Annotated in this window: 151 protein-coding genes, 2 tRNA genes, 1 pseudogene and 1 riboswitch; of the genes and pseudogenes, 85 read left to right on the forward strand and 69 right to left on the reverse strand. The window is 42.2% G+C overall.

Annotated elements, in window-relative coordinates; all coding sequences use genetic code 11:
- On the reverse strand, positions 1-122 hold a 122-nt coding region (gene rpmH, locus WAZ74_RS06700; RefSeq protein ID WP_422307400.1), incomplete at its 3' end, for a 50S ribosomal protein L34.
- Between the two features lie 671 nt (positions 123-793).
- Between rpmH and dnaA the strand changes: the two genes are divergently transcribed.
- From dnaA to WAZ74_RS06735, 7 genes are all read left to right on the forward strand, one after another.
- Positions 794-2239 carry a chromosomal replication initiator protein DnaA gene (gene dnaA / locus WAZ74_RS06705; protein ID WP_422307107.1) on the forward strand — a complete coding sequence of 482 codons (1446 nt, stop codon included), beginning with the start codon at positions 794-796 and terminating at the stop codon, positions 2237-2239.
- Between the two features lie 171 nt (positions 2240-2410).
- Positions 2411-3586: a DNA polymerase III subunit beta gene (gene dnaN / locus WAZ74_RS06710; RefSeq protein WP_422307109.1), complete on the forward strand. Its 1176-nt coding sequence runs from the start codon at positions 2411-2413 to the stop codon at positions 3584-3586.
- Positions 3587-3756: 170 nt separating this feature from the next.
- Positions 3757-4980, forward strand: a complete 1224-nt coding sequence (recF, locus tag WAZ74_RS06715; RefSeq protein ID WP_422307111.1) for a DNA replication/repair protein RecF — start codon at positions 3757-3759, stop codon at positions 4978-4980.
- Positions 4981-5582: 602 nt separating this feature from the next.
- Complete coding sequence (gene gyrB, locus WAZ74_RS06720; RefSeq protein ID WP_422307113.1) at positions 5583-8198, forward strand: DNA topoisomerase (ATP-hydrolyzing) subunit B; 2616 nt, start codon at positions 5583-5585, stop codon at positions 8196-8198.
- A gap of 133 nt (positions 8199-8331) precedes the next feature.
- Positions 8332-9813, forward strand: a complete 1482-nt coding sequence (locus tag WAZ74_RS06725; RefSeq protein WP_422307115.1) for a DUF6880 family protein — start codon at positions 8332-8334, stop codon at positions 9811-9813.
- Positions 9814-9862: 49 nt separating this feature from the next.
- Positions 9863-10447: a manganese efflux pump MntP family protein gene (locus WAZ74_RS06730; RefSeq protein ID WP_422307117.1), complete on the forward strand. Its 585-nt coding sequence runs from the start codon at positions 9863-9865 to the stop codon at positions 10445-10447.
- Between the two features lie 352 nt (positions 10448-10799).
- The gene (locus WAZ74_RS06735) at positions 10800-11471 is read left to right on the forward strand and encodes a trimeric intracellular cation channel family protein (RefSeq protein WP_422307119.1); all 672 of its coding nucleotides are present in this window, start codon (positions 10800-10802) and stop codon (positions 11469-11471) included.
- 298 nt (positions 11472-11769) lie between these two features.
- Here the strand turns inward: WAZ74_RS06735 and rlmF are convergent, their stop codons facing one another.
- Positions 11770-12810 (reverse strand): 23S rRNA (adenine(1618)-N(6))-methyltransferase RlmF, encoded by a 1041-nt coding sequence (gene rlmF, locus WAZ74_RS06740; RefSeq protein WP_422307121.1) that lies wholly within the window; start codon positions 12808-12810, stop codon positions 11770-11772.
- 65 nt (positions 12811-12875) lie between these two features.
- Positions 12876-13628: a LysE family translocator gene (locus WAZ74_RS06745; RefSeq protein ID WP_422307123.1), complete on the reverse strand. Its 753-nt coding sequence runs from the start codon at positions 13626-13628 to the stop codon at positions 12876-12878.
- Between the two features lie 223 nt (positions 13629-13851).
- Between WAZ74_RS06745 and WAZ74_RS06750 the strand changes: the two genes are divergently transcribed.
- The 4 genes from WAZ74_RS06750 (at position 13852) to WAZ74_RS06765 (ending at position 19789) form a co-directional block, all read left to right on the forward strand.
- Positions 13852-14655, forward strand: coding sequence for a crotonase/enoyl-CoA hydratase family protein (locus WAZ74_RS06750; protein ID WP_422307125.1), 804 nt, complete (start codon positions 13852-13854; stop codon positions 14653-14655).
- Between the two features lie 68 nt (positions 14656-14723).
- Entirely contained in the window at positions 14724-16880 is a 2157-nt protein-coding gene (locus WAZ74_RS06755; RefSeq protein ID WP_422307127.1) for an McrB family protein, read from the forward strand.
- Positions 16861-18255, forward strand: a complete 1395-nt coding sequence (locus WAZ74_RS06760) for an McrC family protein (protein WP_422307129.1) — start codon at positions 16861-16863, stop codon at positions 18253-18255. The genes WAZ74_RS06755 and WAZ74_RS06760 overlap by 20 nt, the downstream gene beginning before the upstream one ends.
- Positions 18256-18568: 313 nt before the next feature.
- Positions 18569-19789 (forward strand): MalY/PatB family protein, encoded by a 1221-nt coding sequence (locus WAZ74_RS06765; RefSeq protein ID WP_422307131.1) that lies wholly within the window; start codon positions 18569-18571, stop codon positions 19787-19789.
- Between the two features lie 62 nt (positions 19790-19851).
- Here WAZ74_RS06765 and WAZ74_RS06770 read toward each other — a convergent pair whose 3' ends face one another.
- The 3 genes from WAZ74_RS06770 to WAZ74_RS06780 all read right to left on the reverse strand — a co-directional run bounded on the left by WAZ74_RS06770 (position 19852) and on the right by WAZ74_RS06780 (position 25216).
- Positions 19852-21420, reverse strand: a complete 1569-nt coding sequence (locus WAZ74_RS06770) for an FGGY-family carbohydrate kinase (protein ID WP_422307133.1) — start codon at positions 21418-21420, stop codon at positions 19852-19854.
- Between the two features lie 164 nt (positions 21421-21584).
- Positions 21585-23255, reverse strand: a complete 1671-nt coding sequence (locus WAZ74_RS06775) for a glycerol-3-phosphate dehydrogenase/oxidase (protein ID WP_422307135.1) — start codon at positions 23253-23255, stop codon at positions 21585-21587.
- A 185-nt stretch (positions 23256-23440) separates the two neighbouring features.
- On the reverse strand, positions 23441-25216 hold the full coding sequence (locus WAZ74_RS06780) for an FAD-binding oxidoreductase (protein WP_422307137.1): 1776 nt from the start codon (positions 25214-25216) through the stop codon (positions 23441-23443).
- Positions 25217-25599: 383 nt separating this feature from the next.
- Here WAZ74_RS06780 and guaA point away from each other — a divergent pair, with 383 nt between their 5' ends.
- Positions 25600-27198, forward strand: coding sequence for a glutamine-hydrolyzing GMP synthase (gene guaA, locus WAZ74_RS06785; RefSeq protein ID WP_422307139.1), 1599 nt, complete (start codon positions 25600-25602; stop codon positions 27196-27198).
- Positions 27199-27259: 61 nt separating this feature from the next.
- Positions 27260-28687 carry an ATP-binding protein gene (locus WAZ74_RS06790; RefSeq protein ID WP_422307141.1) on the forward strand — a complete coding sequence of 476 codons (1428 nt, stop codon included), beginning with the start codon at positions 27260-27262 and terminating at the stop codon, positions 28685-28687.
- Between the two features lie 110 nt (positions 28688-28797).
- Here the strand turns inward: WAZ74_RS06790 and WAZ74_RS06795 are convergent, their stop codons facing one another.
- The 7 genes from WAZ74_RS06795 to WAZ74_RS06825 all read right to left on the reverse strand — a co-directional run bounded on the left by WAZ74_RS06795 (position 28798) and on the right by WAZ74_RS06825 (position 34816).
- A complete protein-coding gene (locus WAZ74_RS06795) occupies positions 28798-29802 on the reverse strand; it encodes an oxidoreductase (RefSeq protein WP_422307143.1) in 1005 nt (334 codons plus the stop codon).
- Positions 29803-29913: 111 nt separating this feature from the next.
- Positions 29914-30891: a zinc-binding dehydrogenase gene (locus WAZ74_RS06800; RefSeq protein ID WP_422307145.1), complete on the reverse strand. Its 978-nt coding sequence runs from the start codon at positions 30889-30891 to the stop codon at positions 29914-29916.
- Positions 30892-31039: 148 nt separating this feature from the next.
- Positions 31040-31675: a GDYXXLXY domain-containing protein gene (locus WAZ74_RS06805; RefSeq protein WP_422307147.1), complete on the reverse strand. Its 636-nt coding sequence runs from the start codon at positions 31673-31675 to the stop codon at positions 31040-31042.
- A complete protein-coding gene (locus tag WAZ74_RS06810; RefSeq protein ID WP_422307149.1) occupies positions 31672-32817 on the reverse strand; it encodes a DUF4401 domain-containing protein in 1146 nt (381 codons plus the stop codon). The genes WAZ74_RS06805 and WAZ74_RS06810 overlap by 4 nt, the downstream gene beginning before the upstream one ends.
- Positions 32810-33877 carry a DUF2157 domain-containing protein gene (locus WAZ74_RS06815; protein WP_422307151.1) on the reverse strand — a complete coding sequence of 356 codons (1068 nt, stop codon included), beginning with the start codon at positions 33875-33877 and terminating at the stop codon, positions 32810-32812. Before WAZ74_RS06815 ends, WAZ74_RS06810 begins: the two co-directional genes overlap by 8 nt.
- Positions 33878-33970: 93 nt before the next feature.
- Positions 33971-34525, reverse strand: a complete 555-nt coding sequence (locus tag WAZ74_RS06820; RefSeq protein ID WP_422307153.1) for a DinB family protein — start codon at positions 34523-34525, stop codon at positions 33971-33973.
- 36 nt (positions 34526-34561) lie between these two features.
- Positions 34562-34816, reverse strand: coding sequence for a DUF2798 domain-containing protein (locus tag WAZ74_RS06825; protein ID WP_422307155.1), 255 nt, complete (start codon positions 34814-34816; stop codon positions 34562-34564).
- A 231-nt stretch (positions 34817-35047) separates the two neighbouring features.
- Here WAZ74_RS06825 and WAZ74_RS06830 point away from each other — a divergent pair, with 231 nt between their 5' ends.
- Positions 35048-35782: an aspartate/glutamate racemase family protein gene (locus WAZ74_RS06830; RefSeq protein ID WP_422307157.1), complete on the forward strand. Its 735-nt coding sequence runs from the start codon at positions 35048-35050 to the stop codon at positions 35780-35782.
- Between the two features lie 39 nt (positions 35783-35821).
- Here the strand turns inward: WAZ74_RS06830 and WAZ74_RS06835 are convergent, their stop codons facing one another.
- Entirely contained in the window at positions 35822-37402 is a 1581-nt protein-coding gene (locus tag WAZ74_RS06835; protein WP_422307160.1) for an MATE family efflux transporter, read from the reverse strand.
- A gap of 386 nt (positions 37403-37788) precedes the next feature.
- On the opposite strand from WAZ74_RS06835, the gene WAZ74_RS06840 reads away from it, so the two are divergent.
- Together WAZ74_RS06840 and nadR are read left to right on the forward strand one after the other, a co-directional pair.
- Complete coding sequence (locus WAZ74_RS06840) at positions 37789-38739, forward strand: alpha/beta fold hydrolase (protein WP_422307162.1); 951 nt, start codon at positions 37789-37791, stop codon at positions 38737-38739.
- A gap of 14 nt (positions 38740-38753) precedes the next feature.
- Positions 38754-39824 carry a multifunctional transcriptional regulator/nicotinamide-nucleotide adenylyltransferase/ribosylnicotinamide kinase NadR gene (nadR, locus tag WAZ74_RS06845; RefSeq protein ID WP_422307164.1) on the forward strand — a complete coding sequence of 357 codons (1071 nt, stop codon included), beginning with the start codon at positions 38754-38756 and terminating at the stop codon, positions 39822-39824.
- A gap of 81 nt (positions 39825-39905) precedes the next feature.
- On the opposite strand, the gene WAZ74_RS06850 is transcribed toward nadR, so the two are convergent.
- The gene (locus WAZ74_RS06850) at positions 39906-40964 is read right to left on the reverse strand and encodes an NAD(P)H-dependent flavin oxidoreductase (protein ID WP_422307166.1); all 1059 of its coding nucleotides are present in this window, start codon (positions 40962-40964) and stop codon (positions 39906-39908) included.
- 342 nt (positions 40965-41306) lie between these two features.
- Between WAZ74_RS06850 and WAZ74_RS06855 the strand changes: the two genes are divergently transcribed.
- Positions 41307-42278 carry a GTP pyrophosphokinase gene (locus tag WAZ74_RS06855; RefSeq protein WP_422307167.1) on the forward strand — a complete coding sequence of 324 codons (972 nt, stop codon included), beginning with the start codon at positions 41307-41309 and terminating at the stop codon, positions 42276-42278.
- Positions 42279-42498: 220 nt separating this feature from the next.
- Here the strand turns inward: WAZ74_RS06855 and WAZ74_RS06860 are convergent, their stop codons facing one another.
- From WAZ74_RS06860 to WAZ74_RS06875, 4 genes are all read right to left on the reverse strand, one after another.
- Positions 42499-42888 (reverse strand): DsrE family protein, encoded by a 390-nt coding sequence (locus WAZ74_RS06860; protein ID WP_422307169.1) that lies wholly within the window; start codon positions 42886-42888, stop codon positions 42499-42501.
- A gap of 179 nt (positions 42889-43067) precedes the next feature.
- On the reverse strand, positions 43068-43610 hold the full coding sequence (locus WAZ74_RS06865) for an acyl-CoA thioesterase (RefSeq protein ID WP_422307171.1): 543 nt from the start codon (positions 43608-43610) through the stop codon (positions 43068-43070).
- Positions 43611-43654: 44 nt separating this feature from the next.
- On the reverse strand, positions 43655-44704 hold the full coding sequence (locus WAZ74_RS06870; RefSeq protein WP_422307173.1) for a YheT family hydrolase: 1050 nt from the start codon (positions 44702-44704) through the stop codon (positions 43655-43657).
- Positions 44705-44807: 103 nt separating this feature from the next.
- Positions 44808-45419 carry a YigZ family protein gene (locus WAZ74_RS06875; protein WP_422307175.1) on the reverse strand — a complete coding sequence of 204 codons (612 nt, stop codon included), beginning with the start codon at positions 45417-45419 and terminating at the stop codon, positions 44808-44810.
- A 199-nt stretch (positions 45420-45618) separates the two neighbouring features.
- On the opposite strand from WAZ74_RS06875, the gene WAZ74_RS06880 reads away from it, so the two are divergent.
- Together WAZ74_RS06880 and WAZ74_RS06885 are read left to right on the forward strand one after the other, a co-directional pair.
- A complete protein-coding gene (locus WAZ74_RS06880) occupies positions 45619-46323 on the forward strand; it encodes a pseudouridine synthase (RefSeq protein WP_422307402.1) in 705 nt (234 codons plus the stop codon).
- Between the two features lie 382 nt (positions 46324-46705).
- The gene (locus WAZ74_RS06885) at positions 46706-47782 is read left to right on the forward strand and encodes a disulfide isomerase DsbC N-terminal domain-containing protein (protein WP_422307177.1); all 1077 of its coding nucleotides are present in this window, start codon (positions 46706-46708) and stop codon (positions 47780-47782) included.
- Positions 47783-48108: 326 nt separating this feature from the next.
- Here WAZ74_RS06885 and WAZ74_RS06890 read toward each other — a convergent pair whose 3' ends face one another.
- The gene (locus tag WAZ74_RS06890) at positions 48109-48759 is read right to left on the reverse strand and encodes a DUF2939 domain-containing protein (RefSeq protein ID WP_422307180.1); all 651 of its coding nucleotides are present in this window, start codon (positions 48757-48759) and stop codon (positions 48109-48111) included.
- 477 nt (positions 48760-49236) lie between these two features.
- Here WAZ74_RS06890 and dnaJ point away from each other — a divergent pair, with 477 nt between their 5' ends.
- The 3 genes from dnaJ to WAZ74_RS06905 all read left to right on the forward strand — a co-directional run bounded on the left by dnaJ (position 49237) and on the right by WAZ74_RS06905 (position 52386).
- Positions 49237-50367, forward strand: a complete 1131-nt coding sequence (dnaJ, locus tag WAZ74_RS06895; protein WP_422307182.1) for a molecular chaperone DnaJ — start codon at positions 49237-49239, stop codon at positions 50365-50367.
- A gap of 233 nt (positions 50368-50600) precedes the next feature.
- The gene (gene dapB / locus WAZ74_RS06900; RefSeq protein WP_422307184.1) at positions 50601-51443 is read left to right on the forward strand and encodes a 4-hydroxy-tetrahydrodipicolinate reductase; all 843 of its coding nucleotides are present in this window, start codon (positions 50601-50603) and stop codon (positions 51441-51443) included.
- A gap of 52 nt (positions 51444-51495) precedes the next feature.
- A complete protein-coding gene (locus WAZ74_RS06905) occupies positions 51496-52386 on the forward strand; it encodes a hypothetical protein (protein WP_422307186.1) in 891 nt (296 codons plus the stop codon).
- Between the two features lie 227 nt (positions 52387-52613).
- Here the strand turns inward: WAZ74_RS06905 and WAZ74_RS06910 are convergent, their stop codons facing one another.
- The 9 genes from WAZ74_RS06910 to erpA form a co-directional block, all read right to left on the reverse strand.
- Entirely contained in the window at positions 52614-53789 is a 1176-nt protein-coding gene (locus WAZ74_RS06910; RefSeq protein WP_422307404.1) for a type III PLP-dependent enzyme, read from the reverse strand.
- 117 nt (positions 53790-53906) lie between these two features.
- Positions 53907-54452: a peptide deformylase gene (gene def, locus WAZ74_RS06915; RefSeq protein WP_422307188.1), complete on the reverse strand. Its 546-nt coding sequence runs from the start codon at positions 54450-54452 to the stop codon at positions 53907-53909.
- Between the two features lie 214 nt (positions 54453-54666).
- On the reverse strand, positions 54667-54921 hold the full coding sequence (locus WAZ74_RS06920; protein ID WP_422307190.1) for a GlsB/YeaQ/YmgE family stress response membrane protein: 255 nt from the start codon (positions 54919-54921) through the stop codon (positions 54667-54669).
- Positions 54922-55307: 386 nt separating this feature from the next.
- Positions 55308-56825, reverse strand: coding sequence for a Mur ligase family protein (locus WAZ74_RS06925; protein ID WP_422307192.1), 1518 nt, complete (start codon positions 56823-56825; stop codon positions 55308-55310).
- Positions 56826-57159: 334 nt separating this feature from the next.
- Positions 57160-57789: a copper resistance protein NlpE N-terminal domain-containing protein gene (locus tag WAZ74_RS06930; RefSeq protein ID WP_422307194.1), complete on the reverse strand. Its 630-nt coding sequence runs from the start codon at positions 57787-57789 to the stop codon at positions 57160-57162.
- Between the two features lie 212 nt (positions 57790-58001).
- Positions 58002-58529, reverse strand: coding sequence for a disulfide bond formation protein B (locus WAZ74_RS06935; protein ID WP_422307196.1), 528 nt, complete (start codon positions 58527-58529; stop codon positions 58002-58004).
- A 67-nt stretch (positions 58530-58596) separates the two neighbouring features.
- Positions 58597-60180 carry a glutamate--cysteine ligase gene (gene gshA, locus WAZ74_RS06940; protein ID WP_422307198.1) on the reverse strand — a complete coding sequence of 528 codons (1584 nt, stop codon included), beginning with the start codon at positions 60178-60180 and terminating at the stop codon, positions 58597-58599.
- A gap of 268 nt (positions 60181-60448) precedes the next feature.
- Positions 60449-60805: a roadblock/LC7 domain-containing protein gene (locus WAZ74_RS06945; protein WP_422307200.1), complete on the reverse strand. Its 357-nt coding sequence runs from the start codon at positions 60803-60805 to the stop codon at positions 60449-60451.
- A gap of 554 nt (positions 60806-61359) precedes the next feature.
- Complete coding sequence (gene erpA / locus WAZ74_RS06950) at positions 61360-61728, reverse strand: iron-sulfur cluster insertion protein ErpA (protein ID WP_089555628.1); 369 nt, start codon at positions 61726-61728, stop codon at positions 61360-61362.
- 425 nt (positions 61729-62153) lie between these two features.
- Between erpA and WAZ74_RS06955 the strand changes: the two genes are divergently transcribed.
- On the forward strand, positions 62154-64166 hold the full coding sequence (locus WAZ74_RS06955; RefSeq protein ID WP_422307204.1) for an ABC-F family ATP-binding cassette domain-containing protein: 2013 nt from the start codon (positions 62154-62156) through the stop codon (positions 64164-64166).
- A gap of 104 nt (positions 64167-64270) precedes the next feature.
- Here WAZ74_RS06955 and WAZ74_RS06960 read toward each other — a convergent pair whose 3' ends face one another.
- On the reverse strand, positions 64271-64633 hold the full coding sequence (locus tag WAZ74_RS06960) for a septal ring lytic transglycosylase RlpA family protein (protein WP_422307206.1): 363 nt from the start codon (positions 64631-64633) through the stop codon (positions 64271-64273).
- Positions 64634-65175: 542 nt separating this feature from the next.
- On the opposite strand from WAZ74_RS06960, the gene WAZ74_RS06965 reads away from it, so the two are divergent.
- Together WAZ74_RS06965 and WAZ74_RS06970 are read left to right on the forward strand one after the other, a co-directional pair.
- Positions 65176-66177: a DnaJ C-terminal domain-containing protein gene (locus WAZ74_RS06965; RefSeq protein ID WP_422307208.1), complete on the forward strand. Its 1002-nt coding sequence runs from the start codon at positions 65176-65178 to the stop codon at positions 66175-66177.
- Positions 66178-66260: 83 nt separating this feature from the next.
- A complete protein-coding gene (locus tag WAZ74_RS06970) occupies positions 66261-66584 on the forward strand; it encodes a chaperone modulator CbpM (protein WP_422307210.1) in 324 nt (107 codons plus the stop codon).
- 190 nt (positions 66585-66774) lie between these two features.
- Here the strand turns inward: WAZ74_RS06970 and WAZ74_RS06975 are convergent, their stop codons facing one another.
- The 5 genes from WAZ74_RS06975 to WAZ74_RS06995 form a co-directional block, all read right to left on the reverse strand.
- A complete protein-coding gene (locus WAZ74_RS06975; protein ID WP_422307212.1) occupies positions 66775-67980 on the reverse strand; it encodes an MFS transporter in 1206 nt (401 codons plus the stop codon).
- A gap of 521 nt (positions 67981-68501) precedes the next feature.
- Positions 68502-69704 (reverse strand): serine/threonine transporter SstT, encoded by a 1203-nt coding sequence (sstT, locus tag WAZ74_RS06980; protein ID WP_422307214.1) that lies wholly within the window; start codon positions 69702-69704, stop codon positions 68502-68504.
- Between the two features lie 195 nt (positions 69705-69899).
- Entirely contained in the window at positions 69900-70385 is a 486-nt protein-coding gene (locus tag WAZ74_RS06985; RefSeq protein WP_422307216.1) for a DNA polymerase III subunit chi, read from the reverse strand.
- A gap of 50 nt (positions 70386-70435) precedes the next feature.
- Positions 70436-72094 carry a leucyl aminopeptidase gene (locus WAZ74_RS06990; protein WP_422307218.1) on the reverse strand — a complete coding sequence of 553 codons (1659 nt, stop codon included), beginning with the start codon at positions 72092-72094 and terminating at the stop codon, positions 70436-70438.
- Between the two features lie 201 nt (positions 72095-72295).
- Positions 72296-72901 carry a cysteine hydrolase family protein gene (locus tag WAZ74_RS06995; protein ID WP_422307220.1) on the reverse strand — a complete coding sequence of 202 codons (606 nt, stop codon included), beginning with the start codon at positions 72899-72901 and terminating at the stop codon, positions 72296-72298.
- A 478-nt stretch (positions 72902-73379) separates the two neighbouring features.
- Here WAZ74_RS06995 and WAZ74_RS07000 point away from each other — a divergent pair, with 478 nt between their 5' ends.
- Entirely contained in the window at positions 73380-74669 is a 1290-nt protein-coding gene (locus WAZ74_RS07000; protein WP_422307222.1) for an LPS export ABC transporter permease LptF, read from the forward strand.
- A complete protein-coding gene (gene lptG, locus WAZ74_RS07005) occupies positions 74669-75895 on the forward strand; it encodes an LPS export ABC transporter permease LptG (RefSeq protein WP_422307224.1) in 1227 nt (408 codons plus the stop codon). The genes WAZ74_RS07000 and lptG overlap by 1 nt, the downstream gene beginning before the upstream one ends.
- Before the next feature lie 109 nt (positions 75896-76004).
- Here lptG and WAZ74_RS07010 read toward each other — a convergent pair whose 3' ends face one another.
- Entirely contained in the window at positions 76005-76613 is a 609-nt protein-coding gene (locus WAZ74_RS07010; protein ID WP_422307226.1) for a class I SAM-dependent methyltransferase, read from the reverse strand.
- A gap of 541 nt (positions 76614-77154) precedes the next feature.
- On the opposite strand from WAZ74_RS07010, the gene WAZ74_RS07015 reads away from it, so the two are divergent.
- Entirely contained in the window at positions 77155-77589 is a 435-nt protein-coding gene (locus tag WAZ74_RS07015) for a hypothetical protein (protein WP_422307228.1), read from the forward strand.
- A gap of 179 nt (positions 77590-77768) precedes the next feature.
- On the opposite strand, the gene xerD is transcribed toward WAZ74_RS07015, so the two are convergent.
- From xerD to recN, 7 genes are all read right to left on the reverse strand, one after another.
- Positions 77769-78707, reverse strand: a complete 939-nt coding sequence (gene xerD / locus WAZ74_RS07020) for a site-specific tyrosine recombinase XerD (protein ID WP_422307230.1) — start codon at positions 78705-78707, stop codon at positions 77769-77771.
- Positions 78708-78830: 123 nt separating this feature from the next.
- On the reverse strand, positions 78831-80063 hold the full coding sequence (locus WAZ74_RS07025; protein WP_422307232.1) for a methyltransferase: 1233 nt from the start codon (positions 80061-80063) through the stop codon (positions 78831-78833).
- A gap of 97 nt (positions 80064-80160) precedes the next feature.
- Positions 80161-80421, reverse strand: coding sequence for a sulfurtransferase TusA (tusA, locus tag WAZ74_RS07030; RefSeq protein ID WP_422307234.1), 261 nt, complete (start codon positions 80419-80421; stop codon positions 80161-80163).
- Positions 80422-80519: 98 nt separating this feature from the next.
- Positions 80520-81056 (reverse strand): hypothetical protein, encoded by a 537-nt coding sequence (locus WAZ74_RS07035; protein WP_422307236.1) that lies wholly within the window; start codon positions 81054-81056, stop codon positions 80520-80522.
- A 78-nt stretch (positions 81057-81134) separates the two neighbouring features.
- On the reverse strand, positions 81135-81671 hold the full coding sequence (gene ruvX, locus WAZ74_RS07040) for a Holliday junction resolvase RuvX (RefSeq protein WP_422307238.1): 537 nt from the start codon (positions 81669-81671) through the stop codon (positions 81135-81137).
- 49 nt (positions 81672-81720) lie between these two features.
- The gene (locus WAZ74_RS07045; protein ID WP_422307240.1) at positions 81721-82284 is read right to left on the reverse strand and encodes a YqgE/AlgH family protein; all 564 of its coding nucleotides are present in this window, start codon (positions 82282-82284) and stop codon (positions 81721-81723) included.
- A 129-nt stretch (positions 82285-82413) separates the two neighbouring features.
- On the reverse strand, positions 82414-84093 hold the full coding sequence (gene recN, locus WAZ74_RS07050) for a DNA repair protein RecN (protein ID WP_422307242.1): 1680 nt from the start codon (positions 84091-84093) through the stop codon (positions 82414-82416).
- 562 nt (positions 84094-84655) lie between these two features.
- On the opposite strand from recN, the gene WAZ74_RS07055 reads away from it, so the two are divergent.
- Positions 84656-84991, forward strand: coding sequence for a pyrimidine/purine nucleoside phosphorylase (locus WAZ74_RS07055; protein ID WP_422307244.1), 336 nt, complete (start codon positions 84656-84658; stop codon positions 84989-84991).
- 206 nt (positions 84992-85197) lie between these two features.
- A complete protein-coding gene (gene rlmB / locus WAZ74_RS07060; protein ID WP_422307246.1) occupies positions 85198-85968 on the forward strand; it encodes a 23S rRNA (guanosine(2251)-2'-O)-methyltransferase RlmB in 771 nt (256 codons plus the stop codon).
- Here the strand turns inward: rlmB and coaE are convergent.
- The 4 genes from coaE to pilB form a co-directional block, all read right to left on the reverse strand.
- The gene (gene coaE, locus WAZ74_RS07065; RefSeq protein ID WP_422307248.1) at positions 85931-86623 is read right to left on the reverse strand and encodes a dephospho-CoA kinase; all 693 of its coding nucleotides are present in this window, start codon (positions 86621-86623) and stop codon (positions 85931-85933) included. The two genes, rlmB and coaE, sit on opposite strands and share 38 nt — an antisense overlap.
- A gap of 150 nt (positions 86624-86773) precedes the next feature.
- Positions 86774-87673, reverse strand: coding sequence for a prepilin peptidase (locus WAZ74_RS07070; RefSeq protein WP_422307250.1), 900 nt, complete (start codon positions 87671-87673; stop codon positions 86774-86776).
- Between the two features lie 25 nt (positions 87674-87698).
- Positions 87699-88922 carry a type II secretion system F family protein gene (locus tag WAZ74_RS07075; RefSeq protein ID WP_422307252.1) on the reverse strand — a complete coding sequence of 408 codons (1224 nt, stop codon included), beginning with the start codon at positions 88920-88922 and terminating at the stop codon, positions 87699-87701.
- A 230-nt stretch (positions 88923-89152) separates the two neighbouring features.
- On the reverse strand, positions 89153-90862 hold the full coding sequence (gene pilB / locus WAZ74_RS07080; protein WP_422307254.1) for a type IV-A pilus assembly ATPase PilB: 1710 nt from the start codon (positions 90860-90862) through the stop codon (positions 89153-89155).
- Between the two features lie 405 nt (positions 90863-91267).
- Here pilB and tpiA point away from each other — a divergent pair, with 405 nt between their 5' ends.
- From tpiA to pnp, 14 genes and pseudogenes are all read left to right on the forward strand, one after another.
- The gene (gene tpiA / locus WAZ74_RS07085) at positions 91268-92077 is read left to right on the forward strand and encodes a triose-phosphate isomerase (protein ID WP_422307256.1); all 810 of its coding nucleotides are present in this window, start codon (positions 91268-91270) and stop codon (positions 92075-92077) included.
- Between the two features lie 227 nt (positions 92078-92304).
- A complete protein-coding gene (secG, locus tag WAZ74_RS07090; protein ID WP_079692976.1) occupies positions 92305-92613 on the forward strand; it encodes a preprotein translocase subunit SecG in 309 nt (102 codons plus the stop codon).
- 170 nt (positions 92614-92783) lie between these two features.
- A tRNA-Leu gene (locus WAZ74_RS07095) sits at positions 92784-92868 on the forward strand.
- A 121-nt stretch (positions 92869-92989) separates the two neighbouring features.
- Positions 92990-93066: transfer RNA gene (locus tag WAZ74_RS07100), tRNA-Met, on the forward strand.
- Positions 93067-93500: 434 nt separating this feature from the next.
- Positions 93501-94001 (forward strand): ribosome maturation factor RimP, encoded by a 501-nt coding sequence (gene rimP, locus WAZ74_RS07105; protein ID WP_422307258.1) that lies wholly within the window; start codon positions 93501-93503, stop codon positions 93999-94001.
- Between the two features lie 190 nt (positions 94002-94191).
- Complete coding sequence (gene nusA / locus WAZ74_RS07110; RefSeq protein WP_422307260.1) at positions 94192-95676, forward strand: transcription termination factor NusA; 1485 nt, start codon at positions 94192-94194, stop codon at positions 95674-95676.
- A gap of 151 nt (positions 95677-95827) precedes the next feature.
- Positions 95828-98554 (forward strand): translation initiation factor IF-2, encoded by a 2727-nt coding sequence (gene infB, locus WAZ74_RS07115; RefSeq protein WP_422307262.1) that lies wholly within the window; start codon positions 95828-95830, stop codon positions 98552-98554.
- Between the two features lie 295 nt (positions 98555-98849).
- Entirely contained in the window at positions 98850-99254 is a 405-nt protein-coding gene (locus WAZ74_RS07120) for a ribosome-binding factor A (protein WP_422307263.1), read from the forward strand.
- Positions 99255-99262: 8 nt separating this feature from the next.
- Positions 99263-100351: a tRNA pseudouridine(55) synthase TruB gene (gene truB / locus WAZ74_RS07125; protein WP_422307265.1), complete on the forward strand. Its 1089-nt coding sequence runs from the start codon at positions 99263-99265 to the stop codon at positions 100349-100351.
- A gap of 289 nt (positions 100352-100640) precedes the next feature.
- Positions 100641-101165, forward strand: a pseudogene (locus tag WAZ74_RS07130) (type 1 glutamine amidotransferase domain-containing protein).
- Positions 101166-101216: 51 nt separating this feature from the next.
- Positions 101217-101378, forward strand: a complete 162-nt coding sequence (locus WAZ74_RS07135; protein ID WP_422307267.1) for a hypothetical protein — start codon at positions 101217-101219, stop codon at positions 101376-101378.
- 162 nt (positions 101379-101540) lie between these two features.
- On the forward strand, positions 101541-101705 hold the full coding sequence (locus WAZ74_RS07140) for a hypothetical protein (RefSeq protein WP_422307269.1): 165 nt from the start codon (positions 101541-101543) through the stop codon (positions 101703-101705).
- A gap of 256 nt (positions 101706-101961) precedes the next feature.
- The gene (gene rpsO, locus WAZ74_RS07145; RefSeq protein ID WP_045443035.1) at positions 101962-102228 is read left to right on the forward strand and encodes a 30S ribosomal protein S15; all 267 of its coding nucleotides are present in this window, start codon (positions 101962-101964) and stop codon (positions 102226-102228) included.
- A 749-nt stretch (positions 102229-102977) separates the two neighbouring features.
- Positions 102978-105080 (forward strand): polyribonucleotide nucleotidyltransferase, encoded by a 2103-nt coding sequence (gene pnp / locus WAZ74_RS07150; RefSeq protein ID WP_422307284.1) that lies wholly within the window; start codon positions 102978-102980, stop codon positions 105078-105080.
- A gap of 145 nt (positions 105081-105225) precedes the next feature.
- On the opposite strand, the gene WAZ74_RS07155 is transcribed toward pnp, so the two are convergent.
- From WAZ74_RS07155 to WAZ74_RS07170, 4 genes are all read right to left on the reverse strand, one after another.
- Positions 105226-105831, reverse strand: coding sequence for a hypothetical protein (locus WAZ74_RS07155; RefSeq protein WP_422307286.1), 606 nt, complete (start codon positions 105829-105831; stop codon positions 105226-105228).
- Between the two features lie 26 nt (positions 105832-105857).
- Positions 105858-106412: a hypothetical protein gene (locus WAZ74_RS07160; protein WP_422307288.1), complete on the reverse strand. Its 555-nt coding sequence runs from the start codon at positions 106410-106412 to the stop codon at positions 105858-105860.
- A gap of 181 nt (positions 106413-106593) precedes the next feature.
- Positions 106594-106848 carry a YheV family putative metal-binding protein gene (locus WAZ74_RS07165; protein WP_422307290.1) on the reverse strand — a complete coding sequence of 85 codons (255 nt, stop codon included), beginning with the start codon at positions 106846-106848 and terminating at the stop codon, positions 106594-106596.
- Positions 106849-109044 (reverse strand): M3 family metallopeptidase, encoded by a 2196-nt coding sequence (locus WAZ74_RS07170; RefSeq protein WP_422307292.1) that lies wholly within the window; start codon positions 109042-109044, stop codon positions 106849-106851.
- Positions 109045-109543: 499 nt separating this feature from the next.
- Here WAZ74_RS07170 and WAZ74_RS07175 point away from each other — a divergent pair, with 499 nt between their 5' ends.
- The 3 genes from WAZ74_RS07175 to WAZ74_RS07185 all read left to right on the forward strand — a co-directional run bounded on the left by WAZ74_RS07175 (position 109544) and on the right by WAZ74_RS07185 (position 112764).
- Complete coding sequence (locus tag WAZ74_RS07175) at positions 109544-110656, forward strand: hypothetical protein (protein ID WP_422307294.1); 1113 nt, start codon at positions 109544-109546, stop codon at positions 110654-110656.
- Positions 110657-110926: 270 nt separating this feature from the next.
- Positions 110927-111700 carry an endonuclease/exonuclease/phosphatase family protein gene (locus tag WAZ74_RS07180; RefSeq protein ID WP_422307296.1) on the forward strand — a complete coding sequence of 258 codons (774 nt, stop codon included), beginning with the start codon at positions 110927-110929 and terminating at the stop codon, positions 111698-111700.
- Positions 111701-111768: 68 nt separating this feature from the next.
- Positions 111769-112764, forward strand: a complete 996-nt coding sequence (locus WAZ74_RS07185) for an NADP-dependent oxidoreductase (RefSeq protein ID WP_422307298.1) — start codon at positions 111769-111771, stop codon at positions 112762-112764.
- A gap of 35 nt (positions 112765-112799) precedes the next feature.
- Here WAZ74_RS07185 and WAZ74_RS07190 read toward each other — a convergent pair whose 3' ends face one another.
- The 3 genes from WAZ74_RS07190 to WAZ74_RS07200 form a co-directional block, all read right to left on the reverse strand.
- Positions 112800-113426 (reverse strand): alpha-ketoglutarate-dependent dioxygenase AlkB family protein, encoded by a 627-nt coding sequence (locus WAZ74_RS07190; protein WP_422307300.1) that lies wholly within the window; start codon positions 113424-113426, stop codon positions 112800-112802.
- 2 nt (positions 113427-113428) lie between these two features.
- Complete coding sequence (locus tag WAZ74_RS07195) at positions 113429-114319, reverse strand: alpha/beta fold hydrolase (protein WP_422307302.1); 891 nt, start codon at positions 114317-114319, stop codon at positions 113429-113431.
- A gap of 69 nt (positions 114320-114388) precedes the next feature.
- Positions 114389-116290, reverse strand: a complete 1902-nt coding sequence (locus WAZ74_RS07200) for an ABC transporter ATP-binding protein (protein ID WP_422307304.1) — start codon at positions 116288-116290, stop codon at positions 114389-114391.
- A 376-nt stretch (positions 116291-116666) separates the two neighbouring features.
- Between WAZ74_RS07200 and WAZ74_RS07205 the strand changes: the two genes are divergently transcribed.
- Both WAZ74_RS07205 and WAZ74_RS07210 read left to right on the forward strand, forming a co-directional pair.
- Positions 116667-117560, forward strand: a complete 894-nt coding sequence (locus WAZ74_RS07205; protein WP_422307306.1) for an EamA/RhaT family transporter — start codon at positions 116667-116669, stop codon at positions 117558-117560.
- Positions 117561-117783: 223 nt separating this feature from the next.
- The gene (locus tag WAZ74_RS07210) at positions 117784-118686 is read left to right on the forward strand and encodes a fructose bisphosphate aldolase (protein ID WP_422307308.1); all 903 of its coding nucleotides are present in this window, start codon (positions 117784-117786) and stop codon (positions 118684-118686) included.
- A 113-nt stretch (positions 118687-118799) separates the two neighbouring features.
- Here the strand turns inward: WAZ74_RS07210 and thiC are convergent, their stop codons facing one another.
- From thiC to argH, 3 genes are all read right to left on the reverse strand, one after another.
- The gene (gene thiC / locus WAZ74_RS07215) at positions 118800-120698 is read right to left on the reverse strand and encodes a phosphomethylpyrimidine synthase ThiC (RefSeq protein ID WP_422307310.1); all 1899 of its coding nucleotides are present in this window, start codon (positions 120696-120698) and stop codon (positions 118800-118802) included.
- A 240-nt stretch (positions 120699-120938) separates the two neighbouring features.
- Positions 120939-121055: riboswitch (TPP riboswitch) on the reverse strand.
- A gap of 205 nt (positions 121056-121260) precedes the next feature.
- The gene (locus tag WAZ74_RS07220) at positions 121261-121551 is read right to left on the reverse strand and encodes an oxidative damage protection protein (RefSeq protein ID WP_422307312.1); all 291 of its coding nucleotides are present in this window, start codon (positions 121549-121551) and stop codon (positions 121261-121263) included.
- Positions 121552-121742: 191 nt separating this feature from the next.
- Complete coding sequence (gene argH / locus WAZ74_RS07225; protein WP_422307406.1) at positions 121743-123116, reverse strand: argininosuccinate lyase; 1374 nt, start codon at positions 123114-123116, stop codon at positions 121743-121745.
- Between the two features lie 251 nt (positions 123117-123367).
- Here argH and WAZ74_RS07230 point away from each other — a divergent pair, with 251 nt between their 5' ends.
- The 6 genes from WAZ74_RS07230 (at position 123368) to WAZ74_RS07255 (ending at position 129511) form a co-directional block, all read left to right on the forward strand.
- Positions 123368-124393, forward strand: coding sequence for a sensor histidine kinase (locus WAZ74_RS07230; RefSeq protein ID WP_422307314.1), 1026 nt, complete (start codon positions 123368-123370; stop codon positions 124391-124393).
- 349 nt (positions 124394-124742) lie between these two features.
- Entirely contained in the window at positions 124743-125480 is a 738-nt protein-coding gene (locus WAZ74_RS07235) for a LytR/AlgR family response regulator transcription factor (RefSeq protein WP_422307316.1), read from the forward strand.
- A gap of 207 nt (positions 125481-125687) precedes the next feature.
- Positions 125688-126719 (forward strand): hydroxymethylbilane synthase, encoded by a 1032-nt coding sequence (gene hemC / locus WAZ74_RS07240; protein WP_422307408.1) that lies wholly within the window; start codon positions 125688-125690, stop codon positions 126717-126719.
- Positions 126720-126832: 113 nt separating this feature from the next.
- A complete protein-coding gene (locus WAZ74_RS07245; protein WP_422307318.1) occupies positions 126833-127828 on the forward strand; it encodes a uroporphyrinogen-III synthase in 996 nt (331 codons plus the stop codon).
- 111 nt (positions 127829-127939) lie between these two features.
- A complete protein-coding gene (locus WAZ74_RS07250) occupies positions 127940-128932 on the forward strand; it encodes a hypothetical protein (protein WP_422307320.1) in 993 nt (330 codons plus the stop codon).
- A gap of 81 nt (positions 128933-129013) precedes the next feature.
- On the forward strand, positions 129014-129511 hold the full coding sequence (locus WAZ74_RS07255) for an acyl-CoA thioesterase (RefSeq protein ID WP_422307322.1): 498 nt from the start codon (positions 129014-129016) through the stop codon (positions 129509-129511).
- A 107-nt stretch (positions 129512-129618) separates the two neighbouring features.
- Here the strand turns inward: WAZ74_RS07255 and ribBA are convergent, their stop codons facing one another.
- Both ribBA and WAZ74_RS07265 read right to left on the reverse strand, forming a co-directional pair.
- Entirely contained in the window at positions 129619-130731 is a 1113-nt protein-coding gene (gene ribBA / locus WAZ74_RS07260; protein WP_422307324.1) for a bifunctional 3,4-dihydroxy-2-butanone-4-phosphate synthase/GTP cyclohydrolase II, read from the reverse strand.
- A 314-nt stretch (positions 130732-131045) separates the two neighbouring features.
- On the reverse strand, positions 131046-132335 hold the full coding sequence (locus WAZ74_RS07265; RefSeq protein WP_422307326.1) for a replication-associated recombination protein A: 1290 nt from the start codon (positions 132333-132335) through the stop codon (positions 131046-131048).
- Between the two features lie 209 nt (positions 132336-132544).
- On the opposite strand from WAZ74_RS07265, the gene WAZ74_RS07270 reads away from it, so the two are divergent.
- Together WAZ74_RS07270 and WAZ74_RS07275 are read left to right on the forward strand one after the other, a co-directional pair.
- Positions 132545-133078 carry a type IV secretion protein Rhs gene (locus WAZ74_RS07270; RefSeq protein WP_422307328.1) on the forward strand — a complete coding sequence of 178 codons (534 nt, stop codon included), beginning with the start codon at positions 132545-132547 and terminating at the stop codon, positions 133076-133078.
- A gap of 64 nt (positions 133079-133142) precedes the next feature.
- Positions 133143-134171: a hypothetical protein gene (locus WAZ74_RS07275; RefSeq protein ID WP_422307330.1), complete on the forward strand. Its 1029-nt coding sequence runs from the start codon at positions 133143-133145 to the stop codon at positions 134169-134171.
- A 137-nt stretch (positions 134172-134308) separates the two neighbouring features.
- Here WAZ74_RS07275 and gltA read toward each other — a convergent pair whose 3' ends face one another.
- Entirely contained in the window at positions 134309-135589 is a 1281-nt protein-coding gene (gltA, locus tag WAZ74_RS07280) for a citrate synthase (protein ID WP_422307332.1), read from the reverse strand.
- A gap of 1046 nt (positions 135590-136635) precedes the next feature.
- Here gltA and sdhC point away from each other — a divergent pair.
- From sdhC to WAZ74_RS07345, 13 genes are all read left to right on the forward strand, one after another.
- The gene (gene sdhC, locus WAZ74_RS07285; protein WP_079690599.1) at positions 136636-137022 is read left to right on the forward strand and encodes a succinate dehydrogenase, cytochrome b556 subunit; all 387 of its coding nucleotides are present in this window, start codon (positions 136636-136638) and stop codon (positions 137020-137022) included.
- Positions 137023-137042: 20 nt separating this feature from the next.
- Positions 137043-137429 (forward strand): succinate dehydrogenase, hydrophobic membrane anchor protein, encoded by a 387-nt coding sequence (gene sdhD / locus WAZ74_RS07290; RefSeq protein WP_422307410.1) that lies wholly within the window; start codon positions 137043-137045, stop codon positions 137427-137429.
- A gap of 356 nt (positions 137430-137785) precedes the next feature.
- Complete coding sequence (gene sdhA / locus WAZ74_RS07295; protein WP_422307335.1) at positions 137786-139636, forward strand: succinate dehydrogenase flavoprotein subunit; 1851 nt, start codon at positions 137786-137788, stop codon at positions 139634-139636.
- A gap of 212 nt (positions 139637-139848) precedes the next feature.
- Positions 139849-140559 (forward strand): succinate dehydrogenase iron-sulfur subunit, encoded by a 711-nt coding sequence (locus WAZ74_RS07300; protein ID WP_089555730.1) that lies wholly within the window; start codon positions 139849-139851, stop codon positions 140557-140559.
- Between the two features lie 921 nt (positions 140560-141480).
- A complete protein-coding gene (locus WAZ74_RS07305; protein WP_422307338.1) occupies positions 141481-144369 on the forward strand; it encodes a 2-oxoglutarate dehydrogenase E1 component in 2889 nt (962 codons plus the stop codon).
- Between the two features lie 160 nt (positions 144370-144529).
- Positions 144530-145765: a 2-oxoglutarate dehydrogenase complex dihydrolipoyllysine-residue succinyltransferase gene (odhB, locus tag WAZ74_RS07310; protein WP_422307340.1), complete on the forward strand. Its 1236-nt coding sequence runs from the start codon at positions 144530-144532 to the stop codon at positions 145763-145765.
- 272 nt (positions 145766-146037) lie between these two features.
- Positions 146038-147486 carry a dihydrolipoyl dehydrogenase gene (lpdA, locus tag WAZ74_RS07315; protein ID WP_422307342.1) on the forward strand — a complete coding sequence of 483 codons (1449 nt, stop codon included), beginning with the start codon at positions 146038-146040 and terminating at the stop codon, positions 147484-147486.
- 190 nt (positions 147487-147676) lie between these two features.
- Complete coding sequence (gene sucC / locus WAZ74_RS07320; protein WP_422307344.1) at positions 147677-148843, forward strand: ADP-forming succinate--CoA ligase subunit beta; 1167 nt, start codon at positions 147677-147679, stop codon at positions 148841-148843.
- A 129-nt stretch (positions 148844-148972) separates the two neighbouring features.
- On the forward strand, positions 148973-149848 hold the full coding sequence (sucD, locus tag WAZ74_RS07325) for a succinate--CoA ligase subunit alpha (protein ID WP_422307346.1): 876 nt from the start codon (positions 148973-148975) through the stop codon (positions 149846-149848).
- Positions 149849-149956: 108 nt separating this feature from the next.
- Positions 149957-150988 (forward strand): UDP-glucose 4-epimerase GalE, encoded by a 1032-nt coding sequence (gene galE / locus WAZ74_RS07330; protein ID WP_422307348.1) that lies wholly within the window; start codon positions 149957-149959, stop codon positions 150986-150988.
- Positions 150989-151066: 78 nt separating this feature from the next.
- Positions 151067-151951 carry a UTP--glucose-1-phosphate uridylyltransferase gene (locus WAZ74_RS07335; RefSeq protein WP_422307350.1) on the forward strand — a complete coding sequence of 295 codons (885 nt, stop codon included), beginning with the start codon at positions 151067-151069 and terminating at the stop codon, positions 151949-151951.
- A 3-nt stretch (positions 151952-151954) separates the two neighbouring features.
- A complete protein-coding gene (pgi, locus tag WAZ74_RS07340; protein ID WP_422307352.1) occupies positions 151955-153637 on the forward strand; it encodes a glucose-6-phosphate isomerase in 1683 nt (560 codons plus the stop codon).
- A gap of 79 nt (positions 153638-153716) precedes the next feature.
- The gene (locus WAZ74_RS07345; RefSeq protein ID WP_422307412.1) at positions 153717-155084 is read left to right on the forward strand and encodes a UDP-glucose/GDP-mannose dehydrogenase family protein; all 1368 of its coding nucleotides are present in this window, start codon (positions 153717-153719) and stop codon (positions 155082-155084) included.
- A gap of 165 nt (positions 155085-155249) precedes the next feature.
- Here WAZ74_RS07345 and WAZ74_RS07350 read toward each other — a convergent pair whose 3' ends face one another.
- Positions 155250-156746: a phosphomannomutase CpsG gene (locus WAZ74_RS07350; protein ID WP_422307354.1), complete on the reverse strand. Its 1497-nt coding sequence runs from the start codon at positions 156744-156746 to the stop codon at positions 155250-155252.
- A gap of 164 nt (positions 156747-156910) precedes the next feature.
- Between WAZ74_RS07350 and mazG the strand changes: the two genes are divergently transcribed.
- The 8 genes from mazG (at position 156911) to yjgA (ending at position 164620) form a co-directional block, all read left to right on the forward strand.
- On the forward strand, positions 156911-157789 hold the full coding sequence (gene mazG, locus WAZ74_RS07355) for a nucleoside triphosphate pyrophosphohydrolase (protein WP_422307356.1): 879 nt from the start codon (positions 156911-156913) through the stop codon (positions 157787-157789).
- Positions 157776-158153 (forward strand): ComEA family DNA-binding protein, encoded by a 378-nt coding sequence (locus WAZ74_RS07360; RefSeq protein WP_422307358.1) that lies wholly within the window; start codon positions 157776-157778, stop codon positions 158151-158153. Before mazG ends, WAZ74_RS07360 begins: the two co-directional genes overlap by 14 nt.
- Positions 158154-158315: 162 nt before the next feature.
- The gene (gene pcnB / locus WAZ74_RS07365; protein ID WP_422307360.1) at positions 158316-160544 is read left to right on the forward strand and encodes a polynucleotide adenylyltransferase PcnB; all 2229 of its coding nucleotides are present in this window, start codon (positions 158316-158318) and stop codon (positions 160542-160544) included.
- Between the two features lie 34 nt (positions 160545-160578).
- A complete protein-coding gene (gene folK / locus WAZ74_RS07370; RefSeq protein ID WP_422307362.1) occupies positions 160579-161154 on the forward strand; it encodes a 2-amino-4-hydroxy-6-hydroxymethyldihydropteridine diphosphokinase in 576 nt (191 codons plus the stop codon).
- A 69-nt stretch (positions 161155-161223) separates the two neighbouring features.
- Positions 161224-162024 carry a 3-methyl-2-oxobutanoate hydroxymethyltransferase gene (panB, locus tag WAZ74_RS07375; RefSeq protein WP_422307364.1) on the forward strand — a complete coding sequence of 267 codons (801 nt, stop codon included), beginning with the start codon at positions 161224-161226 and terminating at the stop codon, positions 162022-162024.
- 51 nt (positions 162025-162075) lie between these two features.
- The gene (gene panC / locus WAZ74_RS07380; protein WP_422307366.1) at positions 162076-162951 is read left to right on the forward strand and encodes a pantoate--beta-alanine ligase; all 876 of its coding nucleotides are present in this window, start codon (positions 162076-162078) and stop codon (positions 162949-162951) included.
- Between the two features lie 65 nt (positions 162952-163016).
- Positions 163017-163979 (forward strand): RNase adapter RapZ, encoded by a 963-nt coding sequence (gene rapZ, locus WAZ74_RS07385; RefSeq protein ID WP_422307368.1) that lies wholly within the window; start codon positions 163017-163019, stop codon positions 163977-163979.
- 128 nt (positions 163980-164107) lie between these two features.
- The gene (yjgA, locus tag WAZ74_RS07390; RefSeq protein ID WP_422307370.1) at positions 164108-164620 is read left to right on the forward strand and encodes a ribosome biogenesis factor YjgA; all 513 of its coding nucleotides are present in this window, start codon (positions 164108-164110) and stop codon (positions 164618-164620) included.
- A gap of 134 nt (positions 164621-164754) precedes the next feature.
- Here yjgA and WAZ74_RS07395 read toward each other — a convergent pair whose 3' ends face one another.
- The gene (locus WAZ74_RS07395) at positions 164755-165375 is read right to left on the reverse strand and encodes a thiol:disulfide interchange protein DsbA/DsbL (RefSeq protein ID WP_422307372.1); all 621 of its coding nucleotides are present in this window, start codon (positions 165373-165375) and stop codon (positions 164755-164757) included.
- Positions 165376-165787: 412 nt separating this feature from the next.
- Between WAZ74_RS07395 and ubiG the strand changes: the two genes are divergently transcribed.
- From ubiG to WAZ74_RS07415, 4 genes are all read left to right on the forward strand, one after another.
- Complete coding sequence (gene ubiG, locus WAZ74_RS07400) at positions 165788-166654, forward strand: bifunctional 2-polyprenyl-6-hydroxyphenol methylase/3-demethylubiquinol 3-O-methyltransferase UbiG (RefSeq protein ID WP_422307374.1); 867 nt, start codon at positions 165788-165790, stop codon at positions 166652-166654.
- Positions 166655-166690: 36 nt separating this feature from the next.
- On the forward strand, positions 166691-167401 hold the full coding sequence (locus WAZ74_RS07405) for an HAD family hydrolase (RefSeq protein WP_422307376.1): 711 nt from the start codon (positions 166691-166693) through the stop codon (positions 167399-167401).
- A gap of 195 nt (positions 167402-167596) precedes the next feature.
- Positions 167597-168382: a YciK family oxidoreductase gene (locus WAZ74_RS07410; RefSeq protein WP_422307414.1), complete on the forward strand. Its 786-nt coding sequence runs from the start codon at positions 167597-167599 to the stop codon at positions 168380-168382.
- A gap of 109 nt (positions 168383-168491) precedes the next feature.
- Positions 168492-168758 carry a DksA/TraR family C4-type zinc finger protein gene (locus WAZ74_RS07415; RefSeq protein ID WP_422307378.1) on the forward strand — a complete coding sequence of 89 codons (267 nt, stop codon included), beginning with the start codon at positions 168492-168494 and terminating at the stop codon, positions 168756-168758.
- Between the two features lie 213 nt (positions 168759-168971).
- Here WAZ74_RS07415 and ompR read toward each other — a convergent pair whose 3' ends face one another.
- On the reverse strand, positions 168972-169736 hold the full coding sequence (gene ompR / locus WAZ74_RS07420) for a two-component system response regulator OmpR (RefSeq protein WP_422307380.1): 765 nt from the start codon (positions 169734-169736) through the stop codon (positions 168972-168974).
- Positions 169737-170157: 421 nt separating this feature from the next.
- Here ompR and WAZ74_RS07425 point away from each other — a divergent pair, with 421 nt between their 5' ends.
- Positions 170158-172707 (forward strand): helix-hairpin-helix domain-containing protein, encoded by a 2550-nt coding sequence (locus tag WAZ74_RS07425; RefSeq protein ID WP_422307382.1) that lies wholly within the window; start codon positions 170158-170160, stop codon positions 172705-172707.
- 141 nt (positions 172708-172848) lie between these two features.
- Here the strand turns inward: WAZ74_RS07425 and WAZ74_RS07430 are convergent, their stop codons facing one another.
- Complete coding sequence (locus WAZ74_RS07430; protein ID WP_422307384.1) at positions 172849-173247, reverse strand: hypothetical protein; 399 nt, start codon at positions 173245-173247, stop codon at positions 172849-172851.
- A gap of 389 nt (positions 173248-173636) precedes the next feature.
- Positions 173637-174926: a saccharopine dehydrogenase family protein gene (locus WAZ74_RS07435; RefSeq protein ID WP_422307386.1), complete on the reverse strand. Its 1290-nt coding sequence runs from the start codon at positions 174924-174926 to the stop codon at positions 173637-173639.
- Positions 174927-175472: 546 nt separating this feature from the next.
- On the opposite strand from WAZ74_RS07435, the gene WAZ74_RS07440 reads away from it, so the two are divergent.
- Positions 175473-175631 carry a DUF1328 domain-containing protein gene (locus WAZ74_RS07440; RefSeq protein ID WP_422307388.1) on the forward strand — a complete coding sequence of 53 codons (159 nt, stop codon included), beginning with the start codon at positions 175473-175475 and terminating at the stop codon, positions 175629-175631.
- Between the two features lie 124 nt (positions 175632-175755).
- Here the strand turns inward: WAZ74_RS07440 and WAZ74_RS07445 are convergent, their stop codons facing one another.
- The 4 genes from WAZ74_RS07445 to WAZ74_RS07460 form a co-directional block, all read right to left on the reverse strand.
- Positions 175756-176049 (reverse strand): 4a-hydroxytetrahydrobiopterin dehydratase, encoded by a 294-nt coding sequence (locus tag WAZ74_RS07445; protein WP_422307390.1) that lies wholly within the window; start codon positions 176047-176049, stop codon positions 175756-175758.
- A 284-nt stretch (positions 176050-176333) separates the two neighbouring features.
- Positions 176334-176627, reverse strand: a complete 294-nt coding sequence (locus tag WAZ74_RS07450; RefSeq protein WP_422307392.1) for a GNAT family N-acetyltransferase — start codon at positions 176625-176627, stop codon at positions 176334-176336.
- 238 nt (positions 176628-176865) lie between these two features.
- Positions 176866-178230 carry a fatty acid desaturase family protein gene (locus WAZ74_RS07455; RefSeq protein ID WP_422307394.1) on the reverse strand — a complete coding sequence of 455 codons (1365 nt, stop codon included), beginning with the start codon at positions 178228-178230 and terminating at the stop codon, positions 176866-176868.
- Positions 178231-178377: 147 nt separating this feature from the next.
- Positions 178378-179700: a flavin reductase family protein gene (locus tag WAZ74_RS07460; protein ID WP_422307396.1), complete on the reverse strand. Its 1323-nt coding sequence runs from the start codon at positions 179698-179700 to the stop codon at positions 178378-178380.
- A 388-nt stretch (positions 179701-180088) separates the two neighbouring features.
- Between WAZ74_RS07460 and WAZ74_RS07465 the strand changes: the two genes are divergently transcribed.
- On the forward strand, positions 180089-180846 hold a 758-nt coding region (locus WAZ74_RS07465), incomplete at its 3' end, for an ATP-binding cassette domain-containing protein (RefSeq protein ID WP_422307398.1).

Genomic DNA, 180846 nt, shown 5'->3' on the forward strand with positions numbered 1-180846 from the left:
CGATGACGTCCTTTAGCGCGGCGACGAGCTAAGACCTGACGGCCTTTTTTAGTTGCCATACGAGCACGGAAACCGTGAGTACGTTTACGCTTGATCACGCTTGGTTGGAATGTACGTTTCATAACTCACCTATCAAAATAATGGACTAAATTCCTAATGACGGAGAATTATATCATTGCATCGCATTTTGGTCAATAAACTAATTGAGTCTGTTTTTATAGCAAAATATAATTGCTATCCTTTCCTTCCTGTCTCCAAACTTAACTACTGTAAAAGCTAATATTAGTTGCAGCTATATTTTTAGATGACTGTTTGTGAATAGAATTTGTATATAAAATTCTTTTAAATGATTATTTGTTAAATTCAATATAACTGTGATTTCAGACTATTTTTTATAAGTTATCCACAGTTTGAGCCGAATCCTATAATAACTAATTAATTAATATATATAAGTATTGTTGTTATTGGGGGCTATTTTTTCTGTGGCTAAGTCCATTTTAAGCTTTACTATCAAAGCACTAGACTATGGGTAAACCTGTGGATAACCTGTGGGTGAAATCTGGATAACTTGCTACATTAACTTATCCACAAAACTATCCACAGTGTTATCCACAAAAAACAAGGTGTTATCCACAGGGTGTTTGTGTTAGATTAGCCCCCTATCCGATGTGTGATTTTAAGTAACCTTGTAACAGATGTTTTGAGGTAAACATGAACGCTTTATAAGGTATGAATTGACTGATTTTCACAATAAAAAATATTGGTATATTAGACTATAGGGTTATTAATATTCATGATAGATACAGCAAATATTTGGGATAAATGCCTAAACGACTTACGTTATCATGTCAAAGATAACGTGTTTACTATGTGGTTAAGACCGTTGTCAGCTCATCAAGAAGCCAACACTCTGATTATCCTTGCTCCCAATGATTATTTTGTGACATATATCAAAAAAAATCATTTGGATGACATTCAACAGCTTGTTACCAAACATAGTCAGGGCAGTATTGAAGAGGTTATTGTACGTGTTGATAATGCTGGTCGTGATACTGATGATAGTAGTTCGCTACAATCGGGGTCATTATTCTCAGAAGACAACCTCTCCCCTACCCCTGCAAATCATAATTTTGAAACCATTCATCATTACAATGCCAAAGCAGATATCGATGCCAATATGCGTCATGCAGAACTGGTTGAAACGGCTGATGCGAAATCATTAAGTTATCTAAATCCTGATTTTACTTTTGAAACCTTTGTCACAGGTAAATCTAATAATCTAGCTTACAAGGCTTGTTATGAACTTGGTAAACGCCAATCAAAAAGTCGTCACAATCCTTTATTTATATACGGACCTTCTGGTTTGGGAAAAACGCATTTAATGCATTCTGTCGCTCATCGCTATTTAAAAAATAATCAAAGTTTTTATTATTTCACTTCCGAAAAATTTATTAATCAATTAGTTTATTCATTAAGAAATAATAAAATAGAAGATTTTAAAAAGAAAATAAAAAAAGTAGATTTATTAATTGTAGATGATATTCATGTACTAGCTGGAAAGACAAAAAGTAGTAATGAATTTTTAACATTATTTGCAGATTTCACCAGTGGCGATAAACAACTGATTTTGGCATCCGATCGTCATCCATCACAAATGACTGAATTCGACGAACGCTTTAGATCACGTTTTTCTTGGGGCTTGACGGTAGCTGTTGATCCGCCTGAAATCGATACACGAGTACAAATTCTACAGAGAAAAGCCTCCTCTTATGGCATGAGTCTTCCTAAAGAATGTGCATTATTCATTGCACAAAATGTAGTCTCTAATGTGAGACGTCTAGAAGGTGCATTGAACCAAGTATTTGCCAATGCCAATCTAACAGGTGCCCCAATCACACTTGAGATGGTGCAATATGCGCTAAAAGACATCGTTGCCATGCGCGTACAAGCCGTTAATATGGATAATATTCGTAAAGTGGTCGCTGAATATTACGATGTGACCATTAAAGATATGCTGGGACGCAAACGTACGCGTAGTATTGCCAGACCACGCCAAATCGCGATGGCGCTATCACGAGAGTTGACTAGCGAGAGTTTTCCTGAGATTGGACAATCCTTTGGTGGACGCGATCATACGACAGTGATGCATGCTTGTGACAAAGTAAACGAGCTACGAGCAGCAGACTCAGCGTTTGACAAGGACTACAAGACGCTAGCATTGATGTTGCAAGCTGGCTAGAGAAGAGCTAGAGAGCTTTGTTATCATTGTATTTTAGTGGATAGATATGGTTTATAATATCGAAAATAAGCATACACAGACAGCTAATGGATTATCGTCAGTAGGCAAGGTATTATTAGGCCATTATTTTATTTTTTTATAAAAGAATCATTTAAATAAGAGTAACTAAGCATGCAATTATCGATTAATCGAGAGTCGTTACTAAAAGCTATAAACTTGATCGCCAAGGCTGCGGATAAACGCCACAATATGGTTATCTTGGGTAATATCAAGTTGCAATTATCTGAGTCAGAGCTTATTTTGACAGCGTCTGATTTAGAAGTAGAGCTGACATCGACGTTGAAACTGCCTGCCGGTGCTTGTGTTCAAGCAGGTACAACGACATTACCTGCGACAAAGCTAAGAGATATTTGTAAATCATTACCCGCTCAAGCACAAATTAACCTTGCTACTCAAGAAAATGAGCGTTGTCTGCTAACCAGTGGTAAAAGCCGCTTTACTCTAGGGACATTGCCGAGTGAAGATTATCCAAGCTTGGGTAATCCTGAAAATATTACCCCATTAACCATCAATCGTAGCCGTTTGACTGATTTGATTCATAAGACCCAGTTTGCAATGGCGATTCAAGATGTACGCTATTATCTAACGGGCATGCTGTTTGACGTATCGCAGCAGCAGCTAACGACAGTCGCGACTGATGGACATAGATTGGCATTAGCACGTAGCGTTATCGACGTGAGTGCTGATTTGAATATGCAAGCTATCTTGCCACGTAAAGCGGTAATTGAGCTTGAACGTCTAGCTTCTGAGCTAGGCAAGATGCTGGGCGATAAAGACAATTCTGTCACGCTGAGTTTCGGTCGTGAATTTTTGCAAGTCAGTTTGCCGTTTGGTGACGTAGATAGTGCAGGGCAGGTCAGTCAAAATTTGATGGTAACTTTTACCGCGCGTTTAATCGATGGTAAATTCCCTGATTATCGCCGTGTGATGCCGAGTAATACCGATAAGCTTGCCTTATTCAATCAAGAGAAAATGATGGATGTGCTGCGCCGAGTAGCGATTTTGAGTAATGAGAAATCTCGCGGCGTGGTGTTTAATTTTGCCAGCGATGGTATGGTAGAAGTACGCGCCAATAATGCTGAACAAGACGAAGCGGTTGAGATGATACAAGCTAAGTATCAAGGTGAACCAATGGAGCTGTCCTTTAATGCCGCCTACCTACAAGATGTACTGGGTGTCATCCAAGGTGACTTACAAATGCATATGAGCCAATCAAATGCGTCAGTCTTGGTGAATCAGTTAAATGATGAGTTCCATCAGTATGTCATTATGCCAATGCGTATATAGTCTGGCATTTAAAAGTATTGGATGGTTAGGCTTTGGTACTATTTTGAGTGAGCTTTTTAAGGAAGTTTTTAATGATAAAACTTCTTTGTACACTTAAAGTTTAACCTCTTATGTTTAAATTTTAAACAGACTTTTGTTTATTTTAATTTCTATAGGCGGCTGTCGGTACTATGATTGAACGTCTACAAATCTCACATCTGCGTAATCTCACCCACGTCAATCTAGTGTCTGCTGCTTGCAATATCATTATCGGTGCTAATGGTAGTGGAAAAACCTCGTTACTTGAAGGTATATTCTTACTTTCAAGAGGTAAGAGTTTCCGCCATAATCAGCCTAAACGCTATATTCAGCATCATCAAAATTCGGCAACTGTACATGCTAAACTGAGTGATAACGGTACTTTAGCTATCCAAAAGCAAGCAGATGCTACGACGATTTTACGTCTCAATCAAACCACTGTTTATAACCAAAGCATACTAACTGAACAGCTGCCAACATTGCTAATAGACCCATCGACGATGGACATGCTAGAGCAGGGCAGTGCTAGCCGGCGACAGCTATTAGATTGGTTAGTGTTTCACATGAAACAAGGCTTTCATCCGCAATGGGTTGCTTATCAACGCCTTTTAAAACAGCGCAATAGTTTGCTTAAACAGCGACGTCATTTGACTCAAGTTCAGCTCGTTGAGCTAAAATCATGGGATAAAGGACTTAGTAGTCATGCAGCATTGATTCATCATTATCGTGAGTCTATATTTGAAGCGTGGCAGCCCTATTTTTCTGAGAGCATTAGCCAACTATTACCATCCTATGCGCAGCAACTAAATTTAAGCTATCATGCTGGTTATGACACGAGTATCGCGCTCGATATACAGCTTAATGAGCGCTTAGAGCAGGATTTACAGCTTGGTTATACTCGTATTGGTAACCATCGTGCTGATATTCATGTACATTGGCATTCTAAAGGCCCAACAGAGGCAATTGATGCTTTGGGAGATACAGCTAATCAGGTAAATAAAGCGTTAGAAGCCAACTTAAATGTTAAATTACCTGTTTTAAAAGAGCAGGCAGCTAACATATTATCTCGTGGTGAAAAAAAGCTGTTGATTACCGCATTACGCTTATCGCAATTACCATTGCTGCTTAACGCTGAAAATGATATTGACTTAACCATTCAGGGATCTAAGTTAAGAGCCACACCAGTGGTATTGTTAGATGACATTACTGCAGAGTTGGATGATAGGGCGATAGAGATCCTATTATCTACTTTGGCACAGCTGCCTTGTCAGGTGTTTATGACCAGCTTAACAGCTGATATTTTACCTTTGGTACATGAATACTGGTCAGAAGCTAATGTGTTTCATGTGAAACATGGGGATATTTTGCTCGCATAATAGTTTTAATCTTTGTCCCTTATTTTTCTCTTATTTCAACCCTCTACATAAACTCTTTTTTAGGTGTTATTTACCCTAATATTCCCCCTTTATCCTGCCTTTACTGTTTCTGTTCTAAGAAACTTGCTAGTGATGATAAAACTGTCAGTAAACAGTGACTTACAGGCAAAAAAATGCTAAAATACGACTTTGTTTTTGTCCTATTTTCAGCAAGTTATCTAACGGTTTTATATAGATATTGGTTGTCAATTATCAGTCTTTAAGTGCTTGATACCTATACGCTTAATTTCAATCAACTTTGATAGCTTTTTTTGATAGCCTTTAAAGCAAAGTAGAAGTTGATATTAAAGATAACGCGCTAAGTTTAAGTGTTTTTAAAACTATGTTTTCAAAACGATACTTTTAAATTTATGCTGTTAACACGATACTTTTAAATTTATGCTTTTAAATCTATATCGTACCCCATTAAATTTTAGCGAACCATACTAACTAAATACAGACTTTGACCGTAAAAATTTAAGTTTAAGATAACATCATTAAAGTATCACCGTAGTGGTGAGCTGATGATACATAGCTGATTATGGCTAGATTGAGGAATGCACATGAGTGATTCATTACCTACCGACCACCAGCAACTAACGTCAGACAGCGTAGTTGAGACCATTGCCGCCGCTGTCACCCCTGAAGCATCACCCTCTGATTATAGCTCGAAAGATATTCGCGTACTGCGTGGACTAGAAGCGGTGCGCGTGCGTCCTGGTATGTATATCGGTGATACCGATGATGGTACCGGCCTGCATCATATGGTTTTTGAGGTGGTGGACAACTCTATCGATGAAGCGCTTGCGGGTCATTGTGATCAGATTGACATCATTATTCATGAAGATGAATCTGTGAGCGTGATGGACAATGGTCGTGGTGTTCCTGTCGATATTCATCCAGAAGAGGGTGTGTCTGCAGCGCAGGTCATTATGACGGTACTGCATGCTGGTGGTAAGTTTGATGATAACAGCTATAAAGTATCTGGCGGTCTACATGGCGTTGGTGTCTCGGTTGTTAACGCCTTGTCCAAAAAGCTTGAGATGAATATTTGGCGTGAAGGCTATCACTATCATCAGACTTATACCGATGGTGTGCCGGACGGCGATATCCAGCAGATGGAAGCGACAGATCAAACCGGTACGCAAATCCGTTTCTATCCTAGCCATGATGTCTTTACCGGTACTATTTTTGAATATGATATTTTAGCCAAACGTTTACGTGAGCTGTCATTTTTAAACTCGGGTGTACGCATTGTACTAACCGATGAGCGTATTGATAAGCGTCATGAGTTTGAGCATAAAGGTGGCTTGTCTGAATTTGTCAGCTACATTAATGCGGGTAAAGATGGCGTCAATGAAGTATTCCATTTTGTTAGTGAACAAGCGGAAGGCATCAGTGTCGAAGTGGCATTGCAATGGACGGATACTTATAACGAAAAAGTGCTTTGTTTTACCAATAATATCCCGCAGCGCGATGGCGGAACGCATTTATCAGGCTTTCGCTCAGCGTTAACGCGTTGTTTGAATACTTATATGGATCGCGAAAACCTCTTCAAAAAAGAGAAAGTCGTTGCGACTGGTGATGATGCGCGTGAAGGCTTAACCGCTATTGTCTCCGTTAAAGTTCCTGATCCTAAGTTCTCAAGTCAAACTAAAGATAAGCTGGTATCAAGCGAAGTAAAATCTGCGGTCGAATCAGCGATGCACGATAAGTTTAATGATTATCTGCAAGAGAATCCAGGCGCTGGTAAATTGATTGCCGGTAAAATTATCGATGCTGCTCGTGCTCGTGATGCCGCTCGTAAAGCACGTGAGATGACGCGTCGTAAGACCACATTAGATATTGCAGGTTTACCGGGTAAGCTTGCCGATTGCCAAGAAAAAGATCCAGCATTGTCAGAGCTATATATTGTGGAAGGGGACTCTGCTGGCGGTTCAGCCAAGCAAGGTCGTAGCCGTAAAACGCAGGCAATTTTACCGCTGAAAGGTAAAATCCTAAACGTTGAGCGTGCACGTTTCGATAAGATGCTGTCTTCACAAGAAGTGGGTAACCTGATCACTGCGCTTGGTTGCGGTATTGGACCCGATGAATATAATCCTGATAAAGTTCGTTATCATAAAATTATCATCATGACCGATGCGGATGTTGATGGTTCGCATATTCGTACTTTACTATTGACCTTTTTCTTCCGTCAAACGCCTGAGCTGATTGAGCGTGGTTATATTTATATTGCTCAGCCCCCACTTTATAAAGTCAAAAAGGGTCGTCAAGAGCTGTATGTAAAAGATGATGAGGCGCTAAAAGCGTATCTATTGTCATCAACGATTGATAATACTAAGCTACACATCAGTGCTGATGCCCCTGCGATTACTGGGCAAGCGCTTGAAACGCTGCTGAATGATTATAACCAAACGCAGCTCATTAAAGCCCGCTTGCAGATTCGTTATCCAGCTGTGTTGTTAGACGCATTGACGCATACGCCGAAGCTCAGTACGGATATGACCTATGACAAGTCAGCAATGGAAGCTTGGAAAGACACGTTGCAAAGTCAGCTTGAGCACTTCGGTAGCGACTTACACCCTGAGATTGAATTGGTCAATATTCATGCGCCGCAGCCGAAAAATATGGATGCTGCCGCCGCAGATTTATTGGGCATGAAGCCAATAGTAGAAGTCGAAGAAGCCGATATCTCTGATAGTGAAGCGCTATCGACCAAAGCACAGTGGCTACCGCGCATTACCGTTTATGTGCATCAATTGGCTCATCATTATCTGCTTGATGCCAGCTTTATCAACTCAGGCGAATACAACAAACTGCTGCGCTTATCAGCAGAATGGAATACCTTACTTGACGATGATGCCTTTATCCGCCGTGACGCAACGGCAGGCACGACTAAAGATATCCCAGTACGTGATTTTGATTATCTATGGCAACAAATGATGCTTGATGCGCGTCGTGGCCTGGCAATCCAGCGTTATAAAGGGCTGGGTGAGATGAATGCCGATCAGCTTTGGGATACCACAATGGATCCTGAAAATCGTCGTATGCTACGCGTCACTATCGAAGATGCGATCGCTGCTGACCATATGTTTACCTGCTTGATGGGCGATCATGTCGAACCGCGTCGTATCTTTATTGAAGAGAATGCGCTGACGGTCTCTAACTTAGATATCTAGTTTTGAGGTTATAGACCTTGAAGTTATAGTTTCGAGGTTTGAATATAAGTGTTTATTGGTATAAAGTCATCTTGCTCGCAAGGTGACTTTTTTTCATGTGAAACATTACCAGTAAAATAGTGAGGGGAATACTATGCTAAACGCAGAACAAAAGAAGTGTTTATCACAACTATCAAAAACAGCATTAATTGATTTTGTCTCTGATGTATATGATGTAGATAAAATGCTCGATAAAAAAATTGAGCGTCTGCTATTACAATCAGATAAGCCTAAACTCATAAAAAAGTTAACCACTACACTAAAAGGACTTAGAAGACGAAGGAAATTTGTAGATTACTGGGAGTCTAGCGAATTTGCTACTGAGCTTCAGCACTTAGCCAGTGATATAATGGGCCTTTATCCTGAGCAACTACAAGAATGCTTGACGTTACTTGAGTTATTTATAGAGTCTACTAATGCTAGCTTAGGACGTGCTGATGATTCCAACGGTTATATTGGTGATATTTATAGGAGTTTGACTTCATTTTGGCTGACAGTGGCTAGCACTTGCTATGAGCAAGAAAAGCGCGACATACCTGTTGATGAGCGCGATATACTCAGCCATGCTTGGGTAAAGAAAGTAAAAGTGCTGGCTGACGATAATGATTATGGGACTAAAGATAGTTTATTAGAAGATATTGATCAGCTATTATCTGAGCCTGAGATACGTGGATTGATCGCTGATTATCAACAAGAGCGTGAGATTATCCAAACAAAAAAGGCAAATGAAGATGCGTTCACTGAAAGGCAAAATAGCCCTTTAAGCGATGATGTTTTTTCAATTAACTATGAAAAAATGGTAGTTGAGATCACCATAAAAAATCTAACAAGAGCACTAGGTGATGTGGATTTTTTTGAAACGATCTTTTTTGAGATGCAAGAGACTAGACCAGTTCATCCTCGAAGATTAGAAGAGTTGCTAATATTTTTGCTAAATCAAAGAGCTTTTGACAAGGCACTACACTACTTAAATGAAGAGTGGCAAAGCGATGGTTTGATGGATAAAATCAGACGCTTGGATTGGTTGAGTAACCTATACCACATGCAAAAAGATACCGATGCGCTCATGGAAGTGCTAGGCGAGGTGTTTGAGCTACAATCAACCCCTTCGCGGCTAAAAGCTATCATGGCTGCGGCCAGTCCTGCTCAGCAAGATCAGTGGCGAAAAAGAGCTTATGAGCTGGCAAAACAACAAGAAAATGTATTTATGGCGACATCGCTACTGCTAGAGATAGGAGAGATTGAGCTTGCCAATGAGGTCGCAGTTGCCCGTCATTCTCAGTTTGCTGATGTGTATTATACAGCTCTAACAGGCATGTTAAAAGAGTTGCCAGCTGAGACTGATTTACTTCAAGTTATTATTTATCGCACTTTACTTAACGATATTCTAGACAGCTCTCGCAGCAAAGCTTATGGTCACGCGGCTCGCTACTTCAATCGTTTAACAAATCTTGATACGGTTATCAGTAAATCGTCTAAGCCTTACAGTGAACTTGCGACCCATAAAGAATATGTCATTACGCTTAAAGATAAGCATGGTAAAAAGCGTATTTTTTGGGAAAAGGTAAACGATTAGATCGATGTAGCGTTTCACGTGAAACTTATAAAAATATGCGAAAAATACAATGATTGAAGTCTTATTACTTGCCATAGCACCTAAGCCAATGGATGCATTTGCGGTATCCATTGGCTTAGGTGCTAAATCTCAGAAGCAGTCGTCTGCTTATATGCTACGTTTAGCTATCTATACAGCGCTATATTTCGGTATTACACAAGGTGTGATGCCGCTGATCGGTTATTTATTGGGTGCAGTATTAATAGGTTGGTTAGCGACTGCTGCACCATGGATTGGAGGTGGTATCCTTATTGTACTTGGCGCTAAGATGTTATATGAAGCATTGAATGGTGAGATTGAAACAGTATTAGCAGACATTTTCGGTGAAAATATGCAAGAAAAAATCAATCATCGTATAATGTTTACACTCGCTATTGCCACCAGTATTGATGCGATGGCAGCAGGCTTTACCTTAAACTTACTAGCACTTAATGCATGGCTAGCCTGCTTAATCATCACTATTGTCACCGCTGCATTTGGCTTTTTTGGCATCTATTTAGGTAAGTCTTTTGGAACTTGGCTTGAGGATAAAGCTGAGATGCTTGGTGGAGCAGTATTGATAACCATTGGCATAAAAGTTATGCTTTTTAGCTAATTAAGCATAAGTTTTATCACTATAATTAAAAACAACACTCAGGCAGCCAAAATAATATTTGTGTTTCAAGTGAAACTCAACATTATAATTAATTATAATAAGTAAAAAGATACATGAACGGTTGGTTGGTATGTGTAATCATAGCGTTAGTAAACATTGCCTTTGGACTGTTTGGCATTTATTCATGTTGGTTCCGGCACTTGGATATAGGACAAGGCTGAGATTAAACGGCTTGATATTGGAGTGTGTTAAATCTTTGACCCTGGCACTGAAAGTACTGACATAGACTGTTTTTGAGAGTTAATATTCCGATATCGCTTAACAATAATTACAATATTATTGAGACTTGCACATGTTGGCTATAGCATTGAATCCTGCAGCGCTGATCACCACTTTTGATCCGCACTCTTTGATATTTTTTTTTGATATGATTGGCATTGTGGCTTGTAGTATTTCGGGCACAATACTGGCCAAGCATAAAAACTTTGATGTATTCGGCTGCTTGCTAGTATCGATAGTCACAGCTATTGGTGGCGGCACGGTACGCGATGTGATTTTGAATCGTCATCCGCTATTTTGGATGGAGGATATGAGCTACCTTATCGTCATTACGATGTCTTCATTAGTGATGCAAATATTTTTTCATCCCAATTCAAGACGAGTCGATAGGTTCCTCAAACTCTCTGATACCATCGGGCTGTCAGCATTTACCTTAATCGGTATCAAAGTTGCAGATAGTATGGGCAAAAATGTGCCCGTGGCATTACTGTTAGGCGTGATTACCATTGTGGTTGGCGGCATCATTCGCGATATGATCTGTAACGAGATTCCGTTAGTGCTGCAGCAAGAAATTTATATCTCTGCTGCTTTAACGGGTGGTGTTCTTTACTTTGTACTGCAGTATTTGGGTGTGACAGCTTGGGTGACGGATATCTCAGCGATGAGTACGATTTTTACCTTACGTATGCTGGCTATTCGCTACGACTGGCAATTTCCAACTCTCGAATGGAGGTATCAAAAATGACCAACTCTGAATGAAGTGAGAGAGTGTTCTTCCGTTAATTAAGTATCAACTTTATTACTATAATTAAAAAGCACCGCCTTGATTATCAAGGCGGTGCTTTTTTAATAAAGGCTATGTTTCACGTGAAACTGCAACTATGGTATATAGTCAGTTCTAAATAAAACAAATACAAATATTATAATGTGCTACTGGTATCCATTTTTCTTGCTTGCTGTGCCGTTGCTGACAGAGGCTGCGAATAACTAATCTCAGTAGCACTGCATTCTTTTAAAAGTGGATCCACTATATTAACTATTAATTATTCTTCGCCGTCAGTATTAAAGCGCCATGCCAATATACGAGTGCTTTTTTGACCCTGACTCATCTCAATAATACGCATTTGCGCAACACCGAGTTGCGTTAACAATAGCTGCAATGGCTTAATATTTTCAGACTTTGACACTAAGCTAGTAAACCAACCAACATGCTCAGCGAAGTCTTGACTCTCTTTCGCCATTTTGGTCAAAAAAGCAATCTCGCCGCCTTCACTCCACAATTCTTTATGCTGACCACCAAAGTTTAGATTCTGTGCAGCATTGCCAGACTTGGTTGAGCTACGGCTGATTTGTTCATTTTCATTCTTACCGCGATGTCGTTGCAGATTATGTTGCTTACGGCTATTGGCTTCCATCGCTTCTTCTAATGAAGCATGAAATGGAGGGTTGCAAACCACCACATCGAAGTAGTCTTGGCGACCAATGATATTCTTAAAGATAAACTTAGGCTCAGATTGTAGTTTTACTTTAACCGCGCTCTTTAGCTTGGGATTGGTTTCACAAATAAGCGCTGCGGTATTGACCGAAATTGGATCAATATCAGTGGCCGTAAAGCGCCAGCCGTAGCTTTGGCTACCAATAATCGGATAAATCGCGCTGGCACCCGTACCAATATCAAGGGCGTGGATTTCTTTGCCAGTCGGTGGCGTATTGTCTTTATTAACATGAGTCGTTTGCGCAAGCAAGTCAGCGATATAATGAATGTAATCGGCACGTCCCGGAATTGGTGGGCACAAGTAACCTTCTGGAATATCCCAAAACTTGACGCCATAGTAATGAGCCAGTAACGCCTGATTAAGGACGCGTACGGCTGCACTGTCAGAGAAATTAATCGTTGACTCGCCCTTAGGGTTGGTAATGGTATGCTCAGCAAGCTCAGGCAAGGCGCGAGTTAATACCGCAAAGTCATAGCGACCTTGGTGCGGATTGCGCGGATGCAGCTTGCCGAGTTTTTTGGCGGTCTCAGGCGAGCGATTTCGATGATTACTGGCGGTCGGGCGACGGGTCATAGGCTTGCTTGTCATAGTATCGGGCTTTGATATGTGAATATAATGCGCCATTTTAGCAGATTTCATGAGTAACTAATGTCTTATCGGCTACGTAAAATGAGATTTAACCCTAATACTATCATCGCTGACCCTAATACGCGGTCTATCCAATGCTCAAAGCGCTGAAATCGGCGATTGATAGCAGGAATGGAGAGCAACATCACCACGGTGCTAAACCATGCCAGCTGCAAGACCATCATCCATACGCCATAGATTGCTAACTGCCAAAGTGGGATATCTGGTGATAATACGAGAGTGAATATCGCCACAAAATACACGGGCGCTTTTGGATTGAATACATTGCAAAAAAAGCCACGGCGCAGAATAGAAGCGGTCGATTCTGTATCAGTAGGCGGTTTTTTAGTGGAATACTTTTTAGTGGAAATACCTTTATCAGAAAGCGCTGCATGATTGGTAGACGTCGTTTGCTTGGCAAGCGTATCTTGTGAAAAGTTAGCGACTGAATCGATTGCGTCTGCTGCATTTGCTGAGTCTAATGGCTTGTTAGCTTTGGCTTGAATGCCTTGCCACCCTAAATAAATAAGGTAACTGCCGCCTAACCATTTGATTGCGGTCAATAATGGCTGCGAATGGGCGATAACCGTCGCCAGTCCCAGCACGGAATAAATAATGTGAATGGATAAGCCTAAGGTAATACCGACACTACAAATTAAACCCGTGCGTCGACCTTTTGCTAAAGTCTGCTGCGAGACCAATACAAAATCAGGGCCAGGTGAGGCGGCAGCGAGTAGATGAACGCTGGTGATAAGCAAAAAACCGTGCCAAAATTCCATAACGTGCTCTGAGTAATGCTGTCATTTGCATAATAGTTTCACTTATCGCAAACGAGGTCAACTTATATTAATGCTCGCTTTTACTGATACTAACCTTTATGAGTCTGCGCTTTGTTGCTTGTGTTATGGCAGAGGGGTGTCTATATTAAAAGTAAGCTTATGACGACTGACGTTACAATAACCATAATTTTACCATAACCATGATTTTGACAAGGATAAGACCATGACTAAGGAAAGTACTAACAGCACGGACAATCGCATCACTTATAATATTCAACATACTATCTGCCTGATTGGACTCAATCGCGCCGACAAACGCAATGCCTTTGACAGTCATATGATCAAACAACTCTCCGAAGCACTCACCGACTATGAAAATGATTCGAATCTCCGCTGTGCACTTATCTTCGCCCATGGTGAGCACTTCACCGCAGGTCTTGACTTGATTGAGCTACAAGATAAATGGGATAAAGGCGCGTTTGAGTTTGATGACAGCCAAATCGATCCGTGGGGCATTGGCGGCAAACTACGATCTAAACCTATCGTCGTCGCGGTACAAGGCACTTGCTTTACCGCAGGGATTGAGCTGATACTAAATAGTGATGTAGTAATCGCCAGTGATAACTGCAACTTTGCACAAATGGAAGTGCAGCGCGGTATTATGCCGTTCGGCGGCGCAACCGTTCGCTTTGTAGCTGCTGCTGGTTGGCAAAAAGCCATGCCGTATCTATTAACCGGCAAAGTATTTGATGTGCAAACTGCTGATAGACTAAATCTAGTGAGTGAAGTTGTCGCTAACGGCACAGAATATGAGCGTGCAATAACTATAGCAAAAGAGATTTGCAAGGCTGCACCACTTGGTGTGCAAGGATTACTATCTTCAGCGCAAGATGCCAGTCGTAATGGCGCAAGCGCAGCATTGGCTAATATTCATAGCTATCTGCCACCACTATTTCACTCAGAAGATGCTAAAGAGGGTGTGATGGCTATGGTTGAGAGGCGGGCGGCTGAGTTTAAGGGGCATTAGTTTTTCTAGTTTATCTCTTTTATCATCATACAGAACCATCATTAAAATTTTATTAGAAGGATACTGCCTTGCAACAAATCATCGTAAAAGATAGCGACTACAACTGTCCACCACCTATGAATAAGCAAGACTGGATAGAGATACTGTCAGATGACAGCTTTATGTCCAATAATTATAAATTTGCGCTAAGTATCTTTTATTTAGAGCCAGACCATAAAGCCACTTGCAAATATCTGGCAGAAAAATATCATACTCATTCGAACTCAATAAGTGGCTTTGTTACTCAGTTTAGTGCTCGCTTACAAGGTAAGCTAAATCGTTTCAAGGTAGTCAAAGAAGATGGGTCGCCAAACTGGTGGCTGATCACTATGACAGGCAAAAAAGTCGCTGGTGGTTTGTTTGAATGGCGGTTACGTGATGAGCTTATAGAAGCGATGAATAAGCTTGATTACATTCAGAAAAGCTCACTACATATCAACGATCTAGAAGTGTTGATTGACCACATCAACGATGACATTTCAGACTTTAGTATTCGCTTTGTGAAAACAAGGCAACAGTTAGCAGATTTGCAACGCTCTGATAGTGCAAAGCAGTTGTTTATATACGATAGTAAAGATATAGACTGGGCAATAAATGTCGGCGGTTCCGATGAGATACAATATCGTATCTACTTGCGTGAAGGCGTAATCGGCTACGGCTTAGGATTTAATACTCGTTATGTAGAGAATGAAAGAATACCAGATTTTGAGTACATAAAACCCTTCATTGAGGCTTTTATAGCTTTAAAAGACAGCGATGAGATTGCTAAGCTTGCCGATAGAGGTTTCCAGTTCAATAATGATTTTGCAGATATAAGTGATTGTGAGAAAGAAAAAGATTATTTATTTGGTCGTCAAGTACAAATCAATGATGATCATCTTTCTTTAATTGACTACTACAGTATCATCAATGACTTCAAAGGAGCGTTGTTTGAAGCTTATGAAAAGGTTTATGAATTGACTAACAAGATGAGAGTAAACTCAGATACTAATTATACGGTAGAAGAAATTCAACAGCCTATTACTAACCCCTTACTGCAAGAAATTAGCGAGCTACTACTAGCTAACAAAAACCTAATATTGACGGGTGCACCGGGAACGGGTAAAACTTATTTAGCCAAAAAACTAGCTAAGATATGGGGCGCAGAGTGTAAGCTCATTCAGTTTCACCCATCCTATGACTATACTGATTTTGTTGAAGGCTTACGACCTATTCAAAGCGAGGAAGGCGAAGTTGGTTTTGAATTGCGAGATGGTAGTTTTAAAAGTTTTTGTAAAGAAGCGCTGAAATATCAAAAAAACCAACAGCTAAGTAATTTTGATGAGGTCTATCAAAAATTTACCGATGATGTTCTAGAAAATGGTTTACAACTAGTGACTCCTTCTCAAAAAAAACCATTCCGAGTTGAAATTAACTCTCAAAAAAGCTGTATAGCCATTCCTGATACGATAAAACAATCAGAGATGCCTATCACGAAGAATTTTATTCAAACTTATTTTGAAACTGGAGAGGTGATTGACTGGAAGCCTTATTTGATTCCAGTATGCGAATACATACAAGAAAACTATGATTTAAAAATGGCCAATACGGGCGATAAAGATAAGAAGTTTATTCTAATATTGGATGAAATTAACCGCGCCGAAATCTCCAAAGTCTTAGGCGAGCTTTTCTTTTCTATTGACCCTGGATATCGTGGGGAGAGTGGTAGAGTCACTACCCAATATGCCAACCTTCAAACGGAAGAAGATGTATTTAACAAGGGCTTTTATATACCAGATAACGTTTATATTATTGGCACGATGAACAACATTGACCGTAGTGTTGAGTCCTTTGATTTTGCTATGCGTCGACGTTTTGCATGGAAAGAAATCAAATCAGAAGACCGCCTGTCTATGTGGGACGGTCAAATTGACGAATGGTCAGACGAAGCAAAACAGCGCTTAATCGCTTTAAACAAAGCTATCGAATCTGTACAGGGGTTGAGTGCAGCCTATCATGTTGGCCCAGCTTACTTCTTAAAGCTTACCAACTATGACGGTGATTTTGACAAGTTATGGACATACCATTTAGAGTCGCTAATTTTTGAATATCTGCGTGGTTATCCTGATGCTGAGCAACAGCTCCAAGATTTAAAAGACACTTATAATTTAGAATCAAGGTTTGACGATGCTCGTAACGACAGATAATACTTCGTTGGCTTTAGAGTCTAATACGCCAAACGTTAATAAAGCCATAGCCGACTTATCATTACTCGCCAATCAAAGCATTGGTGAGCTGGTACAAGCGCATCCTGATCTATTGATATTCCCTGAGTGCTTTAAAAACAATGAAGATGATATCGCCAGCAACCCTATTTTTGAGTTAAGAATTCAAAACTCTAAGACGGTTTTGGAGACAGGGAATGTCATGGGTTTTATTGGGGTGCAGGATACGCAATTAAAAATCCAATCCCGTTTTGCTCAGGCTTCTGTTGTTGATGGTAACAATCAAGGCAGTGAAGAAGATTATTTTCTACACTATATGCTGCAAAAGGTGTTGTGCGTTAATCTGTTTGATTTAAAACACAGTCGCAACAAGACCAACGTCTTTGATTTTTTGGTGTATTTGCTTCCTTACTTTCTTAAAAAAGCCCTATCTCAAGGTTTATATAAGGAGTATCAAAAGAAAACCTATAACAACAGCAATCTCAAAGGTGCTATCGACATCAAAACACATCTGCAACGAAACTTACCGTTTCGAGGTAACGTCGCCTACCGTGTGCGAGAGCACAGTTTTGATAACCCGATAACTCAGCTTATCCGCCACACCATTGAGCTAATCAAACAAAAACCTAACTTAAAAGATGTCTTGCATAGCGACAGCGAAACATTTAATTTCGTCAATCTAATTGTCCAGCACAGTCCGTCATATCATGCACGAGACAGACATACCGTTATCAATGCTAACCGTAAGCCCTTTGCCCATCCTTACTTTACGGAATATAGTGGCCTGCAAAAAATCTGCCTACAAATTTTGCGTCATGAAGGTCTTAAATACGCTAACAATGACGACAAAGCTCACGGTATCTTGTTCGATGGCGCTTGGCTATGGGAAGAATATCTCAACACGCTACTGCGTCCTATCGGCTACAAGCACCCCACTAATAATAATCGAAAAGGTGGTATTAAAGTTTATGCGCAGAAGTTTTCGGGTAATAACGTGCGTCGTTATCCTGATTTTGTGAAAGACAACCGTATTATTTTGGATGCCAAATATAAGCGTATGAAAGACAATAACATCAAACGCGACGACCTAAACCAAGTACTCTCGTATTTGTTTTTATATCAAGCAAATATTGGTGGTTATATTGCCCCTACAGTAAGTGATAATTTGGCGTTGAATATGGGGGTGCTTAATGGTTTCGGCGGTAGTATTCACAAGTTTAAACTAGCAATACCGCAACAAGTCGCAAGCTACCAAGAGTTTAAAAATACTATTGCTGAGAATGAGATGAAGCTAATTAAGGCTATTAGGGAGCTGTCTTCTGAGCAAAGTTATGATGAGACGTTTGAGATTGTTTAAAGTCTACAATTATATAACAACCCTCTTAAGGCGCGTTTTAGCCCTGACAGTAGCGGCTATCCTGCTTGAATAGGCGTGTTGCGAAGGCTAAGTTTTGGGGCAGTATCGTGACCAAACAGGAATGACCCAAACCGTAGCCTCGCCACGCCTAGATAAGTAGATAATAGCGGATGGCAGGATTGGCTACTCACACACTCAACTCTAATCAAACCGTTAAATTTCCTTTCTATTATTTCACAGCATCAATCTTCTAGCGTTACTCTCATCGCGCATCTATGCAAACGCCATAAAGCGATTGGCGATGACTCTATGCATGTTGTACCCTAAACTATTATTTTTTCTGATTCTGGAGAATACCGTGTTGTACAACTTTGATGAGATAATCGACAGACGTCATACTGGGTCGCTTAAATGGCATTATAGCGATGATACCATTGCGCTTTGGGTGGCGGATATGGATTTTAGAGCGGCACAGCCGATTCTAGATACGATTGAACGAGTGTTGCAGCATGGCGTATTGGGCTACACCAAACCCACTGAGGCTTTATATCAAGCGATTATTAACTGGCATGGCAGTCGTTATGGGTTAGCACTGGATAAACAACATATCTTGTTTTCCCATGGCGTGATACCAAGTTTGGCGCTGATGCTGAGAGTATTTACTGAGGTAGGCGAGGCAGTGCTGGTCAATGATCCCATCTATACACCTTTTATGATTAAGGTTCGGGATAATGGTCGACGGCTTATCCTCTCGCCATTAACAGAAGTGGATGGACGCTATCAGCTAGATTTGGCTGATATCGAAGCTAAGATAGTCGAACATGAGGTTAAGCTTTATTTGTTGTGTAATCCGCATAATCCGGGTGGACGGGTGTGGACAGCAGATGAGCTTGAGGCCTTGCTTATGATTTGTAAAAAGCACGATGTAGCGATTGTAAGCGATGAGATTCATCAAGATTTAACTTTGAGTGGTCATGAGTTTATTCCTTTTTTACAGTTAGCAAAAGGCTATGAGCACAAGGTAGTGAGCATCACCTCAATGACCAAAACCTTCAATGTGGCGGGCATTAAAGGGGCGATGATCTTTGCTAAAGATGAGGCATTGGTTAAAAAAATGAGCCAACAGCAGCGCTTAAGTGACGAGCATGATTTGAATTTATTTGCTTATGAGGTAATGGCTAGCGCTTATGAGCAAGGCGGTGAGTGGTTGGCGCAGGCGTTAACGTATATCGAAGCAAATATCGAATGGGTCTGTGATTTCTTAGAAAAACACCTGCCCAATATTAAAGTCATGCGCCCAGAAGCCTCATATTTGATATGGCTTGATTGCTCAGCGTATGCCGGGGAGGATCAAATGCTTTATGACAAATTAAGAGCCACTAAAGTTGAGCTAAGTGCGGGTATTCAATACGGTGATGAAGGGCATCTTAAAATGCGCCTTAACGTGGCTTGCCCTAGAGCGCTGCTGATTGAAGGGTTAAATCGTATGTATACAGCCCTAAATAGCAATACCTTAAACAGTAAAGACATTTAAACAGTAATGAAAGCCACAATGCCTAACCAGCATTAAGGCTAGTCTGCCGCAGACATTTACTGTTATTTAGCTGGATAACCCGTGATGTCTTGTATGCTATGATACAAAGGCTGCAAGCGCTCATACATTTTGAGATAGACCTCATTATATAAGCGTTTGTATAGCTGAACATTGGCATCAATGGGCAAGAATTCATCGCCCAAATGGGTCATGGCTTTAGTCGCTGCTAAATGGTCGGGATAAATGCCGAGACCCACCGCACAGTTAATGGCAGCGCCTAATCCTGTTGCCTCAAAGGTGTGCGGACGGTAAGCGGGCATGCCAAAGATATCTGCTGTGAGCTGCATGGCCGAGTCACTTTGTGAGCCGCCACCAGAGACGCGCAAGTGTTTGATGGGTTTGCCAGTGCGCTTCTCAATTTTATCAAAGCCAAGCTTGAGCTCGTAGGCGAGCCCTTCTAAGATAGCGCGGTAAACGTGCGCCCGCGTGTGCACATCGCCAAAGCCAATGAATGCGCCTTTGCCTTCAAGACCAGGATGACGCACGCCGGGCGACCAATACGGCTGCATCATCAGTCCCATACAGCCTGCCGGAATATCTTTGACTGCCTTGTCGAGGAGCTTTTCGGTATCGATGCCCTGAGTCTTTGCCAGCTGCTGCTCATATTGAGCAAACTGCTCTTTGAACCAACTGACCATCCAAAATCCACGATATATCATATACTCATGATTGTAGTAGTTCGGCGCGGCGGCCGTATAGGAGGGCATATGCTTGAGTATCTCGACGTAATTGCCCGACGTGGTATTGATGGTGGCAGTGGTACCAAAGCTTAAGCAAGCCGTGTCGGCTGCGAGACCCGCTGATCCTAATGCTTCACAAGCCTTATCGCTGGCAGCCGCTATCATTGGCGTGCCTTCCAGAATACCTGTGGCTGCTGCCGCTTTTGCGCTAATGTTGCCGAGCTGCTGCCCCGGTGGCATGAGTGTGGGCATCTGCTCTAGTCGGCAACTAAACAATCGCCACTTGATATTATTGGGCTTAAACCACGCTTGCGCCTTGTAGTCATAAGGCAAATAGCCTAGCGCATGACCAGTGGAATCGACCAATTGATCGGTGAGCTGATAAGTTAGGTACGCTGACAAATTCACATAATGTGCCGTCTTTGCCCAAATCTCTGGCTCATGATGAGCAAGCCAGTTGCAACGTGCTTTTTGTTGGGCTTCTTCTACGAGCTCGCCCATGCCGATAACTTTGGTCAAGGGGCTAAGGAAGCCGATATCATTGGGCTCCCCTTGTCGAAAATCCATCCAAACAATGGCGGGGCGTAGCGGCTGTTTATCTTTATCCAAACATATCATGGTATAGCGCTGGGTGGCGAGACTGACGCCCGCAATTTGTGCTGGCGTAATGTCGCAGGTTTGCCACAACTGCTGGCAGGCCTCGCTTAACTTTTGCCAATAATAGTCGGCATGCTGCTCAGCAAAGCTGGCTTGCGTTGAAAAATAAGGCTCGATAGGCACGCGGGCTTTGGCAATCTCTGTGCCAAATTGGTCAAAGATAAGCGCTCTAACGCTTTGAGTGCCATTGTCGATCGCTAAGAAATAAATAGGGGTATCAAAATTGTTGGTCATAGTCATCCTTAACTATGTGGGAATAGATATATAGCTCACTAAAAATTCTATGATTATAGCGTGCTACTGGTATAAGTATTCCTTGCTTGCTGTGCCTACGCAGACAGAGGCTGCGGAAAACTTATACCAGTAGCACTTGTCTATTAATATCATATAAAAAAGTGTTAGGCCGCAGGCAGATGATAGTAGCGTTGCCATAAATCGGTATAGCGATCAACTTCTTGCTGCCACTTTTGCTCGTCCCAACCCAGCTCTTGCTGACATACTTTCTTAAGCCTATCGCTAACGGACGGCGTCATCGCCCCATGCGGCAGTATCAAACCCAAGCGCGTGCGCCGTAGTAATAAATCGTCCAAATGAATGACTTGCTCATGACAGGCAGCAAAGCGGACTTCTGCCCAGATGGTATTGCTGTCTGCTATGTAAGCCAAGTCATCTTTGTGCGCCAGTTCAAGCAAAGTGTCGAGCTGTCGGCCATAAAACCCTTGTAAGCGCTGTTGTAGGGGTTTTGGTAAAGTAGCAAACTTGGGGTTAGTTGGGATTTGCTGGCTAAAGACTTTATCTGAAATCTTATCGTTATTAATTTTCCTATCTTCAATCGCCGCAGGATCGAGTGCCAGTACTTTTTGGCAAGTTTTTAATACATCAAGGGCGATAAGGCGAAAGGTCGTGAGCTTGCCACCACTAACGGTCACTAAGTTATTATCCAGCCAGACGCTATGGTCGCGCTTTTCTTTACTGGGGCTGACGCGCTTACCATCGCCGCCTTCTGAAATCAGCGGACGCACGCCTGCCCACGTGCTGATAACATCCTCTCGGTTGAGATTAGCATCATCAAATAGATCGTTAGTCGCAGTTAATAAATAATCTACCTCTTCGCTGGTAATCCCAACTTCATTATCGTCCAATGGCGGATGATCCAAATCGGTTGTTCCTAGGACTGAGCGGTTCTCCCAAGGAAATACAAAGACGGCTCTTTTATCGACAGGGTGCAAAAAGGTATAGGCTTGCTTAATAGGTAGGCGCTGCTGGCTGACTACTAAATGACTGCCCCGCGATGGACGAATTTGCTTATGAAAGGTTTGCTCAGTCTGATTGGTGGCTTGCATGCGTAGCGTGTCTGCCCAAGCGCCAGTAGCACTGACTACCACTTTTGCGTGAACATTATAAGTATTATTGCTATCTTCAGCAGAAGTATCTTTTAGAGTCGCACCCACCACCAAGTCTTGCTCATTAGTAATTAACGAATCAGCTTTAAGGTAATTAATCACGTGCGCGCCGTCGTTAATCGCCTCATCAAGCACTCGCATCACTAGGCGTGAATCATCGGTCACTGCATCGCTAAATTGACTGGCACCCAAAAATTTATCTTGCTTGATACCCGGATTAAGACTTAAAAAAGTGTCTTTTTTAAAATACTTAAAATAACGCTTACCCGCTAGCTTATCGTATACCCTAAGTAGGGTATTAAATATCCATGGCGGTGGAAACTTGCCTTTATAATGCGGCATGACGAAGTGCATCTCGTTGACTAAGCCACCGGCCTCGCCCAGCATGCGTTCGCGCTCACGGACGCTGAGCAAAGTCGTCTTATAATCGCCTGATGCAATGTAGCGTAGCCCGCCATGTACCATTTTGCTAGAGCGGCTGGAGGTGCCCCAAGCAAAGTCTTTTTGCTCAATTAATAAGACCGCTAAGCCACGCCTTGCTGCTTCTCGAGCAATCCCAGCGCCAGTAATACCGCCACCGATGATCAGTATATCCCATGGTTCTACTTGAGACGAGCGGCGAGATAAAGGCGTTAATGCTTGCTGGCGTTGGTTATTCTGGTTCATAAATCATTCTTCTTAAATTACGTAATCTATTTAACGAACATAAATAGTTAAGCCACTTTAAAATAAGTACGGTGTAGTGCTACTGGTATTAATTTTGCGCAGGCTCGAAGCTGCGAAGGCACAGCACGCAAGTAAAATTATATTAGTAGCACGGGATAGACGATCTATCTCTTATTTTGGAATTTTTAATCTTCAATCAAAGCGCCCGGATTCATACGTTGTTCGGGATCTAAGCTTTTGAGCATATCTTTGGTCACCTGAATGCCAAGCTCGCCCTTTTCGGCCGCAAGGTAAGGGGCGTGATCACGACCAACACCATGTTGATGCGATATCGTAGCTTTACCGTTAGTGACGCTTAAACTGGCAGCATGTTTGATTTTTTGCCAGCGGGCGAGCGTACTGGCGTGGTCTTTGCTCGCTCTAAAAAAGTAGGTGGTATAAAGACTCGCGCCTTGCTTATAGACATGCGAGATATGAGTGAACGCCATCACTGCTTCGCCTTCATCTACCAGAGAGCTTCTAACTGCTTTTTGCATTTGCTGCATTTGCCCGTCGATATTATTCCAGTTAGTCGCGGTCTCAAAGGTGTCGACCATAATGCCTTTTTCCCACAAGGTACCGCGTAGATAAGGGAATTTAAAGCGCCCATGCGCCCATATTTTACCCATCAGATCTGCCAGCTTGCCACTGACGCCACCATGCTGCTGTAATAGCTGTTGGAACTGATTAAGAGCCAGTTTATTCTGTGCTTTATCGCCCGTTACTCCATAAGTGAGCATGACTTTCTTCGAGTCTAGTCCGCGTGCTTTTAGATACGTGCTAATGGCCAAAAACTGACTGGGACTGGTGCCCAAATGCAGATGAGCATTGGTCTCGACGGCATTACTCAGACGTAGCATAGAGAGGCGGATATCTTTTTGCACCGCTTGTCTTAGCACCGCTTTACCCGCTTCCCAGTTGGGCAAAAATACCACTTTGAATAGCTCTTGTTCAGGCTGAGGCTGCACACGCATTTTGACTTCGGTAAAAATACCGGCACGACCTTCAGTGCCCATCATCATCTCACGTAGGTCAGGACCTGCTGATGACGCTGGAATATCAGCGATATTCAGCACCCCTTGCGGCGTAACCAAAGTCCCACCAGCAAACATTTGCTCGATACGCCCATAACCTAAAGACTGCTGACCACTAGAGCGAGCAGCAATCCAGCCGCCAAGTGTCGATAGCTCCCAAGACTGTGGATAATGTCCCAAGCAGTAGCCGTGCTCGTCCAGCTGTGCCTCAACGGCTGGCCCCTGCGAACCTGCGCCAAAGGTGGCAATTTGGCTTTCAGTGTCTAAGTCAATGAGCTGATCCATCTTACCCATCGCTATGGTCAATACCGGACGCGCATCCTTTGGTGGGTTGATATGACCGACCACTGACGTGCCGCCACCATAAGGGATAACGATAAGGTCGTGTTCGCGTGCCAGTTTTAATAAGGTTTCGACATCAGCGGTAGATTGCGGATGCGCCACCCCATCAGGGAATACCTCGAAGTCGCCGCCATGCATGGCTATCCAGTCAGGAAAGCTTTGCCCACGGGCATGTCTGAGTCTATCTTCTTGATCAATAGAGACCATATCGAGGCTAATGATGGCAGCGGGCAAGCGTGATTTTGGTACTTTCTTTAGCACCTTTTGTAGGCTAACAGAGGATAGTTTTTTGGTTTTGCCGATGTGTGATTTAATCAATTTAGCACCGTGTAATGATACTTTTTTATTGATATTCACATTGCCCCAGCCATTCCAGCGGGTCTGTTCTATGGGTGTATTGACTGACGTGTTGGCGGCTGTATTGACGGGCGTATTACTTTTTACAGCGCTATCTATACCGGCACTGATAGTATTCTTAATAGTAGATATCACCGCAGTAGGGACAGGATTAGTAGATTTACGAATAAGAGATTTAATTTTGCTCATAGAGGACATACCTGTCGATTTATTATAATTAAGAGTTCGGATAATGTTGGGTCAACCAGACTGCTAATTATTAGCTAAGAGTCATCATAAAATATATATGATATTAGGGTCTTACGCTAAATAGGCAGTCTTTAAAATAAGATATTTATAATTCGAGCATAGCACAATATAAATAAAATTTTTATATAGACTCGTCATTTGTATAATAAAAATTTATAGATTTTACTCGATAGCGACATTATTGGCGTTCGTTCAACAGTATTATCCTTATCACTGCGTAATAACTCGCAAAAATCATGAATAATTAACTATCTAATAGCCATTAATAGGCTCAAACTTGTTAAAATAGGCCACCAATTTTATTTATTGATGGACATCTATTTATGACCGCTGCCACTCCTGCAATACCTGTTATAAAAGCAGACCGTATCTTAATTCTCGATTTTGGCTCGCAGTACAGCCAGCTGATCGCCCGCCGGGTACGCGATTCTGGCGTATTCTGTGAGATGTTCCCGTTTGATATCGATACCCAGCGCATCATCGATTTCGGTGCAAAAGGTATTATCCTATCGGGTGGCCCTGAGAGCGTGCATGCAGAAAACAGCCCACGTATTAACGACGCGGTATTTGAGCTTGGCGTACCAGTATTAGGTATTTGCTATGGTATGCAAGCGATGGCAGAGCGCTTCGGTGGACAAGTTCACGCCAGTGATATCCATGAGTTTGGCGCATCGACTATCAATATTGATGGCAAGTCTGAGCTGATAGATGGTATTGAAGACGCAGCCGGTAAGCTCAACGTTTGGATGAGTCATGGCGATAAAGTAATCGATGCCCCACAAGGCTTTGATATTGTTGCCAGTACGCCAAGCTGCCCGATTGCGATTATGGCTGATGAGTCGCGCCATTATTATGGTCTTCAGTTTCACCCTGAAGTCACTCATACCGCGCAAGGTTCTGCGTTACTTGGACGTTTTGTCCATGATATTTGCGGCTGCGCCGGTAGCTGGACGCCTGACAACATCATCGATATGCGTATCGAACAACTGAAAAAGCAAATCGGTGATAAGCAAGTATTGCTCGGTTTATCAGGTGGCGTTGATAGTTCAGTTGTCGCAGCATTATTACATAAAGCTATCGGCGATCAGCTGACTTGTGTGTTTGTTGATACGGGTTTGCTTCGTCTGCACGAAGGCGACCAAGTGATGCAAGTATTTGCAGAAAACATGGGCGTAAAAGTCATTCGCGTCGATGCCGAAGAGTTATTTTTAACCGCCCTAGCTGGCGAATCTGATCCTGAAGCCAAACGTAAAATCATTGGTAAAACCTTTATTGACGTATTTGCTAATAGTGCGCGCGAAATCAGCGAGCAAAGCGATGGTAAAGTCATCGAATTCTTAGCACAAGGTACTATTTATCCAGACGTCATTGAGTCTGCTAAGTCGCATCAAGGTAAAGCGCACGTTATTAAGAGCCATCATAATGTTGGCGGTTTGCCAGATGATTTGGCGTTTGAATTGGTTGAGCCGTTACGTGATCTGTTTAAAGATGAAGTCCGTAAACTGGGTCTTACCCTTGGATTACCAGCGAAGATGATTAACCGTCATCCGTTCCCAGGACCGGGTTTGGGCGTACGTATTTTGGGCGAAGTGACTAAAGAGTTTGCTGATATCTTACGTGCTGCTGATGCTATCTTTATGAAAGAGTTAGAAAAATCAGGCTGGTATGAGAAGACTGCGCAAGCGTTTGCGGTATTCCAACCGATCAAATCGGTCGGCGTGGTTGGTGATGGCCGCCGCTATGCGTGGGTGATTGCGCTACGTGCCGTTGAAACTGTAGACTTTATGACGGCGCGCTTTGCACATCTACCGTATGACTTGATTGAGACCGTATCGAATCGTATTATGAATGAGATTGCTGAGGTGTCACGGGTGACTTATGATGTGTCGAGCAAGCCACCGGCTACGATTGAGTGGGAATAGAAGGTTTAAATAATATTCTAATAATACGGTACCGTGATTTTGTTAATTAAAAAGGTTAGCTATGGAAAATCAAACAGTTGAGTACAAGTCCGATATTCCTAGTAAAACCAATCTTTTTAAAGCAGAAATTGTTGCTTTTCTTAATACAAATGACGGTACTATTTTTCTTGGTGTTGACGACGATGGGCTTTTTCTGCCAGAAAAAATGGAAGAATTTAAGAAATGGGAATCACTAATTAGTGATTGGATCCACAATGCCTTTAGTGTACCAGCGCAAAGATTTATTATCCTTGAAATATCAGCTCAGAAATTTGCTATTCATATCAAAAAGGGTTATAAACCGCCTTATTATTATAAGGATGGCGAGGGTTTTAATAGTAAAGGTATATACATACGGAATGGTAGTAGCAAGCGACGTGCGACTGATGATGAGGTTAGGCGAATGGTAAAAGCTCAAGTTGCTAATGAGTTCGAAATTGAGCCATCTAGTATTCAGAAAAGCTTAACCTTCCATTATCTTCAAGATAAGTTATTGGATAACAACATAGTGTTTGATCCTAAAGGATTAAGACTTCAAAATATTGATAATCAATATAATAATGGAGCGTTACTATTAAGTGAACAAAACTCTCAGGTTACTAAAATTGCAGTAATTGACGGACTAGATATGTCAGTAGACTTTTTAGCGAAGAAAACATTCAGTGGATCTTTAATTAAACAAATTGATATGACACTTGAATATATTTCTCTGCTAAATGATACAAAAGTATCTTTTACTGGTGCGGCTGCGCGTGTAGAGCATGAAGGCTATCCATCTAAAGCTATTAGAGAAGCAGTTATAAATGCTTATGCCCATCGCGATTATTCATTATCAGCCGATATAAAGGTTGAAGTTTATGATGATAGAATGGAAATATTTTCTGCAGGTGGTTTACCTGACGGCTTAAGTGTTGTAGATATTAAAGAAGGTATAAGTGCTCAAAGAAACCCTAATATTGTACATGTTCTAGATAAAATCAACTATATTGAAAATTTTGCAACAGGTATTAGGCGAATTTTAGCAAGCTATAAGGATTTTGATAAAGAGCCGAAATTCATAGTTACACCTAATCAGTTTAAAGTCGTGTTATATAACAAACACTATGCTTTAGCTGCCGATGACAAACAAGGTTGGGCTAATAATAATTTAAAGAAAAATTTAAGTGAAGCTGAGCAGCTTGAATTAGGTTTTACTCTTCAGGATAATATATTAGAGAACAATGAAGTTGTTGCTGATGTTAAGCAATATATTGATGCTAATGATGAAAAAATCATTAAAATTCTTACATTAAGTGGTGATAAATCGCGTCAAGAGCTTCAGAACTCTTTGCAAGAAAGTAAGACAAAGATTTATCAAAGATTAACAAAGTTAATTGATCTAAAACTTATTAGCAAACGTGGTCAAAATCGTTCGACAGTTTATTATATAGACGCAAATGAACGCAAATGAACGCAAATGAACGCAAATGAACGCAAATTTTATCTATAAAATCTTAAAAAATGGCAGCACCCCAAAAGAAGCACTGCCATCATCTAAAATTCAACTGCTAAACCAAAAAACTAACCCCGAACATTCACCACATAACGACCCACTGTTTTACTCGCGATAAAGCGGTCCAAATATTCGGGTGTCTGCTCTAAGGTAATTTCTTCGCCATAACTCTCTAAATTAGGCAGCTTCATATCGGTTGCGACGCGCTCCCAGATAGCCTCTTTATCAGCCAGTGGAGTATATACCGAATCGATGCCCAATAAAGAAACCGCTCTAGTGATAAAAGGCATGACCGTCATCGAAAATTCAGCGCCGCCCGCTAAACCACAGCTAGTAACCGCGCCGCCAGCTTTGGTTTGTTTGAGTAAGTTTGCCAAATAGTCGCCGCCTATGGTATCGATGGCATTTGCCCATAATTCACGACCGACAGGCTTGTTACCGATATCATTGATAGTATCGCGATGACGTACTTCGCTCGCGCCCAATTCTTTTAGATGATCGCTTTGCTCAGGCTTACCTGAGAACGCAATAACTTCGTAGCCCAGTTGCTTTAAGATGGCAATGCTGATACTACCGACGCCACCCGTTGCGCCAGTGACTGCTACTGGCCCATCACTTGGTTTTGCACCCATTTTTTCTAACTTTTGAACACTTAAGGCTGCCGTTAAGCCGCCAGTACCATAGATCATCGCTTCTTTTAACGTTAATGAAGACGGGCAGGGTAGCGCCCAATCGGCTGGTATAGAGATCATTTGACTCAAGCCACCATCGGTATCCATACCCAAATCATAACCGAAGACCACGACCTCTTGACCTGCTTTAAAAGTGCCAGACTTATCACTGATGACGACGCCTGCTGCGTCGATACCAGGCGTGTGTGGATAGTTTTTAGTAATTCTTTTATTACCCGCTGCTGACATGGCATCTTTGAAGTTTAATGATGAATAATGCACTTCAATTAAAAGGTCATTTTCGGGTAAATCGCTGACGTTACGCGTTTGAATACTTTTATTGAATTTACCGTCGCTAGTTTCTTCGACGATCAAGGCTTTAAAGGTTTTATTATTAGACATAATTATAGTCCTCATTAGATTTATTTTTGTGTGGTTATTAACCGTTTACTCGTCTCATTAAAATAAAAAAGCCCATGAAACCATGAGCTTTTTTTATTCGATTTTGATAAATTAAGGCTTCAACAGGACTTTACCTTTTTTACCTGATTGTACGTCTCCGGCGACCGCTTTAGTAATATCAGCGAGATCAAAAGTCGCTTCAACAGGCAGTTGTAACTTACCGCTCACCGCTCTATCAATCAGTTCTGCAACTAAGCGCTGCTTGTTTTCTACGCTCATTTCTTGGCTGAGCTTACTGCCCCAAAAGCCTTTTAACGTCGCTTGTTTAAAGATTATATCCGTAGGATTAAGCATCATTGGCTTGCCTGACATCGCACCAAATACGGCAAATACTCCGTCATGACCGAGTAGCGATAATAAATCGCCACTGGCTTCTCCGCCCACCGAATCAACGGCAGCGCTGATTTTGTCATCCCCAATAATTAGCTTTACTTGCTCTTTCCAGTTATCGTCTGACGTATTGATATTGTTTTTGATATCCAGCGCTTTTAGTTCATCTATCGAATCGGCACTGCGTACTAGATTGATGGTCTTGACACCGCGCGCCGCTGCTAGCATCGCAAGCGACTTACCGACTGCACCATTCGCCGCATTATGAATAATCCATTGACCGCTTTTCATCTCTAAAAACTCAATCAACATCAACGCGCTGAGCGGCATCGCAACTAATTGCGCCGCCATTTCATCGTCTAGGCTATCGGGTACGGGAAATACCATATCTTTTGAAGCAACGAAATATTCTGCCCACGTTGCTTGGACGCTAGCGGCTGCAACACGCTGACCGACTTTTAGGTCTGTGACGTCATCACCTACCGCATCGATAATACCAACGGCCTCAGAACCAGCAATAGCGGGCATTTCAGGCTTAAAGCCATATTGTCCGCGAATAGTGAGCAAGTCGTGGTTATGGATAGAGGCTAAGATAGTTTTGACTCGGACTTCGTTGGCTTTAGGTTCTGGAGTAGGGCGGTCGCCTAAGCTAAGTACTTCAGCAGGTTTACCAAAATGGTCATAAGTTGCGCTACGCATGATATCTTCCTTTATTTTATTGTTTAAGTCGTGAACAACAGTAACAAGGCGCGTGTATCTATCACAATATCAATTTAGTTAATGAACGTTATTGCTTGTTCACAGTCTTGCAGATAATGATAAATGTGATACATACAGTCTTAAACGTTTAATTTGATACTTTATCCTCTAGGCTACTTTTACCTACAATCACCTCAAACGTTCCATTAACCATATCCGTGAGTAATGGCTCGCCTTTTTTATTCACGCGGAATAAACCATATTCAGCTGCTTCAAATGCTTCGGCATGACCTTCTTGAAAGAAGAAGGCATTGGTCGCCAGCTTCATTGAGCCATTACGAACACGATAGTGAATGGCCATCTCGTTAGCGGCTAAAGTATCAGGCTGATTACTTTTAGCTAAACGCACGAACTGTCCAACGTTGTTTTTATCTAAGGCTACAATAGCATAGCCGTCATTGGACATATTGCGAGCGTTGCGCGAATCGTCATTTGCACGTTTATCTAATAGCGCAAATACTTCATTTTCCAGTGCGTAGCTAAGCGTCATATAATCACCTTGCATAAAGCCGCGCGGATCAACAGGGGCAAGCGCTAATAACACGGTATCGCCAGTTGCAAGATGGGTTTCGTATTTGACGACATTAATGGTCATTACCACCAATATCAGCAGTAATCCAAGTAGAGCAATGACGATGCAAACGACCCGTTTCTGTAACCAATAAAACGGCTGCTTTTCAGTCAGTTGCTTTTGAAGCAAGGATTTATCATTGATATTATTCATGACAGACGCTCCTTATTATCGGCAGCATTCATCCGCTGTTTATCATTAACAAAGTAGCGACTTATTAACAGCCATCGCGTGAGCAGCATAACGATGCCAATGATTAGCATGGAGCCAGACTTTACTAGTAATGACGTATCAAGCTGATAGTAATACCAAAAAATATAGCTGACCAAGGCAAAAATGCCGAGACCCAATAACACCCGCTGACTATTGGCCATTGCGATGACGATGATCAGGATGGTTGCAAGTAATCCTGAGACGTAGACTGACATGACACCAAGTACTACGATGGCGCAGATGATAAGTACGCCAGATTTTGATAATAGATTAATACTGTAGCGCTTAAGGATAAGATAAGCAGCGTATAGACTGGCAAAGGTCAGTAGCCCTTGTGCTAGATAGTAGTTATAAATAAAGTGGTCGCCATAATTATCAAAGCTGCCCCCATATTCAGCCGCGATAAAATAGACCGAAACGCCTAGTAATACGATGGCGTTAGCGTAAGCGATAGCGCTGAGAACGTCGGCAAAACTGACTCGCCATTTAACAGGCACACGCTGTAGTAGCTCGTAGCGCTGCAGATTAGTTGCTATAGCGATCAACGCTAATAATCCTAAACTAACCTCAGATACTCGATAAAAACTGAGCAAATAAACCAGACAGCACAAGGTTATCAGGGCACTTAACAGTCGATAAACACGGTTAGGCATGACAAGGGTCATAAAACCTTGCAGCATTAAGAACAACCAAACGTCCACAGGTTGATATAAATCACCATTTAATAAAGCAAAGGCGACATAGGCTTGACCCGCAACGCTAACCGCAAACGCCAAACTGCTCATAAAGGCATTGTCACGTAAGCGCTCATTTCTAAACAGCGTAAAGCCAGTAGCGCTTAGCACGAGACCTATCAGCAGTAGACCAACAGAGCTATCAAAGACACGGGTCTCAAACAATAATAATGTCAGAAATCCAACGAAAAACAAACTGGCAAAGAGTCCGCTAAATCCAAAGAGTGCTTGTAAGAACCAAGGGTTATCTTGTTGAGAGCTATCACTTGTTGTCTCTAATAACGCATTAGCATCAATTAATCCACGTTGCTGTAATTTATAAAAGATATCAGACATTTTATTATTCATGACTATCTCCCCCTACAACCGTATGCGGGACATTGTTCTCATTATTTAACCGTGCGATTTTACGTAGCCAAACGACCGCTGCTGAACTCATGCCAATTAATAACAAGGCTAATACTAAGAAACTGCCAGCGTCAAAATTACCTAGCAATAGCCGTCCTGCCCAAAACATAACTACGGCAATGACAGAGCCGCACAGATAAGTCAGCATTAATAAGTTGATGCTAGATCGATAAAAACGCCATAACATAAATGCACACCAACTTGCCCATAGCACTAATGTGATCGACAGCGATAAAATATCGATACTGTCAAAAATAGTTATGATAGCAAGATGAGTGATAAAGTAAGTACTGAGCAAACCGACGACATAAGTACTCCAATGCAAATCGACTTTGGTATAGGAGACTGATTCGGGTATGCTTGTTTGAGAGCTGCGCTTATTCTCAATAAAGAATAGCCACAAATTTAGTGCTACAAAATTAACAGCAGCAAGAATGCCTATTTGTAAGATACCTTGATAAAGGTAATTAGCAAATGCAAAGTCTGCAACGTTAAAATATAAAATGAGACTGGCGTTAACCAGTCCAAGCCACAGTAGCCACAGCGCAGGGAAGCGAGCGATTAATACCCACGGCGTAATCAGTATTGCCCAGCCAAAAAATAGCTGCCACGTATCAGCGCCCGTTTGATAGACCTGCCCGAATAGCGCCAGTAAGCTACCAGTAATGACGCTGGCAATTAACAATAGCAGTTGGCGAACAAGCTGGAATCGCTGTCTAAAAGAGAGCGCAACGTAAAGCGCGATGCTAATAACCAAAGCGCCTTCGACCAAAGCGAACTTACCCATCTTGCCCATATTTATCCAGTTATAGGCGATAAAGAAAACAAGGGACAATACCAGTGCGACTGCGCCGATAACCAGCAGCGCTTTATCAAAAAAAGCGAGCCATGTTTGCTTGGTAGGGTAGACTTCTAGATGAGTGGCTGCCACATCAGCATGAGATAGCGGCAGCGCACCTTGCTTGAGCAATTGCTCGATAGTACGCCGTGGTTGGGTCATAGCGTCCTCTTATTAAAAACAGTTTGAAGACTATCTTAGCTGTTTTTTGAGGTGAGAGCATACTAATGTTTAATTTAATAAACAGCCATTAAATTAAATATCAGCAATCAGCATTAATAAGTCGGTCTCACCGATATCAATATCTATTTGATTGAGTAATGTTGTTACTTGCCCACGATGGTGGGTTTGATGATTAAAGAGATGTTGCAGCAGCATAGCGAAAGGCTTATTAAAAACGTCACCTTTAGTATTGGTATAAGTGAGGGTTGTTGAATAATCACTCTCAACAGTTTCATCTATAAATTGAATGATTATTTGATCTAAGGCTTGGCGATTACGTGTGAAATTTTCTTTAGTTCTATACAGGGTTTGAGTAAGTGCCGTCGGTAATGGAAAACTTGCTAAAGAATCCAGTGCTTTGAAGCGGTTAGCTTCTATGTTATGGGAGTGATTAGGGTGATTATTAAAACGCCTTAACCAAATTAGGTCGCCTACCATGAGATGATTAAGCGTTCCTAATATTGACCCAAAAAACGCCTTATTATCTTGCCACAAAACATCTTCAGCAAGGCTCGCTATAGCGTCACATATTTTTTGATTCATGACCGCATTATAATTTGCCATCAGCGCAAAATGAGGTTTCATCATTATGTTTCGACCCTCAACCCTTCATCTACTATTATCTTAGTAAAACTCAATGCGGCTAAGCACGTGCTCTTGTACAAAGTAGGCGCAGATATAAGCGCTCGGCCACGCAAAGAGAAACGCCAACCCCCACGAATGCACTAACGTCATAAAAAACCCATCGTGAATGCCTGCTTTTACAATAATAAGTGCCGCTGAGATAATGAGTGACATCATCATCGCCATTAGGCCGGTAAAAATAAGCCGATAATATTTGCGGCGAGTGCGTATTCTAAGGGTAGGGAATTTTGCCATAATGTTATGTTGTCCTGCATGATGAGAGCCACGCTTAAATACTAAAATAAACGTGATTTTTTGAGATAAGAGAAGATGAAGTTAAGCGTTGTGAATGCTTGGCGGTGACTATGATATCGTGTGCTGATGGCTAGGTAAAATAGTTATTATCAATCATTAAGTGCAAGTTTTTATATTACGGTCACTTTAGTGCTTCACTTTTATCATTAAAACACTCATTAAGGATAAAGAATGTCTACTGAACAACGAACCGCGAATCAAAGAACACTTCAACAAAGAACGTTAGGCATTATTGGTGGCATGAGTTGGGAGAGCACTCAAAGCTATTATCGGTTGATCAATGAAGGTATCAAGGCTGAGCTTGGCAACTTGCATTCAGCGGATTTGCTGATTCATAGCGTGGATTTTGCCCCAATCGGTGTATTGCAAGCGCAAGGCGCGTGGGATGAGTTGGGCGTAATGATGGCGAGTAGCGGTAAGCGCTTACGAGCGGCTGGAGCGCAAGGTTTATTAATTGCGACCAATACTATGCATAAAGTAGTGGATGAGGTACAAGCTGCGACCAATTTGCCACTGATACATATCGCGGATGCGACAGCCAAGGCGATTAAGGTACAAGGTCTCACTAAAGTTGCCTTACTTGGCACGCAATTTACAATGACTGAGGACTTTTATAAGCAGCGTTTGATTGATGCGGGCTTGCAAGTACTGATACCAGACAGCGATGCACGCGCCGAAGTCCATCGTATTATTTATGATGAGCTGTGCCAAGGACAGTTGCTTGCCAGCTCACGGCAGTATTATAGCCAAGTTATTAAGGATTTGGCTGAGCAAGGAGCAGAGGGCGTGATACTAGGCTGTACTGAGATTGGATTGCTTATTAGCCAAGCAGACAGCCCAATCCCAGTATTTGATACCACTGCTATTCATGCAGCCGCAGCGGTAGATTTTTTACTCAGTCATTGATTTTAAAACAGTTGAGTTTAAACCAATTGAACTTACCATCTATAAACCACGCGATGAGCGTTTATTCTTTCTGATGATACGGTGTCTATGCAGTCTTCTATGCAGTCGTCGGTGCAATCTTGTGATACGGCGTAAAGGTGACAGTTTCCACACAGTCGTTGGTAAAATGTCCCGAAACGACGCACTGGTGCCGGTATGCGCGCGAAACTCTTCAGACCTTTGAGCAGCCTCTTCTGCAGGCATATTTTTACCCTTACGCCATCCACCGTACAGATATAATCCTGCCCCCATCACGGCAGTTGCTACCATGCCTGCTGGAAACGACAGCCAAAGCGCATCTTCTCCAAGTAATGGATAAAGCCCAAAAGCAAAGCCAAGACGCACTGGGTACATCGAGATCACCATGACGATCAATGGCCAAATCACATAGCCGTTTGCACGCATGGTGCCAAATAGTACCTGCGCTATCCCAAAAAAGACAAAGCCCCATGTCGCCATTAGCTGAATATGACGCCCGATCGGAACGGCTTCACTGTCACTGCCGAGGAAAAAGCCTAAAATAGTCTTATCAAAAACGGTTAGCAGTAGGATAATAATGCCAGTCAATACCAGATTAAAGATAAGCCCCCAGCGTGTGATACCTACAATCCTGTGCCATTGGTTGGCACCGATATTTTGTGCAACCATCGCACTGGCCGCCGCACTTAGCGCCATTGCAGGCATTTGTACGTATGTCCAAAGCTGCTGGGTCGCGCTATAAGCGGCTGTCGTCTGTACACCCTCGCGGTTAATCAGCGACAGCATCGTCAACGCTGCCGAAGAGATGACAATCATCTGCAGACCCATCGGCAAGCCTTTTGAGAACATCGACTTTAGGATTTCTCGGTCTGCGCGCAGAAAGCGTAGCTCCGGCAGCTTAAGGGTCAGCACCGAGCCACGCAGATACATGGTGACGACCATGCCAATAAGCGCTAGCGTGTTTGCAACGGCGGTTGCGAAGGCCGAGCCAAATATCCCCCACTCGGGAAAGGGTCCTAGACCCAAAATCAGCGTCGGGGTCAAAATCAGATCAATAACGACCGATATAATGATAAACCAAAGCGGCGTCGTCGAATCGCCCGTCCCGCGCAGTGCCATCATGATCAGCGTAAACGCTAATGTGACAGGCATCGCAACAAAAATCATCCGCAGATAGGTCAGGGCAAGATCTACCGCACTTGGCGGCGTGCCAAGCAGATCAAGTAGCGTCGGCGCAAATATCCATCCTCCTGCTGATACCACTATACTTATCGGAATAATGCTACCGAGCGCCGTTCCCATAGTTTTCTTAACCATAGCGTCGTCACGGCGACCCATTGCCTGACCAATCAAAATAGTAGATGCCATACCGAAACCAAAAACGAAGGAGATCAGTATAAACATTAAGATATTACCGTTCGCCGTGGCTGCCAACGCTTCTTCACCTAGAGTTCGGCCCACCCAGACGGCATTGATCGAGCCGTTTAACGACTGTAGGGCTGATGATCCAAGTGTTGGCAATGCAAACAGCAGCATCGTTTTGGCAATCGACCCTTCGGTCAGGTCACGCCGTTTATCGCTGGAGGTAGCTGTTTTACTCAATGTTTATCCTTTTGCGCTATTTAAGTTGGCTTTAGTTGGTTCTTTTTGTTTGATGGTAAAAAAGCGTCCTACGAAAGATACCAGATGGTTAACTTAAGATGAATCAAATAATTGATGGAATAAAGGGACTTATTATAAAGGAGAATGCTTGTGCCCTCTTTATTAGAACGGTAATCAGATCAGCGGTAACGAACCCTTCGCAATCATTAGTAACTCATCCACATCAAATGCAACACCTTATTCCGCTGATAGTGACAGATACTCTACAACGTCATTTTTTCCAGCATTGGCTCACATCTTGGCAGTCATGGTTTAAGCTTGAAATGCGCTTGTACTAGGATTATGATTTTTAATTTATTTTGCCAGACATTAATAAGGATGTTTCGATGCTATTAAAACGCTTAGGTCTTGCCGCGCTGTTCAGTCTTTCAGTGGTCGGCTGTACCACCGCGCCCAATACCCTTGCTATAAATACCACCCAAAAGTTAGTTCAGTATGAGCGCAATAAGTCTGATTTAGCCGTAAAAGCGCTGACATTGAGTTCTGGTGACAAAATGGTCTATGCCGAAAATGATAATGTAACGGGTGAGCCGTTACTATTGATTCATGGCTTCGGCGGTAATAAAGACAACTTCACGCGCATTGCTAATCAATTAGAAGGCTATCATCTGATTATCCCTGATCTGCTTGGTTTTGGTGAGTCTAGTAAACCTATGACTGCGGATTATCGTGCTGATGCCCAAGCAACACGCCTACACGAGTTACTGCAAGCTAAGGGTTTGACCTCCAATATTCATGTCGGTGGCAATTCGATGGGCGGCGCTATCAGTGTGGCTTATGCGGCAAAGTACCCCAAAGACGTTAAAAGTTTATGGCTGGTCGATAGTGCAGGCTTTTGGTCAGCAGGTGTTCCTAAATCATTAGAAGGCGCGACTTTAGAGAATAATCCGCTGCTTATCAATAACAAGGAAGACTTCTACAAAATGTATGATTTCGTCATGTACAAGCCGCCTTATATTCCTAAGTCAGTAAAAGCGGTTTTTGCGCAAGAGAGAATCAATAATAAAGAATTAGATGCCAAAATTCTGGAGCAAATCGTCACAGATAGTGTCGAGGAGCGTGCCAAGATTATCGCCAAATACAATATTCCGACGTTAGTGGTTTGGGGAGATAAGGATCAGGTCATAAAACCTGAAACGACTAAGCTGATAAAAGAAATTATTCCGCAAGCGCAAGTTATCATCATGCCAGAAGTTGGGCATGTGCCGATGGTAGAGGCGGTAAAGGATACCGCGAATGATTACAAGGCGTTTCGTGACGGGCTAGAGGTGGAGTAATAGCGGGAGATACTATGGGTAACGCAGCGACCAGTAATGAAACGACCAGTAATGAAACGCTAAGCAATGCCACAATAGAAATGTTCGGTGGCAAGTTCCTAGTAGTTCATCAAGGTCATGTGAGCGCGATGCAAAAAGCAGCGGCTATGGTCGATAGGCTCTACGTTATCGTAACTTATAATGTAGAGCTTGAGCAAAATAGTTATTTTAATCATAGCGTTATTACGCCGATATCTATCGAACAACGATTGCGTTGGTGGCATCAAATCATTAAAGACATGAATAACGTAAGCGTGCATGCGGTAGAGGAAACCAATATCAACAATGAGCCAGACTGGGAGTCTTGTGCGGATAGAATCAAAGCAGTTGTGGCAAAACCAATCGATGTTGTGTTTAGCTCTGAGCCCAGTTATGAGCATTACTTTAGCCGTTTATATCCTAGTACCAAACATATCGTCATTGACCCCAATCGCCAAGCGTACCCGATATCACCCACTCGAATACGAAATGAGGGCGCTATAAAGTATTGGCAGCAATTACCCGACGTTGTAAAACCCTACTTTGCCAAAAGCGTGGTGATAGTCGGTACAGAAAGTACGGGTAAATCAACTTTAGTAAGTAAACTTGCTGAATATTATGAGACTTGTTTGGTAGCAGAAGCAGGGCGTCATTTTTATGAAGCCATTGGCGCAGAAATTGTGCTTTATGAGGATTTCGCTGCTATTGCTTATGAGCAAAAATATCAAGAGCGGCAAGCTAGAAAAGTAGCCAATAAAGTATTCTTTATAGATACCGAAGCCATTACCACGCAGTATTTTTCTATGGCTTATTTACAGGCAAGACAAGCGGTGTTAGATGAAATTGCCAAACTACAAAACTACGATCTTTGGTTATTCTTAGAGCCTGACGTCGAATGGGTAGCTGATGGTCTGAGATCATTTGGTAAGGTGGAAGTACGTGAGAAAAATAATCGACTATTAAAAGGCTTGTTAGCTGAGTTTGGTATCAATTATCATGTCATCAGTGGTGATTATGATAAACGATACCATAAGGCAATAAGTTTGGTTGATACGTTGCTGTATTAGTTTTGCCGATAGTTGGGCATGTGCCGATAATAAAGGCGGTAAATGAGACGGCAAATGATTATAAAACTTTTGGAACCACCCTTAAGGAGTAGCAGACGATAGCTCTTTTACCAAGCGCTCTAACAGCTCAAGCGTGCGCTCTTGTCTGACCAAGGCCACTCCTTGTCCTGCCCATAAAGACTCATGTTCTGGATCAAGGTTCTTTGTCGCATAGCCACGCAATTTTTTGGTCATCGCATTTAATTGTGGGTAGGGCGGTAGCTCATGTGCGCTTTCAAATTGAGCAAAGTCACGCAGATAATCATTTAATAAACCGCGTGCCTGCTTACCTGAAAACAGCCGAGTTAAGCGCGTCTCGCTACTGCGTTTATCTTGACTGGCATCGAGTAGTGCTTGTTTATAAATGTCGTTAATACCGCACTTATCGGTGGTCAAAAACGCCGTGCCAATTTGCGCTAGCTCAGCACCAGCGGTTTGAATTGCTTTGATGGCTTGCCCCTTCATAATGCCACCCGCAGCGATTAAAGGAACATCGGTACAGGCACGAGTCTGGCTAATCAATGTCAATAATCCCAATGGATCACTTGCGCTTTGTGACAACCAACCACCACGATGTCCGCCTGCTTCTGACCCTTGTACACATACCGCATCTGCACCAATCTCCGCCCATGCTTTCGCTTCCAATGGATGATTGGCAGTACCGATGACGCGCGTACCTAAATCTTGTAAACGTTGCACTTGCTCAGCGCTGATAATGCCAAAGGTAAAACTAGCGACAGGAACAGGATTGTCATAGAGCACTTGTAGCTGCTCTGCAAAGCTGAGCGCGGGGCGTTCAGGTAGCACAAATTCGATATTATTTTCTTGATAGTAATTACTTAGCCAAGCGGGAACTGCATTGTCAAAAGTAGTAGAGTCATGCTCAGACAACACCATTAGATTGATCATAAAAGGACGATCAGTCAGCGTTTTAAGAGTATTGATTTCCTCATTTAAAACATCTGGTGCCGTCGTACCTCCTCCCAATGATCCTAATCCACCAAAGTTACTCACTGTCGCCGCCAGCTCAGGTGTGGTTGCTCCTGCCATCGGTGCTTGCACGATAGGGTAGGTTAAATCAAAGGTATTAAGTAAGATCATGACGGGTGTCCTTTTTGTTTTATACTAAACCCAAAAATACGATTAGCGGTGTCAAACTTGCTTAGTCTACCAAATGTAGTATTTGCACTCGTTTTCCTCGCTACTCTGATTTTTAGGAATGGTGTTATTAGAGAGTTTATATGACTTACTTTAACAGAACATGGTAAAAAATATGTTGGATAGTATTTATTTAGTTGCTGAATATGGGGATGGGTTTTGACTACGAAGTTGTAGTTAAATCATGCATCAAAATCTGTAATTATAAATTAATTTTTTTCAAGCGTTTATAATGTAAGATACAATTATCGACTTCTCGTGACAATCTATCCAATGAGCTATTAAATGAATGCAATACTAAAAGAATATGACAGTTCAAAGATTTTATTAGACAATTTAGATAGGACTCTTCTAAATCTAATAAATTCTCTACTCGAACAAAAAAGTATTAGAGTCCATCAAGTACAGACTAGAGTTAAAGATAGAGATAGCTTGGAAAATAAAATTATAAGAAAAAATGATAAATACGGATCTCTAAGTGATATTACAGATATAGTTGGTGTACGTATCATTACTTATTTTGATGATGAAGTAGATCAAATTGCGGCTATGATTGAAGAAGAGTTTGTTATAGATCAGGACAACTCAGTAGACAAGCGGAAAATAGATAATGATAAATTTGGGTATAGAAGCCTTCACTATGTGGCTAATTTAAAAAGAGATAGGATAAACTTACCAGAATATTCTAGCTGTGGAGAGCGTAAGTTTGAATTCCAAATTAGGACAATCTTACAGCATTCTTGGGCAGAAATTGAGCATGGTCTAGGCTACAAAGGTGAGTTTGAGATCCCCTCTACTGCTAAACGTACTTTTTATAGAGTTGCAGCCCTTCTAGAACAAGCAGATATTGAATTTGTGAAATTAAAATTAACCATAGCGGAGTATGAGAGCAGTTTGAGTCAGAGTATCAAAAATAATCCTAGTCAAATTGAAATAAATAAAGCTTCATTAACTTCATTCATGACAACAAATGATAATGTGATTAATTTTGAAGATAAGGTATTTTTGCATGAGTATGGTTTGGTTATCACGGAGGCAGATGTTGATAGCTTTGATCACTACCGATTAATAAATAGAATTAAAGACTTAGGTATTAAAAACATAAAGCAATTGGAAGAAGCTTATTTGAAAAATGAAAGACTGCTTAGGGAAAGTATTAAATCTATTTTTCCACTGACAACTAATACTATCAAACGAGGTGATTCTGTGTTAATACTTCTAAATTATACTACTTCTAATTATGAAATTCAGAAGTAGTATAATCAAAATATTGATATCCCTTCAAATGTGGAGCTTTTGTTAAAGTTGTTCTGACAATTATTAGGATTTATAAGTTTATTCTATGCTGTCTAATAGTTCGTTTTAAATATTTTGTAAACTGACTTACTATACAAAAAAGAGGCTGACCCTCAAAGCCATCAAAAGATGCTAAAGAAAGCCAACCCATTTTTATAAAATAACTAATTAGCTCAAACATTTAATTCAACTGCAATGACCCTTTCGCATTCATCAGCAGTTCAACCACATCATCACCGCTAATCACTTCAAAGCGATGGTCGATCGCTGATTCTTCGACACCGTTGTGTTTCATACAAGCGGCGCAGACCAATACTTGACCGCCTTTTTCGATAAAGGCTTCTAATAATTTGCCAGCATGTTCAAATGGCGTACCAATATCGACGTTATTTAAAGCGTTTGGCAATGCCAAATATACGGCATCTACCATCAATATGACTGATGCAGAGTGACCTTTTTTCAAAGCAATGCCTGCCATGGTAAAGGCTAAGGTAATTTTGCTTGGGTTTGATTCGCTATTATCGAACAGCGTGCCGACATAGTCAGTGCGATAATCCGTATTCTTAGCCATGTTATTTTCCTTATTAGACTTTAATTAAACAATATTTAGTTGGGTAAAATAAGTACTCAATCACTATCCTAGCATAAACTATGCTTTTTTATATAATGTATTGTCATGACTTAGTAGTTATAAGGTTACTGATCAGATAGTACCGGATAAAAACGCTGCTAAAAAAGAGCTAAGGCTTCTTAAGCCTCAGGCGGCCACGGTCGGTCGGCATCACTGACGATCCACTCTGCCACATAGCCGCTCGGTGGTAATTTCCAATCGGCTTGGTCTACAGCTGCCAATATACGTGACGTTTCGATGACTTTGCCGCCTTCAGTGACGCCAGTGCGCAGTAGGGCAGATGAGCAAGGCTTACCCTTTACCCACATCGATTGCTCAATATATATCCAGCGCTCATCGAATCCGACGATTTTGGTCTTTAGCGTGACTTTTTCAAAGGCGCGAATGCGCTTGCGGTATTGGATGGTACTGCCAGCGACTACCAAACCCCAACGCTGCTTGAGCAGTTGTCTGCCAAGCCCACTACGTACTGCAAAGTCGGTACGTCCCAAGTCATAAAGCGTGAGTACGCGACCATTATTCATCTCTAAGAAATTATCGATATCTGATAAGCGGCAGCGAAAGGTAATCTCACTCGTCTCTTTAAACGTTAAGGTATTGCCTTTTTTGACTTGTAGCGCGGCATGAGCAATGGTGCTGGCATAACGAATAAATGGATACATAGAGCAGTCTCAAAAAATTAAAAGGTAAAATTCATATTTTTATTTTATGATTCATTAGAGTCTACGCCGATATGGTTAAAATAGGCGCTCACAGTTTCAGGTATCCAGTTGATATCAAATCTTGATTTTTTATAAAGATGCGGTGATTTGTCTTTATAAGAGCGATAGCGAATAAAGCCTACGTGCCCGCCATGCTCAGTGTCTAAAATAGTGACACTGTCAGAGACATCGTTTGGTGTGGCGGTAAAACCAAGGAAAGGATCGTCTTTGGCACTAATTAATAATAGAGGCTTTGTCACTGTTATCAAGTAAGGAAGAGCTGATGAGGCTTGGTAGTAGTGATTGTTAGAGCGGTAGCCATGACGCGGCGCGGTAAAGATATCATCAAAATCACTGATACGATTGACCGCTTTAATAGAGTCGATCTCATCTTGAGTAATGTCATTGGCTAAGGCTTTTTTGATAATGGGGTTGAGCAAATAAGGGGTATAAATTCGATGGCTTAAAAAGCCGTGCATACTAAGCGCCGCCGATGACATATCAACCGGTGCAGAAATCACAGCCGCACCTTGGCAGATTGCGTCGTCACCATATTCGCCCATATACTTTGCCAACGCATTACCACCAAGTGATACCCCAGCCGCATAAATATTAGCGTATTGCTGACTTAAATTTTGCAGTGCATGATGTACTTCATCGGTATCACCAGCATTATAAAAAACCCTGCCATTAGCAGGAATACCGCCGCAACTGCGAAAGTGCGCGACGACAAAGTGCCAGCCTTGCGCATGCATCTCATACGCTAAAGCGCGCGCATAATGACTGTCGCTGCTGCCTTCCATTCCATGAAATAAAACAATTAATGGTGTCTGCTCACGCTCGCCATCGTTTATTGTCTCTATAGGATAAGCATCATAAAAATCATAAGCGATGTCTGTTTCAGCAAGCGAGTCTTGCTTGATAACGCGTCTATAATTTGGCGTTTTTGGGGCAAAAAATTTGGGCAGGATACTTTGTAGATGTGGATTGGTCAGCCAGAATGGTGGTTTAAAAGGGGCAGGCGCGAATGGCTTGGTTGCTGATGAAGTTGGCATAGTGACGTCTTTTATAATGGTGGTTAAAAATCGTTATTAATAATCAGTGCTTTATCATACCGATAGCAGTTATCGAAACCAATTATTTTCAGTGAACGCATGGTTACTCATTCAATTTTTCAGACGCATCTAATACGCGCCCATCCATCGCAAGGCGTTCTTTTAAGGGCTCTATATTTGCTTCAGCAAGCGTCACGGTCAAAGTCACTTGTTTACTATAAGCGACATCATCGATACTGCCATTTAAACTGTCGACTACATAGCGGCACTGCGCTTCGGTGGCAAACTCTGCCAATATCTGTACTTGCGCCATTGGTATATAAGGATTTAACGTCATCTCATCGACAGCCGCTTGCGCTGAGCCTGCATAGGCACGGGTCAGACCGCCCGCGCCAAGCTTAATACCGCCAAAATAACGTACGACGATGATAATGACGTTGCCGATGGATTTGTGTTGCAGCACATTTAATATCGGTCTTCCTGCGGTACCATTGGGTTCACCATCGTCATCAAACCCTGCGCTAGTAGTATTATTGGGATCGCCAATGATATACGCCCAGCAGTGATGACGTGCATCAGCGTATTGTTGACGTAAATGTTCCACGTGAAACATGGCTTGTTCACGTGAGTTGACCGGATAAGCGTAGGCAATAAACTCAGATTTTTTAATTTCTAAGCGCGCAGTGACGGCACGTTTTAGCGTTTGATAGCTCATATTTCATCAGGTCTAAGTTGGATATGGTAAACTTGTCTAACTTTCACTGTGGTCCGTATTTGGCGCAGTGTAAATTTCATTTTTCATTATAGTACCACTTCTAACCATTGAAGATAGCCAACAACAAACGTGTGAGTGCATGCGTCGTTGGCATCTTATTGAGGAGAGTGAGTATCCTAAAACGGATGGGAGGCAATATATGCGTCTAGATAAATTTCTGAGTAAAGCCACTGAGCTGTCGCGTAAAGAATCGAAAAAAATTCTGCACGCTGGTGAAGTGACGGTAAATGATCAAGTCATCAAAGATCCAGGTGTACATGTCGATATCATCAACGACGATGTGATTTGGGCAGGCGAGCCATTATCGGTCGCTGCGGGCAGTCGTTATATTCTACTACATAAGCCTGAGGGCTTTGAATGTACGCTTAAAGTGAAAGAGCATCCTATCGTCACTGAGCTGATTGCGGTGCCAGAGCTTGGTAGCTTGCGCATTGCAGGGCGTCTTGATGTTGATACGACAGGCGCATTACTGATCAGTGATGATGGTAAATGGTTGCACCGTGTCACCAGTCCTAAGCACGAACATGCCAAAATCTACGAGCTGACGCTAGCGGATCCAATGGATGCAGCGGCACAAGCCAATGCTGTAGAAGAAGTGGCGCAAGGTATCTTATTAGAAGGCGACCATGAAGAAACCAGACCTGCCGTTCTCGAATTCATTGACGAGACGCATGCACGTTTGACATTAGAGCAAGGTAAATATCATCAAGTCAAACGTATGATGGGTTACTTTGGCAATAGAGTCACTGAGCTGCATCGCGCCAGTGTCGGTCATATCACTTTAGATGGTTTGGATAAAGGTGATAGTCGCTTCTTAACGCCGGAAGAAGTGGCTAAGTTTTAAGTTTACGTCCAGTTAAATTCTAAAATACTCCATTGAAAGTATCTTTCTAATATTAGCTTATAACATCAGCAGCCACTAAAAAGTGCGCTGCTTTTTGTCGTCTGCTGATGTGAGTTATTTCTATCAATTGGTATTAAGAGTTGCCTGTGTTGCCTATCTCTTAAAGCTCAGTAGCAGTTTTGCAAAATTGAGCCTTTAAGACTTTGAAAAAATCTTGCTTGTGCTACAGTCTGCCTATCTTTTTTAATCTATGTTTTTAAATACTGTTATTTCTACATACCGTATTTATCATTATTTAAAGTTTTCCTTATTAAAAAACTCATTACTAAATAATTCATTATTGAATAACTGTTGTTATCAAAAAACAGATAGGACAATCTCTGTGAAATTCCCTGTATTAAAATCTGCTAGCTTAATTAGTGTTATGTTATTGGCAACAACCGCTTGCGCGCAGCCAAGTGCTACCGACATGACCAATAAAACAGCAAGCCAAAACAACACCCAAACTAGCCAGAATACTAAAGCTACTGGCACAGTCAGCAAATCTATCGATAGCCGTTTGCGCCAATTGCTGACTGAAGCAGGTATCAAAACGCAAATAATCTCGATTGTACCTTCTAACTTACCCAACATGTATCAAGTTAATGTAGATGGGCAGTTGCCTCTACATATCACCGAGGATGGTAAATATGTCATTCAGGGCGAGCTACAAAAGAACCCAAGCAAGCGAGTAGTCACTAAAGTACAGCAGCGTAGTAATAGTGCACAAATAGGTAAGCCAGTTAGTGCCAGTATTAAATCTGATATATTGGCAAATATGGGCGCGCTTAAAAATATGAGTGCTAAAACGCCTTTCTTTTATACCGCCGTACCAGGTGTTATTTGGGGCGCAACATTAGAAGGCGTGCCTTTTTTATTATCTGATGATGCGCAGTACATCACCGATGGCGAGATATCAGTCATTGAAAACGGTCAGTTTACTGGACTTGATACCACGTTTGAGAAGCTTAAAAACCAGTCTGTATTTACTACTTTGGATGAGGCACAGTTAATCAATTATCCAGCGACGACTACCGAAAAGGCGGTTATTTATGTAGCAACCGATGTGAATTGCCCGTACTGCCGTTTATTACATAAGCAAATGAGCAGCCTAAATAAAAAAGGCGTGACGGTAAAAACTATTGGCTATCCTATCTATGAAGAGTCGCCTGAGCAAATGCGCGGTATTTGGTGTCAAGGGAGCGATGAAGGTCGCCGTAAAGCCTTAGATAAAGCCATGTTGCAAGGTAAGATGACCGCAGCACCAGCAAGTTGTAAAGTCAATCATGTGACGGCCAATCGCGAAAAAGCGGCAGGTCTTGCGGTCATGGCGACGCCTGCCATTTATCGTGAAGATGGCGTACTGTTTCAAGCGAGCTTTGAGAGTCCCGAGTTTTTAGAATTTTTGGGAGTAGAATAATTGCATTAGCTTGACTCAAATTTATCGTATCAAGTGCTTAGTAATAATGATTAATAAGAAAACCGCCCTATTAGGCAGTTTTTTACTTTTTTAATAACAGCTTAAGCTTATATAAACTACGGTTAATAAATCTAGAGTCTATAGTGGATCCACTTTAAAAAAAATACAATGCTACTGGGATTAATTATTCGCAGCCTCTGTCTGCATAGGCACAGCAAGCAAGAAAAATTGATACCAGTAGCACGTTATAATATTTGTATTTGTTTTATTTAGAACTGACTATACAAGAAAAGAAGCTATAAAAAAATAATCGATCAAAACAGCATTTAAGGTAAAACGATATCAACGATTTTCCAATCAATAAAGCCCTGACGCTGCATCTCTATGGTAAGTGGATAACCTTTGACCTGACCAGTTATCGTGAAGCAGTTGATGCCGCAATAGCTCAATTTTGGCTTATCACTATCAGATCCTTGCGCTGCTTGCTGCTCTAACTCACCCGCTTGTTTTTCCATAATCTGTTGCATCTGGTTTTTCACCACCGCATCGATGTCGCCACGCTGGATAATTAGATTTTGAATCAGGTTTTTTAAATCCACCTGATTACTAGCAATAGCCCATGCTGCGGCCAGCTCTTTGGTGGCAGTATTGGCTTGACCTTGGGTGTTGATTAATTTTTCGATATTTTGTGGCGTGATTGCGCCGTCTACAGCTTGGATAATAAAGCCATTTGCTGCCTCTTTTAATGGCTCGCCGCCCAGCTCAGCGACTAATGGATATTTGGTCATAGTCACGGCAAATTGACTGGTCAATTGATTTTGAATACTTGGGCGCACTTGTTCATAGTCAATAGCCGCTGCGATAGTGGCGCCGTCTTTGGCATCATAGGCATTTTTAAGCTGATAAGCGCTGTAATAAGGCGAGCCTGCATAGACAGTAACTACAATGACAATCAATAAAACAATCAGCTTTTTCATAAAAATCAAACCCTTATCACAAAATCGAAAACTTAATAATAGTTAGTGTAAATCTAAAAACTCGACAGTATGGCGATCGCACTATTGAAAGTATAGCGACAAATACTAGCATGGCTGACGTTTTTTAAGGTACGAAAACCTTTGTTCATTCATTAATGAAACCTTTTTAATGCTACTAAAGAGTCTAATTACCACTTTGTTCCGCTCGCAACTTGATAAATGCTGCTGCCATCTCCATAAATAGCGCAAACTTTTAATAATTGATTTGGCTAAGCAGCATCCCACCGTATTGCTTGTAAGATTCATACGATTATCATCTCTGTTCTTTATACTCCACTATGTTTCATGTGAAACCTTTGGGTACGATGATGGACAGTATTAAAATAATTGTTCGTTGACTAGCGTTGATAAAATGTATTGACGAATTGGATTGATGAATCGGCCAAGTGGTGAACTGTAAAGACGATAGGAGAGCCCATGAGTAAGCGCGATTTTTATGAAGTATTAGGTGTCAGTAAGACTGTTGAAACCAAGGAAATCAAGCGAGCTTACCGCAAGCTTGCCATGAAATACCATCCTGACCGTAACTCTGACGATCCTGATGCGGAAGAGAAGTTTAAAGAAGCATCGATGGCTTATGAAGTACTGAGCAACGAAGAAAAGCGCTCTGCTTATGATCGCATGGGTCATTCAGCTTTCGAAAACGGCATGGGCGGTGGCGGTGGTGGTAGCGGTAATTTCCAAGATATCTTTGGTGATATCTTTGGTAACTTTGGCGATATCTTTGGTCAATCACGTGGTGGCGGTGGCGGCGGACGTTCGCGTCGTGGCTCAGATTTGCGTTATGTGATTGAGCTAACTTTAGAGGAAGCGGTACGCGGCTGTAAAAAAGAAATCAGCTTTACCGCACCTGCGCCTTGCGAGACTTGTAATGGTAAGGGCGCAAAGAACGCCTCTGATATTGTGACTTGTCAAACCTGCCACGGTCAAGGTCAAGTGCGTATGCAGCAAGGCTTCTTTGCCGTTCAACAAGCCTGTCCACATTGCGGTGGTACTGGCAAACAAATCAAAAACCCTTGTTCTGACTGTCACGGTAATGGCGTCAAAGACAAATCGCGTACGCTAGAAGTCTCTATCCCAGCGGGTGTTGATGATGGTGATCGTGTCCGCTTAGCGGGCGAAGGCGAAGCGGGCGGCGCTGGCGTACAAAACGGCGACTTATACGTCGAAGTACGTGTTAAACCGCATAATGTTTTTACTCGCCAAGGTGCGGATCTTTATATGGACGTGCCAGTTAGCATTACTGATGCGGCACTCGGTAAAGAAGTGGAAATCCCAACTTTAGATGGCAAAGTAAAAATCAAAGTCGCTGAAGGTACGCAAAGTGGTAAGCTCTTACGTGTACGCGGTAGAGGCGTGACGCCAGTACGTACGACGATGAAAGGTGATTTGATTTGCCGTGTGGTTATTGAGACACCAGTAAATTTAAACCGTGAGCAAAAAGAGTTGTTACGTCAATTCCAAGATACGCTTGATGGTGATAGTAAGCATCAGCAGTCGCCACACAAAAAATCTTTCTTTAAAAAGATTGGTGAACTATTCGATTAATAGCATCGTTTAATCAAATAACTAAATCATAAAAGCCCAATCGTTTCACGTGAAACGATTGGGTTTTTTTTCGCTAATGCTTTTAGTTAGTGGCATAAAAAACCATTCATCGAGGATATTTGCTAAACTTGGTATAAATAGACTGAAAAAATAGTTTCTCTAAAAATTGTAATAATAATCTCATTAAAATACCACTAATAACGATAGCACTAAAACATATTTAGGATAAAGATATGACTCAGCAAGCAAGCAATAATACAAATAAAGAGACGATTAAAATTGGTGTCATCGGTGCAGGCGGTCGTATGGGACGCATGCTCATTGAAGCCATACAAGATAATCCACAGACCACATTGAGTGCGGCAATTGAACGCCAAGGCTCAAGCCTTGTCGGAGCAGATGCTGGAGAAGTTGCCGCTATCGGTCGTTTAGATGTGCAAATAGTTGATGATTTACAGGCTGTGATTAATGACATTGACGTCTTAATTGATTTTAGCTTACCTGCTGCGACTGAGCAAAATATGCAGGTTTGCGCGGCAAATAACGTCGCGATGGTCATTGGAACGACGGGCTTTAATGAGCAGCAAGAGCAAGTACTGGCAACAGCAAGTGAGCACATTGCTATTGTGTATGCGGGTAACTATTCGACAGGCGTTAATCTGTCATTAAAATTGCTAGGTATGGCTGCTAAAGCTTTTGGCCCTGAAGCAGATGTAGAAATCATCGAAGCACATCATAAGCATAAAATTGACGCACCATCTGGTACTGCATTTATGATGGCAGAAGCAGTGGCAGAAGCACGCGGACAGAACCTAAAAGACGTTGCCGTTTATGGCCGCGAAGGGCAAACAGGTGAACGTGAAACTGGCACCATTGGTATTCATGCGATACGTGGTGGCGAAATTGTTGGTGACCATACCGTGATGTTTATTGCGGATGGCGAAGTCGTTGAGATTACCCATCGTGCCCGTGCGCGAATGACTTTTGCTGCTGGTGCGGTGCGCGCCGCTACTTGGATCGTTCAGCAATCTGCTGGTCAGTATAATATGCAGGATGTATTGGGCTTAAATGATTAGTGCTTAAAGGCGTAAAGGCTTAGACATAACTATTAATAATAAGGAGTAGCGCATGGGTATAGGAAGATATAATTTGCTAGTTGCGACCGTTGGTAAAGTATCAACCCATACTTGCCAAATAGCGCTCGCTCTCAGCCTTGCTATGTTATCGATAGTCGTTCAAGCTGCTAATAATCAAACGTATGTTATCCATACTTATGGTGGTGAAAGCTTATTGCCAGCGGTTCGTCAGCAATTGAATAGCAGCCGCGACGGCGGTACGGTCGCCATTTATCAAGATAAACTGATATTGCAAACCACAGCGGCAAATTATCAAGCCGTACAGCAGTTACTGTTACAGATTGATCGTCAGCCGCAAGCGCTGACGGTATCTGTGCGTGTTGGTAATAACAGCAGTAGCCAAGGTAATATCCAGCAAGGTCAGGTAATTATTAGCAACCGCGGTATCCAAGGCGCAGGAATTATTAATCAGCGCAATAGCCAGCAGCAATCCGACAACTTATACCAAGTACAAACCTTATCTGGTAGCGCTGCAAGCATCAGTACCGGTACGCTTTATTCACTAAACCAAACCTATACTTCCAACAGTTATCCAACCTATAATCGACCGTCGGGACAGATTATTATTCAGCAGCAAGTGTTGTTGCCAACGACCCAAGGTATCGCCGTTACGCCAAGACTGCTAGCAAATGGTCAGATTGAAGTAAATTTATCACAAGCAGAAGAGCGGCTTGTACGCTCCAATGCTTCTTATTCTCAAAATAATTATGGTAATAGCGCCATTCAAGGTCAACGATTAGACAGCACCATTATTGTGCCGCGAGGGCAATGGGTGACTATCGGGCAAATCTCTCAAAACAGCCAAAACCAAAGTTCAAGTTATGGAAGTAACCGTACAAACACTCGCAGTGGTAGCGTACCTATTTCACTATTGGTACAGTAGGCTATCGTCAAAACACCTTAAAAACGCTACGGTACTGCTGATATAAATTTTTTGCAGCCTCTGTCTGCGTAGGCACAGCAAGTAAGAAAAATTAATACCAGCAGTATGTGTTGTATCGATATTGCTTTTCACTGCTTGTATCTCATAAGTAATAAAACAAGCATAAAAAAGCGCAGCATTATTATTCACAATGACACGCTTTTTTATTGACGATAATTTATGAAAAACTAGTCAATATAAACCACCTCTAGAGGTGGAAAACCATTGAATTCAATTGACGAATAAGAGTTGGTATAAGCGCCAGTGGCTAACCAAAATATCTGGTCACCAATCTCAAGCTCTTCTGGTAGCTGATAGTCGGTTTCTTCATACATGATATCAGCCGAATCACAGGTCGGACCTGCCAATACTACCTTGCCTGCACTGGTTGAGGTTTCCATTTTAGGGGTATATACAGGGTATTTAATGGCTTCACCCAAGGTTTCGATTAAGCCTTGAAATAAGCCCACATCGGTATAGACCCAGCGTGTGGTATCGTCATGCGACTTACGTGAAATCAGCACGACCTCACTGACCAAAACCCCAGAGCTTGCCGCCAATGAGCGACCCGGCTCCAAGATAATCTCCGGCATATCTTCAACACCATAACTATCCACTAAATACTGCTTTACCGCTTCAGCGTATTCCTTGATCGGATTGATTTTACTTAAGTATTTAGCAGGGAAGCCACCACCTAAGTTAATCATTTGCAGCTTGATACCTTGTTCTTTCAACAGCTGCTCAAATATATGTTTAACTGTCACCAAGGCGTCATTCCATACTGCAACCGATTTTTGCTGACTGCCTACATGAAATGAGACGCCATAAGGTACTAAGCCTAAGTCACGTGCTTGGATTAGCAACTCAGTCGCCATGACTGGATCACAACCAAACTTGCGCGATAGTGGCCATTCAGCAGTGTCTGAACCTTCTACTAAAATGCGTACGAATACATTAGAGCCGGGTGCATGGGTAGCAATATTTTTAAGGTCGGCTTCTGAGTCAGTCGCATATAGTCGCACGCCTTTTTCATAAGCGTATTTGACGTGTTGTGCTTTTTTAATGGTATTACCGTAAGAGATACGATTGGCATCAACAGCGCAGTTAAGCACGCGATCAAGCTCATAAATAGACGCGCAGTCAAAGTTCGAGCCAAGGTCAGCAAGTAAATTAATTACCTCAACCGCAGGACTGGCTTTCATCGCATAATGAATCTTTGCCTCAGGAAAGAGTGCAACCATTTCGTTAAATTTGCTTTTGATACGACTAAGATCAACGACTAAGAAAGGGGTTTCACGACCTTCAGCAGCTTGAGTGAATTTCTGCCAGCTGGCAGGGTCAAAATATTGGTCAATTTTGATCATGGTCATGCTAGGGAACCCTTAATAAAAACAATAAAATAGGTATATAACGAATGCAGGTGGCAAGGTAAAGCTTACACCGATGGACACCGATATGAAATGACAGTAACGCTATTGGGATTAAACAGTGGTTGGCTGTGGCTGCTTATCGGCTTCTTGCTTTTCACGTATTTTTAGTACTTTGCGCACTTTATCACGAGCGCGGGTTTGCTTAAGATTTGATAAATAATCTACAAAGATAACCCCATTTAGATGATCCATCTCATGTTGAATGCAGACGGCAAGTAAACCTTCGACTTCTTCATCAATCGCATTGCCATCTTGATCAAGTGCTTCGATACGCACTTTATTTGGGCGCTCAACTTTATCATAGACATCTGGAACTGATAAACAACCTTCTTCGTACGGCTGCTTTTCTTCAACCAATGGGGTGACTTTCGGATTAATAAATACCCTCGGGCTGTCTTTATCTTCTGATAAATCCATCACGATGAGCTGAATATGGCGATCAACCTGACTGGCAGCCAGACCAATGCCTTGCGCATCATACATGGTCTCAATCATATCGGCGATTAAGGTTTTGATTTCAGCAGTAACTTCCTTAACGGGCGTTGCAATCGTGCGCAAGCGCGGGTCGGGATAGCTTAAAATAGGGAGTAACGCCATAAGGCTCACCTCAATGATAAAGATAAAAAATAGGTTTGATATTATAAGATAAATGGGGGCAAAAGTAATGTTTATCAATACTTTCCGGCAACTATCGTTATTCAGAGTTTTAAAAGACTAAGATTATAAATTTTAATGAGAAAAGAAAAAGGCCTTGCGATAAGCAAGGCCTTTATTTATAAAGTTTCTATTTAGTCATGTGAGCTATGCTCAATTATACGCGACGTTTACTCATGATCATTTCATAGATAAACAGTAGGATAATCGCACCGATTACTGAGAAGATAAGGCCTGTAAAGCCACCATCAGCATTGATACCGATTAGACTAGCAACAAAACCACCAAGCATTGCACCGACGATACCAAGCACGATAGTCATAATCCAACCCATAGGGTCACTGCCTGGTTTAATCGCACGTGCTAATAGACCTGCGACCAAACCTACGATAATCATCCAAATAAAGCCCATGTTCATTCTCCTAATTTATAATAATCAATTTTATTGTATTTAATATTTTATCTAGCAGTCTCTCGCTCTAACCCAGCAGCGCCTCGCTAATGTCGATGAATATATTGTAGCCATTAGCAGTTATTAAAAATAAGCGCAAAATGTTACCTGTGTAGGGGCTCTGTGAGGAAATTAGCTTATTTGCTATGTTGCAGGTAGATTAGGTAAACGAAAGGTTAAAAAGGTAGTCGAGTCGCTAACGCTATAAAAGATAAATGGCTATCACAAATCAAAATAAATATTAGAAGCTATAAACTATAAAATAAAAAAGCGTAGCTCGTCGACAACGATACTACGCTCTAAGTTAGCGCTAATTTAAGTTTTTTAATCTGCTTTAAGTAGTCAGACTATTTGCTACTTAAAGCAGTTAACAGACGCTGATGAATCCATTCAAAGCCGCCATTAGACATAATGACAATCGCATCGCCCGCTTTTGCGTGCGTGCTGATATGCTCAATAATAGTATCGACACTAGAGATGACTTCTTGGTTAGCTACATTAGGGTTTGTGGCATTGGCGTGTTCAATGACTTCTCTTAGACCCCATTCTAGACCTGTAGGCTCATACCATAACGTATAGTCGGCGAGGGCAGCAGACTCAGCTAAGCTATCTTGATGGATACCCATCTTCATGGTGTTACTACGCGGCTCAATGATTGCCCAAATGCGTCTACCCGCCAGCTTTTTCTTAGCACCATCTAAGGTGGTCGTAATCGCCGTTGGATGATGAGCAAAATCATCAAACACTAAGATATCGTTCACATCACCAATCAGCTCCATCCGGCGTTTGATACCTGCGAATTCTGATAAGGCTGCACAAGCAGTTTTAATACTAACGCCAACATTATAAGCAGCCGCGACGGCAACGAGCGCATTATTGACGTTATGAATACCGCTCATCGACCAATCTACAATGGCAGACGGCGTGTTCCCATGCTCGTCTTCTTGAAAACTGACTTTAAATTGACTGCCATCTTCGCCAATAAGTTCGGCTTGCCATTCACTATTATTGGCAGCACTATTTTCCTCATTGTTAGCTTGCTGATTGTCGGTAAGCTGGTTAGAAAGATTATTAAGGACAGTGGTACGCCAAATGGGCGTCCAAACGCCTTTTGCCAAAGTATCTTCTAGGCTAATGGTCGCTGCTGGCATAATGATTTTACCCGTGCTTGGAATCATGCGCACCATATGATGAAATTGGGTTTGGATAGCATTTAAATCTTCAAAAATATCTGCGTGATCAAATTCAAGATTGTTCAAAATGGCAGTACGCGGACGGTAGTGGACGAACTTTGAGCGTTTATCAAAAAACGCCGAATCGTATTCGTCGGCTTCAATGACAAAGTAGCCCGTATTCGCTGAGTCGTCATTGTCGCTTTTTTCTGCACCCAAATAACTGCTATGAGCAAAAACCTGCTGCAAATGCTCGTCAGGGGTATCGACCAATGGCACACCACCAATCAAAAACCCAGTATCAATACCAGCATAATGTAGTATCCAAGCGAGCATCGTCGTCGTCGTGGTCTTGCCATGAGTACCTGCCACTGCTATGACATGACGTGATTGCAATACCTGCTCAGATAAAAATTGTGGGCCAGAAGTGTAGCGCAAACCCGTATCAAGCATATATTCAATCACATCCATGCCACGCTTCATGGCGTTACCAACAACCACTAAGTCCGGCGCAGGCTGCAAATGCTTTATTAAGTAGCCTTCTTGGATAGTGACGCCAGCATGTTCAAGTTGGGTAGACATCGGTGGATAAATATTGGCATCTGAGCCAGTGACCGTATGTCCAAGCGCGCGCGCGAGCAATGCCAGTGAGCCCATAAAAGTACCGCAAATACCAAGAATATGAATATGCATAGATGTTCCGTACCAGCTTGAATAAAAGGAATAAAAATCTAGAATTAACCCGTAAAAGATAGAGGTTTATATATTTATCATGATCTAAAATTAAACTTAACACTGACTCAGCTATGTTTAATACGAGCTATATTTTTGATAAACAGCTGCCAATATTTACTAATATAATAGTGTGCAGACCAGCGCTCATTGTAAAGTAAACGTGGTTCGTTGACCAATAAAAAACGCCTAACAAGTAGGCGTTGTGCAATTTATAAAGCGGTCTTATCTATGCTCACCCTATCTATAGAGTATTGCATTCTTTATTCTCGTATTTCTTTATTCAGGTGTTTGTTTATATACGAGACAACGTATAGTCTTCATCAGGATTTTTGCTTTCATCCATCATAACTAAATGACTGTCTTGGATATGGTAGGTTTCGATCTCTTTGCTCTCATAAACAATCGTAATCACATCACTGTCTTGACGATAGACACCGGATTCAACTAAGGTTGGTTGCGGCGATTCAGCATTATTAAAGAGACTGGTTTTTAGTACAGACCCATCAGCAAATAAATTCAAAGTAATATTGATACTTTCGCAAGATGAGCATGGCACTACGCCACCATAATCACCCATTAACGTGGCTTGCAGCGTACTATCGCTACTCAATGCTGAAATCATCGGTGAGTTATGCGACCTCGCGTTTGCGTTGGCAGAGGCAATAAGTGATTGTCCTTCCTCATTACTCACTTCATCCGCTAAATCTTTAGCATCGCTTTTTTGTGCAACAGCATCATCATTTTCCGCATTAGTATTCTGTGTACTATTAATCGGTGCACCTTGAGTCATCTTATTATTGGTAGAAGATGACGCACTGTCGCAGCTCATAAGCAGTATACATACTGGCACTGCCAATAGTGGGCGCATACAGCGTCTGATGACGGCCAGAGTAGATAAGGAGACGGGCGAAAAATATATCATAGTGATACCAAAAAACCGTTTTTAAATAGTATTTTTAAATATTGCCAGCATTATGCATGATCTAAAGCGATAGTAAAAATCATGATAATGACTAGCTTAACGATAATAAGTAAACTGTGCGAGCCTGACTTCGTTAAATTATGTGTTAAGAGCGACTGTTTCGTTTTTAAAGGGTTGTAGCTGATGAACCTATGATAACTGTCAGTCGTTTACTAAGCGTGACGGTTAGAGATAGCAGGTCGTACGATACGCCATAATATTAGTAGATGAGTTAGTATCAGGATGCTAAACAGAATCAAGGACTGCTCAGGGATACTCAATCCCAAAAACGTCCACTCAATAGACGCACATTCACCAGAGCCGGCAAAAACTTCTGATAATACCTGCTGCATGGGTAAGGTATCGAGCCAATAATCTAAACCTGGACCACAGGAAGGAACTTGATCAGCTGGCAAATGCTGTAGCCAAACATGGCGCCCTGCGACTGCAGCTGCCCAACTGATACCTGCCAGACTACCAAGCCATAATAGTAATCTGATGACCATTGATTTGGGATTGAATAAAGCCGCGATTAACGCAAAGCCGCCCATTACCATCAGCCCAATACGCTGAAAAATACAAAGCGGACAAGGTGAAAATCCCATATAGCGCTGTAAGAAAAACAGCGCAAAACTCATACCTATAACGGCCATTAGCACTAAAAATATTTGCAGATTGCGGTAGGTGGTCAGCTGTAGCATGGGACAAATACTCTTATAAAATGCGCGTTGATGAATGAAAAAATGTACAGCAAAAGTGTGTAAGTAATTAGCGATATTGCTGTAAGAAATCCATAAAGTCTTCTGTTTCGGCTTCTTCCATCGCAGCTTGCTGTAAGATTGATTTTTCGGCCAGCACTTCATATTTGGCTTGGGTGTTTGGACTGAGTGTTTGCTGCAATAGTGAGTCGCGATGCTGCTGAGCCAGGGTAAAGCCTAGCTGCCATAAACTGCCCAAACGCTTACTATCAGAGTTCACTTGTGCAGAGATGGTCGATTCAGAGTGACCTGCCTTACCTTGCATCAAGGCCACTGCCACACGATAATCGTTGCCACCATAATGGGCATCAAGTAATTCAGCCAACGGCTGCATACGGTTCAAATGCATGAGCATCCAGCTCTCAAGTGATTGCTCAGTGCCATTATTGAGGATTTGCAGGTTTTCACGGCGACCTTCATTGACGACGCGCTCAATGTTGACGGCCAATGCTTCTTCTTCCTCTGGCATCAATTCAGGCGAATCACTGAGTAGGCAGTAGAGCGCCATCACTTCTAAAAAGCAGGCGCTCGACAGACGGATACCGATATCGCTATAAGGGTCTAGATCAATAGCGCGAAACTCAACATAAGCAATACCACGACGCTCAAGCGCTTCGGTCGGTGTTTCACCACTTAGAGCAATTTGCTTAGGGCGAATAGGGCTGTAGTATTCATTTTCTATTTGTAGAATATGGTTATTGATTTGAATAGGGTTGCCATTCTCGTCATCTAAACCCAGTTTCTCAAAGCTTGCATGCGGTGTTTGAATGGCGCGGCGTAGACCGTCGACATATTCTGGTAGATTGTTATAACGAATATCAAGATGTTCTTGCACGCTATTGGTATAGCCAAGCTTACCCATACGCAGGCTAGTTGCAGTGGGCTTGTAGTAGGTTGAGTCATTAAACAGTTCTAGGTCATGATCAATTCCTGCGACAAAGCAGGGACACACGCTAGGACTTGCTCCTAATAAGTACAGCACCAGACTGGTTAGACGTTTAAAGTTACGGATAAGACCCAAATACTTATCATTTCTAAACTCTGTTAGAGTGAGCGCTTGCGCCGCTGGTGTTTGATCTTGCCACGCTGAAAATAAATCATCACCAAATGATAGGTTGTAATGTAAGCCAGCAATAGTTTGCATCCGGCGACCATAACGGATACCGAGCCCACTACGATATAAGGTTTTTAGCTTACCCGTATTCGAGCTGCCATAGTCTGCCAGTGGAATATCTTCATCATTAGCAGACAGCATACAAGGCATGGACAGAGGCCACATCAGCTCATCTTCGGGCATACCTTTATAAACCAATAAGTGCAGCTGACGCAGCATATTAAGCGTCTCTTTTGGCGACGACTTAGGGTCAGTAATCAGCTCAAGCAAGCTTTCTGAGTAATCGGTCGTGATAAATGGATGGGTAAGTTTCGAGCCAAGTTTGGCTGGATGCGGCGTTTGTGCCAAATAACCATCAGGCTTGACGCGTAGACCTTCTTTTTCGATACCGCGTAGCATGCCGGTTAAGTGCTTGCTGGCAAACCAGTTTGGAATATCAAAATCGACAAAGCTACTCGCAAAATTACTCATAATGGTCATCTATTGTTAATTGGTGATGGTCGATCGAAACATAATTGCTGTCCGATCGTAAAAGGGGTGAGATAATCACGTCAGTTTAGCCCAAAGCCAGTCTAAAAACTACGCGAAATTACAAAACCAGTAAGCTTCATCAGGTCATGAATTGGGCATTATATGAAGCAAAAAAAGCACCTACGGATAAGGTAGGTGCTTTAAGTATCATCAATTCATGCAGTAGTTTTTTAGAAGTCACAAATGGATTGATAATTGTTTTCGAGGCATAAAAGACTTACGAGAAGTCCAGTTCTGTCTCAAAGCTTTTTAGATTATGGCGTGCCAAAGCAAGGTTAGACTTTTGGCGATCAAGTACTAAGTATAAGAACAAAGTGTCATTACGTACCAATGGACGTAGCAAATGATATTGCTGACCAAGAGTAATGAGAATATCTTCGATGTTTTCGTTCAAACCTAAAGATTCTGCGACTTTACGCTTAGCGCGTAATACGTCAGTGTTACCAGCAGCGGCAAGCTCAAGGTCAATACCAGAACCTAGGGTTGCCAATGCGAGACCTGATTCGCTGTCTACTAATGCTGCTGCGATAAAGCCGTCAATGTCGTTCAATGCATCAAGTGATAACTTAGCCATGTGAGTGTACCTTAACTATTTTGGGATATGAATAGGATTGCTTTTCAGTTATTGGCGCTTGACATCAGGGTTAGGTTTTATAATATTTATTGTGCTAATGGCATCATAAAATGATTCATATTGACGCACAAATACCAGCCTAACGAATTATCAAACCAACGACCGCTTCTATAGCAATGAGCCAGTATGCTATTTAAAAGCAAAATCTTATAATAAGTAATCACAATATGGGATTGTGTAGTGCAACTACTTAAATGAAGCGAGCATTTAAGCATATCCTCATAGTAATACAATTGTAAACCGACTAAACGCACTTTTAACCGGATTAGCGGTAAAAAATGCATTTTTTAGTATACGAATGCACACTATATTCTGTCCCAATCTTTTTAAGGTACAAATTATCCTGTTTATAACGGCTGCTGAGCTGGAAGCTATTAAGTTGTCAGCCATTATGAAAAGCGATTAAATAGGGCGCTAGTAAGTTATAAGCGTTCAAATAAATAGCTCATCAATAAACCGCTCTCAATTCAACGGTTTTGCATAGGAATATTGGCTTAAATAGAAAACGATGAACCACAGCCGCAAGTCGTGGTGGCATTAGGGTTGGTCACGACAAAGCGCGCGCCTTCTAAGCCTTCAGTATAGTCAACGGTAGAGCCTTGTAAATATTGATAGCTTAACGAATCGACCACCAAGGTGACATCGTTATTATCAAAATTAGCATCATCTTCATTGAGCTCATTAGCAAAGTTAAAGCCGTAAGAGAAGCCTGAGCAGCCACCGCCAGTGACATAGACACGTAGCATCAGATTGCTATCGCCTTCTTCTTCGCGCAGGCGACGTACTTTTTGGGCAGCGCTATCGGTTAGGTTTAAAACGGTTGGATCTACAGGTTGGCTTGAGCTTGGGTCAAATTGGTTCATGTCTACCTCAATTGCTAAAATCAAATGATATTATTTTTTACTGACGCGAGGTCGTCTATTGATACTGGATAGTGCTGGTTATTTTCGCTGGCAACTGTGGTATAGCCGTTAGGTTAAGATTAAGGCTGTCAGTACTTAACTGCATGATGTCAATAGTGTTTTGCTAGTATAACATAATTGGGGTAATGATTGATTTGTCAAGGGTGACAACAGCGTTTGCTATTATATAAAAGGGTAATATGCGTTAATTATTTTTGACTGACAGTACAGAATATTTAGCAGTATAAAGGTTTGAATTTAAAATACTTATTTAATTGTTTGCCTATCGGTTAGGCGTTTGAAATAATAGCCGCCAGTAAACATGCCAGACGTATGTTTTTCCTATTGCCTTATGTTTTATATTACCGCTGAGATGAAGAAATTATATGATCGAATTTAAAGACGTTGGTGTTCGCCGTGATGGTCGTGAGTTGTTTGCGGGCGCAAGCTTCCAGCTACATCCGGGCCATAAAGTTGGCTTGACGGGCAATAACGGGACCGGAAAATCGACCTTATTTGCCTTGTTATTGACACGAATGGGTACTGGCGATACCGAAGTGACGCTTGATAAGGGCGAAGTGAGTATTCCTGATAGTTGGCATGTGGCGCACATGGCACAGGAAGTTGGTGCAACCACACAGACCGCGATTGATTATGTACTGAGCGGTGATGAGCAGTGGTACGAGATTAACGCTGCTTTAAATGATTTGAGCAGCGTCAGTGATGAGCAGATTGGGGTATTGCATCAGCAGTTTGATGAAATTGATGGTTATCGTACACCAACCAAAGCTGCGCAAATTATGGCAGGTTTAGGGTTTAATACTAACCAGCATGAGCTACCAGTAGAAGGGTTTTCGGGTGGTTGGCGTATGCGTCTAAACCTTGCCAAAACCTTGATGAGCCGTGCAGACTTAATGCTACTTGATGAGCCAACCAACCATTTGGACTTGGATGCAATTTTGTGGTTAGAGACTTGGATTAATGCCTTTACAGGTCTTGTCATTGTCATCTCGCATGACCAAACGTTTTTGGATAATACCGTCGGTCATATCTTGCACGTTGAGCAGCAAAAAATCACCCTTTATACTGGTAACTACCAGCAGTTTATTCGCACGCGTCATGAGCGTATGGCGCAGCAGCAGCAAGCTTTTGAGAAGCAAGAAGCGACTAAGGCACATTTGGATGACTTTATTCGTCGTTTCCGCGCTAAAGCCAGTAAAGCAAAACAGGCGCAGAGCCGTATCAAGCAGCTTGAGCGCATGGCAGAGCTGTCACCTATGATGGCCGACAACCCGTTCTCGTTCCGTTTTTATGAACCAGCTAACATGAGCTCGCCGCTGATTGAGCTGACCAATGCGGATATTGGCTATAGCGACACACCGCTGCTTTATAACGCCAATGTGCAAGTCACCCCTGATACTCGTATCGGGCTGCTAGGAATGAATGGCGCAGGTAAATCGACTTTGATTAAAGCATTGGTGGGTGAGCTTGGCGTATTAACGGGCACTTATAATGTCTCGGATACGCTCAAACTTGGCTACTTTAATCAGCATCAAATGGATGCGTTAGATGCTGTCGCCACTCCGCTACAGATGATGCGCCGCTTGGCTGGTAAAACATCAGACGCTGAATTACGGTCTTTTTTGGGTGGTTTTGACTTCCGTGGCGACCGTATTGATACCCCGAGTGAGCTATTTTCAGGTGGTGAGCGTGCGCGCTTAACGTTAGCATTGATTGTTTGGCAACGTCCGAACGTCCTTGTACTCGATGAGCCAACCAACCATTTAGACTTACAAATGCGTCAAGCATTGACCATCGCTTTGCAGGGCTTTGAAGGAGCAGTGGTGCTGGTATCGCATGACCGCGAGCTGATTGCTAACGTCTGTGATGAGCTGTTTTTGGTACATGATGGTCAAATCGATGAGTTCGATGGTGACATCAGTGACTATGGCAAATGGCTTGCAGAAAAGCGTAAGCAAGAAAATTCGCAAGATAAGAATACCAGTAAGAAAAAAAGCAAAAAAGAGAGTAAGAAATTTGTTTCACGTGAAACGAATGACGGTGAGCTTAATAAGCAAGTTGGGAATAACGAGTCTCAACCTGCGCTGAGCAAAGATGCGCAGCGCAAATTTGCCGCTGAACAACGTAAGTTAACCGCGCCTATTCGCCGTGATATCGAAAATACAGAAAAAGCGCTGGCTCAAATTGACGAAAAATTAGCGACTCTTGAAACAAAGCTTGCCAATACCGAGTTTTATGAAGAAAGCCGTAAGTCTGATTTAATGAAACTACTTAACGAGCAAACCGCACTACAGCAGCAACATAATGATAATGAAGAAAAATTATTGCTAGCAATGACGACATTAGAAGAAATGGAAGCCGGTACCAGTATTGGTTAGCATTGCAAAACACTTATCACTTATTTTTTAATCGAAACCAAGTGATAAAGTTTAGTCATTAAAAAGGGAAGGCTTATGCCTTCCCTTTTTATTATTTTATGTGCTTATTGCATACGATATTTACCATCACCATAAGAGAGGATTTTCATCGTAGTCGTACAAAGCTGACAGTTTATTTGACCAGCAGCGGCTTTCGATAAATCAAGAATTCGACCGCGAATAAAAGGTCCTCTATCTGTAATTTTTACGATCACGCTCTGCTTTGTCTTTTGGTTAGTCACTTGTACCTTCGTACCAAACGGCAGCGTTTTATGTGCGGCGGTGAGGGAGTTCATATTGAAGATACTACCACTAGCAGTACGTTTACCATGGAATTTACTACCATAGTAACTGGTGTTCCCGGCAAAAACGGTGGTACTTAATAATAGTGATAACGTGATAACCAAAGACTTAATTAAATAAGACATTTAAAACCTGTATTCTATTGATGAGATAGACAGATACTTTTGCCTATGTTATTCACACTCCCTATGAGTACAAATAATACAAAGTATCTTACAAGAAGTAACTTGTCCTATTATTACAGCTCTGTAAAAGAACTATTAAGGTCAAAATTTGTTTTTTAACAACCAGTTAGCTTTTATATGCGTATTTTACTATGTTTATACAATCGCTATTATGAATAGTATTTACGTCAGTTATTTGCTTGTATTAGCAGTCAAGAATAAAAAGAAGCGACGCTAAATAGCGTTTTACTCAGGTAAATTTCTCTTGCATGCTATTGTCTGCAATCTATAAGCGATGAAAATTCATATCAGTAAATGTCATCATTATTAAATACGATTGCCGTTACTGGTAATATTTCTATAACGGTATTTGGTTTTTTTAGCGCTATTATTGTTAGTAGGCTAAGTTCACAACCTGTTATATCAAAAACGTATTCTTATCATTGTATGTTTACAATTGGCAACCCATTATTATTAACATGTCTTATTTTGAGGAACACAACATGGCAGAGAAAAACTACTATGATATTTTAGGGGTCAAAAAAGACGCCTCGGACGCCGATATTAAAAAAAGATACCGTAAGCTCGTCCGCCAATATCATCCTGATGTCAGCGACGATCCGGACGCTGATAATAAGATTGCGGTGATTAATAACGCTTATGAAACCATCAGAGATAAAGAAAAGCGTGCTGAATATGACGCCATGCTAAACAATCCATTTGCCGGTCAAGGCGGCTTCGGTGGCAGCTCTAATAGGCAGTCTGGCGGCGGTCAAGGCTGGGAAGATATGAAAGGTCAGTTTGGTGAAGGTGAAGCTTTTGGTGGTGGCGGCTTTCGCTTCGATGATATCTTTTCCGCATTTGGTCGCGGTGCACGTGGGCAAGCTGGCGGTCAAGCACAGCAGGGTGGCTTCGATCAATTCGGTGGTGGCTTTGGCCCGCAAGATAGCAAAGGTCAAGACCAACATGCAGAAATCAACGTCGATTTGGCATCGGTCTATAATGGCGATGACTATAGTATCAAATTGAACGTTCCCGTCCGTCAGCCTAACGGCAACGTCAGCTATGACAATAAAACGCTCAAAATTAAAATTCCTAAAGGCATCACTGATGGCAAACAAATCCGCCTGACAGGACAAGGTGCTGCTGGTAGTGGTAGCGGCAAAAATGGTGATTTATTCTTAAAAGTTAAAATTACCCATGCCGACAATATTCGCCTAGAAGGCGCCAATGTTTATCAAACCGTAAACATCACCCCATGGGAAGCGGCGCTCGGTGAAAAAATCAACGTCACCACCCCAGCAGGAACGTTAGGCGTCACTATTCCAAAAAACAGCAAGTCTGGTAGTAATCTTCGTCTCAAAGGTAAAGGTATCCCTGCTAAGCAAGCCGGCGATTTATACTTAACCTTGAATATTGTCAATCCAGAGATCAACACTGAAGCGGCAACCCAAGCTTATGAGCAACTAAAGCAAGCCTTTGCCGATACCAGTATTAACCGTTAATAGCCGCCATGATTTAACCGTGTTAGAGATGAATAATGACCATACGATAACGATGAAATGAAGAGCAAACGAGGATAATAACTATGAAACACTCGCCCGAATTAACCGACATTATCATGAGCTTAGATGAGCTGATATCTGCCTGTGGTCAAGAGCGCCAATGGGTTATTGCTTTGATTGAAGAAAGTATTATTGAGTATGACGTGCCTGAAAGTGAACAGTTCAGCGGCTATCAGCTGACTACTGTGCGCCGCGCGTCCCGCTTGAGCCGTGACTTTGAAGCCAGTGTCCCTGCTATTGGTTTGATACTTGAGCTATTAGATGAGCTTGAGCAGCTGCGCCAGTTTAAGCGTCAGTGGGAAGTAGAAACGCCGATGATTGAAGTAGAAGTCAGCACTTTAAAATAGTCTTTTAACTCAAAGTAATTTATTAGCATGACTGAGCTTGCGTCCAGATATATATTAAAAAGTATGTATGAATAGAATATAAAAAGGGCAATAGATGCCCTTTTTTGTTTTTAATAATAATTGAAATAGCTGAGCTGAATGGTTACTTAATTGATTACTTAAGTTATCACTTAGTCCCGCATATTCAGAATTAGGTTGCAGCGTCTCGTTTCTTAGCTCTAAACCCATTTTCTCTAGCTGACCATACTATTGATAGCCCTATTAGCGCTAAAGCGAGCACTGCCCACGGGAAGGATACCGCCCCAATTCGATTTAATAGCAGCGCACCTGCCACTCCACCACCAGCTACCGATAGATTAAATATCGTCACAAACATAGACTGTGCGACATCGGCATTCTCACCGGCTGCACCTGCTAGCGCAGTTTGTAGCATGATCGGTGCGCCGCCAAAGGTGAGTCCCCATATCGCTATGCCGATTAGTACAATAGCAGTGGAGCCACCAGAGAAGCCTAATATTAATGCTGCTACCGCAAACGCACTTAAACTTATCAAAGCCATTGCACGAAGCCAGTGATCGACTAACAGTCCAGTGAGCCAAATTCCTACCATAGCGGCAATGCCAAACAGTAGCAGCACTACATCCACTCGCTCTGCCAGTCCTACTGAGGCTAGGAAGGGCTCAATGTAGGTATAAAGGAGGTTATGAGCGGTTATCCAGACGAATAACGTGAGCAGTACGGGGCGGATACCTGGCATCAAGAAAATGCGCCGGATTGGCAGGCGTTCTTTATCCGATTGACCTGCAAAATCAGGTATCGCTAAACGCACCCAGATTAATAATAACAATGTTAGCGCTGACATAATCCAGAATACACCGCGCCAGTCGAATAACAAACCTAGCCAGGTTCCTAAAGGCACCCCAACGGCTAGTGCAATAGGTTGGCCCACACCAGCTATTGCTAACGCACGTCCCTGAACATTATTCGCTACCATCCGTAGTACATAGCCGGGTAGTAGTCCCCATATCACGCCAGCTGCCATGCCTGCAGCAAAGCGTGCCGCTATAATGATGGCATAATGGCTGGATAAGGTTGTGATGACATTGAAGACTAATAGTCCAGCAACTGCTAGCAAGAATAATCGGCGGCGGTTCCAACTACGGGTGGCAGCAATAACAGGTATCGCGGCAAGCACAGAGCCCAACGCATAAAAAGTTACCAGCTGGCCTGCTAGCGCTTTGGATACCCCTAAGGATTCACTGATTTGCGGCAGCAGACCTGCTGGCATGGTCTCAGTCATAATAGCGAGGAAGCCTGCTAATGTGAATGCTAGTAGCTTCCAAATAGGTAAACCCGAAGTAGTAGAAACAGGTTCTTTATCATCCATGATACTCATATAGTTAGCGCTCCTATTATCATAGAGGCTATACAAGTTATAGTCATGCGGGTCGTGTAGACTATGTAAGTTAAACGAGTAATGCAGGATATAGTGAAATTGAAGCTGGCAATGTTCATTTTTCTGTTAATGCTCATGTTGACTTCTTTTAATGATAGGTAAAAACCCCTTGCCATAAATGGTCAGGGTAGCAAGACATGATGGTCTTTTATAAGTAGGCGCTATTGGGCGCTAGAATTAATAGTGACGAGGTGATAAAAATGACTTTGAGATAGTGCAAATTTTGCAACTAGAGCCTGAATGGTGAGTGCAGTATAACTGTGTTTCTAAAGCATACGTATGGTGGTATGTGCGGTTTTGTTAAGCTTCAAACCCTTACTATATATAATGATTTTCTTGTTCAAAGCAATAGTTTGAGATTGTATTGCATTTAGACACATATAAATTCTAGCCAATAAAAAAGGGCGATAGATGCCCTTTTTTGTTCTTATAAATAACGATTTTTTAAATGATAGTGACTATTAACGAGAGTATTTTGGATCAGCAGCAGCGGTGAATAACACGTCAGTTGATGAGTTCAATGCTGTTTCTGCCGAGTCTTGTATAACACCGATGATAAAGCCAATCGCAACCACTTGCATAGCAATGTCGTTTGGGATACTAAATAAACTGGCGGCAAGTGGAATCAGTAGTAATGAACCACCAGCGACACCAGAGGCACCGCAAGCACTGATCGTCGCAACAAGGCTCAATAATAGCGCCGAAGCAAAGCTCACTTCGATACCCAGTGTATGTGCTGCAGCAAGTGTTAAGACGTTAATCGTAATCGCTGCGCCCGCCATATTAATGGTCGCACCCAGCGGAATGGTCACTGAATACGTATCTTCATGCAGACCTAATTTGCGTGCTAGGTTCATATTAACCGGAATGTTTGCCGCTGAACTGCGAGTAAAAAATGCAGTAATTCCTGATTCACGCAGGCAAGTAAAGACTAGCGGATATGGGTTTTTGCCAGTCTTAACAAAGACAATTAATGGATTAACGACTAAAGCGATAAACAGCATACAGCCGACCAATACCATTAAGATACGTGCATAACCTGCCAAAGCAGAAAAACCTGTTTCCGCGACAGTATTGGCGACCAAGCCCAAGATACCGAAAGGGGCTAAGGCAATAACCCACTTGACCACTTGTGAGATGGCATCTGAAAAATCACTGACTACGGTACGTGCGGTATCACTGGCTTGACGTAGCGCAAAGCCGATGATAATTGCCCAAGCCAAAATACCAATATAATTGGCTTCAGCGATCGCATTAACCGGATTAGCAACTAGATTTAGTAGCAGGTTGGTTAGGACTTCTTTTAGATTAGCTGGTGGTACTTGCTCAATAACTGCATTGACTAACACCAACTGTGTTGGAAATAAGAAGCTTGCGCCTACGGCAGTCAGCGCAGCCAAAAAAGTGCCGAACATATACATGATGATGACAGGTTTGACGTAGACTTCGCTACCACTACGATGTTGGCTGATGGCAGCCATGACCAAGATAAATACCAGTATTGGAGCCACGGCTTTTAGGGCACCAACAAATAGCGTCCCTAACAATCCTAGTGCAATACCAATACTTGGCGCTAACCAACCAATCAACACGCCTAATATTAAACCGATAATAATGAGCGGTACCAGCCCTATACGCTGGTACGTCGCAATCAATGAACGCATCTATACACCCTCGACTTAGTCAATAAATAAGAAGCTTATAACGAAAACGGAAAATTAGTCGAAGGATGGTAGCATTTTTTAAGATAAGCGCCTAACTTTAGCCCTCACATGAACAGGCTTGTGGAGCTAAGAGAGAAGCGTTGTATAAGGAAAATAGGATGGTTTTTATTGTTAGCAATAAAGAGATTTGATTCATTAAACTTTGAAATGGGTCAGCTCATAGCCCAATTGTTGATAGCTTTTATACTTGTGACGACCTTCTTGCATGCTAGTCGCGTCAGGTTTTATAAGCTCAAGTACCCGAGTGGGTTGAGCATTATTGGTTGCAGCCATAAAGGTGTTCACCGGATGTATGGTGGTATTAAGTACGATACCTTTAAAATCGGCTGGTATATAGCTAGCAAGCAGAACAGGTGCTAATAATTGATGATTAATATCAATATTAGTAATATCCGTATCAACGCCTTCAGTATTAGAACCCAAAAGTCGTTGATGAGGAATAAAGCTGGCTTCGTCTTGTGCCCAAAGCGCCTCATCAAGCTCGCCAAGTAGCGTTTCATCCTCAGTAAGGATTAATAACGACTGGCTGCTTTTATTGAGCGCCGTTTGGGTCAGCTGACAAATAAAGCCCAAGAAATCTTGGGCTTTACTCTCACTTAAAACATAAAAGCTAATGTTCATAAACTGATTTTCATAAATTAGTTTTCATAAATTAGTTTTTCATCAACATATTATGCCATATTTGCGCTGTTTTTTAGATACTGCATAAATAGCGGTACAGGACGACCGGTCGCCGCTTTCTCAGCGCCTGAAATCCATGCCGTACCAGCAATGTCCAAATGCGCCCATGCTTGACCGTCTTCAACGAAACGCGACAAGAAGCATGCAGCAGTCACAGCACCTGCGCCTTTGCCACCGATATTTTGCATATCGGCGATAGGCGAATCGATCTGCGTTTGATACTCGTCATCCATTGGCATGTGCCAAACTAAATCACCCGACTGGTTACTGGCATTTTCTAATGCAAATAACACGTCTTCATCATTACTAAATACTGCTGAGCGTACATGACCTAATGCAACCACACAAGCGCCAGTCAAGGTCGCCACATCGATGATGACAGAGGGGTTATAGCGTTGGACGTAGCATAAAGTATCTGCCAATACTAAACGACCTTCAGCGTCCGTATTTAAAATCTCGACAGATTTACCGTTCATGGCTTTGACGATATCGCCTGGACGAGTCGCATCACCTGACGGCATGTTTTCAGCACAAGCTAGAGCGCCAACGACATTAATCGGTAGACGCGCTTCGCATAGTGCTTTAATGGTACCCAATACCGATGCAGAACCGCCCATATCAAATTTCATCTCATCCATCGCCGCGCCGGGCTTGATTGAGATACCGCCTGAATCAAAGGTCACGCCTTTACCGACTAGTACGATAGGAGCGCCATCGTTTGCAGTTTGGGTATTGCCTTCACTGTTTTTGTCGGCTTTTTTACCGGCCTTTTTCATGGGTAATTTATCAGTCAGGGCTTTTAGACTGCCGCTTACTTTTGCGCTGCTGTTGCCATTTTTGGTAGAAACAGTACTAGCACTAAATTTAGACTTGCCTTGATACTCTAAAAGTACCAGTTGACCTTCTTTGGTAGAGCCTTGCGATACGGCTAAAAAGCAGCCCATACCCAGCGCTGACATCTCTTTTTCGCCCAGTACCGTCACTTTTAAAAGATCCGGATAAGTTTTTGCCAATTCTTGAGCTTGCTCTGCCATGTAGGCTGGGAAACAAATATTACCCGGCTCATTAGCGACATCACGGGTCAAGCTTTGACCAGTAAAGACCGCTTGCGCAAACGCTAATGAAGCTTCTAAAGACTTATCAGCCAGTAAATAGATATCTGTTAAGACAGGCGTTTGTTGCTCAGATTTGTACTTGTCGAAGCGATAGCTAGCTGCCAGCAGATTAAGGGCAAACTGACCAAATTGGTTTTCTTCTAGAGTATCGCCCAAAGCAACGGTAATAGAAGCAACCCGTTTGTGTGTGCTTTGATAAATGGTATTGGCAATTTTCTGTAGGATGGTGTTATTAAGCTTGTCGCAGCAACCAACACCAACTAATAATAATTGCACTGGATTTTCTTTGGTGGTTTTTTTATCACCTGCCAAAGCATAATCAGCGACCGTTTCACAGGCTTTACCTTTAAAATGTGAGACTTCAATTAGTTGCTCAATACGTGCTTGATAATCAGTTAAAGCAGATGCGGCAAGTACGTTTTTCTTATCATCAACCAAAACGACTAAACAAGAATCATCCTTGTCTTTAGCTTCTTTTTTAAGTATTTTTTGCGTATGCGTCTTTGGTAAATGCTGGGTTAATTTAATATTCATATATTGTTATCCTTATTAGATGAATGTATTTTTTTAAAAGTGCGGACACGGTACGGTATCAAAGTTAAACGAGTAGCGAATTTTAATCAGCGCACGTATCAAACAAGCGTAGTAGTGTAGCATATCACTGTTAAGTGCGCAGTTAGCAAGGGTTAGGGAATGTTTCTAAAGCTATTGCCTGCATTGTTTTACCATCTGCAGTTAGCCATTAATCAGTTTATCAGTCGCTACTAAAGCGGCAAATCTATCCTGCAGTGCTGCCATCGCACTATCATGCATGACGCTCGCAGTAATTGTTTGTCCGTTAACACTAGGCAGATCGCGAGTGGCGCAGGCATCATGACAGACAAAGCTCTCAAAACCCAAATCAAAGGCCGCTCTGGCGCTTGAGCTGACGCACATATGACTCATAAAACCTGCAAAAATAATTTGTTGCTTGCCAGCTGATTTTATAAGCGCTTGAAGCTCGGTATCATAAAAGGCATTAGGATGCATTTTAACAATAGTTTTTTCGCCATCAAGGGGCTGCAAACTATCAACAATATCTACCTTCGACGATAATGGATCAAAAACCTTGTCATTATCCTGACCGTGATGGGCGATATGAAATATCGGAATAGCTTCTTTTCGAGCTTTATCGAGTAGCAGGCGAGCGTTTGCAGTGGCTTTACTACCGGAATCACCCAATGGCATCGCGCCATCAACATATTCATTCTGAAAATCAATCATGACAATCGCGCATTTCGACCAATCAAGCTCATTAAATTGACCGCCAGCTAATCCAAGCAAGGTAGAGGGAATAGACATTTTATGCTCCGTTAATCAGTAAAAGAGATGAGTATAGATACTAGATCTTAAATAATTTTGCATGCTAACTGACGTTAAATACTAACAACTAACGCTGCTAGGATTCAGTACGTGATACGTACAGTACACAAATTCAATGTGAAAGCATGCATTAGCGACTTAATCATGATGTCTTAGTTAGTGCAGTTATTCTTTAAATAGTTCGGTTATGTCTTAGATAGTACGGCTCTGTTTTAAATAGCGCAGTTATGTCCTAACTTGACCCTGTTAATTAGCAAGTAATAAAGGCGTTATCAGTAAGGGCTAGGTAATGTTTTCAAACACATTTCCACGCTATTTTTTATAGAAATATGCTAGCATTAGCGGTTATGCCTATCGTCTCTGTTCAATCCTAACTGACTTTACCAATACAGACGAACCGCACGAACGCCAACCGCTACAACCGCTAAGAGTACCTACTGTGATATTACGCCGCTATATGACCCAACAAGTTGCCTCAACGACCGCATTGGTCTTGGGGTTTTTAGTGGTGATGATGCTTGGTGGTCGTTTGATCCGCTATTTTGGTATCGCAGCTGAAGGTAATTTGGATATCGGTTTATTATTTACCATCATTGGCTATAACTTACCGTATTTCTTAGAGCTGATTTTACCATTAGCATTTTTTATTGCATTAATGCTGGTATTTGGACGGCTGTATGTCGACCAAGAAATGGCGGTAATTAATGCTAGTGGCGTGTCGCGCGGCAGGCTTGGGCGCTTGATGACCCCATTGATTTTGGCATTGTTCGTGGGTGAAGCGGCTTTATCTATCGTTGGTAAACCATGGGGTGTACGTTCATCTGAGAATGTTTGGCAGCAGCAAGCGCTGACCAGTGCCTTTGATTTAATCCGCCCCAATCAGTTTATCAGTAGTGGCAATTATCATCTGTATGTTGGCAGTTTGAGTGATGATAAAAAGCAATTGCAAGATGTGATACTTATCCAGTCTGAGCCTGAGAAAAAGGGTAGTGTGGCTAAAAATAATACTGCTAAAGATACTGCTATGGATGTTAAAAACAACATCGATCCCGAAACTACCGAACAGCTCAATATTCCTGAATTGCCAACAGCGCTTGCCAATAAGTCCAATATTAGTAAAGATACCATCACGCTTGCCAAACGTGCTGAGCAAGTAGACACCGGCAATAGTGGCGTCACTCAATTGGATCTGTTCCAAGGTCGCCGTTATGAAATCGGCGCAGGTAGTCTAAAATACAATCAAGTAGGCTTTGATCGTTATCGTATCACCTTGACGGAATCGTCTAAAGAAGTCATCACCGAAGACAATATCGAGACGCAAGCGATTGGTCCGTTATGGCAAGCGGCTACTGGCAATGCACAAGTGGGCAGTAACAATGCGATGCGTGCGGCGCAAGGCGAGCTTGGTTATCGCTTATCGCTACCGTGGCTGATGATTATCGCGCCGATGCTTGCCGTACCACTGGCGCAAGTACGTCCGCGTCAAGGTCGCTGGTTGCGGCTGTTTCCTTCTATTTTATTGTTTGTCAGCTGTGCGCTCGGTATCATTTCGCTCAAAAATGCAGTCGGCAAAGGCAGCGTTAGCGTTTGGGCCTATGCATGGCTCATATTAGGATTTATGGCATTGGCACTTTATATGAATTGGGGTAGCCGCGTGCAGCATCGATTGCGCTTTCGCAAGCCAGAGCATGACCTTTCAACGGTTACTGATAATCAAAATAGTGGCTCACAAGGAGAGCAATCCTAATGAGCGCTCTATTCTCTAAATCTTTAAAGCCGCATTCGCCAAATGCCAAATCGCTACTTAGCCCAAAACCGACTAACTTAAAAGTACTTAGTCGCTATGTCAAATTCAATGCTTTGCTGGCGATTATCGCCGCGGTCATAGGGCTGTGGGCATTACAGTTGGTATTCTCTTATTTATCAGAGCTTGATTCGTTAGATGATAATTATACGATGGGTGAGGCGATCAAATATATCTTTTATCGCTCACCTTATTTTTTAGAGCAATTTATCCCAACGGGTGCGCTATTGGGTGCGGTTGTTGGTTTGGGCTTGCTCGCTAATAACAGCGAGCTGGTCGTAATGCGTGCCGCTGGCGTCAGTGTCTATCGCATTGTTGGATGGGTATTGCAGCCAGCGCTGATTTTTGTGATATTAGCATTATTCATTAACCAGTTTGTTTTACCTTATTCCAACCAATTGGCAACAGCTATTAATAGTGAAGATAACAGCTCATTGGTCACCTCAGTACGCGGTTATTGGACGGTGCAGCCGCGTTTTGAAGGTGCAGAGGACGGCAATACAAAGCCGGATGGCAGTGACATCTTGTATATCGATTATGCCGACGTCAAAGGTAATATCGGTCAGGTAAAGCGTTGGCACTTGGATAACAATGGTAACTTGCAAACGGCCGTTCATGCTGAGGGCGGACAATATATTGGGCGCGAGCCACTTGATGCTGCTAGTAGCAAACCGAGCGAGCAATATCGTTACGAGTGGCAGCTCAATAACATGACCAAGCTGACTATCAACCAAGGTTTCGAGAGTAGCCAAGCCGTCTCACCATCAGATACCTTAAGTCTGCCGTTTGCCCCTGAATCGGTATATTTGCTAACACGCCAAGCTGAGGACTTATCATTGACTCAGCTATATGAGCACCGTCAGTTTATGCGCCAACAAGGCACTCGCTCTCTAAGCCATGAGCTGGCGTTTTGGCAAAAGCTGCTGTCACCGTTGTCTATCTTGTCACTGGTGATTGTTGCCTGCTCCTTTGTTTTTGGCTCATTGCGTACGCATAGCCTGGGTTTGCGTATTGTCGTAGCACTATTATTTGGTTTGCTATTTAGTTATGTGCAGGATTTGGTCGGCTTTGTTTCGCTGGCGACGGGTTTTTCGCCGTTACTGATGGTGATATTACCGATTATCGCTAGTGCGATATTGGGTGGGTATTTATTAAAACGACAGATGTAATTCTCAAAACGATGTAACTCTAAAAATTTAGTCATAAAAAAGCACGCTAGATCATGATGATTTAGCGTGCTTTTTTATGACTCAACTTTCACTATTTCATAGTAAGCGCTTAATCTTTGGTCGCCATCGTAATGGTGTAAGTTTTACCTTGTTTTACTTTTTCGCTATTGCCAAATACTTCGGTAAATGAGCGTTTCATAAACTGACGTAAGCCATTAATGGTCACTACATAAAAGCGTCCACCTTTACGCATACGCGCGTGAGCATCAAGGAAATACAGATAATGCTGCTCTTTACCTACTTTGGCTGGCAAGTTCGACATTACAAGACTAAAATCTTTCGCTTTATCCACATGATTAAAACCATTCGATAAATGCACATCGACATTATTTAGACCATTTTTTTCGCAGTTTTGGCGCGCATACTCTACTGCCATAAAGTCTTTATCAATTAAAGTATGCTTACCGTTTGGACATTCGCGCGCTGCCGTCATACCTAGTACGCCATAACCACAGCCCAAATCTATTGAGTCATCATCCTGCTGAAAATCCACGTAATCGAGTAGCATCAAGCTACCATCATCAAGCTTTTGCGGAGAAAAGATGCCCCACGTGGTCGCAAAGTCAAAAGGCTTGCCCAGTACATCTTGGCGAAAATTGATATCTTCGCGCCAATGTTTTGCTTTTTCTAATAGGTCAGCAGGAGGTCTATGGCTCATGGAGTTCTCGAATAATGAATTAGGTGAAAAGTAGTGCATGGCCCAATCAGGCAACATGTATATCATGACGAGTATTGTAACGAGAAAAAGGTGAGTTTGCAGCTACGTATTGGTAGAAGTTGTGATTGGTGTTAAATTTAAATAATATTAAGTGAATGTTGAGGACAACATTAATAAGGCTAGTGAGTATCTAAAGCAATTTAACGGCAAAGATTTGTACGTATCTTTTGTGCTGAAATAAACTATATGAGCTTAAACCAAAGCTAAAAAAAGCTATGTAATTATCGCTTAGACGATAAAAAAGTCCAATTACCTTCCGCATATGTCTTCCAGACACTTAAAATCACTTATTTACGCATTTATATCGCAAATGCTATAGCATACTTATGGAAGCTATGGAATACTTAGAAAGCTAACCGATTGGTCAACTATTTATTATAGTGACGTCTTATGATGAGGACTTCCTGTCACAATAGGAGGTATACCAGCTCACTAAGCTTACATGCGCTAAGCTTTACTTAAAAAGAAAGGATGCTTAAATATGAAGTCTAAGAAAATAAATCCAGCACAAGAAACGTTTATTCATATCGTACATAGTCAACGTATCAAGCCACTCAAGAAACAACCGGCTGTCAAATGTGTTGAAGCGGTAAAAACTATCGATAAAGCTTACCTCGCTGAGCTGTCTGGTTCTGATGAATATGTGTCTATCGCTTTTTGTTATAAAAACTATAATGAAGAAGCTAATCCACGTCTCAGTGAGAATGAAAGCTGCGCGGTGATTAGTGTGGCAAAAGCTAAAGAATTATTACACACTGAAGAGTTGGCTGAAGAGGCATTGTCTGCTGTCAGTATTATTCTGTTTAGCGCTGTATCGCAAACGTTTGGTGGTTTTTTGACCGATGGCGAAACCAATAAGCGTTATGTGCTGTCAAAAGGCACCGAGTACGCAAACTTATCCTCATTATTACTATAAAAACGTAAATTAGAAGCTAAAACAATTGTCTTAAGTATAAATAAGATTACTATTTCTAATAGTTATTTAATAAATGTGAAAAAACGGCATTATCAATGATAATGCCGTTTTTTACGTTTATTTATAAGTACTTCTTGGAGAAGGCGTCCATTGTTAAGGATATTTGATGCAGCAGTCATTTAACCTCGCGGATGATGCTCAGCATGCAACTTCTGCAATCTTGCCGTCGCCACATGGGTATATATCTGCGTCGTTGATAAATCACTATGTCCTAGTAATAACTGTACGCTACGTAAGTCCGCGCCATGGTTGAGTAGGTGGGTAGCGAAAGCATGACGTAGAGTATGCGGTGATAAGTCTTTATCAATACTGGCGACTTTGGCATATTTCTTCAGCAGATACCAAAAGTTTTGCCGGGTCATATAGCCACCTTGCGCAGTTAGAAAGACTGCTTGGCAGTTTCCTGCTTTTAGATGGGCAATCAAATCACCGCGAGCATGGTTTAGATAGTCTTCAAGTGCATCTGCTGCATATTCCCCTAATGGAACTAAACGGGTTTTATTGCCTTTACCTGTGATTTGTAGCCAACCTGAATTTAGATTCACTTGCTCAAGTGATAGATTGACCAGTTCACTGACGCGTAGACCGCAGGCATATAGCACCTCTAGCATGGCTTTATCACGTAGTCCGAGCACAGTGCTGCTATCGGGCGCAGCAAGCAAGCTATCAACATCAGCTTCGGCTAAATCTTTTGGTAGTGGACGACCAATCTTTGGGCTTTTGATACGCTCGCAAGGATTGTCTTCACGCAGATTACTAGCAATCATCCATAGATAAAACTGACGTAGGCTGGAGAGCATACGTGCTTGAGTGCGCGGTGTTTTGCCCTCGACGGTGAAAGTTGATAAGCAATGCAGCACATCATCAGGCTGCCAAAGTGTCAGTGCGGTATGACTGGTCAGCTCACAAGAGCGTAAGTCGCGCACATAAGCATTACGCGTACGAGTCGCTAGACCACGAGCCAGCATCGCCTGACGAAACTCAGTCATATAAGTCGGCTCGTCATCGACGGCTAGCGCTTTTGGTTGACGCTGCTGTACGGCACGGTCGCGGCTCATAAGACAATACTCAGTAGTTGTATAAGAAAGGATGGGTTAACTCATTTAGAAATTTATCACTTGATAATGCTAAATGATTTTTGCTAAACAGTTTTATGCTTCAGGCGCTATTCAGGTATTACTTCAATTATCAAAAGGTACTAAACACCATAAAGAAGTGATTTCCGCACTACGCGCAGCAAATAGAGGATCCGTTTCGTCTTGGCTGCGACCGTGTTTAGGTTGGGTATCGAGACGGTATTTTACCGCTAAACCGGCATCTGAAAACCAGCCCAATAATTCATCACGGCTGCGCAACTGCAAATGCTCCGCTAAGTCTGACAGAATCAACCAAACTTCTCCCTGCTCGGCTAAATGCTGTTTTACGCCCTGCAAAAACCCGCGTAACATCGCGCTATTGGCATCGTAGACTGCGTATTCCAATGGTGAGGTTGGCTTAGCGGGCAACCACGGTGGATTACAGACAAGCAGATTGGCGAGTGGCGCGTCAGTCGGAAACAAATCAGCTTGTTGCAAATGCACGGCAGATAACTCTAAACGCGCAAAGTTCTCGCTGGCGCAGGCCAAAGCACGCGGATTCAAGTCCGTCGCAATTATCTGTTTTACGCCGCGCTGCGCCAAGATAATGGCCAGCAAACCGGTTCCAGTACCAATATCAAAGGCGACCCTACAAGTATCCGGCAACGGTGCATCAAGCAACAACTGCACATACTCATGACGCGTTGGCGCAAAAACACCATAATGCGGGAAAATTGATAAGTTTAAAGGCTTGATCGGGACGCCTTTCGCGCGCCATCCCGCTGCGCCAAGCGCCCCTTGCAGATCACGAAACGAGAGTAAGCACGACTCATCCATTCTCTCATCTAACTGGCCAAAAGCAGCAGTACAGGCAGCACGCACATCAGGAGCACGACGTAACTGGCTGATATAACCGGCATCTAGCTTTAATAGCAAACGGCTTAATAGGCGCGAACGTTGGGCTTGGGCTTGGCGTTGCTGATGAAACAAGTTAGGTATTATTTTAGGGGTTACTAAAGATTCAGCCGTAGACTTATCAGAATGAGGAGATCCAGCAGATTTATCCTGTTTATTAGCCGCTTTGCTAATTTTGCGCTGCTCACTATGCTCAATGCGTCGAGTAAGCGCTTGTAGTAGTTGCCTAGCATTATGGAAGTCACCGTACCACAGCATTGACGTGCCCGCGCAAGCCAAGCGATAAGCTTCATCGGCGGTTGTTTTGTCGTCGACCAAAACAATACGCGCAGGCGGCACTTGATTGCTTTGGGACAACCAGCGGGCATGACGTAACGTTTCGTTCTCAAACCACTGCACATACTGCTTTTCTGTTGCTAACACGTGGCCTACCTTAACCTGTAAATGATATGTTCTCTATAATGCCAAGGTATCTTAAATACAAAAGATATTTTGGCGTTATCCATTACGCTAAAAACTATTAGGCACTCTTTTTCTTTACTAAATAGCGATAGGTTGGTGCTTCATTTAGCGTTTCTTGATGCACAAGTATGTGCCCCAAATGACGACAAAAATTAGGAATGTCGCGCGTGGTCGCCGGATCGGTAGCGATTATTTCGATAAGATCGCCACCATCTGCTTTACGTATGGTCTTATGGAGCATCATTACTGGCTCAGGGCAAATCAGGCCTTGGGTATCTAAATGATGGTTAATAGAGATATCTAGTGTTGAAGTTGTCATAGTTTTTATTTTATAAACCTACTGTTTTATAAACTTGAGAGATAAGCTTGATAGCTGATAGCTGATAGCCTGTTTAGTTATGATTTTTATGCACACTTTTATAAAGGACTATTTTCTGGGTCAGTGGCAATAACAGTATCAGTGTTAATTTCTGTTTCTAGCATTTCATTAGTTTCAGGCAAGTTCGCCACTTCTAAAAAATCAAAGAAACGCTTGAAGCTCACTTTAAATAAAAACGCCACGCCAAGCCATGACGCCAAGCCTAGCCAAGCAGTATCAGCAAATAACAGCCCGCCGATAAGGATAATACTTGATACACCAATCGTCATTATGACCATCGATGCCTGATTAAGACGATAGCGATAGATAATAAACGCATCATATAACGTCAGTGGAATGGTGAGCGCAATTAGCGCATAAGGTAGATTAAAGAATAACCGATACAGCAGCTGATTGTCATGAAATGCCTTGATGCTGGCAATCGTACCAAAGACCATAAACGCAATAATCGCTGCATAAATAAGATAAATGGCTATTTGATTTATTCGCTGGGCGCCTTTAATTCGAGCGATAGCTAACGGCGCAAAACCATGTTGCGAGTTATTTTGCAAGGATTGGTTTGAGACAGTGGTCATAGTAATCAGTCATTTATCCGTTTAGATCGAGGATGTATCAGATATTGGTCATACATGAAAAATAAAACTGGCGCTCAATTAATCGGCTTTAATCGCGTCGATGGCGATACTGCTGCTAGGATCGGCAAAATAGGTCGACATCAAGATACAAGCAGAAATATCGTCAATCGGGTCGCGCTCATTCTGAATCCAACCATTTTCCCAAGCTATCTCACGCGCTCCCACTGAGGTTAAGCGTTCATCACAGAGTATTACGGTTACCGGTAAATGCTGCTCCATTATTCTATGGGCTAGACGACGGGCAAACTTATGCGCCCGTTTTGAGAGCATTGAGCTGCTGCCATCCATATTGAGCGGTAGTCCAACGACTACTTTTGCAACGCCCCAAACTTTAATGATACCGAGTAAATTATCCCAATCAGGTTGTCCATTATTCATCGCTAAGATATCAAAGGCACGCGCTGTTTCAGTTAGGCTATTGCCTAGTGCCATGCCCATTTTTTTGACCCCATAATCTAAGGCCAAGATAAGATGCGGCTTAACAGCTGGTTCAGCAACGCTAGTATCAGTATCAGTATCAGTATCAGTATCTGTTATAAGAGTGCTATCTACCATAATAAGGGATATGTCCTATTTTATTTCTATATTTGCTAAGCCTACGGTGCTAAGCATGACCGATATCGCTGCTGAGATAGTCAAAATTAACGCCAATTTTATCAGCGGCAATTTGCCAGCGCTCTTCAAAGGGTGTTTCAAACAATAAGTTTAAATCAGCAGGACAGACCAACCAATCGCCGTTATCAAGCTCACGTTCAAGTTGTTTTTTGCCCCAGCTGGCGTGACCTAAGCATAACTGGTAATGCCCAACCCCTTGACCAGCTGCGATGCGTGTCAGGATATCTTGACTGGTGGTGATGCAGACATTTTCTGAAATACCAAATGATGACGCCCATTCTGGCTGTCCGGTGTGCAATACAAAGCCGACTTCAGGATACATAGGACCGCCTTCTAACGCCACATCATCCATCACTTGCGGATCAGTCACTTCAATATCTAAATCTTCGAGCAACTTACCCACCCGAGATTGCTCCAGCGGACGGTTGACCATCAGACCGAGCGCCCCATGTTTGTCATGACGACAGATATAAATAAGCGCCTGCTCAAACCTTGGGTCTGACAGCTCTGGTGCTGCAATTAAGAAATGATGGGTCAAATTGGCTTTAGACATAGAGACAGGCACAACCTACTAATAAAGGTGAGAGACCACTATATGGCGATAATGAGTATAAAATCAACTAAAGCAAATATTTAGCAGCTATTAGGTACATATTAGACAGAGATTATGAACTTATAACGTTTATTTAACATCGGTCAACAAACTACGCGCATGGTCACGGGTGATGTCAGTGATGGTCAAGCCGCCAGACATGCGTGCTAATTCATCGATTTGGGCGCTATCAGTTAAGATTAATAGCTCACTTTCAGTTTGCTGGTCATGGTGTTTCTGTACTAAGATATGCTGATGTGCTTGCGCCGCTACTTGTGCTTGATGGGTAATCGCGAGCAACTGCTGCGTTTGCCCAAGAGTACGTAATAGCTCACCGACCACCTGAGCAGTGCCACCACTAATACCAACATCGACTTCATCAAAGACGAGCATCGGCTTGGCAGCATTATTATCAGCACTGGTCGCTTGCAGGACTTGCATCACCAGCGCCATGCGCGACAGCTCACCGCCTGAGGCGATTTTATGTAGCGGCTGCATCGGCATACCGACGTTGGCGCTAAATAATAAGTCAATATCATAGCAACCTTGCGCATTATACTGGCTAGGATCTGTCTTTTTGGTAAAAATAAATTCGCAGCGCGCATTGGGTAGGGCAAGAGGTTGTAATTGCTTAATCAACTGTTTGCTCACAATCGGTGCTGCTTTAGCGCGTTCTTTATTTAGCTGCATTGCTACTGTAAGATAGTCTTGCCATGCTTGCTCAATTTGCGCCGCCATTGCATCACTACTCGGCTCATTTTCTAACTGCTCTAACTGTGCTTGCCACGCCTTTGCTTCATTGATCAAATCGCCAGCTGGCAAATTGTGTTTACGTGATAAGCGATGACCTAAGCTGATTAAACTGTCTAATGATTGCAAACGTTCAGGGTCAGGTAGTTGCTGCTCGGCATAATCTGATAACAAGCCCGTCACTTCAATTATCTGCTGCTGTGCCAAATGCAGCTGTTCAGACGCCTGCTCGAACGTTTGACTGACGCTCATTTGATTGTCACAGAGCTTAATCGCTTGTCCTAACATTGTCATCACATCTGGCTCGTCGGTGTCATTATCGAGCAGATGCAAGCCATGACTGGCCTCTTGCATTAATGCTTCAATATTAGACAATTCTTCGTGTTCCGCTTCGACTTCTGTGTAATCGACGGCTAATAACGGCGCAATGTCGGCGATTTGGCTTTGTAAAAGTTGAATACGATCTTTACGCTGTTCTTCACGGCTAGCCATTTCATCCGCGCGGCGTTTGAGCTGTTGATAGCCTTGATAGCTGCTTGCCGTCTGCGTAGCAAGGGCAGTTATCTGCGCCATATCATCTAACCATTGCACCACAAACTGCGGCTTAAGCAGTGCTTGCTGAGCATGTTGGCTATGGATATTAACCAGCAATGACCCTAAGCTTTTTAGCTCAGCCAAGCTAACTGGCGAGCCATTTAACCATGCTTTTGAGCGCCCAGTATTACTGAGTTGACGACGAATCAATACTTCTGATTCTTCTAGCGCTCTATCATTTTTTGCGAACCACTCAGCGACGACGCTGTTATTGTCGACATCAAATTGAGCATAAATGTCAGCATGGGCTGCACCATGTCTGACCATGGCACTGTCGGCGCGCTCGCCTGCACACAAGGATAGCGCATCAAGTAATAGCGACTTGCCAGCACCCGTTTCACCGGTGATGACATTGAAGCCTTCAGCCACATTCAGCTCATGCTGAGCAATCAACGCAAACTGATGTAAAGTTAATGATACTAGCATCAACGCCTCTCATGACAGACAACGAACCTCACATACAATGCAATATAATGCTGGGAGGTCATCTCTACAATAGGGTAAATAAAGGAATGAAAAGGTTTACTTAATACGAATAAATCGATAAATGTTGTTGGCAAATAGTATGGTGGCAAAAAGCTTTAAATACAAATATTAAAGGTAATCAATGACATCAATCCCTGCTTTAATAATAAGTGAAACTTTCATAGTTGCTGTAACAAACTTTATAGATATAGTGTGGTAGCATAATCTCACATAATGATAAACTCTTACTATTAGATTTGCATAAATCCTAGTATATAGGATGCATCTACTAGATGATTATATAAAGCTATACAGTATAAAATGTCGGTAATAATGCATTATTTTAGACAAATTCAGCTGACTCTGTATTTACAATAAACGTTTAGCGATGTGAAACTGATATAAAACAGAGGTACGACAACTGTCATTTATTCAGTTGTTTACTTGTCAGTTAGGTTTTTCAGTTAAGTTTTCCACTTTGGTTCTTTCGTTTGGCAATAATTATTTGATAAGGAAGCCACTTATGACAGCGGCGCAATTTACCAATGTAACAGTCAATGCCCAAGCCACGATATCATACGATGGTCGTTGCTCAAGCCATACCCTCATGTTCGAGGACGGTCGCCATAAAACCTTAGGTGTTATCTTGCCTTGCGATAATTTGGTCGAACATTACCATTTCAGCACCAACACTTCTGAACGTATTGAAATTATCAGCGGTGAATGTGAAGTTAAAATAAATGGTGACGAAGAATTCAGCTACTACCGCGCAGGACAGTCATTCGTGGTGGAAGGCAATAGTGGTTTTAACTTACGCACAGAAGAAATCGTCCAGTATATCTGTCACTTAGAAGGTTAATAGTGTTAAAGGTGTCATAACATAGTTTATAACACCTAAAAATCCAACATTTAAAAGAAATAAACCCTATCGGTTTGATAAGGTTTATTTCTTTTTTTTATTATCTTATTGATATGAAATTATTGATTAGTTGCTACAATGATTGTTATATCTTTTTATCTCCTATCGTATGATGCGATATCCACTTTATAATCGGCAGGCCTATTATGGCAAAACCCACCTATTTCTACGGCATTCATGCGATTGATGCTTTGCTCGAACACCGTCCTCTTGATGGGCTTAGTTTATTTGTGCAGCAAGGACGTGAAAGCGACAGCAGTGTACAGGCTATTATGGCGCAAGCAAGCGCTAATGGCATTAGTATTCAACCGACGCAAAAAGATAATCTCACTCAACTTTGTGGCAGCCCGCAACACCAAGGTGTGGTGCTTAACGCTCGTCCTTTAGGTTTCGCTGATGAAGGATTGCTTGATATTATTGCTGGGCGCGATGAGTGCTTGCTGCTGGTACTAGATCAAATAACCGACGCCCATAACTTTGGTGCTTGCTTGCGTACAGCAGTGGCGATGGGCGTTGATGCCGTTATTTGTCCAAAACACCATGCCGCAAGCCTTACGCCAACGGTTGCCAAAGTATCGGTCGGCGCGGCAGAGATGATGCCTATTATTAGCGTGACCAATCTAGCACGTACGCTGTCGAAGATTAAAAATGCCGGTGTCTTTGTATTTGGTACCGCCCTCAACGCCAATGCTAAACCAATACATGCAGCAGACTTGACTGGCAAAACGGCACTTATTATGGGTTCGGAAGGAGAGGGAATGCGCCGCCTGACAACGGAAAGCTGTGATGAGCTGGTGTATATTCCGATGTCAGGGAATGAACATGGTAACTTACAAAGTTTAAATGTAAGTGTGGCTACCGGTATGGCCTTATATGAGATTAATCGGCAGCGAACTTTAGCTGCTGGGCAAGCGTAAGGTAGCTCTGATGTAGCGGCTCTAACTTTAGGTAAAGATCAGTCAGATTGCCATCGTTGAGTACCACATCATCGGCATGCTTATTACGCTCTTCGCGGCTTAGCTGATTGACCATAATGGCTTTAATCTTTTGTACGCTTTGTTCGTCTCGCTGGCTGGCACGAGCCAGCTGGATGTCCACTGCGGCATCCATGACTAAAATACGCTGGCATAAATTGGCCAGACCTGCTTCCGCCCCTTCAATAAGTAGTGGCGCTGACAACACTATATAAGGTGAGGTACTGGCGGCTAGCTGTAATTTCGCAGCCTCACGTATCGCTGGATGGGTAATTGATTCTAGCTCAATCAGTGCCTCTGGATAAGTAAAAACATGCGTCCGCACCGCGGCACGGTCCATCTCTCCATTGGCATTAAGCACCCAATTACCAAATTTTTTCTGTATTTTGCGCAGAGATGAGCTACCTTTAGCAACTACTTCATGAGCAATGACATCAGCATCAATAATATCAATCCCTTGCTGTGCAAACCAGTCACTGGCAGCAGATTTACCACTGCCGATACCACCGGTCAAACCTACTACTAAAGTCTTACTTTTGGTTTGACGAAGTTGTGGTTGATGCGAATAAGGTGAGGGTGTTTCTACATATTTTGACATAATAAGGACTTATCTGACTAATAGAAAGGTGATGGTAATCAACCATAAACCTAAAAAATGGTTATTAAAGGTTAAATATAATTATTGAGAAATAGCTAAATTACTTGATTAATGATACATACCAAAGTGTACATGATTAGGTGTAAACAATTAAGTATACATACCTAAGTACCAGCTGACGATGTCTGAGCCGTACAGTAAAGCTATAATACCTGCAATAGCGATATAAGGACCAAAGGCAAAAGGTCTGCTCTCACCTTGTTTTTTCATGAGGATAAGCCCAACGATTGAGCCGAGCAAGGATGACAAGAGAATAATCAACGGCAACATCATAGGTCCAAGCCAAGCACCCAATACCGCTAATAGTTTAAAGTCCCCTTGTCCCATACCATGCTTTTTAGTGATTAAATAGAACACCTTAACCACTATCCACAATGATAAGAATCCAAGCAATAAGCCCCAAATGGACTGAGTTGGCGAGACAAACCAACCCTGTGAGTTTACGGCCAACCCTAACCCTGCTAATGGGAACGTTAGGCGATCAGGTAGTAGCTGCGTATCAAAATCAATACCAGTTAACGCAACGAGCGTCCATACTAAAATTAATGCTGATATACCAGCCGTACTGACACCAAACTTATAAATAACCAATACAGATAGCAGCGCAGTAACCAACTCAACGATGGGATAACGCAGCCCAATAGCGGCTTTACACTCCGAGCAGCGCCCGCGTAACACCATCCAACTGATCAAAGGGATATTTTCGTACCACTTTATTTTATGTGCGCATTGCGGGCAGCGGGATGCCGGCTTACTTAAAGTAATAGGCCTATCAGTGACTATAATATCGGTCAGTGGAGTAGTGTGTTCACGAGGCATATCCGCTTGTTCAGCCATAAACTGGCTGCATTCTTGTCGCCAAGAAAAGATCATCATTAGCGGAATACGGTGAATGACCACATTTAAAAAACTGCCGACACACAACCCGAGTACACCAAAAACGATCAAAGCTAGTGCCATATTTTCTTGTAATAATTGTATAAACTGCATCAAGTAGCTGTCCTTTAATTAGTCTTTAGCCTACCACTGAGCCCATTTGGAAGATTGGCAAGTACATGGCAATAACCAAGCCACCGACCAATACTCCTAATACTGACATAATTAGTGGTTCCATTAAGCTGGTTAGACCATCAACGGCGTTATCGACTTCGTTTTCGTAATAGACAGCCACTTTGTCTAGCATTTCTTCTAAGCTACCAGATTCTTCACCGATACCGACCATTTGAATGGCTAGACTTGGGAATAAATTAGTTGAGCGTATCGAAAACTGTAATTGCTGACCCGTCGACACATCATTTTTTATTTGTTGGATAGCGTTATAGAAAACTACATTATTTGCTGCGCCAGCAGTGGAATCTAGTGCATCAATAAGTGGCACGCCGGCAGCAAAAGTAGTAGATAGTGTGCGTGCGAAACGCGCGATGACTGCTTGATAAGCGATATTGCCAAATATCGGGGCTTTTAGTACAGCACGGTCTAAAAAGTCGCGAAATTTCTTAGAACGTTTTTTTGCTTCTGAGAAACCAATTATTGCTCCGCCAATAGCTGCAATTAAAATAAACCACCATGCTTGCATCCACTCAGACATACCTACAACCATTTGAGTAAAAGCAGGTAATTCAGCACCAAAAGAGCCGAATAAATCAGCAAATACTGGAACGACTTTAACTAGTAGGATAATGGTAACAATAATAGCAACTGCAACAACAGCTATAGGATACTTCATAGCTTTTCTGATTTTTGCTTTAAGTAGCTCGCTTTTCTCTTTATAAGTAGCAACCCGCTCAAGCATGGTTTCTAACGCACCTGATTGTTCGCCAGAATCAACAAGGGAACAAAACAAATCATCGAAATAGCGTGGGTGTCTACGTAATGCCGAAGCAAAGGTGCCGCCGGCTTCAATATCCGCTTTTATTTGCAACACTAAATCTTTCATACTAGGGTTATCAAGGGAGTCAGCGACAATTTCAAAGGATTGTGTTAACGGCACACCAGCTTTCATCATCGTTGCCAATTGACGAGCAAAAATTGCAATATCGATAGGCTTAATGGATTTTTTGAAGGTGTATAAGGGTTTTGGTTTTTTCTTAATACCTTTAACCGTAATCCCTTGTTTGCGCAAAGTGGCTTTTGCCAGCTCTAAGCTACGACTGGTCGTTTCACCTTTTACTTTTTGCCCGCGCCGGTTTACCCCATCATAGACAAAGTCTAATAGCATGTCGGTCTTAGCTTTTGCCATGTTGCTTCCCTCAAAAAATTGTCTGATATAGTCGAATATATATAGTGCAAGCTCGCAAAAATGTGCCTGATTTGTCGTTCGAAGCAGCTCTACTTCATTTTAGCGCAAAAAACTAGTATATATCTGTTTTATTTTCTATCCAAACTGACTGTCGTTACTTCTGACAAAGAAATAACAAATAAAGTGGATATTTTTGACAGTGTTATTACTTAATCTTTAGGTTATGCATATTATTCAGACGTGACGCGCATCATTTCTTGAATACTGGTCACACCTTGTAAAACCTTTAAAATGCCAGAACGGCGTAAATCTCTAAAACCATTTTTGACAGCGGCATCTTTAATGTCTATCGCATTACCGTCTTCCATGATGATACGTGAAATGTCAGGGCTGACCTTCATTACCTCATAGATACCGACACGGCCTTTATAGCCTTCGCGGCATTCATTACAGCCTACGGGTTCGTAAATGGTATTGTCTGGATTATCCAAGTCAGCATCGTTAAAACCAAGCTCAAGCAAGCTTTGACGTGGGATATTGATAGGCTTTTTACAATTCTTACATAAGCGCCGTGCTAGCCTCTGGGCAATGACCAAATTCACGGAAGTCGCAATATTAAAAGAGGCCACACCCATATTGCGTAGACGTGTTAACGTCTCAGGTGCTGAGTTAGTATGAAGAGTTGAGAGAACCATGTGACCTGTTTGCGCTGCCTTGATCGCAATTTCAGCCGTTTCAAGGTCGCGAATCTCACCAACCATCACAATATCGGGATCTTGGCGTAAGAATGACTTGAGAGCGCTAGAAAAAGTCAGTCCTACTTTCGGATTAACGTTGACCTGATTAATCCCTTCAAGGTTAATCTCGACAGGATCTTCAGCAGTTGAGATATTAGTATCACCAGTATTCAGGATGTTGATACCAGTATAAAGCGAAACCGTTTTACCAGAACCCGTTGGACCAGTAATTAATAGCATTCCTTGCGGTTTGTGCAGCGCTTCTAAAAACATCTCTTTTTGGTCAGGCTCATAACCGAGTGCTTCAATGCCGAGCATGGCTGAGGATGGATCTAAGATACGCAAAACGAGTTTTTCACCAAATAGAGTAGGCAGGCAGCTTACCCGAAAGTCGATGGCTTTATCTTTAGATATCTTCAGCTTAATACGTCCATCTTGTGGAACACGGCGCTCTGAGATGTCCATCTGTGACATAACTTTTAGGCGCGCAGCAATCTTACTTGCAAGCTGTACGGGCGGATTGGCCATCTTTTGCATCACACCGTCGACTCGGAAGCGGACTCGATAGCTCTTTTCATAAGGCTCGAAATGTAGATCTGATGCTCCCATACGAATAGCGTCAACCAGCATTTTATTCACAAATTTTACTACCGGTGCTTCTTCGACACTATCAGAGAGTTTGGTTTCGCCTTCCTCTTCTTCGCCTTCATCAAAACCAATATTTAAATCACTATCAGAAAAGCTATCGAAATTCTGCATCGTATCAGCGTAAAGGCTATCAATACGCCTTTTTAACTTATCTTCTTCAACTACAATCGTTTCAATAGATAAGCGTGAGTTAAAGGCAATGGCGTCAATAGCATCAATACGCGTTGGATCACTTAATGCCACAAACAAGCGTTGTCCACGCTTAAAGATTGGTAAGGCATTAAACTTGCGAACGATTTTTTCATCGACCAAATCTTTTGGAAGGACATCGTTACTAAGCGCATCAAGATCAAATAAAGGATCACCAAAAGCTTGCGACAGCATCTGTGCCAATTGATAAGCATTGGCAAGTTTATGATCTACCAGATAAGACACCAGTCCTATCTGCTGTTGCTGCGACTCAGTCTGAGCCGATTTCATATGTGCTTCGCTGACGATACCTTCGCTAATCAGCTGCTGCGCTAGGCCACCGTATTTACTGGTTGTGATAGACATTAAGACTTCTCCTTACTCAATACTGAATATACGATGTATTTACCTAAACTACAGGCTATCTGTTTATTATGTTCAATTGGTAGCCAAGCTAACGTTAATATTTAAGCTACTTTTTTAAAATATTAATTTTAAAGATTTTTTTAAGGTATAGAGTTTATTGATGGTCGGCACTTTCTTTTATATTGATAGAATCATATAGGAATTTACTGGAATTTAAAGGTTTTATATATAGTAGAGAACTATCGACCTGCAAAAAACGATACCTTAGCAAAATATAATAAGAAACCTGCTAAAAAGTCAGTTCTAATTCCGGACGCACTATACTATAGCACTTGTGAAATATTTGTTATACTTGCGCGCATATTAGCCACATTGGCAGTCATACATAAGAAAAGGTAGATGAGAATGCAAGCTTGGGTAATTGGAAATTGGAAGCAGAATCCAGCGACGAGCCATGACGTCAATGCGCTACTAGATGACTTACTTACTGCCATTGAAGCGACAGAGCAAGCTAATTCAGAGGTTACCGCTCGCTGTCAGTTAATGGTCGCGCCAAGCTTTATTCATTTGACTGCGGTTAGTGCTCGTTTAAAAGGCACCTCAGTACTGTGCGCGGCACAAGATATCAGTGCCCATAGTGCCAGTGTCGGCGCATATACGGGTGATTGCTCAGCGCAACAAATTGCTGACGCTGGCGCAACCTGGACTATCCTTGGTCATTCTGAACGCCGTCAGTATCATCAAGAATCTTATGATAGCTTATTGCAAAAAGTGACTCACGCTCTAATGCAAGACTTGGGCGTCGTATTCTGTATTGGTGAGACGCAAGCACAATATGATGATCAGCAAACGCTAGAAGTCATCGACAGCCAGTTATCGGTTATCAAGAGTCTACTTGCCCAGCAGCAAGAACTTATTGATTCGTTATCGACTCGTTTAATCATTGCCTACGAGCCTGTATGGGCGATTGGGACTGGCAAAGTACCCACAGTGGCAGAGGTTAGCGCGACTCACCAGCATATTAAGCAATCGGTTGCAGGCGTTGCGGAGTCACTGTCTGCTATTACTGTCTTATATGGTGGTAGTGTCAATGCTGACAATGCTGATATTTTTGCTGCAGATGCCATGATTGACGGCGCATTGGTTGGCGGCGCTTCCCTAAAAGCAGAGAGCTTTTTAGCGATTGCCACCGCTTTTAGTAAAGGCAGTATTTAATAGCTTATTGCTAGATATAATAAAAGTGTGAGTCTTTATTTATTTATTATTCACAAAATGTCTTTATCAGTTGGCAAAAGTGGGTTTAACAGTGCCCTTGCAATCGTGTACAATGCGCCTTATTTATATCATTGATTTAGCGTCATTAGGCGCTGATCGCTATTACTATTAAATCTCACGATTTATTTTTCGTTATCAGTCGTCATTACGCGGCAAAAGAGGCCACCATGTATACGTTTATATTAGCCCTGCATATTATCGTGGCGATTGCCATGATTGGCTTGATTTTGATACAGCATGGCAAAGGGGCAGATGCTGGGGCTTCTTTTGGCGCAGGCTCTTCTGGCACAGTATTCGGCGCAGCAGGCACAGCAAACTTTCTAACTCGTGCGACAGCCGTGCTGACCCTCATATTTTTTATCACCAGTATGACGCTTGCCGTCCATGCTCGTAAGCAAGCGGAAGATCAGTTCCGTCTAGATGCGCCAGTGTCAGCACCGCAAACGCCGCGACCTTTGACTCAAAATCCTCAGTAGCAGTTTTTAGCGAGCGTTAACAAACGTTTTCTGAGCAGGCAGCTCTTGCTATTTTAAAGCGTTACATTTACAATGCTTTTCTGTTTTTACAAGTCTATATCTATCGATGCCTACCTTAAAGCATCAATTATGAGAGATAAGATGTTATAAAACAGAGCAATTAGAAAAATGCGATTGTGGTGGAATTGGTAGACACGCCATCTTGAGGGGGTGGTGGCGCAAGCTGTGGGGGTTCAAGTCCCCCCAATCGCACCAATTTTTAAAGTTGTATCGTATTAAGTGGGTTGTTAGATAGGTAATATTTTTATTTTAAGTTATTTTCAAATAAAGATTGACACTACTATAAAACCTCCCTATAATACGCGTTCTAGATTGATGCGGGGTGGAGCAGTCTGGTAGCTCGTCGGGCTCATAACCCGAAGGTCGTTGGTTCAAATCCAGCCCCCGCTACCACTTTTTATACTGATATTTTGTACACTAAATTTGTCAGTGCCAATTAGCCCACCATTATGCTTGTGGGTTTTTTTGTATCTTAAAGTCGGTGTTATCGCGATATCTATCCTATTTATGCTAAGCTCTATGCCTATAGAGTACGATACTATTCGTTACTGGTCATCACCTGCTACTGCGTGATAACTGGTAAGCACACTATCTTTTATTCCTCATCCTTTTATCGATAGTACTGCTTTATGAATAATAATAGCACTAAGCTTTTGAGCTTGATAATTATTGGTTGTGCCCTTATAAATAAGCATGACCCATATAAGATCGGGTTGAGTGGGTAGTAGAAATAATAGAATATACAATGATTATACTGACTGTTATAAATAGACCATTAAAATGATTCATTTATAACAGATATGCAAATAGGACATTATTAATAGATTATGAAACTTTCTACTAAGGTTACAGAATTAACTAGTATTATTGCCCCTGCAGTCGCCGCTTGTGATGTAGCGCTATGGGGTATAGAATTTGCACCGCAAGGCAATCGTTCTTTGTTGCGTATTTATATTGAGTCGTTACCTGAAGACCAAGCTCAAGATAAACAGGTGACGATTGAAAATTGTGCGGCAGTAAATCACCAGGTCAGCGGTATTTTAGAGGTTCACGATCCTATTTCTGGTGAGTTTATATTAGAAGTATCTTCACCTGGTTTTGACCGCGCGTTTTTCTCAGATGAGCAAATGCATGGCTATGTTGGTCAAACAGTCAGTTTACGTCTGATACAAGCGATTGGCGAAGGTGATAAAAAGCGCCGTAAAGCCACAGGAACCTTAAATAGTATAGATTCAACTTCTTTAAAACTGACAGCTGCTGATGGTGAGCAGTTCGAGATTGCATTGACTAATATCGATAAAGCCAATTTGATTTATGAAGATGCTTAGTTAATTCGAATGCTTATTTAATTCGAATGTTGAGTTTATTAACACGGATAGTTTGATTTGATCATTTAAGTCGCTCATTATAATTGGTATTTTAATCTCCAAATAGCTCACATAGCTGATGGTGAAAATATATAGCAATATACAAATTATAAAATTTAAGTCAATTAAAAAATGATAGGACAGGTATAGCATGAGTCGTGAAATCTTAACGGTAGTAGAAACTGTCAGTAATGAAAAGGGCTTAAATCCTGAAGATATCTTTGAAGCAATTGAAGAAGCTTTAGTGGTTTCGACTAAGAAAAAAGTATATACCGATCAGCCGGAAGTAGAAGTGCGCGTTGCTATCGACCGTGCCACAGGCGATTATGATACTTATCGTTACTGGACAGTGGTTGCAGATGAAGACCATGAAATGCCTGCTTGTCAGCTTGCTATCACTGACCTTGATCAAGAAGAATGGTCAATTGGCGATATCAAAGAAGAGCAAATTGCGTCAATCGAATTTGGTCGTATTGCGGCCACGCAAGCCAAACAAGTTATTATCCAAAAAATCCGTGAAGCTGAGCGTAACTTAGTAGCAGATGCTTTTGAGCCACGTGTTGGCGAAATGATGTACGGCGAAGTTAAAAAACAGACTCGTGATGGTTTCATCATCGACTTAGGTGACAATGCTGAAGGTTATCTTTCACGCGATCAGATGTTGCCTCGTGAGCAGCTACGTGCTAAGTCACGTATCAATGCCATCTTATATCATGTGAACCGTGAAAATCGCGGTGCACAGTTGCTATTATCGCGTACTCATCCTGAAATGCTCTCGGCATTGATGCAAAAAGAAGTGCCTGAGATTGCCGAACAAATTATTGAAATTCGTAATGTCGCTCGCTTGCCAGGTACTCGTGCTAAAATAGCCGTGAAAACCAATGATCATCGTATCGACCCTGTTGGCGCTTGTATCGGTATGCGTGGTACGCGTATCCAAGCGGTACAGCAAGAGCTTGATGGCGAGCGTATTGATGTGGTGGTTTGGTCAGATGACCCAGCTCAATTCATCATCAGTGCTCTAGAGCCTGCTGACGTTAGCAGTATTATTTTAGATGAAGATACTAAGACCGCTGATATTGTCTTTAGCACCAATGATCAATTAGCGCGCGCGATTGGCTCACAAGGTCAAAACGTCCGCTTGGCTTCTGAGCTAACCGGCTATAAGCTTAATATGATGCTAGAAGAAGAGTATCAGCAGCGTCAAGAGAACGAATCTAAAGCCTTTATTGAATTGTTCTACGAGCGTTTAGAAGTAGATAAAGACTTAGCACAAGCACTTGTCGATATTGGTTTTACCAGTATTGAAGAAGTGGCTTACGTGCCAGTTGAAACCTTTTATGATATCGAAGGTTTAGACGATGAAGCGATTGATATGATTCAAGAGCGTGCTAAAGAATTGGTCATCGCAGACGAATTAGTTAAACAACAAAACATGAAAGAGCCAAGTCAAGAACTGCAAGATCTTGAAGGAATGACGGTCAGTTGGGCTTATAAAATGGCACAAAAAGACATCATTACTGTTGATGACTTGGCAGAACAAGCTGTCTTCGATTTAGAAGATATCGAAGGCTTAGATACTGAAACCGCAGGAAAACTCATCATGAAAGCTCGGGAATCTTGGTTCAATGAATAAGCGGTAACTGCATATCGCTGTCTTTTGGTGATATGCTATTGATAATAAAGTGCTGGTATAATTGCAATATATATACTGGCCTTACCCCAATCATTTGTAGCCAACAACTGAATTGAACATATAGCAAATAATAGACAGTAGGTGATAATAAATGGCAGATAAGACCGTCAAAGAACTAGCAGATATGGTTAGCAAAACCGCAAGTGCTGTACAACAGCAACTGGTAGATGCTGGACTGCCTGCGCGCGCAGAGGGTGACCTAGTCACCGAGCTTGAGCAGGAAAAGTTGGTGACGTATTTAAAGCAAAGTCATGGTCAGGAAGAAAAGCGTCGTATTAGTCTTAAGTCTAAGACCACTAGTACTGCGCGTGTGACTGGCTCTTCGGGTAAATCTAAAAGCGTCAATGTCGAAGTGCGTAAAAAGAAAGTGTTCGAGAAGCCTGATCCAGAGAAGATGGCTGAAGAATTAGCTGCGCGCGAGCAAGCGATGATTGAGTCGCAAGAGCGTGCTGCTAAAGATGCTGAAGACCGTGCTGCTACTAAGAAAAAATCTGAAGATCGTCAGGCAGCTACTCTAGCCGCGATGCGCGCAAGTTTGGGCTCTAGTAAAAAGTCTAGTGATAAGAACGATGATATCTCAACGTCAGTAGTTGTGAAAAAAGGCGGTAAGACCACAGTTGAGGTCAAGCCGAAAGAACAACCTAAGAAGAAAGTTGCTGCGACGAAACCAAAAGTTGAAACAGCCGCTGAGCGTAAAGCTCGCGAAGTACGTGAGAAAGAAGAAACTCGTTTACGCGAGATTGAAACAGAAACACGTCGTACCCAAGCTGAAGAAGCGCAAAAACGTACGCTTGAGCAAATGCGCAAAATGGCTGGTCAATATACGGATCAGCCTGCTGCTGAAGTTCGTAAAGACGAACCATTGGCAGAAGGTCTGGTAGGTGATGCGCTAGAAGAATCATTTGAAAAAGAACGTCGTGAAATCAAGCGCGGTGCAAGTAGCACTAGTGCTCGTGGCCGTGGTCGTCGTAAGAATCAAGACGAGCGTGAAATTAAAAACCGTAAAAACGGTTTACGTTCAAGCCAGTCGACACAGCATAAGTTTGAAAAGCCTCTCGAAAAAATTGTTTATGATGTAGAAATCAGTGAACAAATCACTGTTTCTGATCTCGCACAGCGTATGGCTGTTAAAGCCCGTGAAGTAACGAAATTGCTCATGAAAATGGGTGAAATCGCTCGCGAATCAGATACGATTGACCAAGCAACAGCCAGTCTAATCGTTGAAGAAATGGGTCATAATCCAGTACCCGTTAGTGATACTAAAGTTGAAGACGATCTACAATATGCGGTTGATGAGCGTAGCAGTAACATACAAACGCGCCCACCAGTCGTTACTATCATGGGTCATGTTGACCACGGTAAAACATCATTACTAGATAAAATCCGTGAAACGAAAGTTGCGACCGGTGAAGCCGGTGGTATTACTCAGCATATCGGCGCCTATCATGTGAAAACTTCACGCGGTGTGATTACCTTCCTTGATACCCCAGGTCACGCAGCTTTTAGTGCAATGCGTTCACGTGGTGCACAGGCGACGGATATCGTAGTGATCGTTGTCGCTGCTGATGATGGTATGATGCCGCAAACTGAAGAAGCGATTGATCATGCTCGTGCTGCTGGTACGCCAATCATTGTTGCTATCAATAAAATGGATAAGCCAAGTGCTGATCCTGATCGCGTGCTCAATGAATTGACTGCGAAAGAAGTGGTATCAGAAGAGTGGGGCGGTGATACGCCGATGGCTCGTATTTCGGCCAAAACCGGTGATGGTATTGATGACCTACTAGAGCTTATCAGTATCCAAGCAGAGCTCATGGAGCTAGAAGCGCCATTAGATGGTGCTGCTCAAGGTGTGGTGATCGAGTCAAGACTTGAAAAAGGCCGCGGTCCTGTTGTCAGCGTTCTCGTTAAAAAAGGAACGTTAAAACAAGGTGATCTAGTCTTAGCTGGTGAGCATTATGGTAAAGTCCGTGCGATCACTGATGAACATGGTCAGCGCATCAAATCGGCTGGTCCTTCAATCCCTGTAGAGATTTTAGGTTTACCTGAAACACCAGCTGCTGGTAGCGAGTTCTTAGTCTTAACCGATGAGAAAAAAGCTCGTGAAGTCGCTGACTTTAGAACCAATCGCGAGCGTGAGCGTCAGCTTGAGCGTCAAAATGCGATGCGTTTAGAGAGCATGTTCGATCAGATGGAACAAGGTAATGTGTCATTCTTAAATATTGTCTTAAAAACTGACGTTCGCGGCTCACTTGAAGCGTTACTTGCAGCACTGAACGAATTATCAACGGATGAAGTCAAAGTCAGAGTAATCAGCTCAGGCGTTGGCCCTATCTCTGAGTCTGATGTAACACTGGCAGAATCTAGTGAAGCAGTATTGCTAGGTTTCAACGTCCGTGCAGATGCAACCGCACGCCGTAAAGCAGATGTATCTAACATGGATATTCGCTATTACAGTGTCATCTATGGCTTGATTGATGATGTGAAAGCAGCCATGAGCGGTATGTTGGCTCCTGAACATCGTGAGAAAATCTTGGGTGTCGCGGACGTTCGTGAAGTATTCCGTTCTAGTAAGTTTGGTGCAGCTGCCGGTTGTATGGTGGTTGAAGGTACGATTTATCGCAACAAGCCTATCCGTGTTTTACGTAATGACCAAGTTATCTTTACTGGTCAATTGCAATCATTACGTCGCTACAAAGAAGACGTCAATGAAGTACGTACCGGCATGGAATGTGGTCTAGCCGTCCGTGGTTATGATGTAGAAGATGGCGATAAAATCGAAGTCTTTGAGATCCAAGAGTTTGCACGTACTATCTAAAGTTGCTGTTCGATAGAATGGTATTTGAAAATGCAATATGCCTAACTAGCTGAGTATGTCAGATATCTTTTTAATACTCAGCTGTACTTAGGCCTAACAGGTACATCCTGCTAGGCCTTTTTTAACAAATATTAATCACTCAATTTATTCATAAGACTGTTCCGAAAAATAGAGTAACCAGTAAAACGAGCGCAGAGACTATCTCTTATAGACTAAGCGAGTTGCATCAAGTTAATCGTATTTCTTAGATTCAGTATCAATAAAAATAAGCTATATTAAAAACAAGGTAATAACCATGAACCAACGTTTACAACGTTTAGCTGATCAGATTCAGCGTGAGCTTGCTGTTCTTATCCGTGATGCTGTCAATGACCCGCGTCTGACTGGTTTTGTCACTATATCTAGTGTTAAAGTTAGTCCAGACCTAGGTTACGCTGATATTTATGTCACAATCATGGAGCCAGAGCTCAATGATGCTATGACTAAGTCCAATCATGAAGAGAGTATTAAGGTGCTTAATAACGCAGCAGGTTTCTTGCGTACTGAATTAAGCCACAGTCTAAAAACTCGCACGACGCCGCGTTTGCGTTTTCACTATGATGAAGTTACCGCTCGAGGTAATTATATGATGGATCTAATTAGTAAAGCGGTCATTAAAACTGAGAAAAACGAGTCTGACGAGCAAGAAATAGAAGAGTAAAAGCCATTATGTCTACAGTTTCTACAAAAGCGTCTACGCAAGTTGGTAAGAATCTCAATACAATGCCCACAAAGATAAAAGTATCGGGCGTTATATTGGTGGATAAGCCTCAAGGTATGACTTCACAGCAAGTAGTGTCAAAGGTGAAGTATCTGTTTAAATCACCGAATCATGACAGTAAAAAAGCTGGTCATACAGGCACGCTTGATCCGATGGCAACTGGTCTACTACCTATTTGTTTGGGTGAAGCAACTAAGTTTAGTCATTATCAACTCGATGCTGATAAATCTTATCAAGCGACTATCTTACTTGGAAGCCAAACAGATACCGGTGACGCAGATGGAAAAATTATTGCTGAAACGACTATTCCGTCATTTGATGAAGCGACACTAAACGATGTTGCTCAGCAGTTTTTAGGGGCTCAGCAACAAATTCCACCGATGTATTCTGCTTTAAAGAAAGATGGAAAAAAGCTCTATGAATATGCGCGTGCTGGGATAGAGGTTGAGCGTGCGCCGAGAGATATTACCCTCAAAGCAATCAGCCTAGAAGCTATCGATGATAAGCAGATTCAATTGACAGTGACGTGTTCCAAAGGCACCTATGTACGTGTATTAGCAGAAGATATTGCTAAAACACTGAACACGTTAGGACATTTAACTGCATTGCGCCGTCTACAAGTTGGTGATTTTAGAATTGACCAAGCAATTACTTTGGCAGATTTAGAGGCACTAGCATTAAAGAGTCGTCAGGAACATTTGTTGGTAGTAGATGCTTGTGTCAATATTAATGCTGAGCTTATGTTGTCAGCAGAACAATATGAACGTGTACAAATGGGTCAACGCTTAAATGTATTCGATCAGCTGACGGATGATTTGCAAAGCTATATTGCATCGGCTATCGAACAAAAGTCATCTAATGATGAAAGTAATGATGAGCAACGAAATATTAATGAGAGTGAGAGTAACAAGGAAATACCATTACCACATGAGATAGCAGTAGATATCTGTCTCATTAATGAGCAGGGACATTTTATTGGTCTCGGTGCTGTGAGTTTAAATGGTCGATTGCAACCTAAAAAATTGATTCAGTTATAGTATTAGGTGTTTAATTTACCGTTATTTGTATCACTCAAAGTCTGTAAAAGTTACTAAGAATTCACATTAATCACATATCGTCACATTTTATTGCAGGTTTCACCTATAGTGAAACCTGCTTTTTTTGTACCTTAGTTAAGTCATCTAAGGAAAAGCAGTCAAGGAGAAAATATAATAATATGAATATAATAATTTTTTCCTAAACAAATATAAAATAATTTTTTAGAAGTTATATTAAATACTATGATAAGAAAAATAAAAGAATAATTAATAGAATATAAGGAATACTATGAAAACGATTGCTTTTTTATTACATAATCACTTTGAACAAGCAGAATATGAAGACGTTAATAACAAGCTAAAAGATAAAGGCTACAAGACACTTCTTATTACCACCGATAAAGATAAAGAAGTTCAAGGCATGAAGCAAGATGTTAATAAGGGCGATACGTTCACTGCCGACCTATTTGCTAAAGACGCAAAAGCTGATGAATATGATGCCTTAGTCTTGCCAGGTGGTACAGTAAATGCTGACGCCATACGTAGCAATAAAGAAGCTCATAGCATCATCAAGGCGATTAATGATGCTGGCAAACCATTAGCAGTTATCTGTCATGCTCCTTGAGTGCTTATTAATACAGGTATTGCTAACGGCAGAACGTTGACTGCTTATCAGACACTACAGATCGATTTAGAAAACGCTGGGGCAAAATTTGTAGATAAAACAGTACAAGTCGATGGTAATCTGATTACCTCACGCAATCCAGACGATATCAAGAATTTTGTCGAAGCTATCGATAAAGCACTATCATAATTTCAATTATTAAATTTCATAATCAATTACAATCATAAAAAGGAAAATAGTATGTCAAATTCTAATCCAAATGATACTAAGCTTGAGCAACAACGTTCTGACGCAGCTGAAGCCTCGTTAAAGAACCAAACTGACAGCAATTATACAAAAGATACTGACGCAGCAGCAGATCGTATTGCTGATAATGCAGAAGAAGCTAAAAAAGATAAATAGAACTTAATTTAAGTTCGATCTACGTTTTAAATTTTTATCTAGTTAACTAAAAATGCTAACTGCTCAAAAGGTTAGCATTTTTAATAATAAATTCTATGATTAGTTTTATTATTAAGATTATTTAATATCGATTTCTTATAACAAGATAATTGGAGAGCTATTATGGATAAGCAAGAACAAAAGATAGAAAAACTAGCCGATGATATCAATCCTAGCCAAGATGTGATTCCTGATAGTTTAGCTGAGGCTACCACAGTACCGCTAGATGATGATGCGCTTGGTGGTAACGCAACTGAAGATGACGTTAAAAAAAGTAAATATAAATAAGCTTTTATAAACATATTATCAATCTAAGTTTGTTTCATAAAACTGTTGAAACTAATATGGAAAACTGCTGTTAGTTCGGCAGTTTTTTGTTATAATCGTTTTCAAGTTAAACAACGTGTTTGTCGACCACTAGGTCAACTCTAGTAATGCAGGGTTGTCCCGAATGTCATGCAGACTATTTTATTTATTCTATCATTTTATACTCATTAAAATTTATTGATGAATTATAGAATGTTTAGCATTGCCGGAGAAATCTATGTTAACTAATACTGATCGCGAACAAATCATTGCTCAATACCAACGTGGCGAAAACGACACAGGTTCACCTGAAGTACAAGTAGCCTTGTTAAGTGCTCGTATCAACGATTTGCAAAACCATTTTAAAGCACACAAAGCTGATCATCACAGCCGCCGTGGTCTTATCCGTATGGTTAATACCCGTCGTAAATTGCTTGATTACCTAAAAGGTAAAGACCTTGGTCGCTATACCACTCTTATCAGCCAGTTAGGTCTACGTCGTTAATTTGACGACAGTAGTACGAATGGTCGCTAAAATAGAATATACCTTAATACGGTACCATTTCAGATTTTTACCCAAGCCATTTGGAACTTACTTGTTGATATCGATAAAATAGATTTTTCTAAAACGGTGTGGAATAGTTTCACGCCGTTTTTTTATGCTTATCATTATGGTTAATTTAGCTTAGATGCTTTAAGTTCATATCATGTGATAATTGCAGCGTGAGTACTAAAGATGCAGGGTCAAATACGTAAGACTTGCTCTAAACCTCAGTAGTCATTATTAATAAAGAATTGTTATTAATAAGTATTTACTATCAATAAATAGGCTGTTTTGCATTTAATTGGTCAATGACCGTAAATCACTGTAAAATAATGCCTTATGAGTTTTATAGTGCTATTAGCTGTAAAGTATTTATGTGAAAGTATCTATGTGTTAGTAAGCTAGATATTAGTATCTTACCAAAGAAGCAGCCAGTATCATGTGCGCATGATTTTGACTTGATACGACTTTTGATAGTACTTATATAAAACCGAATTTGAAAAACCGAATATGCATAAAAGTACCATGCCTATGATATGTAAATGCATAAGATAAATAGGTAAAGATATTAGCCTTAATTAACGCGATGCTTTAATCGACTTGTTGTTAGTTGGTGGCTATATACAAAGAAAGATAAAGAATTTTTAATGACAGATATCAGCTTTTATAATGCTGATATTACTTTCGTCAGTCAATATTAGGAAAATTATATGACAATGTTTAATACTATTAAGCGTGAATTCCAATACGGCAACCAGCAGGTTGTTATCGAAACAGGTCGTATCGCTCGCCAAGCTAACTCTATTTTAGTTCACATGGGCGGCGTCACTGTATTAGTAGCAGCCGTTGTGAAGTCTGAAGCGAAAGAAGGCCAAAACTTCTTTCCATTGACTGTTAACTACCAAGAAAAAATGTATGCAGCGGGTAAAATTCCAGGTGCTTATGGCAAACGTGAAGGCCGTGCTAGTGAGTCTGAAACCTTAACCTCGCGCCTGATTGACCGTCCGATTCGTCCACTTTTCCCTGAAGGCTATTTGAACGAAATCCAAATCACAGCCACGGTTGTATCATCAGACAAGAGTCAGTCAGCAGATATCGCGGCATTGATTGGTGCATCAGCTGCATTAGCTATTTCTGACGCGCCATTTAATGGCCCTGTTGCCGGTGCACGCGTTGGCTTTATCAACGGTGAATATGTTCTAAACCCGACTCTTGAAGAACTTAAAGAGAGTGATCTTGACTTAATCGTTGCTGGTACTAAATCGGCAGTATTAATGGTTGAGTCAGAAGCCAAAGAGTTGTCAGAAGATCAAATGTTAGGTGCAGTATTGTACGGTCATCAGCAACAGCAAATCGTTATTGATAATATTGCCTCATTAGCTGCAGAAGTGGGTACAGCTAAGCAGCAGTTTACTTCTCCTAAGCGTGATGAAGCATTATCGAACAGCATGAAAGAGCAGTTTGGTGCGCAAGTATCTGACGCCTATACCATTACTGATAAACAAGAGCGTTATACTAAGCTTGATGACGTTAAACAAGCTGCTATTGCTGCGCTTGCTGGTGATGCAGAGTCAGAAACTTATAGTGCTACGGTATCTGAGCTAAAAGAAATCTATAACGATCTAAAATACCGTACGGTTCGTGACAATATCTTGTCTGGTAAGCCACGTATCGATGGTCGTGATCTTGAAACGGTTCGTGCCATTGATGTACAAGTCGGTGTATTACCATTTACTCATGGTTCAGCGCTATTTACTCGTGGTGAAACGCAAGCATTGGTGACGACGACTCTTGGTAACAGCCGTGACGTCAACATGATTGACTCACTAGCTGGTACGATTCGTGACCATTTCATGTTGCATTATAACTTCCCGCATTTCTCAGTTGGTGAGACTGGTCGCGAAGGTATTCCTAAACGTCGCGAAATCGGTCATGGTCGCCTAGCGCGCCGTGGTGTACAAGCGATGCTTCCAGATAGCGAACGCTTCCCATATGTTATCCGTGTGGTATCAGAAATCACTGAATCAAACGGTTCATCGTCTATGGCTTCTGTTTGTGGCGCAAGCTTGGCATTGATGGACGCTGGCGTACCAATTAAAGCACCAGTTGCTGGTATCGCAATGGGTCTAGTGAAAGAAGGCGAGCGCTTTGCCGTATTGTCTGACATCTTAGGTGATGAAGATCATCTTGGCGATATGGACTTTAAAGTGGCTGGTTCTAAAGACGGCATTACCGCCCTGCAAATGGACATTAAAATTGAAGGCATTACGCCAGATATCATGGAGCAAGCGCTGAAACAAGCCCATGCTGGTCGTATCCATATCTTAGACGCAATGAACAAAGTATTGCCTGAAAGCCGTACTGAAATCAACGCGCATGCGCCTAACTATGCCGTTATCGAAATCAATCCTGACAAAATCCGTGATGTTATCGGTAAAGGCGGCGCTACTATCCGTCAGCTAACGGAAGAAACTGGTGCCGTTATCGATATCGATGACGCTGGTACGATTCGTATCTTTGGTGAAAACAAAGCAGCAACTAAAGCGGCTATCGGTAAAATCGAAGCCTTAACTGCTGAAGTTGAAGTGGGCAAAACGTATGAAGGTACGGTTGCTCGTATCGTTGACTTTGGTGCATTCATTAACGTCTTACCAAACACTGATGGTCTAGTACATATCTCACAAATCGCAGATGAGCGCGTAGAGAATGTATCTGACTATCTCAAAGAAGGTCAAATCGTTAAAGTATTGGTACAAGACGTCGATAACCGTGGTCGTATCAAGCTGACTATGAAAGGTATTGAGCAAAGCTAATTCTCGATATTTGATATAGTAAAAATTTAAAAAACCGCTTTGAGTCACTTATCATTAGTGCTCAAGGCGGTTTTTTTATGGATATAAAAAAGTGAATTTAGAAGAAGCTAAAAATTTATAATCTAGTTCATCTGAAATGAGTAGTTTAGAGGGTTAGAAATTTAGGAAGGTGCAAATCAATGCGTAATTTTGGTAAATCTTGCAACTGCTGAGTGAGTAGTGGCAGAATGTCATCATACCAATCTAGTGGTTCGAAACCAGAAGAATTAGAGGAATCAGCTGACGAGATATCATTTACAGAGCTAGGAGGTAAGTTCTGTGTATCATTAAGCTTTGAGCTAAAAGAAATAAATGGATGTGTTAGTAGAGCAATTCTACGGATACCTTGATAGCGGATAAGAGGAATAAGCTGCTGCTGTAAATCAACCAAAGCTGCCGTCAACCAACGTAATCTTGCTGGGTGATAAGGATGGTCGGAGATGACAAGGTTGGCGATATAACTGGGTTGGCTGCCGTTACTGCTGACACCAAGCCCGGCCTGCTCACGTGAGCGTTTATGCAGTAAACAGCTACCAATTTCCAAGCTACCGTCACGACAAGCGCGATAGTAACGTTGGTAATTATCAGGATATAAGCGCTTGGTTCGCGTAAGGATAGGGTCTAAAAGGACACCTGCGCTGTTAACCGGCAGTATCAGTAGCTGCGCGCTACTATTTAAAATAGGGGCATGAGTGAGTTGCAAAATTGCCATCATCAACCCCTTTATAGAAGTTTACATTATTTAGCGCCAGTTTTAGCGTCTGTATCTGCCTCTAACTGAGCGATTTGCTGTTCGAGTAATTCGATTTGCTCAGCTTTCATGTCTGTTAGTTTCTTAGTCATGGTAATCTGTTCAGTAGCTAGCTTTTCTTGTTCAGCCAAGCGCTTACTTTCGTCCTCTAAGCGATCAATTTCTTCTTTCGCTAGGCTATCCGTTTCTGGTAGAGGCGCATTTAATATAGCCTCTGGATTAGGTGCCTCAGTATCTGTAACGGCAGCAATAGCTTGGCTATCATCTAAGGTACCATCGTTACTTTCTAAATCATTCACCACATTATCTAATGGCATAACAGTAGACGATGCAGCCTCAGTCTTAGTTTGCTCGCTAGTCGCTGGCAAGCTTTCTACAGCGTTCACGTCAGCTTCAGGTAGAGCATTTTTCCAAACCAAATAACCAATTAATAGCGCTATCAATATAACGCCAAACCACCATTTTTGGCGTAGTTTAGTAGAATTAGCAGATTTGTTTTTTGATGCTTTTGCAGATAGGCGCTGCATTTTTTTACTTTTCATACTACAGTCGATTTATTTAAAAAATGTAAGTAGGCATACTATAGCAAAATCAAAATAAAAAGCCTATCTATTGATATGATAGATAGGCTAAAGGTACTGTTAAAAAGCTACATGAATAAAGAGTTATATAAATCAAGGGTTACACAAAATTTATGCTCTAAACGGTGATGTTAAATGCTTATCACTTAAATTTCACTGTGCCACTAGTACCGGTGGCCATCGCATCACGAGTGAGCTGATCTTCAGCATGGTTTTTGGCACTGATAGCATCAGGGTCAGGGCGATGCTCTGTATGACCACATTGAGTACATTCTATATATTCATCAGGTGCGGGCTCGGTGATATTTACTTGTACCACTGCATCCATTGTCTGACATTTGGGGCAGCGTACCCCTGCTAAAAATTGACGCTTTGGTCGTGACGACTGATAACGCATTTAAGTAACCTCACGTGTCGTTTTGGTATTTGCGGCAGCAATCGTTTTGGCATTGCTAAAACCGCTGTGACGTAATAAGGCGTCGATACTGGCGCTACGACCACGGAAGTTCTCAAAATTGGTCTTGGCTGGGAAGCTACCGCCGACGGACAAGATAGTTTCACGGAACGCCTTACCTGTGATTGGATTAAATATACCCTCTTCTTCAAACTTACTAAAGGCGTCTGCAGATAACAGCTCCGCCCATTTATAAGAATAATAACCTGCCGCATAGCCACCGGCAAAGATATGGCTAAAACCATTAGCAAAGCGGTTATAGTCAGGCGTTTGCATAATAGCAATGTCGCTACGTACGCTATTTAAAGTCGCTAAGATACCCTCGTAATCAAGTGCTGGGGTTTGCGCATGAATCAATAAATCAAATAAGGCAAACTCGATTTGGCGTAGCGTTTGCAGTCCACTTTGGAAGTTTTTTACCGCCAGCAGTGCATCAAGTTTGTCTGTAGGCAAGGACTCGCCTGTTTCGACATGGCTACTGATGAGGGCAATCCCTTCTGCATCCCATGCCCAGTTCTCCATAAATTGGCTGGGCAGCTCAACCGCGTCCCATTCCACGCCATTGACACCAGCAACGTCACCAACGGTCACTTGAGTTAATAGATGATGGAGACCATGACCGAATTCATGGAATAAGGTCAGCACTTCATCGTGCGTCAATAAGCTTGGCTTACCATCGAGTGCTGGCGTGAAATTACCGACCATAAAGCATACAGGGAGCTGCTGATGCTCTTGTTCATCATAGCGATAACGCGACTGAAAACCACTCATCCATGCGCCGCCGCGTTTACCGCTACGGGCAAATAAATCAAAGTAAAAGCCACCAAGCAAGTTATCGTCAGCATCAAACAATTGATAAAAACGGACGTCATCATGCCAGCGTGATACGGAGTGGTTGTCGGTATTATCACCGCTTTGTTCTAGTGCTTTAATACCGTATAAACGCTCTACGATAGCAAACAGGCCGCTAATGACCTTTGGCAATGGGAAGTAAGGGCGAATCTCTTCTTGCGATAAACTAAACTCGCTTTGTTTTACCTTTTCAGCGATATAGGCACTGTCCCATGGCTGCAAATCAGTAATATCGTAATCTTGCGCATACTTTTGCAACTGCGCTAAGTCGTGTTTAGCCGTTGGTGTCGCTTGTACGGCTAAATCACGTAAGAAAGTTTCAACTTCCGCCACACTATCTGCCATTTTGGTTGATAGTGATACTTCCGCATAATTATTAAAGCTTAATAATTTGGCTTTTTGTTCACGTAATTGCAGGATATCACTCATGAGGTCGGCGTTATTTAATGAGTCGCCTTTGGCATTGGTATGCTCATCAAATTCAGAGGCGCGGGTAACATAAGCGCGGTATAGCGTCTCACGTAGACGGCGATTGTCAGCATGTGTCATGACGGCAAGATACACAGGGATGTTTAAGCTTGCCACATAATAAGGGGTTGGCAGAATATCAATTTCAGTTTGCGTGAGCGCACTGCTGGCAAGCTCACGGGTTTTATATTGTTCGCCAGCGTCTGCTAATAGTGCTAAACCACTTTCGGTCAAGCCGGCTAACTGCTCGTCATTAAGAGGCAGTGCATAAGCTTGGGTAGCATCTAATACATGATCAGAGAATGTCGCTGACAAGGTAGATAGCTTGCTTTGTATGGCAGCGAACTTTTCTTGATCTGCTTTAGGTAATGCCACACCTGATAGCTCAAAGCTTCGTAATGCAAGCTCGATTGCGCGCGCACGTGCTGGCTCAAGCGCTGCAAAAAACGCTTTATCGTTAATGATTGTCTGATAGCGATTAAATAGTGGCTGATGCTGTCCAACTCGTGTGCCGTAAGCAGACAGTTTCGGTAGCAGTTCATGATGAACATGGCGTATATCATCGTTGCTCATCACGCTATTAAGGTGCGATAAAATACCCCAGCTGCGATCTAATGCTAGATTGATATGGTCAAAGCTCATCACATCGGCCAAAGCTTGCTTAGCGTTAAGCTCAGAAGTATTATCGACGTTATTTGCTGTCATCATATCTAAAAAATTATTGGCAGCCTCGATAGCGCTAACGACTTGGCTTTGTAAGCTAGTAGGCGTAGCACTGGCAAAATCGACAAGGCGTAAATCTGGAGCAATGGAAGTCATAAAGGGTTCCGGTATAAATAATGAGCAGAAGAAATAGGATATAAATGAGTGTCATACCTCAATTTTTTTATTTGGCGCTATTATTTGGTACTACTATTTAGGGATTTTAGGATAAGAAGGGTTGTTGGTCGAACTTTCATCACAATGTATCAGTATTTAAAAAATATATCAGTATCTAAAAGATGGGTCTTACTTAGCGAAAATACAACCCATAAATATGGCATGACCACGCTAATGCTCAGGTTACGCTTATTAAAGCTGCTGTAGCTTCTTAAAGCAGCACTTACAAAGCGTCATCATTTGATTGCAAATTAACCCTATAGCTGCCAAGGTTAAGTTGATAGGGTAATAGTGACGATTGGTACTTATTAGAAGTATTTATTCTAGAGGTACTTATCATATATTAAAAATTTCGAACGAGTAATACCTAACGAATACCGAAAGCAGTACTAGAAACCAATATCAGAAATCAATGATAATAAAATAAGGAGCAGTATTTATGAAAGCAACTCTTAAAAGCTTACGTGAAACTAAAGCGAATCCAGCAGTCAGTATTTTTGTTAAAACTCACCGTGAGCATCCTGCCAACGAAAAAGACCCTATTGCTCTAAAAAATCAACTAAAAGTTGTTGAAGAACGCTTAACCAACGAATTTGATAAGCGCACGGCGACCACTATTCTAGAAAATATCCACGCTAAAACTAAAGAGCTTAATCATAATTATAATTTAGATACCTTAGCGATATTTGCCAGTACTGATGATGTACAGATTGTTCGTATGCCTATTGATACGACAGAACGCGTTGTCATCTCAGACAGCTTTGCTACGCGTGATTTAGTCCGTGATATGGCAAGTGCAGTGCATTATTATACCGTGGTATTGACTCGTGACGGTGCGCGCCTGATCGAAGCCTCTAACGACCGCGTCGTAAGAGAGTTTGATAAAGATGCTAAAGCACAAAATAATATGGAAAATATTCCATTTCCTATTGAGAATAACGGCTTATATACGACAGGCGATGGCGGATCAGACCGTTCAGCGAACAATGAAAGCAGTGCCTTAAAAGAGTTCTTTAACCAAGTCGATAAGAGTGTTCAAGAGCTGTGGGGCGATCATAAAATGCCGCTAGTTGTCGTTGGCGATAGCAAAAATATTGGTTACTATAAAGATGTTTGCGACCGTCCAGATAATATTATCGCTACGGTATCAAACGCTACTAATTTGGAAGCAGGTAGTGCACAGCATATCGTTGATAGTGTTCAAGAAGCGGTAGAAGGCTATCGTACATCACTACATCAAGCGGCATTGGGTGAGATTGATAAAGCGCGCGGTGCAAATATGCTGCAGACTGATCTACAAGAAGTCTACCGCAGTGCGTTCCAAGGCGTAGGTGAGACATTGTATGTTCGCCGTGGTTACATACAACCTGCCAAGATTGATGAAAAAGCACAAACATTAGCTATGGCTGATGATGCTACTGCAGAAGGCGTGACTGATGATGCAATTGGTGAAATTATTGAGCATGTGATTCATAACGGTGGTAAAGCAGTATTTATGCCGCAGGATATTATGGGTGAAAATCAACCGATTGCCCTGGTAACTCGTTACTAATCGATGGCTAGATGGTTGATAGTCATGAATGAATTAGCCATTGGCAGCACATAGGTATAATATGAGAGCATTGGTTCAATACGAATCAATGCTCTTTTTATATCTATAATGATTATAAATCACTATTTTCTAGAAGCATTTTCTAAAAATTATTGACGATTATCCAATCTTTATGACTAACCATTAAATGAGAAGCATGGTTTATTTTTAGACTTGATGATTTTTTTAATAACCATCGCTTTTAACGCTTACTCTATCAATACTGAGTTTATGACTAATAAAATTATGACTAATACCATCTCTTTTGTTTTAACCAGCTACAATATTCATAAAGGCATGTCGCCGATGAATCGCCAAGTCAAAATACAGGGTATCGCCCAAGCACTTGATATTATTGGCTCAGACATACTTTGCCTACAGGAAGTGCAGGGACAAAATCTTAAACGCAATATGCAATACAACGAGTATCCTGACCAATCACAGCATGAATGGTTTGGTGAATATCTGCAATTGCAAAATAGCTATGGTAAAAATTCAGAGTACGAAAACGGTCATCACGGCAATGCGGTATTGAGCCGTTTTCCACTAGATCCCAAACATAACGTCAATATTACGGTTAATAAACTTGAGCAGCGTGGTGTTTTGCACTGCGAAGTACAGCCGATAGGTTGGGATGTGCCAGTAGTGGTACTATGTGCGCATTTAAACTTGTTTGAGCGTGATCGCATTAAGCAATACGAAGCGATTGCTAACTACGTTCGAGATGAGATTGCACCGGATCAACCTCTGATTTTGGCAGGCGATTTCAATGATTGGAAAAAAATGTCTTGTGACAAGCTTGCTAGCAGCTTGGGTATGACTGAAGCCTTTAAACATTGTCACGGCAAGTTGCTGCCGACCTTTCCAGCGAAGCTACCTGTGCTAAGCTTAGATCGTATCTACGTCCGTAACCTGAGAGTAAAAGATGCTTGGGTACATACCGGCAAGCCGTGGTCGACCTTGTCTGATCATCTGCCTCTGAGTGCAGAGTTGGCACTGCCATAGTATAACGAAGCAACAAAGTAGCAATCAACGAACGAAGAAATACTAGAATAGTAAAAGGATAATAAGTCATGTCTGATAAGCAAATACCAACCACTCAACATGGGGTGCTTATACGTGAGTTTGGCGAGCCTGGAGTAATGACTTATCAAGACGACGTGGCTATTCCTGAGTTAAAAGACAGTCAAGTATTGGTAAAAATTGCTTATGCAGGGATTAATCCAGTCGATTATAAAACCCGTCAAGGTAAAGGCTGGGGCGCTGCTAATATCCAAAAAGACAAGTTTGATCATGATCAGCCTGCCATTTTAGGATTTGATATGTCAGGTACCGTGGTCAAAAGCAGTAGCACAGATTTTACGGTTGGCGATAAAGTTGCGGCATTAACTTTTGATGGGGGCTGCTATGCTGAATACGTTGCTGTTGATGCCAAACTGCTAGCACATGTGCCTGAAGCGGTCAGCTTAGAGCAGGCAGGTGCGCTACCTTGTATCGGACAAACGGCACTACAGTTTGCTGAATTCGCGAATATAAAAGATGGCGAGCATGTGGTGATGAATGCTCCAGCAGGCGGTGTTGGTCATTTATTGATACAGCTGTTGATGGATAAAGTTGCTAAAAATAATATTAAAGTCACGCTGATTTGTTCAGCAGGGAAGTATGAAAAGCTTAATAGCTTGATAGATACTAGTCAGCTTGCAGGTTGGATTGATTATACTAAAAACGAGCCTTTTCCTAAGCTGCAAGCGGATGTGCTACTGGATTTGGTCGGTGATGAAGCAGGCGTGCGAGCACTAAAGGTTGTAAAAGACTCTGGACGTGTATATGTGCTGCCAACGATTTGGGTAGATAAGCTAAAAGAAGCAGGCAGTCAAAAAAATCTAAGCGTTGAAGGTTATGCAGCGCAGCGTAATGGCGAGGATATGGCACGTGTTTTACAGCTGGTGGCAGACGGTCAGCTGACTTTACGTTTACAGCAAACTTATCCATTATCAGAAGTTGTTGCTGCCCATCACGAGCTGCAAAAAGGCGATGCTTTTGGTAAATTGGTATTAAAAGTCAGCTGAGCCAAATTTGCTTGATTGCCAAACCCAGCTAATAGCTAGCTTTGATTATTTGGATGCATTTGCCGAAAGGTTAGGCTGATACGTCCTGCATTTACTGTTTTAGTCTTGGTAATGCTGTGCTTCCAAAAGCTCTGAGTATCGCCATGCATGACAATTAACTGACCTGACTCAAGATAAAGCTCGACTTTATCTTGAGTTTTTTTATGCTTAAAGACAAGTTTTCGCGTAGCGCCGAGCGATAACGAAGCAATAACTGGCTGCACGCCAAGCTCTTTTTCATCATCGGCATGATAGCCCATACCGTCCTCGCCAGAAGGATAATAGTTGAGCAAACACGAATTAAAATTAACATCAATGCCAAGCGCTAATAATTGCTGCTCTATATGATGTTTCACATGAAACACAGTATCTGTCCAAGGTATGGTTTGACGGCTATGACCAGAGTACTGATAGTCAATACCGCTATCGCCCATCCAAACAATTTGCCGCGTGGTGATGTGCGTCTTGCCAAATAACGTGACGATATCCGCTCGCCAAGGTAGTTCGGTCACTAGGTTATAAAATAAGGGGCTGGGATAGTCAATCACAATCCCTAAGTCATTTACCTCTCCGTCATAGGGCAATAGATTGTCGGCTGGCTTGGGCGCAAAAAGGTCAGTCACCGTTATTTACTACTCTGATAATGCTCATTGATAACTTGAGCACATAATTCAGGCGCTTCCATTGGCAATAGGTGCCCATAGTCTAGCAAGGATATGATGCTGTTATCAGGAACAAATTTTTGCCATTGTTTGCGCACTTGATGGTTAATAAATAACGTTGGCTTGCCAGTAATTAAAGTATAAGGGCAGCTCAGCTGCTTAATTGCTGCATCGATATGAGGCGCACCGAAATAGTTTGCCAGCTCTTGATCTGGTGCGAAAATAAGCGTATAGCTACCATCAGGATTTGCCGCCAAGCTTTGCTCAGCAAATACTAGTAGATGCTCATTGCTGATACGCTTATAGGCACGCTGCGCACGTAGGCTCTCATAATAATCATTGATACTTGACCAAGTCGTTTGCTTAGTTAATGTGCTTTTGAAGGGCTCGCGGTTCAGCAAAAAATGACGTGGCAACAGATTGTATATCGTCGCTTGTTTTTTGGTAAAGGTCACAGGCTCAATTAAATACAGCTGTGAGAATAGCTCTGGACGCTTTGCTGCTGCCATGGCGGTAGCAGTCGCACCCTGCGAATGTCCAATGCCGACAACCGGTTTATCTTGCGTCTTTTCCAAAAACTCAATAAGCATATCAGCGTCTTGCTCGCGCGTAAGACGACGGCTCTGCGGTTTATCATACCAATAGCCACGCAGGGCGAGCGAGCTTATATCAAAGTCAGTTGCTAACTCATTTAACAAAGGCATATAGGTGCCAACAGTAAAACTATTGCCACCATAAAAATGTGCTAAAGGACGTGAAGTAGCATTTAAGTTCGCTACTTCGTTAAGTTTGGCTAGATCGTAATAACGTGCTTGTTGTCCAGCAATCGCAATATTCTTTGCAAAATCTTCCATAATGACGCCACGTCCCTGTGTTTTTTGATTTAGTGAAGTTCTGATTATGATACTGCTGATTATAATGATCTAGTCGTCTTCACCTAAGAAGCCACCACTTTGACGATGCCATAAGCGTGCATATACGCCATGTAACGCCAGCAATTCGTCATGACTACCTTGCTCAATGATACGTCCTTTATCCATAACCACCAATCTATCAAGCGCGGCGATGGTTGATAAGCGATGGGCGATGGCAATAACCGTCTTGCCAGTCATAATATCGTTTAAGCTTTCAGTAATGGCAAACTCGATCTCAGAATCAAGGGCACTGGTCGCTTCATCCAATAATAAAATCGGCGCATTTTTTAGCATAACACGAGAGATGGCAATACGCTGACGTTGCCCGCCAGAAAGTTTGACCCCGCGTTCACCCACTTGGGTATCAAGCCCAGTATTGCCTTTATCATCATATAAGTCTTTGATAAATTCCCATGCTTGGGCTTGTTTTGCCGCAATGACAATCTCTTCATCAGTGGCATCTGGACGACCATAAGCGATGTTTTCGCGCACGGTACGATGCAGCAGTGAGGTATCTTGAGTGACCATACCGATTTGCTGGCGTAAGGACTCTTGGGTAACTTCATCAATCGCTTGTCCATCGACAAAAATCTTACCTCTATCGACATCAAAAAAGCGCAGTAGCAGATTGACTAAGGTAGATTTACCCGCACCTGAACGCCCAACCAGACCAATTTTTTCACCCGGTTTGATATCTAAATGGAAGTCGTCAAGTAACTTCACCCGCGCGGCAACCATAGGATTGACCTCATCGATGTGCTTGCCTTCGATATCATCAACAATCTCATCATTCTCATAACTAAAGTCAACATGATCAAAGACAATTCGTCCTTCGGTGACAGTTAATGCCGAAGCATTGGGCTGATCCACGACAGTTTGCGGGGCAGATAAGGTGCGCATACCATCTTGTACGGTACCGATACTTTCGAATAGGCTTGCCGTTTGCCACATAATCATTTTGGTAAGACCATTCAACCGTAACGCCATGGCAGTCGCTGCGGCAATCGCGCCAACGCCAAGCGAGCCCTGTTGCCAGAGGTACAAGCCAATGCCAGCGGTCGACCCCAGTAAAATAACGCTGATGGTATGATTCACGATTTCGAGTTGGGATACCCAGCGCATTTGCGAGTGTACCGTACTTAAAAATTGCCCCATCGCATCTTTAGCATAGCTCAGCTCGCGACGTGAATGACTAAATAGCTTCACCGTCATAATATTGGCATAGGCATCAGTAATACGACCAACCATCAATGCACGAGCATCAGCCTGTACAATGGCGGTATGTTTGAGCTTAGGAATAAAAAACCACATGCTCAAACCAAACAGGACAAACCAAATTACAAATGGGATTAATAATAAAACGTCTAAGTTAAATAAAATAACGCCAGTGGTGATGAAGTAAACGAGCACATAGAGCAGCATATCCGTGACTGTCATCACCGTATCGCGCACCGCTAGCGCCGTTTGCATGACTTTTGCGGAGACACGACCAGAAAATTCATCCTGATAAAACTGCATCGATTGGCCCAGCATGCGCTGGTGAAAACGCCAACGCATCTGCATCGGGAACACACCCTGAATCGACTGAAAACGAATCAATGACGACAAGGCAATCCAAAAGGGACTGACAATCAATACTGCCAGCATCAGCAGTAGCATATCGCCTTTTTCGGTCCATAACGTCTGCGGGGTGTAAGTGCCCAACCAGTCAACGATATTACCAATCCATGCAAAGAGCATCGCCTCATAGATACCGATACCAGCGGACAAAATCATAAAGAGCAGTAACCAGCCGCGCAAACCCTCAGTACACGCCCATAAGAACTTAATCAGTCCATCACGGGGTAGGGGCAAGGGGGTATCAGGGAAAGCAGATAGGCGGGATTCAAAAAAGCGAAATAGAGCGTTCATAGGCAGTAGCAATAGGTCAATAGCAATACGTCAAGATAAACGCTAGCAAACGTTATCCTGAGTGGTTACTTATGTTAATAAAATAGCATTCTATTTTAGCAAAACTTCGCAATCGCACCTGCATGCTAATTGTAATTTGAAGAATTTTAAACGCTGTAAATGTCTTTTAATGCAATTTTTCCTGAAAAACTCTAAATGCAAAACTAAAAATTATATATATTAGTTGCTGTATATGAAATATATTGTTACATTTAATAGTTTTTTCTTAATATTTTATTTATTCTAAATATTTCAGCAGTGTCAGTTATCAGCAGTGTCATTTAAATGATGGTCATAATAATAAAGCAAGGCTGTGATTCAATTAAGGTAAAAGCGTATGATGTATTTAACCATTGCGGTGTTATGTAGCGTCGCCGTCTCCGTACTATTAAAAATACTACGACAACAAAATTTAGATATTCGCCAAACCATCGTTGCTGGTTATCCAGTCGCCTTTTTACTTACTTGGTTATTATTAAAACCTGACGTCAGTAAAATTGGCGATCTTGGTGGTGCGTGGGGCATTATTATTGCGCTTGGTATCTTGCTGCCCGCAGTATTCGTTATTCTTGGGCGCGCGATTGCGGCGGTAGGTATGGTGGCAACGGATGCCGCCCAGCGTCTCTCATTAATTATCCCAATTATCGCTGCGTTTCTCTTATTTGGAGAAGTGCTTACAGGCACGCGCGTATTTGGCTTAGTATTAGGGTTCTTAGCACTGGGGGCACTGGTATATCGTCCGCAGCAAACCGTAGTTGTTAACGAGAGTGCTAGTACAAATACCGTGGCCAATAATGGGGTTAATAAACAAGCACTACGCACACCACTGTGGCTATTTGGCGTATGGCTAGGCTACGGTATTATTGATATCTTGTTTAAGCAAGTTGCTAAGCAAGGGGCTGCATTTCCATTGACGTTATTTGTCAGCTTTGGCTTAGCAGGCTTGTTGCTATTCATCTATTTGCTTATCACTCGGGTACGCTGGCAAGGTCGCGCATTGGCAGCTGGATTATTATTAGGCGCGCTGAATATCGGTAACATTTATGCTTATATCCGCGCTCATCAAGTGTTATCTGAGTCGCCAAGCATTGTCTTTACCGGTATGAACGTTGGGGTGATAGCCGTGGCAACCCTCATTGGCGTCGGCGTATTTAAAGAATCGCTTAATCGCATCAATATGCTTGGGTTATTGTTAGCGCTTGGCTGTGTGGCGGTGCTGTTTTTAGCATAATAATTTTAGCACAATATTTTTAACGCAATGTTTTTAACGCAATGTTTTTAGCGTAAAGGTTTGAGTAGTAACGATTTTTAAAAGCGTTAACTTATCAGATATAGGCACACAGAGTCGTCCTATGGTAAGGTTATCTACAAACAACAAGGCTTAGATAAATTGGCAAAAAGCTATTTGCTTTGTCACACTTGACCTCAATAAATAAAAATAGGATGCACTTTCCATGGAATACCAAAACCAATATAACAAACAGCTACAGCGTATCAAAAACGGTTCAGGATTTATCGCCGCACTGGATCAAAGTGGTGGCAGCACGCCAAAAGCGCTAGAAAATTATGGTGTCACTGATGATGCTTACGATAATGATGAGGCTATGTTTGACCAAGTGCATGAAATGCGTGCTCGTATTATGACTTGTAATGCTTTCGATAATGAGCGTGTCCTTGGCGCGATTTTGTTCGAAGATACGATGGAGCGTGCAGTCAATGGCAAGTCAACGGCCAACTATCTATGGGAAGATAAAAATATCGTCCCATTTTTAAAAGTTGATAAAGGTTTGGCGGAACACATGAATGGCGTGCAAGTGATGCGCCCCATTCCTAACTTAGACCTGTTATTAGATAAAGCAAAAAACTATCCGGTATTTGGTACTAAAATGCGTTCAGTGATTTATGAGCCAAACGTCGATGGGATTGAGCTGGTCGTCCAGCAGCAATTTGATGTGGCAAAGCAAATCCTATCAAAAGGTTTGATGCCTATTGTCGAGCCAGAAGTAGATATCAATAGTGACAAGAAGCATGAATGCGAAATAATACTTAAAACCAGTATTTTGCATAATCTTGAGCGCTTGGCTGATGATAAGCAAGTAATGTTGAAACTAACCTTGCCTGAAGAAGCTGGGTTTTATCAAGAGCTGATTGACCATCCAAAAGTACTAAAAGTCGTCGCATTATCGGGTGGTTATAGTCGCACCGATGCCTGCGCTAAGCTTAAGAAAAATCCAGGTATGATTGCAAGCTTCTCGCGCGCTTTTACTGAAGGCTTGAGCAAACAGCAAAGCGATGAAGAGTTTGCTAATACGATTAATACCTCGATTGATGAGATTTATCAGGCGTCAAAGATATAAAATTAGACCGTTAACGTTGACTTAGAAATAAAAAAAGCCCCGCAAAATAAGTGTTTTTGTACTTAAATTGCGGGGCTTTTTTGTGGAAATAATTTAGTACTAATTAATTAAGTCTATGCATTTTTATTCTTCAAACCAGCGGCATATTCACGGACATTTTGAGTGATTTTCATCGAGCAAAACTTCGGTCCACACATTGAGCAAAAATGTGCCGTCTTATGCGCGTCTTTTGGTAAAGTCTCATCATGAAATTCGCGCGCGGTATCAGGGTCAAGCGCAAGATTAAACTGATCGTCCCAGCGGAATTCAAAGCGTGCTTTGGACAAGGCATTATCACGCGCTTGTGCGCCCGGATGACCTTTGGCAAGGTCGGCAGCATGAGCAGCGATTTTATAAGTAATAATACCGTCTTTGACATCCTTTTTATTCGGCAAGCCTAGATGTTCTTTTGGCGTCACATAGCAGAGCATTGCCGTGCCAAACCAGCCAATCATCGCCGCACCAATCGCACTGGTGATATGGTCGTAACCGGGTGCAATATCAGTTGTTAATGGCCCTAAGGTATAAAAAGGTGCGTCGGCACAGACTTCTAATTGCAAGTCCATATTCTCTTTAATACGGTTCATCGCTACATGACCGGGGCCTTCAATCATGACTTGTACATCATGCTTCCACGCCACTTGGGTCAACTCACCTAAGGTACGCAGTTCACCAAATTGTGCTTCATCATTGGCATCTTGTAAGCAGCCCGGACGTAAGCCATCGCCTAAGCTAAATGCTACATCATATTGCTTCATGATTTCGCAGATATCTTCAAAATGGGTATATAAAAAGCTCTCTGTATTATGAAACATGCACCACTGGGCCATGATGGAGCCGCCACGTGAGACGATACCGGTCAAGCGTCCAGCAGTTAGCGGCACATAGCGCAAAAGTACACCAGCGTGAATCGTAAAGTAATCGACGCCTTGTTCTGCTTGCTCTATCAAGGTATCGCGAAAGATTTCCCACGTTAAATCTTCGGCCACGCCATCAACTTTTTCTAGTGCTTGGTAAATAGGTACGGTACCAATTGGTACGGGCGAGTTACGAATCAGCCATTCACGGGTTTCATGAATGTGGTTACCGGTGGATAAATCCATGATGTTATCCGCACCCCAACGCGTCGCCCACGTCATTTTAGACACTTCCTCATCAATAGAAGAAACCAGTGCAGAGTTACCGATATTGGCGTTGATTTTCACTAAGAAATTGCGCCCGATAATCATCGGTTCAGATTCAGGGTGATTGATGTTGTTTGGAATAATCGCGCGACCAGCGGCAACTTCGCTGCGGACAAATTCAGGCGTGATAATAGCTGGCGTATGTGCACCAAAAGTCTCGCCTGCATGCTGGCGCATGTCCGTCAGCTCATGCTGTTTTTGCGTTTCGCGGATGGCGATGTATTCCATCTCAGGGGTAATAATACCTTGGCGGGCATAGTGCAGTTGTGTGACATTGCCAGTTTTACCATCGACATTTTTAGCACGGCGGGGCTTGTCGATATGAGCGAATCTAAGGTTAGCGGTACTAATATCACGAGCACGTGCTAGCCCATAATCGCTTGATAAACCACTTAATTGTTCAGTGTCGCCACGTTCTTGAATCCAGTCTTCACGCAGTTTTGGTAAGCCTTTGGTTAAGTCAATAGTAGCATTAGGATCGGTATAAACGCCTGAGGTATCATAAACATAAAACGGCGGGTTTTGCTCCCATTCGCTTTCAGGAACGCCTTGAATGGGAGTAGGGTCAAGAGTGATCTCGCGCATCGGTACTTGAATATCGGGTCTAGAGCCTTCGATATAAACTTTGCGAGAGGCAGGTAAAATACGGTGCAAATCACGCGCGTCTTCTTCAAAGCGAGCATCGCTTACGTTGCGATGAGCAGGTGTCTTTAGCGCATCTGTTTTAGCAGTTTTTTTGGAGGGGATAGTAGATTGTAAGGTTGGGGTAGAAACTTTTAAAGTAGTCATATGCTGTCCTAGCGTGTTGGTTTTTGAATAAAATCAACACCGCCAGTAGCTGCGGAGTAGTCTATACAATACGGACAAATATAATCGTAAGACAAACGCACTATTAAAAAGAAACGTAGTAAGTCATCTCTAGAAGATCGATGGGCGCAGCTTATTATTGATAGTCAAATAGCAGTATAAAAATCTGCTAGATATCGACGATAATAAAAAGGCATTTCTGCGCGCCCTTTGTACCTGTATAACATAGGCTTAAGACTTCCCTGCGTCGGTACTAACCGCATCAGGTTCGGCGGGTGATATCTCAGCGAATGTATAAAGGCTTTTAAGCCATAATACACCGCACCCCGAGTCTGTCAGTGTTGTAAATCATCTTCATACTAGCAAACTATAAGCATGACGCCTAGTCCTTTGCCTTTTTATTAGTAGCGCTTCAATAACTATATCTTTAATGCATGTATCACTAAGGATTTTATCTTTAATAATTATGATTACCATATCTTATAATTACTATATCTTTAGCATCTATCGTTCTTAATAACCATAATCTTAATCGTTAAGGAGGTTAGCTTTCTGGTGTCCAGCCCTGAGCACGTTCATAGTCTTCATTATCCAAGAACTTATCGCGCTGCTCGGTTAAGAATTTTTTGGCTTGCGGATCAAGCATGCTTAAGTGATTTTCGTTAATCAACATGGTTTGATGTTCAAGCCATTCTTTCCAAGCCTTCTCAGACACGGTTTCTTGTAGCTCCTGACCTTTTTTATTAGGGAAGGGCGGATGTGGCATTTTTGGTAATTGTTGCTGATATTTACGGCAAAATACCGTATTAGCTTGGGGGTTAAAAGTTCCGGTCATGGATAATTCCTTGTTTATTATTAGTGAGGGCTAATTAACATGTACTGTTAATCAGTTCGTCAAAATCTTATGTATTATTAGTTACTTTACCTGATTATGGTAACAAAAACACCCGCAAGCAAAGGCGGGTGTTTTATTTTAAGTTATTTAACCAACTGATAATGTCGGTTATTAAAAAAAGTAATTATAATTTAGGCGAAAACTTCTAAACGCGTACGTCCACGGCTGACGGCTTGTTTCACTTGATTGGGTGCAGTACCACCTAAATGGTCACGCGCAGCAAGTGAACCTTCTAACGTTAAATACTCGAATACATCATCGCCAATGGCATCGCTAAACTGCTGCAATTGCGCGAGTGATAAATCACTCAAATCAACGCCTTCTTTTATACCCAAAGCAACCGCATTACCGACCACTTCATGCGCATCACGAAACGCAACGCCATTGCGTACTAAGTAATCTGCCAAATCAGTCGCGGTCGCATAACCTTTCATCGTAGCGGCGCGCATGTTTTCTTTATTTGGCGTGATATTTGGCAGCATATCGGCAAAGGCCAATAGCGAACCAGTCAAAGTATCAACACAGTCAAATAGTGGCTCCTTGTCTTCTTGGTTGTCTTTGTTGTAGGCAAGCGGCTGACTTTTCATCAGGCTAAGTAGCGTCATAAGCTGACCAAAGACACGCGCCGCTTTACCACGAACCAATTCTGGTACGTCAGGATTTTTCTTTTGCGGCATGATAGATGAGCCAGTACAGAAGCGATCGGGTATCTGCACAAAATTAAACTGCGCTGACATCCATAAAATAATCTCTTCACTCATACGTGACATGTGCATCATCAAGATAGAGGCAGCTGAGGTGAACTCAATCGCAAAATCACGATCTGAGACCGCATCAAGAGAATTTTGGCAAATACCTTCGAAGCCTAGCAATTCAGCGGTAATGGTACGGTCGATTGGGAAGGTTGTACCAGCAAGAGCGGCACTACCAAGCGGCATCTGATTGATACGGCGACGCGCATCGACTAAACGTTCGGTATCACGATAGAGCATCTCAAACCATGCCATGACGTGATGACCAAAGCTGACTGGCTGTGCGGTTTGCAGGTGAGTGAAGCCCGGCATGATGGTATCGGTATGTTGCTCAGCCAAATCAAGCAAGCCACTTTGCAAACGTACCAAAAGTGCAATGATGTTATCAGTCTCTTCACGTAACCAAAGACGAATGTCGGTGGCGACTTGGTCATTGCGACTACGTCCAGTATGCAGCTTTTTACCCACTGCACCGACGATATCGGTCAGGCGCGATTCAACGTTCATATGGACGTCTTCAAGTGCAATCGACCAGTTAAATTCGCCAGCTTCAATCTCAGCCAGCACTTGTTTTAGGCCATCAATAATTACGGCAACGTCATCGGATTCTAAGATGCCACACTCTTTAAGCATGGTCGCGTGAGCAATCGAGCCTTGAATATCGTGACGCGCAAAGCGCTGGTCGAAGCCAACGGATGCGGTAAAGGCGGCGACAAAGCTGTCGGTTGCTTCACTAAAGCGACCGCCCCACATCTGCTGACCTTGGCTGTTTGAAGGACTGCTTGCAGGGCTGTTTTGCGCAGCAGTATTTGTTAGAGAAGCATCTGTGCTAGAATCAGAAACAGATGGATTTTTATTTGAATCAGGATTACTAATATTTGAAGAGTTTGCGTTCATATCGGTACAAGACAAGTCAAGAGAATAAGAACTCAAGTATAGCAAATGATGAGGTTGCCTTACTAGCGGAGCGCTTAGAGTTTTTTATACCCAAGTTCATGGAACTCATGAAACCTTGGCAATGGCTGCTAATAATCTTTTTTTGGTCATTATTTGTGGCAATTATTGACCGCCATACTGTGCTGAATGAAACACAGTTTATTATTAAGCTTATGGCTAGGTTTGTTCAAACCTCGTTTGCGCTTATACCTTCCTTCTATTTAATTGACTACCTACGTCCTGTTTTAAAGCGTTTGCGCGTATCGACTGCCAGCATGTACGTTGTGCTAATTCTAACGACAGGCACAGCATTATCTCTGACGTCAGCCTTACTTATTTTGTTTAATTTTGGCTGGTTTAATCAAAGTGTGCATTTCTTTATTTCAGCAATTGTATTCCACACATTGATTACAGCGGGATTCACCATTGCAGCGTTGTTGTTCTTTTTACGTAGCCATCGTGAGCTAAATGCGCTCAAGCAATCGTTTGAGCAAAAATTGAATTCGCAAAATGATGTACTTAAAGCCCGTCTCGCGCCACATTTCTTTTTTAATACCATCAATACCTTAATGTCACTCATTGAGTCCAATCCATCACGCGCCGCCGATTTGTTACAGCATGTTTCAGCCTTATTTCGTGCCAGCTTTAATGGGGCGCGTGAGATTAGTTTTGAAGAAGAAATTGCCCTTTGTGAGCATTATTTGGCCATCGAGTCCATTCGAGTAGGAGATAAGCTGGTGGTAAGTTGGGATCTGCCTGATGAGGATGTGATGTATGACATGGTAATTACCGCTTTGACTTTACAAAGCGTGATTGAAAAAATGCTGCTTACTGTGGTTGAGATGACTACGGAAACCATTCATATCGATATTAAAGTTATATGGATTCATCATCGTGTTGCGATTACGCTTATTGTTCAGCTACCTAAAAAGACATTAATAGTTAACCATGACCTACGTCAGCATATGGATTTTTATATTCAAGCGCAGCGCTTACGTTCGTACTTTGGGCAAAGTAGCAATATCCAAAGCACGGTGACCACTCAACAAGTTGTTACGATTATTGATTATCCACTACAAGATGTTAGTCTTTAAGCTCTGCTTTTTTGATTGTGCGCTATGTCATTATTAACCGTGGTACATTTATTGCAGTAGCCATCATAATGCGATCATGATTATGGCTTCATATTAACGAACATTCTCCGCTAATCATTAAAGTTGAATGACTAAAGTTAAATGATTAAAGTTTAAAAATATAACCAGACTTTTATATTATGAAAAATATAAGAGCGCAAAGGGTATATTAACGGCTTGCAAGCTCTAGCCATTAGGTCTATAACTTAGCTCAAGTGCTATTTTATGTTAAATAATACGTTATAAATGCTGGTATATTATTGATACGCTTAAAAATATTTTCTAAGTATGCCCTTTAAAAGGAGTTTGCATGCGGATTGTAGTTTGTGATGATGAGCCATTAGCCCGTGAGCGTTTGGTCAGGATTGTCCAAGAGTCAGGTCATGAGGTGGTTGCCCAAGCGAAAACGGGCATAGAAGCCATTGTCGCCGTAAAAACTCAGCAGCCAGACATCATATTGCTAGATATTCGGATGCCCGAGATGGATGGCGTACAGTGCGCTCAAGAGCTTGCAAGCCTTGCACATCCACCAGCAATCATCTTTGTGACCGCTTATGACCAGTATGCCATTGCTGCTTTAAAAGCTAATGCCATCGGTTATTTATTAAAACCTGCCAATAAAGATGAGTTGCTAGAAGCGCTACACAAAGCTACCAACCTGAATGCAGCGCAGTTAAATGAGATTCGTAAGCTTGAGAATCCGACAGTACGTCCGGTACGCGAACACATTGCGGCACGTACCCACCGTGGCGTTGAGCTAATTCAACTCAAAGATATTTATTATTTTACCGCCGACCAGAAATACGTCAAAGTTCGGCATAAAGAGGGTATCGTTCTTATTGACGATACTTTAAAAGAGCTTGAGCAAGAGTTTGACGACAAACTGTTTCGTGTGCATCGAAATGCTATCATCAACATGAAATATCTGGATTTTTTAGAAACTTTAGATGCCGGGCAGTATCAATTACATTTCAAAGGAATTGATGAAACATTAGCCGTTAGCCGTCGCCACCTACCGGCACTACGTGAAAAAATCCAAAACATGTGAGTTTCAAGGCTTTTGGTGGTTGAAATAATCGTCCCATATCATCAAACCCTTATTTATGCTTAAATAGGGGTATTTTTTTGCGTCATTCTTTTTTATAAGCCATTTTTAATACCTATTTTGTGTGACAAATCAGCATTATTGTTGAGCACTGACATTCTAGTATCGAACTTATTGAGGCCTTTTATGAGCACCACGCAGCAACCTGCTTTGACTACCTTGAATATCGCCACTCGCCAAAGCCCATTGGCACTATGGCAAGCTGAGCATATTCGTGATCGGCTACTAGATTTGTATCCTGAGATGACGATTAACTTACTAAAAATTGTCACTAAGGGTGACAAGATTTTGGATACACCACTGGCCAAAATTGGCGGTAAAGGTTTATTCGTCAAAGAGCTTGAGCAAGCCTTATATGAGAGGCAGGCAGATATTGCGGTACATTCTCTAAAAGACGTGCCGATGGAGTTACCGGAAGGATTGACGTTGGGTGTCTATTGCAAACGTGCATCACCAACGGATGCATTTGTTTCTAACACTTATAATAGTATCGATGAATTGCCACAAGGTGCAGTAGTCGGTACAGCAAGTTTGCGTCGTCAGTGCCAAATCAAAGCTTATCGCTCAGACTTGCAAATTAAAACCCTACGTGGCAACGTCGGTACGCGCTTAGGTAAGCTGGATGCTGGCGAGTATGATGCTATTATTTTAGCGACCAGTGGTCTACAACGCATTGAGCTTGATGCGCGTATTCGCAGCGAATTGGATATTGATATTTGCTTGCCAGCTGTTGGGCAAGGCGCATTAGCGATTGAATGCCGCGCCGATGATGATGAAGTATTAAAACTATTGGCACCACTCAATGATGACAAAGCCCGTATCCGTTTAATCGCTGAGCGCGCATTAAATCGACATCTACAAGGCGGTTGCCAAGTACCGATTGCGGCTTATGCAGTATTGCAAATAGCTGGGGCGACAGATAGCAGTAATGATGATAATGGCAAAAACCATAATGGCAGCAACCAAAATGGTAACAATGATGCTGGCGACACATTGTGGCTGCGCGGTCGCGTCGGTCAAGAAGACGGTAGCGAGCTGCTCAAAGTTGAAAAGCGCCGGACGTTAACGGGCAGTCAAGCTGAACAAGAAGCCCAAGCCAACCAGCTGGGTATTGAAGTTGCCGAGATGCTATTGGATACTGGTGCTGGTGCTATTTTATCAGCGATTTATCATCCTGAATAATATCTTAACTGAGTAACATTTAGCTACCACCATTATCACCTCACTCATAGATTTGTCATTGCTCCGAACTCTATGATTATGCTAATTCTATCCGATTTTTTCATGGTATGTTTATGTCTTGGTCATCACCTAAGTCCACTGATTCAAATCAACCAATTGATAAGCCATCATTGATGTCGCAAGTCGTCATCAATACGCGCCCAGTAGAGCGTGCAGCACCATTGACGCGACATCTACAAGCAGCCGGTATGTCGGTCATTGATATGCCGATGTTGACACTGCAACCGCGCCAAACCACTGACGACGATATGAAACTGATGCGCCATTGGCTAGCGGGTGAGTATCAAGCACTTGTCATCGTCAGCCCAACAGCAGCAGCCTCAGGTTTGTCTATTTGGCAGTTGCTTGAACGTGAGAGTCAAGCTGAGCGTGCTATTGATCATCAAATAGGGTACATAGAGGGCGAGGGTATACAAGGAAGCTTTGAGGCTTTGGCAGCGCCAAGCCATCTCATCGCTGTTGGTGAAGCAACTGCCGCGGTGTTAAATGAGATAAAATCATCATCTACTAACTATGAGGTATTGCAACCTACTATTGCCAATAACGAAGGTATGTTGGCGATGCCTGAGATTGAGAGCCTGCAAGCAGGAGATAAGCTGTTGGTATGGCGCGGTCTTGGTGGGCGACGATTATTGGTCGATACGCTACAGGCGCGCGGTGTCCATATTGATAGCATTGCTTGGTACGAGCGCAAGATGCCTATCGATGCGATGGCGCAGTATCAAGAATGGCTAGTACCACTCCTTGCGCAGCAGTCTTTACAGCAGACGATATCAGTACAACCACTAAAACCCATCGTTATTGTAAGTAGTGGTACTGCTTTTGAGCATTGGGAAAGTATCGTTAGAGCAGTAGCGGATCAGGGATTAGAATCAATATCGAATCAAGATATGACAGTTATTGCGCCGCTTGAACTATCAGATTTCGCCTATGTGGTATTGGGTGAACGCTTGGCTAATATGGTGGCTGAGCAGCAGTTAAGTTATTGGCGTGTGGAAGATTTGGCACCGGAAACTATCCTCGCTGCTATTAATTCTACAAGCTTATAACACCTACAAGAGCATGATTTTTCTCAATATCGAAGCTCAAGAGTGCTTAACCTATTTTATCTGCTTGCCTTATGTTCGCTTAACATTATCAATCATGAACGGTGCTGCCTTATGTCAATGAACTCTGAAACGTTATCGAAGGATCCTTCTGCTCAGCAGCAGCGCCGGCAAGCAAATATGTTTTTGGTGCGATTGCAGTGGGTGGTTATTTTGCTACTGATTGCCGCATTGTTATGGCTATATATCAGTCAGCAGCGTTTTCAGCACAATGTCAATGAGCATTTGCAAGGCAATGAGCAAGTCGTCAGCCGCCTAAACGAGATGGACGATCGCTTATTTGCGATGAGCCAACAGACGTTGCCAGCGCCTAGTACCGCGGCTACCAATAGCCAAGCTCAAAACCAGCTAGATTTATTGCGTATTCAAATACAAGCTGCTGATAGATTGTTGGCAGATAATAATGATAGTGCCGCGATTGAGTTGTTGCGAGGTCTGCATTGGCAGCTGTCGCAAAGCAGTAATGAGATTGCCCCAGCGCTAACTGTGCTTATTAAGCAAAGCTTGATGAAAGATATAGAAAGCTTGCAGGCAAGAAGCTCGCAGCCAAGTCCTTGGCAGCTACAAAATCTCGCTATTCAAAATATTCAAGACTTTTTACACAGCCATGAACGTGCTACTAATACTGATGCCAATCTTAATGCTACTACACAGCAAAAAAGTGCAGCAACAATCAACCTTCCTGCTAGTAAATCTACCGTCAATATGAATTTAACACGCAGACAACTTACCATTCATGAAGTCATCATGACCTTGAATCTAGCCAGTCAAGCCAGCAATATGCGTGAACGTGAGCAGCTGGTTGTTTATCTGAGTCAAGCACGAAAGCAGTTGCAAACGCTAGTGGCTAAAGATTCAGCATCAAAAGCATCAGGACTAAAAGCAGCTACCAATATAAAAGAGACGCCTAGCACGAATGACTTACAAACCAAATCATCGCCTACAGACATCCCAGAAGTCATAGAATGGTTGGATCAGCTGATTGTCAATGCACCAAAAACAACGCCCTTGCTAACCTCTCAGATTTTGAATAAAGCCCAACGTTAATGCTTTAATGAGCGGAAATGCTTTGATGATTTAATATGTTGCTTAAAAATTTATTAATATAAAAATAAGAGATATACCGTTATGGATAGCTTTCATCAAACCGCAAATTTAACACCTAACATCTCAGCTAACCATGACCAGGTCCCTGACGAGCTGTCCAATTATCCGATTATTCACCATCAGCCCATTCAATGGGGTGAGATGGATGCCTTTAATCATTTAAACAATGTGATTTATTATCGCTATGCTGAGTCTGCACGTATTGTCTATTTGCAGGCTTTAGGTATGTTCGATGGCAGTATGGTGACCATGCTGGCACAGTCGAGCTGCCAATATCTACGACCAGTGACTTATCCTGATACCTTATTAGTAGGGGTACGTTGTCAACGTTTAGGAACAACTAGTATCATCATAGAGTACAGCTATTATAGCTCTGCGCAGCAAGCAGTCGTTGCTACTGCTGAGGCGGTCATTGTACGTTTAGATAGTAAAGGCAAAGATAAGCTACCGTGGACAGAGGATGAGCGTGAACGGTTGCTGACATTAGAGTTAGCCTTTGGTCATACACCTGAACTATAAATACTCATTCTAAAATAAAAGGGCGCGCTAACATCAGTTAGTGCGCCCTTTTTTATTCAGCAGTTTGACCGTAGTATTGGTCGCTTAATTTGATTTATTCAACCTTATCAATCTTGCTTTGGTGCATGGACAAAGTCTACGACATTCAAATCAAAACCTGATAAGGCGTAAAACTTCATCGGTGAGGACAATAGGCGCATATCACGCACCCCTAAATGGCGTAAAATCTGTGCGCCAACGCCGATACTGCGATAGGGTTGTTGAGTAATAGTAGATAGCGCTTCATTGGCGGAAGCTTTATCCAGTGCCTCTCCCAAGTCAGTCGGTTGATGGTTACCAATCCAAACCAGTACACCGCGTTCTGAGGCATTGATTTCTTTTAGAGCGGATTGCACACTCCAACCGCTACGCCCGGTCGTATCATTTTTGGCAGCAAATAAGTCACGTAGTGGATGAAATCCATGGACGCGTACGGTGCTAACGCCTTGGCTTACATCACCTTTGACTAAGGCTAAATGGGTCTCATCAGCGCCAAATTCACGGAAACGATGCAAAGTAAACGTACCATATTCGGTCTCAAACGGATGTGACTCAATCTCTTCTACCGTTTGCTCATTGGCAATACGGTAATTGATTAAGTCAGCAATCGTACCGATTTTAAGGTCATGTTCTTTTGCAAATATCTCAAGGTCATCGCGGCGCGCCATCGTACCATCAGCATTAATGATTTCAACAATAACCGCTGCTGGCTCTAAACCTGCCAATCGCGCTAAGTCACAACCCGCTTCAGTATGCCCTGCACGGTGAAGTACGCCGCCATTTTGTGCCATGATAGGGAAAATATGCCCAGGCTGTACGATATCAGCAGGTTTTGCGGCTGATGCAACCGCTGCTTGGATGGTACGAGCGCGATCAGCAGCAGAAATACCAGTCGTTACCCCTTCAGCTGCTTCAATAGAAACCGTAAAATTGGTGCTAAACTTTGCCTCATTGCGGTCTGACATTAGCGGCAGTGCCAATTGCTGGCAACGTGCTTGTGATAAGGTTAGACAAACTAAACCACGTGCATGGGTAATCATAAAGTTGATGTCATCAGGACGAACATGGGTTGCTGCCATGATGATATCGCCCTCGTTTTCGCGATCTTCATCATCCATTAAGATAACCATTTTGCCAGCACGAATGTCTTCGATAATCTCAGGAATCGTATTTAAACTCATAGGATGTCTCAATATTTTATTATTTATAGATAGATGGGGTGTGGGATATAAAGCGCTATTGACCTATTGTAACAGTAGATTGCTCCAAACGCTGCTTTGGTGAAGCAAAGAGGGCTGTGTACAAGTGATCTAATATAAATCAAGGCATTAGTCGCTTACCTATATCATTATGAGGTCATTTTAACGCTTTTCACCCCAGTGTGCCGTTTCATAATCTTACTATTGCGATTAGTACGTCAAAAATAGCGATAAGTATTATTAATCATCGCTGATATTTAGGCCTTAAGCGATCCAGTCAGTAATATTATGAGTCGTTAGTCATTACTGGCTGCTTGGTCTTTGAGCCATGATATAAATTTCTCACTGTGTTGCTCACGCTGATTATCGGCAAATTCATAAAAGCGCGTGCCTACTAGATTGTCAGGCAAATAAGTTTGCACATAATAATGGTTAGGATAATTATGTGGATACTCATAGTCTTTACCGTAGCCCTGTTCGCGCATCAGTTTAGTGACACCGTTACGCAGATGTAGAGGCACGGGAGAGGCATCTTTTTCTGCTAGCGCCATGGCCGCATTAATGGCCTTATAAGTGCTATTACTTTTGGCGCTGGTCGCCAGATAAACCACCACTTGTCCTAATATAATGCGCGCTTCTGGCATGCCAATCGACTGGACACTACGTAGGGCGGCATCAGCGAGGAGTAAGGCATTAGGGTTGGCGTTGCCAATATCTTCACTGGCCAAAATCACCAAGCGCCGCGCAATAAAATCAGCAGGCTCACCGCCAACCAACATCCGCGCCATCCAATATAATGCGGCATCAGGGTCGGAGCCTCGTACTGACTTTATCATGGCCGATATAATATCGTAATGCTGTTCACCATCTTTATCATAACGTACTAGCGCGGTCTGGGCGACGCGTGCTATTAGCTCGTCATTAATCACAATAGGTGACTGTTTTGAATCTGCAGTCTGTACAGCGAGCTCTAGTAAATTCAGTGCTTTACGGGCGTCACCATGGGCCAACTGACTAATTGCATGTTGCGCCTGTAAATCAATAGCCAGTTTTTTAAATACGCTATCTTCTGAGAGTGCGCGCTGTAATACTGCAGCGATTTGCTCGCTACTAAGTGGTGCTAAACGATAGACTTGGCAACGTGAAAGTAGAGCATTATTGACACTAAATGACGGATTCTCGGTGGTCGCGCCAATTAAGGTAATATCACCTGATTCTACAGAGCCGAGTAATGCATCTTGCTGTGCCTTATTGAAGCGATGAATCTCATCAATAAAAACCACCGGCGACTCAAAGCTCAATGAATCTTTGCTATCTAACACTTCACGCAGTTGTTTGACCCCAGTATTGATAGCTGATAGTGCATGAAAGGGTCGACGAACGGCATCTGCTAATAGCATCGCAATCGTAGTTTTGCCAATACCAGCTTCACCGTGCAAAATAATAGAGGGCAAATGGCCTTGCTCAACCAAGCGTCGTAATGGTGCGCCTTCAGCTAGCAAATGCTCTTGCCCAATAATAGCATCGAGCGTAGCAGGGCGCATCCGTTGTGCAAGAGGAGTGTCGGCATGAAAGGTAGGGAACATAGGAATAAAACCCTCTATTTTTAAAAACAGAAACCAAAGTGAAACATAAGCCAATTTTTATATTTATTGCATAAGCTAGGCTAACGCAGTTTTACGTTAAGAAAGGTCATGTAAGTGTACAGCTTATGTCTTAGGGACTTTAATTTTGACCTTTTTACCCTTATTAATAGCTTAATAAAATAGATTTAGCTCAAGGTAAAGACGCCATTATGCCTCACCAAAGATTCAAGCAGTTTTTTAAGCAAAAAATTCGTTCAAATGGTTCGAATAAAAAGTCACGGTCTTTGAGTGCTGGAGAGATTGCGATTGCACGCTCAGTTTTTGGTGACAGTATTAGACTTGATGAGGTTCAGCTCAAAACTGCTTGGTGGGTACTCAAAAATTATGCAGTCAGTCCCAATGGTAATATATATTTTAATCCAAATGATTGGATAACAGACTTTAGTAATGTTTCTATTAATAAGCAGAGTTGGTTGATTCATGAGCTGACGCACGTTTGGCAATTGCAATATGGACTGAAAGTTGTGCGCGGTGCACTTATTAACCGACGCTATAATTATGTCCTAAAGTCAGGAAAGTCATTTTTTAAGTACGGTATTGAGCAACAAGCCCGTATGGTACAAGATTACTTTATCCGTCGTCAGCGTGGGCAAGACTGTCAAGATTTAGAAGCCTGTATACCGTTTCTAGCAGCGCAGTCTGTTAATAACACTCAGCATAGTGACCGCTCATTCAACTTTTAATTTTTATGTATACTCTTTATATTGCTATTTAATATTTTGCTTTTAATAAAGGATAGGTACTCGGATGTTTAAATTTTTGCTAGCAAAACCTAATATTGCTGCTCCTCATAATCCTGCAGATAAAGGCATCATGAGCCCACGTCAAGCTCCGACGTTACTTGCTGCAACACTGACAGGCATGTTGTTCTTGAGCGGTTGTCAGCAGCAAGCAGCAGAGACTGCGCCTGATAATACTCACAATAGTGAGCAAACCAGTGAGCAAACGAGCGCTGAAGACAGCAAACCTATGCCACAAAGTGACTCAGCTGCCGCGCGCATAGAACAGTTTAAGCCTTTATACGTTACTCAATTTCAAGGACTACAGGAGCGCTTGCAAGCAGAATATGAGTCACTACAAGCTGCTGATAGCTCCGATAGTGCAAACTCTTTATTGGTTGATAGCGCAACTGATACTTCTGCTAATGATTCTAACGCTGGCAATAACCAAGTCAGTGACAGTCAATCATTGGCTACCGCAGGCAAAACTGATGCGACAAGTTCTGAGCAGACACCAGTACCAGCGACTACTGAATCAGCAACTACTGAATCAGCGAATAATGCAGCGGCAGACAGTGATATGAGTAGCGACTCTACGTCGGACGCTGAATTGAATACCAGCACTGAAATCGGTGAGCGCGACTTAACGGTGTTAAAACGTATTAGCCTAGAGCCGCGTAAGCCTGTGATATTGACTGAAAAGCAGATTGTAAAACGCTATGAGCAGGCAATGGAAGCGCTTTATCAGCCTGTTACTACGCCGCTTAATGCTGAAGATACTGATACCTTAATTAATATGGCAACCTTGGTACCTCACCTCTTTGAACATGCAGAAATCGCTGGCAGAGTCAGTGCAAAAAGCCCAGCACTGGCGCGATTGATTATCCAGCATCAAGTCTGGGAACAAATCGAAGCCCAGCAAGTGCTTGATATGCAGCAGATGAAATTAAATCAACAAAAAGAGTTTGAAATGCTGATGGCGAAGTTTAACGAAACCATTAAAGGCTATGACGAACAGATTGCCAAATATGAGCAGACGTTAAAGGAGTTCAAGTAAGAAAAAATAACGTCAAACATTGAACTGATACTGTTAAATGCACATAAAAAAATCCCGCACATGGCGAGATTTTTTGTTCTAAAGGTTTTTATTCTAAAAGCCTTTTTTAAGGACTATAGTTAACTTATAACTATTTATTACTTACGGTCTTCAACCTTAATAAAATCGCGTTTCGTCTCACCAGTATATAACTGACGTGGACGACCGATTTTGAAAGGTACGCTATGCATCTCTAACCAATGGCTGATCCAACCAGAAGTACGAGCTAGGGAGAAAATAACGGTAAACATTGACGTTGGGATACCAATGGCTTTTAAGATAATGCCAGAATAAAAATCAACGTTTGGATACAAGTTACGCTCGATGAAGAACGGGTCTTCAAGTGCGATTTTCTCAAGTTCCATAGCAAGCTCAAGCTTAGGATCATTAATACCTAGTGCTTGTAGCACTTCATCACAGGTTTCTTTTAAGACTTGCGCACGTGGATCGAAGTTTTTATAGACGCGGTGACCAAAGCCCATTAGCTTCACTTCACGGCTTTTCACTTTTTCCATAAATGCAGGAACGTTTTCAACTGAACCGATTTCATCTAGCATTTCAAGCACAGCTTCGTTGGCGCCACCATGTGATGGACCCCAAAGGGCGGCGATACCAGCCGCGATACAAGCGTAAGGGTTTGCGCCAGTAGAGCCAGCTAAACGTACGGTAGAGGTAGAAGCGTTTTGCTCATGATCTGCATGCAAAGTGAAAATCTTATCCATCGCCTTAGCAATAATAGGATTCACTTTATAGTCAACATCAGCAGGGGTTGCAAACATCATGTAGACAAAGTTTTCAGCATAGCTCAAATCATTGCGTGGGTACATGAACGGTTCGCCCTTTGAGTATTTATAACTCATCGCAGCAAGCGTCGGCATTTTAGCAATTAGGCGAACCGCAGTGATTTCACGATGATGACCATCAACGGCATCGGCGCTTTCAGGGTAGAATGCTGATAAGGCACCAACGACACCAACCATAATCGCCATTGGATGCGCGTCACGGCGGAAGCCTTCAAAGAACTTACGCAGTTGGTCGTGAACCGCTGAATGCTTGCGAATTTTTTCAAAGAAATCGGCTTTTTGCTCAGCATTAGGCAAGTCACCATGAATCAGCGCATAGGCCGCTTCTAAATACTCGGCATTGTCTGCTAGTTGGTCAATAGGATAACCGCGATATAACAGCTCACCTTTACCGCCATCAATATAAGTAATCTTTGATTCAACTGGAGCAGTTACTTTGAAGCCAGGATCGTAAGACCAGTAACCTGCATTTTGGAATGCATCGATATCAATAACTGGGCGTCCTAAAGTAGCTTTTGTAATAGGAAGTTCGTATTCCTTACCATCTACTGTTAGTTTGGCATTAGTGTCAGCCATAAATTGCTCTCCATTGTTTTTGGATTGTTAGAATAAAATTATACCGACGCATACCTTCGCGTCATCAATAGTCAAACGGTCAAAATGAATTTAACCCATTCAGTATGTAAGCTATATTAGCAGTTATTACTTAGGTTTTGAAAAGACTTTTACCTGCAAGGTCTGTGATTGTCGCGGTTTCAGAGTACTTATGTACTGTAAACTTTGTATCAAAATATGTCTAGTCAGTAATTCAGCTGTAAACCGTCTCATTCATCAGAATGTAATGGTTCTCATTAGCATTATAATAATAAGGGGTTTTTAGCAAGGTAATAAGCCCTGATATTTAATCCCACATACTATAAAACAGACAGAGTATGAGTGACCGACCAATTCGTTTGGGTCTATGCCTTATTGAGACTGAGTAATACTAATGAATTCATATTGCAAATAGCCAGTTTTTTGTTAATTAATTTCTAATAACCACTATTTAGGGGATAAATTTGTAATTAGGGCTCAGGCCTTTTATAATTGGAGGGATTTAACTGGCACTAGCTTTGCGCAAATTGATCATTCATGTTAATAAATAACGGGTAAAGCCTTGCTTTGCTCATACTTTGTTACGATTGGACAGTCCGTTTATAGGCCAAAACATAGCTTATCGCTTGAATGTTTTTGTTAACTGTTCTATTTTTAAATAGCCGGCAGTGAAGTTTACCTTAACAAAAGATGATAATATAGAGATGACACTATAGCGTTATCTTGGCGTTATCTTTTTTTGTTAATGAAAACCCGTAAAAATAGAACAGTTAATCGATTTATTCCATGCTTCGTTCTTACTGTTTAAAAGTAAGTAAAAAGGTTGTTATTGAAAGGGTGTATCCGTTTAATGAGCTATGTTAAACCGTCTATAAAAACCGTATAACCCATGTCCGCCTTTTAAATTTAGCGCAAATTAAACGAAGTCAGCTAGCCCTTCCTTACTTTATTCGTCTTGTGTGGTGCTCAGTGTATTTGGCAGACGATTGCTAAATCATAAGTAACTACCAGGCATAACCGCAAAAAGGATGCCCGCTGTGAAAAGCAACCGACCTATTGACCTCCCATTAAGCCAAGTGATTAGCGTGAACCGCTCACCGATTGCAATAGCTTCAATTTTGCATCGTATATCTGGCATTGTTTTATTTCTACTTATCCCTGTCATGCTGTGGTTATTGCAGAATTCTTTGGCGTCGCCTGAGAGTTTTGAAACCGTATTTGACAATGTTCTCGTTCGCTTTTTGGCGTGGATTTTTGTCGCCGCCATTGCTTATCATTTTGTGATGGGTATCAAGCATTTATTTGCTGATATGGGCATGAACGAAGAGCTAAAATCTGGCCGTGCCGCTTCTATGATTAGCTTTGTAATTGCAGCAATCTTAATTGTCGCGTCATTTGTATGGGTGATGTTCTAATGATAAAAAACGATTCAGGAATCAAAAGTGCAACGGGTCTGACAGGCTCAGGCACACGCGATTGGATTATCCAGCGTATCAGTGCTGTCATTTTAGCCGTATACAGCGTGGTACTACTGGGCTTCTTTTTAACTCATGGTGAGGTGAACTTCATTGAATGGTCACAATTCATGACCAGTCTACCGATGCGCCTGTTCAGCTTGTTGGCTGTTTTAGCGCTAGCAGGTCATGCTTGGATTGGTATGTGGACGGTTTTCACTGATTATATTACGACTGGTAAATTGGGCTCAAGTGCAGCAGGTCTGCGTTTGGTACTACAGTCATTAATGATTATCGCTATTTTAGTTTTTCTATTTTGGGGCATCATGATTTTTTGGGGTAATGGCTTCGGTGTTGTTGCCGTTTAATTTTCAGATTTCTATACCTCATAAGTTCTGAATGTTATAAATAATGGCGAACTGTTTGGTCAGTTTTATTGGCTGATAAAGTATTTAAAGACAGTTCGTTAGTAGCCATATAAGAGTCGTAATATTATATTGTGTGAGCTCTATGCAGATACTTAATGAGTAGATGACTAAGCCATACTTTATATAATGATGATTATGCAAATTTTAGTAAGTGGTTGAAGGTTGTTTATAGCGTCATTTTTAATTAAAGCGTGCGATAAATGAGCATAAAAATACTCAGCAGTGCGACGATGATGTTTTATTAAACAGCCCTTGTATTTACTTCGTAAGCATTAACAGGCATTAGGAAAACCGTAATGGCAACTAGACAAGATAATACCATTAGCAATATTAAAACCCTGAACTACGACGCGGTCATCGTTGGTGGCGGCGGCTCAGGTATGCGTGCTTCATTGCATTTAGCCGAAGCGGGCATGAAGGTTGCAGTCCTTACCAAGGTATTCCCAACCCGTTCGCACACTGTTGCAGCGCAAGGTGGTATTGGCGCAAGTTTGGGTAATATGAGCAATGACAACTGGCACTTTCACTTTTATGATACCGTTAAAGGGTCAGATTGGTTGGGTGATCAAGACGCGATTGAATATATGTGCCGTGAAGCACCAAAAGTCGTTTATGAGCTTGAGCACATGGGCATGCCGTTTGACCGTAATGAAGACGGCACGATTTATCAGCGTCCATTTGGCGGTCATACGTCAAACTATGGCGAAAAAGCCGTTCAACGAGCTTGTGCTGCTGCTGACCGTACTGGTCACGCACTATTACATACGCTGTATCAGAAAAATCTGCAGCAAGGTACTGAGTTCTTTATTGAGTGGATTGCGCTTGATTTGATCAAAGACGATGCCGGTAATATTAACGGTGTTATCGCGATTGAACAAGAAACCGGTACGGTCGCTGTGTTCCAATCACCGATTACGGTATTGGCAACAGGTGGTGCCGGTCGTATCTTTGCCGCCTCTACTAACGCTTATATTAATACTGGTGACGGTATTGGCATGGCCGTTCGCGCAGGTATTCCATTACAAGATATGGAGTTCTGGCAGTTCCACCCAACCGGCGTTCATGGTGCAGGTGTACTATTGACCGAAGGTTGCCGCGGTGAAGGCGCAATCTTACGTAATAAAGATGGCGAAGCGTTTATGGAGCGTTACGCGCCAACCGTTAAAGACTTAGCACCACGTGACTTAGTTTCTCGCTCTATGGATCAAGAAATCAAAGAAGGCCGTGGTTGTGGTCCAAATGCTGACCATATCGTGATGGACATGACGCATTTGGGCGTTGAAACCATCATGAAGCGTTTGCCATCAGTATTTGAGATTGGTAAAAACTTTGCCAATGTCGATATTACCAAAGAGCCTATCCCTGTTATCCCGACCATTCACTATATGATGGGCGGTATTCCAACGACGATTCATGGTCAAGTGATTGTACCGGATTTAGAAGCAGGCGCTGATGAAGACGGTCTATATCAAAAAGGCAACGTGGTTAAAGGTCTTTATGCTATCGGTGAATGTGCGTGCGTTAGTGTCCACGGTGCCAACCGCTTAGGTACCAACTCGCTATTGGATCTATTAGTATTCGGTCGTGCGGCAGGTAAGCATATCGTTGATGAGTTCCATCATGCTGACCATAACTATAAGCCATTGAATCCTCGTGTACTTGATTACACTGTGGGTCGTTTAGACAAATTGCAACAGTCGACTGAAGGCTATAATGCGCAAGAAGTAGCGGATGAGATTCGTGCAACCATGCAAACGCATGCAAGCGTATTCCGTACGCAAGCAATGATGGACGAAGGCGTTGCAAAAATCTTAGCGCTAGGTGAAAAAATCGATCAAATCCATTTGGCTGATAAATCACAAGTCTTTAACACGGCTCGTATCGAAGCTTTTGAAGTTGGCAATCTTTATGAGGTGGCAAAAGCCACGATGATATCGGCTGCTCAACGCCATGAAAGTCGCGGCGCGCACAGTGTTTCTGATTATGATCGTCCTGAAGATGATGACTATGCACCAAACGGCCGTAACGATAACGATTGGATGAAGCATACCTTATGGTATTCTGAAGGTAATAAAGTTATCTATAAACCCGTTCGCAAAATCCCACTGACGGTCGATTATATCGAGCCAAAAGTGCGCGTCTATTAATTCTAGACTGCGTGTGAATGATTTATATCTGATATATAAAAGCAGCACCAACGTTTTATCCCTTATTAATTTATTAAAAAGGTGACCGCCAGCTACGAGCTGATATCAGCGCTATGATTCAGAAGTATTAGCGCTGATATATTGCAATCCTTATATTATAAGTATTGTAAGCCCTGTAAGCCCGCCATCACCGACGTGTGGAGTTTAGCATTATGAGCCGAGGTACTCGCACCATCGAAATCTATCGCTACGATCCTGATCTGGACGCAGCGCCACGCATGCAAACCTATACGATTGAGCTACTAGACTCAGATCGTATGTTGCTTGACGTGTTATTACGCCTGAAAAAGGAAGATGAAACCCTCACCTTCCGTCGCTCGTGCCGTGAAGGCATCTGTGGCTCTGACGGCATGAATATTAATGGTAAAAATGGTCTGGCATGTCTAATCAACATGAACACTTTGCCTGAAAAAGTAACGGTTCGTCCGTTACCGGGTTTGCCAGTGGTTCGTGATTTGGTTGTCGATATGAACCAATTCTATGAGCAATATGAAAAGATACATCCGTTCTTGATTAATGACCAACCAGCGCCAGCAACAGAGCGCTTGCAGTCACCTGAGCAGCGTGACAAGCTCAATGGTTTATATGAATGTATTTTATGTGCTTGCTGTTCAACCAGTTGCCCATCATTCTGGTGGAATCCTGATAAGTTCTTAGGCCCAGCTGCGCTATTGAATGCCAATCGTTTCGTTTCGGATAGTCGTGATACGGACACGCGTGCTCGTTTGGCGCGTTTAGACGATCCATTCAGCTTATTCCGTTGCCGCGGTATTATGAACTGTGTATCAGTATGTCCAAAAGGCTTGAATCCAACCAAAGCCATTGGTCATCTGCGCAATTTGTTAATCGATCAGGCAGGTTAAGTTACCTTTTTTGGTCAATTAGCATTATAATGGCACAATAAAAAACACCACCTTGTCTTAGGTGGTGTTTTTTTGTTCATTAAGACAAACATAACGGTAGCCTATAGCAGCACCGCCTGATTAGCTTTTTTAGAGAAAAATTTGAATTTGCAGCAGAATAATCATGGCACGTAAGGCGATACTAACAATACGTTGCTCATATGTAAGACAACCTGTTATCTGATGCGTCTGCCTATATAATTATAAATAGTAATGACTAACCATAAAAAATGCTTTGCTATTACAAGATTATAGGGGTGAATGACGATGATAGAAGGTATATAATACCAAAGCTATGATTACAGCTTAGTAATAAGGTATGAACGCGTGTAATGTCAATCGGGTATAAGTTGCTCAAAATGATAATCGATATTCATTACCTAAATACCTAGTATTGAACAAACAAACTATGGGCTATAAAATAGTCATGTTACGCTATACGGCAATATGTATTTGGCACAATATTGGCTAAAAAGTTACAACAGGAAGTTGTTTCAGCAAAAATAGCCAATAATTAGGCCATCTGAAAGAAAAAACACTCGTTTAAAACCTTATAAGTAACAATTTGGTTATAGCAAATAGGATTATATATAAATTAATGTTGTGAAACGAGCCATATAAGAAAACTGGACGTTCACAAATAAATATAATTATAGTCTAGTTGTTGTAACCACGCCTTTTATCGTTAGATAGCACCTAATCTTAATAATATCCTAACTTCAATAAGCCGTTACTTAATTAGGCTGTTTTTAAATAACTGCGACTAAATATTTAGTAATAAGTAGCTGGTCATAAATAGTTAGTCCTAAATAGCTTGCACACAACAGATTACACAATAATAAGCACGATTCCATTCATTTATCTATCAAATAGACGATTATTATGAATAGTATAACCAAAGAAGAAATAAGCGCAGACCAAACTGAACTGGCCGCTGATAATGTCAATTATATTGAAGTACTCTATGAGCAATATCTAGACGATCCTAATAGCGTTGATACGGATTGGCAGACGTATTTTAAACAATACAAGTCGCCAAACGATGCGCAGCACAATGCGATTAAAGACCAGTTCTTGTTGCTAGCACGCAATCAAACGGCTAACAAGATCGATGCTACAGCAAGTAACTCTGCTACCGGTCAATCAGGCAGCAATGTTGGCAGCCCTAAGAAAATGGGTGTACAGCAGCTGATTTCTGCCTATCGTCGCCGCGGCCATCGCCATGCTAAGCTTGATCCATTAGATCTAAATCCACGCGCGGAAATAGAGGATTTAACGCTTGCGTATCATAATCTCTCTGAAGCCGATCTCGATACCGTATTTCCTACCAATGATTTAAATATCGGTAAGAACGAAGCGCCGCTACGTGAGATTATTGAAATCATGGAGCGCGTCTACTGCCGTTACATTGGCATAGAGTATATGCACGTTACCACCAGCACAGAAAAGCGCTGGATGGAAAAATATCTCGAGAGCAATCGAGGCTATATTAAATTTGATACAGAAAAACGTTTATCTATTCTTGAGCGACTAACTGCTGCCGAAGGTTTAGAGAAGTATCTTGCTCGTAAATACACGGGCGTTAAACGCTTTGGTCTAGAGGGCGGCGAAAGCTTTATCCCTGCTATCAATGAAATCATCCAACGTGCTGGCAGTTATGGTACCAAAGAGATGGTCATCGGTATGGCTCACCGTGGACGCTTAAACCTACTGGTAAATATTCTAGGTAAAAATCCAGCGGATTTGTTTGACGAATTTGATGGCAAAGTTCAGCCAGAAAAAGGCTCAGGCGACGTTAAATATCATAATGGTTTTTCGTCAAACGTGATGACTCCCGGTGGCGAGACACATTTAGCATTAGCGTTTAACCCATCGCATCTTGAAATCGTTGCTCCGGTATTACAAGGCTCTGTACGCGCCCGTCAAGTACGTCGTAACGATCAGCCACTTCATGATAATAAGACAGGTAATTCAGTATTGCCGATCGTTATTCATGGGGATGCCGCATTTGCCGGTCAAGGGGTAGTGCAAGAAACTTTCCAGATGTCACAAACCCGTGCTTATACCACAGGCGGCACAGTTCATATTGTTATTAATAACCAAGTGGGCTTTACTACCAGTCGTCAAGAAGATGCACGCTCAACCGAATATTGTACTGATGTGGCAAAAATGGTTCATGCGCCAATCTTACACGTAAATGGTGATGATCCTGAGTCTGTCGTATTTGCGGCTCAATTGGCATTAGATTATCGCCATGAGTTTGATAAAGATATCATCATTGATTTATTTTGCTATCGTCGCAATGGTCACAACGAAGCGGATGAGCCTTCAGCCACTCAGCCACTGATGTATGCAGTGATTAAGAAACTACCAACCACTCGTACTATCTATGCGCAAAAGCTAATCGAAGAAGGTTTGCTGAGTAAAGAAGACGAGACGCGCTTAGAAGATGAATATCGTGAATCGTTAGATCGCGGTGAATACGTTGCTAACTCATTAGTGAGCGAGCCTAACGAAGAGCTATTTGTCGATTGGAAACCTTATCTCGGTCATGAGTTGGTCGATGAGTGGGATACCAGCGTTGATATTGAAGTGCTAAAAGGTTATGGACGCCGTATGGCGGAGATGCCAGAAGGCTATAAGCTACAACGCCAAGTACAAAAAGTCGTCGAACAACGCTTAGCCATGCAAACAGGCGAAGAGCCGCTAAACTGGGGTGCTGCCGAGACATTAGCTTATGCGTCACTGGTCGATAATGATAAAGTATTGGTACGTATTACTGGTGAAGATGTAGGCCGTGGTACCTTCTCACATCGTCATAGTGAGCTATATAACATTGAAGATGGCAGCATGTATGTGCCACTTGCTCACATGAGTGAAACACAAGCCCGTTTTGCGACTTATAACTCATTATTATCAGAAGAAGCGGTATTGGCTTTCGAGTATGGTTATGCGACCACAGTGCCAAATGCACTGGTCGTATGGGAAGCGCAGTTCGGTGACTTCGTCAACGGCGCACAAGTAGTGATTGACCAGTTTATCGCCAGTGGTGAAACCAAATGGCAGCGCGTTTGTGGTCTAACTATGTTGTTGCCGCACGGCTTTGAAGGTCAAGGTCCTGAGCATTCATCTGCTCGTCTTGAGCGCTTCTTGCAGTTATGTGCTGAAGACAACATGCAAGTCATTACACCAACGACGCCTGCGCAGATTTATCATGCGTTACGTCGTCAAGCGGTGCGTCCAATTCGCAAGCCGCTAATCGTGATGTCACCGAAAAGCTTGCTGCGTCATAAGCTTGCTACTTCTCAATTAGGAGAATTAGCAAATGGTATGTTTGAAACGGTATTGCCAGAGATGGATGAGCAAAATGCGGACAACGTGACTCGTATGGTGCTATGTGGTGGTAAAGTTTATTATGACTTACTAGAACAGCGCCGTGCATTAGGTTTAGACCATGTTGCAATCGTGCGTATTGAACAGCTTTATCCTTTACCAGAAAAGCGTTTAGTTGCTGAAATTGAAAAATATAGCAATTTAGAAGAAATTGTTTGGACGCAAGAAGAGCCATTGAACCAAGGTGCTTGGTATTATTTGGCGCCACACATGTACCGCATTGTTGTACCGCATCCAACCAAAGCGAAAGTGATGGAGCCGGTTGCACGTCCTGCTAGTGCGGCACCGGCAACAGGTTCTGCAAAGTTACACGTTCAGCAGCAACAAAATTTAATCGCTGGTGGTCTTGGTATCAGCGTAGATGAGCTGTCTAAATAGCAGATTGTCTAAATAAATAATAGATTATATGTAATAAATGCATCAGGCGATGACAGTCAGTACTTGGTAAGAAAATTTAAATATCATGTTCTAAAACGGTACTGACTGCCTATCACGACTTAATAATAAATATCAATATTCAAATCTAAGGAGTATATCGATGGCTGATATCAAAGCCCCCGTTTTTCCAGAATCAGTTGCCGATGGCACAATCGTTGAATGGCATGTCACTGAAGGTCAACAAGTTAACCGTGATGACCTATTAGCTGAAATCGAGACTGATAAAGTTGTATTAGAAGTTGTCGCGCCAGACAATGGTGTTGTTACTAGAATTGTTAAACAAGTAGACGACACGGTTTTGTCTGACGAACTTATCGCTGAATTTGAAGCGGGCGCCAGTGCGGATGCTGCGCCAGCAGTAGATCCAAACCAACCTGCCGCACCTGTTCAAGAAAGACAAGCAACGGATGGTGGCGAGCCAGTACAAGTGACTGATAAAAAAGGTGAAGCCGACCATAAAGATCAAAGCCCTGCAGTACGTAAAGCGGCAAAAGAGTCTGGCGTAGATCCTAAAGATGTCGAAGGTAGTGGTCGTGGCGGTCGTGTTACTAAAACCGATATGTCAAACCCAACGTTAAAAGCAGACAGCTCTATCAAATCTGATAGCGGTCGTCCAGTCGCTGAGTCAACTGGCGAGCGTACTGAAAAACGTGTGCCAATGACACGTCTACGTAAGACAGTTGCCAATCGTCTGCTAGCAGCTTCGCAAGAAACCGCAATGCTAACGACGTTTAACGAAGTCAACATGAAGCCGTTGATGGACATGCGTGCTAAGTATAAAGATCAGTTTGAAAAGCGTCATGGTACACGTTTAGGCTTTATGTCGTTATTCGTGAAAGCGGCGACCGAAGCACTAAAACGTTTCCCAGCTGTGAACGCCTCGTTGGACGGTGATGACATCGTTTATCATGGTTACTATGACATCGGTGTTGCCGTATCTTCTAGCCGTGGCCTTGTAGTACCAGTACTGCGTGATACCGATAGCATGAGCATGGCTGATGTTGAAGCCAAGATTCGTGAGTTTGGTGGTAAAGCACAAGAAGGTAAGCTTGGTCTAGATGACATGATGGGCGGTACGTTCACCATTTCAAACGGCGGCGTATTTGGTTCATTGATGTCAACACCTATCTTGAATCCACCACAAACCGCTATTTTGGGTATGCATGCCATCAATGATCGCCCAATGGCGGTTAATGGTGAAGTTAAAATCTTGCCAATGATGTATCTTGCATTGTCTTATGACCATCGTATGATTGATGGTAAAGAAGCGGTACAATTCTTAGTAACGATTAAAGAATTGGTTGAAGACCCTACTATGCTACTTTTAGATCTTTAAGTTTTTGAGCTTGTATCAGTGGTGACTGGTACAAGCTTTTTAGCTTTGTATAGATTATCTTCTAATGCCTTTTAGCTTTTTCAGTTCTATCTTATGAGCAATGAGCTAAGAATACCCAGCAGCCATCTTTATCGTCTTTTTTAAACGCATCTATTATCTAATATTTAGATATCGTATTGGTTATCGAACAGATAAGTCGATGGTTTACTAACGAGATAAAATTGGTTTATATGATATCTAAAATTAAACTAAAATTAAAATAGGAACCTATTATGAAAGACAATTATGATTTAGTCGTTATTGGTGGTGGTCCTGGTGGTTATGTCGCCGCTATCCGTGCCGCCCAACTTGGTATGAGCGTTGCTTGTATCGAAAAACGTATCTATAAGGGTGCACCTGCACTTGGCGGTACTTGTTTAAACGTCGGTTGCATTCCATCAAAAGCGCTGCTTGACAGTTCACATCGTTATGAAGCGACTAAGCATGACCTTGATGAGCATGGCATCAGTACTGGTGATGTGACTATCAATATCGAAACGATGATTGGCCGTAAAGAAGCTATCGTTAAGCAATTAACCGGTGGTATTGAAGGTTTGTTTAAAGGTAACGGTATTGACTGGCTGCAAGGCTGGGGTACATTAGTTGACGGTAAAGGTAGTGATAAAAAAGTTAAATTCACCGCTGAAGATGCTGCTGAGTCTACTATTACTGCTAAGAATGTCATCCTTGCCTCAGGTTCTATCCCTATCGATATTCCAGTAGCTAAAACTGATCATGACCGTATCGTTGACTCAACGGGTGCATTGGATTTCACTGAAGTACCTAAGCGTCTCGGTGTGATTGGTGCCGGTGTTATCGGTCTTGAGCTTGGTTCAGTATGGCGCCGTTTGGGTGCTGAAGTCGTAGTATATGAAGCGCTTCCAAGTTTCTTAGCTGCTGCTGATAAAGATATGGCTAAAGAAGCGGCCAAAATGTTCAAAAAGCAAGGCCTTGATATTCGCGTTGATACTAAAGTTATCAAAGCTGAAATAGATGGTGAAGAAGTTGTGGTCACTAGTGAAAACAAAGGTGAATCATCAGAGCAGCGCTTTGATAAATTGATCGTTTGCGTCGGTCGTCGCGCTTATTCTGAAAAACTGCTTGGTGATGACAGTGGTATTAATCTAACCGAACGTGGTTTGATTGACGTTGATGATCAGTGCAAAACCAATCTTGATGGCGTTTATGCTATCGGTGACTTGGTACGTGGTCCTATGCTGGCGCACAAGGCCTCAGAAGAAGGCATCATGGCCGTTGAACGCATTCATGGCGAAAAAGCCCAAGTTAATTATGACACTATCATCAACGTCATCTATACGCATCCAGAAATCGCATGGGTAGGGATGACTGAGCAAGAAGCGACTGAAGCAGGTTTTGAAGTTAAAACCGGTTCATTCAGCTTAGCGGCTAATGGTCGTGCGTTGGCTCAAAGTGAAGGCGAAGGCTCTATCAAAGTGGTTGCTGATGCCAAAACAGACCGTTTGTTAGGTATGCATGCGATTGCTGCTGGTGCAGGCGATATCGTCCATCAAGGTATGATTGCGATGGAATTTGTCTCTAGCATTGAAGATTTGCAATTGATGACCTTTGCACATCCAACGATATCTGAAGCAGTTCATGAAGCCGCTTTATCAGCAGATGGTCGCGCTATTCACGCCATTCAGCGTAAAAAGCGTAAATAATTTTAGAAAGCTGAAAATATTCTGAATCAAGATATTTTAAGTGTTTTAAATAGCTAGTAAATGACAACAAGTTCCTCGCATCGTTTGTATCAATATTTCTAACGGTGCTTGGATATCAAATGCAGCAAAATATTTTTCTGTCTGCTTGTTTGCATTTTTATTAATTTTAAAAAAATAAAGGATTCAATCAATGAATTTACATGAGTATCAAGCAAAAGAGCTGTTAAAAAGCTACGGTTTGCCGATTCAAGAAGGCATCATTGCTTATAACGGCGACGAAGCAGCGGCAGCTTTTGACAAAACTCCAACTGATATCGCTGTTATCAAAGCACAAGTACATGCTGGTGGCCGTGGTAAAGCTGGTGGTGTTAAATTGGTTAAGACTCGCGAAGAAGCCAAGCAAGTGACTGATGAGCTTATTGGTACTAACTTAGTGACTTTCCAGACTGACGCTGATGGCCAACCAGTTAACTTCGTATTGGTTGCAGAAGATATGTACCCAGTACAAACTGAGCTATATCTTGGTGCGGTTGTTGATCGCTCTACGCGTCGCGTAACGTTCATGGCATCAACCGAAGGCGGCGTTGATATTGAAGAAGTGGCTAATGAGACGCCAGAGAAAATCTTCAAAGTAAACGTTGATCCATTAGTCGGTTTAATGCCTTACCAAGCACGCGAAGTGGCATTTAAATTGGGTCTTGAAGGCAAGCAAATCAATCAGTTTGTTAAATTAATGACTGGTGCTTATCAAGCCTTTATTGAGAATGACTTTGCCTTGTTAGAAATTAACCCACTAGCAGTCCGTGAAAACGGCGAGATTGTTTGTGTTGATGGCAAAATTGGTATCGACTCAAATGCTCTATATCGTCTGCCTAAAATCGCAGCGCTACAAGACAAATCACAAGAAAATGAGCGTGAGCTTAAAGCGGCTGAGTTTGATCTAAACTATGTTGCGCTAGAAGGTAACATCGGTTGTATGGTTAACGGCGCCGGTCTTGCAATGGCAACGATGGACATCATCAAATTGTATGGCGGCAAGCCTGCTAACTTCTTGGACGTTGGCGGCGGTGCAACTAAAGATCGCGTTGTTGAAGCATTCAAGATTATCCTTGAAGACAGCAGCGTTGAAGGTGTGTTAATCAACATCTTCGGTGGTATCGTACGTTGTGACATGATTGCAGAAGCGATTATCGCTGCGATCAAAGAAGTCGACGTAAAAGTACCTGTTGTTGTACGTCTAGAAGGTAACAACGCTGAGTTAGGTATTCAGATTCTACAAGATTCTGGCCTAAATCTTATTTCAGCTCAAGGCCTATCAGACGCGGCTCAAAAAATTGTCGATGCGGTTAAAGCTTAATACTTTAAAAGCTTAGTATTTTAATAATATAGGCTAAGCATCGCAGTCAACGCGTAATAGTATGAGCTTGATTATTCCCATTGAATAATCGAGCCGCTATTACAAGACAACCGAATAAAGGATAAAATAATGAGTGTATTAATTGATAAAGATACCAAAGTATTGGTACAAGGTTTCACGGGTAAAAATGGTACGTTCCACTCTGAACAAGCTATCGAATACGGTACTAAAGTAGTTGGTGGTGTCACCCCTGGTAAAGGCGGTCAAACGCATCTAGGTCTGCCAGTATTTAACACTATGGCTGAAGCAATGGAAGCGACTCAAGCTGACGCCTCTGTTATCTATGTACCAGCGCCATTTGTACTAGATTCTATCGTTGAAGCAGTAGATGCAGGCGTCAAGCTGATTATTGTGATCACTGAAGGCGTACCTACTTTAGATATGCTAAAAGCGAAACGCTATATCGAAGAAGCAGACGGCGTGCGTATGGTTGGTCCTAACTGCCCAGGCGTTATCACTCCAGGCCAGTGCAAAATCGGTATCATGCCAGGTCATATCCATATGCCAGGTAAAGTGGGTATCATCTCACGCTCTGGTACGTTGACTTATGAAGCAGTTGCTCAGACGACTAAGCTTGGCTTTGGTCAATCAACCTGTATCGGTATCGGTGGTGATCCTATCCCTGGTATGAACCAGATTGATGCGCTGAAACTGTTCCAAGAAGATCCACAAACGGAAGCAATTATCCTAATCGGTGAGATTGGTGGTACTGCTGAAGAAGAAGCTGCCGCTTATATCAAAGACCATGTCACTAAGCCAGTAGTTGGCTATATCGCTGGTGTTACTGCTCCTGAAGGTAAGCGTATGGGTCATGCCGGCGCGATCATCTCAGGCGGTCAAGGTACTGCTGAAGAGAAATTTAAAGCCTTTGAAGATGCAGGCATCGCTTATACGCGTGACCCATCAAAATTGGGTGATAAGCTTAAAGAAGTGACTGGTTGGTAAGACGACTAGCTATATTTAGTCTAATACCGAAACATCGTTGAAAAAAAATCAAGGCACCCCTACAATGGGGTGTCTTTTTTTGTTTTGAAAATAGCTTTGAGTGATGGTATGAGAAATAAAATATTGGTAACGGGCGGCGCAGGATATATCGGTTCTCATACTTGTATCGCTCTGCATGAAGCGGGCTATGATATTGTGGTCTATGATAACTTATCTAACAGTAGTCATGAGGCTGTGAATCGTGTCTCGAACCTTATTGGACAGCCTATTGAGTTTATCAAAGGCGATATTCGCGATAGTGCATCACTCAGACAAGTATTTGCCGCGCATCAATTTTTTGGCGTGATTCACTTTGCAGGTCTTAAAGCGGTTGGAGAATCTGTTGCTAAGCCATTAATGTATTATAATAATAACGTCAGTGGCACGATTACGTTATTAGAAGTAATGGCTGAGTATAACGTGAAGCGTTTGATTTTTTCTTCATCTGCTACGGTCTATGGTGATCCTGAAACGTTACCGATTGATGAGGGTTTTCCGCGTTCCTGTACCAATCCTTATGGTCAAAGTAAGCTGGTCGTTGAGCACATTTTAGAAGACCTAGCCGTATCTGATAGTGATTGGAACCTAGTCACACTTAGATATTTTAATCCCGTTGGTGCGCATCCATCAGGTCGTATTGGTGAAGACCCTAACGATACTCCTAATAATTTAATGCCTTATATTTCGCAAGTCGCCGTTGGAAAACTTGATAAACTCAGTATTTTTGGTAATGATTATGCTACCGTTGATGGTACGGGTGTACGTGATTTTATTCATGTCACTGATCTGGCTCAAGGCCACGTTGCCGCGCTTAACTATCTAGAGCAACAAAACTCACCTATAGGTTTTTTACCTATCAATCTTGGTACAGGTACTGGCACCTCAGTATTAGCGTTAGTGACGGCTTTCTCCGAAGTGTCAGGGCAAAAAATTCCTTACCAGTTCGCTGATCGTCGTGCTGGTGATATCGCCAGTTGCTATGCGAGTGCTAATAAAGCGAAAACCTTGTTAGGATGGGAAGCGACTCTTTCTATTACTGATATGTGTCAAGATACATGGCGTTGGCAAAGTAGCAATCCAAATGGATATACGGCATCGTAGCGCTATATCAAACTGCAAATATGAAATTGTTATTTACCTTTTAAAATTACTTTATTCTTTTGACGTAGTCTTATAATTATGAAAAAAATTACTCATGCTGTAATCCCTGTGGCAGGTTTCGGCACTCGTATGCTGCCATTGTCTAAATCAGTACCCAAAGAACTATTACCATTAGGCAATCGTCCAGCCATTCATTATGTGGTTGAAGAGGCCATTGCTGCTGGTATCAAGCATATTGTATTGGTCGGTCACGCACAAAAAAGCGCGATTGAAAACTACTTTGATATTAATGCCGAGCTGGATAATCAGTTGCGCCAAAAAGGTAAAGATAAGCTGGCGGATAGTTTGAACTGGCTACCAGATGATGTGACAGTATCGATGATACGTCAGGGTAAGCCATTAGGATTAGGTCATGCTGTGCTTGCTGCGCGCCCAATTATTGGCAATCATGATTTTGCTGTACTGCTACCGGATGTGGTGCTTGATCCATTCAACGGTGATATGTCTACGGATAACTTATCCTTTATGATTGATGCTTTTGCTAAAGACAGTCATTCGCAAATATTGGTCGATAAAGTCGCTGATAAAGATGTGCATAAATACGGTATCGCCCAATTAAATGAAGCGTTTAGCGATGAGAGTGATATTGATGACGAAGCAGATACGAATATCAGCTTTAAAGTGGCAGGTTTTGTAGAAAAGCCAAGTTTAGTAGATTCGCCTTCTAGACTTGCCGTGGTTGGCCGCTATGTATTTAGCCATCACATTTTTGACTATTTAGCTAATACAAAGGTTTCTGTCGGTGGCGAAATTCAATTGACCGATGCCATTGATGCTCTCATTAGTGAATATGGGGTGAATGTCACCACCATGCGCGGTGATAGTTATGATGCCGGTGATATGCGTTCTTATATGCAAGCGTTTATTTATTTCGCTCAGCAACAACTAGCAGACGAAGAGTAATGAATGAACGTTATAAAAGACGATAAAGTGTATGGTAGTGCACGCCGATCTAAATATTGGCAGCCGTTGCAAACGCTAGCCGAACAGCCATGGTCGCTTGCTCAGCTATTTGCAAAAGACGATGAGCGTACGACTCGCTTTAGTATGCAAGCGGGTGCGCTATATATGGATTATAGCAAGCAGTGTATTGATGAGAGGGTATTGGCGAATTTATTGAGCTTAGCAGATAGTTGTGATCTGTCAGCGCGTATTAAAGCTTTGCTACAAGGGGCGATGGTCAATACCAGTGAGGAGCGCGCAGCCTTGCATACAGCGCTACGCTTACCCGCGAGAGCAACGCTACAAGTCGCTAACCAAGAATTTGGCAAGCAAGATGTCGTTGCTGATGTCCATCACAGTTTGGCGCATGTTGCCAGATTATCTGAGCGAGTACGTGACAATACATGGCGTGGCTTCTCAGGTAAAGCCATTACCGATGTGGTGAATATCGGCGTTGGCGGTTCTGATCTTGGGCCACTAATGGCGGCTACCGCGCTTGATGAATGGGCAGATACAGAGATTGAAGTGCATTTTGTATCTAATATGGATGGCACCCAGCTCGACAATTTGCTCAAGCATTTAAACCCTGAAACCACTTTATTTATTATTTCGTCCAAATCTTTTGGTACTGTTGATACGTTATCGAACGCTAAAACTGCCTTATCATGGTTGCTTGCCACCGCGGAATTGCGCGCTGGCACTGAAGACAGTGTATTACGTCGCCACTTTATCGGTATCTCTGCCAACAGCAAAAAGATGAGCGCTTGGGGTATTCATCCCGAGCATCAGCTGCAGCTTTGGGAGTGGGTTGGCGGGCGCTTTTCTTTGTGGTCGGCGATTGGATTGGCTATTGCGATTCGTATTGGTATGGATGGGTTTAAACAATTATTGGCCGGTGCTCATAGTATGGATGAGCATTTTTCCCAAGCGGATTTTGCAGAGAATCTGCCCGTATTATTGGGCTTACTTGCTGTTTGGAACAGCACCTTTTTACAAGTCAATGCTCACACCGTATTACCTTATGATGGGCGTTTAAGCTATTTGCCCAGTTATTTGACCCAGCTTGAGATGGAAAGTAATGGTAAGTCGGTTACTCAGTATGGCGAGCGTATTGATTATGATACCTGTCCGATTTTGTGGGGTGAGATTGGCTCCAATGCTCAACATGCCTTTTATCAGCTACTACATCAAGGCACGCAGCAAGTATCTTGTGATTTTATCGCTTGCGTCCGTCGTTATAGTAATAAGGTAACCAATGCGCCATTACAACAGCAGCATGAATTGTCGTTAGCCAACTGTCTGGCACAGAGCCGCGTACTGGCGTTTGGTAATGCCGCGCTCCAAGCGTCCGAGGTTGAAGTCGCTTCTGCTGCTGACAAATATAAATATTACCGCGGCAATCAGCCGTCAACGACCTTACTTATCGATGAGTTGACCCCGCATAGTTTAGGCGAGCTGATTGCGCTCTATGAGCATAAGGTTTATGTCATGGCCAGTATTTGGGACATCAATCCGTTTGACCAATGGGGCGTTGAGATGGGTAAGCAGATGGCAGAATCTGTTCATGACGCCATGCAGCAAGCAGGTGAGAGTCAATTTGATAGCTCCACTAACCAGCTGTTAAAACATATTCAGCAGCTGTCTTGATAGTTTTGCTGCTAATTTTGCTACTAAGTCGATAGTCATTAAAGGTGAACGCATGAGCGCTGATTTTATAAACGATGATATGCCTAAATATACGCATGAATCTAAACCACACAGCAATGCAAATAATCAAGTTTGTGTGCTTATCGGCCATAGTATTGAAGCGGTTACCAGTGCAGTGGTGCTGGCAAGTCTAGGTCAGCGCGTGCATTTATATGCAAACGAAGAATTATTGACACAGCAGATCCAGCAATATGGCTTTGAGCATCATTTGCAAGCGTTATGGCAACTGTACGTGCAGCAACAAGACATTATCAGTTATAGCTTGCCGGATACTGCTGACGAGCTAATAAAGCGTTATGAAGCGACGAGCCATATTGATACTCGTAATATCGATGAGCAAAAAACAGTGGCGCTCTACTGGCTGTTTTTAAACAGTATTAAGTCAGCGTGGATAGGAGACAGTTGGATTACCGCTTTCAATCATAGTCAGCAGCAGACGAAGCCGTTGATTATGAGTGGTATTGAGCAGCTAGGCGCTATTGCCGCATTTGCACAGCGTTTAAAGCGTGCGTGGGTCTATTATGTACCGTTTGTTTTTTTAAAAGATGGTGACGCTTATAGCTCGATGTTGAACCCATCGTTATGGTTATTGGGTGAAAAAACAGCGGCTAGTAGTCAGCATTTAGGGATGCTGCAACCGTTAATGCAGCAAGCCCGCGCGTCGCATCATGCTGATATTGCGACTATTGAGTTTGCGCGCAGTAGTATCATGGCAATGCTGGCAACGCGAGTTAGCTTTATGAATGAGTTGTCGCGCTTAGCGGATAGTCAACAAGTTGATATCCAGCAAGTGAGTCATATCATGGGACTTGATGAGCGGGTAGGTAGTAGCTACCTGCAAGCTGGCTGGGGCTTTGGTGGTAATACCTTAACTACTGAACTAATCAAGCTGCAGCAGTCGAGTAAAAAACATAGCTTGGATATGTTTTTATTGCAGTCAGTGGTACATATTAATGAAGACCAAAAAGAGCTGATATTTCGTAAGTTTTGGCAATATTTTGATGGCTTTATCGATAATAAAACCGTGATGATTTGGGGTGGTAGTTATAAAGCGGGGTCGGGTCGGACAGCAGGTTCCGCGATTCATCCGCTATTAGCATTATTATGGTCTTATAATATCCGGACACTGGTTTATAGTGATAAAGCGCAGGCTGAACTTGCCACACTTTATGCGCAGCAGCCATTACTGCAATTGCTTAATAGTCCTTATCAGCAGCTCCATGAGGCACAAGCAGTATTCATCATCAGTTGGTCGCCACAAAATCAGTTAGATGTGGCACAGCTTAATCAGCAAGCAATGCCTATATTTGATGCACAAAACGCATTAACACGGACGCAAATAGATAGCCTAGTAAGTGACTATATGGGTATTGGTCGCGCTAAGTGATAGGCGCTATCGACTATCAACTATAAAAATCATTATATCTAGCTAAAAAAACTATATCTGAAACGACAATAAGCGCCGGTTAATCTAAATATTAACCGGCGCTTATTTTTTATAAGTTGATTGTTTTTTTTGCTTAGCAGAGATAACTATCTAAGCAGGTACAGCCTAAGCAGGAACCGCACCTTGTTTAGCCAGCCATTGCTGAATATCTTGTGTTTTGGTCGCTAATAATAACTCATCGCCGCGACTTTCAATATTGAGTCGGATTAATGGCTCAGTATTAGAGGCGCGTAAATTAAAGCGCCATTCACCAAAGTTAAGACTTAAGCCATCAAGGGTTGATTTGCTTGGATGTTGGGTGCTAAATCTCTCTTCAATCGCCCTAATGATAGTCGGTGCATCATGAGTGGTCAGGTGAAAGTTTAGCTCGCCTGAGCTTGGATAAGCTTCGATATAACCGCTGACCAATTCTGATAATGTCTTACCAGTGACAGATAACAGCTCAATGGTTAATAGCCACGGAATCATGCCGCTGTCACAATAGAAAAAGTCACGAAAGTAGTGATGAGCGGACATCTCGCCACCATAAACGGCACCAGACTCACGCATAACTTGTTTAATAAATGAGTGACCGGACTTACTGATAACAGCATTGCCGTTATGCTCATCTATCACGGCTTCAGTGTTATATATGACCCGTGGATCATAAACGATTGACTCGTTTGGGTATTTATTCAAAAACGCTTGCGCCAGCATACCAACAACATAACTGCCATCAATGAATGCGCCTGTTTCATCGAATAAAAAGCAGCGGTCAAAGTCTCCATCAAAGGCAATTCCAAGATCAGCTTTATGTTCTATCACCGCTTGCTGAGTGGCAGCTCTATTAGCCAAAATCATTGGATTAGGAATACCATTTGGAAAGCTGCCATCAGGGGTATGGTGCAGTTTAATTACCTCAATGGGCGCGCCAGATTTTACGAGCCTATCTACTAATAAATCAACCACAGGCCCTGCACTACCATTGCCTGAATTGATAACCAGTTTTAATGGTTTTAATTTATCAATATCGACGAAAGTCATTATATGGTCGATATAGGCACTTTTATCAGTTAATAATTGCAACTTTCCAGAAGACTTATTAGTGGTAAATTGTCCAGATTCGGCCAGCGCTTGAATCTCTGCTAAGCCATCATCGCCACTGATAGGTTTCGAGTGTTCCTTGACCAGTTTTAAGCCGTTACAATTGATAGGGTTATGGCTGGCAGTGACCTCAATACCGCCTAACGCTTGAGAGTGACTGGTGGCAAAATATACTTCCTCCGTGCCAGTCATGCCCAAATCGATAACGTCGACGCCTGCATCTAGCATACCTTTGATTGTGGCTTGTTTTAATTGCTCGCTTGAATCACGGATATCGCTACCAATAACGATAGCAGGCTGTAGTGTTGCCGTGTCGCTAGTATCATTATTGTGAGTCTCTACTGCCGCATGATAGCGTTGAAATAAAATCTGTGCAAAAGCACGCCCAATACGATAAGCAATATCTTCATCGAGATTGACACCAAGCTCGCCGCGGATATCGTAAGCCTTAAATGAATTGATAATAATAGGGTGAAATTCAGTTGCTGGCTGATAGCCAATAGTCGCAGAATTGGACATAATAATACGGCTCCTTGCAGGTGAGCAATGATAAAACAATTAAAATAATTCAGTAGTAACACGATTATAAGTCAATTGTGCATCAATGCTACACTAACGACAAAATCGTTATAAACTTAATATGGTTTTATTTAATAACCAATAAAAGTATAAGAGCATCTTTTATGAGTAACCTAAAAAATAAAGTTAGCGTGCCTACACCTGTACAAGGAACGCCTGCAGCAAGCGGTGAGTTAGACGATTTATTGGCATTAATGGCGCGACTACGTAGCGATTGTCCTTGGGATAAAAAACAAAGCAATCATAGCTTAATTCCTTACGCAATTGAGGAGGCTTATGAGCTGGGAGAAGCAGTACAAAGCGATGATGACGAAGATATCAAAGGTGAGTTAGGTGATGTGCTGCTACAAGTGGTGTTCCATTGTCAGCTGTATGCTGAGCAAGGTCGCTTTGATATCAGTGACGTGATTACTACCTTGCAAGAGAAATTAATTCGCCGTCATCCGCATGTCTTTGAAGCTGAAACCCTCAAAGATAAAGCAGCAGTAAAAGTTCGCTGGGATGAAATTAAGGCGGAAGAGCAGCAAGCTCGCGAAGCGCGTGGTAAACCAAAGCGTCGTTTGGACAATACCAAAGCGGGCAGTGCCCTGATGCAAGCGCAAGATGTGCAAAAGCAGGCGTCAAAACTGGGTTTTGACTGGGAAGGCGTTAGTGGCGCGTTTGAAAAGCTTGATGAAGAAATTGCTGAGCTAAAGGCTGAGATTGTAGATAAGTCAAAAGATGCTGCTACATGTAATATAAGCAAAGCCAATATTGCTGATATTGAAAAAGAACTGGGTGATTGCATGTTTGCGCTGGTTAATGTGGCGCGTAAATTAAACCTTGATGCAGAAACGGCAACGCTGACTTGTGTGCATAAATTTAAATCGCGTTTTGGTTATATTGAAGACCAACTAGTCGCTGCTGGCAAGCGTTTAGAAGATAGTGATATTAATGAGATGGATGCTTTATGGGAAGCGGCGAAACAACATGAACGCGCCTAATAAACAGTCGATTAAGAGTTTGCTAGTAGGCGTTATTTGCTTAGCTTCATCATTTAACATCGCTATTAATACGGCTAATGCAGAGCCGTGTTTTGATAATGCTCAAAGCGCTTATCAATACTTATTAGTGCAAGAGGCCAAGCAGACTCAAGCGCGTACACAGACAAGTATTAATATCAATCGAGCGACAGAAGGCGAGCTGACAACGCTGAATGGCATTGGTAGTAGTAAGGCGCAAGCCATCATCCTATATCGGGAGATATTTGGCACCTTTAAAACAGTTGATGAATTAACTAAGGTGAAGGGAATTGGTGCAAAAACCGTTGAGAAAAATCGCGGACGTTTAACCGTGCAAGATCAATAGCCGTATTTTGCTTTAATTAATGCCAATATTGACAAAATAGCATGTAAGTAAATGTCTAAATACACCCAGTAAGCTTAAAATTTGTTAAACTAGTGGGTACATCCGCCTGATAGACGCTGTGTTCGTCAGGGTTGGTTAAGAATAAAGGCAAGGAGTAGATGCATGGCCGAGCGTGCCGCCAAGCAGTTAGAACTGAATAAATCTGAATTACCCAATTCCATTACCGAAGTAATCGCCACCCTAACCCGAGCTGGGTTTGACGCCTATATCGTCGGTGGTGGTGTGCGTGACACCTTGCTAGGTCTGCGTCCGAAAGATTTCGATGCGGTCACTGATGCCAAGCCTCATGAGATTAAAGACGTCTTTGGTAAGCGCTGCCGTATTATTGGTCGCCGTTTTCAGCTGGCGCATGTTTACTCTGGGCGTGAGCTTATTGAAGTGGCGACCTTTCGTGGTCCGCCAGTTAATGATTCCAATACCAATCAAGACGGTATGATTCTGCGCGACAATGTCTGGGGCGATATCAAACAAGATTTTGCCCGTCGTGATTTTTCTATCAATGCCCTTTATTATCAACCGCTCAAAGGTGTGGTTCATGATTTTTGCGGTGCGCTTGAAGATATTGATAATAAAATTATTCGCCTGTTAGGCAATGCACCGACTCGTATCGAAGAAGATCCGGTTAGATTGCTGCGTGCCTTGCGCTTTAAAGCCAAATTAGGCTTTGATTTTGATAGCGAGTTAGCCGCACAGTTCCATGATGGCAATTGGTCGCTACTTGAGCAAATTTCTCCGCATCGTCTTTATGATGAAACACAAAAAATGTTTACTGGCGGCTATTTAGTACCATTATTGCCGTTATTGTTTCAGTCTGGGGCTATTGATAGCTTAATTGTTTATCCGCCCTCTGAGCCGAGCGCGCTTGTGCAGCAAGTGGCTATTAATACCGATAAACGCATTGGCGCAGGTAAAAGTATCAATCCGGCATTCTTTTACGCCGCTTTGTTGTGGGAAAATTATTTACATCAATTAGAAAAAGCTAAAAAACGTAACATGCCATTTGCTGAAGCGCAGATGCATGCGGCCAGTAAAGTCGTTGATCGTCAGCGTATTAGAACTGCGATACCGAAATTCGCTGAGCAATTTATCCGTGATATTTGGATATTGCAACCAAAATTAGCCGCGCCGCGTAGTAAGCAGATTGTCCAGCTATCTGAACATCCACGTTTTCGTGCAGGTTTTGATTTCTTATTATTACGCGAGCAGTGCGGTGATGCTGAGCATCCACTATCTGAATCGACCAATGATATGGGCGAGTGGTGGCAGAACTATCAAACCTTGTCTGAGCAACAACAGCAGCAAGCGATTGATGATTTTGATGAAAACATTCGTCGCGGTGCTTATAAGCAAGGGCAACGCGGTCGTGGACGTAATCGCCAAAATTCTCAGAATTCGAACGATACTGCCAAGGTGAATCGAGTAGATAGCGATATTCAAGCATCTGGTAATAACAATGCTAGATCGACTGCTGTCAATGATGTTTCAAATGTGCCATCACGCCGCCGCCGCGCTGCTAGCCAGTCTTCATCTGCCAACCAAAAAAATAAGTATAGCCCACAGCAAGTCACACAAGACAATAATGAGCTGGCACAATTGCAGCAGTTGTCTTTGGCGAGTCGTAATGATGGTAGCAATCAGCAGGAGGCGTCAAAACCTGTACCGCTATTTGTGATAGAGCACGGCAACGTCGTACCGCCTCTCAAAAAGCAGCTGTCTGCTTCAAATAAACCTTTGCCTAAAGCGACGCAAAAAGCGCCTGTTCAAAAAGTGGCTGTTCAAAAAGTGCTTGTGCAAGAAACAGTTGCTAAAAAAGCATCGGTCGATAGTCAATCGAATCAGCAAACAAAATCTGCTGATAAAGTAAATAACCCAAACAGTCGATCGAATACGCGACAAGCATCAGTTGATACTCAGTTATCTTCAAATAATGTGCGTACCACCGCTTATGCAGAGCGCAATATCGCGCAGTCGCCCGCACTTGTTAGTATGAATAATGAGCCGGTACCGCACAAACGTCGTCGCCGTCAGCCTAATGTGGTAGATAAGACAAGTAATACAGAGCAAATAAATCCTGCAGAGAAAGTAAATGCGAAAGCGTTTGATAGCACCGAGAAAACGAATGCTAGGTATGTGAAAAAAGCGCCTAAATCGGTTACTCAGTCTACTGATAAAGTGATTAACAAGGCTCAAAAACCTGTTAAAGCATCAACTGCAAAGCCTACTAGAACCAGTCAAGTTGCTAAACCAACAGTTGCTAGTAATATCAATGACAATAAAGGGCCTGTACCATCAAAGCGTCGCCGTCGCCAGCCAAGCGTCAATGACGTTTAACGTCGACAGCGGATATGAGAGTAGAGTGATAACGATGAACACGCGCTTGAATGATACTGATATCGATAGCAATAGTAATAACGCCACTTATCCTTGGGTTACCTGTTATGTGGGTTTGGGTAGCAACTTGGAAAATGAGTTGGATTCGCCTATCAATCATTTGAACCGAGCGTTTGAAAGAATACAAGCGAATGATAATACACGGCAGGTTAGGATGTCCTCGTTATATGCCTCTGCCCCTATGGGTCCGCAAGACCAACCGGACTTTGTTAATGCGGTCGTAAGCTTGGAGACTACTTTCTCAGCACATCATCTATTGATATTATGTCAGCATTTAGAGCAACAGGCGAAACGTGAAAGAGTCCGACGTTGGGGTGAACGTAGTTTAGACGTTGATATTTTACTTTATGGTCAAGAACAGATTTCAGAACCGCAATTGACGATACCGCATGCGGGATTGCATGAGCGTAATTTTGTTTTGATACCGCTGCGCGAGCTAGCGCCAGAACTAATCATTGCTGGTAAACCAATCGCGGATTATCCGCACAGCAGTGATTGGACAGGCTTAAAGTTATTATCAAATGATGAGTTGCATGTTCCGCAAAGATAGATAGGTTAATTATTAAAGCTAGTTAGAGATAGTGATAATTGATGAATATTTAAAAGCATTGAGGGTGATATGACGACATTATCTACTTTAAATAAATTTAAAAAAGACGGCACCAAGTTTACTTGTCTGACCTGTTATGACGCCATGTTTGCGCGCATGATGGAAAAAGCACAGATTGATACGATTTTGATTGGCGATAGTTTGGGTATGGTAGTGCAAGGTCATGATTCAACGTTGCCCGTTACCGTCGACGATATGGCTTATCATACTGCCAACATCGCGCGTAGCAACAAGCACGCGCTCATATTAGCTGACCTGCCATTTATGAGCTATGTAACCCTCGTAGAAGCGGTGACCAATAGCCGTAAGCTGATGCAAGCGGGTGCGCATGTGATTAAGATTGAAGGCGGTAGTGAGCTTTGTGATTTGGTCACAACATTGGCGCAAGCAGGCACACCGACTTGTGTACATTTAGGATTAACGCCACAGTCAGTCAATGTATTTGGTGGTTATAAAATCCAAGGTCGCGGTGACGAGGCTGCAAAAAAACTCATTGAAGACGCTAAAGCTGTGGTTGACGCAGGTGCGGCCGTTCTAGTATTAGAATGCGTCCCTGCTGAGCTTGCTAAAGCGGTAACAGAAGCGGTAGCAGTGCCAGTGATAGGCATCGGCGCTGGTGCAGAGACTGATGGCCAAGTGTTGGTCATGCACGACATGCTGGGTATGGTGCATGGTCGCGTCCCACGCTTTGTCCATGATTTTTTGACCGATGAGCGCAATACTGAGCACAGTATCGACGGGGCATTCGCCCTTTATCATCAGTCAGTACGTGAAGGCAGTTTCCCCACAGAGCAGCACCAATTTAGCTAGGCTGATATAAAATCCTAGTGTTTATGCTTATAAGTAGAAGATCATTTAACCATGCCAATTATCCATCATCATATCTCAGCATTAAAAGTTGCTCTACAGCCTTACCGTGCCAAACAACAACGTATTGCTTTAGTACCAACGATGGGGAATTTGCACGATGGTCATCTAGAGCTGGTAAAAGTAGCCAAGCAACATGCTGATATCGTTGTCATTAGTATCTTTGTCAATCCGACGCAATTTGGCGTTGGTGAAGATTTTGATAGCTATCCACGCACGTTAGAGGAAGATGTCGCAAAGCTAGTAACCGTCGGTGCAGATTACGTGTTTGCCCCGAGTATTGATGAGATGTATCCCGTATTGCCGCCGCCTACATCAGTGCGCGCAGGGGAGATTACTAGTCAGTTATGCGGTCAGTCACGTCCGAGCCACTTTGATGGCGTAGGTATCGTCGTCTCTAAGCTGTTTAATATCGTGCAACCTGATGTGGCTATTTTTGGGCAAAAAGACTATCAGCAGTTAGCGATTATTAAGCAATTAGTTCGTGATTTGAGTTATGCCATTGAGATTATTGGCGCGCCTATTGTACGTGCTGCGGATGGCTTAGCCTTATCATCACGCAATCAGTACTTAAGCGAATCTGAGCGCCAAACAGCGCCTATTTTGCACCAAGAATTACAGTATTTAGCCAAACAGATTAGTGACGGTGAGCATCGTCAGCAGGGATTTAAAAAACTTTTAGAAGAATCTCGCCAGCGCATTACCAGTGCAGGCTTTACGATTGATTATCTAGAAGTAAAAACGGTTGAGCTATCTGATATCGCTCATAATAATGAAAGCGTCAGTGAGAATCAAAATCTGGTTATTTTGGTTGCTGCTTGGTTAGGCCGTGCTCGCTTGTTGGACAATCAGTTAGTAACGGTTAATTAGCCGTTATGACATTGTCATTCACGACACTGCCATTTGCGGGATGCAATTTATTAGGGTGACGGAACATGAATATAAGTAATGATGGTAAAGACGATCAAGCAAAGCAAATAGTAGATAACGTATCAAATAATGATCGATTAAGCATATTGGTGGTGTCAGGACGTTCAGGATCAGGTAAAACCTCAGTATTGAATATCCTGGAAGATTTAGGCTATTACTCTATTGATAACCTGCCTTTGTCATTGGTGCCTGAAGCGGCGCAAAAGCTGGTGTGTGATAGCGGTATTAAACGCATTGCACTTGGTGTCGATATTCGTACGCCGCGTGCGGATTTATCGAATTTTTCTGCAACTCATGATGCTTTAAAACAGACGTATGGCGAAGAGGCGGTCACAGTAATGTATGTGACGGCGCAAGAGGAGACCTTAGTCGCGCGCTTTAATGCCACTCGTCGTATTCATCCTTTAATGGTTCAAGATACCAAAGGGCTAGAGCATACGGCTTATAATTTACCAGCGGCTATCGAAAAAGAAATTAAGCTTTTGCAGCCGATATTTAAACACGCTGATATTAAGATAGATACTAGTATGCTCAATATTCATCAGTTAAAAGAGCGTCTTCGTGATTATGTTGGCGTTGATAATCAGATAGTGATTAACCTGTTATCTTTTGGCTTTAAGTACGGCAGTCCTATCGATGCAGATTTCGTATTTGATGTACGGATTTTGCCCAACCCGCACTGGAATCCAGCACTGCGAGCTGCGACTGGTCTTGATACCGAAGTGGCTGACTTTTTTGCCGATTACCCAGAAGTATCTGAGATGACTGAAGATATTGCTAAATTCCTTAATCGTTGGTTACCAGAATTTTTGCATAACAATCGCCATACGGTGACGGTTGCTATTGGCTGTACTGGTGGTAAACATCGCTCGGTATTTATTACTAAGCACTTGCAAGATAAGCTAACAGCCAGCCTACCTAAAGGTTTGACCGTTGCTGCTAAGCATCGAGAAAAACAGCGTTGGTAGCGGTTAGTAATTAAGACTGACTTATAGCAGCATTATCTGGTTATAAATGAGCTTCTTTTATTTTAAATTGATTATATAAAAACTATTATCCACCTTATTATTTATTATCTCGAAAACGGAAAGCTTTTATGATTGACTGGTCAGAACATGATATGCGCGTCTCGCGCACAGAGCTTAAAAAAGCTCATGAGCGCTTGCAAGAGTTGTCGATACCACTTGCTAGCTTATCGAAAAAGCAGCTCAAAAACTTACCAGCAAGTGATTACTTTATGGCAGAGTTGATGGCGCTTGCGGATATTACTAGTGCCAATGCTCGTATTCGTCAAACTAAGCGCGTCGGTAAACTTATCAGTGAAGAAAACCGCCATGAATTGGTAAAAGCCTTGTTTGATGCTTTTTTCCCTAAAGAGCAGGTGTCTAAAATTGAAAGTTGGCATGAGCGCCTTAATATCAATGATGAAGGTACGCTCAAACAGTTTGTTAAACAATACAAAGCCTCTGAGCGTAATACTATGTATCAGCTGCTACTTTGGATTGAGTACGCCAAACATATGCAAGATGACGAATTGATGGCAGAGTCTAAAGAAGACCTAGCAAGCTATATTCGTGAAGTAACAATATTGTCGCAGCTAAAAGGCTAGTTGTTTTACCATTTAAAATGGTAATCTTATAAAATATAAAGGCTAAAGAAGAAGCAACAACCTCTCGATAACGCATAAAAAAGCCAATCACTAATGATTGGCTTTTTTACATTTTACTAAATATATAAGCTAAATTATTTTTTCTCTGCACGCACTTTATTGACTAGATAGTCAACGACTTTAGGTACGGTAGCACTTTCACCCGTTACGACGTATTTACCTTGGATGACAACTGCTGGTACACCTGAAAGCTGATAACGCTTAGCACCGGCTTGTGAGCGACCAATCTTTGTACCGACCGCAAATGAATTATAAAGGCTATTGAATTTCTTTTCGCTAACCCCTTTCGAGGCATACCACTTACTCAATGAAGATTGGTCAAATAATTGCTTACCATCTTTATGTACCGCATCGAATAAGGCGTCATGGGTTTTGTCTTCATAACCGAGTAATTGAGCAGCATAAAAACCGCGCGCGCTGGCTTCCCAAACAGGGTTTAGCGCTGCTGGAGTTTTAAAGAATGCTACGTCTTTACCTTTGTTTTTTGCCCATTTTTCCATATGCGGATTGAGGACGTTACAATGTGGACAGCCATACCAGAAAAACTCACGCACAATAATAGCATCACCGCTGATCTTTTCTGGATTATCCAGTACACGGTAGTCTTTTCCTGCGACATAATTGGCAGCTTGTGCGCCTATACTGGCCAGTCCGATAGCACAAGCTAGACCAGTCAATGCGATGATACGTTTCATACTTGTTCCTTGAGGTATCGATATTCAGAGGTTTTTGGAGTATTTTTATAGGGGTTAGAGTGAATAAACGACCACGCGTCGCTTACATCGACCTATAATAGAATAGTGACTATAATAACGCAAAATGCGTGTACTTGTGCACCCGATTCTTAACTAACAGTTGTAAAGCTGTGAGCTATTATTTAAGGTATCGTACTTACTGTTTTGAGGCTGATTTTTTTAGACTGATTATTGTTAAGTTTAAGATTTTGAAGTTTAAGCTTTTGCATTTTAAAATGTTGATAACGTAAAGCTATTGATAAAGTAATTCACAATCGGTGACGATGTACTCACGACACATTTGCTGCTCTCATGCTAACATTGCCTATCTAATCATGCACTCTATACGATAATGCCAATAAAGGAAAATCCTATGAGCCAAGCTTTATCTTCTGAGCAGCCTTTGAGTAGTCAAGAAAATAAGGATGCCAATGCTATTGGTGGTCTTGACGATACTATTAATAGTCTTAACGATACTATGGCCAGCGCTATTAATGTAGATCCTAGCGAAGTTGAAAAATTTAATAACTTGGCAAGCGAATGGTGGAATAAAACTGGTGCCTTTGCCACTTTACACGAAATCAATCCGCTACGTCTTAACTGGATAGAAGAAAATGTGAAGCGTGGCTATCTGAGTAGCGACCATACCAAAACGGCAGAAATGGGCTTGGCTGGCAAAAAAGTGCTTGATGTTGGTTGCGGCGGTGGTATCTTGTCGGAATCGATGGCACGTCGCGGCGCAGATGTGACCGGCATTGACCTCGGTACGGAAAATCTAAAAGCGGCTAGCTTACACGCTGAGCAAAGCAACTTAAATGAGCACTTGCGCTATCAGCATATTCCAATTGAGCAGTTAGCCACTACCCATGCTGGTCAGTTCGATGTGGTGACCTGCATGGAGATGCTCGAGCATGTGCCAGACCCAAGCGCCATTGTAGAGGCTTGCTTTAAGCTACTAGCGCCAGGTGGCGTTTGCGTCTTATCAACGATTAACCGCAATCCTAAGTCGTATTTGTTTGCCATCGTGGGTGCAGAGTATGTATTACGCTTGCTTGATCGCGGCACCCACGATTACGCAAAATTCATCACGCCAGCTGAGCTAGATAAAATGGCGATTAACGCAGGATTTAGTCGCCAGGATATTATTGGACTACATTATAATCCACTGACCAAACGTTACTGGCTGGCACAAAACGTTGATGTGAATTATATGATGGCAGTGCAAAAACCTCTCGCTTAAATACACCCTTTATAACTATAACTAAGAGCGCCCATTATGAGCCAATTTGTAAAAGCCGTTTTGTTTGACCTTGATGGGACACTGATAGATACTGCTGCCGATTTTGTCAGAATTATCGGTAAAATGAGCCAAGAAAATGGCTGGCAAGCGCCGCCTGAAGCGGAGATTCGCGAGCAAGTCTCAGCCGGTGCTTCAGCAATGGTGCAGCTGATGCTACGTCATAATGAGCAAACAGATTTTAGCGAAGAGACGTTGCTTGAATTCCGTCAGCAGTTTTTAGATGATTACGAAGCGGATATTTGTTTGGATAGCCGAGTTTTTGACACACTTGAAGACGTTTTAAGTGTGCTTGAAGAGAAGGGTGTACCGTGGGGTATCGTGACCAATAAACCGCGCTATTTATCAGAGCTGTTATTAGAAAAAATGCAGCTAGATACACGCTGTGCAGTTTTGGTTTGTCCTGATGATGTATCGCGCCCAAAACCTGATCCAGAGCCTATGTATGCGGCGTTAGAAAAACTTGGTATCCCTCGTGGCGCAGCTGCAAGCGTGATTTATGTAGGCGATCATATCCGTGATATCGAAGCCGGCAGTGCGGCTGGTATGACAACGATTTTGGCTGCTTATGGTTATATTCCGCCTGAAGACCAAAATAACTTGAAGAAATGGGGCGCAGATTATATTACCGATACCCCTGAGCAATTGAGTAAATTATTGCTATCTTCTGGTAAGTTTGATTATTTATAACTTAAATGTGCCATAAATCCAGCATGTTTTTAGTCAGTATTTGATGCATATAGCATAATGGTTAACACTAACCCATTTATTAAACGATAAGCAGTGAGTAACGCCATGAGTGACAATATCAACCCATTAGCGAATCAGTCAGAAATCTATTCAACCGAAAACGCAGTCAATAATCTGGAAAACCAGCAGAATGACATGCAAACGCCTGTAGCTGCCTTAGCTCACGATGATATTCGGCATTTTTCACCACCTGATAACTGTCTAGAGGGTAAAACCATCTTGGTCACAGGGGCAGGTGATGGCATCGGTCGTGTTGCAGCTTTGACCTATGCGCGTTATGGCGCCACAGTACTGCTATTGGGACGTACTAGCAGTAAGCTTGAATCTGTTTATGATGAAATCGAGAGCTTTGGTGGCAAGCAGCCAGCCATGCTACCGATGAATTTAGAAGGTGCTACCTACGCTGAAATGCAAAAATTAGCGAATTTGATTCATAGAGAAGTAGGTCAGCTTGACGGTATTTTGCATAATGCTGGAATGCTTGGCGCATTGACACCGCTTGAGATGTACGATGTCGATATGTTTGCCCAAGTGATGAAGGTTAACTTTACCTCTACCTTTATGCTCACGCAAGCGCTACTACCTTTACTTAAAGATGCGCCTCATGGTTCCATTGTCTTCACGTCGAGCAGCGTAGGGACACATCCTCGCGCGTTTTGGGGTGCTTATGCGCTCTCCAAGCAAGCAGTTGAGGGTATGAGTGATATCTTCACCCAAGAAACGCAGAATACCACCAATTTGCGTTTTAACTGTGTTAATCCTGGCGGCACTCGTACTAATATGCGCGCCCATGCTTTTCCCGGTGAGAATCCAATGAGCCTCAAAAGTCCGGATGATATTATGGCAGGCTATGTTTACCTGATGAGTGATGAAAGTATTGACGTACGTGGACAAGTCGTCGAGCTACAACCAAAAGACTAGTCGTAATTTATTATTTTATCATCACTGTTATATTGAAATTAGTGAAATATAGCCCCATCTATCTGTTATTAAAGACTTTTATGTAAATTAAAAATAATAAGGATAGATTATGGCAGGTGGTTGGTCAAGAGACGGTGCTGAGCATGAACAAATGGATGCGACCGTCAACGATGCGCTAGAGCGCGCACGCCGTGCACTACCGACAGGTAAAAGTGCAGAGTTTTGTGATGAATGTGGTAACCCGATTCCAGAAGCGCGGCGTATTGCGGTACCCGGCATACAGCATTGTGTTCGCTGTCAGACGGAGCTTGAGCAAGAAGCAAAGGCTACGGAGTTATTCAATCGCCGCGGTAGTAAAGACAGCCAATTGCGCTAATGTGAGAGAGTAGTTGTCCTCCTAAGCAGGCTACTAAGCAAGTTATTATCTAAGCAAATTATTATCTAAGCAGGTTAATACAAAGATACTTTATTTTAAACAGACAGTATTTATTACTATTCAGTGTTCAGATAAAACCGCAGTCAAAGAAAAACCCTGTCACAAGTGTACAGGGTTTTTTTGTATTATAAGGTAATCTGAAATTTTATTACGCTACAGTGACTCATTTCTAGCAGCTTCTACTTCCGCCTCGTCTGGAACGAACACATAGCCCACACCCCAGACGGTTTGGATATAACGTGCTTGGGAAGGGTTGTCTTCAATCAGGCGACGCAGACGTGATACTTGTACATCGATTGAGCGCTCCATCGCACCCCATTCACGACCACGCGCAAGGTTCATCAATTTATCACGAGTCAATGGCTCACGTGGATGCTGCACCAATGCTTTTAGTACCGAAAATTCACCGGTCGTTAGAGTGACAACATTGCCGTCACGTTTGAGCGTACGAGTCGATAAATCAAGTGTCCACGGGCCAAACTCAACCACTTCAAGCTGATGACTTGGCGCACCAGGTAACTCACGATTTTGACGACGCAATACCGCTTTGATACGTGCTAACAGCTCTTTTGGATTAAACGGTTTTGGTAGATAATCATCTGCACCGGCTTCAAGACCAGCGATACGATCGGCGTCGCCACCTTTAGCAGTGAGCATGATAATTGGGATATCGCCGTTATCTTCTCGTAGACGTTTACAGATACTGATACCGTCTTCACCCGGTAGCATCAAATCCAATACCACCAAAGAAAAAAGCTCACGCTGTAGCAATTTATCCATCTGATTGCCATCGTGCGCTGTACGGACAACAAAACCATCATCTTCTAGGAAGCGCTGCAACAAAGAGCGCAAACGTGCATCGTCATCGACGACTAAAATACGCTGAGTTAAAGTATCAGGGCTCTTATTATCAGTCATACAAGCATCCTCTTATAAAAATTATTATTAGCAGAAATTATGATTTAAAAACGCAATGATCAATATTTTTATCAAAAATAGTGTCAATAACTCAGAGAAGCATTAATAAAAGTATCAATAATAGTGCCACTATTTATACATCATTCCATCGATTACTAAAAATTAAAAAACTATTGTTCAGTACAGTAGTAAACTGCAATATTTATGCTATCGATACTTTAGTGTATAAGATTGCGCTCATAATTGCATCACTCATAAGGATAAATGCTGTATGCGTTTGTTTAACAAGGCGATAAAAATAAGCTTATAAGCAGATTTTTGCTATAAAACCCGCGATAAATAACGAAAATATAAAAAGGATTTTTATTCATGCAGCTTTTGCTATAATGCAAAGCTACATTTCTCAACGATTGATACGTATATGAGTAGCACTGATACCTTAACGCCATCTCAAACCTCGACAAAAGCACAGGTTTTGGATGCAACCACACACGCGAATATTCACGACAAGCTTGCTCGCGCGCTTGGCATTAAGACTGCTCAAGTCAATGCGTTTGTGAAGCTTTACGATGAAGGCGCGACCGTTCCGTTTATTGCCCGTTACCGTAAAGAAAAGACTCAAGATCTTGACGATGCGCAATTGCGAGCTTTAGAGAAGTCTCTTAATTACGAGCGTGACATGGCAACCCGCCGCCTCAAAATTACTGAGCTGTTAAGCGCGCAAGGCAATTTGACCGATGAGCTACAGAGTCGCATTGATAATGCGACGTCGAAACTTGAGCTTGAAGATATCTACTTGCCATACCGTCCGCGCCGCCGTTCACCGGCTGCCAAAGCACGTGCAGCGGGTTTAGATGTTGCTGCTCAAGCAGTCTTAAATCAAGAAATCACGCCAACTGACGCGCTAGCAGATTATCAGGTTCAATCTACCATTACCGATGAAAGTGGTAATGAGATTGAAGTTGATTTTAGTGATATCGAAAAACAACTTGCTGGCGTACAAGCCATTATTGTCGATGAATGGACGCAAGCACTAGATTTGCTTGATAACTTACGTAGTGGTTTCGCCAAAACAGCCAGTATCGTATCGAGCGTTGCTAGTGATGAAAAACGTGAAGTCGGTGAGAAGTTTAAAGATTATTTCGAGCATAGCGAAAGCCTTGCGCGTTTGCCAAACCATCGCTTATTAGCCATGCTACGTGGTCGTCAAGAAAACGTCTTGGGTCTAAAAATTGAAGGCGAAGACAGTCCTTTTATTGAAAAAATAATTAAGCATTTTGATGTTGATACGAAAGCGCCTGATGCCCGTCAAGAGTTCTTGGCAGAAGCGGCGACGAGTTTGTGGAAAGACAAATGGCGTCCACATATCGAACATCGTTTGTTGACTGAGAAGCGTCTGACCGCTGAGTCTGATGCCATTGATGTATTTGCTAATAACTTACAGCATTTATTAATGTCAGCACCGGCAGGTCGCAAAGTGATTTTAGGCGTTGATCCTGGTATTCGTCATGGCGTCAAAATGGCCATCGTCGATGCCCAAGGTCATGTCATGTTAGATGGCGAAGATAAACCTGTCGTTGCGACGGTTTATCCGTTTGCCCCTGACAATAAAATGACTGAAGCCAAAGTTGTTATCGATAAGTTATTAAGCACTTATAACGTTGATTTGGTCGCTATCGGTAATGGTACGGCGAGCCGCGAAACCGATGCGATGATTAAAGAGATTTTGGCGGCTAATGATGCGCTAAAAGCTAAAGCGGTGATCGTGAATGAATCGGGTGCCTCTGTCTATTCAGCCAGTGAGCTGGCTAGTGACGAGCTTGCGAATATGGATGTCTCTGTACGTGGCGCCGTTTCTATTGCGCGCCGTTTACAAGATCCGTTATCAGAGCTGGTTAAAGTCGATCCAAAAGCCATCGGCGTTGGTCAATATCAGCATGACGTTAATCAAACTCAGTTAGCAGATAGTCTAGACAAAGTCACTCAAGATAGCGTGAACGCGGTTGGTGTTGATGTAAATACTGCTAGTCCTGCTATTTTGGCTCACATTGCAGGCTTGAATAAAAATGTCGCTCAGCAAATCGTCACTTATCGTAAAGAGCATGGCGCTTTCGATAGCCGCGAGTCATTGAAAAACGTCCCGCGTTTAGGCGCTAAGACATTTGAGCAAGCCGCAGGTTTTTTACGTGTACATGGTGGCAGTAATCCACTTGATGCGACCGGCGTACATCCAGAAAGCTATGCATTGGTCGATAGTTTACTGGCGCAAACCGGCAAAGCATTGCCAGAAGTTATTGGTAATGATGGTGTGTTAAATAGTATCGATACCACTGCGCTAGCTGCTAATGACGATAACATCAGTGTTAAAGCCATTATAGAAGAGCTTGCTAAGCCTGCACGTGATCCGCGTCCTGAGTTTAAAACCGCCAACTTCCGTGATGATGTCAACAGTATCAAAGACTTGACTGAAGGGATGCAGCTTGAAGGTGTAGTCACTAACGTCACAGCATTTGGTTGCTTCGTTGATGTCGGTGTTCATCAAGATGGTCTCGTCCATATCTCACAGATGGCCAATGATTTTGTCGCTGACCCGATGAACCGTGTCAAACCGGGTGATATCATCTCTGTACGTGTCATTGCTATTGACGAAAAGCGCGGTCGCATTGGTTTTAGTATGAAGCCTGAAGCTGAAAAATCTGTACGTCCGGCAGTAAAACCTACTGCGGCAAATACTGGTAATGATGAAAAGGCTAGCCGTCCACGTATCAATCATACAAATAGCAGCCGTTCAAACGATAGCCGTCCAGCAGCTGATAAGCGCCCGTCTAAACCAAAGCGTCAAGACAGTAGCAACCGTAATAGCAATGAGCGAAGCAAGGCACCGCGAGCAGAGAAAGCGGAGGCGCCTGTTAAACTGGGTACCTTAGGTGCACTATTGCAAGAAGCTGGTGTGACTAAAAATAAGAAATAAGATGTCTTGTTTGTCTTATAAAGAGTAATAAAAAAGGCAGCCGTTAGGCTGCCTTTTTTATTGAATCAACTATATCGACTTTATCTTTAATAACGATATATCAATTAATGATTGAGTTAATAAAGTTAATTAAGTATTCACTTATAAATCGTCTTCTTCTGAAACTTCTGCTAAGTCTTCTGGCGCATCTAACACAGCATCTTCAGATATTATTTCAGTTGTCTGTAACTCTTGGTCTTGCAATGCTTTTGCTGGCGCTTTTATTTCAGTAGTCATTGGTTGTTGACCAATATTGCTATTAACGCGTGCGCGTGAAATAGTTTGAGTTTCGCTAATCGCAAACGGAGTAACTTTACTTATTTTAGAAGTGTTTGCATCAGTCTCGCTACCCGTGCTTTCAACGTCGGCTTCAACAGCCATCTCAGCAGTGGCGGTAGTTTTTTTAGCAGCTTTAGTGTCAGCTGGAGCTGCCATTGCCAATGTTGGAATAGTAAGCGCTGCGCCGATAAGTAGTGATAAAGATAGAGTGCGTTTTTGCATTAATTGATTCCTTAATTTGCAGTCTTATAGTGTCAGTTCAAATTATTTCAAACTTAAGGTTTATTTAGTATTTTGAATGTATTTATTTAAAATATCTAATATGCTAGCTATAGATAAAATAAAATCATGATAACCGCCTAGCGATTGTCATGATCGTTTTGGATAAAGAGTTTAGTAAGGAAATATAAATCGGTTATAAACCCTGAATTGAAGCATACCAACTAAGCTGCTATTAATTCTGTAGTGCATAGATTAAAAATCTCACAAACTGATGCTAGCAAGTGATTTTGTGCAATTATCGTAATGTTTTTGTTAAAAGAAACCGTATCTTGTTTCCAAGATACGGTTATTAGAATATTGAGAACGAATTACTTTATAACTTATTCATTCTAGCTATTAACGACTTCGAAGCTAAGACCGGCATGTTCTTCTAAACGCGTGAGCAGTTTATCACCCATTGCCGATGCTGGTGTCCAAAAGCCACCACCGACTTCCTCCTTGCTTATATCTTGCGACAAACACAGTGCAGCTTGCGATAACATACGTGAGGTGCTGCCATAACCTGGGTCTTTATCTCCCGTTACTTTGGTAGCAATGCTGTCTTTTTTAGCAGTCTGTCCAAAGAGCCGAATGTCAAAATAGCCGTTTTCCTGATCTTCCTTAGATGGACCCGAGCCTGATTTAGGTAAAACGTGCTTAGATAACAACTCTCTGCTTGGCTTAATAATCATCGCCGTGGCAAATCCTAACAAGGCTGCACTCATTGCATAACTCGATAATTTACCTTTTATGCCATCTTTCATCCACATCGCTTCGTCATACTTAAAGTCGCGACCATATTCATAGCCAAGCAGTTGATTACTGCGATGAACGATACGAGTGTTAATGCTTGCCATCACAAACGGTGCAAGCCAGCGCTTATGTTCGCTATCGTATTCTGGTTTACTGACATTATTTTGGCGCACCTTTGGCGTATCTTTATCATCGTTCAGCAAATAGGGGTTTGCCACCTGTTTGCGGCGAGATTTATCTTGACCCACTTCCTCAAAGATAGTCGCCATCGATGCAATGGTGCCGCCCGATAATCCACCTTTTGCTGCTTTAACGCGCATGTGAATCACATCGCAAGCACTGTCAAAATTCGCTTTAGCTTGCTTTTGCGTAAAGTAGACGCCTAAGTCTGATGGTATAGAATCAAAGCCACAGGAGTTAACGATACGAGCACCGCTTTGTTTTGCTGCCTCTTGATACTTATCCATCATATCTTTAATGAAGATTGCCTCGCCGGTGAGGTCGACATAATCTGTACCATTGTCGACACACGACTTGATAAGCGGTTCGCCGTATTTTAAATAAGGCCCAACGGTTGAGATAATAACTTGCGTTTGCTTAGTCATTACATCAAGACTTGCCGCATCATCGCTATTAGCAATGATGATATCTACTTTGCTGGCAAGGTTAGACTGCAACTCGTTGAGCTTCTCTTTATCACGACCGGCTATCGCCCAAGTAACAGCGCCATTTTTGTTGTTAGCTAAAAACTCTGCCAGATAATGGGCAGTGATTTGCCCAACAAAGCTAGTGGCTCCGTATAAAACGACCGCATAATCTCGTTTGTCGCTATTGGTTTTTTTTTCATCACTTGATGAGTTGGTATTGTTTGATGTATCCGTGTTCATCGTTATTTCCTTATTGAGTGTTTTTTAATAAATACGTATTGTGCTGTATTTACTATGATATACCCGTTATGAAGTGCTTATCGCGAGTAAATAATACTAATAAACGCTTAGCTTTTAATACTAATTTGTATTTATCTTTTTTTATGAAGGTAAAGCTATCTCTTCATAAGCCAAAAACTTCAACAAACTGATCTGAAATAAAACGCCCATGTTAATAGCTGATGTTCTCATAAAGATGCTGGTGATTAGATAAATTCTAACTATCTCTACACATAAGTACTGAAAAGCCAAGAAAAAACTTAAAAATGGTAAGATTTGCTACAAAGTTTACATAACCTATCGACATTATTACCAAAATGAACCTTTTCTAATGGAAATCATTGCTACTCTATATTCGTAAGCAGTTCTAAGTAGTATTAAAAACAAAAAGTACAATTATTAAATGGATAAGACCATTATAGTAAAACTAACTTAGCTATTTTAATTAGTGTTTACTGTATCAGTCTCAACATCTGGTTTTTCAACCATTATTTTAGGAGAAATATTATGTTCCGCTGGGCTATCATTTTTGCAGTAATCGCGTTATTAGCAAGTTTCCTAGGTTTCGGTGGTATTGCCGGTTTATCTAAAGAAATAGCTTATGTATTATTAGTAGTAGCTGTAATATTATTCATCGTGGCATTTGTTGGTGGTCGAAGAGTATAATCGCAAACATGCCAAATTATTAGCTAAGATCTAAAAAAACGTCCTCAATTGAGGACGTTTTTTTCTTTAAATATTTAATTGTTCAACATTCTACTAGCCTAATGAATACACAAGGAATAAAAGGTTATAAACGTTTAGGCTGGACAATATGTTCCATACGTTTTGCTAAACGAATATCATGACTGGTTATACCGCCTGTATCACCAGTGGTAAGACGTACCTCTACCACATTATAGGTATTGCGCCATTCAGGATGATGCTCGAGTGCTTCAGCGTGAAAGGCGGCTTGATTCATAAAACTCATGGCTTCAATAAAATCGCTAAAGTGGTAAGTTTTTACGATAGTATGACCATCGCGCTCCCAGCCTGGCAGGTCTTCTAGCTGCAAATCGACTTGTTGGTTAGATAAACTACTCATGGTGATATCCTTTATTATTATGGTGGATAGATTTATGGCGATTAGTGATATAACGGTCTATGTTAACGTTAAGCCAAGGAATACGATGGCTATTAATCCTATAATCAGTATAGGACAAAAAACCCACCTATCGCTCATATCTAATTATATATTTGGCTGCAAACATACAATAAAAGATATCAGGTAAATAGGAGGGTAGTGGTACATTAAATCTTGGAATATATTAGCTATTATCGATAGCTCTTATGTAATCTTTATTATAAGGCCTAATTGTTCAGTACAAATTATAGCAAGTCTTGATACTCAGGATGCTTATCAATATAAGAGGCCACAAAAGAGCACTGCGGCACGACTTTTTTACCATTATCACGAGCATAGTTTAGAGCGTGCTTAACCAGTGCTGAACCAACACCGCGACCGCCTAACTCTTGTGGAACAATAGTGTGATCATAGACCAACTTGCCGTCACGCTCTTGATAGCTGATATAACCTACATGACTATCAATCGAGGTTTCAAAACGCTTTGCTGACTCGTTGTGGATGATATTTATGTCTTGTTTCGCATTGTCGTTACTCATAAAAGCTCCTTATTATTAGATTTTATATTTGTTTCTACTTATTTGTCTTAAGACTTATTCTCAATCATGCATTGAAGTCTTTTTATTGTGGTGCTTTTTGCCCTAAGTTTCTAGTCCTTTACCGTAAGAAGAGATAGGACAAATGTTAATATTTTTAACAGACCTCTATTTTAAAGGTTTCACTTAAGCTTAAAGACTATATTGCTGTCGTTGATAAGACCTCGTCACTTACAAAGTATTAGGCATAAAACATAGCTTGGCGCACAACATGAGGGAGAAATCTCCTAAAACCACGCTTAGATGGATCGTCAGCTGTGGCTTTTTGAGAAGAATGTTCTCCGAGGTCATTATTATAAGTAGGCTTATTAATGCTGTTATTATTTGATATCGATTGCTTATAAGCGCGCCATTCTTCGGCACTTGGTTTACTAAAATGGCGGATACGTCCGAGTACTTGCATAAATTGCGTACTAAAGTGCCCCGTATTATAGGCTAAATTGTACTTACCACAGATAGCTTGTACGGTTGGAGCAATCTTCGTATAGTGTCTAGCAGGCATATCAGGAAAGATATGGTGCTCAATCTGATGCGACAAATTACCTGTCAAAATATGGAACCATTTATTACCCTGAATGTTGCTGGAGCCGAGAATTTGACGCACGTACCAATCGCCTTTGCTCTCATTGGCATCAAGATGGGTATAAATATGTGCCTGCTCCGTAAAGTGACCACAAAATATCACTGCCCATGTCCATAGATTACGAGCGATATTGGCAGTGATATTACCACTTAGGGTCGTCAGAGCACTACTACGACCTAACGCTAGAGCTGCCATCGCAGGGAAAGCAATATAATCTTTGCCTACTTGTCGGGCGATTTTGCCAAATAGCGCGCGAGCTTTTGGCTGCATTATGTCTGTCAGCTGCGTTGAATCTGCGTATTCGTCAACACTGATCTGAATATCGTGAAAGGCGACGGCCCATTCAAAGCCTAATGCTAGTATCGTCGTCTTAAATAAGTTATAGCGGTCGCTTGGTGTCCAAGGCTGCTCATCAGTCACGCGAATCAAATGATAGCCTACGTCATGGTCGCGACCGACAATATTAGTAAAAGTATGATGCAAGTAGTTATGCGAATGCTGCCATAAGGGTGCAGGGCAAATGATATCCCAATCGAATTTTTGGCTGTTAAGATGGGGATGCTGCATCCAATCATACTGACCATGCATGACGTTATGACCAAGCTCCATATTATTTAAGATTTTACTAAAGCTCAGCAAGGATGTGCCTAGTAACCAAACGCCAAGTTTACTGCGTTTTGATGATAGTTGTCCGGCGAATGCTAGTAATGCACGTGAAATAACTTCGCTATATAACACCGTCGCATAAACACGCTGAATATAGCGCGCATCATCCCTGCCTAGTGAGTCCATCACGCTTTGATACAGTGCATTCAATTCATCAGCCAGCGCTTCGGTCTGCGCTTTTGGTAGTGGCGCAGCCGTTAACGTTGGATATCGCGTATTTTTGAATGGTGCATCGGTTAACGCGGTTAGAGTAGGCACCGCAGATTTAGCTTTAAATAGTGGGGGTAACAAGCGCATAGATAATCCTTATCCGAAAGTGCATCAATAAATGATAATCAAAGTGTTCGGTTTAATCATTGGCGTCAGTTTTAAGACGCAATACGAATGAATGTTTTTTAGTTCATAGCTAGATTAGGAAAGGCTATTTTATCCTTGATAATTCTGTTAAATATCCAATACTACATCGGTTATTGGTACATTAATACAGGTTTGGATAGATTCATAACCATCAATACTTATCTTACCAGTGTGAATATTTCTGACCCTGCCGCTAATTTTATTACAGCGACACAGCTGACAGATACCTTGCCTGCAGCCATAGTTTAAGCGAATGCCAGCGCTCTCAGCACCTAATAATAAAGTCGTACTGCTGTTATATTGTCGCTGCCGTCCACGTAAATAAATGGTTTTTTCTTCGCTAGTAACTGCTTCTTCGTCTGTTTTATTTATAGTAGACAAGATATGCTCGAAGTTTTCTATCGTACTAAAATTTTCTATCATAATGTTGTCACGCAGCTGTTTACCGTGTGGCAAATCAATCTCATCGCAAGCGCGGTATAAAGCTGACAATAATGCTGACGATCCGCAGGCAAATATTTGTGTATTTATAAGTAGTAACTTTAATGCTATTAAAGTTTGGACGGTCAAATGACGCGAGCCTGCTAGATAAGTATTGGGGTCTTCAGTATTAATAAGGTAAAAATTAAAATTTGGATAAATAGCGGCTAGCTGTAGCCATTGATTCTGCAATGGTGATCCATAGAAAGTGGTACGACTATAATGTAGTAACGTTACTTGATGCCCGTTTTGCAGCGCTTGCGTAATGAGACCTAGCATAGGCGTAATGCCACTGCCGCTAGCGATAAATAATAGCGGTATTTGTAAATTGGTAAGTGGTAAAGGTTCGCTTATCTGCTTTGCTTGCTGTCCTGATCTTGCCTGAGCGAGAGTAAACTCACCACTAGGTAAACTACTATTAAATATAGTACCTATTGCTGCACCTTTGCTTAAGTAATCTGAAACCAGACCTTGAGGCTTAACAGCGATAGTTATCGTCGATGGAATCATTTGTGGTTGTGACTTTTTATCAAAGCTGTTTTTATCAAGGCTATCTCTATTAAAGCTATTATTATAGTTGTCTTTATTTCCGTTAGAGTTTTTATCGCTGTCCTCATGCCACCATAATGGCTGCTGCAGTAGACCAACCAATGAATAGCTGCGTTGATTATAAATACCATCGATAAGCACGCTCAAATTAATATGTTGTCCGCCATGCCAGCCATTATGTGAATTATCATTTGAACTAAAAGCTTGCTGTTTAAAGGCACGGTTAGGCTCAAATTGCAGCGCTATTAAGTCATCACTAAGTGTACGACGTGCTATAAGACGCAACTTGGGCACAGTTAATGACCAAAATGGATGCAAGCGCGTACTGATAAAATCAACAAACGCACGTTGGATAAGTTCAGGGCGATAGCCAGTCGTCATGGAGTACCTTTTTTATAGAGCTATTTTTTGTAGAGATGTTTTTTACGAAACTATTTTTATTAAGATTAACTAACATAATAACTGCTATTGATTAATTTTGCGAAAGGTTTGATGCTGTTTTTTGTGGCTTTTATAAAACAGTAATGAATCAGAACGATACGCCAGTAAGCTGAATAGTAATTTTAATAGAAGCTTTTAGGTAAAATGCTCGCAGCTTTTTGATAAAAGGTATGAAACAAGCGGTAAAACAGCCAGTTAGCTTGCAGGGGTTGCACCACAATGCGATAATAGTGGTCAATGGATACCCCTGATTTTGAGGCGCAGCCTACCTAGCAGTATTGCTAAGTCTGACTCGCTTACCTCTTTTATGCAGTCTATCGGAGTGTTAATGGCTCAATATATCTACACGATGAACAACGTGTCAAAACTTGTTCCACCTAAGCGTGAAATTTTAAAGAATATCAATCTCTCTTTTTTCCCAGGTGCCAAAATTGGTGTTTTGGGTATCAATGGTTCAGGTAAATCAACCTTGCTACGCATTATGGCGGGCGTGGATACTGAATTTAGCGGTGAAGCGCGTGCGCAAACAGGTACCAAAATCGGTTATCTGCCGCAGGAACCACAGCTAGATGACAGCAAAGACGTACGTGGTAACGTCGAAGATGGTATGCGCGAAGCGTTAGATGCGCTCGCACGTCTTGATGCTATTTATGCTGAATATGCTGAACCTGATGCTGACTTCGATAAGCTTGCTGAAGAGCAAGGCAAGATGGAAGACATCATCCAAACTTGGGATGCACATAACCTAAATAACCAGCTAGAAAAAGCCGCCGATGCCTTGCGTCTGCCACCTTGGGATGCGGACGTTAGTAAATTATCTGGTGGTGAAAAACGCCGTGTGGCATTATGCCGTTTGCTATTGTCACGTCCTGATATGCTATTACTTGACGAACCGACCAACCATTTGGACGCTGAGTCCGTAGCATGGTTAGAGCAGTTCCTGCAGAATTATAGCGGTACAATCGTTGCCATTACCCATGACCGTTATTTCTTGGATAACGTCGCCCAGTGGATTTTGGAGCTTGACCGTGGTCATGGCTATCCGTATGAAGGCAACTATACTGAGTGGCTCGAGCAAAAGAACAC

This window comes from Psychrobacter sp. (genome assembly GCF_049295055.1).
GTDB lineage: Bacteria > Pseudomonadota > Gammaproteobacteria > Pseudomonadales > Moraxellaceae > Psychrobacter.

Excerpts from the sequence above, each read along its gene's own strand:
- WAZ74_RS06840 (WP_422307162.1), top strand. The coding sequence starts at position 37,789 with ATGCTATTAAAACGCTTAGGTCTTGCCGCGCTGTTCAGTCTTTCAGTG.
- gyrB (WP_422307113.1), top strand. The coding sequence starts at position 5,583 with ATGAGTGATTCATTACCTACCGACCACCAGCAACTAACGTCAGACAGC.
- gltA (WP_422307332.1), bottom strand. The coding sequence starts at position 135,589 with ATGGCTGACACTAATGCCAAACTAACAGTAGATGGTAAGGAATACGAA.
- WAZ74_RS07055 (WP_422307244.1), top strand. The coding sequence starts at position 84,656 with ATGACAGCGGCGCAATTTACCAATGTAACAGTCAATGCCCAAGCCACG.
- WAZ74_RS06865 (WP_422307171.1), bottom strand. The coding sequence starts at position 43,610 with ATGTATCCATTTATTCGTTATGCCAGCACCATTGCTCATGCCGCGCTA.
- WAZ74_RS06790 (WP_422307141.1), top strand. The coding sequence starts at position 27,260 with ATGGAAAATCAAACAGTTGAGTACAAGTCCGATATTCCTAGTAAAACC.
- WAZ74_RS06795 (WP_422307143.1), bottom strand. The coding sequence starts at position 29,802 with ATGTCTAATAATAAAACCTTTAAAGCCTTGATCGTCGAAGAAACTAGC.
- gshA (WP_422307198.1), bottom strand. The coding sequence starts at position 60,180 with ATGACCATTATGAGTAATTTTGCGAGTAGCTTTGTCGATTTTGATATT.
- infB (WP_422307262.1), top strand. The coding sequence starts at position 95,828 with ATGGCAGATAAGACCGTCAAAGAACTAGCAGATATGGTTAGCAAAACC.
- WAZ74_RS07210 (WP_422307308.1), top strand. The coding sequence starts at position 117,784 with ATGGAATACCAAAACCAATATAACAAACAGCTACAGCGTATCAAAAAC.
- WAZ74_RS07255 (WP_422307322.1), top strand. The coding sequence starts at position 129,014 with ATGGATAGCTTTCATCAAACCGCAAATTTAACACCTAACATCTCAGCT.
- WAZ74_RS06990 (WP_422307218.1), bottom strand. The coding sequence starts at position 72,094 with ATGAATATTAAATTAACCCAGCATTTACCAAAGACGCATACGCAAAAA.
- WAZ74_RS06770 (WP_422307133.1), bottom strand. The coding sequence starts at position 21,420 with ATGACCAACAATTTTGATACCCCTATTTATTTCTTAGCGATCGACAAT.
- WAZ74_RS07415 (WP_422307378.1), top strand. The coding sequence starts at position 168,492 with ATGGCAGGTGGTTGGTCAAGAGACGGTGCTGAGCATGAACAAATGGAT.
- WAZ74_RS07010 (WP_422307226.1), bottom strand. The coding sequence starts at position 76,613 with ATGAGCCATAGACCTCCTGCTGACCTATTAGAAAAAGCAAAACATTGG.
- WAZ74_RS06880 (WP_422307402.1), top strand. The coding sequence starts at position 45,619 with ATGCGTCTAGATAAATTTCTGAGTAAAGCCACTGAGCTGTCGCGTAAA.
- dnaN (WP_422307109.1), top strand. The coding sequence starts at position 2,411 with ATGCAATTATCGATTAATCGAGAGTCGTTACTAAAAGCTATAAACTTG.
- WAZ74_RS07045 (WP_422307240.1), bottom strand. The coding sequence starts at position 82,284 with ATGTCTAAAGCCAATTTGACCCATCATTTCTTAATTGCAGCACCAGAG.
- WAZ74_RS06800 (WP_422307145.1), bottom strand. The coding sequence starts at position 30,891 with ATGCGTAGCGCAACTTATGACCATTTTGGTAAACCTGCTGAAGTACTT.
- WAZ74_RS07120 (WP_422307263.1), top strand. The coding sequence starts at position 98,850 with ATGAACCAACGTTTACAACGTTTAGCTGATCAGATTCAGCGTGAGCTT.
- WAZ74_RS07165 (WP_422307290.1), bottom strand. The coding sequence starts at position 106,848 with ATGCGTTATCAGTCGTCACGACCAAAGCGTCAATTTTTAGCAGGGGTA.
- rlmB (WP_422307246.1), top strand. The coding sequence starts at position 85,198 with ATGGCAAAACCCACCTATTTCTACGGCATTCATGCGATTGATGCTTTG.
- WAZ74_RS06810 (WP_422307149.1), bottom strand. The coding sequence starts at position 32,817 with ATGAATAATAAAATGTCTGATATCTTTTATAAATTACAGCAACGTGGA.
- WAZ74_RS06765 (WP_422307131.1), top strand. The coding sequence starts at position 18,569 with ATGTTGTACCCTAAACTATTATTTTTTCTGATTCTGGAGAATACCGTG.
- pnp (WP_422307284.1), top strand. The coding sequence starts at position 102,978 with ATGACAATGTTTAATACTATTAAGCGTGAATTCCAATACGGCAACCAG.
- WAZ74_RS07405 (WP_422307376.1), top strand. The coding sequence starts at position 166,691 with ATGAGCCAATTTGTAAAAGCCGTTTTGTTTGACCTTGATGGGACACTG.
- WAZ74_RS06805 (WP_422307147.1), bottom strand. The coding sequence starts at position 31,675 with ATGAATAATATCAATGATAAATCCTTGCTTCAAAAGCAACTGACTGAA.
- WAZ74_RS06820 (WP_422307153.1), bottom strand. The coding sequence starts at position 34,525 with ATGATGAAACCTCATTTTGCGCTGATGGCAAATTATAATGCGGTCATG.
- WAZ74_RS06965 (WP_422307208.1), top strand. The coding sequence starts at position 65,176 with ATGGCAGAGAAAAACTACTATGATATTTTAGGGGTCAAAAAAGACGCC.
- WAZ74_RS07435 (WP_422307386.1), bottom strand. The coding sequence starts at position 174,926 with ATGAACACGGATACATCAAACAATACCAACTCATCAAGTGATGAAAAA.
- folK (WP_422307362.1), top strand. The coding sequence starts at position 160,579 with ATGAACACGCGCTTGAATGATACTGATATCGATAGCAATAGTAATAAC.
- WAZ74_RS07395 (WP_422307372.1), bottom strand. The coding sequence starts at position 165,375 with ATGAAACGTATCATCGCATTGACTGGTCTAGCTTGTGCTATCGGACTG.
- WAZ74_RS06725 (WP_422307115.1), top strand. The coding sequence starts at position 8,332 with ATGCTAAACGCAGAACAAAAGAAGTGTTTATCACAACTATCAAAAACA.
- guaA (WP_422307139.1), top strand. The coding sequence starts at position 25,600 with ATGACCGCTGCCACTCCTGCAATACCTGTTATAAAAGCAGACCGTATC.
- odhB (WP_422307340.1), top strand. The coding sequence starts at position 144,530 with ATGGCTGATATCAAAGCCCCCGTTTTTCCAGAATCAGTTGCCGATGGC.
- WAZ74_RS06745 (WP_422307123.1), bottom strand. The coding sequence starts at position 13,628 with ATGGAATTTTGGCACGGTTTTTTGCTTATCACCAGCGTTCATCTACTC.
- nadR (WP_422307164.1), top strand. The coding sequence starts at position 38,754 with ATGGGTAACGCAGCGACCAGTAATGAAACGACCAGTAATGAAACGCTA.
- ribBA (WP_422307324.1), bottom strand. The coding sequence starts at position 130,731 with ATGAGTTTAAATACGATTCCTGAGATTATCGAAGACATTCGTGCTGGC.
- WAZ74_RS06905 (WP_422307186.1), top strand. The coding sequence starts at position 51,496 with ATGGGTATAGGAAGATATAATTTGCTAGTTGCGACCGTTGGTAAAGTA.
- WAZ74_RS06730 (WP_422307117.1), top strand. The coding sequence starts at position 9,863 with ATGATTGAAGTCTTATTACTTGCCATAGCACCTAAGCCAATGGATGCA.
- thiC (WP_422307310.1), bottom strand. The coding sequence starts at position 120,698 with ATGACTACTTTAAAAGTTTCTACCCCAACCTTACAATCTACTATCCCC.
- WAZ74_RS07360 (WP_422307358.1), top strand. The coding sequence starts at position 157,776 with ATGAACGCGCCTAATAAACAGTCGATTAAGAGTTTGCTAGTAGGCGTT.
- WAZ74_RS07305 (WP_422307338.1), top strand. The coding sequence starts at position 141,481 with ATGAATAGTATAACCAAAGAAGAAATAAGCGCAGACCAAACTGAACTG.
- WAZ74_RS07440 (WP_422307388.1), top strand. The coding sequence starts at position 175,473 with ATGTTCCGCTGGGCTATCATTTTTGCAGTAATCGCGTTATTAGCAAGT.
- tusA (WP_422307234.1), bottom strand. The coding sequence starts at position 80,421 with ATGACAACTTCAACACTAGATATCTCTATTAACCATCATTTAGATACC.
- sdhA (WP_422307335.1), top strand. The coding sequence starts at position 137,786 with ATGGCAACTAGACAAGATAATACCATTAGCAATATTAAAACCCTGAAC.
- WAZ74_RS07000 (WP_422307222.1), top strand. The coding sequence starts at position 73,380 with ATGACCCAACAAGTTGCCTCAACGACCGCATTGGTCTTGGGGTTTTTA.
- pgi (WP_422307352.1), top strand. The coding sequence starts at position 151,955 with ATGAACGTTATAAAAGACGATAAAGTGTATGGTAGTGCACGCCGATCT.
- erpA (WP_089555628.1), bottom strand. The coding sequence starts at position 61,728 with ATGAACCAATTTGACCCAAGCTCAAGCCAACCTGTAGATCCAACCGTT.
- WAZ74_RS06920 (WP_422307190.1), bottom strand. The coding sequence starts at position 54,921 with ATGGGCTTTATTTGGATGATTATCGTAGGTTTGGTCGCAGGTCTATTA.
- WAZ74_RS07155 (WP_422307286.1), bottom strand. The coding sequence starts at position 105,831 with ATGGCAATTTTGCAACTCACTCATGCCCCTATTTTAAATAGTAGCGCG.
- WAZ74_RS07300 (WP_089555730.1), top strand. The coding sequence starts at position 139,849 with ATGAGCCGAGGTACTCGCACCATCGAAATCTATCGCTACGATCCTGAT.
- xerD (WP_422307230.1), bottom strand. The coding sequence starts at position 78,707 with ATGAGCCGCGACCGTGCCGTACAGCAGCGTCAACCAAAAGCGCTAGCC.
- WAZ74_RS07335 (WP_422307350.1), top strand. The coding sequence starts at position 151,067 with ATGAAAAAAATTACTCATGCTGTAATCCCTGTGGCAGGTTTCGGCACT.
- WAZ74_RS06815 (WP_422307151.1), bottom strand. The coding sequence starts at position 33,877 with ATGACCCAACCACGGCGTACTATCGAGCAATTGCTCAAGCAAGGTGCG.
- WAZ74_RS07200 (WP_422307304.1), bottom strand. The coding sequence starts at position 116,290 with ATGAACGCTCTATTTCGCTTTTTTGAATCCCGCCTATCTGCTTTCCCT.
- rlmF (WP_422307121.1), bottom strand. The coding sequence starts at position 12,810 with ATGACAAGCAAGCCTATGACCCGTCGCCCGACCGCCAGTAATCATCGA.
- WAZ74_RS07245 (WP_422307318.1), top strand. The coding sequence starts at position 126,833 with ATGTCTTGGTCATCACCTAAGTCCACTGATTCAAATCAACCAATTGAT.
- sucD (WP_422307346.1), top strand. The coding sequence starts at position 148,973 with ATGAGTGTATTAATTGATAAAGATACCAAAGTATTGGTACAAGGTTTC.
- WAZ74_RS07230 (WP_422307314.1), top strand. The coding sequence starts at position 123,368 with ATGAAACCTTGGCAATGGCTGCTAATAATCTTTTTTTGGTCATTATTT.
- truB (WP_422307265.1), top strand. The coding sequence starts at position 99,263 with ATGTCTACAGTTTCTACAAAAGCGTCTACGCAAGTTGGTAAGAATCTC.
- pilB (WP_422307254.1), bottom strand. The coding sequence starts at position 90,862 with ATGTCTATCACAACCAGTAAATACGGTGGCCTAGCGCAGCAGCTGATT.
- def (WP_422307188.1), bottom strand. The coding sequence starts at position 54,452 with ATGGCGTTACTCCCTATTTTAAGCTATCCCGACCCGCGCTTGCGCACG.
- WAZ74_RS07350 (WP_422307354.1), bottom strand. The coding sequence starts at position 156,746 with ATGTCCAATTCTGCGACTATTGGCTATCAGCCAGCAACTGAATTTCAC.
- WAZ74_RS06735 (WP_422307119.1), top strand. The coding sequence starts at position 10,800 with ATGTTGGCTATAGCATTGAATCCTGCAGCGCTGATCACCACTTTTGAT.
- WAZ74_RS07135 (WP_422307267.1), top strand. The coding sequence starts at position 101,217 with ATGTCAAATTCTAATCCAAATGATACTAAGCTTGAGCAACAACGTTCT.
- WAZ74_RS07170 (WP_422307292.1), bottom strand. The coding sequence starts at position 109,044 with ATGACTTCCATTGCTCCAGATTTACGCCTTGTCGATTTTGCCAGTGCT.
- lptG (WP_422307224.1), top strand. The coding sequence starts at position 74,669 with ATGAGCGCTCTATTCTCTAAATCTTTAAAGCCGCATTCGCCAAATGCC.
- WAZ74_RS06955 (WP_422307204.1), top strand. The coding sequence starts at position 62,154 with ATGATCGAATTTAAAGACGTTGGTGTTCGCCGTGATGGTCGTGAGTTG.
- panC (WP_422307366.1), top strand. The coding sequence starts at position 162,076 with ATGCCAATTATCCATCATCATATCTCAGCATTAAAAGTTGCTCTACAG.
- WAZ74_RS07250 (WP_422307320.1), top strand. The coding sequence starts at position 127,940 with ATGTCAATGAACTCTGAAACGTTATCGAAGGATCCTTCTGCTCAGCAG.
- WAZ74_RS07205 (WP_422307306.1), top strand. The coding sequence starts at position 116,667 with ATGATGTATTTAACCATTGCGGTGTTATGTAGCGTCGCCGTCTCCGTA.
- WAZ74_RS06945 (WP_422307200.1), bottom strand. The coding sequence starts at position 60,805 with ATGGCTAAGTTATCACTTGATGCATTGAACGACATTGACGGCTTTATC.
- WAZ74_RS07450 (WP_422307392.1), bottom strand. The coding sequence starts at position 176,627 with ATGAGTAACGACAATGCGAAACAAGACATAAATATCATCCACAACGAG.
- WAZ74_RS07235 (WP_422307316.1), top strand. The coding sequence starts at position 124,743 with ATGCGGATTGTAGTTTGTGATGATGAGCCATTAGCCCGTGAGCGTTTG.
- WAZ74_RS07430 (WP_422307384.1), bottom strand. The coding sequence starts at position 173,247 with ATGCAAAAACGCACTCTATCTTTATCACTACTTATCGGCGCAGCGCTT.
- lpdA (WP_422307342.1), top strand. The coding sequence starts at position 146,038 with ATGAAAGACAATTATGATTTAGTCGTTATTGGTGGTGGTCCTGGTGGT.
- tpiA (WP_422307256.1), top strand. The coding sequence starts at position 91,268 with ATGCAAGCTTGGGTAATTGGAAATTGGAAGCAGAATCCAGCGACGAGC.
- mazG (WP_422307356.1), top strand. The coding sequence starts at position 156,911 with ATGAGTAACCTAAAAAATAAAGTTAGCGTGCCTACACCTGTACAAGGA.
- WAZ74_RS07410 (WP_422307414.1), top strand. The coding sequence starts at position 167,597 with ATGCAAACGCCTGTAGCTGCCTTAGCTCACGATGATATTCGGCATTTT.
- yjgA (WP_422307370.1), top strand. The coding sequence starts at position 164,108 with ATGATTGACTGGTCAGAACATGATATGCGCGTCTCGCGCACAGAGCTT.
- ruvX (WP_422307238.1), bottom strand. The coding sequence starts at position 81,671 with ATGGTAGATAGCACTCTTATAACAGATACTGATACTGATACTGATACT.
- WAZ74_RS07265 (WP_422307326.1), bottom strand. The coding sequence starts at position 132,335 with ATGTTCCCTACCTTTCATGCCGACACTCCTCTTGCACAACGGATGCGC.
- WAZ74_RS06780 (WP_422307137.1), bottom strand. The coding sequence starts at position 25,216 with ATGAGCAAAATTAAATCTCTTATTCGTAAATCTACTAATCCTGTCCCT.
- WAZ74_RS06925 (WP_422307192.1), bottom strand. The coding sequence starts at position 56,825 with ATGCATATTCATATTCTTGGTATTTGCGGTACTTTTATGGGCTCACTG.
- rpsO (WP_045443035.1), top strand. The coding sequence starts at position 101,962 with ATGTTAACTAATACTGATCGCGAACAAATCATTGCTCAATACCAACGT.
- WAZ74_RS07425 (WP_422307382.1), top strand. The coding sequence starts at position 170,158 with ATGAGTAGCACTGATACCTTAACGCCATCTCAAACCTCGACAAAAGCA.
- WAZ74_RS06850 (WP_422307166.1), bottom strand. The coding sequence starts at position 40,964 with ATGATCTTACTTAATACCTTTGATTTAACCTACCCTATCGTGCAAGCA.
- WAZ74_RS07345 (WP_422307412.1), top strand. The coding sequence starts at position 153,717 with ATGCCTAAATATACGCATGAATCTAAACCACACAGCAATGCAAATAAT.
- WAZ74_RS07460 (WP_422307396.1), bottom strand. The coding sequence starts at position 179,700 with ATGACGACTGGCTATCGCCCTGAACTTATCCAACGTGCGTTTGTTGAT.
- recN (WP_422307242.1), bottom strand. The coding sequence starts at position 84,093 with ATGCTAGTATCATTAACTTTACATCAGTTTGCGTTGATTGCTCAGCAT.
- WAZ74_RS07160 (WP_422307288.1), bottom strand. The coding sequence starts at position 106,412 with ATGAAAAGTAAAAAAATGCAGCGCCTATCTGCAAAAGCATCAAAAAAC.
- coaE (WP_422307248.1), bottom strand. The coding sequence starts at position 86,623 with ATGTCAAAATATGTAGAAACACCCTCACCTTATTCGCATCAACCACAA.
- sstT (WP_422307214.1), bottom strand. The coding sequence starts at position 69,704 with ATGCGTTCATTGATTGCGACGTACCAGCGTATAGGGCTGGTACCGCTC.
- WAZ74_RS06760 (WP_422307129.1), top strand. The coding sequence starts at position 16,861 with ATGCTCGTAACGACAGATAATACTTCGTTGGCTTTAGAGTCTAATACG.
- WAZ74_RS06825 (WP_422307155.1), bottom strand. The coding sequence starts at position 34,816 with ATGGCAAAATTCCCTACCCTTAGAATACGCACTCGCCGCAAATATTAT.
- WAZ74_RS07035 (WP_422307236.1), bottom strand. The coding sequence starts at position 81,056 with ATGACCACTGTCTCAAACCAATCCTTGCAAAATAACTCGCAACATGGT.
- WAZ74_RS07445 (WP_422307390.1), bottom strand. The coding sequence starts at position 176,049 with ATGAGTAGTTTATCTAACCAACAAGTCGATTTGCAGCTAGAAGACCTG.
- ompR (WP_422307380.1), bottom strand. The coding sequence starts at position 169,736 with ATGACTGATAATAAGAGCCCTGATACTTTAACTCAGCGTATTTTAGTC.
- WAZ74_RS06775 (WP_422307135.1), bottom strand. The coding sequence starts at position 23,255 with ATGAACCAGAATAACCAACGCCAGCAAGCATTAACGCCTTTATCTCGC.
- WAZ74_RS06910 (WP_422307404.1), bottom strand. The coding sequence starts at position 53,789 with ATGATCAAAATTGACCAATATTTTGACCCTGCCAGCTGGCAGAAATTC.
- WAZ74_RS06975 (WP_422307212.1), bottom strand. The coding sequence starts at position 67,980 with ATGAGTATCATGGATGATAAAGAACCTGTTTCTACTACTTCGGGTTTA.
- WAZ74_RS07070 (WP_422307250.1), bottom strand. The coding sequence starts at position 87,673 with ATGCAGTTTATACAATTATTACAAGAAAATATGGCACTAGCTTTGATC.
- dapB (WP_422307184.1), top strand. The coding sequence starts at position 50,601 with ATGACTCAGCAAGCAAGCAATAATACAAATAAAGAGACGATTAAAATT.
- secG (WP_079692976.1), top strand. The coding sequence starts at position 92,305 with ATGTATACGTTTATATTAGCCCTGCATATTATCGTGGCGATTGCCATG.
- WAZ74_RS06930 (WP_422307194.1), bottom strand. The coding sequence starts at position 57,789 with ATGATATATTTTTCGCCCGTCTCCTTATCTACTCTGGCCGTCATCAGA.
- WAZ74_RS07195 (WP_422307302.1), bottom strand. The coding sequence starts at position 114,319 with ATGGAAGATTTTGCAAAGAATATTGCGATTGCTGGACAACAAGCACGT.
- pcnB (WP_422307360.1), top strand. The coding sequence starts at position 158,316 with ATGGCCGAGCGTGCCGCCAAGCAGTTAGAACTGAATAAATCTGAATTA.
- WAZ74_RS06875 (WP_422307175.1), bottom strand. The coding sequence starts at position 45,419 with ATGAGCTATCAAACGCTAAAACGTGCCGTCACTGCGCGCTTAGAAATT.
- rimP (WP_422307258.1), top strand. The coding sequence starts at position 93,501 with ATGAAACTTTCTACTAAGGTTACAGAATTAACTAGTATTATTGCCCCT.
- WAZ74_RS07015 (WP_422307228.1), top strand. The coding sequence starts at position 77,155 with ATGAAGTCTAAGAAAATAAATCCAGCACAAGAAACGTTTATTCATATC.
- WAZ74_RS06870 (WP_422307173.1), bottom strand. The coding sequence starts at position 44,704 with ATGCCAACTTCATCAGCAACCAAGCCATTCGCGCCTGCCCCTTTTAAA.
- WAZ74_RS07140 (WP_422307269.1), top strand. The coding sequence starts at position 101,541 with ATGGATAAGCAAGAACAAAAGATAGAAAAACTAGCCGATGATATCAAT.
- recF (WP_422307111.1), top strand. The coding sequence starts at position 3,757 with ATGATTGAACGTCTACAAATCTCACATCTGCGTAATCTCACCCACGTC.
- WAZ74_RS06860 (WP_422307169.1), bottom strand. The coding sequence starts at position 42,888 with ATGGCTAAGAATACGGATTATCGCACTGACTATGTCGGCACGCTGTTC.
- WAZ74_RS06855 (WP_422307167.1), top strand. The coding sequence starts at position 41,307 with ATGAATGCAATACTAAAAGAATATGACAGTTCAAAGATTTTATTAGAC.
- WAZ74_RS06960 (WP_422307206.1), bottom strand. The coding sequence starts at position 64,633 with ATGTCTTATTTAATTAAGTCTTTGGTTATCACGTTATCACTATTATTA.
- WAZ74_RS06985 (WP_422307216.1), bottom strand. The coding sequence starts at position 70,385 with ATGAACATTAGCTTTTATGTTTTAAGTGAGAGTAAAGCCCAAGATTTC.
- dnaA (WP_422307107.1), top strand. The coding sequence starts at position 794 with ATGATAGATACAGCAAATATTTGGGATAAATGCCTAAACGACTTACGT.
- argH (WP_422307406.1), bottom strand. The coding sequence starts at position 123,116 with ATGTGGGGCGGTCGCTTTAGTGAAGCAACCGACAGCTTTGTCGCCGCC.
- WAZ74_RS06890 (WP_422307180.1), bottom strand. The coding sequence starts at position 48,759 with ATGAAAAAGCTGATTGTTTTATTGATTGTCATTGTAGTTACTGTCTAT.
- WAZ74_RS07275 (WP_422307330.1), top strand. The coding sequence starts at position 133,143 with ATGTTTAAATTTTTGCTAGCAAAACCTAATATTGCTGCTCCTCATAAT.
- WAZ74_RS07075 (WP_422307252.1), bottom strand. The coding sequence starts at position 88,922 with ATGGCAAAAGCTAAGACCGACATGCTATTAGACTTTGTCTATGATGGG.
- WAZ74_RS07220 (WP_422307312.1), bottom strand. The coding sequence starts at position 121,551 with ATGACCGGAACTTTTAACCCCCAAGCTAATACGGTATTTTGCCGTAAA.
- WAZ74_RS07175 (WP_422307294.1), top strand. The coding sequence starts at position 109,544 with ATGAAAGCAACTCTTAAAAGCTTACGTGAAACTAAAGCGAATCCAGCA.
- sdhC (WP_079690599.1), top strand. The coding sequence starts at position 136,636 with ATGCCCGCTGTGAAAAGCAACCGACCTATTGACCTCCCATTAAGCCAA.
- WAZ74_RS06830 (WP_422307157.1), top strand. The coding sequence starts at position 35,048 with ATGTCTACTGAACAACGAACCGCGAATCAAAGAACACTTCAACAAAGA.
- WAZ74_RS07185 (WP_422307298.1), top strand. The coding sequence starts at position 111,769 with ATGTCTGATAAGCAAATACCAACCACTCAACATGGGGTGCTTATACGT.
- WAZ74_RS06935 (WP_422307196.1), bottom strand. The coding sequence starts at position 58,529 with ATGCTACAGCTGACCACCTACCGCAATCTGCAAATATTTTTAGTGCTA.
- panB (WP_422307364.1), top strand. The coding sequence starts at position 161,224 with ATGACGACATTATCTACTTTAAATAAATTTAAAAAAGACGGCACCAAG.
- WAZ74_RS06970 (WP_422307210.1), top strand. The coding sequence starts at position 66,261 with ATGAAACACTCGCCCGAATTAACCGACATTATCATGAGCTTAGATGAG.
- sucC (WP_422307344.1), top strand. The coding sequence starts at position 147,677 with ATGAATTTACATGAGTATCAAGCAAAAGAGCTGTTAAAAAGCTACGGT.
- WAZ74_RS07455 (WP_422307394.1), bottom strand. The coding sequence starts at position 178,230 with ATGCGCTTGTTACCCCCACTATTTAAAGCTAAATCTGCGGTGCCTACT.
- ubiG (WP_422307374.1), top strand. The coding sequence starts at position 165,788 with ATGAGCCAAGCTTTATCTTCTGAGCAGCCTTTGAGTAGTCAAGAAAAT.
- nusA (WP_422307260.1), top strand. The coding sequence starts at position 94,192 with ATGAGTCGTGAAATCTTAACGGTAGTAGAAACTGTCAGTAATGAAAAG.
- WAZ74_RS06995 (WP_422307220.1), bottom strand. The coding sequence starts at position 72,901 with ATGTCTATTCCCTCTACCTTGCTTGGATTAGCTGGCGGTCAATTTAAT.
- dnaJ (WP_422307182.1), top strand. The coding sequence starts at position 49,237 with ATGAGTAAGCGCGATTTTTATGAAGTATTAGGTGTCAGTAAGACTGTT.
- WAZ74_RS06750 (WP_422307125.1), top strand. The coding sequence starts at position 13,852 with ATGACTAAGGAAAGTACTAACAGCACGGACAATCGCATCACTTATAAT.
- rapZ (WP_422307368.1), top strand. The coding sequence starts at position 163,017 with ATGAATATAAGTAATGATGGTAAAGACGATCAAGCAAAGCAAATAGTA.
- WAZ74_RS07180 (WP_422307296.1), top strand. The coding sequence starts at position 110,927 with ATGACTAATAAAATTATGACTAATACCATCTCTTTTGTTTTAACCAGC.
- galE (WP_422307348.1), top strand. The coding sequence starts at position 149,957 with ATGAGAAATAAAATATTGGTAACGGGCGGCGCAGGATATATCGGTTCT.
- WAZ74_RS07270 (WP_422307328.1), top strand. The coding sequence starts at position 132,545 with ATGCCTCACCAAAGATTCAAGCAGTTTTTTAAGCAAAAAATTCGTTCA.